Annotated in this window: 219 protein-coding genes, 2 tRNA genes, 2 pseudogenes and 2 riboswitches (1 of these 225 cut by a window edge); of the genes and pseudogenes, 102 read left to right on the top strand and 121 right to left on the bottom strand. The window is 70.2% G+C overall.

The genetic code is table 11. The features are described from left to right. Both ACZ7CH_RS16550 and ACZ7CH_RS16545 read right to left on the bottom strand, forming a co-directional pair. Positions 1-812 carry the beginning of a sacsin N-terminal ATP-binding-like domain-containing protein gene (locus ACZ7CH_RS16550; protein ID WP_360385557.1) on the bottom strand. 1,960 nt of this gene lie to the left of the window's left edge, so only the first 812 of its 2,772 coding nucleotides appear in the window; its start codon is at positions 810-812; its stop codon lies off the left edge, out of view. Continuing rightward, a complete protein-coding gene (locus tag ACZ7CH_RS16545; protein WP_360385555.1) occupies positions 809-1,537 on the bottom strand; it encodes a DUF3027 domain-containing protein in 729 nt (242 codons plus the stop codon). The genes ACZ7CH_RS16550 and ACZ7CH_RS16545 overlap by 4 nt, the downstream gene beginning before the upstream one ends. A 58-nt stretch (positions 1,538-1,595) precedes the next feature. Between ACZ7CH_RS16545 and ACZ7CH_RS16540 the strand changes: the two genes are divergently transcribed. From ACZ7CH_RS16540 to ACZ7CH_RS16530, 3 genes are read left to right on the top strand one after another with little or no spacing between them, the layout of a single operon-like run. Further along, on the top strand, positions 1,596-2,333 hold the full coding sequence (locus tag ACZ7CH_RS16540) for a glutaminyl-peptide cyclotransferase (RefSeq protein WP_360385553.1): 738 nt from the start codon (positions 1,596-1,598) through the stop codon (positions 2,331-2,333). A gap of 10 nt (positions 2,334-2,343) precedes the next feature. Next, positions 2,344-3,867, top strand: coding sequence for an MFS transporter (locus ACZ7CH_RS16535; protein WP_458434259.1), 1,524 nt, complete (start codon positions 2,344-2,346; stop codon positions 3,865-3,867). A gap of 10 nt (positions 3,868-3,877) precedes the next feature. Then, entirely contained in the window at positions 3,878-4,333 is a 456-nt protein-coding gene (locus tag ACZ7CH_RS16530) for a DUF2771 family protein (protein ID WP_458429548.1), read from the top strand. Positions 4,334-4,346: 13 nt separating this feature from the next. Here ACZ7CH_RS16530 and ACZ7CH_RS16525 read toward each other — a convergent pair whose 3' ends face one another. Further along, a complete protein-coding gene (locus ACZ7CH_RS16525) occupies positions 4,347-4,931 on the bottom strand; it encodes an HD domain-containing protein (RefSeq protein WP_458429549.1) in 585 nt (194 codons plus the stop codon). 13 nt (positions 4,932-4,944) lie between these two features. Further along, positions 4,945-5,334, bottom strand: coding sequence for a cold-shock protein (locus tag ACZ7CH_RS16520; RefSeq protein ID WP_360385545.1), 390 nt, complete (start codon positions 5,332-5,334; stop codon positions 4,945-4,947). Positions 5,335-5,460: 126 nt separating this feature from the next. On the opposite strand from ACZ7CH_RS16520, the gene ACZ7CH_RS16515 reads away from it, so the two are divergent. Next, positions 5,461-5,661, top strand: coding sequence for a hypothetical protein (locus ACZ7CH_RS16515; RefSeq protein WP_360385543.1), 201 nt, complete (start codon positions 5,461-5,463; stop codon positions 5,659-5,661). Here the strand turns inward: ACZ7CH_RS16515 and ACZ7CH_RS16510 are convergent. After that, positions 5,636-6,250, bottom strand: coding sequence for an HAD family hydrolase (locus ACZ7CH_RS16510; protein WP_458429550.1), 615 nt, complete (start codon positions 6,248-6,250; stop codon positions 5,636-5,638). The two genes, ACZ7CH_RS16515 and ACZ7CH_RS16510, sit on opposite strands and share 26 nt — an antisense overlap. 52 nt (positions 6,251-6,302) lie before the next feature. Here ACZ7CH_RS16510 and ACZ7CH_RS16505 point away from each other — a divergent pair, with 52 nt between their 5' ends. Both ACZ7CH_RS16505 and ACZ7CH_RS16500 read left to right on the top strand, forming a co-directional pair. Beyond that, a complete protein-coding gene (locus tag ACZ7CH_RS16505; protein ID WP_360385539.1) occupies positions 6,303-6,845 on the top strand; it encodes a TetR/AcrR family transcriptional regulator in 543 nt (180 codons plus the stop codon). 42 nt (positions 6,846-6,887) lie between these two features. Continuing rightward, positions 6,888-8,093: an Nramp family divalent metal transporter gene (locus ACZ7CH_RS16500; protein ID WP_470374268.1), complete on the top strand. Its 1,206-nt coding sequence runs from the start codon at positions 6,888-6,890 to the stop codon at positions 8,091-8,093. On the opposite strand, the gene ACZ7CH_RS16495 is transcribed toward ACZ7CH_RS16500, so the two are convergent. After that, positions 8,072-9,025, bottom strand: a complete 954-nt coding sequence (locus tag ACZ7CH_RS16495; RefSeq protein ID WP_470374267.1) for a Gfo/Idh/MocA family protein — start codon at positions 9,023-9,025, stop codon at positions 8,072-8,074. The two genes, ACZ7CH_RS16500 and ACZ7CH_RS16495, sit on opposite strands and share 22 nt — an antisense overlap. Before the next feature lie 23 nt (positions 9,026-9,048). Here ACZ7CH_RS16495 and ACZ7CH_RS16490 point away from each other — a divergent pair, with 23 nt between their 5' ends. After that, positions 9,049-9,423 carry a YccF domain-containing protein gene (locus ACZ7CH_RS16490; RefSeq protein WP_360385533.1) on the top strand — a complete coding sequence of 125 codons (375 nt, stop codon included), beginning with the start codon at positions 9,049-9,051 and terminating at the stop codon, positions 9,421-9,423. 13 nt (positions 9,424-9,436) lie between these two features. On the opposite strand, the gene ACZ7CH_RS16485 is transcribed toward ACZ7CH_RS16490, so the two are convergent. Genes ACZ7CH_RS16485 through ACZ7CH_RS16470 form a run of 4 tightly spaced genes read right to left on the bottom strand, consistent with a single transcriptional unit; the run spans position 9,437 to position 13,126 of the window. After that, positions 9,437-11,032 carry an AMP-binding protein gene (locus tag ACZ7CH_RS16485; protein WP_470374266.1) on the bottom strand — a complete coding sequence of 532 codons (1,596 nt, stop codon included), beginning with the start codon at positions 11,030-11,032 and terminating at the stop codon, positions 9,437-9,439. A gap of 13 nt (positions 11,033-11,045) precedes the next feature. Next, positions 11,046-11,831 carry a metallophosphoesterase gene (locus ACZ7CH_RS16480; RefSeq protein ID WP_360386629.1) on the bottom strand — a complete coding sequence of 262 codons (786 nt, stop codon included), beginning with the start codon at positions 11,829-11,831 and terminating at the stop codon, positions 11,046-11,048. A 53-nt stretch (positions 11,832-11,884) separates the two neighbouring features. After that, positions 11,885-12,676, bottom strand: coding sequence for an HAD-IIA family hydrolase (locus ACZ7CH_RS16475; RefSeq protein WP_360385529.1), 792 nt, complete (start codon positions 12,674-12,676; stop codon positions 11,885-11,887). A gap of 3 nt (positions 12,677-12,679) precedes the next feature. Further along, positions 12,680-13,126, bottom strand: a complete 447-nt coding sequence (locus ACZ7CH_RS16470; RefSeq protein WP_458429554.1) for a MarR family winged helix-turn-helix transcriptional regulator — start codon at positions 13,124-13,126, stop codon at positions 12,680-12,682. A gap of 115 nt (positions 13,127-13,241) precedes the next feature. Here ACZ7CH_RS16470 and moaA point away from each other — a divergent pair, with 115 nt between their 5' ends. Beyond that, positions 13,242-14,300 (top strand): GTP 3',8-cyclase MoaA, encoded by a 1,059-nt coding sequence (moaA, locus tag ACZ7CH_RS16465; protein ID WP_470374265.1) that lies wholly within the window; start codon positions 13,242-13,244, stop codon positions 14,298-14,300. Continuing rightward, positions 14,297-14,560 carry a MoaD/ThiS family protein gene (locus ACZ7CH_RS16460; RefSeq protein WP_360385525.1) on the top strand — a complete coding sequence of 88 codons (264 nt, stop codon included), beginning with the start codon at positions 14,297-14,299 and terminating at the stop codon, positions 14,558-14,560. The genes moaA and ACZ7CH_RS16460 overlap by 4 nt, the downstream gene beginning before the upstream one ends. On the opposite strand, the gene ACZ7CH_RS16455 is transcribed toward ACZ7CH_RS16460, so the two are convergent. Then, positions 14,524-17,001, bottom strand: coding sequence for an ATP-binding protein (locus ACZ7CH_RS16455; RefSeq protein WP_470374264.1), 2,478 nt, complete (start codon positions 16,999-17,001; stop codon positions 14,524-14,526). The two genes, ACZ7CH_RS16460 and ACZ7CH_RS16455, sit on opposite strands and share 37 nt — an antisense overlap. Then, complete coding sequence (locus ACZ7CH_RS16450) at positions 16,998-17,129, bottom strand: hypothetical protein (protein ID WP_360385521.1); 132 nt, start codon at positions 17,127-17,129, stop codon at positions 16,998-17,000. Before ACZ7CH_RS16450 ends, ACZ7CH_RS16455 begins: the two co-directional genes overlap by 4 nt. A gap of 571 nt (positions 17,130-17,700) precedes the next feature. Between ACZ7CH_RS16450 and ACZ7CH_RS16445 the strand changes: the two genes are divergently transcribed. Continuing rightward, positions 17,701-18,354, top strand: a complete 654-nt coding sequence (locus ACZ7CH_RS16445) for a transglycosylase family protein (protein ID WP_470369552.1) — start codon at positions 17,701-17,703, stop codon at positions 18,352-18,354. A 309-nt stretch (positions 18,355-18,663) separates the two neighbouring features. Here ACZ7CH_RS16445 and ACZ7CH_RS16440 read toward each other — a convergent pair. From ACZ7CH_RS16440 to ACZ7CH_RS16425, 4 genes and pseudogenes are all read right to left on the bottom strand, one after another. Continuing rightward, a pseudogene (locus ACZ7CH_RS16440) lies at positions 18,664-19,571 on the bottom strand (molybdenum cofactor biosynthesis protein MoaE). Next, entirely contained in the window at positions 19,556-20,029 is a 474-nt protein-coding gene (moaC, locus tag ACZ7CH_RS16435) for a cyclic pyranopterin monophosphate synthase MoaC (RefSeq protein WP_360385513.1), read from the bottom strand. The pseudogene ACZ7CH_RS16440 and the gene moaC overlap by 16 nt, the downstream one beginning before the upstream one ends. Positions 20,030-20,192: 163 nt before the next feature. Beyond that, a complete protein-coding gene (locus ACZ7CH_RS16430) occupies positions 20,193-21,575 on the bottom strand; it encodes an NAD-dependent malic enzyme (RefSeq protein WP_360386624.1) in 1,383 nt (460 codons plus the stop codon). A 108-nt stretch (positions 21,576-21,683) separates the two neighbouring features. After that, a complete protein-coding gene (locus ACZ7CH_RS16425) occupies positions 21,684-21,869 on the bottom strand; it encodes a hypothetical protein (protein WP_360385510.1) in 186 nt (61 codons plus the stop codon). Between the two features lie 85 nt (positions 21,870-21,954). On the opposite strand from ACZ7CH_RS16425, the gene ACZ7CH_RS16420 reads away from it, so the two are divergent. Continuing rightward, the gene (locus tag ACZ7CH_RS16420; protein WP_470374263.1) at positions 21,955-24,207 is read left to right on the top strand and encodes a helicase-associated domain-containing protein; all 2,253 of its coding nucleotides are present in this window, start codon (positions 21,955-21,957) and stop codon (positions 24,205-24,207) included. A gap of 81 nt (positions 24,208-24,288) precedes the next feature. On the opposite strand, the gene ACZ7CH_RS16415 is transcribed toward ACZ7CH_RS16420, so the two are convergent. From ACZ7CH_RS16415 to ACZ7CH_RS16400, 4 genes are read right to left on the bottom strand one after another with little or no spacing between them, the layout of a single operon-like run. Continuing rightward, positions 24,289-24,894, bottom strand: coding sequence for a GTP-binding protein (locus ACZ7CH_RS16415; RefSeq protein ID WP_030470877.1), 606 nt, complete (start codon positions 24,892-24,894; stop codon positions 24,289-24,291). After that, positions 24,875-25,648 carry a DUF742 domain-containing protein gene (locus ACZ7CH_RS16410; protein ID WP_360385506.1) on the bottom strand — a complete coding sequence of 258 codons (774 nt, stop codon included), beginning with the start codon at positions 25,646-25,648 and terminating at the stop codon, positions 24,875-24,877. The genes ACZ7CH_RS16415 and ACZ7CH_RS16410 overlap by 20 nt, the downstream gene beginning before the upstream one ends. Positions 25,649-25,678: 30 nt before the next feature. Further along, positions 25,679-26,098, bottom strand: a complete 420-nt coding sequence (locus tag ACZ7CH_RS16405; RefSeq protein ID WP_030470879.1) for a roadblock/LC7 domain-containing protein — start codon at positions 26,096-26,098, stop codon at positions 25,679-25,681. Next, a complete protein-coding gene (locus ACZ7CH_RS16400; protein ID WP_470374262.1) occupies positions 26,095-29,406 on the bottom strand; it encodes a sensor histidine kinase in 3,312 nt (1,103 codons plus the stop codon). The genes ACZ7CH_RS16405 and ACZ7CH_RS16400 overlap by 4 nt, the downstream gene beginning before the upstream one ends. A 544-nt stretch (positions 29,407-29,950) precedes the next feature. On the opposite strand from ACZ7CH_RS16400, the gene ACZ7CH_RS16395 reads away from it, so the two are divergent. Further along, positions 29,951-30,898 carry an ABC transporter substrate-binding protein gene (locus ACZ7CH_RS16395; RefSeq protein WP_360385502.1) on the top strand — a complete coding sequence of 316 codons (948 nt, stop codon included), beginning with the start codon at positions 29,951-29,953 and terminating at the stop codon, positions 30,896-30,898. A gap of 58 nt (positions 30,899-30,956) precedes the next feature. On the opposite strand, the gene ACZ7CH_RS16390 is transcribed toward ACZ7CH_RS16395, so the two are convergent. The 4 genes from ACZ7CH_RS16390 to ACZ7CH_RS16375 form a co-directional block, all read right to left on the bottom strand. Continuing rightward, positions 30,957-31,781 (bottom strand): LppU/SCO3897 family protein, encoded by an 825-nt coding sequence (locus ACZ7CH_RS16390; protein ID WP_470374261.1) that lies wholly within the window; start codon positions 31,779-31,781, stop codon positions 30,957-30,959. 85 nt (positions 31,782-31,866) lie between these two features. Continuing rightward, entirely contained in the window at positions 31,867-32,400 is a 534-nt protein-coding gene (locus ACZ7CH_RS16385; RefSeq protein ID WP_360385498.1) for an LppU/SCO3897 family protein, read from the bottom strand. Between the two features lie 108 nt (positions 32,401-32,508). After that, a complete protein-coding gene (locus tag ACZ7CH_RS16380) occupies positions 32,509-32,985 on the bottom strand; it encodes an LppU/SCO3897 family protein (RefSeq protein ID WP_470374260.1) in 477 nt (158 codons plus the stop codon). A 42-nt stretch (positions 32,986-33,027) separates the two neighbouring features. Then, positions 33,028-33,609, bottom strand: coding sequence for an LppU/SCO3897 family protein (locus ACZ7CH_RS16375; RefSeq protein ID WP_458429561.1), 582 nt, complete (start codon positions 33,607-33,609; stop codon positions 33,028-33,030). A 117-nt stretch (positions 33,610-33,726) separates the two neighbouring features. Here ACZ7CH_RS16375 and ACZ7CH_RS16370 point away from each other — a divergent pair, with 117 nt between their 5' ends. The 6 genes from ACZ7CH_RS16370 to ACZ7CH_RS16345 all read left to right on the top strand — a co-directional run bounded on the left by ACZ7CH_RS16370 (position 33,727) and on the right by ACZ7CH_RS16345 (position 39,443). Further along, entirely contained in the window at positions 33,727-35,367 is a 1,641-nt protein-coding gene (locus ACZ7CH_RS16370) for a DNA repair helicase XPB (protein ID WP_360385492.1), read from the top strand. Then, entirely contained in the window at positions 35,364-35,792 is a 429-nt protein-coding gene (locus ACZ7CH_RS16365) for a hypothetical protein (RefSeq protein ID WP_360385490.1), read from the top strand. The genes ACZ7CH_RS16370 and ACZ7CH_RS16365 overlap by 4 nt, the downstream gene beginning before the upstream one ends. A gap of 96 nt (positions 35,793-35,888) precedes the next feature. Continuing rightward, positions 35,889-36,572 carry a response regulator transcription factor gene (locus ACZ7CH_RS16360; RefSeq protein ID WP_360385488.1) on the top strand — a complete coding sequence of 228 codons (684 nt, stop codon included), beginning with the start codon at positions 35,889-35,891 and terminating at the stop codon, positions 36,570-36,572. After that, positions 36,569-37,960, top strand: a complete 1,392-nt coding sequence (locus ACZ7CH_RS16355; RefSeq protein WP_360385486.1) for a HAMP domain-containing sensor histidine kinase — start codon at positions 36,569-36,571, stop codon at positions 37,958-37,960. The genes ACZ7CH_RS16360 and ACZ7CH_RS16355 overlap by 4 nt, the downstream gene beginning before the upstream one ends. A 29-nt stretch (positions 37,961-37,989) precedes the next feature. Then, positions 37,990-38,514, top strand: a complete 525-nt coding sequence (locus tag ACZ7CH_RS16350) for a GerMN domain-containing protein (RefSeq protein ID WP_360385484.1) — start codon at positions 37,990-37,992, stop codon at positions 38,512-38,514. Between the two features lie 8 nt (positions 38,515-38,522). After that, complete coding sequence (locus ACZ7CH_RS16345) at positions 38,523-39,443, top strand: o-succinylbenzoate synthase (RefSeq protein WP_470374259.1); 921 nt, start codon at positions 38,523-38,525, stop codon at positions 39,441-39,443. Here the strand turns inward: ACZ7CH_RS16345 and ACZ7CH_RS16340 are convergent. The 3 genes from ACZ7CH_RS16340 to ACZ7CH_RS16330 are packed head-to-tail and all read right to left on the bottom strand — an operon-like array spanning position 39,427 to position 41,884. Next, positions 39,427-40,518 carry a CapA family protein gene (locus ACZ7CH_RS16340; protein WP_470374258.1) on the bottom strand — a complete coding sequence of 364 codons (1,092 nt, stop codon included), beginning with the start codon at positions 40,516-40,518 and terminating at the stop codon, positions 39,427-39,429. The two genes, ACZ7CH_RS16345 and ACZ7CH_RS16340, sit on opposite strands and share 17 nt — an antisense overlap. A 26-nt stretch (positions 40,519-40,544) precedes the next feature. Next, complete coding sequence (locus ACZ7CH_RS16335) at positions 40,545-40,784, bottom strand: hypothetical protein (RefSeq protein ID WP_458429564.1); 240 nt, start codon at positions 40,782-40,784, stop codon at positions 40,545-40,547. 8 nt (positions 40,785-40,792) lie between these two features. Beyond that, positions 40,793-41,884: an XdhC family protein gene (locus tag ACZ7CH_RS16330; protein WP_470374257.1), complete on the bottom strand. Its 1,092-nt coding sequence runs from the start codon at positions 41,882-41,884 to the stop codon at positions 40,793-40,795. Positions 41,885-41,988: 104 nt separating this feature from the next. Here ACZ7CH_RS16330 and ACZ7CH_RS16325 point away from each other — a divergent pair, with 104 nt between their 5' ends. After that, entirely contained in the window at positions 41,989-42,219 is a 231-nt protein-coding gene (locus ACZ7CH_RS16325) for a PspC domain-containing protein (RefSeq protein ID WP_360385470.1), read from the top strand. Here the strand turns inward: ACZ7CH_RS16325 and ACZ7CH_RS16320 are convergent, their stop codons facing one another. The 5 genes from ACZ7CH_RS16320 to ACZ7CH_RS16300 form a co-directional block, all read right to left on the bottom strand. Further along, positions 42,220-43,587, bottom strand: a complete 1,368-nt coding sequence (locus ACZ7CH_RS16320) for a beta-N-acetylhexosaminidase (RefSeq protein WP_360385468.1) — start codon at positions 43,585-43,587, stop codon at positions 42,220-42,222. Next, positions 43,584-44,417, bottom strand: coding sequence for a carbohydrate ABC transporter permease (locus ACZ7CH_RS16315; RefSeq protein ID WP_360385466.1), 834 nt, complete (start codon positions 44,415-44,417; stop codon positions 43,584-43,586). The genes ACZ7CH_RS16320 and ACZ7CH_RS16315 overlap by 4 nt, the downstream gene beginning before the upstream one ends. Continuing rightward, positions 44,414-45,298 (bottom strand): carbohydrate ABC transporter permease, encoded by an 885-nt coding sequence (locus tag ACZ7CH_RS16310; RefSeq protein WP_458429567.1) that lies wholly within the window; start codon positions 45,296-45,298, stop codon positions 44,414-44,416. Before ACZ7CH_RS16310 ends, ACZ7CH_RS16315 begins: the two co-directional genes overlap by 4 nt. A 2-nt stretch (positions 45,299-45,300) precedes the next feature. Beyond that, positions 45,301-46,578: an extracellular solute-binding protein gene (locus ACZ7CH_RS16305; RefSeq protein WP_458429568.1), complete on the bottom strand. Its 1,278-nt coding sequence runs from the start codon at positions 46,576-46,578 to the stop codon at positions 45,301-45,303. 79 nt (positions 46,579-46,657) lie between these two features. Beyond that, complete coding sequence (locus ACZ7CH_RS16300) at positions 46,658-47,317, bottom strand: copper homeostasis protein CutC (RefSeq protein ID WP_470374256.1); 660 nt, start codon at positions 47,315-47,317, stop codon at positions 46,658-46,660. Between the two features lie 348 nt (positions 47,318-47,665). On the opposite strand from ACZ7CH_RS16300, the gene ACZ7CH_RS16295 reads away from it, so the two are divergent. The 4 genes from ACZ7CH_RS16295 (at position 47,666) to ACZ7CH_RS16280 (ending at position 50,035) form a co-directional block, all read left to right on the top strand. Next, complete coding sequence (locus tag ACZ7CH_RS16295; RefSeq protein ID WP_360385458.1) at positions 47,666-48,271, top strand: RNA polymerase sigma factor; 606 nt, start codon at positions 47,666-47,668, stop codon at positions 48,269-48,271. A gap of 5 nt (positions 48,272-48,276) precedes the next feature. After that, positions 48,277-48,753 (top strand): carboxypeptidase regulatory-like domain-containing protein, encoded by a 477-nt coding sequence (locus ACZ7CH_RS16290; RefSeq protein WP_458434261.1) that lies wholly within the window; start codon positions 48,277-48,279, stop codon positions 48,751-48,753. A 135-nt stretch (positions 48,754-48,888) separates the two neighbouring features. Continuing rightward, the gene (locus tag ACZ7CH_RS16285) at positions 48,889-49,524 is read left to right on the top strand and encodes a DddA-like double-stranded DNA deaminase toxin (RefSeq protein WP_470374255.1); all 636 of its coding nucleotides are present in this window, start codon (positions 48,889-48,891) and stop codon (positions 49,522-49,524) included. Positions 49,525-49,573: 49 nt separating this feature from the next. Then, positions 49,574-50,035 (top strand): Imm1 family immunity protein, encoded by a 462-nt coding sequence (locus ACZ7CH_RS16280; protein WP_470374254.1) that lies wholly within the window; start codon positions 49,574-49,576, stop codon positions 50,033-50,035. A gap of 83 nt (positions 50,036-50,118) precedes the next feature. Here ACZ7CH_RS16280 and groL read toward each other — a convergent pair whose 3' ends face one another. The 4 genes from groL to ACZ7CH_RS16260 form a co-directional block, all read right to left on the bottom strand. After that, positions 50,119-51,738, bottom strand: a complete 1,620-nt coding sequence (groL, locus tag ACZ7CH_RS16275) for a chaperonin GroEL (protein ID WP_360385450.1) — start codon at positions 51,736-51,738, stop codon at positions 50,119-50,121. Positions 51,739-51,958: 220 nt separating this feature from the next. Beyond that, on the bottom strand, positions 51,959-53,185 hold the full coding sequence (locus ACZ7CH_RS16270; RefSeq protein WP_470369562.1) for a serine/threonine-protein kinase: 1,227 nt from the start codon (positions 53,183-53,185) through the stop codon (positions 51,959-51,961). 59 nt (positions 53,186-53,244) lie between these two features. After that, a complete protein-coding gene (locus tag ACZ7CH_RS16265; RefSeq protein WP_360385446.1) occupies positions 53,245-53,448 on the bottom strand; it encodes a cold-shock protein in 204 nt (67 codons plus the stop codon). 79 nt (positions 53,449-53,527) lie between these two features. Next, on the bottom strand, positions 53,528-54,160 hold the full coding sequence (locus tag ACZ7CH_RS16260) for an AIM24 family protein (protein ID WP_470374253.1): 633 nt from the start codon (positions 54,158-54,160) through the stop codon (positions 53,528-53,530). 83 nt (positions 54,161-54,243) lie between these two features. Between ACZ7CH_RS16260 and moeA the strand changes: the two genes are divergently transcribed. From moeA to ACZ7CH_RS16225, 7 genes are all read left to right on the top strand, one after another. Then, positions 54,244-55,437 (top strand): molybdopterin molybdotransferase MoeA, encoded by a 1,194-nt coding sequence (gene moeA / locus ACZ7CH_RS16255; RefSeq protein WP_360385442.1) that lies wholly within the window; start codon positions 54,244-54,246, stop codon positions 55,435-55,437. Between the two features lie 20 nt (positions 55,438-55,457). Further along, positions 55,458-56,861, top strand: coding sequence for a M48 family metallopeptidase (locus ACZ7CH_RS16250; protein ID WP_470374252.1), 1,404 nt, complete (start codon positions 55,458-55,460; stop codon positions 56,859-56,861). Between the two features lie 203 nt (positions 56,862-57,064). Then, positions 57,065-57,760: a phosphatidylserine decarboxylase gene (locus tag ACZ7CH_RS16245; protein WP_360385438.1), complete on the top strand. Its 696-nt coding sequence runs from the start codon at positions 57,065-57,067 to the stop codon at positions 57,758-57,760. Then, on the top strand, positions 57,760-58,713 hold the full coding sequence (gene pssA, locus ACZ7CH_RS16240) for a CDP-diacylglycerol--serine O-phosphatidyltransferase (RefSeq protein ID WP_360385436.1): 954 nt from the start codon (positions 57,760-57,762) through the stop codon (positions 58,711-58,713). Before ACZ7CH_RS16245 ends, pssA begins: the two co-directional genes overlap by 1 nt. Before the next feature lie 125 nt (positions 58,714-58,838). Next, positions 58,839-60,992, top strand: coding sequence for an AAA family ATPase (locus ACZ7CH_RS16235; RefSeq protein WP_360385434.1), 2,154 nt, complete (start codon positions 58,839-58,841; stop codon positions 60,990-60,992). Positions 60,993-61,051: 59 nt separating this feature from the next. Beyond that, positions 61,052-61,903 carry a helix-turn-helix domain-containing protein gene (locus ACZ7CH_RS16230; protein ID WP_470374251.1) on the top strand — a complete coding sequence of 284 codons (852 nt, stop codon included), beginning with the start codon at positions 61,052-61,054 and terminating at the stop codon, positions 61,901-61,903. Next, on the top strand, positions 61,878-62,066 hold the full coding sequence (locus ACZ7CH_RS16225; RefSeq protein WP_360385430.1) for a DUF397 domain-containing protein: 189 nt from the start codon (positions 61,878-61,880) through the stop codon (positions 62,064-62,066). Before ACZ7CH_RS16230 ends, ACZ7CH_RS16225 begins: the two co-directional genes overlap by 26 nt. On the opposite strand, the gene ACZ7CH_RS16220 is transcribed toward ACZ7CH_RS16225, so the two are convergent. After that, positions 62,039-62,668, bottom strand: coding sequence for a LytR C-terminal domain-containing protein (locus tag ACZ7CH_RS16220; protein WP_360385428.1), 630 nt, complete (start codon positions 62,666-62,668; stop codon positions 62,039-62,041). The genes ACZ7CH_RS16225 and ACZ7CH_RS16220 overlap by 28 nt on opposite strands. Further along, a complete protein-coding gene (locus tag ACZ7CH_RS16215) occupies positions 62,668-62,946 on the bottom strand; it encodes a DUF3263 domain-containing protein (protein ID WP_360385426.1) in 279 nt (92 codons plus the stop codon). Before ACZ7CH_RS16215 ends, ACZ7CH_RS16220 begins: the two co-directional genes overlap by 1 nt. A 107-nt stretch (positions 62,947-63,053) precedes the next feature. Here ACZ7CH_RS16215 and ACZ7CH_RS16210 point away from each other — a divergent pair, with 107 nt between their 5' ends. Next, the gene (locus ACZ7CH_RS16210) at positions 63,054-63,635 is read left to right on the top strand and encodes a peptide deformylase (protein WP_360385424.1); all 582 of its coding nucleotides are present in this window, start codon (positions 63,054-63,056) and stop codon (positions 63,633-63,635) included. A gap of 26 nt (positions 63,636-63,661) precedes the next feature. Here the strand turns inward: ACZ7CH_RS16210 and ACZ7CH_RS16205 are convergent, their stop codons facing one another. Further along, a complete protein-coding gene (locus tag ACZ7CH_RS16205; RefSeq protein ID WP_470374250.1) occupies positions 63,662-64,591 on the bottom strand; it encodes an aldo/keto reductase in 930 nt (309 codons plus the stop codon). 74 nt (positions 64,592-64,665) lie between these two features. On the opposite strand from ACZ7CH_RS16205, the gene ACZ7CH_RS16200 reads away from it, so the two are divergent. The 3 genes from ACZ7CH_RS16200 to thiD all read left to right on the top strand — a co-directional run bounded on the left by ACZ7CH_RS16200 (position 64,666) and on the right by thiD (position 68,550). Continuing rightward, on the top strand, positions 64,666-65,265 hold the full coding sequence (locus ACZ7CH_RS16200; RefSeq protein ID WP_360385420.1) for a LysE family translocator: 600 nt from the start codon (positions 64,666-64,668) through the stop codon (positions 65,263-65,265). A gap of 709 nt (positions 65,266-65,974) precedes the next feature. Beyond that, positions 65,975-66,099: riboswitch (TPP riboswitch) on the top strand. Next, complete coding sequence (thiC, locus tag ACZ7CH_RS16195) at positions 66,089-67,744, top strand: phosphomethylpyrimidine synthase ThiC (RefSeq protein ID WP_458429579.1); 1,656 nt, start codon at positions 66,089-66,091, stop codon at positions 67,742-67,744. Its footprint overlaps the riboswitch before it by 11 nt. Then, the gene (gene thiD, locus ACZ7CH_RS16190) at positions 67,741-68,550 is read left to right on the top strand and encodes a bifunctional hydroxymethylpyrimidine kinase/phosphomethylpyrimidine kinase (protein WP_360385416.1); all 810 of its coding nucleotides are present in this window, start codon (positions 67,741-67,743) and stop codon (positions 68,548-68,550) included. Before thiC ends, thiD begins: the two co-directional genes overlap by 4 nt. Here the strand turns inward: thiD and ACZ7CH_RS16185 are convergent. The 6 genes from ACZ7CH_RS16185 to ACZ7CH_RS16160 form a co-directional block, all read right to left on the bottom strand. Beyond that, complete coding sequence (locus tag ACZ7CH_RS16185; protein WP_360385414.1) at positions 68,493-68,747, bottom strand: hypothetical protein; 255 nt, start codon at positions 68,745-68,747, stop codon at positions 68,493-68,495. The two genes, thiD and ACZ7CH_RS16185, sit on opposite strands and share 58 nt — an antisense overlap. 158 nt (positions 68,748-68,905) lie before the next feature. Further along, positions 68,906-69,370, bottom strand: coding sequence for a phosphatase domain-containing protein (locus tag ACZ7CH_RS16180; protein ID WP_360385412.1), 465 nt, complete (start codon positions 69,368-69,370; stop codon positions 68,906-68,908). Positions 69,371-69,478: 108 nt separating this feature from the next. After that, the gene (locus tag ACZ7CH_RS16175) at positions 69,479-69,922 is read right to left on the bottom strand and encodes a MarR family winged helix-turn-helix transcriptional regulator (RefSeq protein ID WP_231114466.1); all 444 of its coding nucleotides are present in this window, start codon (positions 69,920-69,922) and stop codon (positions 69,479-69,481) included. Between the two features lie 179 nt (positions 69,923-70,101). Next, positions 70,102-70,857, bottom strand: a complete 756-nt coding sequence (gene thiG / locus ACZ7CH_RS16170) for a thiazole synthase (RefSeq protein WP_360385409.1) — start codon at positions 70,855-70,857, stop codon at positions 70,102-70,104. Between the two features lies 1 nt (position 70,858). Continuing rightward, complete coding sequence (thiS, locus tag ACZ7CH_RS16165; protein WP_458429581.1) at positions 70,859-71,059, bottom strand: sulfur carrier protein ThiS; 201 nt, start codon at positions 71,057-71,059, stop codon at positions 70,859-70,861. After that, on the bottom strand, positions 71,056-72,000 hold the full coding sequence (locus ACZ7CH_RS16160; protein ID WP_470374446.1) for an FAD-dependent oxidoreductase: 945 nt from the start codon (positions 71,998-72,000) through the stop codon (positions 71,056-71,058). The genes thiS and ACZ7CH_RS16160 overlap by 4 nt, the downstream gene beginning before the upstream one ends. 3 nt (positions 72,001-72,003) lie before the next feature. Continuing rightward, positions 72,004-72,115: riboswitch (TPP riboswitch) on the bottom strand. Positions 72,116-72,141: 26 nt separating this feature from the next. Here ACZ7CH_RS16160 and thiE point away from each other — a divergent pair. Next, entirely contained in the window at positions 72,142-72,780 is a 639-nt protein-coding gene (thiE, locus tag ACZ7CH_RS16155) for a thiamine phosphate synthase (protein ID WP_458429583.1), read from the top strand. Between the two features lie 31 nt (positions 72,781-72,811). Further along, positions 72,812-73,570 carry a dioxygenase family protein gene (locus ACZ7CH_RS16150; RefSeq protein ID WP_470374249.1) on the top strand — a complete coding sequence of 253 codons (759 nt, stop codon included), beginning with the start codon at positions 72,812-72,814 and terminating at the stop codon, positions 73,568-73,570. Between the two features lie 10 nt (positions 73,571-73,580). Here ACZ7CH_RS16150 and ACZ7CH_RS16145 read toward each other — a convergent pair whose 3' ends face one another. Both ACZ7CH_RS16145 and ACZ7CH_RS16140 read right to left on the bottom strand, forming a co-directional pair. Continuing rightward, the gene (locus ACZ7CH_RS16145; protein ID WP_360385401.1) at positions 73,581-74,534 is read right to left on the bottom strand and encodes a S1 family peptidase; all 954 of its coding nucleotides are present in this window, start codon (positions 74,532-74,534) and stop codon (positions 73,581-73,583) included. Positions 74,535-75,096: 562 nt separating this feature from the next. Further along, positions 75,097-75,615, bottom strand: a complete 519-nt coding sequence (locus tag ACZ7CH_RS16140; RefSeq protein WP_458429585.1) for a hypothetical protein — start codon at positions 75,613-75,615, stop codon at positions 75,097-75,099. 63 nt (positions 75,616-75,678) lie between these two features. Here ACZ7CH_RS16140 and ACZ7CH_RS16135 point away from each other — a divergent pair, with 63 nt between their 5' ends. Next, positions 75,679-76,608, top strand: a complete 930-nt coding sequence (locus ACZ7CH_RS16135) for a threonine ammonia-lyase (protein ID WP_360385397.1) — start codon at positions 75,679-75,681, stop codon at positions 76,606-76,608. Then, entirely contained in the window at positions 76,605-77,513 is a 909-nt protein-coding gene (locus tag ACZ7CH_RS16130; protein WP_470374248.1) for a threonine ammonia-lyase, read from the top strand. Before ACZ7CH_RS16135 ends, ACZ7CH_RS16130 begins: the two co-directional genes overlap by 4 nt. Here ACZ7CH_RS16130 and ACZ7CH_RS16125 read toward each other — a convergent pair. Together ACZ7CH_RS16125 and ACZ7CH_RS16120 are read right to left on the bottom strand one after the other, a co-directional pair. Then, positions 77,487-78,947 carry an MFS transporter gene (locus ACZ7CH_RS16125; RefSeq protein WP_470374247.1) on the bottom strand — a complete coding sequence of 487 codons (1,461 nt, stop codon included), beginning with the start codon at positions 78,945-78,947 and terminating at the stop codon, positions 77,487-77,489. The two genes, ACZ7CH_RS16130 and ACZ7CH_RS16125, sit on opposite strands and share 27 nt — an antisense overlap. A 10-nt stretch (positions 78,948-78,957) precedes the next feature. Further along, on the bottom strand, positions 78,958-79,713 hold the full coding sequence (locus tag ACZ7CH_RS16120; RefSeq protein WP_360385391.1) for a GntR family transcriptional regulator: 756 nt from the start codon (positions 79,711-79,713) through the stop codon (positions 78,958-78,960). 223 nt (positions 79,714-79,936) lie between these two features. Between ACZ7CH_RS16120 and ACZ7CH_RS16115 the strand changes: the two genes are divergently transcribed. The 5 genes from ACZ7CH_RS16115 to ACZ7CH_RS16095 are packed head-to-tail and all read left to right on the top strand — an operon-like array spanning position 79,937 to position 85,500. Continuing rightward, complete coding sequence (locus tag ACZ7CH_RS16115; RefSeq protein WP_360385389.1) at positions 79,937-81,211, top strand: sugar ABC transporter substrate-binding protein; 1,275 nt, start codon at positions 79,937-79,939, stop codon at positions 81,209-81,211. Between the two features lie 10 nt (positions 81,212-81,221). Further along, entirely contained in the window at positions 81,222-82,220 is a 999-nt protein-coding gene (locus tag ACZ7CH_RS16110; protein WP_470374246.1) for a carbohydrate ABC transporter permease, read from the top strand. After that, positions 82,220-83,038 carry a carbohydrate ABC transporter permease gene (locus ACZ7CH_RS16105; protein WP_458434263.1) on the top strand — a complete coding sequence of 273 codons (819 nt, stop codon included), beginning with the start codon at positions 82,220-82,222 and terminating at the stop codon, positions 83,036-83,038. Before ACZ7CH_RS16110 ends, ACZ7CH_RS16105 begins: the two co-directional genes overlap by 1 nt. Before the next feature lie 3 nt (positions 83,039-83,041). Then, positions 83,042-84,460, top strand: coding sequence for a glycoside hydrolase family 3 protein (locus tag ACZ7CH_RS16100; protein WP_458429589.1), 1,419 nt, complete (start codon positions 83,042-83,044; stop codon positions 84,458-84,460). Then, positions 84,457-85,500 (top strand): SIS domain-containing protein, encoded by a 1,044-nt coding sequence (locus ACZ7CH_RS16095; protein ID WP_458429590.1) that lies wholly within the window; start codon positions 84,457-84,459, stop codon positions 85,498-85,500. The genes ACZ7CH_RS16100 and ACZ7CH_RS16095 overlap by 4 nt, the downstream gene beginning before the upstream one ends. A 343-nt stretch (positions 85,501-85,843) precedes the next feature. Here the strand turns inward: ACZ7CH_RS16095 and nagA are convergent, their stop codons facing one another. Then, entirely contained in the window at positions 85,844-87,055 is a 1,212-nt protein-coding gene (gene nagA, locus ACZ7CH_RS16090) for an N-acetylglucosamine-6-phosphate deacetylase (protein WP_360385379.1), read from the bottom strand. A gap of 187 nt (positions 87,056-87,242) precedes the next feature. Here nagA and ACZ7CH_RS16085 point away from each other — a divergent pair, with 187 nt between their 5' ends. After that, entirely contained in the window at positions 87,243-87,917 is a 675-nt protein-coding gene (locus tag ACZ7CH_RS16085) for a FadR/GntR family transcriptional regulator (RefSeq protein ID WP_360385377.1), read from the top strand. On the opposite strand, the gene ACZ7CH_RS16080 is transcribed toward ACZ7CH_RS16085, so the two are convergent. Next, positions 87,903-88,763 (bottom strand): LysR family transcriptional regulator, encoded by an 861-nt coding sequence (locus tag ACZ7CH_RS16080; RefSeq protein WP_360385374.1) that lies wholly within the window; start codon positions 88,761-88,763, stop codon positions 87,903-87,905. The genes ACZ7CH_RS16085 and ACZ7CH_RS16080 overlap by 15 nt on opposite strands. Before the next feature lie 89 nt (positions 88,764-88,852). On the opposite strand from ACZ7CH_RS16080, the gene dapA reads away from it, so the two are divergent. Next, the gene (gene dapA / locus ACZ7CH_RS16075; RefSeq protein WP_470374245.1) at positions 88,853-89,713 is read left to right on the top strand and encodes a 4-hydroxy-tetrahydrodipicolinate synthase; all 861 of its coding nucleotides are present in this window, start codon (positions 88,853-88,855) and stop codon (positions 89,711-89,713) included. A 15-nt stretch (positions 89,714-89,728) separates the two neighbouring features. Here the strand turns inward: dapA and ACZ7CH_RS16070 are convergent, their stop codons facing one another. Genes ACZ7CH_RS16070 through ACZ7CH_RS16040 form a run of 7 tightly spaced genes read right to left on the bottom strand, consistent with a single transcriptional unit; the run spans position 89,729 to position 97,148 of the window. Next, positions 89,729-90,685, bottom strand: a complete 957-nt coding sequence (locus tag ACZ7CH_RS16070; RefSeq protein ID WP_458429592.1) for an aldo/keto reductase — start codon at positions 90,683-90,685, stop codon at positions 89,729-89,731. A gap of 5 nt (positions 90,686-90,690) precedes the next feature. Beyond that, positions 90,691-91,707, bottom strand: a complete 1,017-nt coding sequence (locus ACZ7CH_RS16065; protein ID WP_360385368.1) for an ABC transporter permease — start codon at positions 91,705-91,707, stop codon at positions 90,691-90,693. Further along, complete coding sequence (locus tag ACZ7CH_RS16060) at positions 91,704-93,179, bottom strand: sugar ABC transporter ATP-binding protein (RefSeq protein ID WP_470374244.1); 1,476 nt, start codon at positions 93,177-93,179, stop codon at positions 91,704-91,706. Before ACZ7CH_RS16060 ends, ACZ7CH_RS16065 begins: the two co-directional genes overlap by 4 nt. After that, positions 93,176-94,219 (bottom strand): sugar ABC transporter substrate-binding protein, encoded by a 1,044-nt coding sequence (locus tag ACZ7CH_RS16055; protein ID WP_360385364.1) that lies wholly within the window; start codon positions 94,217-94,219, stop codon positions 93,176-93,178. The genes ACZ7CH_RS16060 and ACZ7CH_RS16055 overlap by 4 nt, the downstream gene beginning before the upstream one ends. 14 nt (positions 94,220-94,233) lie before the next feature. Further along, entirely contained in the window at positions 94,234-94,986 is a 753-nt protein-coding gene (locus ACZ7CH_RS16050; protein WP_360385362.1) for an SDR family NAD(P)-dependent oxidoreductase, read from the bottom strand. After that, complete coding sequence (locus ACZ7CH_RS16045) at positions 94,979-96,289, bottom strand: enolase C-terminal domain-like protein (RefSeq protein WP_470374243.1); 1,311 nt, start codon at positions 96,287-96,289, stop codon at positions 94,979-94,981. The genes ACZ7CH_RS16050 and ACZ7CH_RS16045 overlap by 8 nt, the downstream gene beginning before the upstream one ends. 4 nt (positions 96,290-96,293) lie before the next feature. Beyond that, positions 96,294-97,148: a fumarylacetoacetate hydrolase family protein gene (locus ACZ7CH_RS16040; protein WP_360385358.1), complete on the bottom strand. Its 855-nt coding sequence runs from the start codon at positions 97,146-97,148 to the stop codon at positions 96,294-96,296. 113 nt (positions 97,149-97,261) lie between these two features. On the opposite strand from ACZ7CH_RS16040, the gene ACZ7CH_RS16035 reads away from it, so the two are divergent. Then, the gene (locus ACZ7CH_RS16035) at positions 97,262-100,072 is read left to right on the top strand and encodes a S8 family peptidase (protein ID WP_470374242.1); all 2,811 of its coding nucleotides are present in this window, start codon (positions 97,262-97,264) and stop codon (positions 100,070-100,072) included. A 51-nt stretch (positions 100,073-100,123) separates the two neighbouring features. Then, the gene (locus ACZ7CH_RS16030) at positions 100,124-101,047 is read left to right on the top strand and encodes an N-acetylglucosamine kinase (RefSeq protein WP_360385354.1); all 924 of its coding nucleotides are present in this window, start codon (positions 100,124-100,126) and stop codon (positions 101,045-101,047) included. Here ACZ7CH_RS16030 and ACZ7CH_RS16025 read toward each other — a convergent pair. Further along, positions 101,042-101,950: a LysR family transcriptional regulator gene (locus tag ACZ7CH_RS16025; protein ID WP_360385352.1), complete on the bottom strand. Its 909-nt coding sequence runs from the start codon at positions 101,948-101,950 to the stop codon at positions 101,042-101,044. The two genes, ACZ7CH_RS16030 and ACZ7CH_RS16025, sit on opposite strands and share 6 nt — an antisense overlap. Positions 101,951-102,156: 206 nt before the next feature. On the opposite strand from ACZ7CH_RS16025, the gene ACZ7CH_RS16020 reads away from it, so the two are divergent. The 3 genes from ACZ7CH_RS16020 to ACZ7CH_RS16010 are packed head-to-tail and all read left to right on the top strand — an operon-like array spanning position 102,157 to position 105,402. Continuing rightward, complete coding sequence (locus ACZ7CH_RS16020) at positions 102,157-102,951, top strand: 2-amino-3,7-dideoxy-D-threo-hept-6-ulosonate synthase (protein ID WP_360385350.1); 795 nt, start codon at positions 102,157-102,159, stop codon at positions 102,949-102,951. Next, on the top strand, positions 102,948-104,021 hold the full coding sequence (locus ACZ7CH_RS16015; RefSeq protein ID WP_458429598.1) for a 3-dehydroquinate synthase II family protein: 1,074 nt from the start codon (positions 102,948-102,950) through the stop codon (positions 104,019-104,021). Before ACZ7CH_RS16020 ends, ACZ7CH_RS16015 begins: the two co-directional genes overlap by 4 nt. Before the next feature lies 1 nt (position 104,022). Continuing rightward, positions 104,023-105,402, top strand: a complete 1,380-nt coding sequence (locus ACZ7CH_RS16010) for a class I adenylate-forming enzyme family protein (RefSeq protein ID WP_470374241.1) — start codon at positions 104,023-104,025, stop codon at positions 105,400-105,402. Here ACZ7CH_RS16010 and ACZ7CH_RS16005 read toward each other — a convergent pair. Beyond that, positions 105,366-106,046, bottom strand: a complete 681-nt coding sequence (locus ACZ7CH_RS16005; protein WP_360385344.1) for a DUF3159 domain-containing protein — start codon at positions 106,044-106,046, stop codon at positions 105,366-105,368. The two genes, ACZ7CH_RS16010 and ACZ7CH_RS16005, sit on opposite strands and share 37 nt — an antisense overlap. Before the next feature lie 127 nt (positions 106,047-106,173). On the opposite strand from ACZ7CH_RS16005, the gene ACZ7CH_RS16000 reads away from it, so the two are divergent. From ACZ7CH_RS16000 to ACZ7CH_RS15975, 6 genes are read left to right on the top strand one after another with little or no spacing between them, the layout of a single operon-like run. Beyond that, the gene (locus ACZ7CH_RS16000; RefSeq protein ID WP_470374240.1) at positions 106,174-107,385 is read left to right on the top strand and encodes an ROK family transcriptional regulator; all 1,212 of its coding nucleotides are present in this window, start codon (positions 106,174-106,176) and stop codon (positions 107,383-107,385) included. 16 nt (positions 107,386-107,401) lie between these two features. Next, a complete protein-coding gene (locus ACZ7CH_RS15995) occupies positions 107,402-108,727 on the top strand; it encodes an ABC transporter substrate-binding protein (protein WP_470374239.1) in 1,326 nt (441 codons plus the stop codon). Positions 108,728-108,738: 11 nt separating this feature from the next. Beyond that, entirely contained in the window at positions 108,739-109,713 is a 975-nt protein-coding gene (locus tag ACZ7CH_RS15990; protein ID WP_470369578.1) for a carbohydrate ABC transporter permease, read from the top strand. Next, a complete protein-coding gene (locus ACZ7CH_RS15985) occupies positions 109,710-110,603 on the top strand; it encodes a carbohydrate ABC transporter permease (protein WP_360385336.1) in 894 nt (297 codons plus the stop codon). Before ACZ7CH_RS15990 ends, ACZ7CH_RS15985 begins: the two co-directional genes overlap by 4 nt. Further along, on the top strand, positions 110,600-111,868 hold the full coding sequence (locus tag ACZ7CH_RS15980; protein WP_470369579.1) for a 6-phospho-beta-glucosidase: 1,269 nt from the start codon (positions 110,600-110,602) through the stop codon (positions 111,866-111,868). The genes ACZ7CH_RS15985 and ACZ7CH_RS15980 overlap by 4 nt, the downstream gene beginning before the upstream one ends. Positions 111,869-111,873: 5 nt before the next feature. Beyond that, positions 111,874-112,890 (top strand): N-acetylglucosamine kinase, encoded by a 1,017-nt coding sequence (locus tag ACZ7CH_RS15975; RefSeq protein WP_470374238.1) that lies wholly within the window; start codon positions 111,874-111,876, stop codon positions 112,888-112,890. Between the two features lie 185 nt (positions 112,891-113,075). Here ACZ7CH_RS15975 and ACZ7CH_RS15970 read toward each other — a convergent pair whose 3' ends face one another. Next, positions 113,076-113,474 carry a hypothetical protein gene (locus tag ACZ7CH_RS15970; protein WP_458429602.1) on the bottom strand — a complete coding sequence of 133 codons (399 nt, stop codon included), beginning with the start codon at positions 113,472-113,474 and terminating at the stop codon, positions 113,076-113,078. Positions 113,475-113,668: 194 nt separating this feature from the next. Between ACZ7CH_RS15970 and ACZ7CH_RS15965 the strand changes: the two genes are divergently transcribed. Beyond that, positions 113,669-114,454, top strand: coding sequence for an SGNH/GDSL hydrolase family protein (locus ACZ7CH_RS15965; protein WP_470374237.1), 786 nt, complete (start codon positions 113,669-113,671; stop codon positions 114,452-114,454). A 139-nt stretch (positions 114,455-114,593) separates the two neighbouring features. Here the strand turns inward: ACZ7CH_RS15965 and ACZ7CH_RS15960 are convergent, their stop codons facing one another. Beyond that, positions 114,594-117,359, bottom strand: coding sequence for an AfsR/SARP family transcriptional regulator (locus ACZ7CH_RS15960; protein ID WP_470369582.1), 2,766 nt, complete (start codon positions 117,357-117,359; stop codon positions 114,594-114,596). 103 nt (positions 117,360-117,462) lie between these two features. On the opposite strand from ACZ7CH_RS15960, the gene ACZ7CH_RS15955 reads away from it, so the two are divergent. After that, positions 117,463-118,497, top strand: a complete 1,035-nt coding sequence (locus tag ACZ7CH_RS15955; protein ID WP_470369583.1) for an ADP-ribosylglycohydrolase family protein — start codon at positions 117,463-117,465, stop codon at positions 118,495-118,497. 309 nt (positions 118,498-118,806) lie between these two features. On the opposite strand, the gene ACZ7CH_RS15950 is transcribed toward ACZ7CH_RS15955, so the two are convergent. From ACZ7CH_RS15950 to ACZ7CH_RS15940, 3 genes are read right to left on the bottom strand one after another with little or no spacing between them, the layout of a single operon-like run. Continuing rightward, on the bottom strand, positions 118,807-119,550 hold the full coding sequence (locus ACZ7CH_RS15950) for an FAD:protein FMN transferase (protein WP_470374236.1): 744 nt from the start codon (positions 119,548-119,550) through the stop codon (positions 118,807-118,809). Positions 119,551-119,552: 2 nt separating this feature from the next. Then, on the bottom strand, positions 119,553-120,056 hold the full coding sequence (locus tag ACZ7CH_RS15945) for an FMN-binding protein (RefSeq protein ID WP_470374235.1): 504 nt from the start codon (positions 120,054-120,056) through the stop codon (positions 119,553-119,555). A gap of 11 nt (positions 120,057-120,067) precedes the next feature. Next, the gene (locus ACZ7CH_RS15940; protein WP_470374234.1) at positions 120,068-121,426 is read right to left on the bottom strand and encodes a ferredoxin reductase family protein; all 1,359 of its coding nucleotides are present in this window, start codon (positions 121,424-121,426) and stop codon (positions 120,068-120,070) included. A gap of 143 nt (positions 121,427-121,569) precedes the next feature. On the opposite strand from ACZ7CH_RS15940, the gene ACZ7CH_RS15935 reads away from it, so the two are divergent. Both ACZ7CH_RS15935 and ACZ7CH_RS15930 read left to right on the top strand, forming a co-directional pair. Then, the gene (locus tag ACZ7CH_RS15935; RefSeq protein ID WP_360385321.1) at positions 121,570-122,268 is read left to right on the top strand and encodes a response regulator transcription factor; all 699 of its coding nucleotides are present in this window, start codon (positions 121,570-121,572) and stop codon (positions 122,266-122,268) included. Then, positions 122,265-123,665 carry a sensor histidine kinase gene (locus tag ACZ7CH_RS15930; protein WP_470369587.1) on the top strand — a complete coding sequence of 467 codons (1,401 nt, stop codon included), beginning with the start codon at positions 122,265-122,267 and terminating at the stop codon, positions 123,663-123,665. Before ACZ7CH_RS15935 ends, ACZ7CH_RS15930 begins: the two co-directional genes overlap by 4 nt. Positions 123,666-123,815: 150 nt before the next feature. On the opposite strand, the gene mgrA is transcribed toward ACZ7CH_RS15930, so the two are convergent. After that, positions 123,816-124,844 carry an L-glyceraldehyde 3-phosphate reductase gene (mgrA, locus tag ACZ7CH_RS15925; protein ID WP_458429608.1) on the bottom strand — a complete coding sequence of 343 codons (1,029 nt, stop codon included), beginning with the start codon at positions 124,842-124,844 and terminating at the stop codon, positions 123,816-123,818. A 303-nt stretch (positions 124,845-125,147) separates the two neighbouring features. Continuing rightward, positions 125,148-125,220: transfer RNA gene (locus tag ACZ7CH_RS15920), tRNA-Thr, on the bottom strand. 299 nt (positions 125,221-125,519) lie between these two features. Here ACZ7CH_RS15920 and ACZ7CH_RS15915 point away from each other — a divergent pair. The 3 genes from ACZ7CH_RS15915 (at position 125,520) to otsB (ending at position 130,907) form a co-directional block, all read left to right on the top strand. Beyond that, entirely contained in the window at positions 125,520-126,827 is a 1,308-nt protein-coding gene (locus tag ACZ7CH_RS15915; protein WP_470369589.1) for a threonine/serine exporter family protein, read from the top strand. 69 nt (positions 126,828-126,896) lie between these two features. Then, on the top strand, positions 126,897-128,330 hold the full coding sequence (locus ACZ7CH_RS15910) for an alpha,alpha-trehalose-phosphate synthase (UDP-forming) (protein ID WP_470369680.1): 1,434 nt from the start codon (positions 126,897-126,899) through the stop codon (positions 128,328-128,330). 45 nt (positions 128,331-128,375) lie between these two features. Continuing rightward, complete coding sequence (gene otsB / locus ACZ7CH_RS15905; RefSeq protein ID WP_360385313.1) at positions 128,376-130,907, top strand: trehalose-phosphatase; 2,532 nt, start codon at positions 128,376-128,378, stop codon at positions 130,905-130,907. A 36-nt stretch (positions 130,908-130,943) separates the two neighbouring features. On the opposite strand, the gene ACZ7CH_RS15900 is transcribed toward otsB, so the two are convergent. Both ACZ7CH_RS15900 and radA read right to left on the bottom strand, forming a co-directional pair. Beyond that, positions 130,944-131,474, bottom strand: a complete 531-nt coding sequence (locus tag ACZ7CH_RS15900; protein WP_360385311.1) for a hypothetical protein — start codon at positions 131,472-131,474, stop codon at positions 130,944-130,946. Positions 131,475-131,689: 215 nt separating this feature from the next. Further along, the gene (gene radA / locus ACZ7CH_RS15895; protein ID WP_470374233.1) at positions 131,690-133,102 is read right to left on the bottom strand and encodes a DNA repair protein RadA; all 1,413 of its coding nucleotides are present in this window, start codon (positions 133,100-133,102) and stop codon (positions 131,690-131,692) included. A 160-nt stretch (positions 133,103-133,262) separates the two neighbouring features. On the opposite strand from radA, the gene ACZ7CH_RS15890 reads away from it, so the two are divergent. Continuing rightward, positions 133,263-133,694: a hypothetical protein gene (locus tag ACZ7CH_RS15890; protein ID WP_470374232.1), complete on the top strand. Its 432-nt coding sequence runs from the start codon at positions 133,263-133,265 to the stop codon at positions 133,692-133,694. 77 nt (positions 133,695-133,771) lie between these two features. Here the strand turns inward: ACZ7CH_RS15890 and ACZ7CH_RS15885 are convergent, their stop codons facing one another. Continuing rightward, positions 133,772-134,524 (bottom strand): copper chaperone PCu(A)C, encoded by a 753-nt coding sequence (locus ACZ7CH_RS15885; protein WP_458429610.1) that lies wholly within the window; start codon positions 134,522-134,524, stop codon positions 133,772-133,774. Positions 134,525-134,778: 254 nt separating this feature from the next. On the opposite strand from ACZ7CH_RS15885, the gene ACZ7CH_RS15880 reads away from it, so the two are divergent. From ACZ7CH_RS15880 to ispF, 3 genes are read left to right on the top strand one after another with little or no spacing between them, the layout of a single operon-like run. Continuing rightward, positions 134,779-135,267 (top strand): CarD family transcriptional regulator, encoded by a 489-nt coding sequence (locus tag ACZ7CH_RS15880; RefSeq protein ID WP_065915127.1) that lies wholly within the window; start codon positions 134,779-134,781, stop codon positions 135,265-135,267. Between the two features lie 39 nt (positions 135,268-135,306). Then, positions 135,307-135,999 (top strand): 2-C-methyl-D-erythritol 4-phosphate cytidylyltransferase, encoded by a 693-nt coding sequence (gene ispD, locus ACZ7CH_RS15875; protein WP_360385302.1) that lies wholly within the window; start codon positions 135,307-135,309, stop codon positions 135,997-135,999. Continuing rightward, a complete protein-coding gene (gene ispF, locus ACZ7CH_RS15870; RefSeq protein WP_360385300.1) occupies positions 135,996-136,463 on the top strand; it encodes a 2-C-methyl-D-erythritol 2,4-cyclodiphosphate synthase in 468 nt (155 codons plus the stop codon). The genes ispD and ispF overlap by 4 nt, the downstream gene beginning before the upstream one ends. On the opposite strand, the gene ACZ7CH_RS15865 is transcribed toward ispF, so the two are convergent. Continuing rightward, positions 136,460-136,738 (bottom strand): DUF6191 domain-containing protein, encoded by a 279-nt coding sequence (locus tag ACZ7CH_RS15865; protein ID WP_360385298.1) that lies wholly within the window; start codon positions 136,736-136,738, stop codon positions 136,460-136,462. The two genes, ispF and ACZ7CH_RS15865, sit on opposite strands and share 4 nt — an antisense overlap. Positions 136,739-136,791: 53 nt before the next feature. Between ACZ7CH_RS15865 and ACZ7CH_RS15860 the strand changes: the two genes are divergently transcribed. From ACZ7CH_RS15860 to ACZ7CH_RS15835, 6 genes are all read left to right on the top strand, one after another. After that, entirely contained in the window at positions 136,792-137,733 is a 942-nt protein-coding gene (locus tag ACZ7CH_RS15860) for a toll/interleukin-1 receptor domain-containing protein (protein ID WP_470374231.1), read from the top strand. Positions 137,734-137,757: 24 nt separating this feature from the next. Further along, entirely contained in the window at positions 137,758-138,381 is a 624-nt protein-coding gene (locus ACZ7CH_RS15855) for an HAD family hydrolase (RefSeq protein ID WP_470374230.1), read from the top strand. Next, the gene (cysS, locus tag ACZ7CH_RS15850; protein WP_470374229.1) at positions 138,378-139,772 is read left to right on the top strand and encodes a cysteine--tRNA ligase; all 1,395 of its coding nucleotides are present in this window, start codon (positions 138,378-138,380) and stop codon (positions 139,770-139,772) included. The genes ACZ7CH_RS15855 and cysS overlap by 4 nt, the downstream gene beginning before the upstream one ends. 5 nt (positions 139,773-139,777) lie before the next feature. Further along, positions 139,778-140,749 (top strand): 23S rRNA (guanosine(2251)-2'-O)-methyltransferase RlmB, encoded by a 972-nt coding sequence (rlmB, locus tag ACZ7CH_RS15845; protein WP_360385290.1) that lies wholly within the window; start codon positions 139,778-139,780, stop codon positions 140,747-140,749. A 570-nt stretch (positions 140,750-141,319) separates the two neighbouring features. Continuing rightward, positions 141,320-142,546: an MFS transporter gene (locus ACZ7CH_RS15840; protein WP_360385288.1), complete on the top strand. Its 1,227-nt coding sequence runs from the start codon at positions 141,320-141,322 to the stop codon at positions 142,544-142,546. Between the two features lie 252 nt (positions 142,547-142,798). Continuing rightward, positions 142,799-144,220, top strand: coding sequence for a GGDEF domain-containing protein (locus tag ACZ7CH_RS15835; protein ID WP_360385286.1), 1,422 nt, complete (start codon positions 142,799-142,801; stop codon positions 144,218-144,220). A 433-nt stretch (positions 144,221-144,653) separates the two neighbouring features. On the opposite strand, the gene ACZ7CH_RS15830 is transcribed toward ACZ7CH_RS15835, so the two are convergent. From ACZ7CH_RS15830 to ACZ7CH_RS15800, 7 genes are all read right to left on the bottom strand, one after another. Beyond that, complete coding sequence (locus ACZ7CH_RS15830) at positions 144,654-145,478, bottom strand: metal ABC transporter permease (protein WP_360385284.1); 825 nt, start codon at positions 145,476-145,478, stop codon at positions 144,654-144,656. A gap of 43 nt (positions 145,479-145,521) precedes the next feature. Continuing rightward, complete coding sequence (locus tag ACZ7CH_RS15825) at positions 145,522-146,313, bottom strand: metal ABC transporter ATP-binding protein (RefSeq protein WP_360385282.1); 792 nt, start codon at positions 146,311-146,313, stop codon at positions 145,522-145,524. Beyond that, on the bottom strand, positions 146,310-147,254 hold the full coding sequence (locus ACZ7CH_RS15820) for a metal ABC transporter solute-binding protein, Zn/Mn family (protein ID WP_360385280.1): 945 nt from the start codon (positions 147,252-147,254) through the stop codon (positions 146,310-146,312). The genes ACZ7CH_RS15825 and ACZ7CH_RS15820 overlap by 4 nt, the downstream gene beginning before the upstream one ends. Positions 147,255-147,352: 98 nt before the next feature. Beyond that, a complete protein-coding gene (locus tag ACZ7CH_RS15815; RefSeq protein ID WP_470374228.1) occupies positions 147,353-148,447 on the bottom strand; it encodes an ABC transporter ATP-binding protein in 1,095 nt (364 codons plus the stop codon). Between the two features lie 151 nt (positions 148,448-148,598). Beyond that, positions 148,599-149,495, bottom strand: coding sequence for a sugar ABC transporter permease (locus ACZ7CH_RS15810; RefSeq protein WP_360385276.1), 897 nt, complete (start codon positions 149,493-149,495; stop codon positions 148,599-148,601). Position 149,496: 1 nt separating this feature from the next. Beyond that, complete coding sequence (locus ACZ7CH_RS15805; RefSeq protein ID WP_470374227.1) at positions 149,497-150,414, bottom strand: carbohydrate ABC transporter permease; 918 nt, start codon at positions 150,412-150,414, stop codon at positions 149,497-149,499. Between the two features lie 61 nt (positions 150,415-150,475). Further along, a complete protein-coding gene (locus ACZ7CH_RS15800; protein WP_360385274.1) occupies positions 150,476-151,735 on the bottom strand; it encodes an extracellular solute-binding protein in 1,260 nt (419 codons plus the stop codon). A gap of 220 nt (positions 151,736-151,955) precedes the next feature. Here ACZ7CH_RS15800 and ACZ7CH_RS15795 point away from each other — a divergent pair, with 220 nt between their 5' ends. Then, on the top strand, positions 151,956-152,993 hold the full coding sequence (locus tag ACZ7CH_RS15795) for a LacI family DNA-binding transcriptional regulator (RefSeq protein ID WP_360385272.1): 1,038 nt from the start codon (positions 151,956-151,958) through the stop codon (positions 152,991-152,993). Positions 152,994-153,127: 134 nt separating this feature from the next. Further along, positions 153,128-154,231, top strand: coding sequence for a LacI family DNA-binding transcriptional regulator (locus tag ACZ7CH_RS15790; protein ID WP_360385270.1), 1,104 nt, complete (start codon positions 153,128-153,130; stop codon positions 154,229-154,231). Positions 154,232-154,238: 7 nt separating this feature from the next. On the opposite strand, the gene ACZ7CH_RS15785 is transcribed toward ACZ7CH_RS15790, so the two are convergent. Continuing rightward, the gene (locus tag ACZ7CH_RS15785) at positions 154,239-154,910 is read right to left on the bottom strand and encodes a hypothetical protein (protein WP_360385268.1); all 672 of its coding nucleotides are present in this window, start codon (positions 154,908-154,910) and stop codon (positions 154,239-154,241) included. Between the two features lie 150 nt (positions 154,911-155,060). Here ACZ7CH_RS15785 and ACZ7CH_RS15780 point away from each other — a divergent pair, with 150 nt between their 5' ends. From ACZ7CH_RS15780 to ACZ7CH_RS15770, 3 genes are all read left to right on the top strand, one after another. After that, on the top strand, positions 155,061-155,573 hold the full coding sequence (locus tag ACZ7CH_RS15780; RefSeq protein WP_458429621.1) for a beta-class carbonic anhydrase: 513 nt from the start codon (positions 155,061-155,063) through the stop codon (positions 155,571-155,573). A gap of 275 nt (positions 155,574-155,848) precedes the next feature. Continuing rightward, positions 155,849-156,718 (top strand): A/G-specific adenine glycosylase, encoded by an 870-nt coding sequence (locus ACZ7CH_RS15775; RefSeq protein WP_360385264.1) that lies wholly within the window; start codon positions 155,849-155,851, stop codon positions 156,716-156,718. After that, positions 156,718-157,227, top strand: coding sequence for a 2'-5' RNA ligase family protein (locus ACZ7CH_RS15770; RefSeq protein ID WP_458429623.1), 510 nt, complete (start codon positions 156,718-156,720; stop codon positions 157,225-157,227). The genes ACZ7CH_RS15775 and ACZ7CH_RS15770 overlap by 1 nt, the downstream gene beginning before the upstream one ends. Here the strand turns inward: ACZ7CH_RS15770 and ACZ7CH_RS15765 are convergent. Then, complete coding sequence (locus ACZ7CH_RS15765) at positions 157,176-157,922, bottom strand: alpha/beta fold hydrolase (protein WP_470374226.1); 747 nt, start codon at positions 157,920-157,922, stop codon at positions 157,176-157,178. The two genes, ACZ7CH_RS15770 and ACZ7CH_RS15765, sit on opposite strands and share 52 nt — an antisense overlap. 15 nt (positions 157,923-157,937) lie before the next feature. Here ACZ7CH_RS15765 and ACZ7CH_RS15760 point away from each other — a divergent pair, with 15 nt between their 5' ends. Genes ACZ7CH_RS15760 through ACZ7CH_RS15750 form a run of 3 tightly spaced genes read left to right on the top strand, consistent with a single transcriptional unit; the run spans position 157,938 to position 160,535 of the window. After that, positions 157,938-159,398, top strand: a complete 1,461-nt coding sequence (locus ACZ7CH_RS15760; RefSeq protein WP_470374225.1) for a M1 family metallopeptidase — start codon at positions 157,938-157,940, stop codon at positions 159,396-159,398. 10 nt (positions 159,399-159,408) lie between these two features. Continuing rightward, positions 159,409-159,720, top strand: a complete 312-nt coding sequence (locus ACZ7CH_RS15755; RefSeq protein WP_360385256.1) for an antibiotic biosynthesis monooxygenase family protein — start codon at positions 159,409-159,411, stop codon at positions 159,718-159,720. A 5-nt stretch (positions 159,721-159,725) separates the two neighbouring features. Beyond that, positions 159,726-160,535 (top strand): SIR2 family NAD-dependent protein deacylase, encoded by an 810-nt coding sequence (locus tag ACZ7CH_RS15750; RefSeq protein WP_458429625.1) that lies wholly within the window; start codon positions 159,726-159,728, stop codon positions 160,533-160,535. Here the strand turns inward: ACZ7CH_RS15750 and ACZ7CH_RS15745 are convergent. The 7 genes from ACZ7CH_RS15745 to ACZ7CH_RS15715 all read right to left on the bottom strand — a co-directional run bounded on the left by ACZ7CH_RS15745 (position 160,495) and on the right by ACZ7CH_RS15715 (position 168,457). After that, positions 160,495-161,586 carry a hypothetical protein gene (locus ACZ7CH_RS15745; RefSeq protein ID WP_360385252.1) on the bottom strand — a complete coding sequence of 364 codons (1,092 nt, stop codon included), beginning with the start codon at positions 161,584-161,586 and terminating at the stop codon, positions 160,495-160,497. The two genes, ACZ7CH_RS15750 and ACZ7CH_RS15745, sit on opposite strands and share 41 nt — an antisense overlap. Before the next feature lie 23 nt (positions 161,587-161,609). Continuing rightward, positions 161,610-162,587, bottom strand: a complete 978-nt coding sequence (locus tag ACZ7CH_RS15740; protein ID WP_470374224.1) for an endonuclease/exonuclease/phosphatase family protein — start codon at positions 162,585-162,587, stop codon at positions 161,610-161,612. Between the two features lie 147 nt (positions 162,588-162,734). Next, positions 162,735-163,526: a hypothetical protein gene (locus ACZ7CH_RS15735; protein WP_470374223.1), complete on the bottom strand. Its 792-nt coding sequence runs from the start codon at positions 163,524-163,526 to the stop codon at positions 162,735-162,737. Positions 163,527-163,548: 22 nt separating this feature from the next. After that, on the bottom strand, positions 163,549-164,685 hold the full coding sequence (locus tag ACZ7CH_RS15730; protein WP_360385246.1) for a hypothetical protein: 1,137 nt from the start codon (positions 164,683-164,685) through the stop codon (positions 163,549-163,551). A 7-nt stretch (positions 164,686-164,692) separates the two neighbouring features. Beyond that, positions 164,693-165,013 carry a WXG100 family type VII secretion target gene (locus tag ACZ7CH_RS15725; protein WP_360385244.1) on the bottom strand — a complete coding sequence of 107 codons (321 nt, stop codon included), beginning with the start codon at positions 165,011-165,013 and terminating at the stop codon, positions 164,693-164,695. After that, entirely contained in the window at positions 165,010-165,645 is a 636-nt protein-coding gene (locus tag ACZ7CH_RS15720) for a YbaB/EbfC family nucleoid-associated protein (protein WP_470374445.1), read from the bottom strand. The genes ACZ7CH_RS15725 and ACZ7CH_RS15720 overlap by 4 nt, the downstream gene beginning before the upstream one ends. A gap of 247 nt (positions 165,646-165,892) precedes the next feature. After that, complete coding sequence (locus ACZ7CH_RS15715; protein ID WP_360385242.1) at positions 165,893-168,457, bottom strand: ATP-dependent Clp protease ATP-binding subunit; 2,565 nt, start codon at positions 168,455-168,457, stop codon at positions 165,893-165,895. A gap of 318 nt (positions 168,458-168,775) precedes the next feature. On the opposite strand from ACZ7CH_RS15715, the gene ACZ7CH_RS15710 reads away from it, so the two are divergent. Beyond that, complete coding sequence (locus tag ACZ7CH_RS15710) at positions 168,776-169,570, top strand: (2Fe-2S)-binding protein (protein ID WP_360385240.1); 795 nt, start codon at positions 168,776-168,778, stop codon at positions 169,568-169,570. A 58-nt stretch (positions 169,571-169,628) separates the two neighbouring features. On the opposite strand, the gene ACZ7CH_RS15705 is transcribed toward ACZ7CH_RS15710, so the two are convergent. The 5 genes from ACZ7CH_RS15705 to lysS all read right to left on the bottom strand — a co-directional run bounded on the left by ACZ7CH_RS15705 (position 169,629) and on the right by lysS (position 174,718). Beyond that, on the bottom strand, positions 169,629-170,426 hold the full coding sequence (locus ACZ7CH_RS15705; RefSeq protein ID WP_360385238.1) for an ABC transporter ATP-binding protein: 798 nt from the start codon (positions 170,424-170,426) through the stop codon (positions 169,629-169,631). Further along, on the bottom strand, positions 170,423-171,475 hold the full coding sequence (locus tag ACZ7CH_RS15700) for a FecCD family ABC transporter permease (protein ID WP_360385236.1): 1,053 nt from the start codon (positions 171,473-171,475) through the stop codon (positions 170,423-170,425). Before ACZ7CH_RS15700 ends, ACZ7CH_RS15705 begins: the two co-directional genes overlap by 4 nt. Next, the gene (locus tag ACZ7CH_RS15695) at positions 171,472-172,464 is read right to left on the bottom strand and encodes a FecCD family ABC transporter permease (RefSeq protein ID WP_360385234.1); all 993 of its coding nucleotides are present in this window, start codon (positions 172,462-172,464) and stop codon (positions 171,472-171,474) included. The genes ACZ7CH_RS15700 and ACZ7CH_RS15695 overlap by 4 nt, the downstream gene beginning before the upstream one ends. A gap of 333 nt (positions 172,465-172,797) precedes the next feature. Then, complete coding sequence (locus ACZ7CH_RS15690; RefSeq protein ID WP_360385232.1) at positions 172,798-173,151, bottom strand: histone-like nucleoid-structuring protein Lsr2; 354 nt, start codon at positions 173,149-173,151, stop codon at positions 172,798-172,800. Positions 173,152-173,263: 112 nt separating this feature from the next. After that, positions 173,264-174,718: a lysine--tRNA ligase gene (gene lysS / locus ACZ7CH_RS15685; RefSeq protein WP_360386605.1), complete on the bottom strand. Its 1,455-nt coding sequence runs from the start codon at positions 174,716-174,718 to the stop codon at positions 173,264-173,266. 509 nt (positions 174,719-175,227) lie between these two features. On the opposite strand from lysS, the gene ACZ7CH_RS15680 reads away from it, so the two are divergent. Next, positions 175,228-175,980, top strand: coding sequence for a class I SAM-dependent methyltransferase (locus ACZ7CH_RS15680; protein WP_458429632.1), 753 nt, complete (start codon positions 175,228-175,230; stop codon positions 175,978-175,980). On the opposite strand, the gene ACZ7CH_RS15675 is transcribed toward ACZ7CH_RS15680, so the two are convergent. From ACZ7CH_RS15675 to ACZ7CH_RS15655, 5 genes are all read right to left on the bottom strand, one after another. Next, positions 175,970-176,761 (bottom strand): type III pantothenate kinase, encoded by a 792-nt coding sequence (locus tag ACZ7CH_RS15675; RefSeq protein ID WP_360385228.1) that lies wholly within the window; start codon positions 176,759-176,761, stop codon positions 175,970-175,972. The two genes, ACZ7CH_RS15680 and ACZ7CH_RS15675, sit on opposite strands and share 11 nt — an antisense overlap. Then, complete coding sequence (gene panD / locus ACZ7CH_RS15670) at positions 176,761-177,249, bottom strand: aspartate 1-decarboxylase (protein WP_360386602.1); 489 nt, start codon at positions 177,247-177,249, stop codon at positions 176,761-176,763. The genes ACZ7CH_RS15675 and panD overlap by 1 nt, the downstream gene beginning before the upstream one ends. A 10-nt stretch (positions 177,250-177,259) precedes the next feature. Further along, a complete protein-coding gene (gene panC / locus ACZ7CH_RS15665; protein ID WP_458429633.1) occupies positions 177,260-178,150 on the bottom strand; it encodes a pantoate--beta-alanine ligase in 891 nt (296 codons plus the stop codon). Between the two features lies 1 nt (position 178,151). Beyond that, the gene (locus ACZ7CH_RS15660) at positions 178,152-179,042 is read right to left on the bottom strand and encodes a Rossmann-like and DUF2520 domain-containing protein (RefSeq protein WP_360385224.1); all 891 of its coding nucleotides are present in this window, start codon (positions 179,040-179,042) and stop codon (positions 178,152-178,154) included. Between the two features lie 102 nt (positions 179,043-179,144). Further along, a complete protein-coding gene (locus ACZ7CH_RS15655) occupies positions 179,145-180,293 on the bottom strand; it encodes a PrsW family intramembrane metalloprotease (protein ID WP_360385222.1) in 1,149 nt (382 codons plus the stop codon). Positions 180,294-180,323: 30 nt separating this feature from the next. On the opposite strand from ACZ7CH_RS15655, the gene ACZ7CH_RS15650 reads away from it, so the two are divergent. From ACZ7CH_RS15650 to ACZ7CH_RS15640, 3 genes are read left to right on the top strand one after another with little or no spacing between them, the layout of a single operon-like run. Next, a complete protein-coding gene (locus ACZ7CH_RS15650) occupies positions 180,324-181,235 on the top strand; it encodes an SAM-dependent methyltransferase (RefSeq protein ID WP_470374222.1) in 912 nt (303 codons plus the stop codon). A 17-nt stretch (positions 181,236-181,252) separates the two neighbouring features. After that, the gene (locus ACZ7CH_RS15645; protein WP_360385218.1) at positions 181,253-181,675 is read left to right on the top strand and encodes a DUF1203 domain-containing protein; all 423 of its coding nucleotides are present in this window, start codon (positions 181,253-181,255) and stop codon (positions 181,673-181,675) included. 13 nt (positions 181,676-181,688) lie between these two features. After that, positions 181,689-182,768: an NADH-quinone oxidoreductase subunit D gene (locus ACZ7CH_RS15640; protein ID WP_470374221.1), complete on the top strand. Its 1,080-nt coding sequence runs from the start codon at positions 181,689-181,691 to the stop codon at positions 182,766-182,768. Positions 182,769-182,800: 32 nt separating this feature from the next. On the opposite strand, the gene ACZ7CH_RS15635 is transcribed toward ACZ7CH_RS15640, so the two are convergent. From ACZ7CH_RS15635 to ftsH, 7 genes are read right to left on the bottom strand one after another with little or no spacing between them, the layout of a single operon-like run. Then, a complete protein-coding gene (locus ACZ7CH_RS15635) occupies positions 182,801-184,330 on the bottom strand; it encodes a DUF6779 domain-containing protein (RefSeq protein WP_470374220.1) in 1,530 nt (509 codons plus the stop codon). Positions 184,331-184,380: 50 nt separating this feature from the next. After that, positions 184,381-184,833, bottom strand: coding sequence for a DUF3180 domain-containing protein (locus tag ACZ7CH_RS15630; protein WP_360385212.1), 453 nt, complete (start codon positions 184,831-184,833; stop codon positions 184,381-184,383). Further along, a complete protein-coding gene (folK, locus tag ACZ7CH_RS15625; protein WP_470374219.1) occupies positions 184,830-185,327 on the bottom strand; it encodes a 2-amino-4-hydroxy-6-hydroxymethyldihydropteridine diphosphokinase in 498 nt (165 codons plus the stop codon). The genes ACZ7CH_RS15630 and folK overlap by 4 nt, the downstream gene beginning before the upstream one ends. After that, positions 185,324-185,716, bottom strand: coding sequence for a dihydroneopterin aldolase (gene folB, locus ACZ7CH_RS15620; protein ID WP_360385208.1), 393 nt, complete (start codon positions 185,714-185,716; stop codon positions 185,324-185,326). The genes folK and folB overlap by 4 nt, the downstream gene beginning before the upstream one ends. Continuing rightward, positions 185,709-186,494, bottom strand: a complete 786-nt coding sequence (folP, locus tag ACZ7CH_RS15615) for a dihydropteroate synthase (protein ID WP_360385206.1) — start codon at positions 186,492-186,494, stop codon at positions 185,709-185,711. The genes folB and folP overlap by 8 nt, the downstream gene beginning before the upstream one ends. A gap of 32 nt (positions 186,495-186,526) precedes the next feature. Further along, positions 186,527-187,174 (bottom strand): GTP cyclohydrolase I FolE, encoded by a 648-nt coding sequence (gene folE, locus ACZ7CH_RS15610; RefSeq protein WP_360385204.1) that lies wholly within the window; start codon positions 187,172-187,174, stop codon positions 186,527-186,529. Further along, positions 187,171-189,360, bottom strand: a complete 2,190-nt coding sequence (gene ftsH, locus ACZ7CH_RS15605) for an ATP-dependent zinc metalloprotease FtsH (protein WP_360385202.1) — start codon at positions 189,358-189,360, stop codon at positions 187,171-187,173. Before ftsH ends, folE begins: the two co-directional genes overlap by 4 nt. Positions 189,361-189,738: 378 nt before the next feature. On the opposite strand from ftsH, the gene ACZ7CH_RS15600 reads away from it, so the two are divergent. Then, a complete protein-coding gene (locus ACZ7CH_RS15600; protein ID WP_360385200.1) occupies positions 189,739-191,385 on the top strand; it encodes a substrate-binding domain-containing protein in 1,647 nt (548 codons plus the stop codon). Between the two features lie 69 nt (positions 191,386-191,454). Here the strand turns inward: ACZ7CH_RS15600 and hpt are convergent, their stop codons facing one another. From hpt to dacB, 4 genes are read right to left on the bottom strand one after another with little or no spacing between them, the layout of a single operon-like run. Further along, entirely contained in the window at positions 191,455-192,003 is a 549-nt protein-coding gene (gene hpt, locus ACZ7CH_RS15595) for a hypoxanthine phosphoribosyltransferase (RefSeq protein ID WP_030472607.1), read from the bottom strand. Positions 192,004-192,020: 17 nt separating this feature from the next. Then, a complete protein-coding gene (tilS, locus tag ACZ7CH_RS15590) occupies positions 192,021-192,932 on the bottom strand; it encodes a tRNA lysidine(34) synthetase TilS (protein WP_470374218.1) in 912 nt (303 codons plus the stop codon). Positions 192,933-192,942: 10 nt separating this feature from the next. After that, positions 192,943-193,986 carry a zinc-dependent metalloprotease gene (locus ACZ7CH_RS15585; RefSeq protein ID WP_470374217.1) on the bottom strand — a complete coding sequence of 348 codons (1,044 nt, stop codon included), beginning with the start codon at positions 193,984-193,986 and terminating at the stop codon, positions 192,943-192,945. Between the two features lie 28 nt (positions 193,987-194,014). Continuing rightward, positions 194,015-197,047 carry a D-alanyl-D-alanine carboxypeptidase/D-alanyl-D-alanine endopeptidase gene (gene dacB / locus ACZ7CH_RS15580; RefSeq protein ID WP_470374216.1) on the bottom strand — a complete coding sequence of 1,011 codons (3,033 nt, stop codon included), beginning with the start codon at positions 197,045-197,047 and terminating at the stop codon, positions 194,015-194,017. Between the two features lie 123 nt (positions 197,048-197,170). On the opposite strand from dacB, the gene ACZ7CH_RS15575 reads away from it, so the two are divergent. Beyond that, positions 197,171-197,674, top strand: a complete 504-nt coding sequence (locus ACZ7CH_RS15575) for an inorganic diphosphatase (protein ID WP_360385192.1) — start codon at positions 197,171-197,173, stop codon at positions 197,672-197,674. Positions 197,675-197,735: 61 nt separating this feature from the next. On the opposite strand, the gene ACZ7CH_RS15570 is transcribed toward ACZ7CH_RS15575, so the two are convergent. Beyond that, entirely contained in the window at positions 197,736-199,376 is a 1,641-nt protein-coding gene (locus tag ACZ7CH_RS15570) for an MDR family MFS transporter (protein ID WP_470374215.1), read from the bottom strand. After that, entirely contained in the window at positions 199,376-199,912 is a 537-nt protein-coding gene (locus ACZ7CH_RS15565) for a MarR family winged helix-turn-helix transcriptional regulator (RefSeq protein ID WP_470374214.1), read from the bottom strand. Before ACZ7CH_RS15565 ends, ACZ7CH_RS15570 begins: the two co-directional genes overlap by 1 nt. A gap of 163 nt (positions 199,913-200,075) precedes the next feature. On the opposite strand from ACZ7CH_RS15565, the gene ACZ7CH_RS15560 reads away from it, so the two are divergent. From ACZ7CH_RS15560 to ACZ7CH_RS15550, 3 genes are all read left to right on the top strand, one after another. Further along, on the top strand, positions 200,076-200,534 hold the full coding sequence (locus ACZ7CH_RS15560) for a DUF4442 domain-containing protein (RefSeq protein WP_360385186.1): 459 nt from the start codon (positions 200,076-200,078) through the stop codon (positions 200,532-200,534). Positions 200,535-200,633: 99 nt separating this feature from the next. Next, positions 200,634-201,338, top strand: a complete 705-nt coding sequence (locus ACZ7CH_RS15555) for an excalibur calcium-binding domain-containing protein (RefSeq protein ID WP_470374213.1) — start codon at positions 200,634-200,636, stop codon at positions 201,336-201,338. Between the two features lie 36 nt (positions 201,339-201,374). Further along, positions 201,375-202,343 carry a TIGR03617 family F420-dependent LLM class oxidoreductase gene (locus ACZ7CH_RS15550; RefSeq protein WP_360385182.1) on the top strand — a complete coding sequence of 323 codons (969 nt, stop codon included), beginning with the start codon at positions 201,375-201,377 and terminating at the stop codon, positions 202,341-202,343. Here ACZ7CH_RS15550 and ACZ7CH_RS15545 read toward each other — a convergent pair. Further along, positions 202,321-202,494 carry a hypothetical protein gene (locus tag ACZ7CH_RS15545; RefSeq protein WP_458429647.1) on the bottom strand — a complete coding sequence of 58 codons (174 nt, stop codon included), beginning with the start codon at positions 202,492-202,494 and terminating at the stop codon, positions 202,321-202,323. The genes ACZ7CH_RS15550 and ACZ7CH_RS15545 overlap by 23 nt on opposite strands. 144 nt (positions 202,495-202,638) lie before the next feature. On the opposite strand from ACZ7CH_RS15545, the gene ACZ7CH_RS15540 reads away from it, so the two are divergent. Continuing rightward, positions 202,639-203,235, top strand: coding sequence for an ArsR/SmtB family transcription factor (locus ACZ7CH_RS15540; RefSeq protein WP_458429648.1), 597 nt, complete (start codon positions 202,639-202,641; stop codon positions 203,233-203,235). Next, positions 203,232-203,972 carry an SRPBCC family protein gene (locus ACZ7CH_RS15535; protein WP_470374212.1) on the top strand — a complete coding sequence of 247 codons (741 nt, stop codon included), beginning with the start codon at positions 203,232-203,234 and terminating at the stop codon, positions 203,970-203,972. Before ACZ7CH_RS15540 ends, ACZ7CH_RS15535 begins: the two co-directional genes overlap by 4 nt. Here ACZ7CH_RS15535 and ACZ7CH_RS15530 read toward each other — a convergent pair. Continuing rightward, complete coding sequence (locus tag ACZ7CH_RS15530) at positions 203,945-204,763, bottom strand: endo alpha-1,4 polygalactosaminidase (protein ID WP_458429651.1); 819 nt, start codon at positions 204,761-204,763, stop codon at positions 203,945-203,947. The genes ACZ7CH_RS15535 and ACZ7CH_RS15530 overlap by 28 nt on opposite strands. Positions 204,764-204,891: 128 nt before the next feature. Between ACZ7CH_RS15530 and ACZ7CH_RS15525 the strand changes: the two genes are divergently transcribed. Both ACZ7CH_RS15525 and ACZ7CH_RS15520 read left to right on the top strand, forming a co-directional pair. Then, positions 204,892-205,533: an HNH endonuclease family protein gene (locus ACZ7CH_RS15525; protein ID WP_360385172.1), complete on the top strand. Its 642-nt coding sequence runs from the start codon at positions 204,892-204,894 to the stop codon at positions 205,531-205,533. Between the two features lie 10 nt (positions 205,534-205,543). Beyond that, entirely contained in the window at positions 205,544-206,014 is a 471-nt protein-coding gene (locus tag ACZ7CH_RS15520) for a hypothetical protein (protein WP_470374211.1), read from the top strand. A gap of 386 nt (positions 206,015-206,400) precedes the next feature. Here ACZ7CH_RS15520 and ACZ7CH_RS15515 read toward each other — a convergent pair whose 3' ends face one another. Together ACZ7CH_RS15515 and ACZ7CH_RS15510 are read right to left on the bottom strand one after the other, a co-directional pair. Next, a complete protein-coding gene (locus ACZ7CH_RS15515; protein ID WP_470374210.1) occupies positions 206,401-206,745 on the bottom strand; it encodes a hypothetical protein in 345 nt (114 codons plus the stop codon). Continuing rightward, a complete protein-coding gene (locus tag ACZ7CH_RS15510; RefSeq protein WP_470374209.1) occupies positions 206,742-207,485 on the bottom strand; it encodes a TauD/TfdA family dioxygenase in 744 nt (247 codons plus the stop codon). The genes ACZ7CH_RS15515 and ACZ7CH_RS15510 overlap by 4 nt, the downstream gene beginning before the upstream one ends. A gap of 160 nt (positions 207,486-207,645) precedes the next feature. Between ACZ7CH_RS15510 and ACZ7CH_RS15505 the strand changes: the two genes are divergently transcribed. The 4 genes from ACZ7CH_RS15505 to ACZ7CH_RS15490 all read left to right on the top strand — a co-directional run bounded on the left by ACZ7CH_RS15505 (position 207,646) and on the right by ACZ7CH_RS15490 (position 210,908). After that, positions 207,646-208,059 carry an NUDIX hydrolase gene (locus tag ACZ7CH_RS15505; RefSeq protein WP_470374208.1) on the top strand — a complete coding sequence of 138 codons (414 nt, stop codon included), beginning with the start codon at positions 207,646-207,648 and terminating at the stop codon, positions 208,057-208,059. A 126-nt stretch (positions 208,060-208,185) separates the two neighbouring features. Then, positions 208,186-209,325: a helix-turn-helix transcriptional regulator gene (locus ACZ7CH_RS15500; protein WP_470374207.1), complete on the top strand. Its 1,140-nt coding sequence runs from the start codon at positions 208,186-208,188 to the stop codon at positions 209,323-209,325. 270 nt (positions 209,326-209,595) lie between these two features. Then, positions 209,596-210,318 (top strand): hypothetical protein, encoded by a 723-nt coding sequence (locus ACZ7CH_RS15495; RefSeq protein WP_470374206.1) that lies wholly within the window; start codon positions 209,596-209,598, stop codon positions 210,316-210,318. A 47-nt stretch (positions 210,319-210,365) separates the two neighbouring features. Then, positions 210,366-210,908, top strand: a complete 543-nt coding sequence (locus tag ACZ7CH_RS15490) for an RICIN domain-containing protein (RefSeq protein WP_470374205.1) — start codon at positions 210,366-210,368, stop codon at positions 210,906-210,908. A gap of 132 nt (positions 210,909-211,040) precedes the next feature. Here ACZ7CH_RS15490 and ACZ7CH_RS15485 read toward each other — a convergent pair whose 3' ends face one another. The 6 genes from ACZ7CH_RS15485 to ACZ7CH_RS15460 all read right to left on the bottom strand — a co-directional run bounded on the left by ACZ7CH_RS15485 (position 211,041) and on the right by ACZ7CH_RS15460 (position 220,089). Then, on the bottom strand, positions 211,041-212,303 hold the full coding sequence (locus ACZ7CH_RS15485; protein ID WP_470374204.1) for a PIN-like domain-containing protein: 1,263 nt from the start codon (positions 212,301-212,303) through the stop codon (positions 211,041-211,043). Position 212,304: 1 nt separating this feature from the next. Next, complete coding sequence (locus ACZ7CH_RS15480) at positions 212,305-214,986, bottom strand: site-specific DNA-methyltransferase (RefSeq protein ID WP_470374203.1); 2,682 nt, start codon at positions 214,984-214,986, stop codon at positions 212,305-212,307. Then, positions 214,976-218,026 (bottom strand): BPTD_3080 family restriction endonuclease, encoded by a 3,051-nt coding sequence (locus ACZ7CH_RS15475; protein ID WP_470374202.1) that lies wholly within the window; start codon positions 218,024-218,026, stop codon positions 214,976-214,978. The genes ACZ7CH_RS15480 and ACZ7CH_RS15475 overlap by 11 nt, the downstream gene beginning before the upstream one ends. A gap of 394 nt (positions 218,027-218,420) precedes the next feature. Next, a complete protein-coding gene (locus tag ACZ7CH_RS15470) occupies positions 218,421-219,455 on the bottom strand; it encodes an AAA family ATPase (protein WP_470374201.1) in 1,035 nt (344 codons plus the stop codon). A 35-nt stretch (positions 219,456-219,490) separates the two neighbouring features. After that, positions 219,491-219,868 (bottom strand): hypothetical protein, encoded by a 378-nt coding sequence (locus tag ACZ7CH_RS15465; RefSeq protein ID WP_470374200.1) that lies wholly within the window; start codon positions 219,866-219,868, stop codon positions 219,491-219,493. Then, entirely contained in the window at positions 219,865-220,089 is a 225-nt protein-coding gene (locus ACZ7CH_RS15460; protein ID WP_470374199.1) for a DNA-binding protein, read from the bottom strand. The genes ACZ7CH_RS15465 and ACZ7CH_RS15460 overlap by 4 nt, the downstream gene beginning before the upstream one ends. 138 nt (positions 220,090-220,227) lie before the next feature. Between ACZ7CH_RS15460 and ACZ7CH_RS15455 the strand changes: the two genes are divergently transcribed. Beyond that, complete coding sequence (locus ACZ7CH_RS15455; protein WP_470374198.1) at positions 220,228-220,917, top strand: helix-turn-helix domain-containing protein; 690 nt, start codon at positions 220,228-220,230, stop codon at positions 220,915-220,917. A gap of 173 nt (positions 220,918-221,090) precedes the next feature. After that, positions 221,091-222,278: pseudogene (locus ACZ7CH_RS15450) on the top strand (site-specific integrase); the annotation flags it as partial. 248 nt (positions 222,279-222,526) lie between these two features. Here ACZ7CH_RS15450 and ACZ7CH_RS15445 read toward each other — a convergent pair. After that, positions 222,527-222,600 (bottom strand) — tRNA-Thr (locus ACZ7CH_RS15445). A gap of 111 nt (positions 222,601-222,711) precedes the next feature. Here ACZ7CH_RS15445 and ACZ7CH_RS15440 point away from each other — a divergent pair. Beyond that, on the top strand, positions 222,712-224,088 hold the full coding sequence (locus ACZ7CH_RS15440; RefSeq protein ID WP_470374197.1) for a hypothetical protein: 1,377 nt from the start codon (positions 222,712-222,714) through the stop codon (positions 224,086-224,088). The last annotated feature ends 97 nt before the right edge of the window (positions 224,089-224,185 follow it).

Raw genomic sequence — 224,185 nt, 5'->3', positions numbered from 1 at the left:
TCGGTCGGGGTCGGCGCGTGCAGCACGTCCTCGCCCAGCGGCTCGTCCAGCGGGTACGCCCACGTGGCGGTCCACTGCGGACGGTGCTCCACGCCCTGCACGAGCTCGGCGGGCAGCTCACCGGAGACCTGCTCGACCAGCCAGCGCGCCGTCCCGACGGTCACCACGCCGTCGGCGGTGACGAAGCGCTCCCACGACTGGGAGCCGATCTCGACGCGGCGCAGCCCCGGCAGCGCCAGCAGCAGGTCCGGCACCTCGGCGGCGAGGTCGTCGAGCGACAGCTCGACGGTCAGCGGCAGCCGGACCTCGGTCGTGAACCCGTCCGGCACCGGCTCGTCGCACGGCCACACCAGCCGCAGCACCGGCACGTCACCGCCGCGTTCGGCGGCCAGCTCCGGGACCTCCGTGCGGGTGCGGGCGGCGGAGAACTCGACACCACCGGACACCGAGACCACGCGCGGCGCGTCCGTGACGGCCAGCACGGCCGCGAACCCGACGCCGAACTGCCCGACGCCCGACTCCTTGGCCGAGGCCCGCAGCGAGGCCAGTGCCGCCACGCCCGCGGCGGTCAGCGGCGCGCCGGTGTTGGCCGCGCGCAGCTCCCCGTCGACGAGGGTGATCCTCAGCACACCCGGCGTCTCGCCCGCGGCGTCGGCGGCGTTCTGGGCCAGCTCGACCAGCAGGCGATCGCGGTAGCCGCCGATGCGGAGGTCCTCCTCCGCGTTCGCGTCCTCGCGGAACCGGGTGGGCGAACCGCGCCAGGCCGCGAGGACCGAAGTGCGCAGGGCCTCGGTGCCGAACGGGTCGGTCACTCCGAGACGTCCAGCTGCGCGTCGTCGTAGACCAGGTCGGCGACCGGGACCATGGGGCTCATGTCGACCTCGACCTGCGAGTGCGCGCCGCAGCCGTACTCGACGTGCACGACGTGGCCGTCGGCCGGCGCGATCTCGTTCGCGCACACGCCGAACGCGGCGCCGAACGCACCGGCCACGCGGGTGTAGAAGCCGCAGGTGCCGCAGTGCGCGGGCGCCGAGCGGGCCATGTCAGAGCGGGGACCGAAGTCGGAGGCGAGCCAGCGGTCGGCGGCGTCGAGCCGGCCCTCGCGGGACAGCACGCGCTCACGGCCGAGGCCGATCTCCAGCGCGACCTCCTCGACGGCCGGGTCGTCGGACTGGACGTGGCCGGAGACCAGTCGCGGATCGTCCTCGCGGGCCGGGAACAGGTCGCCGACGCCGAGGTCACCGGCGCGAACCCGTTCACTCCAGGGCACCCACTCCGGGGCGACCAGCGCGTCCTGGCCGGGCAGCAGCACGACCTCGCTGACCGACACCGGGGAACCCTCGCCCGCGCAGGCGACGGTCACGGCCCAGTTCCAGCCGCGGTAGCCCGCGTGCTCGGCCTCGAAGAGGTGCGTCACCGAGAACTCGTCCTCGGCGGACACCCCCACATGAGCACCGACGCGGTCCAACCCGGCTTCCTCCTGCGCGGCGGCGCGGGCGAGGTCAACGGCGTCGGCGAGCAGTTGCGTGGCGTTCACGAGCTGAATTGTGCCGCAGGACTTCGCGGGGACGAAAACTCGTGCCACCCTCCGTGGGGTGCGCTCACCCGTCTGGCTGGTCCTCGTCGCGGTTCTCGCCGCCTGTTCGGCCCAGCAGGAAACAAAACCGCAGGTAGAAGTCCTGCAAAAGATTCCGCACGACACAACCGCGTTCACCCAGGGGTTGGAACTCGTCGACGGCGTCCTCTACGAGGGCACCGGTCTGGAGGGCGAGTCGTCGATGCGGGCGCTCGACCCGGCGACCGGCGAGGTGCGCAAGGAGGTCGACCTGCCGCAGGAGCTCTTCGGCGAGGGCATCACGGTCGTCGGCGACACCATCTGGCAGATCACCTGGCGCAACGGCGTGGCGATCGAACGCGACCGGAAGACGTTCGACGAGATCCGCCGCGTGTCCTACGACGGTGAGGGGTGGGGCATCTGCCACGACCAGTCCCGGCTGGTCATGAGCGACGGCAGCGCGCAGCTCACCTTCCGCGACCCGAAGACGTTCGCCGAGACCGGCAGCGTGCGGGTCACGCGGGACGGCAAACCGCTCGCGCAGCTCAACGAGCTGGAGTGCGTCGGCGGCGAGGTGTGGGCGAACGTGTGGAAGACCGACGAGATCGTGCGCATCGACCCGGCCGACGGGAAGGTGACGAAGACCTACGACCTGTCCTCGTTGAAGCCGCAGGGTGACGTCGACGTCCTGAACGGCATCGCGCACGTCCCGGGCACTGACGAGTTCCTGGTCACAGGCAAGAACTGGCCCACCGTCTTCCGGGTGCGCTTCCACTGAATGGGGCAGGATTGACGGTGTGACGGGCGACCGCGGGTGGAGTGACGAGCCGGCTCCGAAGCGCTACCCGTGGCAGGACGACGAGTACCGGCCGCGGTCGCGCGGCGCAACGCCGTCCGGGCAGGGGTCCGGGCACGGGTTCGAGCCCCCGCCGCGCCCGCAGAGCACCCGGCCGTTGCCGAACTCCGACCAGCAGACCACCCCGACGCCCAAGCCGCCGAAGAAGCTCACGGTCACCCGCGTCGCGTGGTTCCGCTCCAAGCAGCTGTCGCAGCAGGCGGTCGCGGCGTTCCGGCGCGCGGCCCACGCCGACGGTGCCGGGAAGTCCGGCATGTCGTCGGTCACCTACGCGGTGATGATGAACTACGCGGCCGACGCGGCGATGGCCGTGGCGCTCGCGAACACGCTGTTCTTCTCCGCGGCGAGCGCGGAGTCCAAGACGAAGGTCGCGCTGTACCTGCTGATCACCGTCGCGCCGTTCGCGCTGGTCGCGCCGGTGATCGGTCCGTTGCTGGACAAGGTCCAGCGTGGTCGGCGGCTCGCGCTGGCGGCGTCCTGCGTGCTGCGGATCGGCCTGTCGGTCGTGATGGCGCTGAACTTCGACAACTGGCTGCTGTACCCGGCGGCGCTGGGCAGCATGGTGCTGTCCAAGTCGTTCACGGTGCTCAAGTCCGCGATCACGCCGCGGGTGCTGCCGCCGGACATCACGCTGTCGAAGACCAACGCGCGCATGACCGTCTTCGGGCTCGCGGCGGGCGCGGTGTTCGGTGCGTTCGCGGCGGGCTTCGCGAACATCTTCGGCTCGCCCGGGGCGCTGTGGTTCACGGCGGTGCTGTGCCTGGCGAACGCGGTGCTGTGCATGCGCATCCCGTCGTGGGTCGAGGTGACCGAGGGCGAGGTGCCCGCGGCGCTGCGCTCCCGCAACCCGGCACGGCGGCCGATGTCGCGGCACATCGTGGTGTCGTTGTGGGGCAACGGTTCCATCCGGGTGCTGACCGGGTTCCTGACGTTGTTCGCCGCGTTCGTGGTGCGCGAGCAGACCGAGGGTGACGCGGTCCGGCAGTTGCTGCTGCTGGGCGTGATCGCCGGTGCCGCCGGAATCGGCAGCTTCCTGGGCAACGCGATCGGCGCGCGCCAGCAGTTCGGCAAGCCCGACGAGGTGGTGCTGGGCTGCGTCGGCACGGCGCTGGCCGCCACGGTCGTCGCCGCCGCGCTGCCGGGCCTGGTGACCGCCGCGATCGTGGGCCTGCTGGGCGCCACGGCCTCGTCGCTGGCCAAGATCAGCCTGGACGCGGTGATCCAGGACGACCTGCCGGAGGAGTCGCGCGCGTCGGCGTTCGGCCGGTCGGAGACGATCCTGCAGCTGGCGTGGGTGTTCGGCGGTGCGCTGGGCGTGCTGCTGCCGCCGACGTTCTGGATCGGGTTCCTGGTGGTGGCGGTGCTGCTGGCGCTGGGGTTGGCGCAGACCTGGATGTACCGCAACGGGACCTCGTTGCACCGGCTCGTCCGCAGGCCGGCCGGAGCCACCCCGTAGGCTGCCTGACGTGCGTCGACTTGCTGCTGCCCTGGCCGTTGGACTGCTCGCGCTGACGGGGTGCTCGCTCCCCCGCCACTACCCCGAGGTGACGTTCCACGCGAACGGCAAGACCATCCAGGTCGAGCCGGCGGTGTACTGCGACCTCGGCGGCGACAACTGCGCGGAGCGCAGCCAGCCCGCGAAGCTGAAGGTCCCCGCGGGCAAGGTCGTGCAGATCTCGGTCGACGGCCAGCTCGCCGACGGGCTGTGGGAGGCCGTGTTCCTGTACCGCGACGCGGCGGGCAAGGAGCAGACCACCGGCACCGGCCTGCTGGGCAAGGGCGAGAACTTCACGTACACGCTGTCGTTGCCGGACAAGACCGACCAGCTGCTCGGCATCGAGATCCACGAGGCGGCCGCCGCGGTGCTGGAGACCGGTCAGCCGCTGCTGCGCGGCTACTGGGCAGTCGAGGTGACGTCCTGATCCCTGCTGTGCCCTAACGGCGGCCGAACGCCTCCCACCACTCGCTGGGAGCGATGCGGAGAGCGCTGTCCAACAACGCCTTGCCGGTGTCGGTGACCACCGACTCCTGCATGGTCTGGATGAAGCGCTCCATCTTGGCGATGCCGGCGGCCTGGTACTCGCGGGCCTGCAGCAGCAGTTCGAGCTTGTCGGCGTCACGGGAGCAGCGCGCCTCGGGCGTGTGGTCGATGTCCTTCGCGGCCTCGTGCTCGGCGACCAGCGCCTCGACGTGCGCGGCCAGCGGCGCGGGCAGGTGCTGGACCTGGTCGCGCGCAACGGCTTCCGGCGGCACCTTCACGTCCAGGTACAGCTTGCCGACGTACGGGATGTCGCCGGTGCGCGCCTCGGGCACGTCGTGGAACAGGCCCAGCGTCGCCGCCCGGTCGGCGTTCGCGCCCTCCTGCACGGCGAGCGCGTACGCCAGAACGCCCACCCGGAACGAGTGGGCGGCGACCGACTCGGGGTGCTGGACCCCGGCGAACAACCACCCCGCCCTGGGCAGGCGCTTCAGCTGGCCGACCTCGTAGAGGAACTCGACGATCCGATCCGCGTCAGACATGACGCCGATCCTTTTACGGATCGAGGTCCCGCGCCACCGCTCGCACGACCTCGGCGACGAGCTTCATGCTCTTCTTGTCCGACGGGTAGCGGCCGCGGCGCAGGTCGGGCTGGACCTTGTTCTCCAGCAGCTTGATCATGTCCTCGATCAGGCCGTGCAGCTCCTCGGCAGGGCGGCGACGGGCCTCGGCGACGGACGGCGCGGGGTCGACCAGGCGCACGGACAGCGCCTGGGGTCCCCTGCGGCCCTCGGCCATGCCGAACTCGATGCGCTGGCCGGCTTTCAGGCCTTCGACGCCGGGTGGCAGTGCGGACTTGCGGACGTAGACGTCCTCGCCACCGTCCTGGGTGACGAACCCGAAGCCCTTCTCCGTGTCGTACCACTTGACCTTGCCGGTCGGCACCGCGCTCACCATTCCCTTGCTCTTGCACAACGAACGCGCCCCGGGGGCGTACCCAGGACGCGTCCCACCAGAGTAGCCAGAAGACCTTGGGGAAGGCACCTCCGTTAGCGCGACTACGCTGGCGGTATGACCGCTCCGAAGTTGATGCCGCTGGCCATCGGCCTGTTCGCCGTGGGCGTACTGGCGATCGTGGTGGTCTTCGCGCTGTTCCTCACCGGCCACGGCGACCTGCCCGTGTGGCTGAACGTCGCCGCCACCTACCTGCCCGCGATCGGGCTCGGGCTGGGGATCGTCGCGGTGATCAGGAAGTCACGCCGGAGGTCCTGAGCCACTCCGGGAACTCGCGCAGGTCCGCCAGCACGACGGCGGCGCCCGCCTCGACGAGCTCCTGCCGGCTGCACGGCCCGGTCACCACGCCCACGCCCACCGCGCCCGCCGCGGCCGCACCGCGCATGTCGCCGACGTGGTCGCCCACGTAGACGGCGGCGCCGTGCAGCTTCAGCGACTCGGCCTTGCCGGTGGACCACAGCTCGCCGTAGAGGTGGTCGACCTCCCAGCCCAGCGCCTCCAGGTGCAGTGCGGCGTTCTTGCGGTACTTGCCGGTGACGACCATGGTCTCGCCGCCGAGCTCGCGCACGCACGCCAGCGCGGCGGAGGCCCCCGGCAGCGCGACGGTCGCGGGGATCACGACGTCCGGGTAGAGCGCGCGGAACAACGTGATCAGCTCCGGGATCTCCTCCTCCGGCACGCCCATGTCGCGGTAGATCATGTCGAGGGGCGGGCCGAGGTTCGCCGCGAAGTGCTCGCCGTCGAGGTCGTGGCCGGTGCGGGCGGCGACCTCGTTCAGCACCGCGGCCATGCCCGGTCTGGGGTCGATGAGCGTCATGTCCAGGTCGAAACCCACGGTGAGAGGCACAGAACTCGACTCTACGTCTTTACAAAATCCGTAACTGTGTAAAGCTGTCCGTGTGAGCGACATCACCGAACTCCTGATCGAGTCGGCCGCCGACCTGTTGGCGGCACACGGGTTCCACGGGTTGCGCATGATCGAGGTGGCCAGTCGCGCGGGGGTGAGCAGGCAGACCGTCTACAACGAGTTCGGCAACAAGGAGGGGCTCGTCCAGGCCGTTGCCGCGCACCGCACGGAGGAGTACCTGGCGGGCATCGCGCAGCGGCTGCGGCAGGACCCCGACCCGTGGCGGGCCATGCGGCTGGCGTTCCGGTTCACGTTCGAGCAGACCGAGAAGGACCGGCTGGCCTCGGCGGTGCTCACCGGGCAGGACGCCGAAGACCTGTTGCCGTTCCTCACGATCCGCGGCCACCCCGTGCTGTTCCAGGCCACCGAGGTGGTCGAGCGGCACCTCACCGAGCACTTCCCCGGCAAGCACGTGCGGTTCACGGCGGAGACGACCGTGCGGCTCGCGCTGAGCCACCTGCTGATGCCCAGCGGGGACCTCGACGGCGCGATGGACGCCGTGATCACGGTCGCGCGCCTGACACTGGAGGCCTGACTCCCCTTGTTGCCATAATCTGGCAACAAGGGGAGGTGTCCGGTGGTCGCTGTCGGGGCGCGCCTGCGTGCGGGCGCGGCGTTGCTCGGTCCGGCGTTCGTCGCCGCGGTCGCGTACGTCGACCCCGGCAACGTGGCCACGAACACCGCGGCGGGCGCGACGTACGGGTACCTGCTGGTGTGGGTGCTCGTCGTCGCGAACGTCATGGCCGGGCTCGTGCAGTACCTGTCGGCGAAGCTCGGCCTGGTCACCGGGAAGTCGTTGCCGGAGGCCGTGCGGGACCACCTGCCGCGGCCGGTGCGGCTCGCCTACTGGGCGCAGGCCGAGGTGGTCGCGATGGCGACCGACCTGGCCGAGGTCCTGGGCGGTGCCATCGCGCTGCGCCTGCTGTTCGACCTGCCGCTGCTGCTCGGCGGCGTGATCACCGGCGTGGTGTCGACGGTGCTGCTGCTGGTGCGGGACCGGCGCGGGCAGAAGCCGTTCGAACGGGTCGTCACGACGATGCTGGTCGTGATCGCCGTCGGGTTCGTGGCGGGGCTGTTCGTGTCACCGCCGTCGGTGCCGGACGCGGTCACCGGGCTGGTGCCGCGGTTCGCCGGCGCGGACAGCGTGCTGCTGGCGGCGGGCATGCTCGGCGCGACCGTGATGCCGCACGCGGTGTACCTGCACTCGGCGCTGGCACGGGACCGGCACGGCAAGAACCCGGCGCTGCTCGGCACCACGAAGGTCGACGTGGTCGTCGCGATGGTGCTGGCCGGTGCGGTGAACATGGCGATGCTGCTGCTGGCGGCGTCCGCGTTGCAGGGCGGGGAGGACGTCGGCACGCTCGAAGGCGCGCACGCGGCGGTCGGTGCCGCGCTGGGCGGCGGGGTCGCGTTGCTGTTCGCGCTCGGATTGCTGGCGTCCGGGTTCGCCTCCACCGCGGTCGGGTGCTACGCCGGTGCGGTGGTGATGGACGGGCTGCTGCGCGTGCGGGTCCCGTTGCTGACCAGGCGACTCGTCACGCTGGTGCCGGCGCTGGTGGTCTTGGCGTCCGGAGTGGACCCGACGTTCGCGTTGGTGCTGTCACAGGTGGTGCTGTCGTTCGGCATCCCGTTCGCCCTGGCGCCGCTGGTGTGGCTGACCGGGCGCCGGTCCGTGATGGGCGGGTTCACGAACCGGCGGGCGGTCACCGTCGCGGCGTGGGCGGTCGCCTTCGCCGTCGTCGTGCTGAACGCGGCGCTGATCTACCTGACGACGTCCGCATAGGACACACCGAGCTGACCGAGCGCGGTCTCCATGATGCGCATGATCTCCACCGAGTCGTTCCACGTCATGTCCGCGTGCTCGACGAACCCCATCGCGACCCAGTCGTCGACCGATCGGATCTGGTGCGTGTAGCCGCCGTCCTCGGCCGTGTGCTCGACGCCGTTGATGAGCACCCTGGTGGGGTTGTAGAAGGCCTCGGGGATGTCGATGCGCCCCTCGGTGCCGATGACGGTGGCGCCGGCGCCGGTGTCGGCGGTCAGCGAGCAGCCCAGCAACGCGTGCGCGCCGTTCTCGTAGCCCAGCAGGATGCCCGCGTCGGCGTCCACGCCGCTCGGTGCGAGGCCGCCGTGCGCGTGGACCGTGCCGGGAACGCCCAGGAGCAGGTGCGCGAGGGAGACCGGGTAGACGCCGAGGTCGAGGACGGAGCCGCCGCCCGCCTCCTTGGCCCACAGCCGGTCGTTCGCGTCGAAGGCGTGCCGGAACCCGAAGTCGGCGCGGACCAGCCGCACCTCACCGATCTCACCGGCGCCGACGGCCTCCACGACCTTGCGGATCAACGGGTTGAAGCGCGTCCACATCGCTTCCATGAGGAACAACTGCTTGGTCCTCGCCCGGTCGACCATCTCCTCGACCTGCGCGACCGTCAGCGCGAGGGCCTTCTCGCACAGCACGTTCTTGCCGGCGTCGAGGGCGGCGAGCACGACCTCGTGGTGCTGGCCGTGCGGGGTGGCCACGTAGACGACGGTGACGTCCGGGTCGGCGAGCAGCTCGTGGTAGTCGCCGTAGGCGCGCGGGATTCCGAACTTCTCCGCGAACTGCTCGGCCCTCGCGACGTCCCGAGAGGACACGGCACCCACCTGGACACCCGCCTTGAGCATGTCAGCGGTCACCGCATGCGCGATTCCGCCCGTTGCGATCACACCCCACGTCATGCCGATCAGCTTAGATTGGAGTCATGCGCCTCATCCTGAACGTGATCTGGCTGGTGCTCGCCGGTTTCTGGATGGCCGTCGGCTACGCGGTCGCCGGTCTGATCTGCTGCATCCTGATCATCACGATCCCGTGGGGCATCGCGTCGTTCCGCATCGCGAACTACGCCCTGTGGCCGTTCGGCCGCGAGGTCGTCGAGAAGCCGGGAGCGGGCACGGGCTCGCTGCTGGGCAACGTCATCTGGATCCTCGTCGCCGGGCTGTGGCTCGCCATCGGCCACGTCGTCACCGGCATCGCGCTGTGCATCACGGTCATCGGCATCCCGCTGGGCGTGGCCAACTTCAAGCTGGTCAAGGTCTCGCTGGTGCCGCTGGGCAAGGAGATCGTCGAGGTCCCGTGACCCGCGGACGGCCTCAGGCGTGCCGGATGCCGTCGTCCAGCCCGAGCAGCTCCACCGACCTCGCGCGCATCTCCACCTTGCGCACCTTGCCGGTGACCGTCATCGGGAACTCGTCCACCACGTGCACGTAGCGCGGGATCTTGTAGTGGGCGAGCTTGCCGGCGCAGAACTCCCGCACCGCCTCGGCGGTCAGCGGCGCGGCGCCCTCGCGCAGGCGCACCCACGCCACGAGCTCCTCGCCGTACTTCGCGTCCGGCACGCCGACCACCTGGGCGTCGAGCACGTCCGGGTGGGCGTGGAGGAACTCCTCGACCTCGCGCGGGTAGACGTTCTCGCCGCCGCGGATGACCATGTCCTTGATGCGGCCGGTGATGGTGACGTACGAGTCGTCGTCCATCACGGCGAGGTCGCCGGTGTGCATCCAACCGGCGGCGTCGACGACCTCCGCGGTCTTCTCCGGCTCGTTCCAGTAGCCGAGCATCACCGAGTAACCGCGGGTGCAGAGCTCGCCCGGCGTGCCGCGCGGGACCGTGGCACCGGTGACCGGGTCGACGATCTTGACCTCCAGGTGCGGCCCGACGCGGCCGACGGTGCCGACGCGGCGGTCGAGCGAGTCGTCGGCGCGGGTCTGCGTCGACACCGGCGAGGTCTCGGTCATGCCGTAGCAGATGGACACCTCGCCCATGCCCATGCGCTCGACGACCTGCTTCATCACCTCGACCGGGCACGGTGAGCCGGCCATGATCCCGGTGCGCAACGACGAGAGGTCGTAGCCGTCGACCAGGTCGAGCATCGCGATGAACATCGTCGGCACGCCGTAGAGCGAGGTGCAGCGCTCCTCCTGCACCGCCGCGAGGGTCGCCGCCGGGTCGAACGCGGGTGCCGGGATCACGACGCACGCGCCGTGGCTGGTCGCCGCGAGGTTGCCCATGACCATGCCGAAGCAGTGGTAGAACGGCGGCACCACGCAGATGCGGTCCTGCTCGGTGTAGCCGAGCAGCTCGCCGACGAAGTAGCCGTTGTTGAGGATGTTGTGGTGCGACAGGGTCGCGCCCTTGGGGAACCCGGTCGTGCCGGACGTGTACTGGATGTTGATCGGGTCGTCGCGGTCCAGCTCGACCTCGGGCAGCTCCGCCGCGCTCCACCGCGGATCGTCCAGGAACACGACGTGCCGCAGCTGCGGGCAGCGCGGCCGCACCTCGTCGACCATCCCGGCGTAGTCGGAGGTCTTGAACGACCGCGCGGACACCAGCGTGTGGATGCCCGCCTGGTTCAGCACGTACTCCAGCTCGTGCACCCGGTAGGCCGGGTTGACGTTGACCAGGACCGCGCCGATCCGGGCGGTGGCGTACTGCACGAAGACCCACTCCGCGCAGTTCGGTGCCCAGATGCCGACCCGGTCGCCCTTGCGCACGCCCAGCGCCGTGAGACCGGCGGCGACCCGCTCGACCTCGGCCGCCAGCTCCGCGTAGGTCCACCGGCGGCGCGTCGCCCTGTCGACGAGTGCCTCGCGGTCGCCGAAGCGCTCGACGGTCGCGGCGAGGTTCGCGCCGATGGTGTCGCCCAGCAGCGGGGCGGTGGACGTGCCCGAGGAGTAGCTGGCGGTCATCCGCCCACCGTAGTCAGGCCCCGGTGTACGGCAAGGGGACGACGAGGCACGGCCCGCCGCTGTAGAGGCCGGCGTCGATCGCCAGCACCTTGTCGTCGGCGTAGACCAGCGGCCCGTCGATCTGCTCGGGCATGACCCCGAGCTGGTCGGCGATGACGCTGTGCCCGTGCACGATCCTGTTGCCGCCCAACGTGGCCAGCAGCTCGTCGGCGATCTCCGGGCCCTGCGGCCCGCGGAAGGCGTACCTGGTCGTCATCTTGCGCCAGCACTCCCACCACTCGACGAGGTCGTCGCCCTTGAGCACCTGGCGGACGGCCTCGTTGACCTCCTCGATCGAGGACCCCCATTCGAGGTAGGCGACCGTGTCGGAGTGCATCAGCAGGTGGTCGGCGCGCAGCTTGAGCACCGGCCGGGTCGTGAGCCACTCGAGGTGCGCCTCGGTCAGCCGGTCCTGGTCGCTGCGCAGCCCGCCGTTGAGCAGCCAGCTGCGCGCGAACGACCGCGGCCCGAGGCTGTCGGGCACCTGCTCGTCACCGAACCGGTGCATGCCCAGCAGCAGCACCTCGTGGTTGCCGATCAGCGAGTTGACCGAGCCACCCGCCTCGGCCGCCTCCTCGCCCAGGCGCATGACCAGGTCGATCACGCCCACGCCGTCGGGACCGCGGTCCACGAAGTCGCCGAGGAACCACAGCTCGGCCGCACCGCCGGTCCAGTGCCCCTCCTCGTCGCACAGCCCGGCGACGTGCAGCGCCCTGATCAGTTCGGCGAGGTGCCCGTGCACGTCACCCACGACGTGCATCGGACGGCGATCCGTGTCCACCTCCGCGACGATAGGTGATGAACCCTCGCGCGTCAGTGGTCAGTCCAGTCGCCGAACGGGTCCTGGGAGTGACCGACGAGCTCCGCGATCGACTTGAGCACCCGCGTCGGGCGGTACGGGTACATCTCGGCGTGCTCGGCGGTGAAGATCCCGGAGAGCACCAGGATCGTCGACAGGCCCGCCTCCAGGCCGGAGCGGACGTCGGTGTCCATCCGGTCGCCGATCATGAGGGCGTTCTCGCTGTGCGAGCCCAGCGCGCGCAGGGCGGACCGCATCATCAGCGGGTTCGGCTTGCCGACGTAGTACGGCTCACGCCCGGTGGCGCGCTCGATCAACGCCGCCACGGCACCGGTCGCGGGCAGCGAGCCCTCGCGTGACGGGCCGGTCGCGTCGGGGTTGGTCGCGATGAACTTCGCGCCCTCCTCGACCAGGCGGATGGCCTTGGTGATCGCGGTGAAGCTGTAGGTGCGGGTCTCGCCGAGCACGACGTAGTCCGGGTCGCGGTCGGTCAGCACGTACCCGATCTCGTGCAGCGCGGTCGTGAGACCGGCCTCGCCGATGACGAACGCCGAGCCGTTCGGGCGCTGCGAGTCGAGGAACCGCGCGGTGGCCAGCGCCGAGGTCCAGATGGACGACTCGGGGATGTCGAGGCCGGTCCGCTGCAGCCGGGCGCGCAGGTCGCGTGGCGTGTAGATGGAGTTGTTCGTGAGCACGAGGAACGGGGTGCCGGAGGCGCGCAGCTCTCCGACGAACTCGTCAGCGCCGGGGATCAGGTGCTCTTCGTGCACCAGAACGCCGTCCATGTCCATCAAGTAGTGCCACATGGTCTAAGTATCGATCACGCGCTTGCGGAACGTCTCGATCTGGAGCTTGAGATAACGCTCGATGACCGCGAGCTCGGCGTCGTCGAAGTGGCCGAGCACCTCGACGAGGCTGTGGTAGGCGTTGGCGAAGAGCTCGCCGAACTTCTCCACGTCGCCCACCGTGACCTCGACGAGGACCTTGCGCCGGTCGTGCGGGTCGCGGACCCGGCGGACGTACCCGGCGCGTTCGAGGCGGTCGATGACACCGGTGACGGCGCCGGTGGACAGGCCGGAGAGCTCGGCGAGCCGACCGGCGGTCAGCGGCCCCTCGGCCCGCATCGCCAGGTCGATGCACTTCTCGTCGGTCGCCGACAGGCCCATCTGCTCGGCGACCTTCGTGTGGAACATGACGGTGAGCGCGCTCTGCTCCCGCATGTACCAGGTGAACCTCTCCAGCACTTCAGGTTCCATGTGGAACATCTTAGCCGCTAAGACAATTGGTCGTGGATGTGCTCCAACTGGGCGGAACGTGAGAAACCTCCGTTGTGGAGGTACCTACAAGAGGTTGTTCATTAAGCTGAATGAGGTGACAGCAGTGGAGTTGGGACTACCCGTGGTGCGCGGCACCCCCGACGTGTCCGCACGTCCGGACACGCCGCTGCTCGTCGACCGGTTCGGGCGGGTGGCCAAGGACCTGCGGGTCTCGCTCACCGACCGCTGCAACCTGCGCTGCACCTACTGCATGCCGGCCGAGGGCCTCGACTGGCTGCAGAAGGACGAGCTGCTCACCGACGACGAGCTGGTCCGGCTCATCCGGATCGCCGTGGTCGACCTGGGCGTGACCGACATCCGGTTCACCGGCGGCGAGCCGTTGCTGCGCCGCGGGCTGGAGCACGTGATCGCGTCGACCGCCGCTCTGGAGCCCCGGCCGCGGATGTCGATGACCACGAACGGCATCGGGCTCTCCCGCCGCGCGAAGTCGCTGAAGGACGCGGGCCTGAACCGCATCAACGTCTCGCTCGACACCCTCGCCCCCGACCGGTTCGCCACGCTGACCAGGCGCGACCGCATCACCGACGTGCTCGACGGCCTCGACGCCGCCCGCGAGGCAGGCCTGGAACCGGTGAAGGTCAACTCCGTGCTGCTGCGCGGCATGAACGAGGACGAGGCCGTCCCGCTGCTGCGGTTCTGCGTCGAGAACGGTTACCAGCTGCGGTTCATCGAGCAGATGCCGCTCGACCCGCAGCACGGCTGGACCCGCACGAACATGGTCACGGCCGACGAGATCCTGGCGATGCTGTCGCAGGCCTTCACCCTGACCCCGTCCGAGGTCCCGCGCGGCGGCGCCCCCGCCGAGCGCTGGCTGGTCGACGGCGGCCCCGCGACCGTCGGCGTGATCGCGTCCGTGACCAGGCCGTTCTGCGCCGCCTGCGACCGCACCCGGCTCACCTCGGACGGCCAGGTCCGCAACTGCCTGTTCAGCCGGTCGGAAACGGACCTGCGCGCGTTGCTGCGCGACGGCTCCCCCGACTCCGCCGTCGCCGACGCCTGGCGCGCCACCATGTGGGGCAAGGCGGCCGGTCACGGCATCAACGACGCGGGCTTCAGCCAGCCCGACCGGCCCATGAGCGCCATCGGAGGATGACGGTGACCACCGCGGTGAAGGTCCGCTACTTCGCGGGTGCGCGCGCTGCGGCCGGTGTCTCGGACGAGGACCTCGTGCTCGAAGGCTCGCCGAGCGTGGCCGTGGTCGTCAGCGCGATCGGGGAACGCCACGGCGAACGGCTCGGCAAGGTGCTGGCGGCGTCGAGCTTCCTGCTGGACGGGGTGGCCGTGCGGGACACGTCGGTGCCGGTGCGGGCCGGGGCTCAGCTGGACGTGCTGCCGCCGTTCGCGGGCGGCTGACCCGCGTCGTCGCCCGAGCCGCGGGGGTCCACCGGCTGCGCCAGCCGCCGTTCCCACGACCTCCGCCCGGTCATCCGCGCCAGCTCCAGCCCGCGCAGCCGCTGGCGTTCGGCCTCCTCGAAGTCCCCGAGCTCCCGGTGCACCTCCACCAGCTCGGCCACGACCTGCACCTGCCGCACCCGCAGCTGGGCGCGTTCGGCGCGGTCGTCGGCCTCGGTGGCGCAGCGCAGTGCCGACGCCAGGTCGCCGGCGGCGCGGTGGTCGGCGGCCAGGCCCGCGAGCGCCTGCACCTCTCCCCTGGCGAAGCCGGCCCTGCGGGCGATGGCGAGGGCCTGCTCGTGCTCGGCGAGGGCCTCCTCGACGCGGCCCTGCCGTTGCAGCGCCATGCCGAGGGTGATGCGGCCGTCGGCCTCGTTCGTGTCGTCGGCACCGGCCACGGCCAGGTCGACGGCGGCGCGCGCGTCGCGTTCCGCCTCGTCGTAGCGGCCCTGTTCGAGGCGCAGGAACGCGTGGGTCTCCCGGCTGCGGCTCGGGAAGTGCGGGCCCAGCTCCGGGGTCGTGAGGGTGGCGACCTCGGCGAGGTACCGCTCGGAGGTCTCCAGGTCGCCGGGGAAGAGGTAGACGGAGGCGAGGCCCTGCAGGCAGTAGGCGACGCCCGCGGTGAGCCCGGAGGCGCGGGAGATCTCCAGCGCCTCCTCGCCGTAGGCGACGGCCAGGTCCAGCGGGCCGAGGTCCACGAGGATGCTGCTGAGGTTGTAGAGGGCGTTCGGGCTGCGGTCGAGGGTCAGGGACTCCTCCATCGCCGCCACCGCCTCCGCGAGGTGGCCGAGCTCCCAGTGGATGATGCCGAGGTTGGTCAGCAGCGAGCTCAGCGCCGCGTGGTCGCCGTGGGAGCGGGCCAGCGCGACGGCGCGGGTGTACTGCGGCAGCGCCTCGGCGAACTCGCCGGACCGCCAGTGCGCGAGACCGAGCGAACCGTGCATGGTCGCCTCCGCGCGCTGGTCACCGAGGGTGCGAGCGGCGCGCAGGCCGGCGCGGGCGCTGGTGCGCCAGTCGACGACGTCCGCGGAGTGGTGCAGGAAGTGGGCGCGCATCGCGTCCGTGAGCTGCCAGGCGACGGGCCGGTCGGCGGCGGCGAGGACGGCGACGACGACGTTCTGGCGTTCGGTGTCGAGCCAGGCCAGCGCGTCGGCCATGGTGCCCAGGTCGTGGGCGGGCAGGTCGGCGGGCAGCTCGGGCAGCGGCAGGCGGTGCAGCTCCGGGTTCAGCGTGCGGCCCGCGCGGTCGGCGTTGAGCAGGTAGTACGCGAACAGCCGGGTCGGCGAGGCATCGCCCAGACGCAGTGCGTAGGCGCGCAGCAGGTCGTGGAGGCTGTGGCGGTCTTGCGCGCGTTGCACCAGGTTCGCCGCCACGAGCTGGTCCAGCGGTTCGGCGGCGGGCGAGCCGAGCAACGCGGTCGCGGCCTCGACGCCGAAGTCGGGGCCGGGGACCTGGCCGAGCAGCCGGAACAGCCGCTGGGCGCGGTCGGGCAGCGCCAGGTAGGACAGCTCGAACGTGGCGCGCACCGCGGCGTCGCCCTCGATCTCCAGCGCGTCCAGCCGTCCCTCGCCGCGCAGGTCGACCAGGTAGTCGGCGAGGTGGCGGTCGGTCAGGTGCGCGGCGGCGATGCGCAGCGCGAGCGGCAGGTGGGCGCACCAGCCGACGAGCTCGGCGCGGTCGGGTGAAGCGCCGTCGACGCGCATGTTGGTGAGCAGCGCGTCGGCCTCGGCGTCGTCGAACACGTCGAGCCGGATCTGCTCGTGCTCCGGCAGGTCGGTGCGGCTCGTGACGATCACCCGGCTACCCGCGCCAGCGGGCAGCAGCGGGGTGACCAGGTCGGCGGTGGCGTTGTCGACCACCACCAACAGCCGCAGCCCCGCGGTCAGCTCCCGGTAGAGCGCGAGCTGCGCGTCCGGCGCGAGGGGGACCTGTTCGGCGCCGAGCGCGCGCAGGAACCGGGCGAGCGCCTGCTCGACCGTCACCGGCTCGCTCGCGGAGAACGCGCGGAGGTTCACGTGCAGCTGCCCGTCGGGGAAGCCGGCCCGCAGCCGGTGCGCGACGTGGACGGCGAGCGAGGTCTTGCCGACACCGGGCGGGCCGGTGATCGCGAGGACGGGGGCCGTGGCGGCCAGCGCGGCGGCGATCTGCGGTGCGCGGCCGACGAAGTCGGGCAGGTCGGCGGGCAGCTGGCGCGGACCGGGCCTGCGCACGACCAGGCGGTAGCCGTGCGGTTCGGTGACCACGGCCTCGGTGGCGCGCAGGCGCCGGACGAGGTTGCGCAGCGCCGCCTTCGGGTTCGCCGGCCGGTCATCGGGCCAGACGGTGACGACCAGCTCGTCGAACGGGACGGGCTGGCCGGGACGGGCGGCGAGTGCGGAGCGGAGCAGGTCGAGCCTGGTCATGCGCGGTCGAGGTCCTCCTCCCGGGAACGGCACCCGGTCTCGGCCACGAGCGCGGGGCCCGCGCGCTCCGCCTCGTCCTCGGCGCTGTGCGCCTCCTGCGCGAGCTCGACGGACTTGATCTCGGTCACCAGTGCATCGTCGAGGCGTCCGCGCACGAGCGCGAGTCGGGCGTGCGAGTCGAGACCGGGAACACGGCGGCCCGGCCGGCGAGCGCCTCGGGCGGCGGACGAGCTGTAAGCCGAACGGGTGCATCGAGGAGTGCGCGCAGTCTGCTCGCCTCCGCCGCGCACTTGATCGCAGGGGCGTCCTCCCACCGTGAGGAGGACGTCTCCGATGGCCTAGTGGTCGTGAGCCACGACTCACTTTCCGTGAAAGATCTCGGTCGATCTCGGATTGGAAACAGACCGATAACGGCGCTCCTGAGCTGCGGTTTTGTAGATTTCCGACAATAAACCGAACCGTTACTGTGACGCGCATCACGGTCGGTTCCGTTTGGCGGTGCCGCCATGGGCTACGTACGGTCACATCTCGGCTGGCCCCGAACCGGCCGAGAGCACCACCGGAGAACCGAGCACCGAACCCAGTCCACACGGTTCCCCGGACATACCCCGAGCGAGAGACACCGCTGGACTGGGACGCAGGAGCACACCGGGCCCCGAACCCGAGCTGCTGACGCAGGTGTGGTGGACCGAGAGGCACATGGCTTTCAACCGTGGCACGCAGGGCAAGCAGGGTTCCGCAGCTCGCACCATCGCCAAGGTCGCGGTCGCCGGCATCATCGCCGGTGCCCCTCTGGGCCTGGCCGTTGGCACCGCCAACGCCGCCCCCTCGATGGACTGGGACGCCGTCGCCAAGTGCGAAAGCGGCAACAACTGGTCCATCAACACCGGAAACGGCTACTACGGTGGCCTCCAGTTCTCGATGCAGACGTGGCAAGGCCACGGAGGCCAGGGCAACCCCGCCCAGGCGTCGCGCGAGGAGCAGATCCGCATCGCGGAGCGCGTCCTGCAGACCCAGGGCTACAAGGCCTGGCCGACCTGCGGCGTGAAGGGCCTCGGCGGCCAGACCGCCCCGGCTCCGGCCCGTCAGGCCGCCCCCGCCCCGCAGCAGCAGCAGCAGCAGCGCCAGGTGCAGCCCCAGCAGCGCCAGGCCGCCACGCCGGTCGCCCCGGTCGTCGTCGCGGGTTCGAAGTCGAACCCGAACGGCACCTACGAGATCAAGGCGGGCGACACGCTGTCGAAGATCGCTGACGAGCAGAAGGTCAGCGGCGGGTGGCAGGCGATCGTGGAGAAGAACAAGGGGTTCCTGACGAACCCCGACCTGATCTTCCCCGGTCACAAGCTGGCGCTCTGAGCGTCGAACGTCGTTGGCCCGTGACGGGCTGATGCAAGAACAGGGACCTCATCGCGACCCCCCGGCGGTGAGGTCCCTGTTCGCGTCGGACGGGCACGGGCGTGAGATGGACGGGCACGGACCCACGCGTTGTCCGGCGAGAGACGCCTCGCTCGGCTCCGGCGGCCTCGCCCACCACACTCCGAGCGGCAGCCGCGCCCATCCCGCCGACCGCGCCCGAGCGGCAGCCTCGCTCGGCCCCGGCAGCCTCATTGCGAGCGCCGACCGCCCTCCGAGCGGCTCACGTGCGTTGCGGAAATCTGCACCCGATCAGGGGCAGTTGACCCACTCATCGGTGTTGTCCGAGAACACCTGCCGCTTCCACACCGGCAACCGCGCCTTGACCTCGTCCACGAGGTCCGCGCACAGCGAGAAGGCCTCCTTGCGGTGCTCCGCCGCCACAGCGCACGCGAGAGCCACGTCGCCGATCTTCAGCGGCCCGACCCGGTGGGAGACGGCGATGCCGTGGACGCCCTCGTAGCGGTCCGCCAGTGACGCGACGACCTCGGCGACCACGTCCGCGGCGGACGGGTGGGAGTGGTACTCCAGCTCCAGGACGGAGCGGCCGCCGTCGTGGTCGCGGACCACGCCGGAGAAGGTGACGACCGCACCGGCGCGGTCGGAGGTCACCAGGGCGGCGTGTTCCTCCACCGACAGCGGTTCCTCGGTCACGGTGGCGCGCAGCACGACGCTCATCTGTGGTCTCCTCCGCGGAGTTGGTCCAGGGCGTGGTCGACGACCTTGGCCAGGACCTCCAGGCCGTCGCGGACGCCGCCGGTGGAGCCGGGCAGGTTGACGACCAGGGTGCGACCGGAGACCCCGGCCACCCCGCGGGACAGGACCGAGCCGGGGACCTCCGGCCAGCCCGCCATGCGGATGGCGTCGGCCAGGCCCGGGATCTCGTGGTCGAGGACCGCGCGGGTGGCCTCCGGGGTGCGGTCGGTGGGGTTGATGCCGGTGCCGCCGGTCGTGATGACGAGGTCGGCGCCGTCGGCCACGGCCGCGGCCAGGGCGTCGCGGACCGGGTCGCCGTCCGGGACGACCACCGGGTCACCGGCGGTGAAACCGCGGTCGGTGAGCCAGGCGGTGATCAGGGGGCCGCTGCGGTCGGCGTAGACGCCGGCGGCCGCCCGGTTCGAGGCGGTGATGACCACTGCTTTCCTCACGGGCGCTCCCACAGGCCGGTCTTGCCGCCTTCCTTGCGTTCCACCCGGACCGCGTTCATGGTCGCGGCCGGGTCCACGGACTTCACCATGTCGTGCAGGGTCAGGCCGGCCACCGAGACCGCGGTCAGCGCTTCCATCTCCACGCCGGTGCGGTCGGTGGTGCGGACCGTGGCGGTGATGAGGACCGAGTTGTCGGCCAGCGCCAGGTCCACCGCCACGGACGACAGGGCGATCGGGTGGCACAGCGGAACGAGCTCCGAGGTGCGCTTCGCGGCCATGATGCCGGCGATGCGGGCGGTGGCCAGCGCGTCGCCCTTGGGGAGGCCGTCCGCGCCCAGCAGTGCCACCACCTCGGCGGTCGTCTGCAGCACGCCCGTGGCCACGGCCGTGCGGGTGGTCTGCTCCTTGCCGGAGACGTCGACCATGCGGGCCGCGCCATGGGAGTCCAGGTGGGTGAACTGCTTGGTCATACCGCGATCGTAAGCCCGCACGAAGTGCGCGCCCCCTGCCCAAGGCCCCTCCGCCCGCCCCGCCCCGCCCCGCCCGCCGCGCCCGGCCCGCCGGTCACGCGGGGGCCCCGCGTGCCCCAGAGGGGAACGTAGGACTCCCGCATGACCGGAAAGAGGGGCGGGGTCAGGCGTTGGCGGCCTTGCGGACGGCTTCGGCCACCGCGGGGGCCACGGTGTTGTCGAAGACCGACGGGACGATGAACGACGCGTTCAGGCGGTCGCCGTCGACCACGTCGGCGATGGCCTGGGCGGCGGCCAGCAGCATCGCGTCGGTGATGGTCTTCGCGTGGGCGTCGAGCAGGCCGCGGAAGACGCCGGGGAACGCCAGGACGTTGTTGATCTGGTTCGGGAAGTCCGAGCGGCCGGTCGCGACGACGGCGGCGTGCTGCTGGGCCTCCATCGGGTCGATCTCCGGGTCCGGGTTGGCCAGCGCGAACACGATGGCGTCCTTGGCCATCGTCGCGACCTGGTCGGCGCCGAAGAGGTTCGGGGCCGACACGCCGATGAACACGTCCGAGCCGACCAGCGCGTCGTGCAGGCGGCCGGACTGGTTGCCCTTGTTCGTCGAGGCGGCGATGGACTTCAGGTTCGCGTCCAGGCCGGGGCGGTCGCGGTGCACGATGCCGTCGACGTCCACGGCGATGATGTCGCCGGGCTCCTGCGCGAGCAGCAGGCGGATGATCGCCGACCCGGCCGCGCCGACGCCGCAGACGGTGATGCGGCAGTCCTTGATGTCCTTGTTCACCACGCGCAGGGCGTTGCGCAGCGCGGCGACGACCACGATCGCGGTGCCGTGCTGGTCGTCGTGGAAGACCGGGATGTCGAGCTTCTCGCGCAACCGGGCCTCGATCTCGAAGCAGCGCGGCGCGGAGATGTCCTCGAGGTTGATGCCGCCGTACACGGGGGCGATGAGCTCGACCGCGCGGATGATCTCCTCGGTGTCCTGGGTGTCCAGGCAGACCGGCCACGCGTCGACGCCGGCGAACTTCTTGAACAGCGCGGCCTTGCCCTCCATCACGGGCAGGGCGGCGGCGGGGCCGAGGTTGCCCAGGCCCAGCACGGCGGAGCCGTCGGTGACCACGGCGACGGTGTTGCGCTTGATGGTCAGGCGGCGCGCGTCGTCCGGGTTCTTCGCGATCGCCTCGCACACGCGGGCCACGCCGGGGGTGTACGCGCGGGACAGGTCGTCGCGGTTGCGCAGCGGGACCTTCGACGAGATCTCGATCTTGCCACCGAGGTGCACGAGGAACGTGCGGTCCGACACCTTGCGGACGACGATGCCGGGCAACGTCTCCAGCGTGTCGGTGATGTCCTTGGCGTGGTTGGCCGACAGGGCGTTGCAGGTGAGGTCGATGACGACGCGGTCGTTGTGCGACTCCACGACGTCGAACGCCGTGATGACGCCGCCCGCGCGGCCGACGGCCGAGGTGAGGTCACCCGCGGCGCTCGCTGACGGCGGCGCCTCCAGTCGAACGGTGATCGAGTAACCAGGGCCGGGGACCGGCATCGTCATTCCTCCCACGAAGTGCTGCTCAAGCGGGAAACGAGCCTATCCCCGGCCCCTTTGCGGTACTCACCCGACTCGGCGAGTTTTAAGACCGGTCTGACAATCCACTCAGGACTTGTTGATCTCGGTCACCGGGTGCGTGTACGGGAGGTCCTCGACCGGCAGCGGGAACGTGACCGTGCCGAACGGCGACAGCGCGCCCTGCAGGTCGCTGGTCAGCTCGGTGACGGGGTGACCGCCTTCCGGGCCCTCCGGCCAGTGCGGGTCGACCCGTTCAGGGCGTCCTTTCGCCACGTTCTCCTCCTCGGTGGTGCCAGATGACGCCACAAGTGTGACAGAGGACGAGGAGATCTCCAGCGGCCCATATACCGTGGTGAGAATGTCCGGCATCACTCTGGCCGACTGGCTGCGCGGCCAGGACGACAACGCGCTCGTCGCACTGCTGCGCGCCCGTCCCGACCTGGCAACGCCCCCACCAGCCGACATGTCCGTGCTCGCGACGAGGGTCGGCACCAGGGCGTCGATCGCGCGCGCCTGCGAGGACCTCGACACGTTCACGCTCGCGGTGCTGGAGGGCCTGGTCGTCGTGGGCGCGGACACCGCGCCCGTGGCGTTGCCCACACTCGCGGGGGTGCTCGGGCCGGACGTGAAGCCGAAGCCGCTCAAGCAGGCGCTCGCCCGGCTGCGGTCGCTCGCGCTGGTCTGGGGCGACGACGACGCGCTGTCGCTGCCCCCGGTCACGCGGGAGGCGTTCGGCACGTACCCGGCGGGGCTCGGCCGGGCCACCGGGCAGACCTACGACCTGGACGGCATCACCGAGGGCGAGCAGCGGGTGCTGCAGAAGCTCGCCGCCGGTCCGCCCATCGGCGACACGAAGGACGCGTCACGGGTCGTGCCGCTGGAGAAGGCGGAGACACCGGTCCAGCGGCTGCTCGCCCGCGGCCTGCTGCTGCGCCGCGATCCCGGCACCGTGGAGCTGCCCCGCGAGATCGCGCTGCGGCTGCGCGGCGACCGTCCACTCGGGCCGGTCCAGGTGACCGAGCCGAAGCCGCGCACCGGCACCGTCGCCCCGGCGAACGTCGACGCCACCGGCGGCGGTGAGGCGCTGGAGCTCGTGCGGCACGTCGAGAACCTGCTCGCGAGCTGGTCGGTCGAACCGCCCGCGGTGCTGCGCACGGGTGGGCTGGGCGTGCGGGACCTGCGCAGGGCCGCCAAGGACCTGGGTGTCGACGAACAGCGCGCCGCCCTGCTGATCGAGCTGGTGGTCGGCGCCGACCTGGCCGCGAACACCGAGTCCACCGAACCGGAGTGGGTGCCGACGACCAAGGCCGACGTGTGGCTCGCGGCGACCACCGAGGTCCGCTGGGCCACGCTCGCGCACGCCTGGCTGGAGCTGCCGCGGCTGCCCGCGCTCGTCGGCCGCCGCGACGAGAAGGACAAGCTCTTCACCCCGCTCGCCGACGAGATCCGCCGCGCCCAGGCGCCCCGCGACCGCCGCTGGGTGCTCGACAGCCTCGCCGCGCTGCCGAAGGGCACCGCGATCGGCGGTGCCGCGGAGCTCGCCGCGCTGCTCGCCTGGCGGGCGCCGCGCCGGGGCGGGCGGCAACGCGACGAGCTGGTGCGCTGGACCGTCGAGGAGGGCACCGCCGTGGGCGTGCTCGCGCTCGGTGCGGTCACCAGTGCGGGCCGCGTGCTGCTCGACGAGGGCGCCGGGCCCGCAGCGAAGGCGCTCGCCGAGGCGTTGCCGGACCCGCTCGACCACGTGCTGGTGCAGGCCGACCTCACCGTGGTCGCGCCCGGCCGGCTCGAACCGGAGCTGGCCGACGAGCTGGCCCTGGTCGCGGACGTCGAGTCGGCGGGCAGCGCCACTGTCTACCGGATCAGCGAGACCACGGTCCGCCGCGCGCTCGACGCGGGCCGCACCGCCGACGACCTGCACGAGCTGTTCAAGCTCCGCTCGCGCACCCCGGTGCCGCAGTCGCTGACCTACCTGGTCGACGACGCCGCACGCCGGCACGGGCGGCTGCGCGGCGGTGCCGCGGGGTCGTTCCTGCGCTGCGACGACCCGGTGCTGGTCAGCGAGGTCCTGGCGCACCCGGAGGCGGGCAGGCTGGAGCTGCGCCGGATCGCACCGACCGTGCTCGTGAGCCCGCTGCCGCTGGCGGACGTGCTGGACGGGCTGCGCTCGGCCGGGTTCGCCCCGGCGGCGGAGGGCCCCGACGGGCAGGTGCTGGACCTGCGGCCGGGTGGACGGCGCACCACGCCGAGGCAGCGTTCGGCGCGCAAACCGGCGACACCGGCCGTGCCCGCCGACGAACGGCTGGGCGAGCTCGTGAAGCTGGTCCGCGCCGGTGACCGCGCGGCGGCGACGCCACGGGGTCAGCGCGTCGCCGTTCCCGGGAACCTGGGTGCCGGGCCGTCGGCGACGCTGTCGTTGCTGCAGGAGGCGGCACGGGCGCGGCGCAGCGTGCTGGTCGGGTTCGTCGACTCGCACGGCACGGCGGCGCAGCGCGTGATCGAACCGCACGTCGTCGGCGGCGGCGTGCTGGAGGGCTACGACCACAGCTACGGCGAGGTGCTCCGGTTCCCCCTGCACCGCGTCACGTCCGCCGCCCTGGTGGACGAGGACTGACTGACCCCGGACACGACGACGAGGCGAGCGCCGCACCCGGAGGTGGGGCCCGCCTCGTTCGAGTCGTTCAGGCTGCGGGGATCAGCCGGCGCGGACGGACATCCACTGGCGCATCGCGTGCTCCACCAGCGTGATGAGCGTCTGCTTGGTCGACTGCCGGTTCCGCGCGTCGCACGTCACGATCGGCACCGACTCGTCGATCGTCAACGCCTCGCGCACGTCCTCCAGCCTGTGGTGCAGGAGGCCGTCGAAGCAGTTGACGCCCACGACGTACGGCAGCTGCCGGTCGTCGAAGAAGTCGATCGAGGCGAACGCGTCCGCGAGCCTGCGGGTGTCGACCAGCACGATGGCGCCGATGGCACCCCGCACCAGGTCGTCCCACATGAACCAGAACCGGTGCTGACCCGGTGTACCGAAGAGGTACAGGATCAGGTCGCTGTCGAGCGACACGCGGCCGAAGTCCATCGCGACCGTCGTGGTGACCTTGTTCGGCGTGGCGGAGAGGTCGTCCACCCCCGCGCTGGCCTCGGTCATCACCGCCTCGGTGGTCAACGGGACGATCTCGGACACCGAGCCGACGAACGTCGTCTTGCCAACACCGAAGCCACCCGCCACGACGATCTTGGCGGACGTAGTCGGCTTCCGTGCGCCCTCGGCGCCCTGGGGACTAGAGCCTGCGAAGCCCACTGAGCACCCTCTCCAGGAATTCCATGGAAGGCCGGTCCCCCACGACCAGACCGCCCTGGTGAATCAAAACCAATCCCATGCTTGCCATGTCGCCGATCAACACCCGCACGACGCCAAGAGGCAAGCGTAGGAGTGCCGCGACCTCGGCCACCGACCGCGTGTCCACACACAACCCGCAGATCGACCTGTGCTCGGGAAGTACTGCGGCATCCCGTTCGAGGCCACGCTCGCTGGTCGAGATCAGCGCCTCGATCGCGAGGTCGTAGTCGGGTCGTGTGCGTCCACCGGTGCGCGTGTAAGGCCGCACCAGTGAACCCGAGTCCGCAGACGCATTCTCCTCCGGCCGCACAGCGGGCTGTGCACCGGTGCTGTACGCCGGTTGTGCGCCGGTGCTGTACACCGGCTGCGGCCCGGTGGTGTACGGCAGCTGTTCGGGCACCGCTTCCGGCATCTCGTGCTGGCCGAACAGGTCCGCGCCGGGGCCACCGAACAACCCGGTGCCGTACCCGCCGTCTATGTCGAACCGGTTCGGCACGTCGTCGTACGGGTACGACGACGAGTCATCCACCTCACGCTGAGACATATCGCCTAGCCCTTGCCCTGTAACCCGCTCATCGTGGGGTGCGTCCTCGGCTTCCTCTGGGTCTGGGGGAGGCGCGTCGGGCTCCTCGAACTGAAAGCCACCAGCCGCCCACTCCTGGTAGTTGAAGTTCCTACCCAAGCGGCGACCACCGGCGCCAGGTCTCCGAGCCATCTCATCTCACCCCTGTACTACCAGTGAGGTCTAGCGGCGGACCACACCCTGGAGCTGCGCGCGCAGCTCCGGGGTGAGTTGTTGACCGACTCTCTCGACCAAAAGCGTCATCTCGTAGGCCACGAGGCCGATGTCGCAGTTGGGTGCCGCCAGGACGGCAAGGCACGAGCCGTCACTGATCGACATGAGGAACAGGTATCCCCGCTCCATCTCGACGACGGTCTGGTTGACCCCGCCTGCCTCGAAGCAGCGGGCAGCACCCTGTGTGAGGCTGACCAGCCCGGACGCGACGGCGGAGAGCTGCTCTGCACGGTCCCGGGGCAGCCCCTGGGACCCCGCGAGCAACAGCCCGTCCGCGGACACCACGACGGAATGTGCCACGCCGGGCACCCTCCGCACGAAGTCGGTGATAAGCCAACCAAAGCTGCCTGGCTGCGCTGCGGTCGTCACTCCTGCTCCTCGTTCTGCCGGCTCGACTGGTCACCAGCGTATGCCTCGATCAATGCGTGCCGGCCTCGCCGGACACCACTTTGCAGGCTCGACATGCGCCCGCGCACCGCATCGGCGGAACGGGGCGGCAGCGGCGGGCGCTGCGCTGTCTGTGACGCGGCCTGCGGCGTGGGTGCCGCAGATCCTGGCACGAGCTGAGCCTTCGGTGTCCGTTTCGGCAATCCTGCCGCTGTCTTCGACTCCGGCGTCTTGTTCAACAACGCCTGAGCCGCCTGCCATCCCTCGTCGGCAGGCGACTGCCAAGCCGACTCGGAAGTGGGTACCGCCGCTGGAGTCTCCTCCACGACGGGCTCCGGTTCCACAACTCGCTCCTGCTCGGCGGGGGCGACTACTGCTTCCTCGACCGGCGGCTGCACCTTCGCGCGCGGTTTGCGCACGGGCAGACCGGCTGCCGACGTGGTGGTGGGTGCCACCGCCGGGACGGGCTTGCGGGTACGGGTCGGGAGCTCCGGTTCCGGTCCGTCCGAGAGAGGCGGGGTCGTCGGCGGCTCGTCGATGTACTCGACGCCGCCGGCGCTGGAGCCGTTGAGCTTCGCCTCGACCTTGCCCGCGGGTGCCGCGGGCCCGCCGGCCGCCGCGGGCGGAACCGGCTGGGCGGTGGACGCCGACGTCTCGCTGCCGATGGCCTGGAACCACTGCGAGAGGACCGCCTCGTAGATCGGCAGCCGCTCGGTCGGGGCGTCCAGGTCGTGCTCGATCGCCCTGCGCGACGGCTCCGAGGTGCCGTTGCGGTGCGCGAGCTCGGGCTCGACGGGGGCGCGGGAGACGCCGTTGGTCGACGGCGGCTCGTCCACCGGCGGGATCGGGACGAACTGCGTCGTCTCGTAGCCCGGCTCGAAGGAGATCTCGCCGTCTTCCTCGTCGCGGTCCTCGTAGGCCGTGAAGAGCGTCGGCTCGCCGAACGAGCCCTCCGGCTCCACCGCGGCGAGCTGGTCGCGGCGCCAGCGCTCCGACGGCGTGACGTCCTCCGCGGGGGGCGGGTCCTGGTAGACCGGCACCGCCGTGGCGCCCGCACCGGTGTCGGTGAGCGAGCTGGGCACGAAGCTGACCGGGATGCTCGGGCTCGAGTCATCGATGCGCGGCACGGCCCCGGTGGCACCGCCGAACGCACCCGCGATGCCGCTGGCCCTGCTGGCCGTGGTCGTCGTGGCGGGGGCCGGGGTGTGGCCGAAGTCGGTCGGACCGGTGTGGGCCGTGCCGCCGAACTCGGTGGTGAGCTCCGCCTGCGGCTGCATGCCGAACGCGGAGGCGAGGCCACCGGAGCCCGACGGCGGGGCGGCGGGCATCGGCTGGCCCGGCGTCGCGATGAGCGTCTCCGGCACGATCACGAGCGCGGTCGTGCCGCCCTCGATGTCCTCGTTGCCGCGCAGGCGGACCTTGATGTCGTGGCGCTTGGCGAGCCGCGCGACCACGTACAGGCCCATCCGGCGGGAGACGGCGACGTCGACGTCCGGCGGGTCCGCCAGGCGCTCGTTCGCGTCGATGATCTCCTGGTCGCCCATGCCGACGCCGCGGTCCTGGATCTCGATCGCCAGCTCGCCCTTGCGGGTCTTCGCCGTGCGGACGGTGACCTTGGTGACCGGGTCGGAGAACGCCGTGGCGTTGTCCAGCAGCTCGGCGATGAGGTGCACGAGGTCGTTGACCGCGCGGCCCTGGACCGTGAGGTCCGGGGTCTGGCCGACCTGCACGCGGGCGTACTGCTCGACCTCGGAGACCGCCGCACCGAGCACCTCGGCCGCGGGGACCGGGCGGGTGAGCCGCCGCGAGAGGTCGGTGCCCGAGAGGACCAGCAGGTTCTCCGAGTTGCGCCGCATGCGGGTGGCGAGGTGGTCGAGCTCGAACAGCGAGGCCAGCTGGTCGGGGTCCTGCTCGTCCTGCTCCAGCCGGTCGATCAGGTTCAGCTGGCGCTCGACCAGGGCCTGAGAGCGGCGGGAGAGGTTGACGAACATCGCGTTGACGTTGTCGCGCAGGAGGGCCTGCTGGGCGGCCAGCCGCACCGCTTCACCGTGCACCGCGTCGAACGCGCGCGCCACCTGGCCGACCTCTTCACGGGTGTGCACCGGCACCGGCTCGACGGCGGTCTTCGCCGCGTTCTCCGGGTTCGGGTCGGCGAGGATGCGCTCGACCGCGTCGGGGAGCCCGTGGTCGGCGACGTCGAGGGCGGTGCGGCGCAGCGTGCGCAGCGGGCTGAGGATCGAGCGGGCGACGAACAACGCCATCAGCAGTGCGAGCGCGAGGACCGCCAGCACGACGCCGGACTCGACGTAGGCACGGGTGCGTGCGGCGCCCGTGAGCTCGTCGGTCCGGTCCTGCAGCTGTTCGAGGAGCAGGTTCTCGACGTCGCGGGTCAGGTTGACCGTCAGCGTGGCGGCGATGTCCCACTTCTCCGACGTCAGCGTCGTGAAGTCCTTGGTGCCGGCCTGCTGGTTGATGGCCGATTCCTGCATGTCGTTCGCGGTGTCGACGATCAGGCCGGTGACGGTGTCGTCGTAGATCTTGGCCTGCTCCGGCGTCGCCGCCTTGCGGAAGTCGTTGCGGGCGGCTTCGAGCTCGGCGTCCGCGGCCTGCAGGGAGCGCAGCTGGGACGGCGTGAACGCCTTGCGCTGGAAGACGTCGAGGAGGATGGCCCGCTTGAGCGACTCCTGCTCCTTGATGCGCGCGATGGCGTTCGTCGTCAGGTGCAGGCGCACCAGCTCGGGGTCGTTGATCTCGGAGATCGTCTGCTCACCGAGGCTGATCAGCGTCTCGATGGACTCCGAGTAGGTCCGCTGGACGGCTTCGGCGGGGTAGAGGGTCTCCCGCACCGAGTTGCGGAGGCTGTTGAGGCGGTCGAGCTGCTTGAAGGCGACCTGGAAGCGCTCGACGGCGGCCGGGTTCATGTCGGAGCCGAGCTCCGAGATCCGGTTGTTGAACGTCTGGCTGGTGTCGTTCACCCTGCGGAGCTGGCGGTCCAGGACGACCCGGTCGAGCTTCCTGTTCGAGGCGACGTAGCTGACCGAGAGGTCGCGCTCGCGCTGGAGCTGCTGCACCAGGTCGGCGACCGCCGTCTCGAGGCGGATCTGGTTCGCGAGGTTGTTGAACTCCGTCGCGTCCTGGAGGTCTGTGCGGACGCGCAAGCCACCCAGGGCGAGCGCACAGATCGTCGGGATGAGCAGGACGGCGAGCAGCTTCGTGCGCAGCCGCCAGTTGCGCAGGCGCCAGCCCGCGGATCGGGCAGGTCCGGGGCCGGTTCCGACGTCCCGCTTCACCACGGCGGGTGTCGCAGTCAGCAGGCCGTCACCCTGTGCAGCCAGTCCGTCACCCGATTCGGGCCTTTCGGAGCGTGTGGTGTCACCCACGCCAAACTGGCTGGGACCTCTCTCACGTCGGGCCACTCTGGGCTTCCTCTTCCAGCAGCAGTGTCCCGGTCTCTCCCCAGGACCGAGCATGGACTCGTCAAACGGGCGGAATTGCAGCACAGAGGTCGTTCGCCCGCTGAGGCGCCCTACCCCGTCCACAGACACCCCGGTCTACACGACCTGTGCCACCCGGCCGGGAGCGTAATGGTCAGCCCCCGCTCGGGGGAAGTCTCCAGAAGCACTCACCGTGTCGAGACGGGGTGTCGTTTCATACGTTCAGGTGGTTAACATCCCCGGTTGTCGGCATGCCTCATGACCGTCCGAACGCCCTGTTGGGACTGCGGACGGCCGGCCTGTGGCGACACTCACTGATCAACTTGATGCTACTCAAGGCCAACCGGCGAGAGGTGCCATGGCTACCCGAGCCAACGCTCTGCGGCTTGTCGCAGTGCTCATGACATGCGTTCTGACCGCGAGCTGCAGCCTCTTCGGAAGTTCGTCGAGCGGCAGTGGCGCGGACCTGGAACGCACCGCGCTGCGCATCGGCGTCGCGCAGGTGGTCGACGTGGCCCCGCTGCGGATCGCGCTGACCGACAAGCTGTTCGAGAAGTACGGCCTGCAGGTCACGCTGGTCCCGCAGACCAACGAGTCCGAGGCCATCGGCCAGCTCGACACGACGCTCGACCTCACGTGGGCGACGCACGTCAGCTTCTTCTCGGCCGTCGCCTCGACCACGGAGAAGAACCGCGAGCTGCAGCTGCAGGGCGAGGCCTACCAGGCGGGCCCGAACTCGATGGCGCTGGTCACGCCCGCCAACTCGGACTACGACGACCCCGGCAAGCGGCCGTCGCCGATCATCGCGGTGAACAGCGAGACCGACATCGGCTCGCTGACCACGAAGGCCGTGCTCGGCACCGCCGCGGTCGAGCGGGGCAAGATCCAGTTCCGCCCGATGCCCTTCGGCGCGATGGAGGAGGCGCTGAAGTCGGGCAAGGTCGACGCGGCGTTCATGATCGAGCCGTTCATCACGAAGGCGCAGCGCAACATCGGCGCGAAGATCCTCACCGACACCGCGCGCGGCCCGACACTGGACTTCCCGATGTCCGGGTACGCGTCCACCAAGAAGTTCGCCGAGGCGAACCCGAAGACGCTCAAGGCGTTCCGCGAGGTGCTCCGCGAGGCGCAGCAGCGCGCGCAGGCCAACAAGCTGGCCGTGCAGGACTCGCTGACCACCTACGCCGACGTGGACGCGCCGACCGCGGCGCTCGTGTCGGTGGGCACGTTCCCGCTGTCGCTGAACCCCGTCCGGCTCCAGCGGGTGGCGGACATGATGGACACCGAGGACGTGCTGTCCGGTCGTCTGGACGTGCAGCAGCTGCTGCCACCGGGCACGATCAACTAGCGCTTCTCCCAGCGGCGGAGGGCGGGTCACCCCCGGTGACCCGCCCTCCGTCGTTCGGTCACTTCTCCGCGAGTGCGCTCAGGCAGTAGGTCAGGCCCGGCGCCGGCTCGGCGTAGGACACGGGCGTGCTCTCGCCGCAGTCCGCGGAGGCCTGCCTGACCACCTTGTCGACCTTGTAGGACTTCTGGGTCGAGTACCTGTTCTGCCCCTTGGAGCAGTCGATCGCCTTCGGACCCGCGAGGCTGATGCCCGCCATCGGGTCCTCGTAGCACCGGCCCTCTTCGAGCTTCTCCACCAGGCACAGCTTCAGCGTCTCCTTGCGCCGGCCGGACTGGTGGTAAGACGCGTACTCCTTGCTCGGGCACGCGTCGGAGGTGTCCTTCGAGGCCTTGGCGATGATGTAGTTCGCCTCGGGCGACCCGCAGTCGACCTTCTTGTAGTTCGGGCTGATGGTCGTGCCGGTCATGTTCGCGCAGTCGCCCGGCTTGGCCGACGGCTCGCTGCTGCCGAACACGCCGCGCAGCACCATGAACCCGCCGACCAGCACGAGCACCACGAACACGGCGCCGATGACCTTGCCCGCGGCACCGCCGGGCTTGGGCGGCGGGGCGTACGGCATCGGCTGGCCGGGCATGCCGGGAGGCATCTGGCCGGGTGGCGGGCCGTACGGGCCGGGCTGCGCGTAGGGGCCGGCTCCGTAGCCAGGCTGGCCCGGCGGGGTGCCGAAGGGCTGCGGCTGCTGACCGTGGACGGGCTGGCCGTAGGGCTGCTGACCATGGGGCTGCTGCTGCCCGTACGGCTGCTGGCCGTAGGGCTGCGGGGGCTGGCCGCCGGGAGGCGGGCCGTACGGGCCCGGCTGCTGCGGGTGGTGGGGCGTCGTCACTGGGTTCCTCTCCGACGGGGGCGCGCAAAAGGGAAACCGGAGCCGCGCGGTCGCGACTCCGGTCTCCCCGTGGTCCGGCCTGCTGCTACGCGGGCGTGCCGATGCAGTAGTTCAGCTTGGCCTCGGGGAAGGCGTAGGCCTTCTCCCCCTCCGCGCACTCCGGTGCGGCGGCGTCCTTGACCGCCTTGGTGACCTTGAACGTGGCGGTCTCCGCGCACCCGACGACCTTGGGGTTCACGTTGTCGCCGTCGTCGGCGTAGCAGGTGCCCTCGACGAGCACCGGCGCCAGGCACAGCTTGGTCTTGGGGCCGCGGCGCTGCGAGTGGCTGTACTCGACGTAGTCGCCCTTGCAGACCCCGGACACCTGGCCGACGACGTAGTTGGACTCGGCGGACGCGCAGTCGACCGCCTTGTAGTCCGGGTTGTTCGTCGTGCCGGTGATGTGGGCGCAGTCCCCCACCTTCGCCTGCGCGTCGTCGTTCGTGAAGTAGTTGAACGCGTAGATCGCGACGGCCGCGACGACCAGACCGACGACGTAACCGAGGATCTTCTTCAGAACGCTCGGCTTCTTCGCCTCGGGCTGCGGCCCTGCGATGGGCGCAACCTGCTCCGTGCTCATGTGCTGTTCTCTCGCTTCCGCTCAACCTCGGGCGGCCCGTGCCCCCCGACAAGGCCGGAGCAGAGGCTGCCAGGCGGAAGCGGACACCGCTGGCGCTTTGCGAAAACGTTACGGCTGCTTGTCGCCGCGTTCGAGGCAGAACGTCGTGGCGGGCTCCGGGAACACCGCCGCGCGCGCATCCCCGCAGGCAGAGCGGTCGGTCCTGCCGGTGAGCACCTTGACGACCCGGACCGAGTCCCTGGTGGCGCAGTCGACCTGGGCGATGCCGGTCTCGCGGTCCTGCCCGTAGCAGGCGCCCTCGTGGAAGTTGGGCATCAGGCAGAAGGTCGACTCGCCCGTGAACGTCGAGTAGTCCATGCCGCCGGACGGGCAGCTGTCGTCGCGCGGCAGGATCTTGGCGATCTTGACGGTCGCGCCGCCCTCGTCGCACGCCAGCGCCTGGTAGACCGGGTCGTCCTGACCGCCGGAGATCCGCGCGCAGTCGCCGACGTGCGCGCTCGGGCCGGACTGGAGCTGGTCGACGACCAGCAGGCCGCCGAACGCGAGCAGGACGACGGCAGCGACACCCAGGCCGACCTTCTTCATGGCCTGGGTATCGGCAGCCGTCCGAGCCGGCTGATCACCGGATCAGGCGTTCTCGTGCACACCCATGCAGTAGACCGACGCGGGCTCGCTGAACCGCAGCTCGCTGGAGCCCTCCGGGCACACCGTGCCCTCCTCGGGCAGCCCGTCGACCTTCTTCACGATCTTCACCGGCGACTCGACGGTGCACGCCTCCTTCTTGAAGGCGCCGTCGTCGCTGGAGGTGTAGCAGTTGCCCTCGGCCAGGTTCGGCATGAGGCACAGCGAGTCCCCGCCCGACTTGACCGGCTCGTAGATGCCCTCGTCCGGGCACGGGTCGTCCGCGTTGCCCAGCACCTTCGCCACCTTGTGCGTGGCCTCCTGGTCGCCGCAGCCCTGCGAGCTGACGTTCCACTCGCCGTCCGGCTTGTCCACGTCCTGCGGCGACGCGCTCACGCAGTCGCCCGCGTTCAGGCCGCCCATCTGCGTGAACACGAACACGCCACCGCCGACCAGCACCACCGCCAGCACGCCGACGATGACGAACTTCAGCCAGCTGTTCTTGCCCTTGGGCGACTCGTCGGACTCCGCCTCGGCCGCGGGTGGCTGCGCGGTGGGCTCGACGGGATCAGTCGACTCGGTGCTCATGCGCGAGAACGTACGACACGGGGTGTTGGCTCGGTGTGTCGGCTCACAGTTGCCCGCTCCCGCGTCCGCCGTGATGGCGACAGCAGCGCATTTGGCACCGTCAGGGAGACTGGGCAGGTGACCGATGGCCCCCTGATCGTGCAGTCGGACAAGACGCTGCTGCTTGAGGTAGACCACCCGCTGGCCGATGAGGCGCGAACGGCCATCGCGCCGTTCGCCGAGCTGGAGCGGGCGCCGGAGCACGTGCACACGTACCGCGTGACGCCGCTGGCGTTGTGGAACGCCCGCGCGGCCGGGCACGACGCGGAGCAGGTGGTGGACGCGCTCGTGCGGTTCAGCCGGTACCCGGTGCCACAGCCGCTGCTGGTGGACGTGGTGGACACGATGGGGCGCTTCGGGCGGCTCGTGCTGAGCAACAGCCCGGCGCACGGCCTGGTGCTCGCCACCACCGACCGCGCGGTGCTCGAAGAGGTGCTGCGGAACAAGAAGGTCGCGCCGATGTTCGGGGCGCGCATCGACGACGACACCGTGATCGTGCACCCCAGCGAGCGCGGCCGGCTCAAGCAGCTGCTGCTCAAGGTCGGCTGGCCGGCCGAGGACCAGGCGGGCTACGTCGACGGGGAGGCGCACCCGATCGAGCTCGCCGAGGACGGGTGGAAGCTGCGCGACTACCAGCGGCTCGCGGCGCAGGCGTTCTGGGCCGGTGGCTCCGGGGTCGTGGTGCTGCCGTGCGGCGCGGGCAAGACGCTGGTCGGCGCGGCGGCGATGGCCGAGGCGCAGGCCACCACGCTGATCCTGGTCACGAACACCGTGGCTGGGCGGCAGTGGAAGCGGGAGCTGATCGCGCGCACGAGCCTCACCGAGGAGGAGATCGGCGAGTACTCCGGTGAGCGCAAGGAGATCCGGCCGGTCACCATCGCGACCTACCAGGTGATCACGCGCAGGTCGAAGGGCGAGTACAAGCACCTGGAGCTGTTCGACTCGCGGGACTGGGGCCTGATCGTCTACGACGAGGTGCACCTGCTGCCGGCACCGGTGTTCCGGATGACCGCGGACCTGCAGTCGCGGCGCAGGCTCGGGCTCACCGCCACCCTCGTCCGGGAGGACGGGCAGGAGGGCGACGTCTTCTCGCTGATCGGGCCGAAGCGGTACGACGTGCCGTGGCGCGACATCGAGGCGCAGGGCTGGATCGCCCCCGCGGAGTGCACCGAGGTGCGGGTGACGCTCACGGACAACGAGCGGCTGCTGTACGCGACGGCCGAGCCGGAGGAGCGGTACAAACTCTGCTCGACGGCGCGGACGAAGATCCCGGTGGTCCGGCGGGTGCTGGAGCGGCACCCCGGCGAGCCCGCCCTGGTGATCGGCGCCTACCTGGACCAGCTCGACGAGCTGGGCGAGGAGCTCGACGCGCCGGTGATCAAGGGGTCGACGAAGAACAAGGAGCGCGAGGAGCTGTTCGACCGGTTCCGCAGGGGCGAGCTGCGCACGCTGGTCGTGTCCAAGGTCGCCAACTTCTCCATCGACCTGCCGGAGGCATCGGTGGCGGTGCAGGTCAGCGGCACCTTCGGGTCGCGCCAGGAGGAGGCCCAGCGCCTCGGCCGGCTGCTGCGGCCCAAGGGCGACGGACGGCAGGCGCACTTCTACTCGGTGGTCGCGCGGGACACCCTCGACACCGAGTACGCGGCGCACCGGCAGCGGTTCCTGGCCGAGCAGGGGTACGCGTACAAGATCGTCGACGCGGACGACCTGGTCGGATGACGACCTGGTGGATGTGGAACCCGGCCGCACCCCCGCCCCGCGGCCGGTTCCGGTCGGAGCGGTCGCTCGCCGCCGCCGCACCCGAGGCCCAGGTCGTCCGGTCCACCGACTTCACGTGCCCCGAACAGCTCCGCCGCGCCACCGCCGCCCGCACCGACTTCCTCGCCGTGACCGGTGACCCGGTGCGGGTGGCGCTGGTCGAGCGGCGGCTGTGGACGCTGCTGGTGGCACTGCGCCGCTCGGTGCCGGTCCGCGCCGCGCTCGCACTGGCACCCGCGAAGCCGGGCCGGGCCGCGCTGGTCGCGGAACCGACCCGCGAGCTCGCCGACCTGGACCGGCGCTTCGACCGGTTCGCGGCGGCGCTCGCCGTGCTGCGGGCCGACCCGACCCCCGAACAGCTGCGCCACACCGCCGCACTGGACTGATCGGCGCCCACTGCGCCCGCTGCGCCCGTGCGGTCGTTGCGCAACGATGACGTCGCACGGACGTCCTCATGAGACCCGTCCGGAAGGCTGGAGGACATGCCGCGCGTACTGCTGATCGAGGACGACGAGGCGGTCCGGGAAGGACTGTCGCTGGCCCTGACCTACCAGGGCCACGCGGTGACGGCGGTGCGCACCGGCGAGGAGGGCCTCGACCTCCTGGCCAGGGGCGACAACCCGGACGTGGTCGTGCTCGACCTGATGCTGCCGGGCGTGGACGGGTTCGAGGTGTGCCGCCGCATCCGGGCCGCGGGCGACCTGCCGATCATCATGCTGACCGCCCGCAACGACGACATCGACGTGGTCGCGGGCCTGGAGGCGGGCGCGGACGACTACGTGGCCAAGCCGGCGCAGGCCCGCGTGCTGGAGGCGCGGATCAGGGCGGTGCTGCGGCGGTTCGCGGTCAGCCAGCCCAGCGTGCAGACCGAGCGGTACGGCGACCTGACGATCGACCGCGACGGCCTCGTGGTCACCCGGCTCGGCCGGCCCGTGGCGCTGGCGCCGACGGAGCTGCGGCTGCTGCTGGAGCTGTCGGCGGCGCCGGGCCGGGTGATGTCGCGGCAGCAGCTGCTGGAGAGCGTGTGGGACCAGGGCTACCTCGGTGACTCGCGGCTGGTCGACGCGTGCGTGCAGCGGTTGCGCTCGAAGGTCGAGGACGACCCGGCGGCACCGGTGTACGTGCAGACCGTGCGCGGCTTCGGGTACCGGTTCGGACCGCTGTGACGCTGCGCCTGCGGTTGTTGCTCTCGTTCGCGTTCATCAGCGTCTTCACCGCAGTGGCGGTCGCGGGCGCCGGGTACGTGCGGGCCCGCGACGCGATCGTGCAACGCGCGCAGGACCGGGCCGTCACCGAGACCACGAACCGGGTCGAGCAGCTCTACCCGCTGCCCGCCCGCCCGGTGGACGCGCTGGTCCTGGAGCGCATCGCGGCCCGCGTGTCCGGCCGGGAGGGCGACGCGCTGGCCACGGCGCACGGCGTCACGGCGGGCTCGATGAACCCCTCGGTGATCACGCCGGAGCTGCGCAGGCACGTGTCGTTCGGCTACGTCGGCTGGCAGCGCGTGTCGCACGCGGGCCGGGTGTGGCTGGTCATCGGGATGCAGCTGCGGGTGTCCGGCGGTGGCGAGTCCGGCATCGAGGTCTACGCGCTGCGCCCGTTCACCAGCGAGGCCGAGGTGATCGACGAGCTGGCCCGCAACGCGTGGCTGATCGGCGGCGCGGGCCTCGTGCTGGCGCTGGCGCTGGGCCTGCTGGCCGCGCAGGGCGTGCTGCGGCCGGTGCGGGCGCTGCGGATGGCGGCGTTCCAGCTCGGCCAGGGCGACCTGTCGGCACGGGTGCCGGTGCGCGGCAGGGACGAGCTGACGGACGTGGCCTCGACGTTCAACAGCACCGCCGCCTCCCTGGAGCACCACGTCGGCGAGCTGCGGCGGATGGAGGCCGACGCCCGCCGGTTCGTGGCCGACGTGTCGCACGAGCTGCGGACGCCGCTGGCCGCGATGACGGCGGTGACGGACGTGCTGGACGCGGAGACCGCGGCACTGCCGGGCGTGGCCGGGCAGGCGGCGCGCTTGGTGAACCGGGAGACGCAGAACCTGACGCGGCTGGTGAACGACCTGATCGAGGTCACCCGCTTCGACTCGGGCACCGCCGCGCTGGCACTCGACGACGTGGACGTGGCCGAGGTCGTGCGGGCGACGCTGCGGCTGCGCGGCTTCGAGGTGACCGCCACCCTGCCCGACGGGGTGCGCGCCCGGCTCGACCCGCGGCGGCTGGACGTGGTCGTGGCGAACCTGGTGGGCAACGCGGTGCGGCACGGCGCCCCGCCCGTCACCGTGCGGCTGGCGGTCGACGGGTCGTGGCTGGTGATCGAGGTGGCGGACTCCGGGCCCGGACTGGCGGAGGAGGTGCTGCCGCACGTGTTCGCGCGGTTCTACAAAGCCGACTCGGCTCGGGGGCGGTCGGAGGGCAGCGGGCTGGGGCTCGCGATTGCATGGGAGAACGCGCGGTTGCACGGTGGCACGCTGACGGCGGCGAACCGGCCCGGCGGTGGTGCGGTGTTCACGCTGCGGCTGCCGGTCGGGGAGCCGTTGCGGGCCGGGGGTGCGGCGTGAGCCGGGGAGCTGCCGGCTGGGAGTCCGGTGTGAGCCCGAAAACTGTCGGTGCCGGCTGGAAGAATGGAAAACGGGGGTCCCCTGCGAGGGGACGCCTGCGCAAGCTCGCGCCGACGATCCTGGCCGTGCTCGCGGTCGCGGTCCTCGCCTCCTGCGGCATCCGCCCCACCGGCGTCATCCCGGGCCTGCAGGCCCCGAGCGGTCCCGTCGAGAACCCCTCCCCGTCCGTCTACTGGGTCGCGGCCGGCCAGGTCGTGCCCGTCGCCCGCGACCAGGGCAGCCTCACCGGCCGCGACGTCGTGGCGTTGCTCGCGCAGGGGCCCAGCGGCGACGAGCAGCAGCGCGGGCTGAGCACGGAGGTGCCGTTCGACGCGGCGCCCGCGACGGTCGACCGGGTGGAGAGCGGGCTGGACGTCACGGTGTCGACGGACGTGTCGTTGCTGAGCCGGAACGCGGTCAGGCAGATCGTGTGCACGTTGCTCGCCGTGCAGGCGGTGGGGACGGTGCACCTGCGCGGCGGCGGGCATTCGCTGGAGGGGCGCCGGTGCGGTTGAATCGGGCGGTGCACGTCTATTCGATCCCGATGAACGTCCGGTTCCGCGGCATCACCACCCGCACCGGCGTGCTGGTCGAGGGGCCGGCGGGGTGGGGTGAGTTCTGCCCGTTCGAGGAGTACGACGACGAGGAGGCGGCGCCGTGGCTGCGGTGCGCGCTGGAGGCGGCGTACGAGGGGTGGCCGCGGCCGCTCAGGGACAGGGTGCCGGTCAACTGCACCGTGCCCGTCGTCGGTCCGGAGCGGGCGCACGAGATCGTGACGAGGTCGGGGTGCGCGACGGCCAAGGTGAAGGTCGCCGAGAGCACGCTCGAAGAGGACTGCGCACGGCTTGAGGCGGTCCGGGACGCGCTGGGGCCGCAGGGGCACGTCCGGGTCGACGCGAACATGCTGTGGGACGTCGACACGGCGGTCAGGGCGATCAAGGCGATGGACCGCGCGGCCGGCGGCCTGCAGTACGTGGAGCAGCCGTGCCGCACGCTCGACGAGCTGGCCGAGGTGCGCAGGAGGACGACCGTCCCGATCGCCGCCGACGAGTCGATCCGCAAGGCAGAGGACCCGCTCAAGGTGGCCGTCGCGGGCGCCGCGGACATCGCGGTGATCAAGGTGGCGCCGCTCGGCGGCGTCCGCAGGGCGCTGGAGATCGCCGAGGCGTGCGGGCTGCCGTGCGTGGTGTCGTCGGCGCTGGAGACGTCGGTCGGCATGGCCGCGGGCATCGCGCTGGCCGCGGCACTGCCCGAGCTCGACCACGCGTGCGGGCTCGCCACGGTGGAGCTGTTCCAGGGCGATGTGACGAGCGAGTCGCTGAAGCCGGAGAACGGCTACCTGCGCGTGCCGGCGAAGGCGCCGGTGCCGGACCGGATCGGCGAGTTCGAGGTCGTGGACCGGCGTTGGACGGAGCGGTTCGAACGGGTCAGGGCTTCCCTCTGACCAGCCCGTGCTGGTTGGCGCCGAGGCTGAACACGACCTCCTCGGTGCGGCTGACCGCCTGCGTCCGCCGTTCCGTCGCGGGCACCCGCGTCAGGTCCACCAGCCGGATCGGCGGGCCGAGCTCCACCAGGGTCGGGGTGTAGGAGGCCTCGGTGACGGACCAGCCGGCCGGGCCCTGTTCGAAGCGGAAGCGGGCGACCACGCCCTCCTCGGTGACGCCGCGGGGTTCCGCGTGCCGGGCGACCTCGTTGCCCAGGCCGTAGGCGACCCACTTGGTGCCGATCTTCTCGAACGGCTGCACGACGTGCACGTGCGTGCCGATGATCAGGTCGAGTGCCGGGTCGGCCAGCAGCCGGCGGGCCAGTGCCTTCTGCTCGGCGGTGACGGCGTGCTGGTACTCGTTTCCCCACTGCACGGACAGCACGACGACCTCGGCTCCGGCGGCGCGGGCGGCGCGCGCGTCGGCGAGGATCTTGTCGGCGTCGATCTGGTTCGCGCGCCACGGCTGGGGCAGCGGGATGCCGTTGAAGCCGTAGGTGAACGACAGCTGGGCGACCTTCACGCCGTTCGCGTCGAGGATCAGGGGTGTGGCCGACTCCTGCTGCGTGCGGTACGAGCCGGTGTGCTTGAGCCCCACCGCGTCCATCGCGTCCAGCGTCGTCGTGATCGCGGAGACGCCGCGGTCGAGGGTGTGGTTCGAGGCGGTCGAGCACGCGTCGTAGCCCACGTCGACCAGGCCCTTCGCGACCTCCGGCGGGGCGAGGAAGGACGGGTAGCCGAAGAACGGGCCCTCCTTCTTGCCCAGCGGCACCTCCAGGTGGCACAGCGACAGGTCGGCCTTGAGCGTGTCGCGGATGCCGGAGAACAACGGCAGGAAGTCGCGGCCCGCGGCACCGCCGTCGGCGACCGCCTGGTCGGTCAGCGCCGGGTGGACCAGCACGTCGCCGCCGGCGGTGAGGGTGAACGAGCGGGCCGGCGGCGGGACCGGTGAGGGGGACCACGGCGGCACCGGGGCCGAGGTGAGCACGACCGGTGAGCCGGTGCACCCGGACAGCGCGACACCGGCGGCCAGCACGAGGGCCGGCCACCGGTGAGCACGCTTCAGCGCTGCCGCCTGCGTCGCAGGGCCAGTAACAGCACGACGGCCAGTACACCGGCCGCGACGGGGAGCACGCGCTTCAACGCCGGAACGCCTGCCGTGTCGATCAGGTCGATCGGCTCGTCGGGAACCACTCGGAGATGCTGCTGTTGCGCCACCTCGTCAGCATCCCCGGAAGCCGCCGTGCTCGCCAGGTGTTCCGCGAACTGGCCGGCGAGTTCGCCGCTGACCTCGGCGATCACCGGGCCGTTCAGTGGTGGATCGGTGCACCGAGGTCCACGAGCCGGCGGCCGGTTCCCCTCCACCGCAGGGCGATGACCTCGGCGGCGATCGACACCGCGGTCTCCTCCGGTGTCCTGGCGCCCAGGTCCAGGCCGATCGGCGAGGCCAGCGCGCCGAGCTCGCCCTCGGTCAGCCCCGCCTCCCGCAACCGCCGCAGGCGGTCTTCGTGCGTGCGGCGGGAACCCATCGCGCCGACGTAGCCGACCTTGAGCCGCAACGCGACCTCCAGCAGCGGCACGTCGAACTTCGGGTCGTGCGTGAGGACGGCGATCACCGTCCGCTCGTCGAGCTTGGGCGCCTCGGCCCGCAGGTACCTGTGCGGCCACGCGACGACGACCTCGTCGGCCTCGGGGAAACGGGTGCGGGTCGCGAACACGGGCCGTGCGTCGCACACGGTCACCCGGTAGCCGAGGAACGCGCCGAGCCTCGCCATGGCGGCGGCGAAGTCGATGGCACCGAACACGAGCATCCGCGGCGGCGGCTCGAACGAGTTCACGAACACGCTCATGCCCTCGCCGCGGCGTTGGCCGTCCGGGCCGTACCGGAGCACGCCGGACCGCCCGCTCGCGAGCATGCCGCGCGCGTCGTCCGTGACGGCGTCGTCGACGCGGGACGACCCGAGCGTGCCCGAGCGGCGATCGGGCCAGATGACCATCCGCTGCCCGATGCGGTCCGGGTGCTCGACGACGGTCGCGACGGCCACGGGTTCCCCGGCGCGAACGGTGTCCACGACCTCGCCGAGCTGCGGGAACGTCTCCGCGTCGATCTTCTCGACGTAGACGTCGATGATCCCGCCGCACGTCAGGCCGACGGCGAACGCGTCGTCGTCGCTGACGCCGTAACGCTGCAGCACCGGCTCGCCGGTCGTCTGCGCGAGGTCGTAGACGGCCCCTTCGACGCACCCGCCGGACACGCTGCCGATCGCCTGGCCGTCCCCGGTCACGAGCATCGCCGCACCGGCCGGCCGGGGTGCCGAGCTGAACGTCGCGACCACCGTCCCGACGCCGACGGTCTCGCCGTTCGCGACCCGGTCGGCCAGCTCGAACAGGACATCACGCACGGCGTACCGCCTCCGGGGAGTCCATGACCCCCAGAGTACGACTCAGGGTCGGGTTCCGGGTGGTCACCGATGTGCGACCGCCCGGAACCGACGATTCTTGAGCCATGAACAACAACGTGCTCGACGAAGCGACGACGAAGGTCAAGAAGCTCCGGCGCAGCCGGAGCGACAAGATGGTCGCCGGTGTCTGCGGCGGCGTGGCCAAGATGATCGGCGTGGACGCCGCGCTGCTGCGGATCGTCCTGGTCGCCGCCACGCTGCTCGGCTTCGGCACCGGCGCCGTCCTCTACGTCGCCGCGTGGATCCTCATGCCCGAGGAAGACGCCGCGATGTGATCACCGTGGAAAACCGGGAACGCCGGGTAGCCGTTGCCAGGGGTGGGGACCGTTGAGGGGCCGGTACTCCACCCCCAGTGCGTCGAGCCGCGGCAGGTGGTGCTCGCGCAGCCGCCGCACGAACTCCGGGTCCTTCTCCGCCGGTGACCACACGACCTCGGCGAACGCCGCCAGGCGCGGGAACGCCGCGTAGTCCACGCGCCGGGCCGAGTCGAGGTGCTCGGTCCAGATGTTCGCCTGCGCCCCCAGCACGCGCCCCGGTTCGTCACCGGTGAGCTCGGCCGGGACCGGCTCCCACGCGTAGACGTCCTCCAGCGTCGTCACCGTGCCCACCGGGATGGGCTCGTCGTCCGAGCCGGACTGCCGGTAGTCGAGGTAGACGAACTCCTCGGGGCACATCACCACGTCGTGGCCCTCGCGGGCCGCCGTGACACCGCCTTCCACGCCGCGCCAGGACGCCACGACCGTGCCCGCCGGCAGCGGGGCGGAGTCGAGGACCTCGTCCCAGCCGTAGGGCCGCCGCCCGCTGCGCACCAGGTGCCGCGCGATCTCGCGGACCAGCTCGCCGTCGTGGCCGGGTGCCTCGTCGCCGCCGAGCCCGATGACCTCCGCGGGGAACACGTCCATCAGCTCGTCGAAGACCACCCGGTAGAAGTCCGCTGTGGACTCCTCGGTGTTGAGCACGCGTTCGTTGATGCCCCAGTCGGTCCACACGCCACCGCCGTGCACGCCGAGCTCCGGGTAGGCCGCGATCGCCGCCTGCGAGTGGCCGGGGATGTCGATCTCCGGGACCACCGTGACGTGCCGGGCCGCCGCGTACGCGACGATCTCGCGCAGGTCGTCCTGGGTGTAGAAACCGCCGTGCGGACGGCCTGTCAGCCCGCCCGAGCGCCGGTCGCCGAACCGCGAGTCCTCCCGCCACGAGCCGACCTCGGTGAGCTTCGGGAAGGCCTTCACCTCGAAGCGCCAGCCCTGGTCGTCGGTGAGGTGCAGGTGCAGGACGTTGAGCTTGTGCACGGACAGCAGCTCGACCCACCGCAGCACCTCCCGCTTGGGCAGGAAGTGCCGGGCGACGTCGAGCATGACGCCCCGCCACGCGAACCGCGGGAAGTCGACGACCTCGCAGGCCGGGATGACCCGCGGCTTGTCGCCCGCCGCGCGGAACGCGCCGGGGCCGAGCAGCTGCCGCAGGGTCTGCAGCGCGTTCATCTCGCCCGCCGCGTCGTGCGCCTCGATCAGCACGCCGTCGTCGGAGGAGAGCAACCGGTAACCGCCGGGCGGACCGTCGACGAGCACGGTCTCCCAGCCCTTGTAGTCGACGAGTCTTCCGCCATCCACATAGGACACCGGACGTGGCAGCAGGTTCATCCCTTCACCGCCCCGGCGAGACCGGACACGAGCCGGCGCTGGACGAAGATGAAGAAGACGAGCACAGGGATGGTCATCAGGGTGGAGCCCGCCATGATCGCGCCCCAATCGTTCTGGTCGGGTTTGACGAAGACCTGGAGAGCCAGTGGCAGGGTCTGGTTCTCCACAGCGGAGATGATGAACGTCTTGGCGAACAGGAAGTCGTTCCAGGCGTGGATGAACGACAGCACGGACGTCGCCACCAGTCCGGGTGCGACGAGCGGGAACAGCACCTGCCAGAGGAACCGGAACCGCGAGGCGCCGTCCAGGGTGGCGGCCTCCTCCAGCTCCACCGGCACCGCGGCGACGAAGCCGCGCAGCATCCAGATCGCGAACGGCAGGCTGAACGCCAGGTGCACCAGCACGAGCGAGCCCAGGTGGTTCAGGCCGAACACCGGCACGGTGTCGCCGACCGACCGCATCAGGAAGAACAGCGGCACGGTCAGCGCCTCGACCGGCACCATCTGCACGACCAGCAGCATGATCAGCAGCGTGGTGCGGCTGCGGAACCGGAAGCGGGTCAGCGCGGTCGCCGCGAGGAACGAGATCAGGATGCTCAGCGCCACCACGATCAGCGCCACGACGATGCTGTTCACGAAGTAGCGCCCGAAGTTCGCGACCGTGAGCGCCCGCGTGAAGCTGTCGAGCGTCGGCCGCGTCGTCCACGGCACCGGGTCGGCCGAGATGATCTCGTCCTCCGGCTTGAACGCGCTCAGCACCATCCAGAACAGCGGGAACGCCACGACTGCGGCGATGACGAGGACGAAGCCCTCGGTCAGCCAGCGCTTCACAGGGCCTCCCCGGAACGGCGCAGTGCGCGCAGGTAGAACAGCGTGACCACCAGCAGCAGCACGGTCGTCACGACGCCGATGGCCGCGCCCAGCCCGTACTCCGACGCCGCGAACGCCTGCTGGTAGGCGTAGACGTTGAGCACGAGGTTGCGCCCGGCGATGCCGCCGCCGTTGGTCATCACGTAGATCTGCGTGAAGATCTTGAAGTCCCAGATGATCGACTGGATCGTCACGACGAGGATGATCGGCCGCAGCAGCGGCAGGATGACGCTCCACGCCGTGCGGAACGCCGAGGCGCCGTCGAGCGCCGCGGCCTCCAGCACCTCGCCCGGGATCGCCTTGATGCCCGCGTAGAGCGTGACCATGACGAACGGGAACGAGCACCAGATCACCTGGGCGGCGACGAGCCCGAACGCGGTCCACCTGTCGAACGTCCAGGAGAAGCCCTGGATGCCGAGGACCTCGTTGACGAACCCGAAGTTCGCGTCGAACAGGAACAGCCAGATCGTCGAGCCGGCGACGGCGGGCGTGGACCACGCGCCGAGCGCCGCCAGGAACAACGTCATGCGGACCCACGTCCTGACCCGCGTGGCCATGATCGCGAGGAAGGCGCCCACGAGCAGCGTGCCGACCACGCAGACCGCCGCGAAGGCGACGGTCTGCCCGAGCACCGTCCAGAACTGCTGGTCGCCCAGCAGCCTCTGGTAGTTCCCGAGGCCCAGGAACTCCAGCGGCGCACCACCGCTCACCTGCTCCTGGCCGTAGTCGAAGAGCGAGATGAGCACGAGCTGGTAGATCGGGTAGGCCAGCAGGCCGCCCAGCACCAGCAGCGCTGGGGCCAGGTAGGCGAACGCGGTCCGCCCCTGGCCCTTGGCGGTCATGCTCACGACGTGAAGGCCGCGTTCATCGTCTTGGCGGCGTCGGCGGTGGCCGTGTCGACGTTCTTCGCGCCGGTGACGACCTCCTGGATCATCGTCGGCAGCACGGTCTGCGCCTCGATCTTCGCCCACGCCGGGGTGACGGGGACGAACTTCGTGCCGGCCTGCAGGGTCTTGGTGAACGGCTCCAGGAACTTGTCCGAGTCCGCGACCTGCTTCTGCACGTCGGTGAACGTCGGCAGGTTGCCCATCGCCGCGTACATCTTCTGCTGGTACTCCTTCGACGCGAGCAGCTGCGTGAACTCGGTCGCGAGCGTCTTGCGCTGGGTGCCCTTCATGACGCCGAGCAGGTTGCCGCCGGCGAACGCGGGCGCGATCGAGCCCGCGGTCTTGCCGGGCAGCGGCACGACGGCGTACTTGCCGGCCGCGCTGGAGGCGTCGACCGACTTGCGGTTGAAGTCGCCGCCGATGGTCATGGCCGCCTTGCCCGCGCGGAACGCCTCGACGCTCGCGTCACCGCCGTTGCCCGCGCAGGTGGCCGGCGGGCAGATGTCGTCCTTGATCAGCTCGGTGTACTTCGCGACACCGGCCCTGGCCTCCGCGCTGTCGACGGCGGCGGTGAACTTGCCGCCGTCGGACTTGGCGATCTCGCCACCGCTGGCCCAGATGAACGGCAGGGCGGCGAACAGGTACTTGCCGCCGGCGGAGATGCCGATCAGCTCGGGCTTGCGCTGCCGGATCTCACGGGCCGTGGTCGCGATCTCGTCGAGCGTCGCCGGCGGCTTGAGGCCGAGCTCGGAGAAGACGTCCGTGCGGTAGTAGAGCGCGCGGACGCCGACGAACCACGGCACGCCGTAGGTCTTGCCGTCGACCTTGGCGGTGTCGAGGATCGTCGGCACCAGGTCCTTGGACTCGCTCCACGCGCTGAGGTCCAGCTCGGAGAAGCCGCCCGCGGAGACGTAGCCGGCGAGGTCGGTGTTGCCGAACTCCGCCACGTCCGGCGCGCTCTTGGGGTCGCTGAAGGCGGCCTTGAACCGTTCCGCCCGGCTGGACACCTGGATGTACTGCACGTCGACGGTCACGCCGCTGTGCTTGCCCTGGAACTCGGTGACGGCCTCCTTGACCACCGCCTCCTTGGGCCCGCGGTTGACCTCGTCGAACAGCCACACCCGCAGCTGCCCGGTCTTCTCGTCCCCCGCCGTGTTCGCCGGTCCGGACTGCACCGGAGCGCAGGCGACCACCGCGCCCACGCCCAGCACGGCCACGAGTGCCTTCAGCCTCATCGCGCCCTCCGCATTGCATATAGTGCAACAGCCATTTCACAGGAAGCAACGTGAGACTAGAACGGTCCGCGCTAAGGGTCTAGACCAGACGGTTGATCCATTGCCGAACTGATGCCGGGTCGACCGGTTCGTCCCACCCGCCCGGCCGCACGGCGCTGCCGACGTGGAACGCGGTGATGCCCGCTTCGAGTAGCTCCCCGACGTGGTGGGGCTGGAGGCCGCCGCCGACCAGCAGCGTGGGCGGCTGGGCGTTGACCAGCTCTTTCAGGACCTCCCTGCCCGCTTCGACACCCGTGCGATGACCGGCGGCGAGCACGGTGTCGCAGCCGAGGCCGGCGACGGTCTGCCAGCCCTTGCGCACGTCGTTCGAGTTGTCGAGCGCGCGGTGGAACGTCCACGCGCAGCCCTCCAGCTCGGCGGCGAGGTTGAGCGTGACGCCCTCGTCGATCTCGCCCTCCGCGTCGAGGAACCCGAGGACGAACTCGGTCGCACCCGCCTCCCGCAACTCGGCGGCGGTCCGGCGCAGCTGCCTCAGGTCGCCGGGCGCGAACCCGTTCCGGTCGCGCAGCATCACCCTGATGGGCAGGTCGCACGCCTTCCGCACCTCCGTGAAGGTGGCGACCGACGGCGTGAGCCCGTCCGCGGCCATGTCGGCGACCAGCTCCAGGCGGTGCGCGCCGCCCTCCTGAGCAGCAACGGCGTCCCTTGCGTCGAGTGCGATGACTTCGAGAATCGGCATGGTCTAGACCATAGTGCGCAAGTCGATGTGCTTTCGGAAATCCGGGAGCGATTTCTCGCATCCCCGCGTCGGAGTGCGTATCTGGGTCCTGGTTCGCCGCTCTTGTTCAGTGAGCGACAGGACGTGGAGCGAGCGTCAGCCGGTTCGAGGGGTGCCGGCCGGCGCGGCTCCCACCAGGGCGGCCCGTGATGCGGAGGGGGAATCACGGGCCGCTGGTGCACCCAGGGGAAGATGAGGGCGGACGATGGGCGAGACTGCTCCAATTGAGTGAATTTTGTATCTACCGCCCAGTCGACGCCTCCTGACCTGGCGAACGGCGCTGACGTGGCGGCCGATCGGAGGTGCTGCGTGGACGAGCTGCACACGGCGGATGACCGAACGCCGTGGGACGGGCTGGAAGGCACCGAACGGCATGCGGTCTGCGTCGCCGCCGCACGCGAAGGCAACCGCAACGCACTCGACGTCCTCGTGGCCGAGCTGACCCCGCTGGTGTGGCACGTCGCCCGCGGCCAAGGCCTCGACCGCACCGCGGCGGAGGACGTCGTGCAAACGGTGTGGCTCGCCTTCCTCCGCAAGATCGACACCATCAAGGAACCGCGCGCCCTGGTCGGCTACCTGGTCGTGACGACCAGGCGTGAAGCACGCCGCACCTGGACGCCGAACAAGCGCGAGACCCACCTGTCCGACGAGTACGCCGAACAGCTGGAGTCCGACACCGGCCTGCCAGAGGACGTGACGCTGATGGACGACCGCGACCGCAGGCTGTGGCTCGCGTTCGGCCGGCTCACCACCAAGTGCCAGGAACTGCTCCGGCTCACCGTGCTCGCGGGTCGCGCCGAGTACCGAGCAGTCGCCGAAGCACTCGCCATGCCCCACGGCAGCATCGGTCCGACCAGGGGACGGTGCCTGAACCTGCTGCGCAACTACCTGGAAACGGAAGGAGGATCGCGGTGAACGAGATCGACCCGCGCGACGACCGCAGGGGCCTTGAGGACACCGCAGTCCTCTCCGAGCTGAACAGGCTGGTCGACGAACTCGATCCACCTCCCGCAGACCTCGTCGACCGCGTGAAGTTCGCGATCGCTTTGGAGGACCTCGACGTGGAGGTGGCCCGCTGGGAACGCGCAGGCTCCTTCGCGGGCGTGCGCGGCGGCCAGACCGGCACCATCACGTTCACCGTCGACAACCTGACGCTGATGGTGAACTTCACGTCGACCGGCTCCCGCCACCGCATCGACGGCTGGCTCGTCCCGGCCGGCGAACACACGGTCGAGGTGCGCGTCGCCGACCACAAGTCGTCGTGCACCCGTGCCGACGACGGCGGGCGGTTCGTGCTGCCGGACGTTCCGGCCGGGACCACGCAGATCCTCGTGCACCTGGTGAACTCGCACGGGGAACCGGGGCGGACCGTGGTGACACCGACGATCATGCTTTGAGCCGTTTTCGGTGTGGGGAACGGTTTTTGCAGGATTGGCGCGGTATGGGTTTCCGGGGGCGTGCCGCGCCCGCACTGGGGTGCTGAACTGGGGCGGTGACTCGCGGCCCTGACCCGCGCGGCGGGAGGTGGCGGCGTGCCGAGCACGTTCGGTGAAGTCGCCGCACTTCTCACCCGGGCCGTGCAGAAGAGCGAAGCCGCGATCAGCACGTTGTCGCGGGCGTCCGCCCTCGTCGACGAATGCCGGTCTCAGTTGCTGGCCGCGCTGGCCGGAACCACGGCCGAAGACGATGCCGCCGCTGTCATCGCGTCCTTCCAAGCCGTCCAGGACGGTGTCGCCGAACGAGTTCGCGAGCTGCGAGCAGCTCTGGAGGGACTCGCGCGAATCCGAGCCCGGTTCGAGGTCCACAGCCGTCCTGAACCGGCCTCGCCGGCAGCCGTGCAGTCGTGGGTTGCGGGCACACGAGCCGGGTTGCCCTGGTACCGGACGAGCGGCGTCTACCGGTCCTCTGACGGCCGCACCGACCTGGTGCAGAGCGGGCGTGAACCGGATGGGGAGCACGACCGCATCAACGACCACCTGGTCGATCTCGGCATCGGACGCCCTGGTGCGAGCGTGGAGGCGTCCAAGCACGTCGAGGTGAAGGTCGCCTGGCGGATGCGGCAGAGCGGCATGAACCGCGTCGAACTGGTGGTCAACAACGAACTCTGCAACGGAGCCTGTCCTGCTCCCGGCTGCTCCCCCACGTGCTCGGACCGGGGCAGACGTTGACCGTGCACGACCCAGTACGGTCGCGGGAGTTCCGCGGAAAGGACGTGCGGTGAGTTACACGCTCGAATTCTGGTACTACCACGGCGACAACCGCGCCGACGAGCCCGTCGCCGTCGCCACCGCGGCGGAGTTGGACGAAGTCCTGACCCACGTCGCGAACCACCCGCAACCGCACCCGGCGCAGATCGCCGCGAGGGAGCTGCCGAAGTTCGGGGTCCTCGAGATCCCGGACCGGATGTTCAAGCTGGACGCGCGGCACGGGTTCGGCGCGTTGCACTTCGTCGGTCCGGACCCCGAGAGCACCACTGACGAGATCGGCTACTGGGTGACTCGGGGTGCTGAACCTCCGGCAGCCGCACCGACCCTCTACGTCGACAAGGACAACAAGACGGAGTTCCCCCGGAACGCCGCGATCCGGCTCGACCAGGTCCGGGACGCCCTCCTGGAGTTCCGGCGGACCGGTTCCCGGCCGACGTGCGTCGAGTGGCAGGTCACCGAACCGGTCTACTGACCACCGACTCCCCGGAACGCCGGAAGGCCCGGCCCCGCCGAAGCGGGACCGGGCCTTCCGAGGTGGAACAGCAGCGGCTGGACTCAGAAGTCCATGCCACCGGCGTCCGGCGCGGCCGGAGCGGCGTTCTTCTCCGGCTTGTCCGCGACGACGGCCTCGGTCGTCAGGAACAGCGCGGCGATGGACGCGGCGTTCTGCAGCGCGGAGCGCGTGACCTTGGCCGGGTCGATGATGCCGGCGGCGACCAGGTCCTTGTACTCGCCGGTCGCGGCGTCGAGGCCCTCGCCCGCGGGCAGGGACTTGACGCGCTCGACCACGACGCCGCCTTCGAGGCCGGCGTTGACGGCGATCTGCTTCAGGGGCGCCTCGACGGCGACCTTGACGATGTTCGCACCGGTGGCCTCGTCGCCCGTGAGCTTCAGGCCCTCGAACGCGGCCTCGGCGGCCTGCAGGAGCGCGACGCCACCACCGGCGACGATGCCCTCCTCGACGGCGGCCTTCGCGTTGCGGACGGCGTCCTCGATGCGGTGCTTGCGCTCCTTGAGCTCGACCTCGGTGGCCGCGCCCGCCTTGATGACGGCGACGCCGCCGGCGAGCTTGGCGAGGCGCTCCTGGAGCTTCTCGCGGTCGTAGTCGGAGTCCGACTTCTCGATCTCGGCGCGGATCTGGTTGACGCGACCCTGGATCTGGTCGGCGTCGCCCGAGCCCTCGACGATGGTGGTCTCGTCCTTGGTGACGACGACCTTGCGGGCCTTGCCCAGCAGCGAGATGTCGGCGTTCTCCAGCTTCAGGCCGACGTCCTCGGTGATGACCTGGCCACCGGTGAGGGTGGCGATGTCCTGGAGGATGGCCTTGCGGCGGTCACCGAAGCCCGGGGCCTTGACGGCGACGGACTTGAAGGTGCCGCGGATCTTGTTGACGACCAGCGTGGCCAGGGCCTCGCCCTCGACGTCCTCGGAGATGATCAGCAGCGGCTTGCCGCCCTGCATGACCTTCTCCAGGAGCGGGAGCAGGTCCTTGACCGTGGAGATCTTGGAGCCGAACAGCAGGATGTACGGGTCCTCGAGGACCGCTTCCTGGCGCTCGGGGTCGGTCACGAAGTAACCGGAGATGTAGCCCTTGTCGAAGCGCATGCCCTCGGTGAGCTCGAGCTCGAGACCGAGGGTGTTGCTCTCCTCGACGGTGATGACGCCTTCCTTGCCGACCTTGTCCATCGCCTCGGCGATGAGCTCGCCGATCGTGGGGTCAGCGGCGGAGATGGACGCGGTAGCAGCGATCTGCTCCTTCGTCTCGATCTCCTTGGCGTTCTTCAGGAGCTGCTCGGCGATGGCCTCGACGGCCTGCTCGATGCCGCGCTTGAGGCCGAGCGGGTTGGCGCCGGCGGCCACGTTGCGCAGACCCTCGCGAACCAGGGCCTGGGCGAGAACGGTCGCGGTCGTGGTGCCGTCACCAGCGACGTCGTCCGTCTTCTTCGCAACTTCCTTGACGAGCTCGGCCCCGATCTTCTCCCACGGGTCCTCGAGCTCGATCTCCTTCGCGATGGAGACGCCGTCGTTCGTGATCGTCGGCGCACCCCACTTCTTCTCGAGCACGACGTTGCGGCCCTTCGGGCCGAGCGTCACCTTGACGGCGTCAGCGAGGGTGTTCATACCCCGCTCGAGACCGCGGCGGGCGTCCTCGTCGAACGCAATCATCTTGGCCATTGCGGTGTGTTCCTCCGCCTTTGTGGATTCTGGGCCACTGCGGGCCGGCAAAGCCCACAGCGGAACACGGTTCGCTTGGCCAGGTTCGGTGCCCGCGACGGACGACCCCGCGAAGGGGGCCTCACCTTCCCAGCCTCACTTCTTTGGCACTCGACTGAGCCGAGTGCTAAGACGTGTTTAGCACTCGGGCACGGCGAGTGCAAGCAGCCGGGGTGGAGCGTCAGCCCGTCGTGCGCACCGGCACGGAGGTCGGCAGCGGCTTGCGCGAGGTCGGGTCGTCGCCGACGTTGAGCGTGGGCGAGGAGTTGGTCTTGGGCTGACGTGCCGGTTCGTCACCGGGCGACAGGATGATCACCACGATGACGATCGCCACGATCGCGACCGCGGCCGCGATGACCGGCGCCAGCCAGGCGGGACGTTCCTTGGACGTGGCGTTGAACGCACTCACGCCCACCTGGTTCGGCGGCCGCAGGCGGACCGGGTCGGACAGCTGCTGCTGCGGGTACCCGCCCTGGTAGCCGCCCTGCTGCTGCACCGGCGTCGGACCGGACAGCGGCGACTGCACGGGGATCGAGCCGGAGTGCGGCCCGAGTTGAGCGGGGCTCGACCCCTGCGCGACCCCGGCGAGCGCGACGCGTGCGGCCGCGATCAGCTCGGCGCAGCTGGAGTAGCGCTGGGCCGGCTCCTTCGCGGTGCCGCGGCGGATGACGTCGTCGATGGCGGGCGGCAGCGCGACGAGCTGCGAGAGCGGGGGCACGGTCTGGGCGAGGTGGCCCTGGATGACCTCCTGCACACCGCCCTGGAACGGCGGGCGCCCGGACAGGCAGGCGAAGAGCATGCACGCGAGCGCGTACTGGTCGGTGCGGCCGTCGACGGGCTCGCCGCGCAGGTGCTCCGGCGCCGCGTAGGTCGGCGAGCCGAGGAAATCACCTGTTCGGGTGCGGTGGCCGGTGGCGCCGCGGCGGGTGAGGCCGAAGTCGGCGACGTAGACGTGCTCGCGGACGCCTTCCTTGGTGGTCACGAGGACGTTCGCCGGCTTCACGTCGAGGTGCACGAGGCCCTTGCCGTGCAGCATGTCGAGCGCCTCGGCGACCTGGGCCAGCAGCGTCAGGGTGCGGGCTGGGGTGAGCGGCCCCTCCTTGACGTGGCCCGCGAGGTCCTGGCCGTCGACCAGCCGCATCGCGATGTAGAGCAGGCCGTCGACCTCGTCGAAGTCGTACAGCGGCACGATGTTCGCGTGGTCGATGGCGGAGGTGTTGCGCGCCTCGTCGACGAACCGCTCGCGGAACTCCGCGTCAGGTGCGAGGTGCTCACCGATGACCTTGAGCGCGACTTTCCGGCCCAGTCTCACGTCCGTGGCCTTGTAGGTCACGCTCATGCCACCGCGACCGAGCACACCGTCGATCCGGTAGTGCGCGATCCGCCGCCCGCTCAGGTCCTCAGACACGCGAGGCAGCCTAACGCCCGCCGGGATCGCGCTGCTCGGGGTTGCTCAAACAGTGACTTCTACGCCTTGCGCACGTCCGAGGCCTGGCTGCGCCCGTCCCGGCCGGCCTGCACCTCGAACTCCACCCGGTCGCCCTCGGAGAGCGTCCGGAAGCCGTCCATCTGGATCGCCGAGTAGTGCACGAACACGTCGGGCCCGTCGTCGGTTGCGATGAAGCCGTATCCCTTTTCGGAGTTGAACCACTTGACGGTACCGAGAGCCAAGGCGTCCTCCTTCAGATCACGCAAAGCGCAGAACGCAACGCTAGGAGAAGAAAACTCACTCGGATACCTCCTTACGGAGTCATGAACGCGAGCTGACTCCGTTGGCGCGCAACCAGGTGGCGAGCCGGCGGGGTCCGCGCGTCTGGGTGAGGACGGCACCGGGACCGGCGAAGTCGAACACCAGGCCCTCACCGGAACGGACGTTCTGCGTGCCCTCGGGTGGCAACGCGCGGAGCCGGCATTGCACGGTGTCGGAGAAAGCGAGCACGTGATCGGTGTCCACGGTGACCGCCTCACCCTCGCCGAGGGTCACGAGGTCGAGTGCGCCAGAACAGCCGAGCAGCACCGTCCCCTGTCCACGTGCGTAGTTCAGGAATCCTTCGACGCCGCCGAAGAGCGCCTGCAACGGGGGCGCCTGCGGGTTCATCACCACGGCGCTGCCGGACGCGACCCAGCCGAGCCGGGAGATGCACCAGCCGCTGCTGCCGTCGAGGTCGACGGTGTGCAGCTCGCCGGGCAGCGCCGGTGCGACGTCGACCCAGCCGCCCTCGGCGCCGGCGGTGCACAGCGTGACGGCGCCGCCCTTCGGCTCGACCGCGAGCCCGTAGCTCGTGGCGAGCACCGACTGCGGCTCGACCAGCACCATCTCCGCGGGTGCGAGCACGAGTCTCGCCACGCCGAAGCTCGGTGTGTGCCGGGTCCGGACCTGCACGCTGTGCACCCCCAGGGGTTGAACCGGTCCACGAGTGGGCCGGGAGATCGTCACGGCCTCCGCGACCTTGGCAGTATGCAGTCGTGTCCCCCACCTCTGTCGCCGCACACCGCCAGCGCGTCGCCTCGCTCGTCGGGCAGATGCCGGTCCTGCAGCTGCCGCTCGAGGAATGCCTCGGGCTGGTCCTCGCCGCGGACGTGATCGCGCCGGTGTCCCTGCCGCCGTTCGACAACTCCGCGATGGACGGGTACGCCGTCCGCTCCGGTGACCTGGCTCAGGTCCCGGTCCGCCTGCCGGTCTCCGACGACATCCCGGCGGGCAAGGTGGACGTGCGGCCGGTGGAGCCCGGCACCGTCCACCGGATCATGACGGGCGCGCCGGTGCCGCCGGGAGCGGACGCGGTGGTCCAGGTGGAGTGGACCGACGCGGGCACCGAGCACGTGCAGGTGAACGCGACCGTCGCACCCGGCACGAACATCCGGGTGGCGGGCGACGACGTGCGCGAGGGCGATCCGGTCCTGGTCGCAGGAACGGTGCTGGGCCCTGCCCAGCTGGGGCTGGCCTCCGCGCTGGGCCTGCCCGAGCTGCCGGTGCGGCGCCGGCCGCGGGTGCTGGTGCTGTCCACGGGCACGGAGCTGGTGGAGCCGGGCACCCCGTTGCGACCGGGGCAGATCTACGAGTCGAACGGCATGATGCTGGCCGCGTCGGTGCGCGACGCGGGCGGCGTGGCGGTGCGGCTGCGGTTCGTGCCCGACGACGTGGAGGCGTTCCACCGGGCGCTCGCGCCCCACCTCGGGTCGGTGGACGTGATCATGACGTCCGGCGGGGTCAGCGCGGGCGCGTACGAGGTGGTCAAGGACGCCTTCGCGAGCCACGACGTCGAGTTCACGAGGGTCGCGATGCAGCCGGGCGGCCCGCAGGGCTCCGGCCGGTACGAGGGCGTGCCGGTGCTGACGCTGCCGGGCAACCCGGTGAGCGCGCAGGTGTCGTTCGAGGTGTTCGTGCGGCCCGCGCTGCTGGCGTCCATGGGCCACACCCGCACCGACCGGCTGACCGCACGCGCGCGGATCTCGTCGCCGCTCACGTCACCGGCAGGGAAGACGCAGTTCCGGCGGGGCGCGTACGACCCGGCGTCGGGCGAGGTGGTCACGCCGGTCGGGGGGCCGGGTTCGCACCTGCTGTCGGCGCTGGCGTTGTCGAACTGCCTGATCGAGGTGCCGGAGGACGTCACGGAGCTGGCGGCCGGCGACGAGGTCACCGTCCGGCACCTGCGGTAGCGGGCGATCCGGTGGCGGTTGTGCGGTCTGTGCTGGCGTTGGTGCTGCTCGCCGGGTTCTTCGTGCTCGGCGCGGCGGTCACGGCGGGGCTGGTCGCGCTGTCGGTGTGGCGGTTCCGGATCGGGGACTTCCAGGGCGGCGGCTGGGTCGGGTTCATCGCGGCCGCGGTGGGGTTCCCGTTGCTGTGGGCGGTGGTGCGGGCCGTGTACGCGCGGCCGGAGCCGACCGGTGTGCCGCTGGGCCGGGCCGCGCACCCGGAGCTGTGGCGGCACGTGGACGAGCTGGCTGCGCTCGCCGGGACGCGCTCGCCCGACGACGTCCGGTTGGTGCCGGAGCCGAACGCGGGCGTGTGGGAACGGCGCGGCACGCGGTACTTGCAGCTCGGGGTGCCGCTGGTGGCCGGGCTGTCGGTCGGTGAGCTGCGGTCGGTGCTGGCGCACGAGCTGGGCCACTACGGCGGCGGGCACACGCGGGTGTCAGCGGTGCGGTTCCGGGCGAAGCTCGCGCTGGAGCTGGCCGTCGAGCAGGGCGACTTCATGCGGCTGCTGTACGGGTGGGCGCGGCTGTACTCGCTGGTGGTGGCCTCGGAGAGCCGGCGGCACGAGCGGTTCGCCGACGAGGTGTCGGTGGCCGCGGCCGGGGTGGCGGCGGCGCGGCGGGCGTTGCTGCGGATCGGGCCGGTCGGCGCGGGCTGGGGCGACTACCTGCGCTGGTACGTGGTGCTCGCGGTGCTCGCGGGGCGGACGCCGCCGCTGCTGGAGGGCTTCCGCGCCTACCTGGGGCACCCGCGGCGGGTGCACCAGCTGCGGGCGCTGGAGGCGGTGCTGGCCGAGCAGGAGCCGACGTCGGTGTTCGACAGCCACCCGCCGGTGCACGAGCGGGTCGCGGCGATGACGGCCGCCGACTCGGTGCCGGTCGACGAACGGCCCGCCTGGGAGCTGCTCGACGGGACGCCTCCGGAGGCGTTCGCGGCGCTGCTCGACGTGCAGGGGCCGCCGATCTCGTGGGAGGAGCTGGCGCCGCTGACCGGTCCGGCGCTGGTCAGGCGGTACGCGGACGCGCTGCGGCACGCGGGGCGGGTCAGCGGGGTCGGCGAGACGCTGCGGGACGTGCTGGCGTGCCTGGAACGCGCGGAGCTGCACCGGCTGACCGGGCGGCCGGTGGACGGCTCGCTCAGCGAGGAGCAGGTGCACGAGGCGGCCGTGGAGAGCGTGACGGAACTGCTCGCCTGCGCGGTCGCGGACCAGCTCGTGACGACCGGGCGGGGCGTGCTGGAACTCAACTGGGGCGGCATCCCCGTCGTGCGGATGGCGGACGGAGCTGCGGTGCACTCCGAAGACCTGGTCGCACCGGCGGTGCGGGACCCGGCGCGGGTGGGCGAGTTGCGGGCGCGGCTGCGGGCGCTCGGCGTCGACGGACTGTGACGGAACGCTCACCGCACGGCGTTGTTGACCCCCTGTGACCGGGATTACACTGGCTTGAGGCGCCGGTGGGCCCGTGCATTCGTCGGGGGATGCACGGGGCCACCGGCCACTTGTTTTCTCGGCAGTCCATGTGGGCGGTTTGGCGTGTTGGCGTAGCGTGTTGCCGCCCGACATCCACGGAAGCTACGGAATCCCACACCACGATGAGCAGCGAAAAGCCCGTCTCCCACTTCCTCGAACTCGCGCGCGGGATCGTTCCGCCGATGAACCCGGCCGGACGTCCGTTCGTGGCCGGCGCGGCGGTCCTCACGTTCGTCCTGCGTCGCTTCAACAAGCGCCTCGGCGTCGTCGGCGCCGTGCTCACGGCGTGGGTGGCCTGGTTCTTCCGCGAGCCGAAGCGCGTCACGCCGGCCCGGTCGAACATCGCGATCGCGCCCGCGGACGGCACCGTCTCGCACGTCGTCGACACCGTGCCGCCCAAGGAGCTCGGGCTCGGCGACCAGCCGATGACCCGCGTCAGCGTGTTCCTGTCGGTGTTCGACGTGCACGTGCAGCGCATCCCCGCCGACGGTGAGGTCGTCCAGGTCTCCTACCACCCCGGCAAGTTCCTCTCGGCCGACCTCGACAAGGCCTCCGAGGAGAACGAGCGCAACACGGTGTGGATGCGCACGACCGAGGGCCACGACCTGATCTTCGTGCAGATCGCCGGCCTGGTCGCCCGCCGCATCGTCTGCCACGTCGCCGACGGTGAGAAGGTCGAGCGCGGCCAGACCTACGGCCTCATCCGCTTCGGCTCGCGCGTCGACACCTACGTGCCGCGCGGCTCCCGCGTCCTGGTCGAGGCCGGTCAGCGCACCATCGGCGGGGAGACCGTCCTCGCCGAGCTCCCGGAGGCCTGATGGCTCCCAGCGGGCCCGGCGTTCGCCTCCTGCCGAACGCGATCACGGTCCTCGCCATGTGCGCCGGCCTGTCCTCGGTGCACTTCGCGAACGTCGGCATGTGGGGCGCGGCCATCGCCTCCATCGCGGCCGCCGCGGTCTTCGACGGGCTCGACGGCCGCATCGCGCGCATGCTCGACGCCACGTCGAAGATGGGCGCGGAGCTGGACTCGTTGGCCGACGCCATCTCCTTCGGGGTGGCGCCGGCGCTGGCCATCTACCTGTGGAAGTTCGAGGGCAACCGGGCCGGCTGGGTCATCGCGCTGATCTTCGCGGTGTGCATGGTGGTCCGCCTGGCCCGCTTCAACACGTTGCTGGAGAAGGAACAGCCGCCGTTCGCGAAGGAGTTCTTCGTGGGCGTGCCGGCGCCTGCCGGTGGCCTGTTGCTGCTGCTCCCGTTGATCATCGAGGAGCAGGTCCGCACCGACGGCTGGTGGAACTCGCCGGTCGCGGTCGGGGTGTGGACCGTGGTGGTGGCCTTGCTGCTGGTGTCGCGGATTCCCACCCTGTCGGTGAAGACCGTGAAGGTGCCGCCTCGGTTCGTGGCGCCGTCGTTGGTGCTGATCGCGTTGCTGGCGGCCGCGGTGATCACGTTCCCGCTGGTGGCGCTGATCATCGCGATGGTCGTGTACCTGGCGCACCTGCCGTACTCGGTGCGGCGGTACCTGTGGCTGTCGAAGCACCCCGAGGCGTGGACCGTGACCGGTGTGGAGCGCCGGGCGATCCGGCGGGCGCACGGGGTGGCGGCGCGGCGGCTCGGGTTGCGGCAGCCGTTGCGCGGCCGGGTGGCCGGGGCCGCGATGCGGGCTGTGCGGCGGCCTCGGCGTGACTCCGGTGTGGCCGACGGGGCGTCGCCGGCGGGACGGCGGCGGTCGTGGCGGCGGCTGGGGTTGCGGCGGCAGCAGAAGCCGTGATCGCCGGGTGAGGAGTTCGGGGAAGCCCCGCGGGAGTTCGCGCCCGCGGGGCTTTCCGCTGTTCTGACCGCGAGGTCGAGGCGCTTCGTCCCGTGGGCGGTCGGCGGGCGCATTAGAGTCGGGGCGTGATCACGCTGACGGCTCGTCTGTCCCCGTCCGCACTGGACACCCGTCGCGGTGTCGTGAGGCTGCACCCGGAGGTGCTCGACGCGCTCGGGTTGCGGGCCTGGGACGCGGTCAGGCTGACCGGTGCGCGGGTCAGCGCGGCGCTGGCGGCGGCCGGTGAGCAGCCGCCGGGTGTGGTGCTGGTCGACGACGTCACGCTCACCAACCTCGGCGTGGTCGAAGGTGCGGAGATCGTGGTCGCGCCGGTGAAGGTCGAGGCGGCGCGCAGCATCACGGTGGCGGGGTCGCGGCTGGCGACGACGGCGCTGACGCCCGAGCACGTGCGGATGGCGTTGACGGGCAAGGTGTTGACGGTCGGGGACAACGTGTCGCTGCTCCCCCAGGACCTCGCGCCGCCGCCCGAGGCGAACGTGTCCGAGACGCGCCGCAAGCTCAGCAACGCCATCGGCATGACGTGGACCAACGAGCTGATCACCATCACGTCCACCGACCCGGCGGGGCCCGTGGCGGTGCGGCCGTCGAGCGTCGTCGGGTGGCGGTCCGCGCAGGCGCCGGCGCAGGAGGTGACGCCGGTGGTGGTGCAGGAGAAGCACGAGGCGTTGCCCGTCGCGAACCTCGTCGGGCAGAAGGAGCAGGCCAGGACGCTGACCGAGTGGCTGGAGCTGATGTTCCGGCAGCCGGAGCTGCTCACCAGGCTCGGGGCGCAGGCGCGGCTCGCGGCCATGGTCAGCGGGCCGGAGGGCGTCGGCAAGGCGACGCTCGTGCGGGCGGTCGCGGCCGGTGTCGAGGCGGAGCTGGTGGAGCTGGCCGCGCCCAGCATCGCGGTGCTGGAGCCCGGGGCGATGGCCAAGCAGCTCGGTGACGCCATCTCGGCGGTGCCGGAGCACCCGACGGTGCTGCTGATCACGGACATCGACGCGCTGCTGCCCGCGGTGGCACCGCCGGTGGCGACGGTCGTGCTGGAGATGTTGAGGACGGCGGTGTCGCGGCCGAACCTGGCGCTGGTCGTCACGTCGGCGCGCGCCGAGTCGGTGGACGCGCGGCTGCGGGTGCCCGACCTGGTGGACCGCGAGCTGAGCCTGCCGCTGCCCGACGGGGCCACCCGCGCGGAACTGTTGCGGGTGCTCATGAAGGACGTGCCGGTGGAGTCCGATGTGGACTTCCGCGCGGTGGCGGAGAAGACGCCGGGGTTCGTGGCGGCCGACCTGTGCGCGTTGCGCAGGGAGGCGGCGGTGCGGGCGGCGCTGCGGCAGCGCAACGTCGACGAGCCGCGGGTCGGGCAGGAGGACCTGCTCGGCGCGCTCGGGACGGTGCGGCCGATCTCCATGTCCGCCTCCGACACCATCCAGACCGGCGGCCTGACCCTCGACGACGTCGGCGACATGGTCGAGACCAAGCAGGCGCTGACGGAAGCGGCGCTGTGGCCGTTGCGCTACCCGGACTCCTTCGCCCGCCTCGGCGTGTCGCCGCCGCGCGGCATCCTGCTGTACGGGCCGCCCGGTTGCGGCAAGACGTTCCTGGTGCGCGCGCTGGCGGGCTCCGGCCAGCTGAACGTGCTGACCGTCAAGGGCGCCGAGCTGATGGACAAGTTCGTCGGCGAGTCGGAACGCGCCGTGCGCGAGCTGTTTCGCCGCGCCGCGGACGCCGCACCGGCACTGATCTTCCTCGACGAGGTCGACGCACTGGCACCGCGCCGCGGCCAGTCCTCGGACGCGGGCGTGGCCGACCGGGTGGTGGCGGCCCTGCTCACCGAGCTGGACGGGGTGGAACCCCTGCGCGACGTCGTGGTCATCGGCGCGACGAACCGGCCTGAGCTGATCGACCCGGCCCTGCTGCGCCCCGGCCGGCTGGAGCGGCTGGTGTACGTGTCGCCTCCCGACGCGGACGCGCGCACGGAGATCCTCAAGGCGGCTTCCAAGAACACGCCCTTCGCCGCCGACGTCGACCTCGCCGAGCTGGCGAAGGAGCTGGAGATGTACTCCGCGGCCGACTGCGCGGGCTTGGTGCGCGAGGCGGCGCTGACCGCCATGCGCGAGTCCCTGGAGGCCGCGGAGGTCACGCAGGCACACCTGGCCAAGGCCCGCCAGGTCGTGCGGCCGTCGCTCGACCCGGTACAGCTCGCCGGGCTGGCGGCGTACGCGGCGGCACGCTGACGTTTTCACCCGAACGAGCCAGTGGCATGGACTAATTGCACGTCATAGCGTCCAGAAGCATGTCTGCGACCACTTCCACCGCGCTCAGCCGAGACCTGGGCGACGAGCTGCGGCTGTTGCGTGAGACCACGACCAAGATGAACGGCCGCCAGTTCGCCGTTCATCTCGGGTGGGACCCGAGCAAGGTGTCCAACATCGAGCACGGGAAGGCGCGGGCGACCGACGTCGACCTCGCACAGATCATGACGGCGTGCGGGAAGAACCTGGAGTACCTGCAAGAGTTCAGGAGCAGGTACCACAACGCGTTCGACCCCTACTTCGCCCAGGTCTCGGACAACCTCCGGACGCTGGTGATGACGGAGGCGCTGGCCACGAAGATCACGGCGTACGACGTCTTGACGCCGCACGGTCTCGTCCAGACGGAAGGCACGGCGCAAGCCCTCCTTTCGGTGAACGGGCTGCACACGAAGGAGATCGTCGAGAAATTCGCGCGATTGCGAATCGAACGACAGACCATCCTGCGCCGCCCACTCCATGCGGAGTTCATGTTCTACATCCACGAGCTTGCGTTGCAGATGCTGGTGGGCGACATCCGCACCAGGGAAGATCAGTACCTGCGCTTGCTCTTCAACACCCACATGCTTCGCGTCGTGCCGGCCGAGGCCAAGGATCTGGCTTTCTCGACGAAGTGCGCCCTGTATGAGTTTGAGAAGGCATCACCCGTCGTCTACACCGAGAGCGATGTGGCCAACGTGTTCGCGCAGAGCCAGACGGCTGTCGCGCACGCGAAGCAGCTCTTCAAGCGGCTGGAGACCGTGGCCTTGGATGCGGAACAATCGAAGCGCAAGCTGGCGGAGTACGTCAGTGCACTTCGAGAGGACCGCGATGACCACCGAACGGACCTGGCGTAAGAGTTCCTACAGCAACACCGACATCAACGGTGACTGTGTGGAGGTCTCGCTGGCCCAGGAAGCGTTGGTGCGTGACTCGAAGAACGCGAGCGGTGATGTGCTCGCGTTCTCCGCCGAAGCCTGGCGCCGGCTGCTCTACTTGCTGCCGGACGGCCCCCGGTAGTCGTTCGTCACGATCAGGATGATGCCGGGCGCCGCGTGGTCGATGCCGGTGAACCGGGGTTCGACGCGGGCCTTGAGCACGGCGGCGAGCTCCTTGGCCGAGGCCTCCTCGTCGGTGCCCGGCCGGAAGTACACGGTCGTGGTGGGGATGGTGCCGCCCGAGTAGTTGCCGGTCTCGGCGACCTGCCAGCCGTTCGCGCGCACCTCGTCGGAGGCGCGGGCGGCGAGGCCGGCGACGGTGCTGTTGTTGTAGACGCGCACCGGGGACTTGGCGACGCCGGGCGGGGTGACCGGGGGTGGCGGCGCCGCGGCGGACGTGGTGATCGGGGGCGCTGTCGGTGCCGCGGTCGTCGTGACCGCGGGTGCGGACGACGACGGGGGTGTCGCCGACGACGACTGGGCCGGGGCGCTCGACTGGGGCTCCGACGGGGCGGAGGAGGGCGGGGGTGTCGGCGTGCCGGAGGCGGCGGCCGGTGGTGTGTCGTCGGAGCCGCCGAAGAGGCTCACGACTCCGATCACGGCGGCCACGGCGGCGACGCCGAGGAGGGCGAACCCGGCGGCCTTGGCCGGGCGCGACGGGCTTGCGGACTCGGGGGAGGTCATCAGTCCTCGGTGCTCCTGGCGCGGGCGCGAACCCTTTGGCGGCCTGTCCGGACGCCCCGCAGCCGCTTGACCAGCATCGGGTCGGCAGCCAACGCGGCTTCGGACTCGATCAGGCCGTTCAGCAGCTGGTAGTAGCGGGTGGCGGACATGTCGAACAGTTCCCTGATGGCCTGTTCCTTGGACCCCGAGTACTTCCACCACTGGCTTTCGAACGCGAGCATGGTGCGCTCGCGGCTGGTCAGCCCGTCAGCGGAGGAAAGCGTCTCGGCGTGATCCATCTGGCTCCCCACGGTCGCCACACCAATCAGGTGCGGGCAATCTAATCACGTGATCGTTCCAACCTACCGCGCGACACCGACAGTTTTGGACGGCTTAAAGTCTGACCATGGCCGTGCACCGCATCGTGATCGCTGGTGACCCCGTACTTCACAACCCCACGCGTGAGGTCACCGAGTTCGACACCGAGCTGAAGACGCTCGTCGACGACATGTTCGAGACGATGGCGGCAGCTCGCGGAGTCGGGCTCGCCGCCAACCAGATCGGTGTCGACCTGCGGGTCTTCGTGTACGACTGCCCGGACGACGAGGGCGTGCAGCACCGCGGGGTGATCGTGAACCCGCGGATCGAGACCTCCGAGGTCCCCGAGACCATGCCGGACCCGGACGACGACTTCGAGGGCTGCCTGTCGGTGCCCGGCGAGGCGTACCCGACCGGACGCGCCCGGTGGGCGAAGTGCACGGGCCAGGACCTCGACGGGCAGCCGTTCGAGGTCGAGGGCACCGGGTTCTTCGCGCGCTGCCTCCAGCACGAGACCGACCACCTCGACGGCTTCCTCTACATCGACCGCCTCGTCGGCCGGTACAAGAGGGAGTCGAAGCGGATGCTGCGCGACAACGAGTGGGGCCAGCCGGGCCTGTCCTGGGACCCCGCCGACCCCGACTACTTCGACGACGAAGAAACCGACTGACGCAGCACCGACCAGCGCAGGACGGACTAGCGCAGGACGGACTCGACCTGGGCGAGCTCGTCCGGTGTCAGCGGGCCGAACCGCAGTGCGGCCGCGTTCTCCTCGACCTGCGCCACCGTGCGCACCCCCGGGATGGGGACGAGCCGGGGAGAACGCGCCCAGAACCACGCCAGCGCGCCCTGGACCAGCGTCCGGCCGCCGGAGGTCAGCACGTCCCTGACCGCCTCGCGGGCCCGGAAGTACTCCGGTGACGGGCGGCCGTCGACGAAGAACCGCAGCCAGGACGGGTTGGTGACGCGCACGTCGTCCGCCGGCAGCACGTCGAACGTCTCGCGTGCCAGCAGACCCATCGCGAGCGGACGGCGGCACAGGACCGCGTACTCCCCCGCGTACATCTCCGGGTTGTCGAACAGCACGTTGACGTCGGCCTGCGCGGCGATGCCGTGCGGCTTCTCGGTGAAGAACCTGGCCCGTTCCGGGTCGTCGGTGCTCCAGCCGTAGGACCGGATCTTGCCCTGCGCGACCAGCGCCTCGCACTCGTCGCGCAGCAGCGCCGCCTGATCGAGCGGCAGGTCGCCGATGTGCAGCTGGTACAGGTCGATCCGGTCGGTGCCCAGGCGCCGCAGCGACCCCTCGACGGCACGGCGCAGGTGCCCGACCGATCCGTCCGTCCCCGTCATCCGGCGGGTCTCCGCGTCGAACGTGAACCCCCACTTGGTGGCGATCACGACCTGGTCGCGGACGCCCGCAAACGCTTGCCCCACCAGTGTCTCCGAGTGGCCGCAGCCGTAGGTGTCGGCGGTGTCGAAGAGCGTCACGCCCAGGTCCAGCGCCCGCCGCAGCGCCCTGACCGACTCCGCGTCGTCGGACGGTCCCCAGCCGACCGGCTCGCCGTCGAAGGAGTACGGGCCACCCATGGCCCACGTCCCGAAACCCAGCTTCCCCAGATCCGTCATGCCGGTCAGCGAACAACCTGGAGCGCGCTCCAGGTCAAGAAACCGGCTTGCGGCCGTCGGCGACCATCAGGGGCATGCCACTGGAAAACATCGTCGCCTTCGTCGCGGCCTCGTTCCTCATCGCACTGTCGCCAGGACCCGGTACGGCCGTGGTCCTGCGACAGTCGGTGCACGGGCGGCGGGCCGCACTGGCGACGGTGTTCGGCATGGAGGTCGGCGTGGCGTGCTGGGCCGTCGCCGCGGCGCTCGGCCTGTCGGTGCTGCTCACGGCGTCGGAGATCGCCTACCACGCGCTGCGGATCGGCGGCGCGGTCTTCCTGGTCTACCTGGGCGTGAAAGCGCTGGTCAGCAGGAGCCTGCCGACCGAGGCGCCACCGCCCGGCCGCGCGTTCCGCAGCGGGCTGGTCGTCAACCTGGCGAACCCGAAGCTGGGCGTGTTCGCGATCTCGTTCCTACCGCAGTTCGCGCCGGCCGGGGAGTCCGGCCAGGGGGTTCTGCTCCTCCTGGCCGCCGGCTGGGTCGTGGTCGACACCGTCTGGTACCTGGTCGTCGTCGCGGTCCTGCACGCCGTCCGCGGCTGGCTCGCCCGGCCGCGGGTGCGCACGGCTCTGGAGAAGCTGTCGGGCGGCGTGCTGCTGGCGCTCGGAGTCCGGCTGGTACTCGACCCGCGTTGACGTCGGGCCGCCGCGGCGCCAGAACAGCTCGGGGAGTCCGGCCAGCTCAGCGAGGGTGTGGCAGCGGGCCAGCGGCTCGTAGCCACCCGCCAGGACGTGGGCGCGGACGCGGTCGAGCCGGCCGAAGTCGATCACCTCGCCCACGATGAGGAACGGCAGGACGAGCTTCCACGCCTGCACGACGGCCGAGCGCTTGCGGTGCGGGGCGCGCAGGACCGACCGCGCGACGCGCAGCAGGTGCTCGTTCGCGCTCATGGTCGCCGGGTGCGCCGTGTGGTCCCAGTTCCACCGGCGCTCCTCGGTGACCGCGCAGCGCACGCACTCGACCGGCCCGGTGCCGAGCTCGGCACCGCAGCGGGAGCACGCGAGCAGGGTCATCGCCCAGTCGACGCAGGTCCAGGGGTACACGCCGACGTCGGCGGAGGTGACCAGCTCGGCCAGCTCCCGGTCGGCGAGCTGCGAGGACGTCCGCAGCTCCTCCCAGTCCGCGAGCCAGAACTGGTCGAGCAGCTCGGCGCAGAACCCGCAGTCGGGGTAGCCGCGACCCGCGAGCTCACCGCACGAAGGGCATGCGGAGACGACAGCGGGACGTTGACCGCGCCGCGCGCCGGGCGGGAACGGCTGGTGATCAGCCACGGGGAGAAGATTAGGGGCAAAAGGCGGCCTTGGCAGCCGCGGCGCACCGTGACTATGGTCGGGTCTCGACAACTGAACACAACGCGGGAGCTCGCGCCTGAGCGGGCTGAGAGGGTGACTGGCCGTCGTGCCGGTGTCACCGACCGCCTGAACCTGACCGGGTAATGCCGGCGTAGGGAGGAATGTCGTGACGGCACTTGACGACCGTTCGGTCAAGCCCAGTGTGACCACCGGCCCGATCTCGGGCTCGCGCAAGGTGTACCGCGAGGTGTCCCCGGACATCCGCGTGCCCCACCGCAGGGTCGAGCTGACCAACGGCGAGCATGTCGATCTCTACGACACTTCCGGTCCGTATACCGACGACAACGCGACCATCGACGTCCACAGTGGACTACCCGACCTGAGGTCGGGGTGGGTCGCCGCACGGGAACCGATCAACGGAGCCGTCAGCCAGCTCGCGTACGCGAAGGCCGGGATCATCACCCCGGAGATGCGCTACGTGGCGGCGCGGGAGAACCTCGACGCGGAGTTCGTGCGCGCCGAGGTGGCCATCGGGCGCGCGGTCATCCCGTTGAACCGCAAGCACCCCGAGGCCGAGCCGATGATCATCGGCAAGAAGTTCCTCGTCAAGATCAACGCGAACATCGGCAACTCCGCGGTGTCGTCGTCGATCGAGGACGAGGTGGAGAAGATGGTGTGGGCGACCCGCTGGGGCGCCGACACGATCATGGACCTCTCCACGGGCAAGCGCATCCACGAGACCCGCGAGTGGATCCTGCGCAACTCCCCCGTCCCGGTCGGCACGGTGCCGATCTACCAGGCGCTGGAGAAGGTCAACGGCGACCCAGCGGCGCTGACCTGGGAGATCTACCGCGACACCGTGATCGAGCAGTGCGAGCAGGGCGTCGACTACATGACCGTGCACGCGGGCGTGCTGCTGCGGTACGTGCCGCTCACGGCCAAGCGCGTCACCGGCATCGTGTCGCGCGGCGGGTCGATCATGGCCGCGTGGTGCCTCGCGCACCACCGGGAGTCGTTCCTCTACACGCACTTCGAGGAGCTGTGCGACATCCTGCGGGCCTACGACGTGACGTTCTCGCTGGGTGACGGCCTGCGGCCGGGCTCGATCGCGGACGCCAACGACGAGGCGCAGTTCGCGGAGCTGCGCACCCTGGGCGAGCTGACGCACATCGCCCGCGCCAAGGACGTCCAGGTGATGATCGAGGGCCCCGGCCACGTGCCGATGCACAAGATCGCCGAGAACGTCCGGCTGGAGGAGGAGTGGTGCGGTGAGGCGCCGTTCTACACCCTCGGGCCGCTGGCCACGGACATCGCACCGGCCTACGACCACATCACGTCGGCGATCGGTGCGGCGCAGATCGGCTGGCTGGGCACCGCGATGCTCTGCTACGTCACGCCCAAGGAGCACCTGGGCCTGCCCAACCGGGACGACGTGAAGACCGGCGTGATCACGTACAAGATCGCGGCGCACTCCGCGGACCTGGCCAAGGGCCACCCCGGCGCGCAGGACTGGGACGACGCGCTGTCGAAGGCGCGGTTCGAGTTCCGGTGGGAGGACCAGTTCAACCTCTCGCTGGACCCGGACACGGCCCGCTCGTTCCACGACGAGACGCTGCCCGCCGAACCGGCGAAGACGGCGCACTTCTGCTCGATGTGCGGGCCGAAGTTCTGCTCGATGAAGATCACGCAGGACGTGCGGCGCTACGCCGAGGAACGCGGGCTGTCCACTGTGGAGGCCATCGAGGCCGGCATGGCGGAGAAGTCCGGTGAGTTCGCCGGCACCGGCAACAAGGTCTACCTGCCCGTGGTGGAGACTTCGTGACACCTCCGAGGGCCCTCACCATCGCCGGGAGCGACTCCGGCGGTGGTGCGGGCATCCAGGCGGACCTGCGCACGATGTTCGCGTGCGGGGTGCACGGGTGCGTGGCGCTGACGGCCGCGACCGTGCAGAACTCCCTCGGCGTCACGGGGGTGCACGAGATCCCGCCCGACGTCGTGGCTGCGCAGATCGCGTCGGTGGCCTCCGACATCGGGGTGCAGGCGGCGAAGACCGGGATGCTGGCGTCGGCGGCGATCATCGAGGCGATCACGCCGGCGCTGGACGCGGCCGGGATCGGCCGCGGTGGTGTGCCGTTCGTCGTCGACCCGGTGTCGGCGTCGATGCACGGCGACCAGCTGCTGGCGGACTCGGCGCTGGAGGCGTTGAAGGGCCTGCTGTTCCCGCGGGCGACGCTGGTGACGCCGAACCTCGACGAGGTGCGGTTGATCACCGGCATCGCGGTGAAGGACCGCGCGGACCAGCGTCTTGCGGCGGAAGCGCTGCACGAGCTGGGACCGGAGTGGGTGCTGGTCAAGGGCGGCCACATGTGGGACGACCCGGAGTGCCTGGACCTGCTGTACGACGGCCGCGAGTTCGTGGAGCTGCCCGGCCCGCGCTACGACACCGAGAACACGCACGGCAGCGGTGACACGCTGGCGTCGTCGATCAGCTCGGCGCTGGCGCACGGGGCCTCGGTGCCGGACGCGGTGCGGTTCGGCAAGGACTTCATCGTGAGGTCCGTGGCGGCGGCCTACCCCCTGGGTTCGGGGGTCGGGCCGGTGTCGCCGCTGTGGAGGTTGGACAGGTAGCGGGCGCACATCGCCCGCAGGTCGGTCTGCTCGGGGTCGAGCAACCAGACCGTGAGCGCTCCTTCGAGGAACGCGATGAGCTCCGTCGCGGCCGCTTCGCCCAGCGTCTTGGCGAAGTGGCCGCGCAGGAGCCGGTTGCGGCGGCGGAACCGTTCGGTGATCTCGTCGTCGCGGGCCAGGTGCTCCGCCTGCAGCACGGTGTGCAGGGTGGCCAACCCCCGCCTTGGTGGCGATGGCCGCGGACGTGCCGGCGCAGACGCGCGAGGTGCTGGTCGCGGAGTTCGACGCCTTCAACCGGGCGTTGCACGACCTGTTCGCCGCCTCGTCCGACCCGTCCCTGTGACCGGGTGGGGACTCAGCCCTCGTTGGCCTGCGTCGGAGTCCAGTGCGACCACGACGCGTGGTGGACGGGCAGGCCGGCCTCGCGGAGGTGGCTCACCACGCGCGGGTCGTCGTCCACGACCATGACGACCGTGCGGCGGTGCCGGATCTCCTGGAGCCGTTCGAGCTTGACCACCTGAGCGGGCCGCCGGTCCCCCTCCCGCTGCATCAGCAGCGTGCCGGCCGGCAGCCCGTACTCGGCGAGCCAGCGCCGGGTGAGCTCCGCGATCCGGACGGGTCTGCCGGTGAGCCACACGATGTCGTGGTCCACCGCCAGCCTGTGGGCCAGCGCCGCGCCCTGCCGCAGCAGCCCGTCGCCTCCCGCCGCGTCGAAGAAGTTCGCCCACCTGACGGGCGAGTCCGAACTGAGCAGGTGAAGGCGGTGCTGGACGTCAGCGACGGTTCCGTCGATGTCCAGCACCGCGACCGGGCGACTCATGCGGTGGCCCCAATGTTCGCCGGAAGGATCTCCGCGAGGTTATCCCGGCGAGGGCACCGAAAACGGGCTCGGTGACGATCGATTTCGTCGAGTTGCGGACCGACGGCGCTACTTCGGCTCTTCGCCGACCAGTGTCTCCAGCGCGTCCAGCGCGTTGACCAGGGCCGAGACGTGTTCGGGCGTGAGCTGCTCGATGCGGCGTTGCAGCTCGCGCACGCGTGCGGAGCGCACACCGGACACCATCGTCTCGCCCTCGGGCGTGGGGGTGGCGAGCCAGGCGCGGCCGTCCTGCGGGTCGGGTTCGCGCTTCACGTACCCGGCCTCGACCAGCGCGGCGACGATGCGGGACAGCGTGGGCGGGGCCACGCCCTCCTTCGTCGCCAGGTCACCGAGGCGCATGGGGCCGCAGCGGGCGAGGGTCGCCAGCGCGGAGACCGCGCCGGGGCCGAGTCCGGGCGATCCGGTGCGGCGCAGCAACCGGGCCAGCCGGCCGATCGCCAGGTACAGGCGCGCGGTCGCGTCCTCGACCTCGGCGTCAATGGGGGCCGTCACGGCTAGTCGTCCTCCTCGACGGAAATCAGCAATGGTCAATCATCCCCCAACACGTGTGCACCCACGGTAGCGGCTGCGCGTTCACCACCGCGGCTTTATCGCGTGCGAAGGGAGACGACCTCGGGAACGGCCCCGTTCCCGAACGCCGAGGAGGAGAGGTACCGACTGCCTGGGGCCGTTCAGATTCCCGGTGACGAGGCCTGCGCCCAGAAGCGCTGCGGGATGCGACCGGCCAGCCGGGCGAGCCGGCCGCCCTCGACGGCACAGCGCATCGCGGCGCCCATCAGCTCCGGGTCACCGGCACGGGTGACGGCGGTGGCGAGGAGCACCGCCGAGCAGCCGAGCTCCATGGCCAGCGCGGCATCGGAGGCGGTGCCGATGCCCGCGTCCAGCACGACCGGAACGGTGGCGCGGGCGGTGATCAGCTCGATGTTGTGCGGGTTGCGGATGCCGAGGCCGGTGCCGATCGGCGAACCCAGCGGCATCACGGTCGCGCAGCCGATGTCCTGGAGCTTCAGCGCCAGCACCGGGTCGTCGTTGGTGTAGGGCAGCACGACGAAACCGTCGTTCACCAACCGTTCGGCGGCGTCGAGGAGCTCGACCGGGTCGGGCAGCAGGGTCTCCTCGTCGTGCACGACCTCCAGCTTGACCCAGTTCGTCTCCAGTGCCTCGCGGGCGAGCTGCGCGGTCAGCACGGCCTCGGCGGCGGTGCGGCAGCCGGCGGTGTTCGGCAGCACCTCGATGCCCAGGCGCCGCAACAGCTCCAGCACACCGGTCTGGCCGGCGGCGTCGACCCGGCGCATCGCCACGGTGGTCAGCTCGGTGCCGGACGCCACCAGGGCGCGTTCGAGCACGGACAGGTTCGCGGCACCGCCGGTGCCGGTGATGAGGCGGGAGCGGAACTCCTTGCCCGCGATGACGAGCGGGTCGTCCACGTCAGCCTCCCTGGACCGCGGTCAGCACCTCGACCACGCCGCCGTCCGGCACGATCGTCCTGTCCCACAACGCCTTGGGCACCACGGCACCGTCGAGCGCCACGGCCACGCCCGCGGCCGGCGCTCCCACCAGCGACACCACCGCGGCCACCGACGTGCCGTCGGACAGCTCGCGGAAGGTGCCGTTCACCTTCGCCTTCACGACGTTCCTCCTTCGAGCAACCGCAGCACTTCGCGTGCGGTGTGGGGGGCGAGCAGCAGGCCGTTGCGGTGGTGGCCGGTCGCGGCGATCACGCCGGGTTCGAGCCACCGCACGACCGGCACGTTGTCGGGGCTGCCCGCGCGGAACCCGACGGCGGTCTCGGTCAGCGCGTACTCGGCGAGGCCGGGCAGCACGACCTCCGCGTCGCGCAACAGGTCCCGCACGCCCGCCACGGTCACGTCGGTGTCGAAACCGGCCTCGTACTGGGTGGCGCCGACGACCACACCGTCGGTGCGCGGCACCAGGTACACGGCTCGGCCCTGCACGAGCGCGCGGATCGTGTGCCGGGGCGGTGGCAGCGCGCCGGGGCGGTGGGTGAGCCGCAGGATCTCGCCCTTGACCGGCCGGACCACGTCCCGCAGCGCCGGGTGCAGCCCCGCGCTCCACGCACCGGCCGCGATCACGCGGACCCGGCCGTCCACATCGGACCGCACCCCGGCCTCGGCGCACGCCTTCTCCAGCGCGGAGAGCAGCGCCCGGTTGTCGACGGCGAGGTCGCTCGTGTGCACCCCACCGCGCACGGCGGGGCCCAGCGACGGTTCGAACACGCGGATCTCGCGCGAGGTCAGCAGCTCCCCCGCGTGCCGCAGGTCGGTGAGGTCGCCGGGGGACGTGCCGACCGCCAGCGTGCCCGCGGTGAACAGCTCCACGCCGATCGACGCGGCGAACTCCGGCCACAGCGCGAGCGCCTCGACCCCCTGCGCCACCACGGCTTCCTCGCCCGGCCACGCCTCGGTGAGCGGTGCGAGCATGCCGCCCGCGACCCGCGAACCGGCGTGCGGGGAACCGCGGTCGGACACGGAGACCGAGTAGCCGGCCCGTGCCGCGAACAGCGCGACGGACAAGCCGATGACACCGCCGCCCACGACGGTCACTTCCACAGTGCTCAAGGCATTCACGCTCCCTGCGCCGGCATGACCCGGATCAGGTTCGACGGTCGGAGCGAACCACGCTCCCTCTCAGCCCGGTCTTCTCCAGGCTCCCGTGCGGACCGCCTTCAACATAACGGTTAACGTGCGTGCGTGCCAGGACTCGACGGAAACCTGATCAGGCAACGACTCGCCGACGCGACGCTCTACCTCTGCACCCCGGACCGGCCCGACCTGGCCGAGTTCGCGGACGCCGCCCTCTCCGGCGGTGTCGACGTCATCCAGCTGCGGGACAAGTCGCTGGAGGCCAGGCAGGAGCTCGCGGCGATCGAGGTGCTCGCCGAAGCCGCTGAACGCCACGGGAAGCTGCTGGCCGTCAACGACCGCGCGGACATCGCGCACGCCGTGGACGCCGACGTGCTGCACCTCGGCCAGGACGACCTGCCGGTGCCGCTGGCCCGCCGGATCATCGGCGACGGCCCGGTGATCGGCCGCTCCACGCACGACGTGGACCAGATGCGGGCGGCGGCCGGCGAGCCGGGCGTGGACTACTTCTGCACCGGTCCGTGCTGGCCGACGCCGACGAAGCCCGGTCGCCCGGCTCCGGGGCTGGACCTCGTCCGCGCCACCCGCTCGCAGCGGCCGTGGTTCGCGATCGGCGGCATCGACCTGGGGAACCTGCACGAGGTCATGGCCGCGGGTGCCACGCGGGTGGTCGTGGTCAGGGCCATCACCGACGCCGAGGACCCGCGCGCCGCCGCCAGGTCGTTCAAAATTGAACTTGATCGTTGAAATTTGAACAAAACGGCGTACGCTCGACGGCGTGAGCGCACCTGTGCTGTACCTGAGCCACGGGGCTCCCCCGCTGGCCGACGACGCCACGTGGACCAGAGAGCTGAGGGACTGGTCCGCCACGCTCCCGCGCCCGGAGGCCGTGCTCGTGGTCTCCGCGCACTGGGAGGAGGCACCGACGACGATCGGCGCCACCACGACCGTCCCGCTGGTCTACGACTTCTGGGGCTTCCCGCAGCGCTACTACGAGGTCACCTACGCGGCACCGGGCGCGCCGGAGCTGGCCGAGGACGTGCGCAAGCTGCTCGGCCACGTCGAGCAGGACGAGCGGCGCGGGCTGGACCACGGCGCCTACGTGCCGCTCAAGGAGATGTTCCCGGACGCGGACGTGCCCGTGCTGCAGCTGTCGATGCCGACGCTGGACCCGCGCGAACTGCACGCGATCGGCCGGAAGCTGGCGCCGTTGCGCGAGCAGAACGTGCTGATCGTCGGAAGCGGGTTCATGACGCACAACCTGAGCTGTGTGAACTTCCCGGCCGGACCGGACTACGCGCCGCCGTCGTGGTCGCGGGAGTTCGACGACTGGGCGCACCGGCAGCTCGCGAGCGGTGACGTGGACGCGTTGCTCGACTTCCAGGTGAAGGCACCCGCGGCCGGCATCGCGCACCCGCGGACCGAGCACTTCGCGCCGCTCTTCGTCGCGCTGGGCGCCGCGAGCGACGAGAAAGCCCGTACCAGCGTTGAAGGCTTCTGGTACGGGCTCTCGAAACGGTCTGTCCAGTTCAGCTAGCGAGCAGCTCCTAGCCGCGGGTCAGGGTCAGGCCCCAGCGCGACAGGATCGGGTTGACCGGCTGGAAGTAGGTCGTGCCGCCGGAGGTGCAGTTGCCGGAACCGCCGGAGGTCACGCCCTGGGCCTGACCGAAGCCGGAACCCGCCACCCACGAGCCACCGGAGTCACCGGGCTCCGCGCACGCGTTGGTGCGGGTGAGGCCGCGGACGGTGCCCTGCGGGTAGTTCACGGTCGAGTTGTAGGCCTGGACCGTGCCGCAGCGCCAGCCGGTCGTGGAGCCCGAACGGCAGATCTGCGCGCCGATGGCCGCCACCGTCGAGCCCTGCACCGTCACGTTGGTGCCGTTGTAGCGGTTCACCCACGGACGCGGGGTCCAGTTGGAGTTGGTGCGGACCCACGCCATGTCGTTGCCGGGGAAGACCGAGCCGGCGAACGAACCGGCCGCGACGCGGTTGTAGCCGGACACCGAGGTGCCGGTGGTGCCGCAGTGGCCGGCCGTCACGAAGCCGCCGGTCACCGAGAAGCCCAGGGAGCAGCGGCCGCCGCTGCCCATGTAGATGGCGTCGCCACCGCGCAGGTCGTACAGCGGGGTCGCGTTCTCGGTCACCTCCTCGACCGTGACGGTCGAGCCGACGGACTTCGCGGTCGCGATGAACTGCTCCGCCGCGGCGTCGCGCTTGGTCTTGTTGACCTCGACCACGACGCTGTTGGACTTCTCGTCGACGCGCCAGCTGGCGATCGACTGGGGAGCGCTCATCAGGTCGAGGACCGACTTGGTCCCGTTGAGCTGCGTGAGCGAGTTCTTCACGACCTTGGTGTCCGCGCCGGTCACGGAGAGTCCGGACTTGGTCACGGCAACGGTCAGCCTGCCGGTCGCCTGGTCGATCCACGCTCCGCCGAACGCGTCGCCCAGCGAGCTCTTCGCCTGCTCGGCGATCTCGCTCGACTTGAGGTCAGAGGCCAACCGGACGCGTGCCTGGTCAGCGTTCAGGCCCAAATCACGCTCGACCGCTTGGAGCAACTCGGCCGGGTAGCTCTCCGTATCGGAACCAGTTCCGCCAACCGGCGCGGCAGGCGCACCAAACGCCGGTACGCTGAGAGCAGTCACGACTCCGGTGGCGAGCAGAACGGCACCGGTTACACGGGCCGCACTCGTGCGGTTCATCAAGACGTCTCCCTCACTTTCGGGTGCAGGGGAACCCGAGAGATCGGTTGCAGGGACCTTCTCTCGGGGGCTCTAGGGGGACGGGTGGTGGGGCGGCGGCAGGGGTCGCCCCACCCCTCCCACTTCCTTCCGCGTGGCCTCTCGGCCGAGGGCACTGCGCTCCAGTGGTCCTTCCACGAGCCTCATCGCGCCCTCCTTCGGTCTCTTTCGGAGCTAAACTTTCGCCCGTTCGAGTGACGTTACGGGCCTGTTATCTATGACGCCCGAACCCGACTGTGGACGAAGTGTGTCACAGCTCACGACAGATCAACTGCGGTGCGTAGCAATTGACAGTTAACTATCGCTCAACGTAGTGACGTGATCACCGAATGGGGTCGCCCGTTGGAACAGGCGTCGAGCCGTCAGCGGGCGGTGGCGAGCCTGTCGTCGTGGTGGTCGGCGCAGTGGTCGTGGTGCTTTCGGCGGACGACCGTCCGGACGTGCCCGGAGGCGGTGAGACGGTGACCGTCTCGGTGGCCGGCGGCGGGTTGTTTTCGGTGCGGTTGACCGATTTCTGCGGTTCCGCGGACGTCGACGGCTCGACCTTCTGCTCCGCCGGACCGGTGCCGCCGGGTGTGCCGGAGACGAGCTGGACGCTCGTGACGGCGAGGACCGCGACGACGAACGCGAGCAGACCGCCGACGGCGACGACCTGCCAGCGCTTCTCGCGCTCCATGGACCGTTGGTAGAGCACCGCTCCCACGGTGGTGACGACACTCGCGAGGACCGCGCCGATGATCGTGCCGACCACGTTGAGGCGCAGGCTCAGCACGGCCGCGGTGACGGCGGCGAGCACGCTCGCGACGAGCTTGACGGGGGTGATCTTCTCCTTATCAGCCATGACACACGTGGGACGTTGGGCACAGTTCACCGGTTGTGCGCCGGTGACGTGCATCATCGACACATGCGCCTGGTGACCATCGAGGACATCCGCGCGGCCGCCGCCGCGATCGCCCCCCACGTCGTCCGCACCCCGTTGCTGGCCTTCGACTCCTCGCTGTGGATCAAGCCGGAGAACCTCCAGCCGATCGGCGCGTTCAAGCAGCGCGGCGCGGTGAACGCGTTGTCCCGCATACCTTCTGAGGAACGTGCGCGCGGTGTCGTGGCGTACTCCAGCGGTAACCACGCGCAAGCGGTCGCCTACGCGGCGAAGACGCTCGGCATGACGGCGGCGATCGTGGTGCCGGAGAACACGCCACAGCTCAAGATCGACGCGACGCGCGCGCACGGCGCCGAGGTGTTCGTCGTCGGCATCACCGAACGGGAGTCGCGCGCGGCGGAGCTGGTCGAGGAGCGCGGGGCCACGCTGATCCCGCCGTTCGACCACTTCGACGTGATCGCCGGGCAGGGCACGGTCGGCCTGGAGATCTGCGAGGACCTGCCGGACGTGGCGACGGTGCTGGTGCCGGTGAGCGGCGGCGGGCTGGTCTCCGGTGTCGCGGTGGCCGTGAAAGCGTTGTGCCCCAACGCCCGCGTGATCGGTGTCGAGCCGGAGCTGGCCGGTGACTCGGCCGCGTCGCTCAAGGCGGGCGAGCTGGTGCGGTGGGACGCGCACGACCGTGCCCGCACGTCGGCGGACGGCCTGCGCGCGGAGCCGTCGGAGCTGACGTGGGCGCACATCAAGGAGTACGTGGACGACATCGTCACGGTGTCCGAGGACGAGATCCGCGACGCCGTGCGGCAGATCGCGCGCCGCACCCGGACCGTGGCGGAGCCGTCCGGTGCCACCGTCGTCGCGGCCCACCTGAACCGGTCGCTGCCGGAGGGCAAGACCGTCGCGGTGGTGTCGGGCGGCAACGTCGAACCGGCCCTGCTCGCGTCGATCCTCGGATGATCGCGCTCCCAGACGTCCTGGCGGCGGCGGAGCGGATCGCACCGCACGTGGTGCGCACGCCCCTGCTGCCGTTCGGCCGGGGGTGGCTGAAACCGGAGTCGTTGCAGCCGATCGGCGCCTTCAAGCTGCGCGGTGCGCTCAACGCGCTGGCGCTGCTGGAGGACCGCTCGCGCGGCGTGGTGGCCTATTCCAGCGGCAACCACGCGCAGGCCGTCGCCTACGCCGCCCGGCTGCACGGGGTGCCCGCGGCGATCGTGATGCCGTCGAACACGCCCGAGGTGAAGGTCGCGGCGACGCGGGCGCTGGGCGCGGAGGTGTTCATCGTCGGGATCACCGAGCGGGTGCGGCGGGCGCGGGAGCTCGTCGCCGAACGCGGTGCGGTGCTGATCCCGCCGTTCGACCACCCCGACGTGATCGCCGGTCAGGGCACGATCGGGCTGGAGGTCCTCGCCGACCTGCCGTCGGTGGACACCGTGGTGGTGCCGATGTCCGGTGGCGGGCTGATCTCCGGTGTGGCGACGGTCGTGAAGGCGATCAAGCCGGACGTCCGGGTGGTCGGCGCTGAGCCGGCGCTCGCGGCGGACGTCGCGGACTCGTTCAGGGCCGGTGAGCTGGTGCGCTGGGACCCCGTGGCCCGTGCGGAGACGATCGCCGACGCGTTGCGCGACGAGCCGTCCGAACTCACCTGGGCGCACATCAGCCGGTACGTCGACGACGTGGTGACGGTGACCGAGGACGAGATCCTCGCGACGGTGGCGGACCTGGCCAGGCGGGCCAGGCTGGTCGCGGAGCCGAGCGGTGCGGTCGCCGTGGCCGCCCAGGCCAGGCTGGGCGGGGGCGGGGTCGCCGTCGTGTCCGGCGGCAACGTCGACCCCGCGCTACTGGCTCGCCTTCTCGCCACCTGAGCGGATGTGCGTCGGCGGTCCCTCGACGCCGCAGTGCAGGCAGTCGCCGGGGTGCGGGTTGTCCGGCTGCTCGTGGTCGGTGGCCAGCACCCGGTTGTCCACGCCGAGCGCGAGCAGGCCGCCGACGATGGCCGCCACCGCGCACAGCACGAGCGCCATCCGCCAGCCCGAGGTCATGACCGCGGGGTCCGCGTAGCCCTCGCCCGTGATGCCCACGGCGGCCGGCAGCACGGCCATCGCGAGCAGGCTGCCGGTGCGCGCCACGGCGTTGTTCACGCCCGACGCGACGCCCGCGTGGTGGTCGGGTGCCGAGGCCAGCACGGTCGCGGTGACCGGCGCGACCACGGCGGCCAGGCCGAGGCCGAACACCAGCACGCCGGGCAGCACGCCGGTGAGGTAGCCCGCACCGGGCTGGGCGCTGCGCAGCAGCAGCATGCCCAGGCCCACCACGACCGGTCCGGCGACGAGCTGCACGCGCGGGCCGAAGCGCTGGGCGATCTTGCCCGAGGTCGACGACGCCAGCAGCATGATGATCGTGATCGGCACGCTGGCCAGGCCCGACGCCGTCGGCGAGTAGCCCAGCGACACCTGCAGCTGGAGCACGAGCAGCACCATCACGCCACCCAGTGCCGCGTAGACCAGGAACGTCAGCAGGTTCGCGACCAGGAACGTGCGGTCGCGGAACAGCTCCGGCGGCACCAGCGGGTCGTGCGAGCGCGCCTGGACCACGCCGAACGCGATCATGGCCACCAGCCCGAGGGCCGCGACCGGGTAGGACTGCTCGACCAGGCCGCCGGTCAGCAGCGCGAGCCCCGCGGCTCCGACGACCGCGCTGAGGTAGTGGGGGTGCCCCGCCGTCTCGTCGCGCGACTCCGGCACCGACCGCAGCGCGAGGTACACGCACAGGGCCGCCACCGGCAGGTTGACCAGGAACGCGAGCCGCCACGACCAGGCCTGCACCAGCAGCCCGCCGACGAACGGGCCGATCGCCGTGGCCACGCCGGACAGGCCCGACCAGGCGCCGATCGCACGCGAGCGGTCCTCCCGGTTGAACGACGACTGCAGGATCGCGAGCGCGCCGGGCGTGAGCAGCGCCGCGCCCACGCCCTGCAGCACACGGGCCGCGACCAGCACCGGGACGCTCCAGGCGACGCCGCACAGCAGTGACGCCACGCCGAACCAGACGACGCCGGTCACGTAGACGCGGCGGCGGCCGAAGCGGTCGCCGAGCGAGCCGGCGACGAGGATCAGCGAGGCCAGCGCCAGCAGGTAGCCGTTGAGGATCCACTGCAGGTCGGTCACGGACGCGTCGAGCTCGGCGCCGATGCGGGGCAGGGCGACGTTGACGATCGTGCCGTCGAGCATCGCCATGCCGGAGCCGAGGATCGTCGTGGCCAGCACCGCGCGGGCGCGCGGCGTGCCCCAGGCGATCATGCCCCGCCGATCAAGACGGCCTGTTCAGCGTGGCCACGAACTTGTAGCGGTCGCCCCGGTAGACCGAGCGCACCCATTCGATCGGGTTGCCCTCGGTGTCGAACGAGTGCCGCGACAGCAGCAGCATCGGCAGGCCGATGTCCGCCCCGAGCAACTCTGCCTCTTCGGGCGAGGCGAGCGCCGTCTCGATCGTCTCCTCCGCGTGGCCCATCTCGACGCCGAACCGGTCGGACAGCACCTGGTACAGCGAGGCACCGGGCGCCAGGTAGCGGCGCAGGCCGCGGAACCGGCCCAGCGCGAGGTGGGTCGTCTCGATGGCCATCGGCTCGTTGTCGGCCAGGCGCAGCCGGTGCAGGCGCAGCACCTTGGCACCGGGGCGCACGCCCAGGTACCGGGCGAGCTCCGCCTCCGCCGGCATCTCCGAGGCCTCGATGAGCTTGGACGACGGCACGCGGCCCTGGGCGCGCATGTCCTCTGTGTACGAAGACAGCTGCAACCTCTGGGCGACCTTCGGTTCGGCCGCGAAGGTGCCCTTGCCCTGCACCCGGAGCAGCCGCCCCTCGACCGTCAGCTCGGCGAGCGCCTGGCGGACCGTGGTCCTGGAGACGTCGAACTCCGCGGCCAGCGACCGTTCCGTGGGGATGGGTGAACCGGGCGGCAGCGCCCTCAGCAGGTCGAGCAGGTGCCGCTTGAGACCCCAGTACTTGGGTTCGCGTTGCGCACGCGTCCTGGCGTCCACGCCTGATGCAGGCGTCGTCTCCAGCATGGCCTCCTCCTCGCACTCCATGTCACGCCCCACAAGGATGCCCTGTCCGGGTCCTCCCGCGCGTCCGAACCCCCGCCATTCGACTCAAAAAAGGTCCGAGGACTCCGCAACGCTTTGGCAACGCGCTTGACAGGAGGGGTGACGCGGCACACGCTGTTCCGCATTGGTCTACACCACTTGGGCGTTCCGGCCGAGGGGCCGGGCTTGCTGAAAGGGCGCGACTGTGAAGGGCTGGAGAGGACTCGCTGCTGGTGCCGCCGCACTGGCAGTGGCCGTGTCCGGATGTGGCACGAGCACGAACAGCGGTAGCGGCACGGAGTCCAAAGAGATCACCGTGTGGCTCATGGACGGCTCCGCGCCGGCAACTCTGACCGACGCCTTGAACAAGGAGTTCGAGAGCGCGAACGGCGTCAAGGTCAAGTACGAGGTCCAGAAGTGGACCGGCATCCAGGAGAAGCTGACCACGGCACTGGCCAGCAGCACGCCCCCGGACGTCATCGAGCTCGGCAACACCCAGACGGCGAGCTTCGCCGACCAGGGCACGCTGGCCGACCTCACCGCGGACGCGAAGCAGTTCAACGACGCCGAGTGGCTCGGCGGTCTCAAGGACTCGCTCACGATGAACGGCAAGCAGTACGGTGTGCCGTTCTACGCCGCGAACCGCACCGTCATCTACCGCACGGACCTGTTCCAGGCGGCCGGCATCGCGCAGCCGCCGACCTCGCGGGCCGAGTGGATCGACGCGATCACCAAGCTGAAGGCCGCGAACGCGGCCAACCCGGACTTCCAGGCCCTGTACCTGCCGGGTCAGTCCTGGTACTTCCTGCTCTCGCTCATCTGGGACGAGGGCGGCGACGTCGCCAAGCAGGACGGCGGCAAGTGGACGAGCACGCTCGACTCCGCGCAGGCCAAGGCGGGCTTCGAGGCCTACAAGGCGCTGTACGACGCCTCGGCCGTCAAGAAGGTCCCGGCTGACATCGACGAGGCGAAGCCCCAGCAGATGGAGGTCTTCGGCACGGGCAACGTCGGCATGATGGTCGGTCTCCCGTGGGAGCTCGCCGGTGCCGTCAAGGCCAAGCCGGAGCTGAAGGACAAGACCTCGGCGTTCCCGATCCCGTCGAAGAAGGCCGGCTCCGCCGCGCCCGTGTTCCTCGGCGGCTCGAACCTCGCGATCCCGGCGTCCAGCAAGAACGCGGACGCGGCGAAGAAGTACCTGGCGCTGCTGTCGTCCAAGAAGTACCAGGACATGCTCGCCGAGGGCGGTGCGGTCCCCGGTACCTCGAAGGACACCGCGAAGCTCGAGACCAACGCGATCGGCAAGGCCATGGCGGCCTCGTCCCCCAACGGCAAGGTCACCCCGGTGACGCCGAAGTGGGCGGCCGTCGAGGCGGGCCAGAACCCGCTGAAGGACGCGCTCACCGCGTACCTGACGGGTGCGAAGTCGCTCGACCAGGCGACGAAGGACGCGAGCGACGCCGTCACCAAGGCCATGGGATAGCCCAGCCGAGATGACGGCCGTCAAGACGACCGAAACGGCAGCGCCGGCCGGGAACATCCCGCCGGCGCTGCCGCCTGCCGTGACGGGTGGGGCGCGCGAGCGCCGCCACCGGGGCGGCGCCTTCGACCGGGCGCTGCCCTACCTGCTGCTGGCCCCCGCACTCCTCGCGATCCTCTGGCTGATCGGCTGGCCGGTCGTCTCGGTGTTCGTGACGAGCTTCCGCCAGCTCAACCTCGGTGAGCTGGTCCGCGGCGAGATCGTGTGGACCGGCCTCGACAACTACGCGACCGTGCTGCAGGACGAGCGCTTCTGGGAAGTCTCGCTGCGCACCGTCGTGTTCACCGTGTCCGTCGTCGTGACGTCGGTGGGCGCGGCCCTGGGCATCGCCCTGCTGATGCGCGTGCTGACGCCGTGGGTGCGGATCGCGCTGCAGATCGCGATGCTCTGCGCGTGGGCGATGCCGATCCTGGCGTCCACCACGGTCTACCAGTGGATGTTCGACCAGAACTACGGCATCCTGAACAAGACGCTGGTGCAGCTCGGGTTCGACTCGTTCGCCGGCTACTCGTGGTTCTCCTCCGGCTCGTCGACGCTGTCCGTCGTCGGCTTGCTGATCGTCTGGCAGGCGATCCCCTTCCTCGCCTTCTCCCTGTACGCCGGGCTCATCGGCATCCCGCGCGACCTCTACGAGGCGGCGGGCATCGACGGCGCCTCCCCGTGGCAGACGTTCCGCGCGGTGACGTGGCCGGAGATCAAGTCGCTGCTGATGATGGTGACGTTCCTGTCGACGCTGTGGGACTTCAAGGTCTTCGCCCAGATCTGGGTGTTCCGCGAGGGCGGTCCCAGCGGGCAGAGCACGACGCTGCCGGTGCTGCAGTACCTGGAGGGCATCGCGAAGAGCCACTTCGGCGTCGCGGCCGCGATCTCCGTGCTGATGATGGTCATCCTGGGCCTGATCACGTTCCAGTACCTGCGCAAGCTGCTGCAGACCGAGGAGGGGAAGATCTGATGCTCAAGAAGTCCGCGGCCAACGTCGTCGGCCTCGTGCTGGCCCTGTTCTTCCTCTTCCCGACGTACTGGATGATCACGACGGCGTTGAAGCCCAAGGGCTCGACGATCACATCGGACTACGACCTCGTCCCGCTCGCGGTGACGTTCACGAACTTCGTCACCGCGTGGACGAAGCCGGGGTTCCTGTCGTCGCTGGGCAACAGCCTCCTGGTGACGCTGACCGCGGTGCTCGCCGCGATCGTCGTCGGCATCACCGCGGCGGTCGCCATGTCGCGGTTCGCGTTCCGCGGCCGCAAGGGCTTCGTGCTGCTGATGCTGGTCGCGCAGATGGCGCCGTTCGAGGCGTTGCTGATCCCGATGTTCCTGATGATGCGGGACCTGCAGCTCTACGAACACCTGTCGTCGCTGGTCCTCGTGTACTTCGCGGTGACGCTGCCGTTCTGCGCGTGGACGTTGCGCGGGTTCGTCAACGGCATCCCGATCGAGCTCGAAGAAGCCGCCATGGTCGACGGCTGCGGTCGGTGGAAGGCGTTCCAGAAGGTGACGCTGCCGCTGCTCGGCCCCGGTCTCGTGGCGACCTCGGTGTTCGCGTTCATCACGGCGTGGAACGAGTTCCTGTTCGCCAAGGTGCTGATCCGCAGCCAGGACAGCGAGACGCTGCCCGTGTGGCTGTCCGGTTTCCAGACGGCGTTCGGCACCGACTGGGGTGGCGCGATGGCCGCCTCCGTGCTGTTCACGGTGCCCGCGCTGGTGTTCTTCCTCATCGTCCAGCGCAAGATGGTCGCCGGCGTCACCGCCGGTGCAGTGAAGGGATGACGCGTGGATCAGTTGGCCGCTGCCGTTCTGCTGCCCGGTTTTCACGGAACGACCGCCCCCGACTGGTTGGTGCGGCGGGTCGCTGACGGTCTCGGCGGGGTGGTCCTGTTCGGCCGCAACGTCGTCTCCGACGACCAGGTGACCTCGCTGTGCGCGCAGCTGCGCTCGGCGCGGCCGGACGTGGTGATCGGCATCGACGAGGAGGGCGGCGACGTCACCCGCCTCGACGCGGGCCACGGGTCCGAGGTGCCCGGCAACTACGCCCTGGGCGTGGCGGACGACCTCGACCTGACCCGGTCCGTGGCCGCCTCGATCGGCGCGCGGCTGGCCCGGTGCGGCATCTCGCTGAACCTGGCGCCGTCGGCGGACCTGGTGCTGACGCTCGACGACCCGATCATCGGCGTGCGGGCGTTCGGCTCGGACCCGGTGCTCGCCGCACGGCACGTCGCCGCGTGGGTGGAGGGCCTGCAGGCCGTCGGTGTCGCGGCGTGCGCCAAGCACTTCCCCGGTCACGGTGCGTCCACTGAGGACTCGCACGAGCAGCTCCCGGTGCTGCCGCGCACCGAGCAGCAGCTGCGCGAGGTCGAGCTGGTGCCGTTCCGCGCGGCGGTGAACGCGGGGGTGCGGTCGATCATGACCGGCCACCTCGTGATCCCCGAGTGGGGCAGCGCGCCGGTGACGTTGAACAAGCACGCGATCGACCTGCTGCGCCGCGAGCTCGGCTTCACCGGCGCGGTGATCACCGACGGCCTGGACATGAAGGCCGTCGGCGGCGACCTGGCGGTGGGTGCGGTGAAGGCACTGGCCGCGGGCGTCGACGCGCTGTGCCTGGGCGGCATCCCGCTCGACGACGCGGAGATCCAGTGGCTGATCGACTCGATCGTCGCCGCGGTGCGGTCCGGTGAGCTGTCGGAGGAGCGCCTGGCCCAGGCAGCGGCCCGGTCGCTGGCACTCGGCCTGCCGCCGTCGACCGTGGACGCGCACGACGCCGAGATCGGCCTCACGGCCGCTCGACGCGCTGTCTCGGTCCGCGGTCGCGTCGGTGTTGGTGCGGACCCGGTCGTCGTCGACCTGGTGGTGGACCCGTCGATCGCGGTCGGCGACGTCCCGTGGGGCCTCGGTCCGTACCTGAGCGAGGTCCTGCCGGGCACCGAGGTGATCGCGGCCCGCGACATCTCGGCCGAAGAAGTTGCGAGCGCCGCCGGCAAGCGCACGATCGTGGTGGTGACGCGCGACGCCCACCGCCACACCAGCGCTCGACAACTGGTAACTAACTTAACTAATCTGGGCCTGGACGTGGTGCACGTCGAAACCGGCGTGCCGGGTCCCGACCTGGGCAGCGTCGCCCGCATCGACACCCACGGCGGTTCTCGGGTGAGCCTCCGGGCCGCGGCCGAGCTGATCCTGAAAGGCACGACATGACCACGCCCCAGCCCGGCCAGCACATGGCCGCGGAGATCGCGGCCCAGCCGTCGATCTTCTCGTCCCTCTACGCGTCCCGGTCGTCAGTGGCTGAGGTGGCCGCCGTCATCCGGGAGCGCGCACCTCGTTTCGTGCTGTTCGCGGCGCGCGGTTCGAGCGACCACGCGGCCATCTACGCGAAGTACCTGACCGAGATCCTGCTGCAGCTGCCAGCGGGCCTGGTCTCCGCGTCCACCACGACCCTGTACGGCGCGGAGCCCGACCTGCGCGACGTGCTGCTGGTGACGGTGTCGCAGTCGGGCGGCTCCCCCGACCTGCTGGAGGTCACCGCCTCCGCACGCCGCCGCGGCGCCCTCACCGTGGCGGTGACGAACACCGCCACCTCCCCGCTGAACGCGGCCGCCGAGCTCTCGGTGGACGTCTCGGCCGGCGTCGAACACGCGGTGGCCGCCACCAAGACCTACTCGGCCACCCTGCTGGCCCTGTACCTGCTGATCGACGCCGTCCGCGGCGGCAACGGCGCGGCAGCGGCCCCCCTGGGCGACCTGGCCCAGGTGACGCTGGACGCCTCCACTCCGACCGTGGAGGAGGCGGTCCGCCGCTACCGCTTCGTCGACCGCGTGCTCACCACGGGCCGCGGCTACTCCTACGCCACGGCCCTGGAAGCCTCCCTGAAGCTGGCGGAGACCTCCTACCTGGCCGCCCGCGCCTACTCCGGCGCCGACCTCCTGCACGGCCCGGTGGCCGCCGTCGACGGCGAGACCGCCGTCCTCGCGATCACCTCGCTGGGCAAGGGCGGCGACTCACTGCGCGATGCCCTGGACGTGGTCCACCAGCGCGGCGCCGACGTGGTCGCCGTGGGCTCCGCCTCCGAGAAGGTCGGCGCGACCCTGTCGATCGCCATCCCGGAGACGGCCGAGGAGGTCGCACCGGTCCTGGAGATCCTGCCGGTGCAGCGCCTGGCCCACGGCCTGGCCCTGGCGCGCGGTGGTGACCCGGACAGCCCGCGGGGGCTGAACAAGGTGACGCGCACCCTCTAGGGGTTCTTCGTTCTGCTGGCTCGATCGGCCGTCCGGGGCTTTCGCTCCGGGCGGCCTTTTCGTGCTTGGGACCTGGTCGGCGCCACTCGAACGGGTGAAGCTTGTCCTGATCCACGCCTGGGCTCGTCTTGTAGGTGTCCGAAACACACCCGTTCCTGCGCCCGCAGGTATGGAAGCGCGCGGAGGGGGCGTTGCCCGTGGGTCGAGCCGGAGGTGAGGAGCGCCGGAGGTGAGAAGCGCCGGAGCTCCACGCCTCGAAACCGGCCCGGAAACGGCCAGGGGGACCGCCGCCTCAGCAGACGATCCCCCTCAGCCCCACGAACCCGGCCGCCACGAACCGGGCCTACTGCCCAGCGGTCGCGTACCCCACCGCCCCGACGGGAGCAACGGGCGCAACCGGCACCGCGGCGTCGAACACGACCTCCCCGTCGACCCACACCTTCCTGGGCCGCAGCTCGTCGTCCCACCACACGAGGTCGGCCACGGCCCCCGGCGCCAGCCGCCCGAGCCCGGACTCGCCGATCGCCTCGGCCGGCACGATCGTCGCCGAGGCCAGCGCGTCCGCCGCGGGTACGCCGACGGACACGATGTTGCGCACGGCGCGGTCCAGCGTCAGCGCCGAGCCCGCGATCGTGCCCTCGGGGGAGCGGGGCACGCCGTCCTCGGTGAGGAGGACGTCCGCGCCGCCGAGGTGGTAGCGGCCGGGGGGCATGCCCGCCGCGGCCACGGCGTCGGTCACCAGGGCCACCCGTGCGCCGGCCGCGTTGAACACGAGGCGGCACACGTCCGGGCCCACGTGGGCCAGGTCGGCGATCAGGCCCAGCGTGAAGCGGTCGTCGACCAGGGCGACGCCGGGTACGCCGGGTTCGCGGTGGCCGAGGGGGCGCTGGGCGTTGAACAGGTGCGTCACCATGCGGGCACCCGCGTCGGCGGCGGCGCGGGTCTGTTCGCCGGTGGCGTCGGAGTGGCCGACGGCCACGAGCACCCCGGCGTCGACCAGGCGGCGGATCGCCTCGAAGCCGCCGGGCTGTTCGGGTGCCAGGGTCACCATGCGCAGCGCCCTGCGCAGGGCGTCGTCGTTCAGGAGCGCGTCGATCTGGTCGGGACCAGGCTCGACCATGAACGACGGGTCGTGCACGCCCGCCCGTTTCGGTGACAGGAACGGCCCCTCGAGGTGCACGCCGAGGGGACGTGCGCCCACCCCGTCGGGCAGTGCGGCCGAGGCGGCCAGCACGGCGCGGGCCTGGCGGATGACCACGTCGACCGGTGCGGTGATCAACGTGGGCAGGAAGCGGGTCACACCCGTGGCTGGCAGTGCTGCTGCGACCGAGCGCATGCCGGCGGCGTCCACCTCGGCGAAGTCGACGCCGACGGCGCCGTTCACCTGGACGTCGACCAGACCCGGTGTGAGCAGGCCGTCGGATAGGACCTCCGCGCCGGGTGGAGCTTCACCGGTGGTCACCTCGACGATGCGGCCGTCCCTGATCCGCACCGAGGCAGGACCGACGATCGTGCGACCGAGCAAAGCGCGCGGTGCTGCGACAACGGCGTCCAAGATCCCTCCTTGAATGGTCCAGACCATTATGGCGACAACGGGGGTCCGCGTCACGTGTCGTTAGTAGATAACCATCCCACAAAACAGTGAGTGAATGAGCGTCATGTTTACCGGGACCCGTGTGGGTGATCGGAGGTGACGCATACTGGTGTCAGACATCCGAGGTCTACGACGAGTTGAGGGTGCTGTGGCAGTCACCGACGATGCGATCCTGCGCGTCAAGGAGATGATCGTGTCCGGCGAGCTGAAGCCGGGCGACCGTCTCCCGCGGGAGGCTGACCTGGCCGAACGCCTCGGTCTCTCGCGCAACTCGCTGCGCGAGGCCGTCAAGGCGCTGTCGCTCGTCCGGGTGCTCGACGTCCGCCAGGGCGACGGCACCTACGTCTCGTCGCTGCGCGCGGACGACCTGCTGGGCGCGCTCTCGTTCGTCCTCGACCTGCACCGCGGCGAAGATTCGGTGCTGGAGGTCCTCCAGGTCCGCCGCATCCTCGAACCCGCCGCGGCCGCGATGGCCGCCCAGCGCATCGACCCGGACGAGGTCGTGAAGCTGCGGACCCTGTGCGACGCCGCCGAGCAGGCGAAGTCCGTCGAGGAGCTGGTCGAGCACGACCTGGAGTTCCACCGCGCCATCGCCCAGTGCTCCGGCAACGCCTACCTCGCGCAACTCCTCGACACCCTCGCCGGTCCCACGGTCCGGGTGCGGATCTGGCGCGGCATCACCCAGTCGAACGCCGTGGACCGCACGGTCGCCGAGCACCGCGCGATCGTGGACGCGCTCGCGGCGCACCAGCCGGAGCTGGCGCGCAGCTGGTCGACGGTGCACGTGGCCGGCGTGGAGCAGTGGCTGTCAGACCTGGCGTAGCTGCTCCAGCACCACCCGCACCGCCGGTTGCCCGTCCGCCCGCTTGCGCACCACCGCCGACACCGTGCGGAACACCTGCTGCTTCAACGGCCGCAACGCCACCCCGGGCCGCCGCGCCACCGAGGGCACCAACGCCACCCCGAGACCGGCTTCGACCAACCCGCACATGACACCGAAGTCGTCGCAGTAGGCCTGTGCCCGCGGCACGAACCCGGCCGCACCGCAGGCCCGCTGGGTCAGCTCGTGGCACGACGCGTCGGTGCGCGGCATGATCCACGGGCGGTCCGCCAGCAGTGCGAGGTCCACAGAATCCTGCTGCACCAACGGGTCTGACAGCGGCAGGGCCACGTTCACCGGTTCCACGAACATCTCGTGGGACTCGCAGGACTCGGGCAGCGTGCGCGGCATGATGTTGTACGAGTGGATGACGGCGATGTCGACGTCGCCGCGCCGCAACGCGGGCAGTGACGACTCGGGTTCCATCTCGTGCACGAACAGGTCCACATCGGACCCGTGTGCCGAGCGCAGCAGCTGGATCACGCGTGGGAGCAACGCGGCCACCGACACGAACGCGCCGATGCGGACCACGCCGGAGACCGAGGTGCGCAGGGAGGCGAGGTCGGCTTCGGCCGCTGCCAGCTGGTCGAGGACGAGCTGGGTGTGCGCGGCGAGCACGTGGCCGGCGCGGGTCAGCGTCAGCCGGCGGCCCGCCCGTTCGACCAGGGCCACGCCGGCCTCGCGTTCCAGTGCGGCGAGCTGCTGGGAGACCGCGGGCGAGGTCACGTGCAGGGCCTCGGCGGCCGCGGTGACCGTGCCGTGGACCGACAGGGCGTGGAGCAATCTCAAGCGCCGTACGTCCAACACAAAGCTCAGCTTAACGTTCCGGGCAGAACTTCTAACTGGAACTTCGCGAAAACTAGAGCCACGCTGGAGGCATGTTCGGACGAGTGCTGGTAGCGATGGTCACCCCGTTCACCCCTGACGGTGACCTGGACCTCGGGGGTGCGCAGGAGCTGGCGGCGCACCTCGTCGACAGGGGTGGTGCGGACGGGCTGGTCGTCAACGGGACGACCGGTGAGGCGCCGACCACCACCGACAGCGAGAAGGCGCGGGTCATCAGGGCCGTCAGCGAGGCGGTCGGTGACCGGACGCACGTCATCGCGGGTGTGGGGACCAACTCCACCCGCCACACCATTGAGCTCGCGCGGCAGGCTGAGGAGAACGGCGCGCACGGGCTGCTGGTCGTGACGCCCTACTACAGCAAGCCCACGCAGGAGGGCGTCGAGAACCACTTCCGGCGGGTGGCGGACGCGTCCGGGCTGCCGGCGCTGCTCTACGACATCCCCGGCCGCACGGCCACCGCGATCGACACCGAGACGCTGCTGCGGCTGGCCGAGCACCCGCGGATCGTGGGCGTGAAGGACTGCAAGGTCGACCTGCTGGCGACCGCGAGGGTCATCGCCGAGACCGGGCTCGACTACTACTCGGGCAACGACGAGCTGATCCTGCCGCTGTACTCGATCGGTGGCGTCGGCACGGTCAGCACCGTCGGGCACGTCGTCGGCAACGAGATCAAGGCGATGCTCGACGCCTACGACGAGGGTGACAACAAGGAGGCGCTGCGCCGGCACCAGGCGCTGCTGCCGGTGATCACGGCGATCATGACGCGCGAGCCGGGTGCCGTGGCGGTCAAGGCGGCGCTCACCCTGCTCGGGCTGCCCGCGGGTCCGGTGCGGGAGCCGCTCGCCGAGGCCACGCCGCAGCTGGTCGACGAGCTGAAGGCGTTGTTCGCCTAGGGGGCGCGGACCCGGTCACGGCGTGGGCACCTCGGCACCGAGCAGGCCCGCGGACTTCAGCTCCTCCCACACCCCGGCCGGGATCGACGCCGAGAAGTACGCGCTGTTCGCGGTCATCTGCTCGGCCGTGCGCGCGCCGATCACGACCGACACGACGGCGGGGTGGCCGAGGGCGAACTGGATCGCCGCCTCGGGCAGCGTCACGCCGTGCCGCCCGCACACCTCGGCGATGGCGCGGGCGCGTGCCACGAGCTCCGGCGGCGCCTCCTCGTAGTTGTACCTGGCGTCCGCCGGCACGACCGGCTTCGACAGCAAGCCGGAGTTGAAGACACCGCACGCCACCACGGACACGCCGCGTTCAAGGCACAGCGGCAGGAACGTGGGCAGCGAGGGCTGTTCCAGCAGCGTGTACCGGCCGGCCAGCATCACCACGTCGATGTCGGTCTCGCGGACGAACCGCTCCGGCATCTCCCACTGGTTCATGCCGACGCCGATGGCACCCACGACCCCCTGCGACCGCAACGACTCCAGCGCCGGGTACGCCTCGCCGAACGCCGCGTCCCAGTGCTCGTCCGGGTCGTGGATGTAGACGATCTCCACCCGGTCGGTCCCCAAACGCTCCAAAGAGGACTCAAGAGACCGCAGGACACCGTCGGCCGAGTAGTCGCGAATCCGCCGGAAGTGGCGCGGCACCGCGAAACCCTCGTCGTCCATCCCGGTGCCGTCGAACGGTTCCAGCACCCGCCCGACCTTCGTGGAGAGCACGTACCCGTCACGCGGGCGGCCGGACAGCGCCACGCCGAGGCGGCGTTCGGACAGGCCGAGGCCGTAGTGCGGCGCTGTGTCGAAGTAGCGGACACCGGTCTGCCAGGCGGCTTCGACCGCGCCGAAGGCCTCAGCGTCGGACACCTCCCGGTAGAGGTTGCCGATCGGCGCGGCACCGAAGCCGAGACGGGAAACGGGCACCTTCACGGGCGTCACTCCTGCTTCTGGCCGGTGGCGAACCTGGTCACGATCAGCGCGAGGATGATCACCGCGCCGTACGAGGCCTTGATGTAGAACCCGGACACGCCCTGCAGCCGCAGGATCTGCTCCACGAGCCCCAGCATCAGCACGCCCGACAGCGCGCCGAACAGCGTGCCCTTGCCGCCCTGCAACGAGATCCCGCCGATCACCGCGGCCGCGAAGACCTGGAAGATCATGCCCTCGCCCTGCGTCGCGGCGACGGAGCCGAGGCGTCCGGTCATCAGGATGCCCGCGACGACCGCGAGCACCGAGCCGATGACCAGCACCAGCCACACCACCCGGTCGACCCGGATGCCGGCCGCGCGTGCCGCCTCGGAGTTGCCGCCGATGGCGTACAGCGACCGCCCGGCGCGCAGGTACTTCAGCACGAAGATCCCCGCGGCGTAGCAGACGATGCAGATCCACACCGCCGCCGGCAGCCCGAGCCACGTCGTGGAACCCAGGTACAGGAACGACTCCGGCACGTCGATCAGCGACTTGCCCTCGGTGATCGCGAGCTGCAGGCCGCGCAGCATGGTCAGCATGCCCAGGGTCACCATGAACCCGGACAGACCGACCTTGAGGATGAGGAACCCGTTCAGGCCGCCGATCACGACCCCGATCAGCAGGCACAGCGGCAGTGCCAGCCAGGCCGCCAGGCCGACGCCGAGGCCGCCGGACGACGCCGGAATGATCAACGCGACGGCCAGCGCGGGCGCGAGGCCGACGGTCGACTCGAGCGACAGGTCCATCTTGCCGACGACCAGGATCATCGCCTGGCCCAGCACCAGCAGCGAGAGCTCGCTCTGCTGGGTCAGCACGGCGATCAGGTTGCCGGAGGTGAGGAAGATCGGCGACAGGACAGAGCCGACGACCAGCAGCAGCACGATCACCGGGACCAGCGCCAGGTCCTGGTACCGCGCGAACTGGAACTTCTGCTTCCCGGGCGGTGTGGGCGCCGGGACGGGCGGAGTCATGGCCTTGGTCATTCCGCACTCATTCCTTCAATGGCAGAGATGAGCTCCTGGTCGCGCCAGCCGCGGGCGAACTCCCGCACCACCCGGCCGTGGAACATCACCAGAACACGGTCGCAGACCCGCAGGTCGTCGAGCTCGTCGGACACGACGATCGCCGCCTTGCCCCGGCGTGCCTGTGCGTCGACGACGCCGAGCAGCGACTCCTTGGACTTCACGTCGACCCCCGCGGTGGGGTTGATCAGCACCAGCACAGCCGGGTCGCCCGCGAGGGCGCGCGCCATCACGACCTTCTGCTGGTTGCCGCCGGACAGGTCCGACACCGGCTGGTCCGGTCCCGCGGCCTTCACGTCGTAGGAGGCGATCGCCGTCGCCCCCGCCGCGCGCTGGGCCCGCGGCCACACGAACGCGCCGGCGGTGCTCAGCGTCGCGTTCTCCGCGATCGACAGGTCGAGCACGAGCCCCTGGTGGTGCCGGTCCCGTGGCACGCAACCGATTCCGGCTTTCAGGGCCGACGGCACGTCACCGCCGCGCACCGCGGTTCCGTCCACCGAGATCGTTCCCCCGGACGGTTTGCGCAGCCCGTAGACGGTCTCGGCGAACTCGTGCTTGCCCGACGACGCGCTGCCGGCCAGGCCGATCACCTCGCCGCGCGCCGCCGACAGCGTGACGTCCGAGAACGCGTCACCGCTCAGCGCCGACACGGTCAGCACGGCTTCGGCCGACGACGGCCGGTCGGCGCCGCTGGGCACGTTCAGCCCGCCCGCCTCACCGGTCATCGCCTCGATGAGGGCGGGTTTCGACATCTCCGCGACCGGTGCGGTGACGACGTGCCGCGCGTCGCGGTAGACCGTCACCGTCTGGCAGACCTCGTAGACCTCCTGCAGGTGGTGGGAGATGAACAGGAACGTCACCCCCTTGTCCTGCAACGACCGCATCCGCGCGAACAGCCGCTCGATCGCCGGGCCGTCGAGCTGCGCGGTCGGTTCGTCGAGGATCACGAACCGCGAGCCGATCGACAGCGCCCGTGCGATCTCGACGAGCTGCCGCTGCTCGACGGTCAGCGCCGAGACCAGCGCGTCCGGGTGGACCGCCACGTCGTAGGTCTCCAGCAGCTCGGCCGCCTCGCGGCGCAGCCTCTTCCAGCTGATCAGCCCGCCGCCGAGGTCCTGCCGGTTGATGAACAGGTTCTCGGCGACCGACAGCTCCGGCACGACCGTCGACCTCTGGTACACGCACGCGACGTGCCGCCGCCAGGCCGCCCGGTCGGCGACCGGGGGCGCTGGTTCGCCGAAGAACGCGACCTCGCCCGCGTCCGGTACCTGCATGCCGGTCAGGACGGAGACCAGCGTCGACTTGCCGGCGCCGTTGCGCCCGACGAGCGCGTGCGACTCACCGGCGCGGACCTCGATGCCCACGTCGTCCAAGGCGAGGGTGCGGCCGAACCGCTTGGTGACGCCACGCGCGGTGGCTGCGAGCTCGCTCATCCGCCGATCTGGTTGCCCCAGAAGGCCTTGTCGTCGACGTTGTCCTTGGTGATCAGCGGTGCCGCGAGCTGGTCCTCCATGCGGCCGCCGCCGGTGTCGACGATCGTCGAGTCGTGGTCGGTCTTGCCCGGCTGGAACGTCTTGCCCTCGACCGCGGCCTTGGCGTAGAAGAGCGCCCACTGCGCGTAGAGGTCGGCCGGCTGGGAGACGGTCGCGTCGATCTCGCCCTTGCGGATCGCCTCCAGCTCCTGCGGGATGCCGTCGTTGGAGACGATGAAGATGTGCTTGGGGTCCGTCGGCGGGACGATGAGGTTCTTCTGCCGCAGCACCTGCAGCGTCGGGGTGAGGAACGCGCCGCCGGCCTGCAGGTAGATGCCGTTGATGTCCGGGTGCTGGTTCAGCCGGGTCTGCAGGGCCGCGGACGCCTTGGCGCCCTCCCAGTCGGTCGGCTCCTCGAACACGGTGATGCCGGGGAAGTCCTCCTTCATGCAGGCGGCGAACGCCTCGGAGCGGTCGCGGCCGTTGACCGACGACAGCGCGCCCTGGAACTCGACGACCTTGCCCTTGCCGCCCAGCTTCTCGCCGAGGAACTTGCAGGCCTTCTCGCCGTAGGCCTTGTTGTCCGCGCGCACGACCATGTAGGTCTTGCCCTTGTCCGGGCGGGTGTCGACGGTGACGACGGGGATGTTCGCCTTCTCCAGCCGGTCCAGGGTGGACGCGATGGCACCGGTGTCCTGCGGGGCCATGATGATCGCCTTGGCGCCCTGCGACTGCAGCGACTGGGCGTTGGCGACGAGGTTCTCGACCTTGTTCTGCGAGTTGGTGGGGTTGAGCAGGTTGACGCCGAGGTCCTTGGCCTTCTCCGGGAAGTACTTGATGTAGGAGTTCCAGAAGTCGGTGTCGGCGCGCGGGTGGTCGGCGCCGATCGGGCCGACGCCACCGGCTCCCGCACCGCCGGCGCCGCCACCGCCGCAGGCGGACAGTGTCAGGGCACCGGCGAGGGCGAGGCACACCGCGGCGGTGAGGTTGCGACGCTTCATCGTTGAGCTGCCTTTCATTGCTGCTGGGGACGCAGGCGCAAGCCGTACATGCCGCCGTCGACGGCGAGGACCGTGCCGGCGGTGGAACCCGACAGCGGGCTCGCCAGGTAGGCGATCGCACCCGCGACCTCGTCGGCGGAGACGAGCCGGCCGTGCGGCTGGCGGGCCTCCAGCGCGGCCCGTTCGGCGGCCGGGTCCGGTGCCGAGTCGAGCAGGCGGCCCACCCACGGGGTGTCCGCGGTGCCGGGGGCGACCGCGTTGACGCGGATGCCCTCGCGGAGGTGGTCGGCGGCCATCGCGAGGGTCACCGCGTGCACCGCCCCCTTGCTGGCCGAGTAGAGGGCGCGCTGCGGCAGCCCGGACCACCCGGCGATCGAGCCGGTGTTCACGACCGCCGCTGCCGGCGAGTTGCGCAGGTGCGGCAGCGCGGCCCTGGTGACGCGGACGATGCCGAGGACGTTGACGTTCAGGACCTTCAGCCACTCCTCGTCGGAGTTGCCGGCCACGTCGCCCTGGGCGCCGATGCCGGCGTTGTTCACGACCACGTCGAGGCGCCCGAACCGCCGCACGACCTCGTCGACGGCGGCCCGCACGCTCTCGTCGTCGGAGACGTCCGCGCGGATGCCGGTGAGCGGCTCGGGCACGTCCGGGTTGAGGTCCAGCGCCGCGACGGTCGCTCCCCTGCTGCTCAGCAGGGTCGCCGTGGCGAGGCCGATGCCGGACGCACCGCCCGTGACGACGGCGACGAGGCCTTCGAAGTCAGTCATCCGCGCGCTCCAGTTCCGTCCACACGGGACCTCCGGGGTACGCGTAGTCGACGAGCGTCTCGTCCTTGAGCTGCGCGGAGAACCCCGGCGCCGTGGGTGCCAGGTAGCGGCCGTTCTCGACGACGGCGGGGTCGAGGAAGTGCTCGTGCAGGTGGTCGACCCACTCGATCACCCGCTCGCCGACCTCACCGGAGACGGCGACGTAGTCGAAGAACGACAGGTGCCTGACCAGCTCGCACAGGCCGACACCGCCGGCGTGCGGGCACACCGGCACGCCGAACTTCTTGGCCAGCAGCAGGATCGCGATGTTCTCGTTCACACCGGCGACCCGGCAGGCGTCGAGCTGCAGCACGTCGATCGCTCCGGCCTGCAGCAGCTGCTTGAACACCACGCGGTTCTGCACGTGCTCGCCGGTGGCGATCCTCATCGGGGCGAGCGCCTCGCCGATGGCGCGGTGGGCCAGCACGTCGTCCGGTGAGGTGGGCTCCTCGATCCAGTACGGGTCGTACGGTGCCAGCTCGCGCATCCACCTGACCGCGGTGCCGACGTCCCAGCGCTGGTTCGCGTCGACCGCGACCCGCACCTCGTCGCCGACGACCTCGCGGGCGAGCTTCATCCGCCGCACGTCGTCGTCGAGGCTGCCGCCGACCTTGAGCTTGATCATGTCGAAGCCGTCGGCGAGGGCCTGGCGGGCGAGCGTCGCGAGCTTCTCGTCGGAGTAGCCGAGCCAGCCCGGTGACGTCGTGTAGGCCGGATATCCGTCGCGGGCAACGGACTCCGCGCGTTCTGCCTTGCCGGGCTCGACCGCGCGCAGCAGCCGCAGCGCCTCGTCCGGTGTCAGCGCGTCGGAGAGGTAGCGGAAGTCGACGAGCCCGACGACCTCCTCGGGTGTCATGCGGGCGAGGAACCGCCAGACCGGCAGCCCGGCGCGGCGGGCGGCGAGGTCCCACGCGGCGTTGACGACCGCGCCGATCGCCATGTGCGCCACGCCCTTCTCCGGGCCGAGCCAGCGCAGCTGCGAGTCGCCGATCAGCTCGAAGTACAGCTCGCCCAGCGCCTGCGCGGTCTCCGGCACGGCCTTGCCGACGACGTGCGGGGCCAGTGCCTTGATCGCGGCGGCCTGCACGTCGTTGCCGCGGCCGATGGTGAACGCGAGCCCGTGGCCCTCCGGTCCGTCGTCGGTGCGCAGCACGACGTAGGCGGCGGAGTAGTCGGGGTCGGGGTTCATCGCGTCGGAGCCGTCGAGCTCGCGCGAGGTCGGGAAGCGGATGTCGAGCACGTCCAGTGCGGTGATCGTGGGCATGGGCTCAGGCCTGCCCGAGGGTCTGCCGCTGCTTGCCGAGGCCCTCGATCTCCAGCTCGACCACGTCGCCGGCGCGCAGGTACGGCTTGGGCTCGGGCTGGCCGAGCGCCACCCCAGCGGGTGTACCTGTGTTGATGACGTCACCCGGACGAAGGACGAGGAACTGGCTGAGGTAGCGCACGACCTCCGCGATCGGGAAGATCATGTTCTTGGTGGTGGAGTTCTGCTTCAGCTCGCCGTTCACCCAGAGCCGCATCGCGAGGTCCTGCGGGTCGGCGATCTCGTCTGCGGGCACGAGGAAGGGGCCGAGCGGGTTGAACGTCTCGCAGTTCTTGCCCTTGTCCCAGGTGCCGCCGCGCTCGATCTGGAACTCGCGTTCCGAGACGTCGTGCGAGAGCACGTACGCGCCGACGCACGCCAGGCCGTCCTCTTCGGACTCCAGGTAGCGGGCGGTGCGCCCGATGACGACGCCGAGCTCGACCTCCCAGTCGGTCTTCACCGACCGGCGGGGCACGAGCACCTCGTCGTACGGTCCGACGACCGTGTCCGGCGTCTTGAGGAACACCACGGGTTCGCCGGGGATGTCGGCGCCGGTCTCCTCCGCGTGGTCGCGGTAGTTGAGGCCGATGCAGATGATCTTGCCGGGGTGCGCGAGCGGCGCTCCGACCCGCACCCCCTCGGTGTCGAGCGCCTGGAGCTCGCCCGCGTCGAGGGCGGCGCGGACGCGGGCGACACCGCCGTCGGCGAGGAAGCCGCCGTCGATGTCGGGGGTGATCGGCAGGAGGTCGTACGTCGTCCCGTCGCCGGTCCTCACCGCGGGACGTTCAGCGCCGACCGGTCCGAGCCGCAGAAGCTGCACGGCGGTTCCTCCTCTGCTCACACCGCACGAAATACATCGGATGTATAGCCCTGCCGAGGCACTCGCGTCTAGGCCCTGACGTGAAGTCGTCCGATGACTAGGAGAGGTTGATCATGAATTTGGCCATCGCGTCACTCCTGGTGGGCGCGCTGCTGACACCCGTTGCTTCGCCGCCGGATGTAACCGTTTTCGTCGAGCTGACCTCGGCCCCGGCGGTCGAGTCGAGGGACGCTTCTCAGGCGCGTTCCGCACGGGAGCGGATCTCCGAGCACGTGTCGCGGGTCGTGTCCCGGTCCGGTGGGAAGGAGGTTGCGCGAACGACCAACGCGGTGCCCGGCGTCGTCCTCGCGGTCGGCCGTTCCCACCTGTCGGAACTGGCGCGGATGCCCGAGGTCCGCGCGGTCCACCGGATGGTCCCGAAGGAGCCGTCCAACGCCTCCGCCGTCCGGCTCACCCGCACCTCCGACGTCTGGCGGTCGCTCGGCCGCCTCGGCGAGGGCGTCCGGATCGGCGTGATCGACACGGGCATCGACTACCGGCACGCGGACTTCGGCGGCGGCACGTTCCCCACGGCCAAGGTGGTCGGCGGGTACGACTTCGCGGGCGACGCCTACACCGCGGGCAAGGCCCCGCCGGTGCCGGACGCGGACCCGCTGGACTGCCAGGGCCACGGCACGCACGTGGCCGGCACGGCGGCCGGGTTCGGCGTGAACGCCGACGGCTCGACCTACCGCGGCTCGTACTCGTCGGTCGACCTCGACTCGATGCGGATCGGGCCGGGAACGGCACCGCGGGCGTTGCTGTACGCGCTGAAGGTGTTCGGCTGCCGGGGTTCCACCGAACTGACCGCGAAGGCGCTGGACTGGGCGCTCGACCCGAACGGTGACGGCGACTTCTCCGACAAGCTCGACGTGGTGAACCTGTCGCTGGGCAGCAACTTCGGCGCACCGGACGACCCCGACTCGCTGTTCGTGCGCAAGCTGGTCGAGCACGGCGTGGTCGTGGTGGCGGCGGCGGGCAACGGCGGCGACCTCTACGACGTGTCCGGGTCGCCGGGCAACGCGCCGGGCGTGATCTCCGTGGCGAACAGCAGGGACGCGGGCGAGGTGCTCGACGGCGTCGAGGCGCTGGGACAGCGGTGGCCGGGCCAGTACAGCATCGGCTACAAGGACCCGATCGACCTGACGCTGCCGGTGGTGCGGCTGAAGTCCGGTGTGGACGGTTGCGAGCCGATCAGCGAGCCGTTGGCCGGCAAGCTCGTCTGGCTGGAGTGGGACGACGACGACGCGACGCGCGCCTGCGGTTCCGGTCCGCGCACGGACAACGCGTGGCAGGCCGGCGCGGCCGGGGTGCTGCTGCCGACGACGTTGCCGGCGTTCGCGGCCGGCATCGCGGGCAACGCGCACATCCCGGCGTTCCAGCTGACGGCGGCCGCGGCCACGGCGCTGCGGCCCGCGCTGGAGGCCGGGACGCTGACGGTGCGCCTGGCGTCGTCGCTGAAGCGCGCGGTGCCGTCGGTGACGCCGGAGATCGAGGACACGATCACGCCCTCGTCGTCGCGGTCGCGGTCGGCGATCTCGGTGGCCGCCCCCGGTGACACGATCTTCTCCGCGGCCTCGGGAACCGCCTCGGACGGTGTGTCGATGGGCGGCACGTCGATGGCGTCGCCGCACGTGGCGGGCATCGCGGCCCTGCTGCGCGAGGCGCATCCGCGGTGGACGGTCGAGGAGATCCGCGCCGCGCTGGTGAACACGGCCTCCGGGGTGGTCCGGTCCGCGTCCGGCGTGCGGGAGGCGCCGATGCGGGTCGGTTCCGGCCGGGTGGACGGGCTGGCTGCGCTCGGCGCGGACGTGCTGGTGCTGGGCGACGCGTCGTTCGGCACGGTCGAGGTGGACGGGCCGGTGCAGGCCACGCGGACGTTGCGGGTGGTCAACAAGGGCACGGAACCGGTGCGGCTGAACCCGTTCTACGAGCCGATCACGAAGGTGCCGGGGGTGGCGTTCTCCGTGTCGCCGTTCGTAGTGGTGCCCGCAGGCGGGTCGGCGCCCGTGCGGGTGCAGCTGCGGATCACGAACCCGGCGGCGCTGCGCAAGACACCGGACCCGAGCGTGTCGCTGGCCGACGGCCGGCAGTTCCTGGCGGAGGCGTCCGGGCTCGTGCGGTTCACCGGCGACCGGTCGTTGCAGGTACCGGTCTACGCGGCGCCGAAACCGGTGTCGCGGCTGTCGGTGTCGTCCGGCCGGGTCACCGGGCAGGGCTTGGACCAGGGCGAGTTCGTCGCGCGCATGACCGTGCTGGAACTGGGCGCGCGCTCACCGCGGCTGCCCGCGTGCACCCCGGAGGTGCGCGACGGCTGCACCGCGAACCGGACGGCCCGCGGCGCCGACCTGCGGTACGCCGGCGCGACCGCGACGCCGGAGCTGCTGGCGTTCGGCGTCGCGACCTGGGACACGTGGCAGAACCAGGGCGGCAACACCCGGCCGCGGGTGCGGTTCACGGTGGGCGGCAAGGAGTTCCTGACCGAGGCGGTCAAGCAGGAGGGCGCGGACGGCACCGTGACGGCGGACGTGTGGCTCGCGCGCACGACCGACGTCGCCTCCGACGAGGTGGTGGACGAACAGCCCCTCAACGGCCTGGCCGGTTCCACCGACACCAACCTCTTCGACAGCGACGTGGTGGTGCTGCCGGTGTCGCGCTCGGTGCTGCCGACCGGCCCGGTGACGTACACGGTGGCGGTGGCCAGCCGCTACCCCGCGCCCGCCGACGCCGACGAGCTCGTGGACGTGACCGAGCCTGCCGTCTTCGCCTACGGGACCGAGGTCCCTTCACTGTCCACTGTGGTCCATCCGGGTGATCGAGTTCCGCCGGGCACCCTGGTGTTCTTCCACCACAACGCGACGGGTGACCGCGCACTGGCCGGGTGACACCCGGTTGGGCGTGCCACCGGTGGCCTGACCTCGGCATACTCGGTCGTCATGGATCTCGTGGTCGGTCTGGACGCCGGTGGCACGTCCACCAGGGCAGTGGTGCTCGACCTCGGCGGCGCCCGGCTGGGCCAGGGCCTCGCCGGCGGCGCGAACCCGAACTCGCACCCACCCGCCCTCGCCGCGGCCCACATCGGCGAGGCCCTGAAGGAGGCCCTCGACGGCCTCGACACCCGCCGCGTCCGCTCCGGCGTCCTGGGCATGGCAGGCGCCTCCCGGATGTCGGACCCGGCGGTGTCGGCCCTGTTCGAGGAGGCCTGGGAACGCGCGGGCCTGCACTGCCCGATGCGCGTGGTCACCGACTGCGAGGCGGCGTTCGCCACGGGCACCTCCTCCGCCGACGGCACCGTGCTGGTCGCCGGCACGGGCTCCATCGCGGGCCGCATCGTGGACCACCGCATGGTCGGCCAGTCCGGCGGCTACGGCTGGCTGCTCGGCGACGACGGCTCCGCGTTCTGGTTGGGCCGCGAGGCCGTCCGCGCCACGGTGCGCCTGCTGGACCTGGACGCGCCGCTGGAGGGGCTGGCCACCGCGGTGCTGACGACGGCGGGGGTGCGCGGGCGCGGTGCGTTGATCACCGCGGTGAACTCCTCGCCACCGATCGCCCTCGCGCGCTTCGCCCCGCTGGTGTCGGCCGCCTACCACCACGGGGACCCGGCGGCGCTGTCGATCGTGGCGTCGGCGGCGCGGTTGCTGGCGGACATGGCCTCGGCGGTGCGCGCGCCGGAGGACACGTCGCCGATCGTGCTGGTGGGTTCGTTGATCAAGACACCGGTGGGGGTGCACCTGAAGCAGGAGCTGCAGGGGCGGTGCGGTGCGCAGGTGATCATGGCGACGGAAGGGGCCGTGGGGGCGGCCTGGCTGGCGGCGGTGGACGTGCTGGGCCCGGACGCGCCGCGGCCCAGCCGGTCATGAGGCCAGCAGCCTGCCCGAGTGCGGTGTCCGCTCGCGGTAGGCCCGGAGCAGCCCGGCGTGCACGTCGTCCACGTGCTCGGCGGCGTCGTCGTTCCACACCAGCGTGATCCGGCGGTACAGCGGGTTGCCGGTGATCGGTTTGAGCAGCACGCCCGGCGCGTCCTGGCCGGGGAAGAACCCCGCCACGGCACCGGTCGACCGCACCAGGTCGGCGGCCACCGCGGCATCGGCACCGAAGTGCGCGCACCGGGGCGTGAACCCGACGGCCTCGCAGGCCTGTTCGAGGTTGAGCCGGCCGCCGTGGTTCTCGTCCGGCACGACCCACTCCTCCCCTGCCAGCTCGGACAGCCGCACCTCGCTGCGGCCCGACAGCCGGTGGCCCACCGGGACGCCGATCAGCATGCGTTCCGTCACGACACCGCGCAGGCCGATCGCTTCGGGAAACCGCAGTGGGCTGCGCGGGAACTCCACCACCAGGGCCAGGTCCAGCTCGCCCGTGCACACGAGCTCGAGCACGGTGTCGCCGCCGCGTTCGACGTGCGTGGTCTGCGGCAAGCCGGGCAGCACCTCGCGCACGGCCCCGACCAGCAGCCCGGTGGGCGACCCCGCCACGCCACCGAGCCGGATGCCCGAGTCACCCCGCCGCACCAGCCGGTGCGAGGTGACGATCAGGTCGTCGAAGCGTTCGACCAGGTCCTGAGCCCGCAGCACGACGTGGCGGCCCAGTTCGGTCAGCTCGACGCCGTCGGTGCGACGCAGGAACAACGGCCCGCCGAGGCTCGCCTCGATCCTGCGCACCTGGGCTGTCAGTCCGGCCTGCGCGATCTTCAGCTGCGTGGCGGCCCTGGTGATGCTGCCCGCACTCGCCACGGCGAGCACCACGTGCAGATGTCTGAGCTCCATTCGCACTGACGAAGCCTAGGGCAGTGGAGGAGCGACAAACACGGCCACGCGGGTGTCACCAAATGACCTTTCTGCGGCCCGCGCCGACCCTCGGATTGCTCCGTTCGGCCGATAAACCGGGAGTTATCGGAACCTCACACCTACCGCTGCGCGCACCGGCTGCCTCAGGCTGCTGTCGACCACCGGATGACACCAGGGGTGAGGCCATGAGGAAAGCGTTGCGGCTGCGACGCCTTTCCCGTCAGCAAGACGACAGGTACCTCTTCGTACCGCTGGACCACAGCGTCTCGGACGGCCCGGTCGTGCCGAGGGACCGGTGGCACGACCTGATCAGCGCCGTCGTGCAGGGCGGCGCCGACGCGGTCATAGTCCACAAAGGACGCGTGCGCACCATCGACCCGGCCGTGCTCGGCGGTTGCGGGTTGATCGTGCACCTCAGCGCGGGCACCGCGCACATGGCCGACGTCAACGCCAAGGTGCTCGTCGGTGAGGTCGACGAGGCGTTGCGGCTCGGTGCCGACGGGGTGAGCGTGCACGTCAACATCGGCTCCGACACGGAGGCGCGTCAGCTGGCCGACCTGGGTACGGTCGCGGCGGCGTGCGACGCCTGGAACGTCCCGCTGGTCGTGATGATCTACGCCAGGGGACCGCGCATCGGAGACCCGCGCGACCCGGCCCTGCTGGCGCACGTCGTCAACATCGCGACGGACCTGGGCGCGGACATCGTCAAGACCAACCTCGCGCACCCGGCGGAGAACATGGCGGACGTCGTCGCGAACTGCCCGCTCCCCGTGCTCGTCGCGGGCGGCGCCGCCTCCTCGCACAGCCTCGCCGGGCACGCGCGCGCCGCGATGGCCGCCGGCTGCGCGGGCCTCGCGGTGGGACGGCGGGTCTTCGCCTCACCGACGCCGATGCAGCTCGTCGCGGAGCTCGCGGCGATCGTGCACACGCCCACCGACACCAGCCTCATCGACGCACTGACAGCCTTGGAGAACCGGTGAAGTTCGCCTGGATCGACCTCAGAACCGTCCCGGAAGCGCAGCGCACCGCGGTGGTCGACGCCGCCGTGCACAGCCGCGTGGCCGGAGTCGTCGCGGACGATCCCGCGCTGCTCGACGACCTCCCTCCCACGATCACGCGCGTGCTGCTGGCGGACGAGCCCGTCGAGAGCCCGCACCTCGTGGTCGTGCCGGTGGACGAGCAGGACGAGCTCGACCGGCTGCCCACGCGGTCGGCGTCCGTCACGGTCGGCGACGACCGCACGCTCAAGCTCGCCTGCGCCGCGGCGGAGCGCCTGGACCACACCGTCGTCACGTTCACCGACCCGACCAAAATCCCCCTGGAGATCGTGATCGCGGCCGCGCACGGCGCCCCCGGCAAGCTGGTCACGGTGGTCTCCGACCTCGTGGAGGCCGCGATCGTCCTCGAATGCCTGGAACACGGCTCCGACGGCGTCCTGATGGCCCCCGCCGACGCCACCGACGTGTTCAAGCTCGCCCGGCTGCTCGAAGCCACGTCCCCGCCGCTGACGCTGACCACGCTCACCGTGGAGGCGTTGACCCACAACGGTCTGGGCGACCGCGTCTGCGTCGACACCGCCTCGCACTTCGCCGAGGACGAGGGCATCCTCGTCGGCTCCTTCTCGTCCGGCTTCGTGCTGTGCTGCAGCGAGACGCACCCGTTGCCGTACATGCCGACGCGGCCGTTCCGCGTCAACGCGGGCGCGCTGCACTCGTACGTCCTCGGACCGGCGAACCGCACGAACTACCTGTCCGAGCTGCGGTCCGGCAGCAAGGTCCTCGCCGTCAACGCCGACGGCCGCACTCGCGAGCTGACCGTGGGCCGCGCCAAGCTGGAGTCCCGCCCGATGCTCACGATCACCGCGCGCTCACCGGAGGGCGTCGTGGTCGACCTGATGGTCCAGGACGACTGGCACGTCCGCGTCCTCGGCCCCGGTGGCAAGGTGCTGAACGTGACCGAGCTCCGACCCGGTGACGAGCTCCTCGGCCACGTCGCCACCGAGCAACGGCACGTGGGCCTGCCGATCGGCGAGTTCTGCAAGGAGTCCTGACATGCGCGCGTTCATCACCGACCTGCTGCACCGCCACGGCGACGAGGTGCCGTTCCTCAGCCACCGCAGCACGGTCACGCACGGGTTGTTGCGCGCCGATGTCACCGCTCAGGCCCGTCGTTTCGCCGCTGCGGGAATCGGGGAGGGCAGCGCGGTCGCCGTCCAGGTGCCGCCGAGCTTCAGCCAGCTCGAAGCCGTGCTCGCGTTGTGGAGCAACGGTGCGCAGGTGATCTCGATCGACCACCGCCTGACGCCGACCGAGACCGACGTCCTGCACTCGTTGACCCGCCCGGAGTTCCTCGTGCACCCGAGCGGTGCGGCCGCCTCCGGCTTCCAGGAGCGGTACGACCTGGTGACCACCCGCGCGGACGGCCTGCCCGCCGCCACCGACCACCCGCTGGTCCAGTTCAGCTCCGGCTCGACGGGCCGGCCGAAGGTGATCGGGCGCAGCACGTCGTCGCTGGCGGACGAGGTCGCGCGGTTCGAGGCCGCCGAGGGCATGGTGCGCCGCGGTGAACGCCTGCTGCTGCTGAACTCCCCCGCTCACAGCTTCGGCATGGTCGGCGGCCTGCTGCACTCGCTGGCGGCGGGCGTGCACCTCGTCTTCGCGGAAAGGCCCACCGCGGCGGCGATCCTCCGGCAGGCGCGGGACTTCGAGGTCGACTTCGTCACCGGCCAGCCGTTCCACTTCGACCTGCTCGCCGCCTCCCCCGATCCTTCCGCGCTGCGCACGGCCCGCGGGGCGTTCGCCGGCGGCGAGCTCATGCCGCAGGACGTCGCCTCCCGCTTCCAGGCCACCTACGGCATCCCGGTCGGCGAGTGCTTCGGCACCACCGAGACCGGCGCGCTGACCATGGCCGTCGGCGGTACGGTCCGCCCGTCCGTCGGCCCGCTGATGCCGGGCGTCACCGCACGGGTCCGCGACGGCCTGGTCGAGGTGGCGCTGCCCGCCACCCCCTACCTGTCCGAGGACGGCCCGTCGCGCTTCTCCGGCGGCTGGTTCCGCACGGGCGACCGGGGCGAGTTCACGCCCGACGGCGAACTGCGCCTGCTCGGCCGCTCCGACTCGCTGGTCGTGGTGCGCGGTTTCAACGTCGACCTGACCGAGGTGGAGAAGGTCCTGTGCGGGCACCCGCAGGTGACCGAGGCCATCGCGCTGGGCCAGCCGGAGATCCGCGCCTACGTGAGCACCCGGAGCACGACGCTCACCGCGCGCGCCCTGTCGGAGTGGTGCGCGGAGAGGCTCGCCGAGTTCAAGCTGCCCCGGCACATCCACGTGATGGACGCGCTCCCGCGCACCCCCACCGGGAAGGTCGTGCGGAGCGCGGAGCCGCTCCACGCGTCCTACCTGCGGGCGCGATCACTGCCCGACCCCGGCTGAGCACCTGGTTCCGGCACCTGCGGGTGCCGGAACCCCGGATGCCCGGAGGGCAGCGCCTTCCGCAGCACCCACCCCGACACCAGGATGCACACGACCTGCAACGGCCATGACAGCGCCGCGCGCAGCGTGGCCAGCCAGAACACCTGGGCGTCGAGCCACAGCGGCGTGAACACCGCCACGCGCAGCACGTACTGGGCGACCCACGGCCAGGAGGCGATCGAGTAGGCGCGCAAAAGGGCAGGATCGCGCCGCCACCGGGTCTTCTGCCCCAGCAGGGTGCCGACCACCACGCCGAGCAACGGCCAGCGCACCGCTGTCGACCCGGCCCACGCCAGCGCCGACGCGACGTTCGACAGCAGCTGGATCAGGAAGAAGTCCTCGACGCGGCCCGTGTACAGGGCGATCAGGGCCGCGGCCACGACCAGCAGCACGGAGAGCACCACGGCGCGGGGTTTCTCGCCGCGCACGAAGCGGATGACGCCGATGACGACGCCGCACAGCACCGCGGCGACAGCGCCTGCTCCGATCGAGTGGCCCCAGACGAGCCAGCCCGCGACGAACGCCAGTGGGGGCAGGGAGGCGTCGAGGGCGCCGCCTCGGCCTCCGAGCAGTGATGCGAGCGACTCCTGGCGCACGTCGGTCATGTTCCCAGACTGCCTTAGGTCAGCCTAAGTCAGGTAACGGAGCTGTATCGGGGATTGACCGCGGTGAACCAGGTCACTACCGTCTCCACGAAATCGTCTGGAAAGTTAACAGACAGGAGCTGACCCAATGCGTGCCGGAAGCCCACGACTGCTGCGGGAGATCAACGACCGCGCAGCCATCGAGGCTCTGCTGCGCAACGGGTCGCTGACCCGGTCGGAGTTGGAGGGCCTCATCGGTCTCTCCAAGCCGGCGACCGCACAGCTGCTCACCCGGCTCGAGACCGCCGACACCGTCGTCCGCAACGGACTGCGCGGGGGCGGGCGGGGGCCGCGGGCCCAGCTGTGGTCGGTCAACGGGACCCTCGCGCACATCGCCGCCGTCGACCTCACCCCCGAGTCGGTCGACGTCGCCATCGCGGACATCTCCGGTGCCGTGCTCACCGAGCACAAAGCGCCGATGCCCGCCAAGCACGGCGTCGTGGAGGCGTTCGCCGGCGCGGTCGGCACCGCGTGCGCGCAGGCCGGTCTGGGTCCCGAGGAGCTGCTGCACGTCGTGGTGGGCTGTCCGGGTGCGGTGAACCCCGCGACCGGCGAGCTCGCGTACGCACCGCACCTGCCCGGCTGGAACGGCTTCGACGTGCCAGGCCGGCTGCGCGAGCGGCTCGGGACGTCGGTGAGCGTCGAGAACGACGTCAACCTCGTCGCACTGGAGGAGATGGTCGCCGGGCGGGCCACGGAGGTGCGCGACTTCGTCGTCATCTGGCCAGCCGACCTCGTCGGTGCCGCCGTCGTGATCAACGGGGTGCTGCTGCGCGGCGCCTCCGGTGGCGCGGGCGAGATCGACGGGTTGATGATCCCCGACCGCGCGACCGCCGACACCGACACCGACCGCTCCGGCGGCACGTACGGCGAACTGCTCAGCAGTGCTTCGATCTGCAAGCTCGCCAAGGCCCACGGGCTCGCCGCGCGCAACGGCCACGGTGCCGTGCGCAAGGCGCTGGCCGCGGGTCCCGCGGGCCGTGAGTTCCTGGCCGACCTCGCCAGGCGCATCGCCACGGGTGTGGCCGGTGTCGTCGCGGTGCTCGACCCCGAGCTCGTCCTGCTGTCCGGCGACATCGCCCAGGCAGGCGGAACCACGTTGAACGACCTCGTTGCCGCGGAGCTGCGGCAACTGGTGGTGCCCAGGACCCCTGTGCAGCTGGCGCTGGTGACCGGGAAGCCGGTGCGCTCCGGCGCACTGCACTCGGCGCTGGCCGTCGCGCGCGAGCAGGTGTTCGGCCTGCCGGCAGCCACCACCGCACCATTCCGCGGCCCCGTGGTCGCCGGGTCCCCACGTTGATCGAGAAGGAGTGCACATGCGCAAGCACACCCGTGCTGCCTTGCTCTGTGTCGCCGCAGCGCTGACCCTCACCGCATGTGCGGCGGGCAAGGGTGGCGGCGCCGGTTCCGACGCCGCAGCTGCTCCCGGCAAGGACGACAAGCTGACGCTCACGGTCTGGAGCAACTACTCCGACCGCGAGCTCGAAGAAGTCACGAAGGCCCTCAAGACGTTCAACAAGAAGTTCCCGAACATCGAGATCAAGCACGAGGGCTCGCAGGACGACGACAAGATCACCGCGGGCATCCGGTCGGGCAACACGCCGGACGTCGCGCTGTCGTTCACCACCGACAACATCGGCCAGTTCTGCTCCTCCGGAGCGTTCCAGCCGCTGAAGGCCTACATCGACCGCGACAAGGTCGACCTGAACCAGCTCTACCCCGCGGTCCAGGAGTACACCGAGTACAAGGGCAACCGCTGCGCGATGCCCATGCTCACCGACGTGTACGCCATGTACTTCAACAAGGACCTGCTGGCGAACGCCGGCGTCACGAACCCGCCGAAGACGCTCGACGAGCTCTACGACGCGGCCGTCAAGGCGACCAAGAAGGCGCCCAACGGCGACATCGAGGTCGCGGGCTACCTGCCCACCATGGGCTTCTACGCCAACCGCCCGACCATCCTCGCGCCGTCGTTCGGCGCGGAGTGGGATAAGGACGGCAAGTCCGCGCTCTCGACCTCGCCCGGCTTCACCGAGATGATGACGTTCCAGAAGAAGCTCGTCGACTTCTACGGCTACGACGCGCTCGAGCGCTTCCGCGCGGGCCTGGGCCAGGAGTACTCGGCCGACCACGCGTTCCACCAGGGCAAGATCGCGATCATGATCGACGGTGAGTACCGCACCGCGTTCCTCAAGGCGCAGGCACCGCAGATCAAGTTCGGCACCGCCCCGTTCCCGACGTGGAAGCCCGCCGACTACGGCACGGCGTTCACCACCGGCACGATCATGGGCATCCCCAAGGGCGCCAAGAACCCCGGCGCCGCGTGGGAGCTGATCAAGCACCTGACGTTCGACACCGACACGATCGTCGACCTGTCCAACGCCATCAAGAACGTGCCGAGCACCAAGGCCGCCATGGAGAGCCCGAAGCTCCAGGTGGACGAGCAGTTCAAGACGTTCATCGAGCTCGCCAGGAGCGACAAGCTCAAGGGCAACCCCGTCACCCCCATCGGTGACGCGCACATCAAGGCCGTCACCGACTTCTCGGTCTCCTACCAGTCCGGCAAGGTCGCGGACCTGGCGGCGGGCCTCAAGGAGGTCGACAAGAACATCGACGACCAGATCGCCAAGAGCGGCAAGTAGGGGTCCACGAGATGACCGCCACGCTCGGCGCCCGGCCCGCCCCCGGCAAGGGGCGGGCCCGTGCCCGCCACCGTCTGGCCGTGCTCGGGTTCATGGCCCCGGCCCTCATCGGCTTCGTCCTGTTCTTCGGCTACCCGCTGATCGCCACGGTCGTGTTCTCGTTCACGAAGTACGACCTGATCAACCCGCCGGAGTTCAACGGCCTCGACAACTACGCGTTCATGTTCAAGGACCCCTTGCTGGTCAAGGCGATCACGAACACGCTGTGGTTCGTCGTGGTGCTCACGGTCGCGCGGACCGTGTTCGCGCTGGGCGTGGCGTCGGTCATCGCTCGCTTGAAGTCGGGCGTCGGGTTGATCCGCACGCTCTGCTACCTGCCCTCGCTGGCGCCGCCGGTGGCCGCGACACTCGTGTTCTTCATGGTGCTGCGCCCCAACGGCGGCCCGGTGGACAGCGTCCTCGGCTGGTTCGGCCTGGACTCGCCGCTGTGGTTCTCGGACCCGGCGTGGGCCAAGCCCGGCATCACCGCGATCATGCTGTGGATCTCCGGCGACCTGATGATCATCATCCTGGCCGCGATCCTCGACGTGCCGCAGGAGCAGTACGAGGCCGCCGAACTCGACGGCGCCGGCCCGGTCCGGCGCTGGTGGCACGTCACGCTGCCGACGATCTCCCCGGTGCTGCTCTTCGGCGTCGTGAACTCGGTGATCCTCGCGCTGCAGCTCTTCACGCAGGCGGTCGTCGCCGGGTCGGCCGGCTCGGGCGCTGCGGACGCGACGGGGTCGACCAAGTACCTCGGGTTCCCGGACAACTCCACGCTGACGTTCCCGGTCTACCTGTACACGCAGGGCTTCCGCTACTTCGACATGGGCTACGCGGCCGCGATGGCCACGGTCCTGTTCATCATCTCGTTCGCCGTGACCATCGTGCTGGTCCAGCGGATGCGCAAGAACTCCACGGCTGAGGAAGGGGGTCCGGGAGCATGACCGCCACACTGGCCACACCGCCGGTCGACGTCACCGCGGAACCGGAGCAGCCGCGCCGCAAGCGCGACGTCGGGGGCTTCCTCAACTGGGTCGCGACCCACGCGATCGGTCTCGCGCTCGGCCTGATGTTCGCCACGCCCGTCGTGTTCGTCTTCCTCACCGCCGTGATGTCGGACGACCAGGCGTTCACCTCGAACCTGTGGCCGCGCGAGTGGCACTGGGAGAACTTCGTCGAGGTCTTCGACAAGGCACCGCTGCTGGAGTACCTGGTCAACAGCCTCACGTACTCCCTGCTCGCGACCGCGGGCATGCTGATCTCGTCGATCCCCGCCGCCTACGCGCTGGCGAAGCTCCAGTGGCGCGGCCGGAACGTCGCGTTCATCCTGGTCATCGGCGCGATGATGCTGCCACCGCAGGTCGTGGCCGTGCCGCTGTACGACACGTGGTCGTCGCTGGGCCTGACGGGCACGCTGTGGCCGTTGATCGTGCCGTACTTCCTGTTCGACGCGTTCAGCATCTTCCTGCTGCGCCAGTTCATGCTCACGATCCCGCAGTCCTACGTGGACGCGGCACGGGTGGACGGCTGCTCGGAGTTCCAGGCGCTGGTGCGGATCATCGTGCCGATGGCGAAGCCGGGCATCGCGGCCACCGCGCTGTTCTGCTTCCTCTTCACCTGGAACGACTACTTCGGCCCGCTGCTCTACACGGGCGAGGTGAAGGACCAGTGGACGTTGTCGCTGGCGCTGGCCACGTTCAAGGGCATGCACATCGTGCAGTGGAACTCGTCGATGGCGGTGACGTTCCTGACGATGGTCCCGGCCGTCGTCCTCTTCGTCTTCGCCCAGAAGTCGTTCGTCAAGGGAATCACGTTCACGGGGGTCAAGGGATGAAACTCACCGTCGTCGGTGGCGGGTCCACCTACACACCGGAGCTGATCGACGGCATCGCCGGCCGTCGCACCAGCCTGGCGGTGGACGAGATCGTCCTCGTCGACCCGGACCAGCACCGCCTCGGCCTCGTCGGGCCGTTCAGCCAGCGGCTGCTGGAGCACGCGGGACACCCGGCGAAGGTGCGCACCACCTCGTCGCTCGAAGAAGGCGTCGAGGGCGCGTCGGCTGTCCTCCTGCAACTGCGGGTGGGCGGGCAGACGGCGCGGGCCTCGGACGAGACGTTCCCGCTGACCTGCGGGTGCGTCGGCCAGGAGACCACCGGCGCGGGAGGCCTCGCGAAGGCCCTGCGGACCGTGCCGGTGGTCCTGGACATCGCGGACAGGGTGCGGCGCATCGCCGGGCCCGACACGTGGATCGTGAACTTCACGAACCCGGTCGGGATCGTGACGCGCGCGCTGCTGCAGGAGGGTCACAAGGCGATCGGCCTGTGCAACGTGGCGATCACGTTCCAGCGCTGGACGTCCGCGCTGCTCGGCGTGGACCCGGCCACCGTGGAGCTGGAGCACGTCGGCCTGAACCACCTCACGTGGGAACGCGGCGTCTTCGTCGACGGTGTGGACCGGCTGCCGGAGCTGCTCGCCGACCACGTCGACGGGCTGGCCGAGCACATCGGCATCGACGGTGCGCTGATGCGGCGGCTGAACATGGTGCCGTCGTACTACCTGAACTACTTCTACAACCACGACGCGGTGGTGCAGAAGCAGCTCGACTCGCCGCCGCGTGCGGAGGTCGTTGCCGCGGTGGAGAAGGAGCTGCTCGACATCTACGGCGACCCGTCGGTGGTGACGAAGCCGGAGCAGCTGTCGCAGCGCGGTGGCGCGTACTACTCGGAGGCCGCCGTGCAGCTCGTGCACGCCCTGACCGGTGGCGCGGGTGCCGAGAGGCACGTGGTGAACGTGCAGAACCGCGGCACGCTGCCGTTCCTGCCCGACGACGCCGTGATCGAGGTGTCGTCCACTGTGGACGGCAGTGGTGGCACGCCGTTGCCGGTGCGGCCGGTGGAGCCTTCGATCTCCGGCCTGATCTCGCACGTGACCGCCTACGAGCACCTGGCGCTGGAGGCCGCGGTCCGCGGTGGCCGCGACCGCGTGGCGAACGCACTGCTCGCCCACCCGCTGATCGGCCAGCACGCCATCGCGGACCGGCTGGCCGACGAGCTGATCGCGCAGAACCGCGATCTGCTCCCGTGGGTGAAGGGAGCCTGACGACGATGACGGACCGGGTGCTCGCGATCGACGGCGGCAACAGCAAGACCGCTGTGCTGCTGGTCGACGCGGACGGCAGGGTGCTCGCGCAGGTGCGCGGGCCGGGTGCGCCGCCGCAGACCGTCGGCATGAAACGCGGACTCGACGTGTTCGAAGGTCTGGCACGCGAGGCCGCGGCCCTGGCGGGCCTCGACCCCGACGAACCGATCGCCACGCACACAGCCGCCTACCTGGCGGGCGCGGACCTGCCGCGCGAGGAGGAGGACCTGACCCGCGCGATCACCGAGCGGGGCTGGTCGCAGTCCGTCGTCGTCGGCAACGACACGTTCGCGCTGCTGCGTTCCGGCACGGCCTCCGGTGTCGGTGTCGCGGTCGTGTGCGGTGCCGGCATCAACGCGGTGGGCGTCGCGGCCGACGGCCGCACGCACCGGTTCCCCGCGCTGGGCCAGATCTCCGGTGACTGGGGCGGTGGCGGTCACCTGGGTGAGCAGGCGCTGTGGCTGGCGGTGCGCGCAGAGGACGGTCGCGGTGCCGGCACGGAGCTGCTGCCCGCGCTGCTCGCGCACTACGGCGAGCGGTCGATCGCCGCCGTGGTCGAGAAGCTGCACTTCCAGGAGGTCGAGTTCGACCCGCACGTCCTCTGCCCGATCCTGTTCGAGGTGGCGGGCGGCGGTGACGCCGTGGCGCAGGCCGTGGTGGACCGCCTGGTCGAGGAGATCGTGCTGCTCTCGACGGTGTCGCTGCGCAAGCTCGACCTGCTCGGCGAACCCGTCGACGTCGTGCTCGGCGGCGGCGTGATGACCGGCACCGGTGAGGCGGTGCTCGGGCCGGTGCGGTCGCGGGTGCTGGAGGTGGCGCCGCTCGCGCAGGTGCGGGTCGTGGACCTGCCGCCGGTCGTCGGGGCGGCGTTGCTCGGACTGGACACCATCGGCGCCTCACCGGGTGCGGAGCTGCGGCTGCGGTCGGCGTACGACGACCACCTGCCCGCGGTGGACTCCGCGGTCGCGGTGGGCAGCCACTAGACCCCGTCTCAGGGGGCGGACCGGCGGCGGCGCCCCCTGAGACGGTCCCAAGACCCCTTCCCGAGGGGGAGCTGACAACGGCGGCGGCGCTTCTCCTCGGGAAGGCCCACGGCCCTCGCAGCGGCGTCACGCGCCGATGTCGCCGCGGGGGCCGTCGTCGTTCCCGGCTCCGGCCGCGGGAACGGTCAGCGCCGCGACGGAGCCGGTGTCCGCCGCCAGGGCGCGACGGGCGGGGAGGTCAGCGGCGGCAGCACCACCGACGGCAGCACGGTCGGCACGGCCCTGCGCGCGGTGGGGGCCACGGGACGCACCACGGGGTTGGAGTGCGGTGGCGGCGTCACGGGCCGCGCGGGGACACGCCGGGCGGTGATGGGGTGCGCGGGAGCGGGCCGCGTGGTCGCGGCCGGTGAGGGCGTGAACTCCATCGGCGGCCGGGTGCCGCCCTCGGTCGGTGCGGCGGCCTCCGGGGCGGACGGGGGTGTGGCGGTCTCCTGGGCCGGGTTCAGCACCGCTGCGGCGAAGATCGCGGCTGTGATGAGTGCGACACCCAGGGAGACGGACGGAAGCGGCAAAACCGAACGCACCCGGCAGAAGCTAGCGACCGGAAGAGACGAATCCCCCTGAACCGCCTCAAGCTTCGCTCGATCGAGTGGTAAAAGGATCATCACCCACTGCGACGAGTCCCGGGCTGCCGCAACCGACGGTGGCGTAACCGGTGGCCGGTTGTGCATGCTGACCAGTCGCCGCGAACGGGAGCCGCGGGTGAAAGGGGGTTGTTGTGCTGCGCTGGAACAGTCTGGTGTCCCTGGGGGACAGTTTCACCGAGGGGATGGACGATCCCGGTCCAGGGGACACCTATCTCGGGTGGGCGGACCGGTTGGCGGGGATGATCGCCCGTCGGGCACCGGAGTTCCGGTACGCCAACCTCGCGATCAGGGGCAAGATGCTGCAGGAGATCGTGGACGAGCAGGTGCCGCTCGCGATCTCGCTCAAGCCGGACCTGGTGACGTTCTGCGGGGGCGGCAACGACATCCTCGTGCCGAACAGCGACCCGGACGCGCTGGCCGAGGTGTACGAGGTGGCCGTCGCCGACCTGCGGGCCGCCGGGAGCGACGTCGTCATCTTCACCGGGTTCGACACGCGGTCGACCCCGCTGCTGCGCAGCATCCGGGGCAAGATCGCGATCTACAACACGCACCTGTGGTCGATCGCCGAGCGGTACCACTGCCGGATGGTGGACCTGTGGGCGATGCACGTGCTGCACGACCGTCGCGCGTGGAGCGCGGACCGGCTGCACCTGTCACCAGAGGGGCACCAGCGGGTGGCGCTCAAGGCGTACGAGGTGCTGGGGCTCGCGGACGACCACGCGTGGAACGTGCCGTGGCCGGTGCTGGAGCAGGCGGACTGGGTGACCCAGCGCAAGGCCGACCTGAAGTGGGCGCGGGAGCACGTCGTGCCGTGGATCGGGCGGCAGCTGCGCGGGGAGTCCATGGGGGACGGTCTGGCGCCGAAGCGGCCGGAGCTGCTGCCGCTGGTCCGCTGCTCCGAGGAGAACCTGCAGTGACGTCGAGGGCCGACCGGCACTCTCCCCCGAATGCCGGTCGGCCCTCTTCGGTGCAGGCGCCGCCCCCTCGGTGATTCCCCCACTCGGCGGCCTGCACGTCCAACATCCCATTTTTTGGGACCAGTCGACTAAACGCCCGCTAAACCTCGGACGACAACGCGTCCAGGGCGGCCCGCACCTCCACCACGCGGGCCGAGTTGACCTGCGCGAACAGCCGCAGCGCCGCGGTCAGCTCCGCTGAGGCCGCACCCCATTCCGAGCGCTGGAGCAGCACCCCGGACAGCACCTGCCTGGCGAAGCCCTCGGTGTAGGTCATCGCCGCGGCGGCGGCGAGGTCAACGGCCTGCCGGGCCAGTGCCTCCGCGTCGTCGAGGTGGCCCGCCTGCAGGTGCAGCTCCGCGAGGTTCGCGAGGCCGTCGACGAGTGCGGGCTGGTCGCCGGAGCGGCGGTAGACGTCCACGGCGTGCGCCTGGTGCCGCAGGGCGACGTCGACGCGGCCGCGGGCCTGTTCGACCTGGGCGACGTTGTTGAGGCCGTGGCCCTCGCCGACCAGGTCACCGGACTGCTGCGCGAGCTGCACGGACTCCCAGAAGTGCAGCAGTGCCTCGTCGTGCTGCTTGAGCCGGAACAGCACGTCCGCGAGCTGCGCTAGCGTCAGCACGAGGTACTGGCGTTCACCCAGCTCGGTGGCCAGGCGGTGGGCGCGGCGGGCGTCGGGCAGCAGCACCGGGCGGCCCAGCCGGGCGTTCGTGACGTAGGTGGTGTCGAGCATGAGGACCTGGCCGAGCCGGCTGCCGGTGACCTCGGCGGCGGCCGTGCCGAAACCGACCAGCGCGAGCCACTCGCCGGTCAACGCGCGCACGGTCGCGTAGGGGTGCAGCATCCGGACCAGCTGCCAGACCTGGTCGTGCAGGCCGGACTCGGCGGCGGCGTGCACGACCGCGACGATGTTCGGCCACTCCCGGTCGAACCACGCGACCGGGTCGTCGTAGCCGGGCAGCGACGTGGACCCGTTGTCCCCCAGCGCGAAGTCCAGGCCGTCGCGGGCCGGCCGGATGGCGCGGCGGACGTGGTCGCAGGCGACGAGGTAGTAGTTCACCAGGCGCCGCAACGAGTCCACGTCCGCGCGGCCGGAGCCGCGCACGTACAGGCGCACCAGCTCGTGCATCGTGAAGCCGTCCGGCCACGGTTCGACCAGCAGGTTGACCTCGACCAGCCGCTCCAGCCGGTCCCGCGCCGACTCGACCCGGATGCGGGTGAGCGCGGCGACGGCGTGCGAGGACATCCAGCGGCCGGGCGCGAGGCCGACGGAGGTGAACACCTGGCTCAGCTCGGAGGGCAGGTCGCGGGTCGACAGGTCGAGCGCCCGCGACACCCCCACGCCCGCTTCCGGCAGGTCCAGGCCGCGCATCCGGTGGCCGTCGTCGGCCAGCTCCCCCACCAGCTCCTCGACCGTCCACGCAGGACTGATCACCAGCTTGGCCGCGGCCACCCGCAGCGCCAGCGGCAGACCGCCGCACAGCTCGGCGAGCTTGCGCGCGGCGACCGGGTCCTCCGTCGACAGCGGCCGGCCGAGCACGTCGTCGAGCAGTGCGCGTGCGGCCTCCTCGGCCAACGGCCCGAGCTTGCGCACCCGCGCGCTGTTGGTGACGACGAGCCGTTCCATCCGGCTGCGGGAGGTCACCAGCACCACCGAGCCGGAGCCCGGCGGCAGCAGCGGCAGGACCTGGTCGAACCCGGTCGCGTCGTCGAGGACCACGAGCACGCGGCGGCGGTTGAGCAGGGAGCGGTAGAGCCCGATGCGGTCCTCCACGGCGACGGGAACGCCGTCGGCGGGCACGCCCAGCGCCACCAGGAACCGGGTCAGCACCTCGCCGGGTTCGGCGTCGCCGAGCGAGGCGAACAGCACGCCGTGCGGGAACATCTCGCTGTTCTCGTGCCCCCACGTGATCGCGAGGGCGCTCTTGCCGACGCCGGGCGGGCCGGTCAGCACGGCCACCGTCGTCGCGAGCAGGTTCCTGGTCGCGCAGACGTTGTCGAGCCACCTGCGATCGTCGTCCCGGCCGAACAGGCGCGACGCGGACGCGGGCAGCAGCGCCGGTGCGACGATGCCCGCGCGGGGCGCCACCGGCCGGCTGTCGACCGCGCCGAGGAGGCTGAGCGCCGGGTCGTCGCGCAGCACCTGCTCCTGCAGCAGCCGCAGCTCGGGTCCGGGGTCGAGGCCGAGCTCGTCCACCGCGCGGCGCTGGAACCGCTGGTAGGCCTCCAGCGCGTCGGCCCGCTGCCCGGACCGGTAGAGGGCGCGCATGCTGTGCGCGACGAGCCGTTCGCGGAACGGGAACTCCGTGCACAGCCCGCGCAGCTCGCCGACGAGCTCCAGGTGGCGGCCCAGCTCCAGCTCGGCCTCGATGCGCTCCTCCAGCGCCGAGAGCCGCAGCTCCTCCAGGTCGGAGGTCAGCGGGTCGCCCGGCACGTCCGCCAGCACCGGCCCGCGCCACAACCCGAGGGCCTCGCGCAGCAAGCCCGCCCTGATGGCGGCGGGCTTGCCGCGCGACGACGCCACGAGCTGCCGGGCGCGGTGCAGGTCGAGGCGCCACGGGTCGACGGTCAGCTGGTACCCGGTCGGCGTGGTGCGGATCTTCGCGGAGCCCGACGGGTCGGCCTCCTCCAGCACCCTGCGCAGCCGTGACACGTAGCCGTGCACGATCGTGCGGGCCGTGGCCGGCGGCGCGTCCGTCCACAGCGCGTCCACGATCTGGTCGATCGAGACAGGTCGGTTCGCCTCGACCACCAGCATCGCGAGCAGACCGCGCATGCCGCGGCGGCCGAGCGTGACCACCCGGCCGTCCGCGAGCACCTGGAGTGGACCGAGCACGCCGAACTCGAGTCCGGTTTTGCTCCGCATGCCCCTCCCTCAAGTGCTCCTGACCTCGTTGCTTGTACAGGTGGGCGGCCGCTGGTCTCAGATACAAGTGCGGCCCGAGTCGGCGGGACGCTACTGTTCACCCGTGCCGCGAGATCCGAACTCCGTGGTTGACCGCGGCGCCGGGTGCCTGCTCGGCGGCGCTCTCGGTGATGCGCTCGGCGCACCGGTGCAGTACCTGGGCTGGGCGGACATCCAGCGCGAACACGGCACCGAGGGCGTACTGGCGCCGCCGAAGCCCGCCCTGGTCACCGACGACACCCAGCTGACGCTCTTCACCGCCGACGGGTACCTGCGCGCCTGGGTGCGCGGGAAGCACACCGGCGAGTGGCAGCCGTCGGACATGGTCTGGCACAGCTACCGGCGCTGGCTGGTCACCCAGCAGCAACCGGCCCCTGAGCACAACGCGGTGGGGCTGCTGGCGGACGAACGGCTCTACGAGAGCCGCTCGCCCGGTCTGACGTGCCTGCGCGCGCTGGCCGCCGAGACACCGTCCACTCCGGAGAACCCGCACAACGAGTCCTCCGGCTGCAACGGCGTCACCCGCACCGCGCCCGCCGGTTTCGCGCCGTCCGCGGCCATCGCCTACGACCTGGGCTGCCGGTTCGCGGCGCTCACCCACGGCGGCACCGGCGGCTGGGTCTCCGGTGGCGCGCTGGCGCTGCTGGTGCACCTGCTCGCGGTGAAGGGCCGCCCGTTGCGCGAGGCGATCGACCAGGTCATCGGCCGGGTGCTGCGCGACGACACGTACACGGCGACGGTGCTGACCCGCGCGGTCGTGCTGGCCGAGGAACACGACGGCGCCACCCCGGTGCGGGTCGACCGGCTCGGCAGCGGCTGGACCGGCCCCGAGGCGCTGGCCATCGCCGTCTACACCGTGCTGACGCACCCGAAGCCGGTGCAGTTCGTCGACGCGATGCGGGCCGCGGCCAACCACTCCGGCGGCAGTGACGCGACGGCGGCGCTGACCGGGAACGTCCTCGGCGCGCTGCACGGCACCGACGCGCTGCCGCGGGACTGGCTGGTCGGGCTGGAGCTGGTGGACGTGCTGGACACGATGGGCCGCGACCTCGGCCGGTCCGCGGTGAACGCCGAGTTCGACGAACACCGCTACGTCTGACCGGAAACGTTGTGCGAGTTCGTGCCGGTCGTCCGGTCACCCGCTCGTGCCGGAATCGGCGAAGCCCATTTCGGTGCGAGCGAGTCGGGCGGACGACCGGCTTCTCGACGAACTCGCCGCGCGAGCGAGCGAGCGCCGACGAACACAGAAAAGGTCTTGGGTGCGCGCTCCCGAATAGCGCGTACCCAAGACCGTTTCGCACGAGTGTTGGTCGACAGCTGGCCTGGTCTCACCCCGAGCGCGAGCCCCGCGTCAGCTCTTGATCAACGAAATGTGCCCCGGAGATCAAAGCCCCGTTGTGCCGGGATGTTAACAGATGTGTACCGGAAGTCCAGGACTCCGGTGCACCCGCCGATCTTCGTCGACGACGAGCACCTCGCAGTCCGGCTGCGCGGCAGCCCACTCGATCCCTTCTCTCCCAAGGGAGAACGCCGCGGTGGCGGTGGTGTCCGCGATCGCCAGGTCGGCCGCGACGACTGTGACCGAAAGCAACCCGCGCACCGGCTCGCCGGTGCGGCCGTCGAGGATGTGCTGCCCGCGCTCGTACAACGCCGACGTGGCAACGGCTCCGTCGCGCACGCCGAGCACAGCGCACAGCGCGTCGGCCTGGTCGGGGTGCCGAACGCCGACGCGCCAAGGCTTTCCGGGTTCCGGCTCGCCGGCGACCACGACGTCGCCGCCCGCGTTGATGCAGAACCGCCCGGCCCCGGCGGCCCGCAGCAGGTCGGCGGCGCGCTGCACGGCCCAGCCCTTCACGACCGCGCACGGGTCGAGGCCGCGGCCCGGCACCCGTGCCGTGAACGCGCCGCCGGTCGAGGTCTCGTACCAGTCGCACAGGTCGAGCACCTCGACGAGGTCCGGGGTGAGGTCCCGCGCGGTGAGCTCGCCCCGGTCGAGCCGCGAGACCTCGCTGTCCGGCTTGAACGGCGAGAACCGCGCGTCCGCGTCCCGCAGTGAGGCGAACACCAGCTCGGCCAGCTCGTCGTCACCGTCGCGCAGGTCCACCGAGATCGGCAGGCCCATGATCTGCTCGACGCGTCGCAGGGTTCGCACCCCTACCTCGCCGAGTCGAGCGCGGCCTGCAGCGACCGCTTGTAGCCCTCGGAGGTCGCGGTGGCACCGGAGACCGTGTCGATGTCGGCGCTCTGGGCCTTCAACGCCTCCTGGCGCAGGATCGGCAGCGCCGTCCTGGTCGGGTTGGAGTTGGGTGCCCGCACCGCCTTCACGTCGGTGATCCTCGTGCCCTGGAACGTGACCTGGACCTGCACGGTGCCCTCGTCGGTCTGCACCGCAGGCCCGGAGACGGTCCTGGCCTGGTCCTGGTCCTGCTGCTGCGGCTGGGTCGTCGGCGCGGCGGCGGCGGAGGTCCTGGGCGCCCCGGTCTGCGGCGCGGTCGACCGGGGTGCGGTCGTCGTCGGCGGGGCCTGGCCCTGCGCCGGGGTCTCCGGTGCGGCGGCGGCCTCGTTGATCTCACCCTCGTGCGCCGCGCCGGGTTGGTACAGCCACACCGGCACGAGTCCGGCGACGCTGAGCACCAGTGCGGGGATCGCCCTCTTCACGTCGAACCCTCTCAGTCGGCCAGCGCGAAACGCTCGGCGTGGACCTGACCCGACGGCACTCCCAGCTCGTCGAGGCTGCGGACGACGGCGTCGGTCATGCCGTTCGGGCCGCAGATGAACACGTCGCGGTCGGCCACGTCGGGGACCAGCGCGGCGATGTTCTCCGGGCCGAGCAGCGGCCCGTTGGCGGTGGTGGTCCCGGAGGAACCGGTGACCAGCCGCAGCACCGCCCCCTTGGAGCGGGCGAGGCCTTCGAGCTCGCGCAGCAGCACGGCCTCGCGCGGGTCGCTCACCCGGTACAGCACCACGACGTGGCCCTTGATCTCCTCCAGCAGCGCGCGGATCGGCGTGACGCCGACGCCACCGGCGACGAGCAGCGCGTTCGGCCTGGTCTGGTGCATGGTCGTGAAGGCGCCGTACGGGCCCTCGGCGAACACGCGGGTGCCGACCCGGACGTTGCGGAGGTCGGCGCTGCCGGTGCCCAGTGCCTTCGCGGTGAGGCGCAGGTACTTGCCGTTCGGTGCCGCGGACAGCGAGAACGGGTTGGCCTGCCACCAGCGGTCCTTGGTCAGGAAGCGCCACAGGAAGAACTGGCCCGCCTTCGCACCGAGCCGGTCGAGGTCCCTGCCCTCGACGTAGACGGAGACGACGTTGTGCGCCTCGGGCACCACGGCGGCGACGCGGAACCGGTGGCGCCGGTTGCGCCAGAGCGGGAGCACGAGCCGGCCGGCGACCACGGCGCCGATCGCGAACGTCCACAGCGCCCACCAGTAGGCGGTGGCCAGCTCGGACTTGCGGAACGTGCTGCCGACCGCGACCTGGTGCGTGAACGCGAGGAAGATCGCGACGTAGGTGTAGAGGTGGATGAAGTGCCAGGTCTCGTAGGCCATCCGGCGCCGGGCGAACCGGGCGGACACCACGCCGACGACCATGATGACCACCCACGCGACCAGCGCGCGGAGGATGCCTTCGAGCTCGGTGGCCTGCCGGACGACCTCCGCGACCGGGCCGTCCGGGCCCGCGTTGCCGAAGGCGATGAACGTCAGGTGCCCGACGAGCATCCAGAAGATCGTGAAGCCCACCCAGCGGTGCCACGAGGTGAGCTTGTCCATGCCGAGCCGCCGGTCGAGCCACGGCAGCCGCGCGATCAGCAGCAGCTGGAACGCCATCGCGAGCGCGCCGTACAGCCCGGTCAGCCGGCCGAGGTTGACCAGCTTGTTCGAGCCGACGCCGGCCGCGTTGAACAGGTAGGTGACGAACGCCGCGTTGGCCAGGAGGAAGACGCAGAGGCCGGCTTTGGCCAGCGCCCTGTGCGGCGTCGCACGCCCGGCAGCGGCCGGCCGCGCGGGAGGCTGCAGGGTGGTCGTCACGGTGGGCTCCTCGGTCGGGCGGTCTCGTCGATCTCGGTGGTCTTCCTCGATCCTCAGCGTCCGAGCTGTGGCCCCGCTTTGCCCGGGCTGTCGACTTCCTGTCGATCGAGCGGGCGGGGCACCAGGTGACGCACCATGAGCACGTGGACAAGGGCAACTCGGTTCGACTGCTCGTCGTGGACGACGAGCCGCACATCGCTGACCTGGTCGCGACGGTCGCGCGCTACGAGGGCTGGACGGCCTCGACGGCGCACAACGGCGAGGACGCGCTCAGAACGGCAGCCGAGTTCCAGCCGGACATCGTCGTGCTCGACCTGATGCTCCCCGACCTCGACGGCTTCACGGTCCTGGACCGGATGCGGTCGGCCGGTGCGATGGTGCCGGTGGTGTTCCTGACCGCGCGCGACGGCACCGCGGACCGGGTCGCGGGCCTCACCCGCGGTGGTGACGACTACCTCGTGAAGCCGTTCTCGGTCGAGGAGCTGATGGCCCGGCTGCGGGCGGTGCTGCGGCGCTCCACCGGGCCGTCGTGGAAGCGGTCGGTGCTGAAGGTCGCCGACCTGGTGCTGGACGAGGACACCCGCGAGGTCCGCCGCGGCGGCAAGCTCGTCACGCTGACGCCGACCGAGTACGAGCTGCTGCGGTACCTGATGCGGCGCTCCCCCGCCGTGCTGACCAAGGCGCAGATCCTCGACCACGTGTGGGAGTACGACTTCGGCGGCCGGTCCAACGTGGTCGAGCTGGTCATCTCACACCTGCGCCGCAAGCTCGACGACGGCCGCGAACCGTTGATCCACACCGTGCGCGGCGTGGGGTACGTGCTGCGCCGAGCAGCGGAATGAAGCCGCTGAGCCGGTGGCGGCTGGGCACCCGCCTCGCACTCGCACTCGGCGCGCTGGCGCTCACGGTGTTCGTGATCGTCGGCTGGGTCATGGTCGCCTCGATGCAGACGTTCCTCGACCGGCGGCTCGACGACCAGATGGCGATCAGCCAGCAGGGCGCTGCCAACGAGGTCAAGGCGCACTGGCGGGTCGGCAAGATCCCGCCGGACTGGTACGCGGTCGTCTACGTGAAGCAGGACGGCGAGCTGCGGCCCCAGCCCGGTGACCAGCAGCCCGCCGACCGCGCGGAGTTCGACGCGCTCGCGCGGAAGGCGCTGAACGGGGACACGTTCGAGACCGAGTACCTGCGCGGCGACGGCAAGTTCCGGCTGCGCGCGTGCCAGATCGTCAAGGACGAGATCGTGCTGGTCAGCGGTGCCCCGATGGATGACAGGGACGGCACGCTGTCGCAGCTCATCACGGTCGGCGTGATCGCGTTCCTGGCCGCGCTGGTCGCGTTGGTCGTGGGCGGTCAGGCGTTGATCCGCAAGGGCATGCGGCCGTTGTCGGACATGGCCGACACCGCGCACGACATCTCCTCGCACGACCTGACCGACTCGAACCGCCTGGCGGTGCGGGTGAACGGCGCCGGCGGCGGGGTCGAGGTCGAGGAGCTGCGCGAGGCGTTCAACACCATGCTGGCGCACATCGACTCGTCGCTGGCCGCGCGCACGGCCGCCGAGCAGCGGCTGCGCCGGTTCATCGCCGACGCCTCGCACGAGCTGCGCACGCCGCTGACGTCGTTGCGCGGTTACGCGGACCTCTTCCGGTACGCGGCGGCCAACGAGCCGGGCGAACGCGAGCAGCACCTGGAGAAGCTGCGGTCGGAGGCGGCGCGGATGAGCGTGCTGCTCGACGACCTGCTGCTGCTGGCCCGCCTGGACTCCGCGGCGACCGAACCGCCGTTGCGCGTCGAGGAGCTGGACCTGGCGGTCGTGGCGGACGCGGCCGCCGACGCGTTCCGGGCGGCCCGTCCGACGCACGGGCTGGAGGTCGACGCGGACACGGTGACCATGGCCGCCGACCCGACCCGGTTGCGGCAGGTGCTCGACAACCTGCTGACCAACGCGGCCGTGCACACCCCGCCCGGCACGCTGGTGTCGTTGCGGGTGACGGCGGAGGACGGCTCGGCGGTGATCAGGGTCTCCGACACCGGCCCCGGAATTCCGGAGGCGGACCAGGCGCGGATCTTCGACCGGTTTTACCGCGTCGACGACTCCCGCACCCGCCAGCGCGGCGGCTCCGGCCTCGGCCTCGCCGTCGTCCAGTCGCTCGTGCACGCCCACGGCGGCACCATCACCCTCGCCAGCCGCCCCGGCTCGACCATCTTCACAATCCGCCTCCCCCGCCACCGCTGACGGCACGCGGGGCCCTTTCGCACTCTCAGAGAGTACGAAAGCTCCCCGCGTGCGGTTCGGTCACTCGGCCTGGGAGCTCGGGGCCCAGAGGGGCACGCGGGAGTCCCGCGTGCCCCAGAGGGGAACGCGGGACTCCCGCGTGCCGGGGGATCATTCGGCTTGTGACGAAGGGGCCCAGAGGTCGATGCCCGATTCGACGGCGTACCTGTCGATCTCGGCGAGCTCGTCGTCGGTCAGCGGCGGGGCCTGCAGGGCGGCGAGGTTCTGCTCCAGCTGCCCGACCGACGAAGCGCCGATCAACGCCGAGGTGACCCGCGGGTCGCGGATCGTCCACGTCAGCGCGAGCTGCGCCAGCGACTGGCCGCGCGACTTCGCGATCTCGTTGAGCGACCGGATGCGGCCGAGGTTCTCCTCGGAGAGCAGGTCCGTGGACAGCGACTTGCCCTGCGTGGCGCGCGAGCCCTCGGGGATGCCGTCGAGGTAGCGGTCGGTCAGCATGCCCTGGGCGAGCGGCGAGAACGCGATGCAGCCGGCGCCGACCTCCTCCAGGGTGTCCAGCAGCTCCGGCTCGATCCAGCGGTTGAGCATCGAGTAGCTCGGCTGGTGGATCAGCAGCGGCACACCCGCGCTGCGCAGCAGCTCGGCCGCCTCGCGGGTCTTGGCCGGCGAGTACGACGAGATGCCGACGTAGAGCGCCTTGCCCTGCTGCACCGCGGACACGAGCGCGCCCATGGTCTCTTCCAGCGGCGTCTCCGGGTCGAACCGGTGCGAGTAGAAGATGTCGACGTAGTCGAGGCCCATGCGGGTCAGCGACTGGTCGAGCGAGCTCAGCAGGTACTTGCGGCTGCCCCACTCGCCGTACGGGCCGGGCCACATGTCGTAGCCGGCCTTCGTGGAGATGACGAGCTCGTCGCGGTACGGCCGGAGGTCGTCCTTCAGGATCTGCCCGAACGTGATCTCCGCGGAACCGTAGGGAGGTCCGTAGTTGTTGGCGAGGTCGAAGTGCGTGACACCGAGGTCGAACGCCCTGCGCGCGATGCCCCGGCCGGACTCGTACGGCCGGTCGCCGCCGAAGTTGTGCCACAGGCCGAGGGAGATGGCGGGCAGCTTGAGGCCGCTGCGTCCCGTGCGCCGGTAGGTCATCTGGTCGTAGCGCGCGCTATCCGCGAGGTAGGACATGATGCTCACAATGTCACGTCCCAGTAGGACGGAGCAGGACATGAATGGGCGGTCACGGCCTGTTCACCGGTGAACAGGATCAGTCTTGCGGCCGATCTCGCCATTCCCGTCCCGCGCCCCGAAGGCACACCGGGCGCCGAACTGGCGAACGGACCAGGCCGCCGGCGGCATGCGGAACCGCAATCGGCGGTTCGCCACGCTGTGTGCCGGAGCCATTACCGAACCCGGTCGCAATAGCCGGTGAAGTGCCTCCCGTGAATGCGACAGGGGCCCGCCCACCTGGGCGAACCCCCGTTGTCGAAGAGCCGGCGAGGGGAATCGAACCCCTAACCTTTCGCTTACAAGGCGAGTGCTCTGCCGATTGAGCTACGCCGGCCTGGCTCGTGTTCGCGAACATCGTAAGCGCCCGTTGCGGGAGCTACCTGCGGCGAACGGTCTGCTCTCAGTGTGATCGGATTGCTCCGACCGGAGGCGGACCAACCAACTGAGTGGCGCAAAGCGCCGAACCGCTCGCCTTGACCAGGTCAGGAGGGTAACCAACGGACAGTGATCATGTCCTCCTTTTCGGGTCGCCCGATCGGAGGTGGCCGACGCCACAGCAACGGCACGAGAACTTCCCACGATCACACGACGGAGGTGCGCGCGATTTACCCGAACAACCTGCACGGTCCCTCATTGCCCGACGACACCACGGTTCACCTGGTACTCGATCTCGCTCTCAAGATCGGCGAGGTCCAGATGGCCAGCGGAGCCGGCGCGGCGGACGTGACAGCCACGATCCTCTCGGTCACGGAGAGCTATGGGCTCCCGCACACCGAGGTCGACGTGATCTACACCTCCATCAGCGTGTCGTGCCACCGGGGAACGGCCGCACCACCGATCACCGCCGTCCGCGTCGTGCGGCAGCGCAGCCTCGACTACACCCGGCTCGCCGCCGTCGAGCACCTGGTGCGCAACCTCGGGCCGATCGAGGAGGCGCACTCGGAGCTCGAGCAGATCACCAACGCCCCGCACCCGTACCCGCGCTGGGTCGCCACGGCCGCGTGGGCCGGCATGGCGGCCTCGGTCGCGTTCCTGGTCGGCGGCGGGCTGTCGCTCGTGATCACCGCGGCCGTCGTCACGGCCGTGATCGACCGGGTCGGCCGGGTGCTGAACCGGCGCGCGCTGCCGTTCTTCTTCCAGCAGCTGGTCGGCGGCGCGCTCGCCACGGGGGCCGCGCTGACCGTGTACTGGACCGGGTTGCTGCCCGCGGTGCGGCCGAGTCTGCTGGTCGCGGTCGGGATCGTGGTGCTGCTGTCCGGGCTGGCGCTGGTCAGCACCGTGCAGGACGCGATCTCCGGCTACAACGTCACGGCCGCCGGGCGCACCGTCGAGACCGTGCTGCTCAGCGCCGGTCTGATCGCGGGTGTCGCGCTGGCCATCCGCACGGCCGTCCACTTCGGGCTGCCCATCCGGCTCAGCGACCCGCTGCCCGCGTTGATCTCGGCGGTGCCGATGCAGTTCGCGGCAGGCGCGGCGACCAGTGCGTTCTTCGCGCTCGCCTGCTATGCCCGGCCGCGTGCGCTGGTGGCCGCCGCGGTGTCCGGTGCAATCGGCACGGCCTCCTACGGCCTCGCCACGAGCTTCGGGGTGGACGCGCTGCTCGCGTCGGCGGTGGCGGCCGCGATCACCGGGTTCGGCGGCGCGACGATGACCCGCAGGCTGCGCATTCCGACGCTGGTCGTGGTGCAGGCGGGCGTGGTGCCGCTGCTACCGGGCTGGACCACCTACCGCGGCCTGTTCCAGCTGACCGCGGAGGGCGACCCGGCCGGGCTGAGCACGCTCGTCTTCGCGAGTGGCATTGCTCTCGCCCTGGCCGGTGGGGTGGTGTTCGGCGAGTACCTGGCGCAGCCGGTGCGCACCGGACTGGGCCGTTTGGAGCGCAAGTTCGCTGGTCCGCGCATGTCCGGTCCGCTCAAACCCACGAAGCGTCGGTTGGAGTGAAACCCGCTGTGACGGGGGTTACACGACACGCCGAGGGAGCGCGACCGCACTAGCCTCAGAAATGTGAGCATGGACATTGGCGAGAACGGGGCGGAATTCGTAGTCGTGGCCAACCGGCTGCCGGTTGACCTGGAGCGCTTGCCCGACGGAACCGAACGGTGGAAGCACAGCCCCGGCGGGCTGGTCAGCGCGCTCGAACCGTTCCTCCGCTCACACAGCGGCGCCTGGGTCGGCTGGCCGGGGGTCGCCGACGCCGACGTGTCGCCCTTCGAGGACGACGGCCTGCTGCTGCACCCGGTGTCGCTGTCGGCCAAGGAGGTCGAGGACTACTACGAGGGGTTCTCGAACGGCACCCTCTGGCCGCTCTACCACGACGTCGTGGCGCAGCCGGCGTTCCACCGGCACTGGTGGAACGCCTACGTGAAGGTCAACCAGCGGTTCGCCGACGCGACCGCGAAGGTGGCCGCCCAGGGCGCGACGGTGTGGGTGCAGGACTACCAGCTGCAGCTGGTCCCGGCGATGCTGCGCGAGCAGCGGCCCGACCTGAAGATCGGCTTCTTCCTGCACATCCCGTTCCCGCCGGTCGAGCTGTTCATGCAGCTCCCGTGGCGCACGGAGATCATCCGCGGGCTGCTCGGCGCCGACCTGGTCGGTTTCCACCGGCCCGGCGGCGCGCAGAACTTCCTGTGGCTGGCCCGGCGCCTGGTGGGCCTGGAGCCGAGCCGCGGCACCGTCGGCGTGCGGACCCGGCCGGGTGTGGTCCAGGTCGGTGACCGCACGGTGCGCGTGGGCGCGTTCCCGATCTCCATCGACAGCGCCGGCCTCGACGCGGTCGCGCGCAAGAAGGAGACCCAGGCCCGCGCGAAGCAGATCCGCGAGGACCTCGGCAACCCGAAGCGCATCCTGCTGGGCGTGGACCGGCTCGACTACACCAAGGGCATCGACGTCCGGATCAGGGCCCTCTACGAGCTCATCGCGGACGGTCGGATCGACCCGGAGGACGTCGCGATGGTCCAGCTGGCCACGCCCAGCCGGGAGCGGGTCGACCACTACGTGACGATGCGCAAGGACATCGAGCAGTCGGTCGGCCGGATCAACGGCGAGTTCGGGCGGGTCGGCAAGCCCGTCGTGCACTACCTGCACCAGTCGGTGAACCGCGAGGAGCTCGTCGCGTTCATGAGCGCGGCGGACGTCATGGTCGTCACGCCCGTTCGGGACGGTATGAACCTCGTCTGCAAGGAGTACGTGGCCTGCCGATATGATCTTGGTGGAGCTCTGGTGCTCAGCGAGTTCGCCGGTGCAGCCGCTGAACTGACCAGTGCGTTCCTGGTGAACCCCCATGATCTGGACGGTGTCAAGAACGCATTGCAGGCCGCCCTCGACATCGATCCCGCCGAAGGCCGCCGTAGGATGCGCGCGCTGCGCCGCCAAGTCCTCACCCACGACGTTGACCGCTGGGCAAGGTCGTTCCTGGAGGCGCTGGGCACGCAGACCTCGGTCTGAATCCTTTCAGATCCCCTTGACCCATCGAGTGCTCCAGGAGGGGCGTTGACCGCCGAGGCCCTCCCCGCCGACCTGCGCCGCGCCATCGTGCAGCTGGCCCGTACCCCGCGACTGCTGGTCGCAAGCGACTACGACGGAACACTCGCGCCGATCGTGAGCGACCCGGAGGCGGCCCGTCCGCTGCCGGAGTCGGTGAACGCGCTGCGTTCACTCGCGTCGCTGCACGAGACGACGTCGGCCGTGATCTCCGGTCGCGCACTGCGCGACCTGGCCACCCTGTCCCGCCTGCCCGGCGAGGTCCACCTCGTCGGGTCCCACGGCTCCGAGTTCGACGTCGGCTTCGTGCACGCGCTCGACGCCGACGCCAAGGCGTTGCTGCGGCGCATCGAGGCCGAGCTCGACGAGATCGTCGACGGCCACGAGGGCGTGCAGCTGGAGGTCAAACCGGCCTCCGTCGCCGTGCACGTCCGCCGTGCCGCGTCCGAGGAGATCGGCGAGGCCGTCCTCGACGCCGTGCGCTCCGGCCCGTGCACGTGGGACGGCGTGCAGGTGACCGAGGGCAAGGCCGTCATCGAGCTGGCCGTCGTCGAGACCAACAAGGGCCACGCCCTCGACATCCTGCGCCACCAGGTCGGTGCGACCGCCGCGATCTTCCTCGGTGACGACGTCACCGACGAGAAGGCGTTCGCCCGCCTGACCGGCCCTGACGTGGGCATCCGCGTCGGCGCCGGCGAGTCGCTCGCCCAGTACCTGGTCGACGACCCGTCCGACGTGGCCACGGTGCTGGCGTTCCTGCTGGAGGAACGGCGCGCGTGGCTGCACGGCGACCAGGCCGTGCCGATCGAGCGCCTGACCATGCTCGCCAACGAGCGTTCCGTGGCCCTCGTGACCCCGGACGCCAAGATCAACTGGCTGTGCCACCCGGAGCCCGACTCGGCCGCGATCTTCGCGGACCTGCTCGGCGGACCGGCCGCGGGCCACTTCTCGATCAAGCCGGAGCACGGGTCGCTGCCGCTGGGCCAGCGCTACCTGCCGGGCACGATGATCGTGGAGACCCGCTGGTCGCGCCTGCTGGTCACGGACTACCTGGAGCACGACCTCGCCTCGCACCGCACCGACCTGGTGCGGCGCATCTCCGGCTCGACGAACGCGGTGATCACGTTCGCCCCGCGCCCGGAGTTCGGCCAGGTGCCGGTCAGGTTCATCCGCGAACGCGACGGCCTGCGCGTGGTCGGCACCTCCGACCCGATGGTGCTGCGCTCCCCCGGCGTCGACTGGGAGATCACCTCGGACGGCGTGCAGGAGACCGCACGCGCCGTGGTCCGCCCCCGCGAGGGCGCCCCGGTGCTGCTGGAGCTGCGCTGCGGCACCGACGACATCTCCGAGCACGCGCTGGGCGAGTCGGTCCGCCGCGACCGCGCGGCCGGTTACTGGTCGGACTGGGCGGCGGGCCTGAACCTGCCGAAGGTGCAGACGGACCTCGTGCTGCGCTCGGCGCTGACGCTGCGCGGCCTGGTGCACAAGGACTCCGGCTCGATCATGGCCGCGGCGACCACGTCGCTGCCGGAGGAGCTCGGCGGCGTCCGCAACTGGGACTACCGCTACTGCTGGCTGCGCGACGGCGCGATGACCGCCGCCGCGCTGGTGTCGGTCGGCTCGTTCGCGGAGGCCGACGGCTTCCTGGGCTGGCTGCACGGCGTCTTGGAGACCATCCCGGGCCCGGAGCGCCTGCACCCGCTCTACACGCTGCACGGCACGCAACTCGGCGCCGAGGCCGTGATCGACACACTGCCCGGCTACGCGGGCTCCCGCCCGGTGCGCGTCGGCAACCTCGCGAACCAGCAGGTGCAGCTCGACGTGTTCGGCCCGGTCGTCGACCTGGTGGTGCAGCTGGCCTCGGCTCGCGGGTCGTTGTCGGACGCCGACTGGACGATGGTCCAAGCGATGGCCGAAGCGGTGTCGCGGCGCTGGCACGAGCCCGACCACGGCATCTGGGAGGAACGGCACGCGCCGCGCCACCACGTGTACTCGAAGGTCATGTGCTGGCTGACCATCGACCGCGCGATCAAGCTCGGCGAGCAGTTCGGCCGCGAGCTGGACCCGTCCTGGGTGCCGCTGCGCGACACGATCGCCACCGACGTGCTGAAGAACGGCTGGAACGACGAGGTCCAGTCGTTCACCACGGCCTACGACGGCGACGACCTCGACGCGGCCTCGCTGTTCGTCGGCCTGTCCGGCCTGATCGACCCGGCCGACGAGCGGTTCCAGTCGACGGTGACCGCCATCGAGGCAGAGCTGCGCTCCGGCTCGACGGTGTACCGCTACCACCGCGACGACGGCCTGCCGGGCGACGAGGGCGGCTTCCACCTCTGCGCCGCCTGGATGATCGAGGCGTACCTGCTCACCGGCAGGCGCACCGAGGCCGAGGAGCTGTTCGGCCAGATCGTCGCCGCGGCCGGCCCGACCGGCCTGCTGCCGGAGGAGTACGACCCGATCGCGGAACGCTCGCTGGGCAACCACCCGCAGGCGTACTCGCACCTCGGCCTGATCAGGTGCGCGCAGCTGCTGTCGCAGTAGGGGATCTTCTTCGCAAGTGCCGCCGCGGTCGTGCTCCTACGGCCGCGGCGGCACTTTTTCGATGACCGTCGCCGTCCCCGGTGACCGGCCCAGCAGCGAGATCCGGTCCCCCTTCGCCAGGTGCGCCCAGGCTGTGGGGACGAACGGGCGCAGGCGGGCCGTGGCACGTTCCCCGGCGTACAACGTCGGCTTGGACTCGATCCACAGCGCGGCGACCCGTTCGTCGCCGGTCAGGTCCCAGGTCGGGCGCTGGTTGCGCGCTTCCAGGGGCTCCGCGTCGTGCGCGAGCGTCAGCTGCACCCGCAACAGGCCTTGGATCGACTCCACGCACCGCCACTGGAACCAGGCCTCGTCCTGGTCCAGCTCCGTCGCCGCCTCCGCGAGGAGGGCCCAGAAGCGCGGCGTCTGCCAGGTGTTGCCGGGGTGGTCGCCCAGGAGGTCGAGGACCAGGTCCCACTCCTCGTGGTCGAGGTAGTCGAGCAGGTCCTCGGACCGCACGTCGGCGGGCACCTGCGCGGCGGCCAGGCGCAGCAGCTCGCCGACCTCGTGGTCGTGTCTCCCCAGCACGTGGGGTATTCGATCACCTCGGGTGGGTGGGGGTGATGGCGTCCCCCGGTTGCGGTGACGGATGCCGGTTCGGCGTAGGCCGGTGGTTGCGGTGGGTGGTCGCGTTGCGGTGGGCAACCTCGCCTCTGCGCGGTCTCGCCCGAGGCACCCCGAACGCCGCGCCCGCGAGACGCTCAGCGGTGCGATCGGTGCGATCGGTGCGATCGGCTGCGGGGCTAGTCGTCGTCCTCCGGCTTGTCCTTGCCGCCACCACCGCCACCCCCGCCGCTGCGACGGCGGTTCAGGCCCAGCACCTCCAGCGCCGACACCAGGTCGTTGGCCACCAGCGCGCGCACGCCGTCGGGCAGGGGGCCGTGGTCCGGGGGGACGAGGGCCTTCTTGAAGCCGAGGCGCGCGGCCTCCTGGAGGCGTTTGCCGACGCCGTTCACGCGGCGGATCTCGCCGGCCAGGCCTACCTCGCCGAGGACCACCAGGTCCGCGGGGAGGGCGATCTCGCGTTCCGCGGAGGCCACGGCCAGGACGACGGCCAGGTCTGCCGCGGGTTCCACGAGGCGCATGCCGCCGACGGTCGCCGTGAACACGTCCTTCTGGAACAGGTTGACCTTGCCGCGCTTCTCCAGGACCGCGAGGGCCATGGAGATGCGGGCTGAGTCGAGGCCGCTCACCGCGCGGCGGGGTGCGGGGAGGTTCGTCTTGGCGACCAGGGCCTGCACCTCGCCGAGCATGGGGCGCTTGCCCTCGACGATGACGGTGACGCAGGTGCCCTCCACGGCCTTCTCGCGGCGGGTCAGGAAGAGGCCGGAGGGGTCGGGGACGCCGACGATGCCGTCGTCGCGCAGCTCGAAGCAGCCGACCTCGTCGGCGGCGCCGTAGCGGTTCTTGATGCCGCGCAGCAGGCGCAGGGACGAGTGGCGGTCGCCTTCGAACTGCAGGACCACGTCCACGAGGTGTTCGAGGACGCGGGGGCCGGCCACCGAGCCGTCCTTCGTCACGTGGCCCACCAGGACCACGGGCAGGCCGCGTTCCTTGGCCATGGCGATCAGGCCGGACGCGACGGTGCGGACCTGGGTCACGCCGCCGGGCACGCCCTCCACGCTCACCGTCGACATGGTCTGGATGGAGTCGACGATCAGCATCGCCGGTTTCACCGCGTCGACCTGGCCCAGGAGCGCGCTCAGCTCCGACTCGGCGGCCAGGTACATCTCGGGGTGGAGGTTGCCGGTGCGTTCGGCGCGCAGGCGGACCTGGCCCGCGGACTCCTCACCGGTCACGTAGAGGCAGCGGCCGTGGGACTCGGCCCAGCGGTGCGCGGTCTCCAGCAGCAGGGTCGACTTGCCGACGCCCGGTTCACCCGCCAGCAGCACGACCGCGCCGGGCACCAGGCCGCCGCCCAGGACCCGGTCGAACTCGCTCACGCCCGTCGACAGGGCGCGGGCGGACTCGATGTCCACCTCGCCGATCGGGCGGGCCGTCGACGTGGGGGCGCCGGCCACCACGCGGGTCACCGACGCGGTGCCGCGTTCCTCGATGCTGCCCCACGCCTGGCACTCGGGGCAGCGGCCGAACCACTTCGCCACCTCGTGCCCGCACTCGGCACAACGGAAGATCGGCCGCGCTGTCTTCGCCACGGGTCGAACGGTAGAGCACGGCACCGACAGAAACCGGAAGACCCAGCTCAGAGGGGGTTGCAGAAGAAACTTCCAAGATTCTTCTGCAGGCTTGTCGATCCGGAGTGGTGGCCGTTCGACGCATCAGTGGAAGGACCCGACAGCCACCGAGGAGACCGCAATGACCACCACCACCGCGACCCGCCCCGCCACCAAGGTGAACGCCGGCCGCTACGCCACCGCCGTCACCCGCGTGCTGATCGGCCTGCTCTACACCACGACCGGCTTGAACGGGTTCCTGAACTTCATGCCCGCACCCGATCCCAGCACGCTCGCGGGGGCGGGGGTGAAGTTCAGCGGGGCGCTCTACGAGACGGGCTACATGCTGCAGCTGACCTCGGCCACGCAGCTCGTGGCGGGCCTGCTGCTCGTCGTCGGCCGGTTCGTGCCGCTGGCGCTCGCGCTGCTCGCTCCGGTCGTGGTGAACATCTTCCTGTTCCACGTGTTCCTGGAGCCCAGCGGCCTCGTGACGGCGCTCGTCGTCATCGCCGCGGAGATCGGGCTGGCGTGGGCCTACCGCGACCGGTTCCGCCCGATGCTCCAGGCGCGCTGAGAGCCCCCGGAACGCGAACGCCGCCCCCGGGAGGCCCGGGAGCGGCGTTTCAGCGTTCAGCAGCGACGGCCGAGGACTCAGTGGCCGCCGTCGTGGCCTTCGCTGACGCGCTTGTGGTCCGAAGGCGCCACCGGCACCTCCAGCGTCACGGAACCGGCCTTCTCGAACAGGAACGTCAGCTTCACCGTCTGCGCGGCGGTCACGTCCCTGTTCAGCTTCTTGAGCGTGCAGCGGATCTGCAGCACCTCGAGCGACTGGTCGTGCGCGGCCGACGACGAGGTCGGCGACACGGACGACGAGCCCGACGGGCTGCCGGAGGACGACGCGGCCGACGAGGACGCGACCGAACCGGAGGTCGGGGCACCCGAGGACGGCGAGCCGGTGGTCGACGGCGCACCCGAGGACGGCGCACCCGACGACGGGGTCAGCGACACCGACGAGGACGACTGCGACGACGAGGACGGCGACGAGGTCTTGGACGGCGCGTGGGACGCGTCGTACTCGGCGCGCAGCGCGTACTGGGCCGGGACGTCCTTGCTGCCGACGATCTCCAGCTCGGACCCGGAGGCCTCGGACTTGATCGACAGCAGCTTGTCCGGGTCGTTGCCGGTGTTCGCGATGACGAACGTCAGCGGCACGTCCTCGCCCTCGCGGTACCGGTTGCCGTCCGGCGGGAAGGCCAGCATGGCGTTGCGGACCGCCATCGGGCCCGCGTTGCCGCTCGCACCGTCGACGGCGGCGACCTGGGTGTCGGTCTGGGTGATCTGACCGGCGCTGCAGCCGACCGCCACCAGGCCGAGGCCCGCGGCCAGCGCTGCCGTCACGATCATCCGGCGAGACACTCCTGAGTTCACGGCTCCAGCGTCCTTCCTAGGGAACAACCACCAGGCAAAGAGCCTAACCGGGGCCCGGAAAGCCGACTCGACGTGGTGCCAATCGATCTTGTGTGGCCGCTACGTTGCACGCGAACAGGTGGTTTGTCAACCCCCCGCGCGGCCCTGACCAGCGCTAACGGATCATCGAGCGGCGCGGGAAGGGTTGCCGGACGTGTTAGGATGGAGGAAGCGAAAGGGGCAGAGGACACATGGTTTTCAAGGTCGGAGAGACCGTCGTCTACCCGCACCACGGTGCCGCTCTCATCGAAGCAATCGAGACCCGCGTTATCAAGGGCGAGGAGAAGAAGTACCTCGTCCTCAAGGTGGCGCAGGGCGACCTCACCGTTCGGGTTCCCGCTGACAACGCCGAGATCGTCGGCGTGCGTGACGTTGTCGGCCAGGAGGGACTCGACCGGGTCTTCGAGGTCTTGCGCGCTCCCCACACCGAGGAGCCGACCAACTGGTCTCGGCGGTACAAGGCCAACCTTGAGAAGCTCGCCTCCGGCGACGTGAACAAGGTTGCGGAAGTGGTGCGCGACCTCTGGCGGCGCGAGAAGGATCGCGGTTTGTCCGCCGGCGAGAAGCGGATGCTGGCGAAGGCGCGGCAGATACTGGTCAGCGAGCTGGCGCTGGCCGAGGGCACCGACGAGGACAAGGCCGAGGTCCTCCTCGACGAAGTTCTCGCCACGGCCTCGTAGTTCTCGGCAGAACACACTGAGCATCGGATAACGCCGCACATGAGTGTTGTCGCGCTCGTGCCTGCGGCAGGGCGAGGTGAGCGCCTGGGCTACGGAATGCCCAAGGCGCTGGTACCGGTCAACGGAACACCGCTGTTGACCCGTGCCGTTCAGGGCCTGTTCGCGTCGGGTCAGGTCCAGCACGTCGTCATCGCAGCTCCACCGTCCGATGTGGACCAAGTGCACACCGCTACCGCCTCGCTGGCCCCGGCCGGCGGGGCGGTGCACGTGCTTTCAGGGGGCTCCGAACGCACCGACTCGGTGCGCCTCGCCCTTGACCACGCGCTCCGCGTGGTGCCCGACACCTCCATCGTGCTCGTCCACGACGCCGCTCGTGCGTTCACCCCTCCCGAGGTCATCGCCGGGGTCGTGGCCGCTGTGCGCGACGGTCACGACGCCGTCGTCCCGGTGTTGCCCGTCGCCGACACGATCAAACAGGTGGACGAGGTCGGAGTGGTCGTCTCCACGCCCGACCGTGCCGGCCTGCGGGTCGTGCAGACCCCGCAGGGTTTCCGCGTCGACGTTCTCAAAGCTGCCTATGGCTCCGGTGTCGCCGCGACTGATGACGCAGGTCTTGTGGAGAAGAACGGTGGCGAGGTCCACACGGTTCCCGGCCACGCGCACGCCATGAAGATCACCACGCCGTTCGACCTCGCGGTCGCGGCGGCACTGTTCGCGGGGGAACGAGAGTGAGAATCGGCCAGGGCGTCGACGTCCACCCGATCGAGGCAGGCCGTGAGTGCTGGGTCGCCGGGCTGCTGTGGGAGGGCGTGGACGGCTGCGCGGGCCACTCCGACGGTGACGTCGCCTCCCACGCGCTGTGCGACGCGCTGCTCTCCGCCGCTGGCCTGGGCGACCTGGGCGCGGTCTTCGGCACGTCGGACCCGCGCTGGTCGGGCGCCCACGGTGTGGTGCTGCTCACCGAGGTCCGCCGGCTCGTCGAGGAGGCCGGATACCGTGTGGGAAACGCCACAGTGCAGGTGATCGGCAACGCGCCGCGCATCGGCAAGCGCCGCGAGGAGGCGCAGGACGCGCTGTCCGCGGCCGTCGGCGGCCCGGTGTCGGTGGCCGGCACCACGACGGACGGCCTGGGTCTCACGGGTCGCGGCGAGGGCATCGCGGCGATCGCCACGGCACTGCTGGTGCCCGTCCCCTAGTCCGGCAGCCTGAGCACGGCCGTGCCGCCGTCCAGGTCGACCCGGCTCCTCGGCGGCGCCGCGTCGCCTTCCTCGTCGCGCAGCTGCCGCTCCTCCTTGCGGAACTCGACCTCGTCGCGCTTGCCCGGCTCGAACGTCGCGCCCAGCTCCCCGATGCCCGCGGTGGCCATCGGCGTGCCCTTCCTGCGGCGCACCACCCGTTCGACCACCGCCAACACGAACAGGGCCGCGACCAACGCCGGCAGGGACAGCGCGAAGAGGTAGCCCGGGCTCATGAACGGAGAACTTCCCGCCGGACGTGATGGTTCCCACCACTAGAGTTCGCGCGGTGACCAAGTACGACGTCTGCCTGTCGTTCGCCGGCGAGGACCGCACCTACGTCGACGAGGTGGCCCGCCACCTCAAGGAGCTGGGCGTCAAGGTCTTCTACGACGACGACGAGCAGGTCGACCTGTGGGGCAAGAACCTCACCGAGTACCTCGACGAGGTCTACCGCAAGGAGTCCCGCTTCTGCGTCATGTTCGTCTCGCGGAACTACGCGGCGAAGATGTGGACGAAGCACGAGCGCCAGAGCGCGTTCGACCGGGCCATGACCCAGGACGACGAGTACGTGCTGCCGGTGCGGTTCGACGACACGGAGCTGCCCGGTCTGCGCACGGGTGTCGGCTACCTCGACGCCGCCAGGGTCACCCCCCGGCGGCTCGCCGAGATGGTGGCGAGGAAGCTCGGCACCGCCACCCCGCCGCAGCGGGCGGAGGGCTGGGAGTACGCCCTGTTCGCGGACACCGTGCGCGCGGGTCTGCGCGGGTTGCAGAGCAAGCGGGTCGACCACGACATGGCGTTCGCGAGGAACGTCCGCACGTTCACCACGGACACCGAGGCGCTCGACTACTTCGCGGCCCGCACGCGCGCGTTCGACAACATCATCAACGCCATCGCCGAGGTCCTGTCCCCGCAGCGGCAGCTGCTGGCGTTCGGAGCGAACGGCCACAGGGGCGACGAGGAGAAGATCACCCGGCTGGCCACGATGTTCGTCGAGGTCTACGACAACCTGCTGACCTGGGCCGCCGAGCTGCGCGGCACCGCCACGCCGGAGAAGTTCCGCCCGCTCTACGCCGCCACCGCGCGGCTCGCCGACCAGCCGCTGGCGCAGATCGACGAGTTCGTGCGCCGGTTCGCGGACGCGCGCGGGTCCGGTGAGCTGCGGCTGACCATCGACTACGACCCGGCCGAGGTCGAGGCAGAGCTCACAAAGGTCCAGACCAACTAGCCCGGCGGCACGTAGAGTCGCGGCGTGACGATCCGCGCCGCTCTCTTCGACTTCTCCGGCACGCTCTTCCGGCTCGAGCACCCCGGGCTGGAGTCCAACGGCGACCTGATGCGGGCGCTCACCGCACCGGTCGGGATCGCCGACGGCGTGGACCCCGAGCTGGCCGACGCCTGGTTCCGCCGCGACCTCGACCCCGAGGTCCACCGCTGGGTCCACGTGAAGGTGTTGCGTGACGCGCTCGTGCCGGACGCCGAGGCGTTCTACGAGCAGCTCATCTCGCCCGAGTCGTGGCGGCCCTACCCGGACGTGAAGGCGACGCTGGAGTACCTGGCCGACGTGCCGGTCGCGGTCGTCAGCAACATCGGGTGGGACATCCGGTCCGTGTTCGAGCTGCACGGGCTGACGCACCTGGTGGACGAGTTCGTGCTCTCCTACGAGGAGGGCGTGGTCAAGCCGGACCCGAAGATCTTCACCACCGCCTGCGAACGGCTCGGCGTCGCGCCGGCGAACGCCGTGATGGTCGGCGACAGCGCTGAGGCGGACGGCGGAGCGGAAGCCGTCGGTTGCTCCTTCCGGCTCGTCAATCCGGTTCCGACGAGTGACCGGCCCACTGCGCTCCTGGATGTGGCCCGTACCATTCCCGTGTGAGCCTCCACATCTACGACAGCGCGAGCCGGAGCATGCGGGAGTTCCACCCGCAGGTCAACGGAACGGCGTCGATCTACGTGTGTGGGGCGACCGTGCAGGGCGTCCCGCACATCGGGCACGTCCGCAGCGGCCTGAACTTCGACGTGCTGCGGCGCTGGCTGGGGCGTGACGGCGCCGACGTCACGCTGGTCCGCAACGTCACCGACATCGACGACAAGATCCTCACCAAGGCCGCGGCGAACGACCGGCCCTGGTGGGAGTGGGCGTACACGCACGAGCTCGCGTTCGAGAGCGCCTACGACGCGCTGGGCTGCCTGCCGCCGTCGTACGCGCCGCGCGCGACCGGGCACGTGACGCAGATGGTCGACCTGATGCAGCGGCTGATCGACAAGAACCACGCCTACGACGTCGACGGCGACGTCTACTTCGACGTGCGCTCGTTCCCCGAGTACGGCGCGCTGTCCGGGCGCAAGATCGACGACCAGCAGCAGGGCGAGACCGAGGTCCGCGGCAAGCGCGACCCGCGCGACTTCACGCTGTGGAAGGCCGCGAAGCCCGGTGAGCCGTCCTGGCCGACGCCGTGGGGCAACGGCAGGCCCGGCTGGCACCTCGAGTGCTCCGCGATGGCCACGACGTACCTGGGCAGCACCTTCGACGTCCACGGCGGCGGGCTGGACCTGATCTTCCCGCACCACGAGAACGAGCAGGCGCAGTCGCGCGCGGCCGGTGACGGCTTCGCGAACTACTGGATGCACAACGCCTGGGTGACGATGTCGGGCGAGAAGATGTCGAAGTCGCTCGGCAACGTGGTGTCGATCCCGGAGATGCTGAAGCTCGTCAGCGCGGCCGAGCTGCGCTACTACCTGGTCGGCCCGCACTACCGGTCGAACATCGAGTACTCCGGGGACGCGCTGCAGGACGCGGTGGCCGGGTACCGGCGCGTCGAGTCGTTCCTGCGCCGCGCGGTGGAGAGGCTCGGTCCGATCGACCTCGCGGGTCCCATGTGCCCCGACTTCGTGGCGGCCATGGACAACGACCTGGGCACCCCGCAGGCGCTCGCCGCGCTGCACAACAAGGTGCGCCAGGGCAACACCGCGCTCGCCGACGGCGACGACACCACGGCCCGCGAGGCCGCCGAGTGCGTCCGCCGGATGGCCGACATCCTCGGCGTCGACCCGTTGTCGCCGAAGTGGAACAACGCGTCGTCCGCCGACACCGGCATGCGGCAGGCGTTGACCACGCTGGTGGATCGACTGCTCGTCGAGCGCCAGGAAGCCCGCAAGACCAGGGACTTCGCGCGCGCTGACGCGTTGCGCGAGCAGCTGGACGAGGCGGGCATCGCCGTCGAGGACACCCCCGACGGTCCGCAGTGGACTTTGAAGGACGACTGACTTCCGTGGCTGGCAACTCCAAGCGCAAGGGCGCGATGCGCAATCCGGGCTCGAAGAAGGGCGCGGTCGTCGGTTCCGGCGGGCAGAAGTCCAAGGGGCTGCAGGGCAAGGGTCCGACCCCGAAGGCGACGGACCGCCCGAACCACCCCGCCTACAAGCGGGCCAAGGCGGTCGCGAAGAGCGACGCGGTGAAGACGCAGCGCCGCCAGAAGACCGAGAAGGCCCAGGCCGAGACCGTGGCCGGCCGCAACCCCGTCGTGGAGTGCCTGCGTGCGGGCACGCCCGCGACGGCGCTGTACGTGGCGCTGGGCATCGACGCGGACGACCGCGTGGCCGAGGCCGTGCGCCTGGCCGCCGACCGGGGCATCTCCGTGCTGGAGGTGGCCCGCGGTGAGCTCGACCGGATCACCGGTGGCGCGATGCACCAGGGCCTCGGCCTGCAGGTGCCGCCGTTCGAGTACGCCACGCCGAACGAGCTGCTGGAGCAGGCGCAGCGCTCCACCCAGCCGCCGTTGCTGGTGGCGCTGGACGGTGTGACGGACCCGCGGAACCTGGGTGCGGTCGTGCGGTCCGCGGCGGCGTTCGGTGCCCACGGCGTGGTGCTGCCGCAGCGGCGCAGCGCGTCGATGACCGCGGTTGCCTGGCGCACCAGCGCGGGCACGGCGGCGAAGCTGCCGATCGCGATGGCCACCAACCTGACGCGCACCCTGCGTGACTGGGCTGAGGCCGGTCTGATGATCGTCGGGCTCGACGCGGACGGCGACGTGGACGTCGACGGCCTCGAACTGGCGACCGGTCCACTGGTGGTCGTCGTGGGTTCGGAGGGCCGCGGTCTCGGGCGTCTGGTGAAGGAGACCTGCGACCAGACGGTGTCCATTCCGATGGCCACGGGTGTGGAGTCGCTGAACGCCTCCGTCGCCGCCGGAGTGGTGCTCGCGGAAGTGGCGCGCCGTCGCCGGGTCGCGGCCAAGGGCTGACGCAAGTCCCTGCCACGCCACGAAAAGACGGCTCGGCAGTCGACGTCAATGATCATTTTCCCGCTCGCGGACCCACGCCGGACCGCGAGCGGGAAAACGTTCTCGTTTAACTGTTGCCAGCCACTTGCGGGTGACCGCGATGACAATCGGCGTGGCCTATTACGCGGGTACTCCCGAGCGCGGGTACCTTCGCATCTGTTCCTTTGTTGCCGCACCCGCCGGGAGTCGGCGGACGACGGTTGGAGCTGATTGCACCGGTTGGCCGAGCCGGTGAGGACCGATTGGCACCACGCGACACGTTGCGTGACCATTTGGGCTCCAACCAGGCGAATCCGAGGTCAACTGTGAAGAAGATCAGGCCTGCGTTTCGCTATTGTAACTACTTTAGGTAACTGGCCTGCTCCGTTTAGGTACACACTGTGGTAGGACAGACGTTGAACGGTCAGGCAGCTTCTACCGTGATTGTCGATAGGAATTGATTACCACCGGCGGGGGCGACGTGACTCGGCGTAGAACGAATCAGGACGAGCTGATTCGCCACGGCCGGGCCGCGACGCGCCGAGGACACGCATGACGACCCGAGGCGCGCTCCGCGAGCTCGTGGGTTTGCGTGAGTTCCGCGCCATGTGGATCGGCTCCACCGCTTCGACCGCCGGTGACCAACTCGCCGCGGTCGCATTGTCGCTGCTCGTGTTCGAACGAACACAATCCGCAGCGTGGACCGCGCTCACCTGGTCGTTGACGCTCTTCCCGCCGCTGATTTCGGGTCCCTTGCTCGGCTGGGTCGCCGACCGGTTCCCGCGACGCACGGTAATGGTGACGACGGCCTGGATGCAGGCCGTGCTCATGGCCGCGATGGCGATTCCCGGCATGCCGCTGTGGGCGATGATCGTGCTGCTGGTCGTGGTGCTGGCGATTTCTTCGCCGTACCTGGCGGCCCAGGAGGCGAGCCTCCCGCACGTGCTGCCGGCCAAGCGCTACGACGACGGTGTGGCGCTCTTCGGCACGTCCGTGGACATCGCTCAGATGGCCGGGCTCGCCGCCGCCGGTTTCCTCGTCGCCCACACGAACCCCGGCATCGCGCTGGCGATCAACGCCGTGACGTTCGCCGCCCTGGCGATCCTGGTGCAGGTGTCGGTCGAGCACCGCCCTGCCGCGGACCCGCTGGGACGCAAGAAGAAGGACGACGAAGAGCCGCGCGGCGTGCTCACGTTGATGGTGACGGAGCCGCGGCTGAGGACCCTGCTGGGCGTCCGGCTGCTGGCGGGGCTCGCGATGGTCCCGGAGGGCCTGGCGGTGCCGCTGGCGGCGAGCCTGGACGCGGTGTGGGCGGTGGGCCTGATCCTCGCGATCGAGCCGGCCGCGAACGTGCTCGGCGTGGCGTTGCTGTTCCGCATCGTGCGGGACCCGGCCAAGCGGGAACGCCTGATCGGTCCGCTCGCGATCCTGTCGCTGGCGCCGTTGATCATGTTCGCGTTCAACCCGAACCTGACGTGGACGATCGTTTTGTTGGTCATCGCCGGTATAGGCGGGGCTTATCACACACCCGCTCGTTCGGCGTGGATGCGACTACTTCCCGACCAGTACCGCGGAAGGGCCTATGGCATTGGGCGCGCGGCACTGCGTTCGAGCCAGGGCGGCGGAATGGCACTGGCCGGTGTCGTCGCCCATTCGGTCGGTTCGATCACAGCAACGATCGCGGGCGCGGGGGGCATCGGGTTGCTGCTGGCGACACAGGCCACCTTCGCCTGGCGCCGGGCGCGGCGTCGCGCGGACAGCAAGACGGTGGCAATCTGAAACAGAACGGTCACCAATAGCGATATCCCGATCGAGGAGGCACCTCAAACGCGGAGGTTCCGGGCGAAGCATTGAGGAGGGTGGTGTTCAGAAGTCACGGTTGCTCATGGCAGGACACCTCCTCGTTGCGACGAGCAGCAGCGCGGTGGTCTACGACCGGGTCAGCAGCGGCTTGCTCATGATGTGTCATGAGCGTAGGGGGTCGTGGTGAAGAACAGTTTGACTGATCGCGGGCGATCGCGGGCACTCGGCTTGACTCCGATTCGCAACTGGGACCTTTGGACCGTTGCGCCCAGCGCGATCGCGTACTTCTTCGTGCTCGAAGCCGCGGTCACCGGCGCCGCCATCTGGCTGCTGACGAATCTCACCCCGGTCGCCACCACGGACTGGCTGCGCTTCGGCGCGCTGATCGCCGCGATCACGATCCACCTGACGATCGTCCGCAGAGCCGAGGAGGCCCGCCGCAACGAGGCCTCCGGTCCCCACATCGACCTGACATCGGTCTGGACCTTCGCAGCCGCGGTCGCCCTGCCCGGTGGCCTCGCGGTGGTCGCCACGATCTGGATGCGCATCCTGATCCAGCCGATCGCCCGCCGCCAGCCGTACCGCTTCGTCTTCGGCACCGCCTCCATGCTGGCCTCCACCCTGCTGTCGTGGGCGCTCGTGCACCTCTCGGGTGTCTCGCTGGCCGCGACCGGAAACGTGCCCACCGACCTCGGCCTGGTCCTGGTCCTCGCGATAGCCGCCCTCGTGTACTGGTTCGTCCAGGTGATGACCGTGGCGGTCGCGTTCAAGATCGTGACCCCGAACTCGAAGGTCTTCGAGTTCCTCGGCTCCCGCGTCGACAACATGCTGGAGATGAGCACGCTCGGCGCGGGCGCGATGCTCGGCATGCTCATGACCTCCCACTGGGTCGGCCCCCTGCTGCTGGTGGTCCCCGTGATCTTGGTGAACGCACTGTTGTCCCGGGCGGCTGAGCGCCGCACGCATCTCGAACGACTCCTGCGCGAACAGGAACAGCTCCACCAACGCCTCGCCGCCGACGCGCACACCGACTACCGCACGGGCCTGCTGAACACGAACGGCCTCGCCGAGTACGCCGGCCGCCTCGCCGAACGCTGCCGCCTCGACGGCGTCCCGATGACCGTCCTCGTCATCGACCTCGACCACTTCAAGCGCATCAACGACACCTGGGGCCACCCCGCGGGCAACGCGGTCCTGGCCGAGGTCGGCCGCATCCTGCGCGAAAAGCTCCGCCCCGGCGACGTGGCCGGCCGCGACGGCGGCGAGGAGTTCGTCGTGGCCCTGAAGGACACCCCGGTCGCCCAGGGCGTGACGATCGCCGAACGCATCCGCGAGGCCATCGGCCGTCTCGCCGTCCCGACCACCGACAAGCACCGCAACGTGGTGACCCTCTACGGCCGCGAGATCCAGCCCTCGGAACCCGACGGCGACTCGCTGCGCGCCATCTCCGCGTCCATCGGCGTGGCCGTCATCCCGGACAACGGCCCGGACATGGCGACCGCGCAGCACTCCGCGGACGCCGCCCTGTACAAGGCCAAGGAGAACGGGCGCAACCAGGTCCGGGTGGCCGGGCTGGACATTCCGCCGCGGTTGATGCCGGCTCCTCGGGCGGACGACGTCACGAAGCCCATCACGTCACGGTCGGCCTGAGCCGCGTTCGGGCTGGGTCGCCGCTTCGCCGGGTGCCTGCGCGCTCCGGGCGAGGCACGGTCCGAGCACACCACGGTCCGAGCAACCACGGTCTGGGCCGAGACCGCCTGAGCTCGGGGCAGCCGTCATGCCCGTGGCGTCTCACACCCATGGCGCCTCGTGCCCAGTGGCACGCCCTCACGCCCGCGACCCCATGCCCGCGACCTCATGCCCACGGCCCCGGACCGCGCGACCCGATCACCCTTGCCCTGCCCGCCGAACCCTCAGCACTCGCTGATTCTCGTTCCCATGAGAACCCCACGTTCCCCTGCCGCCTCCCCCGCGCTTCCTTCCTCACGGGGCGAAGACGACCATGCTTTCCGGACATCTACCAGACGACGATCGAGGCAAATCCGGACAGGATTCACCCGTCCGAGCGACAGCCCGCGGCCTGTCACGCAGCCCGCGAAGCCCCGGTCCGCACAGCCCCGATCCCACGACAGACCAGGTAGATCACGAAGCTCACCGCCGTGACGAGCGCCGACACCGGCAGCCCGGGTTGCAGCGACAGCAGGATTCCGCCCACCGCGGCGACCTCGGCGAACACGACGGACAGCACGATCGCCCGCACCGGTGACGCGGTCAGCCGCATGGCCGCCGCGGCGGGGGTGATCATGAGGGCCAGCACCAGCAGAGCGCCCACGACCTGCACCGACAGCGCCGTCGCGACGCCTATGAGCACCGCGAACACGATCGACAGGCCGCGGACCGGCACGCCGCGTGCGACGGCCACGTCGGGGTCGACCGAAGCGAAGAACAGGGGGCGGTAGATCACCGCCAGCACGGCGAGGACGGCTGCGGAGGAGATGACCAGCAGTTGCAGGTCGGTCGAGTCGACGCCGACGATCTGGCCCACCAGCAGGCCGAACTTGTTCGACGAACGTCCTTTGTAGAGGGCCAGCATGAGGATGCCCATGCCGAGGCCGAAGGCGAGGATCGCGCCGATCACCGAGTCGCGGTCGCTCTCGCGGCGGGACAGCACGCCGAGGAGCACTGCGGCGATGATCGAGCCGGCCAGTGCGCCGTAGCCGACGCCGACGCCGAGCAGCAGAGCGGCCGCGCCGCCGGTGAAGGCGAGTTCGGAGGTGCCGTGGACGGCGAAGGCCATCTTGCGGGTCACGATGAACGGGCCCAGTGCGCCCGCGACCAGGCCGAGGACCGCGGCGGCGATCAGGGCGGTCTGCACGAAGTCCAGGGCGAGGAGGTCGAAGAAGGTCACGACGCGGCTCCCGCCGACGAACGGGTGGAGGACGAGGAGGCGGTCACGACGCGGCCCCCGCCGACAGGTGGTGGGTCTGTTCCTCGCAGGCGCCGGCGCCGACGACCAGGATCTGGTCGCGCACGCGCACGACCTCGACCGGTGTGCGGTACAGCTCGGACAGGGTCGCGGAGGTCATGACCTCTTCCGGGGTGCCGATGCGGAAGCGGCCGCCGACCAGGTACAGGACCCGGTCCACGAGTGGCAGGACCGGGTTCAGCTCGTGCGTCACGAAGAGGACGGCGGTGGCGGCTTCGCGGCGGCGTTTGTCGATCAGCTCGCTCACCACGCGCTGGTTGGCGAGGTCGAGTGAGAGGAGTGGCTCGTCGCAGAGCATCACGGTGGGGTCGCCGACGAGGGCTTGGGCGACGCGCAGGCGTTGTTGTTCGCCGCCGGACAGCAGGCCGATCGGGGAGTCGGCGTAGCGGGTGGCGCCCACGGACTCGATGGCCGCGTCGACGCGGATGCGGCGGGCGGCGCGACCTCGTACGCCCAGGCCCCAGCGGTAGCCGTCGAGGCCCAGGCCGACGAGGTCGCGGCCGCGCAGCGTCATGGACTGGTCGAGCGCTCGCTGCTGCGGGATGTAGCCGATGGCGCGGTTGCCGCCGTTGACCTCGACCGTGCCCGAGGACAGCGGTTGCAGGCCCAGCAGCACGCGCATCAGGCTCGTCTTGCCGGAGCCGTTCGGGCCGAGCACCGCGAGGAACTCACCGGGTTCGACGTCGAGGTCGAGGGAGTCCCACAGCACTCTGTCCCCGTAGGACAGCCGGGCGCCGCGCAGCGAGATCGCGGTCATGCCTTGAGCGCCTGCGAAAGGGCGTCCACCTGCTTGCTCATCCAGTCAAGGTAGCCGGTCGTTCCCGCGGGCAACGTCTCGGTGACCTCGACGACGGGCACTCCGGCCGCCTTGGCCTTCTCGACGAGCTGCTTGGTGACGTTGTTCTCGGTCTGGGTGTTGTTGACCAGCACGTTGACCTTCTTGCCCTCGACCAGCTGGTTCATCTCGGCCAGCGCGGCGGCGGGGACGTCGGACTCCTCCTCGACGGCCTTGCTGAACGCCTCGGGGGTCGCGTCCTCGGCGCCGGCCTCGTCGAGCAGGTAGTGGGCGATCGGTTCGGTGGCGGCGACCTTCTTGCCGGCGCCGACGCCCGTGACCTTCTTCTCCAGGTCCTCCAGCGCGGCGGTGAACTTCTGGGTGTTGCTCTCGAACGTCGCCTTCTTGTCCGGTGCGAGCGCGCTCAGCTCGTTCGCCGCGGCCTCGGCCACGGCCTGGACGGTGTGCAGGTCGTACCAGACGTGCTCGTTCTCGCCGTGCTCGTGGCCGTGGTCGTCCGCGGCGGGCGCCTCGGAGGTCGTGGTGGCGGTGGAGGTGGCCGGCTCCTCGGCGTGGCTGTGCTCGCGCAGCGGGAACGCCTCGACCTTCTTGGTGGCGTCGCTGGTGATCAGCTTCGCGAAGAAGTCGTCGTAGCCGCCGCCGTTGAACACGACGAGCTTGGCGTCCTTGACCAGTGCGGCGTCGGCGGGCTTGCTCTCGTAGGAGTGCGGGTCGGCGCCGGGGTCCTCCAGCAGCGCCTTGACCTCGACCGCGTCACCACCGACGGCGGCGACGACGCTGCCCCAGACGTTGGTGGAGGTGACCACCTTGATCTTGCCGTTGTCCGCGGCCGGCGTGGTCGTGCCGCAGGCTGCCAGGCTCACGACGGCGAGAGTGCCGACCAGAGCGTTGCGGAGAGTCATCACGCCGTCCCTCGATCAGGTAATGGAAACCGTTGTCGAGTTCAGCTTACGACATGAAAAAGCCCCCGGCGGTCACGCCGGGGGCCTTCGCGTGTGACTCACGCCTCCAGGCGCTCGCCCGTCTCGGGGTGGAACAGGTGGATCTCGCTGTGGTCGCGCACGGCGACCTTGACGTGCTGGCCCAGGGTGGGCGGCGTGCGGCCGTCGACGCGGACGACGAAGCGCTGCGACGAGTCGCCGATCTTCACGGCGCCGTGCACGAGCGCGTCGGCGCCGAGCTCCTCGACCAGCTCGACGGTCATCTCCATGCCCTCCTCGCCCGACGGCACGATGCCGAGGGCCTCGGGGCGGATGCCGAAGGTGACCTCGTCCAGGCCACCGGCGGCGGCGATCGCGTCACGCGAGAGCGGCACGATGACGCCGTCGAGCTTCGCGCCCTCGGACGTGATCGGCACGGTCTTGAGGTTCATGGCCGGCGAGCCGATGAAGCCCGCGACGAACGCGTTGGCCGGGCGGTCGTACAGCGCGCGCGGGGTGTCGCACTGCTGCAGCAGGCCGTCCTTGAGCACGGCGACGCGGTGACCCATCGTCATGGCCTCGACCTGGTCGTGCGTGACGTAGATCGTGGTGGTGCCGAGGCGCTGCTGGAGGGCGGCGATGTTGGCGCGGGTCTCGACGCGGAGCTTGGCGTCCAGGTTGGACAGCGGCTCGTCCATGAGGAACACGGAGGGCTCGCGGACGATGGCGCGGCCCATGGCGACGCGCTGGCGCTGACCACCGGAGAGCGCCTTCGGCTTGCGCTCCAGGTACTTGGTGAGGTCGAGCATCTTGGCGGCCTCTTCGACCTTCGCCTTGATCTCGGTCTTGTTGACGCCGCGGAGCTTGAGCGCGAAGCCCATGTTCTCGGCGACGGTCATGTGCGGGTAGAGCGCGTAGGACTGGAACACCATGGCGATGTCGCGGCCCTTCGGCGGGACGTTGGTGACGTCCTTGCCGCCGATGTGGATGGCGCCCTCGTCGATGTCCTCGAGGCCGGCGAGCATGCGCAGCGCCGTCGACTTGCCGGAACCGGACGGGCCGACGAGCACCAGGAACTCGCCGTCAGCGACCTCGAGCGACAGCTCGTCGACCGCGCGCACCGGCGGGTTGCCGGAGAACACCCTCGACGCCTTGACGTAGGACACCTCTGCCATGTGACGCACCTTTCACCGCTTGTCTGGGCGCGACGTTATGCATTGCAAGCGCTTACGGGAATGGCCGTAAGCGCTTGCGTTGCGCGAGTTCGCAACGCAAGCGCTTACGTCCGACAGCATGGATGAGCGCGCTCTCACGCGCCGCCCGCGGTCAGCCCTTCACGGCACCGGACGCGAGCCCGGTCACCAGGAACCGCTGCACCAGGTAGAACACGACGATCGCCGGGATGGCGACCAGGATGGACGCGGCCGCGAGGTGGCCCCACTCGGTGCGGTTCTGCTGCACGAACACCTGCAACCCGACGGCCAGGGTCTTCGACTCGTCCGCCGCCGACAGGAACGCCGACGCGAACGCCACCTCGCCCCACGCCGTGAGGAACGCGTAGAACGACGTCACCGCGAGGCCCGGCTTGGCCAGCGGCATGATCAGCCGCCAGAACACGCCGAACGGCGACAGGCCGTCCACGCGGCCGGCCTCGTCGATGTCGGCGGGGACCGTGTCGAAGTAGCCCTTGAGCATGTACGTGCAGAACGGCACCGCGGTGGTGCAGTAAACGAGCACCAGGCCGATGGTGGAACCGTTGAGCCCCAACGCGATCAGGATGTTGTAGAGCGGCACGATCAGGACCGCGAACGGGAACATCTGCACCAGCAGGAACGACATCATCAGGCCGCGCTTGCCGGGGAACCGGAAGCGCGAGGCCGCGTAGCCGGCGGTGGCCGAGATGAACACGCCGAGCACGGTGGTCAGCAGTGCGATCACCACGGAGTTGCCGAACCAGGCGAGGAAGTCGCCCTTCTCGCCGGCCAGCACGCGGCTGTAGTTGTCGAACGAGGACTCGTTCCACAGCTTCGGCGTCGGTTCGACGGCGCGGGCGTCGGGCTTCAACGAGGTGACGAACACCCAGAAGATCGGGAACACCGAGATGACCGACGCGGTGATCAGCGTGGCGTGCAACAGGATCGAGGACCCGGCGGAGCGGTCCGACCGGCTCAGGCGGCGTTCGGGGGCCTTGACCACCTGGAGGGACGAAGCATCGAGCGTCACGTCACCACACCTCGCCCTGCTTGCGCAGTGCCCGCCGGTAGACGGCGGCGAACACCAACAACACCGAAAGGATCAGCACGCCGTAGGTCGACGCGATGGCGTAGTCGCGGGACGCGCCGGAGAAGAAGCGCTCGAACGCGTAGGTCACCAGGATGCGGGTGTTCGGGTTGGGGCCCGCCACCAGGTAGATCACCGGGAACATGTTGAACGTCCAGATGATGCCGAGCAGGACCACCGTGGACGACACCGAGCGCAGGCCGGGCAGGGTCACGTGGCGGAAGCGCTGCCACGGCGTCGCGCCGTCCATCTCCGCCGCCTCGTAGAGGTCGCCGGGGATCGACTGCAGGCCGCCCAGGAGCGCCACCATCATGAACGGCGTGCCCAGCCAGACGTTGACCATGATCACGGACACGAGGGCCCAGTCGGACTGGCCGAGCCAGACCGGGTCGGGCAGGCCGACGGCGCGCAGGACCTGGTTGATGATCCCGTACTGCGCGTTGAACATGTACTTCCAGGCGAACGCGCTGATGAACGCGGGCACGGCCCACGGCAGGATCAGCAGCACGCGGTAGAGCGAGCGGCCCTTCACCTGGCGGTTGAGCAGCATCGCCAGGCCCAGGCCGATGGTGTAGTGGAAGAACACGCAGGCGAACGTCCAGATCAGCGTGCGGACCAGCGTGCCCCAGAAGGCGCCGTAGGAGTCGCCGCCGGACAGGACGTTGAGGTAGTTCTTGAAGCCCACCACGTCGTAGGACGCGGCCCGGTCCAGGACCGGGTTGGCGATGTTGCCCTCGTTGATGTTCGTGAAGGTGAAGAACACGCCCTGCGCGAGCGGGTAGAGCACCAACACCGCGATGACCACCACGACCGGCAGCACCATCGCATACGCGTACCAGTACCGGTCCAGGAACCGACGCACCGATCTCCTCCGAACCCCAGGCGGACGGCCGGGGCGGCAGGCCCCGGCCGTCCAACACCAATCAGCCGATCGAGTACTCGGTGACGACCTGCTCCTTGTACGCCTTGGCGACGTCGTCGAGAGCGGCCTTCGGCTCCTTCTTGCCGGCGAGGACGTCGGCGTAGGCGATCTTCAGCGGGTCGAACAGCTGGCCGCCCTCGGGGATCCAGGCGCGCTCGTGCGCGACCTTGGTGACCGGCTCGAACGCGGAGACGACGGCGTTGGCCTTGACGTCGGCGTTCTGGTAGGCCGACTTGCGGGTCGGCAGCAGGCCCAGCTCCTTGGCGATGGCGGCCTGCGACTCGGCCGACGCCATGCACTGGACGAACTTGATCGACGACTGCTTCGCCTTGGTGCCCTGGCGGATCGTGTAGTCGTGGCCGCCGACCGGTGCGCTGCCCTTGCCCGCGGTCGGGCCGGGGACCGGCGCGATGCCGAGGTTGGCCGGGTCGGTGAACGCGGTGCCCTTGAGGTAGTCGGCCACCGCCCACGGGCCGTTGATCACCATGGCGGCGTCGCCGCTGGAGAACGCGGCCTGCATCGTGGTGTAGGAGTTGCCGGCGTCGAGCGAGGTGAACGCGGCCTTCGAGTCGAGCAGGCCCTTCGCGGTCTGCAGCGCCTTCACGTTCTTCTCGGAGTTGACCACGATCTTCTTCGCGGAGGCGTCGACCAGGTCACCGCCCTCGCCGTAGATGAACGGCAGCGCGTAGTACGCGTCGTTGTTGAGGAAGAACGCCTTCTCGCCGCCCAGCTTGGCGGCCGCTGCCTTGAGCTCGTCCCACGTCTTCGGCGGTTCGACGCCCGCGTCGGCGAGCTTCTTCTTGTTGTAGAGCAGCGCGAGGGAGTCGGTCACCTGCGGCACCGCGTAGGTCTTGCCCTCGAACTTCGTGGAGCCCAGCGGGGCCTCCAGGAAGTCGCCGGTGTCCTTCGCGAGGTCGGTGTCGGAGAGGTCGGCGACGTAGCCCAGCTTGGCGAGCTGCGGCACCCAGGCGACCTCGGCGCGGAAGACGTCGGGGCCCTGGCCGCCCTGGGCTGCGGTCTTGTAGTTCGCGAGCGCCGTGTCGAACGCCTGCGTCTCGACCTTGACCTTGTAGCCGCCCTTCGAGGCGCAGTCGTTCGCGATCTTGGCGAACGCGGGGCTCTCGTTGGGGCCACTGGTGTCCCAGAACGTCACTTCGCCCGAGTCGGATCCGCTGTTGCTGCTCGATCCGCCGCTTCCGCAGGCGGTGAGCACGAGGGCGACACCCGTCGCCATGGCGGTCACGAGGGTTGTCCGTCGCATCGTTGCTGCCGTTCCCTCCAGCTGGGGCCTCGACTCCGAGCGAGACGAGGTGTTGCAAGGTTTTGCGAGAATGTTGCGGGCGATTTCACTACCCGAACCATGGTCAGGTCAAGACGTCGACCGTAACCAAGCCGTAACGGCCCCGTCCCGTGAACCGTCATTGCAAAATTTTTCTGGACACGGCAGGCTTGCGCCGACCCAAGCTGAGCAGGGAGGCAACGTGTCCGGACTGTCCGAGATCGCCAGGGCAGCCGGGGTGTCCATCTCGACCGTCAGCCGAGTGCTGAACCGGCGGGCGGGCGTCAACGACGAGACCCGCCAGCGGGTGCTGTCGGTGCTCGCGGAGATGCCGTACACCCCGCGCGGACTCGGCGCGTTGCAGCGCACGGGCGTGATCGGCCTGCTGGTGCCGGAGCTGTCGAACCCGGTGTTCCCGGCGTTCGCGGAGGCGCTGGAGACCCGCGCCGCCCGGCTGGGCTACTCCTCGCTGCTGTGCAACACCCGCAGCGGCGCGCCGATGGGCGAGGAGGAGTACGTCCGGATGCTGCTCGCCCGCGGGGTCGAGGGCATGGTGTTCGTGTCACCGGAGATCACCAACGTCGAGGTCCCGCTCGGGCAGGCCCCGCGGCCGAGCTACTACGCGAAGCTGCTGGCCGACGGCGTGCACATGGTGTTCCTGAACGGCGCCACGCCCGCGCTGGACGTGCCCGACGTGACGGTGGACGAGCAGATGGCCGGTTACCTGGCCACCAAGCACCTGATCGACCTCGGGCACGAGCGGATCGGGTTCGTGTCGGGGCCGGCGCGGTCGCTGCCGTCACGGCTCAAGCGCGCCGGGTGGGCCGCCGCCCTGGAGGAGAACCACCTGCCGGCGGGCTCGGAGTACGTGGCGCACGGGCCGTTCAGCGCCGAGGGCGGTGGCGAGGCGGTGGCGCAGCTGCTCGACACGGTGGCGCCGACCGCGGTGATCTGCTCGTCGGACCACATGGCGCTGGGCGTCATGCGCGAGGCACACCAGCGGGGGATCGCGGTACCCGATCGGCTGTCCGTCGTCGGGTTCGACGACATCCCGCTGGCTGCCTACTCCTCGCCCGCTTTGACGACGCTGGCGCAGCCGATCGAGGAGATGGCGGCGGCCGCGATCGACGAGCTCGTGCAGCGCCTGGACCCGGATCGGCGCAGGCAGGGCAACGACAACTACACGCGCGTGTTCCGGCCGCGGCTGGTCGTGCGGGAGTCGTCAGCGGCCCCGAGGTGAGACACCCGGCGGGGGATATTGGTCTGGACCAAATTCTGAACAAGCCAGATGGGACGACCAGCGCGGATGCGTCATTTGAGGGACGCCGGTCACCCTGACTTCACGAATTGGTTCTGAACCGTTACGGTCCTTTCATGGCGCGGTCTATGCATGTGCGACGTCCTGCGACGCTGGCCTCCCTGGCCGCTGAGCTGGGCGTTTCCCGGACAACGGTGTCCAACGCGTACAACCGTCCCGACCAGCTCTCCCCCGAGCTGCGTCGCCGGGTGTTGGACACGGCCCGAAGGCTGGGTTACCCCGGCCCGGATCCTGTGGCGCGCTCGTTGCGCACCCGCAAGGCAGGGGCGGTGGGCCTGCTGCTCACCGAGAACCTCTCCTACGCCTTCCGCGACCCCGCGGCGATCGGCTTCCTCGAAGGCCTCGCGCTGGCGTGCGAGGACGCGGGCACGGGCCTTCTGCTGGTGCCCGCCAACCCCGAACGCGAGGACGTCGCGTCCGTCCACCGCGCCGGCGTCGACGGCTTCGTCGTCTACTCGGTGCCCGACGACGACCCGCACCTCGCGGCCGTGCTGGAGCGGCCGGTGCCCACGGTGGTCTGCGACCAGCCCGACCTCGGCACCGTCGACCGCGTCGGCATCGACGACCGCGGGGCGATGTACGAGCTCGCGCAGCACCTGATTTCGTTGGGGCACCGCAGGATCGGCGTCGTGTGCATGCGCCTGGCCCGCGACCGCAACGACGGGTTCGTGACGCCGGACCGCCAGCACGCCGCGCACTTCCACGTGCAGCGCAACCGCCTCTCCGGTCTCGCCGAGGCGTTCAGCGAGGCCGGTGTCGACTGGTCGCAGGTGCCGGTGGTCGAGCGGTTCGACCACAACCCCTCGTCCGGTGCCTCCGGTGCCGCCCAGGTGCTCGACCGGGACCCGCAGGTCACGGCGTTGATCTGCACCTCGGACGTGCTGGCGCTGGGTGCCATGACCGAGGCGGCCCGGCGCGGGCTGCGGGTGCCGCACGACCTCACGGTCACCGGGTTCGACGGGATTCGCGGGGCCGAGGAGGCCGGGCTGACGACCGTGCGCCAGCCGGTGCTGGAGAAGGGGCGGGCGGCGGGCAAGCTGCTGCTCGACGCCAACGAGCGGTCCCGGCCGCGGTCGGTGAACCTCGCGACCGAGCTGATGATCGGCAACACGTCGGGCCCGCCGCGGGGCGGGGCGGAGGAGCGCTGGTTCGGCCCGTGAGCCGGGCCTAGTTCCCCAGCCGGAACACGGTGGGCTGGCTGGCCTTCCCGGCCAGCTTCGCCACCAGCAGGTAGTCGCCGGCGCCCAGCCGGGTGTGCGGTCCGCACCCCGGCTGCGAGGTCGAGGCGGCCCACTTCGTGCCGAAGTTGAACACCTCCTTCGGTGCCAGCACCCGCACCTCCCTGCCCGTCGCGGCGAGGCAGTGGTTGCTCGACCACAGCACCGTGTGCCCGTCGGCGGTCAGCACGGTCAGCTCGCGGTGCTCGCGGCCGATGTCCTTGATGCACGGCGCCGGACCGTTGTTGACCACGTCCATCGACAGTTCCGGCTGGTCACCGCCGCTGTAGACCGGCTTGTCGACCTTCGCGACCACCACGACCGCGTCGTCGGGACACGGCTGCGGCGGGCCGGGCGGCGGAGGCGGCGCGGCTGTTGGGGTGCTCACCGCGGGCGGCGGGGTCGTCGAGGAGGACGCCGCACCGGCCTCCGACATCGTCGGCGGTGGCGTGGAGGCCGAGGCGGCCGCGGCGTTGGTGGGCTGAGCCGGCTGGTCGGGGCCGGAGCCGAAGAGGCCGACGATCCAGATCACGAGCAGCAGCGTGACCAGCGCCGCGCCGATCGCGGCGATGCGGCGGCGCCAGTACACCGAGGACGAAAGTGGTGCGGTGGGCTCGATCACGGCCCGAACGTAGCGGGGTGACGTGGAATCCAGGCGTAGGCGAGCGTCGCTCGATCCGGTGAACGTGATATTGCCGGAAAGCCCTTGTGAACGCGCGCTCGCTGAAGTTCCATCGAGCGGGGGTCCGCCGGTAGGCCATGGAGGGTAGTCATGACCGCGATCGACGAACTGCTCAAGCGGAACTACGAGCTCGGGAACGTGGTTCCCGGAGACCGTTCCTCCGCGCGGCCGTCCCTGCAGGTGGCGATCCTGACCTGCATGGACTCGCGCATCCGCGTGTTCGAGATCTTCGGGTTGAAGCAGGGCGAGGCGCACGTGCTGCGCAACGCGGGCGGCGTCGTCACCGACGACATGATCCGCTCGCTGGCGCTGAGCCAGCGCAAGCTCGGCACGCGTGAGGTGCTGCTGGTGCACCACACGAACTGCGGCCTCGAGATGGTCACCGAGGACGACTTCAAGGACGAGCTGGAGTCCGACACCGGCCTGCGGCCGACCTGGGCCGTGGAGGCGTTCAAGGTCGTCGAGCAGAGCGTGCGCGGGTCGATGGCCCGCCTGCGGCGCAGCCCGTTCATCCCGCACACCGACAAGGTCCGCGGGTTCGTCTACGACGTGCACACCGGTGAGCTGCGCGAGGTCGACGCCGCGGAGACCGCCGCCGCCTGACCCCACCGCCGCCTGATCTCGTGTCACGCGGGAGTCCCGCGTTTCCCTGAGGGGGAACGTGGGACTCCCGCGTGCCGTCCAGGGGAATGCGGGACTCCCGCGTGCCGTCCAGGGGAATGCGGGACTCCCGCGTGCCGTCCAGGGGAATGCGGGACTCCCGCGTGCCCTCCAGGGGAACGCGGGGCCCCCGCGTGACATCCAGTGGCACGCGGGGAGCCTTCGTGCACCACGAGAGTACGAAAGCTCCCCGCGTGCGTTTGCGACAATGGCGAGCGATGAATCACGAGTTGCTGCTGGGCTGGTGGGACACCGCCGCCCGCGACCTGCCGTGGCGCCGTCCGGACTGCACCGCCTGGGGTGTGCTGATCAGCGAGATCATGCTGCAGCAGACGCCGGTGAGCCGCGTGGAACCGATCTGGCACGAGTGGCTGGCGAAGTGGCCGGTCCCGAGTGCGATGGCCGCGTCGTCGCAGGGCGAGGTGCTGCGGATGTGGGGCAAGCTCGGCTACCCGAGGCGCGCGCTGCGGTTGCACGAGGCGGCCACGGCCATCGCGCGCGACCACGGCGACGTGGTGCCGTCGGACATCGAGACGCTGGAGTCGTTGCCGGGCATCGGCAGCTACACGGCCCGTGCGGTGGCGACGTTCGCGTACGGGCAGAAGTGCGCCGTCGTGGACACGAACGTCCGCCGGGTCGTCGCGCGCGCTGTGCACGGTGCCGGTGACGCGGGTCCGCCGTCGACCAAGCGAGACCTGCGGGACGTCGAGGCGATCCTGCCCGAGGACCGGGACGACGCCGCCGTGTTCAGCGCCGCCCTGATGGAACTCGGCGCGTTGATCTGCACGGCGAAGAACCAGAAGTGCGCCGACTGCCCGCTGTACGCGGAGTGCGCGTGGCAGCTGGCCGGGCGGCCCGCCTACGCCGGGCCGGAGAAGAAGGTGCAGAAGTTCGCCGGCACCGACCGGCAGGTGCGGGGCAAGCTGCTCGACGTGCTGCGCGGCGCACCCGGCCCGGTGCCCAAGATCCAGCTCGACCTCGTCTGGAACGACGTCACGCAGCGGGAGAAGTGCCTGGTCTCGCTGCTGGACGACGGCCTGGTCGAGCAGACCCGCGACGGCCTGTTCGCGCTGCCGGGAGAGCACTGATGCACGCGCTGGTGGCGTTCTTCGACGACGACGCGGACAAGAAGGTTCGCGACCTGCAACGACGCATCGGCGTAACACCCGGCTTCCCACCGCACCTCACTTACGCGGCGGCGACGACCATCGGCCAGAAGGTGCGCAAGGAGCTGCGCGAGGACCTCGAACGGCTCTGGCTGCCGGACCTGTGGCTGCACCACCTGGGCACGTTCGCCGCGGTCGACAACGTGCTGATGCTCGCCGCCGTCGTCGACGCCGAGCTGCTGGCCGTCCACTCGGCGATCCACGACGTGCTGGCCGGCAACGTGAAGAACCCCAGCGCCTACTACCTGCCGGGCAACTGGGTCCCCCACTGCACGCTCGTGCACGGTGTCGGCGAAGCGGCGATCCGGGCGGCGTTCGCCGAGGTGTTCCCGGTCGAGCCGATCCGCGCGAAGGTCCGCGAGGTGTCGGTCGTGGACACTCAGACCGGTGAGGTCGACGTGCTCAAGAAGGCCTCCACGGCACCGCGGTAGACCCACGGAGCGGTGGCGTGCACCAGGTGCCCTGCTTCGGGGACGTGGAGGTACTGCCCGCCGCACGACCGCGCCGCCGCCGCCATCTGCCCTGGCAGCTGCCCGCCCTGACCCGCCTCGATGACGAGCGACGGGCAGCGGACGGCCGCGATCTGGTCCCAGTACGCCCGCGTGCCCCACTCGGCGGCGATCTCGTAGAGGTCGTCCATCGCCGCGATCAGGTGCCAGCCGTCCTCGCGTTCCTCGAAGTACTCGGCGAACACCGGCGCGCCGAAGAACGACGTCACGTGCGCGAGCGACTGGAACGGCACCGGCCAGGCGTCGAAGAACCACTTCCACTCGTCGATCGTGCGGCCCCTGTTGTCCGGGGCGAAGTCCTCGACCACAATCGCGCTGACCAGGTCAGGACGGGCCGCCGCGAGACACCACGCGTGCAGCCCGCCCATGGAGTGCCCGATCACGACGGCGGGTGCGAGACCGAGCCGCTCGATCGCCGCCGCGGCGTCGGCGACGAAGTCCTCGGTGCGGTAGGGGCCCCGCTGCGGGTTTCGGCCGTGCCCCCGCGCGTCGATCCCGACCACGCGGCCGTGCGGTGTGAGCCACTGCGCGACCGGCCACCAGGCCGTGGCCCTGCTCATCAGGCCGTGCAACAGCAGGACGCCCCGCCCCGTTCCGCCGAACTCCACCACCGACACAGGGATGATTAACGCATGAAGGCCCGTCCGTACCTCGTCGCCCTCGTGCTGGTCGTGCTCGTCGCTGGTCTGCTGGTCGTGTTCCGCACACCCGGCGGTGACCCCGCGCAGCAGCAGCAGCAGCGCCAGGACACGTCACCGCAGGCCGCGGTGGAGGCGGGCGCCGGTGCGGGCGACCCCTACTACCCGGCGGACGGCAACAGCGGCTACGACGTGCGGCTCTACGACCTCGCGATCACCTACGACCCCGGCTCGCAGCGGCTCGACGGCGTCGCGACGATCACCGCGACCGCGACGGACGACCTGGCCAGGTTCAACCTCGACCTGGAGGGCCTCGACGTCAGCGGGGTCGAGGTCGGCGGTCGGCCCGCGAAGTTCGCGCGGGAGGGCGACCACGAGCTCGTGATCACGCCGTCCGCACCGGTCGCGAAGGGCGGGCAGTTCGTCACCGCCGTCACCTACGGCGGCAAGCCGACCACGATCAACGACGCTTCGCTGGGCCGCAGCGGCTGGCAGGTCTCGTCCACCGGTGGCGCGTTCGCCGCGGGCCAGCCGCACTCGGCGACGACGTGGTTCCCCGCCAACGACACCCCGCGCGACAAGGCCGCGCTGAAGGTCGCCGCCCGCGTGCCGGACGGCTGGTCGGTCGTGTCGAACGGCCTGGAGGGCGAGGTGACGAAGGACGGCGGCTGGTCCACGTTCCGCTGGCAGGAGGACACGCCGCTGGCGACGTACCTGGTCACGGTGGCCATCGACAGGTGGGAGATCGTCCGCTCGCAACTGCCCGGCGGCACGCCGGTGGTCGACGCCTACGCACCCGGCACGTCCGCGCAGAAGAAGCCGGTCCAGGCGCGGCTGCCGGAGGTCCTCGCGCTGCTGGAGTCGAAGTTCGGCCCGTACCCGCAGCGCGCGGCCGGCAGCATCTGGGTCGCCGACCAGATCGGGTTCTCGCTGGAGACCCAGACCCGGCCGATCTACGCGGCCTGGGCGGACCTGGAGACCGTCGTGCACGAGAACGCCCACCAGTGGTTCGGCGACTCGGTGACGTTGCGGAGCTGGGCGGACATCTGCCTGAACGAGTGCCTGGCGTCGTACTCGCAGTGGCTGTGGGCCGAGCACGAGGGCGAGGACCTCGACGACCGCTACCGCCGCGAGCTGGAGCAGAAGCGCGGCAGCACCCGGTTCTGGTCGCCGAAGCTCTACGACATGGGCCAGGGCAACGAGTTCCGCGGCGTCTACGACAAGGGCATCTTCGCGCTGCACGCGCTGCGCAGGCAGGTCGGTGACGACGTGTTCTTCCCGGCGCTGCGCTCGTGGACCGCGCAGCACCGCGACGGCAACGCGTCCTGGCCGCAGTTCGAGGACCACGTCGCGAAGGCGTCCGGGCAGCAGCTCGACGGGTTCTTCCAGGCGTGGTTCCACGACTCGGGCATTCCGGGTGATCAGTACCTGCTGCCCGGCGTACTCCGCCGCTAGTGTGGGTGGCATGGCAGTCGTGAAGATCAACGCGATCAAGGTTCCCGAGGGCAACGGCCCCGAGCTCGAGAAGCGCTTCGCCGCCCGCCTCGGCGCGGTCGACGAGCAGCCGGGGTTCCTCGGCTTCGAGCTGCTGCGGCCGGTCGCGGGCGAGGACCGCTACTTCGTCGTCACGCACTGGGAGACGCACGAGGACTTCGTCGCGTGGCGCGACGGGCAGGCCGGTGCCGCCGCGCACTCCGGTGAGCGCGCGCGTCCCGTGTCGTCCGGTGCCGACCTGCTGGAGTTCGAGGTCGTGCTCGGGAGCAAGCCCAAGCAGTGACCGCGGTGGACAGCGCCTCCGTCGAGAGAGCCGCTGAGCTGGTCGCCGGCGCGGACGCGGTGCTCGTCTGCGCCGGTGCCGGCATCGGCGTGGACTCCGGGCTGCCCGACTTCCGCGGCACCGAGGGGTTCTGGCGGGCCTACCCGCCGTACGAGCGGCTCGGGCTGCGGTTCGAGGAGCTCGCCGACCCGGCGCACTTCGCCGACGACCCCGCGCTCGCGTGGGGGTTCTACGGCCACCGGCTCGCGCTGTACCGCAACACCGTGCCGCACGAGGGTTTCGCGATCCTGCGGTCGTGGGGTGCGCGCGTCTTCACGTCCAATGTGGACGGCCAGTTCCAGCGGGCCGGGTTCACCGACGTCGCCGAGGTGCACGGGTCGATCCACCACGCGCAGTGCGTGGAACCGTGCTGCGACGACGTCTGGGAGTGCTCGTTCGACGTCGAGGTCGACCCGGAGTCGATGCGCGCGCTCGACCCGTTGCCGACGTGCCCGAACTGCGGCGGGCTGGCCAGGCCGAACATCCTGATGTTCGGCGACTGGGGCTGGGTGCCGCACCGCAGCCAGGCGCAGCTCGACGCGCTCGCGCGGTGGCGGCGGGAGCAGCGGCGGCTGGTGGTGGTCGAGATCGGTGCGGGCACCGCGGTGCCGACCGTGCGGCGGCAGGCCGAACTGGCCAGTGCCGCCTCCGGTGCGCTGGTCAGGATCAACCCGCGCGAGCCGGAGGTCAGGCACGGCCGGGGCGTCTCGTTGCCGATGAACGCCCTCGAAGCCCTCACGGCAGTTCGCGACTCAATCGGTCGAGGGTCGCGATGACCTCCTGCTGGGTGCCCACGGCCGCGTAGGCCTCCAGTGCGGCGTGCCGCTGCCCGGTGGTCTTGAACGTCACCTCGACCGTGTACGAGCCGCCCCACGCGGTGTACTCGTTCGGCTCGACGCTCGCCTGGTAGGCGTAGGCCGTGCCCTGCGGGAACCGGCTGCGCTGCCAGTACAGGCCCAGGCAGTGCTCACCGCCCTCGGTGCAGCGCAGCAGCGGGCGGTTCTTGTGGTCCCAGTCGTCCACGAACGGCACCGCCCCGCCGTCGACGTAGGTGTACTGGCGGGTGAAGTCCTTCAGCGTGTACGCGACGACCGTCGTGTAGACCTCGCCGAGGTGCGCCGCCGGTTCCGCGTCCTCGACGTGCAGGCCGGCGCCGAGCCGGATGACGTTGTCCCGCACGTCCACGTCCGGGTTGAGCCAGTACCGCGACAGCCCGAGCGGCATCGGGTTGACCGCCTCACCGGCGACGGGTGCGGGGTCCTGGTAGTGCGCCGGGTCGCACGAGTCGAACTTGCTGCGCTCCCCCAGCGGCACGTACATCGCGAGCCGGCTCGCGGCGGCGTAGCTGGTGGGTCCGGTCTTCTCGAACCGGGTGAGCGCGCTGGTGGAGGGGCCGTGGAACGGCGGCGGCTCGTCGTGGTCGTCCTTCTGGCTGCCGGCCTGGGTCGGGTTGTAGCACTCGGTGGTGTGCGGCCGGCCGTCGTTCTGGCCGAGCTTCGCGACCGACGGGCGGACGGCCCACTGCAACGCCGACCCGTGGCCGCCGCTGCCGATGTACTCCCGGCCGCCGTGGCGCACCGAGGCGATGGCACCGGCCAGCGCCGTCGAGGCCGTGACGGACACCCGGTCCGTCGCGATGGTGACGTCGGCGAAGGTGCGGTCCCAGTTCTGCTTGGACGCGCACTGCGTCTTGTAGAGCAACGCGAAGTCGTAGTGCTCCTGGACGCGCATGTCGAACGGGTCGGGAGCCTGGCAGCTGACGGTCTCCTCGGCCTGAGCGGGCGCGAGCAAGCCCCCCAGCAGAGCCGCGGTGGCGAGGATCTTCATGCCGTCGTTGTACCGACAACCCGCTAGCGCGGTACAACGAACTGTGCAACCAGGGCGCGGTGGTCGCTGCCCGGGACGTCGAACACGTCCACGGTGTCGACGGGACACCGCGGGTCCACCAGGACGTGGTCGATCGTGACCGACGGTGGCCAGATGCCGCTCTGGCTGGGCCACGTGTGCACCAGCCCCTTGCCGACCTGGTCGGCGGCGTCGACGTAGCCCTTGTTGAGCAACCGCGTCATGCCGACGTGGTCCAGCGTGGCGTTGAAGTCGCCCGCGAGCACCCGCATCGAGCCCGTGGAGTCGGGGCTCGGCAACCCGGCCAGCTCGCGCTGCCACGGCTCCGGCCCCTCGTCGACCACCGGTGGCAGCGGGTGCACCGACACCACCTCGATGTCCTGCGCACCCGGCAGGTCGACCAGTGCTCCTGCCTGCCGCAACGTGCCCGGAGGCGTGAGGTCGCGCCGGGTGAGCGGGAACCGGGACGCGATGCCGGAGCCCGACCCGCCCGGTTCCGGGATGAGGACCTGGTTCGGCAGCACCTGGTCGAGCCCGGCGCGTTGGAGGTCCCGCACCATCGCGGGCGACAGCTCCTGCATCGCGAGCACGTCGATCCGGCGGGCCTTGACCTGCGCGACCACGAACTCGGCGTCCGCCTGGCCCACCAGGAGGTTCGACGTCATCAGCCGGACCTCCTGCCCGACCACGTTCGGCCGCGGGTCCGAGAACGCCCGCGGCACCACGTTCGCGACCAGCACGACGGCCACCAACGTCATCGTCAGCCCCACGACCCACCGCTTGCGGAACAACGCGAACAACCCGATGACCAACCCCGCCACCGTGATGTACGGCGTCAACGCCGTCGTGGCGATCATGTACCGGGTGCCGTCGATGCCCAGCAGCCGCACCAACGCCGCCGTCACGAACGCGATGGCGCAGATGACCAGCACGAACGTGGTGAAGCCGTTCCTGGGCTGCCTGAGCTCGATCCGGGTGTCCACGTTCGGGGGACGGCCGGTGGCACGGTTGCGTTGCCTCGCGGAACTGTCAGGCCCCTCGTGCATCCTGATCTCAACACCAACTCTCAGGGGGACGAACGGGAGCCGAGGACTGGATGCTCTTCTACGCATCGGACGACGTCGGTGTGCTCATGCGGCAGAAGCGGGGTTCCTCGGTCTCACACCCGGAAAGCGCTGCAGCAGACCGGTTATCGCGTCGACCTCCTGCAGCAGGCGCTCGGGGTCGATCTGGCCGGGCAGCACCGAGTAGGCGATGCCGCCCTCCAGCGTCAGGTTGTGGAAGTTGTCCGCACCGGCCTCGGCGAGCAACCGCTGCACCACCTCCGGGACGAACATCGCGGCCGCTCGGTGCGGGTCACCGGTGAGGGCTGCGAAAGCCCGGTCCAGGCCCGCGGGAAGCGTCAGTTCACGCCATTCCCGGGACCCACCGTCCGCGACCGGTCGAGGCGCCTCACCAGCCCAGTTCCGCGCCCCTTCGCCCCCACCCGGGGAGCGGACCACCAGCTTCAGCGGCGGGAGCTCGGACGTGGCCACCTCGACACGGCGTTCGTGATGGGTGTTCGCGACGTCGGCGTTGGTCGGGTCCTGCAGCTCGATCGACGCCTCGGTCACCCGGATGCGCCACCCGTGTCGTTCGAAGTCCAACGCGTGCTCGAACCGCGAGTCGGAAACGCGTCCCAGCCAGGCGATCACGCTGCCGTACTCGTGGGCGAACGGGCGGAGGAGCCCGGCGGACCAGGCGCTCACGTCCTCGCCAGGACCCGACGCGGTCCCGCCCATCATCGCCGCGAACCTGGCCAGGTCGGCGGCGTGGTCGGCGGCTTCCCTCCTGGCGACCCGCCACCTCCACCAGAACATCAGCGCCAGCAGCACCACCAAGATCAGGACGAACAGCCCGAGCTTGAGCTCCCACGGTTTCATGCGTCCAGCTCCCCCAGCGTGGTCAGAGGTCCAGGTAACCCTGGATCCGGTGCTTCGGTTCGTCTGTGCCGATCTGGTCGTTCTCGGCTGCCTTCTCCACTGCGGCGATGTTGCGCAGGCCCTTCTCGTGCGACGGGTTGACCTGGGCCAGCGCCTCACCACCCACGGCCTCCACCATCGACTTGCCGAAACCGTGCTTCATCCGCTCCCCCACGTCGCCCTTGGAGCTGTTGAGCTTGTCGCCCCACTGCCGGTGCACCGCGAACGGGCTGAGGCGCTCCAGGTTCTTGTCGGCGGTCGCGACACCGGCCTTCTTGTCCGCCATGGACTTCTGGAACGCGGTCCGCACGTTCTTGAGGCGGCTGCCCACGTTGCGCAGGAACTCCATGATCTTCTGCAGGAACTGGCGCAGCTTGGCCACGATGCGCGACACCCGCCCGGCGGTGGACGCGACACGCACACCGGTGGCCGCACCTGCCGCCGCGGTGGAGGCACCGAAGCTGGGTGCGGCGGCGGCGAGCGCCGGGACCCAGATGAGGATCAACCAGGTGATCAGCTCGGTGAGGATCGCCTTGATGATGTCCTCGATGATCTGCATGATCATGCTGGAAATCGTCAGCATCTGGGCGAGCTCGCCGGCTTGGCCCGCGACACCGCTGATGCCACTCGCGAACTCACCCAGCCTGGTCGCGGCCATGTCGGCCGTTTCCCCGCCCCAGGTCTGCACGGAGCTGGACAGGTCCTCGTCGAAGTTCTCCCGCAGGGTGGCGACACCCTGGGCGATGGCACCGAAGTTGTCGGCGGCCTGCGACAGCGCCGGGCCGTCGCCGCTGACGAAGTGGATCGCATCCTCCAGCGGCTGGACCACGCTGATGAGGAAGTTCAACCCCTGACCGACCAGCCAGCCGATCGGGTCCATCGCAATGCCCTGCGCCGCCGAGCCGACCGAGCTGAGCAGCGCGCTGCCCTCGGACGCCAGCGTGCTCGCGCCACCGGCCTCGCCACGCTTCTCGAACGCCTCGGACGTCTTGAGGTAGCTGCCGACGAACGGCGTCGCCTCGAGTGCTTTCTCACCCGTGGTCTTCTCGCCGACGGTGATCTCGACGCTGCCGGTCAGGTTCTGCGCGCCCTCGCTGACGTTCGAGGTTTCTTCCGCCATGCCGCGCCTACCCCCTGTCGATCTCGACCTGGAGCCCGTCGAAGATCTGCATCAACGCGTCCTCCTGGTCCTGGTAGCCCTGCGCGGTGCCGCGGAACTTGTCGGCGCCCGACTGCAAACCGTTCTGCATGTCCTTGAACAGCTCGTTCAGGTCGTTCAGCATCTGCGTGTACTCGTCCTTGACGAACAGGCCGATCACGCCCCACGACTTGCCGCCCACGTCCGACTGGCCGACCAGACCGGCGAGCTCGCTCGCGGCGCTGCGGTAACCGTCGAGCTTCCCGGCGAACGCGGTCAGCTCGGCCGGGTTGACGTCGAAGCCGCTCATCGTCCGTCCTCATCGTCGTACAGGTTGAGGTAGCCGCCGCCCTGCTTCGGTGGCGCCGGCGGAGGTGGTTGCTGCGAGCGGGACTGCCACGAGTCCTCGCGCAGCACGTTCTGGTCGGAGAAGTCCTCCGGGGACTCCTGCGCAGGCCGGCGTTGTGGCGGTGGTGGCGGCTGCCGGACCTGTCCCGCCTGCGGCACGGGCGGCGGAACCGGCGCGCGCGGCGGCACGGGCGGTGCGGGAGGAGTCGGCTGGGGCGGCTGCTGGGCCGTGGCCGCGTCCTGCTCGGCGGTGGCGCGGACGAGGTCCTCCTTGGACATGCCGAAGAGCTGCGCCTGGGTTTCCAGCACCTGGTCCTTGAGGTGCATGTCATCGCCCAGCGCGCCTTCGACGATGCCCGCCTGCCGGCGGGCTGCCTCGGCGACGGCCTTCTGCAGCGTGGACATCAGTTCGGCGGCCAGTGCGTGCGGTGGGCGGCGCATGGCCAGGTCGGTGAGGCGGATGTCCCTGATGGACCCCGACGGGCCGGCCACGACGGTGACCGCCCTGTCCGCCGAGGTGGCGACGGCTTCCAGCTCGGTGAGCTGCTGCTGCATCTCGCCGATGCCGGCGAACTGCTGGTCCACGCGGTGCATCTGGGCCTGGAACCGCTCGAACTGAGCGACAAGCTGATCAAACTCGGCCGACACTGCCGTGACGCTCCTCAACACTCTCGGGTCAGCGGTGCTCAGCAGTCTGGCAGCGGCCGCACACCGAGGCGGCGAAACGGGCAAATCCACGCGGTCGAGTGACCGCGGCCACCGGCTCCGAACGCGAACCGGCCCCCAGGCGGTGTGCCTGGGGGCCGGTTCGGGTCATGCCGGTCGTGCTAGTCGTGCTCGGTCACTCGTTCTCGGCGGCCGGCGCGTCCTGCTGCTCGGTGGCAGCGGCGGAGGCGGTCAGGTCGACCGGGGGCGAGTCCGGCACGCGGGTGGGCTTGGCCTCGCCGCGGAACACGAACTTCGCCTTGTCGTGCTGGTCCGACTCGCCGTCCCAGCCCTCGACGTCGGTGATGATGATCTGGCCCGGCTGGATCTCGCCGAACAGGATCTTCTCCGACAGGGTGTCCTCGATCTCGCGCTGGATCGTCCTGCGCAGCGGGCGGGCGCCCAGCACCGGGTCGAAGCCGCGCTTGGCCAGCAGGGACTTGGCCCTGTCGGTCAGCTCGATCGCCATGTCCTTGTTCTTCAGCTGCGTCTCGACGCGGGCGATCATCAGGTCCACCATCTTGATGATCTCGTCCTGAGTCAGCTGGTGGAAGACGATGATGTCGTCGATGCGGTTGAGGAACTCGGGCCGGAAGTGCTTCTTCAGCTCGTCGTTGACCTTGTTCTTCATGCGCTCGTAGTTGGACGCGGTGTCCTGACCCGAGGTGAAGCCGAGGCCGACGGCCTTGCTGATGTCCGACGTGCCCAGGTTCGACGTGAAGATGATGACGGTGTTCTTGAAGTCCACCGTCCGGCCCTGACCGTCGGTCAGGCGGCCGTCCTCCAGCACCTGGAGCAGCGTGTTGTAGACCTCCTGGTGGGCCTTCTCGATCTCGTCGAAGAGCACGACGGAGAACGGCTTGCGGCGCACCTTCTCGGTGAGCTGGCCGCCCTCTTCGTAGCCGACGTAACCGGGAGGGGCACCGAAGAGCCGCGACGCGGTGTACCGGTCGTGGAACTCGCCCATGTCGATCTGGATGAGCGCGTCGTCCTCGCCGAACAGGAAGTTCGCGAGCGCCTTCGAGAGCTCGGTCTTACCGACACCGGACGGGCCGGCGAAGATGAACGAGCCGGAGGGGCGCTTCGGGTCCTTCAGGCCGGCGCGGGTGCGGCGGATCGCCTGCGACACGGCCTTGACCGCGTCGACCTGGCCGATGATCCGCTTGTGCAGCTCGTCCTCCATGCGGAGCAGACGCGTGGTCTCCTCCTCGGTGAGCTTGAACACCGGGATGCCGGTCCAGTTGGCGAGGACCTCGGCGATCTGCTCGTCGTCGACCTCCGCGACGACGTCCAGGTCACCGTCCTTCCACTGCTTCTCCCGCTCGGCCTTCTGGCCCAGGAGCTGCTTCTCCGCGTCCCGCAGCTTGGCGGCGCGCTCGAAGTCCTGCGCGTCGATCGCGGACTCCTTGTCGCGACGCACGTCCGCGATCTTCTCGTCGAACTCGCGCAGGTCCGGCGGCGCGGTCATCCGGCGGATGCGCATGCGGGCGCCCGCCTCGTCGATGAGGTCGATCGCCTTGTCCGGCAGGAACCGGTCGTTGATGTACCGGTCGGCCAGCGTGGCGGCGGCGACGAGCGCGGAGTCGGTGATGGAGACGCGGTGGTGCGCCTCGTACCGGTCGCGCAGGCCCTTGAGGATCTCGATGGTGTGCTCGAGCGACGGCTCGCCCACCTGGATCGGCTGGAAGCGGCGCTCCAGCGCGGGGTCCTTCTCGACGTGCTTGCGGTACTCGTCGAGCGTGGTGGCACCGATCGTCTGCAGCTCACCGCGGGCCAGCATCGGCTTGAGGATGCTCGCCGCGTCGATCGCGCCCTCGGCGGCACCCGCGCCGACGAGCGTGTGGATCTCGTCGATGAACAGGATGATGTCGCCGCGCGTGCGGATCTCCTTGAGGACCTTCTTCAGGCGCTCTTCGAAGTCACCGCGGTAGCGCGAGCCCGCGACCAGCGAGCCGAGGTCGAGCGTGTAGAGCTGCTTGTCCTTGAGCGTCTCGGGCACCTCGCCCTTGACGACCATCTGCGCCAGGCCCTCGACGACGGCCGTCTTGCCGACGCCGGGCTCGCCGATGAGGACCGGGTTGTTCTTGGTGCGGCGGGACAGCACCTGCATGACCCGCTCGATCTCCTTGGTGCGCCCGATCACCGGGTCGAGCTTGCCCTCACGGGCCGAAGCCGTGAGGTTGCGCCCGAACTGGTCGAGGACCAGGGACGACGACGGGGTGCCCTCGCCGCGGCCAGGGGCCTCCGACGAGCCCTTCTCCGTCGAGTAGCCGGACAGCAGCTGCAGCACCTGCTGCCGCACCCTGTTGAGGTCGGCGCCCAGCTTCACGAGGACCTGCGCAGCAACGCCCTCGCCCTCGCGGATCAGGCCGAGCAGGATGTGCTCGGTGCCGATGTAGTTGTGTCCGAGCTGCAGCGCCTCGCGCAGCGACAGCTCCAGGACCTTCTTCGCGCGTGGGGTGAAGGGGATGTGTCCACTCGGGGCCTGCTGGCCCTGGCCGATGATCTCCTCGACCTGCTGGCGGACGCCCTCCAGCGCGATCCCCAACGACTCGAGCGCCTTGGCGGCGACACCTTCACCCTCGTGGATCAGACCCAGGAGGATGTGCTCGGTGCCGATGTAGTTGTGGTTGAGCATCCGTGCCTCTTCTTGGGCAAGGACAACCACCCGCCTCGCGCGGTCGGTGAACCTTTCGAACATTCGCACTCCCTGACTGCTGCGTCGGCGGTCCTCGGCTCCACCGATCTACCCTGGTGAGCGCGGCACCGTGGCTCCACTGTAGTGGGCGGTACCGAGGCCTGTGGTTCCCGTCAGCGGACAGTCGCGTCCGTGGAACTCTGACATCAGCATCAACGCAGGTCGGGCCCAGCGGATTCCACAGATCGGGCGATGTCCGCTGAGCGCGAACAACCCCCCGTTGAGCGACGCTGCTGTGACCGGGCCCACCTCAGGGGGCGCGATCGGGTACCTTTTAGGTAAGGTTAGGCAAGCCTCATTCGCTGAGATTGGACTTGCGCGTTGACCGTACCTGCGAGGGTCTCACAGCAGAACCCGCGTGCGTTCACGCCACTGGCCGAATCCGTCGCCCGCCTGGACGTGGGAACCGAGATCCGCTTCGGAGTCCCCCCGTCGGACTGGACGATCTGCTCGGAGCTGGTGGCCGAGCCGTCGCGCTTCGACCTCTGGCGCAAGGACCTCGCCGAGTGGATGGTCGAGCAGCACGGCGAGTCGGACGACCGCGCGACCGCCGGCTACGTGATGGGCTGGTACCTGCACGTCCCCGCCTACCTCGCGAGCCTGCTCTTCCACACCGTCCGCCGCATCCCGTCCCTCAAGCCCGCGGACGTCGCGTTCCGGATCGCCCAGGAAGGCCGCCCGCACCCCGACGGCATCGCGCTGCTCTCCGACGAGTTCGCCTGCCTGCCCGACGACCCGGCCTCGAACCACCCGGCCGCGACCGTCGTGGCGAACGAGGCGGCGCTCGCCGCCCTGTTCCGCGCCCGCTACGCCGCGCACGCCGCGCAGTTCGTGACGTCGTTCGGCCAGGTGGTCCGCTTCGGCCGCCGCACCCTGTGGGCGGCGGCGACGGACATGCTGGAGTACGGCCCCTGGGCCGCGGGCCGGGTGTGCGGCGACGAGACCGCGGGCGTCACCGACGCGGCCCTGCTCCTGCCGGAGAAGCTCGACCCGTTCATCTCCGCGTCGACGCTGCACCTGACGGACGAGGGCTGGAAGCGCCGCCGCCGTTCCTGCTGCTTCCACTACGTGCTGCCGGACGCCGAGCCGTGCACGGCCTGCCCGCGCACGAGCTGAGCTGAGCGCCGCCCCCACCCGATGGGCGGCGCTACGGCCTGAGGCACCGCCGCAGGCGCTACGGCAGGCGGTGACGTGACCCGACCGGCACCACCAGCGGCGTTCCGGCCACCGGGTCCTCGACGACCCGCGCGTCCAGCCCGAACACCTCCAGCAGCATCTCCTCGGTCAGCACCTCCGCGGGCGTTCCCTGCGCCACGATCCGCCCACCGCGCATGGCGACGACGTGGTCCGCGTACCGCGCCGCCAGGTTGAGGTCGTGCAGCACCATCACGATGGTCCGCCCCATCGACGCGTGCAGCTCCTGCACGAGGTCGAGCACGTCGATCTGGTGCGCCAGGTCCAGGTACGTGGTGGGTTCGTCGAGCAGCAGCAGGTCCGTGCCCTGGGCGAGCGCCATCGAGATCCACGCCCGCTGCCGCTGGCCGCCGGACAGCTCGTCCACGGTGCGGTCGGCCAGGTCGGAGATGCCGGTCATCTCCAGGGCCGCGTCGACGGCGGCCGCGTCGTCCGAGGACCACTGCCGGTACCAGGACTGGTGCGGGTGCCGGCCGCGGGCGACCAGGTCCGCGACGGTCAGGCCCTCGGGGGCGGACGGCGCCTGGGGCAGCATGCCGAGCACCCGCGCCACCTCGCGCGTGGGCATCGAGTCGATCGCCTTGCCGTCCAGCAGCACCGCGCCGGACCGGGCGGGCAGCAACCGGCCGAGTGCGCGCAGCAGCGTGGACTTGCCGCAGCCGTTCGGGCCGATCACGGCCGTCACGGTGCCGCCGAGCACCGCCAGGTCCAACGAGTCGACGACCAGCCGTTCGCCGTAACCGACCGACAGCGACGTGGCCTCAAGACGCACACTCATACCCGCGCCTCCCGGCGGCTCCGAACCAGCAGGTACATCAGATAGGGGGCGCCGAGCACCGCCGTCACGACGCCGACGGGGAGCTCGGTGCGGTAGATCGTGCGGGCGACCAGGTCGGAGAGCATGACCAGGGCGCCGCCGATGACGACCGAGCCGAACAGCGGGGGCTGGGCGGTGCCGGCCAGACGCAGGGCGATCTGGGGCGTGGCCAGCGCGACGAACGTGATCGGGCCCGCCGCGGCGGTGGCCACGGAGGCCAGGACGATCGCCACGACGATCAGGAACGAGCGGGCCGGGTTCACGCGGATGCCCAGGCCGCGGGTGGTCTCGTCGCCGAACTGGAGCGCGCCGAGGACGTGGCCGCCGACCAGGGCGACGGGGACCAGCACGGCCAGCGCCAGCGCCACCGGGACGACGTGCTCCCAGCCGCGGCCGTTCAGCGAGCCGGTGATCCACACCATCGCGCGGCCGGCGTCCTGGACGTCGCCGACGGTCAGCAGGTAGTGGGTGAAGTTGCCGGCCACGGCGGTGACGCCGATGCCGACGAGCACCATCCGGAAGCCCTCGATGCCCTTGCGCCACGCCAGCGCGTAGACGAGCAGGCCGGCGGTCAGGCCGCCGAGCAGGCCCGCCAGCGGCACGCCGATCGACGCGGCGCTGCCGGTCACCACGCCGAGCGAGCCGGCGAACGTGATCACCGAGACCGCGCCGGCACCCGCGCCCCAGGTGACGCCGAGGATGTCGGGTGAGGCCAGCGGGTTGCGCACGATCGCCTGGAAGATCGCGCCGGACAGGCCGAGCGCGGCGCCGACGAGCAGGCCGGTCAGCGCGCGGGGCATGCGCAGCTCGAAGACCACGAACTGGTCGCGGCGCGAGCCACCGCCCAGCAGGGTGTCCACGACCTGCGCGGCGGTCAGCGGGAAGTCGCCGATCATGATGTCGGCGACGAACAGGGCCGCGAGCACGACCAGGGCGCACGCCACCACCAGCAGCGGGCGGCGGCGGAGCTTGAACGAGGTGGCCCCGACCCTCAGCGCGGTGGCGGTCAAATCTTCACCAGCCTCTTGCGGCGCACCAGGAAGATGAAGAACGGGGCGCCGAGCAGCGCCAGCACCACACCGACCTCCACCTCGGACGGACGGGCGACGACGCGGCCGACGACGTCGGCCACGAGGACCAGGACCGCGCCGAGCACCGCCGAGAACGGCAGGATCCAGCGGTAGTCCGGCCCGGTGAACGCACGCGCGATGTGCGGCACGACGAGTCCCACGAACCCGATGGGCCCGCACGCGGCGACGGCGGCGCCCACCAGCAGCGTGATCGCGAGGATGCCCAGCGACCGGGTGCGGCTGACGTTCACGCCGAGCGACCGCGCCACGTCCTCACCGAGCGAGAGCGCGTTGAGCCCCGGCGCGTTGAACGCCGCCACGACCAGACCGGCCAGCAGGAACGGCAGCACCTGCGTCAGCACCGACAGGTCGCGGCCGGCGATCCCGCCGAGCTGCCAGAACCGGAACGCGTCGAGCGACTGCTGGTCGAGCAGCACGATCGCCGACACCAGACCGTTCATCAGCGCCGATACGGCGGCACCGGCCAACGCCAGCGTCACGGGCGATGGACCCGCACGCCCGGCCGAACCGAGCACGAACACCAGCACGCTCGCGACCATGGCACCGGCGAAGGCGAACCAGATGTAGCCGTACAGCGACGAGACGCCGAACAGGAAGATCGACAGCACCACGGCCAGCGCGGCGCCGTGCGTGACACCGAGGATGCCGGGGTCCGCCAGCGGGTTGCGCGTGTGGCCCTGCATCAACGCGCCGCCGACGCCCAGCGCGATCCCGACGGCGATGCCGATCAGGGTGCGCGGGACGCGGAGCTCGCGGACGATCACGTCGTCCTCGACGCCGGTCGGTGTGAACAGCCCGTGCCACACGGCGGAGAGCGGGATGTCCTTCGAGCCGACCGCGATGCTCACCAGCGCCACGGCGACCAGCACGACCAGCAGGAAGAGCAGGCCCGACGACCTACGACCCAAGGCCCACCCTCCTGTACTCCTCAAGGAGAGGTAAGCCTAACCGAACCGACCGGGCGGTCGGCCGCGCAGTCCCGTTGCCCTCGTCACGCGGACGCACGCCCCGCAGAACGCCCAGGCGAGAACAGCGGAACAACGGCTGTCGGACGATCGAGGAAGAATATTCCACGGAAACGTTCTCGGCTCATCCGAACGTGAACCGAGAAAGTCGTTTGGACAGCACCGGTTCCCGGACGGGTCACACCGGCGTCCCCCGGAAGTAGTTGAGTGGTCACTCAAATAGCACGAAGGGGTTCCGGGAATGCGCCCCGGAACCCCTTCGTGCTTTACCGAATTTCAGCCCTGCTGGTGGTAGGCGTCGAGCACCTCGGCCGGGATGCGACCCCGGTCCGACACCTTCATGCCCTGCTTGCGGGCCCACTCGCGAATGGCCTGGTTCTGCTCGCGGTCAGCCGATGCCGGACGCGCCTTCACGCTCGCCGGACGGCCGGGTCCAGTGCCGGTGCGCTTGCGACCACCCGCGCGGCGGGCACCCGCCACGTAGTCGGACAAGGCGTCCCGCAGTTTGCCCGCATTGCCCGAGGAAAGGTCGATCGTGTAGCTGACACCGTCCAGCCCGAACTCGACGGTCTCCTCCGCAGTGGAGCCGTCCAGGTCGTCGACGAGGGTCACCGTGACCTTCTGCGCCATGCGTATCCTCCTGGACCCCGAATGCGCGGTCACCCGCACGCCAACTAATGCCCTGCGGACGCAGGTTAGCGCACAGGTGCCGCATTGCACCTATCGACTCGCGAAAAGTTACTCATTCAGGGCGAACGAGCGGGAACAAGATGGTCTCTCGGATACCCAGCCCGGTCAGTGCCATCAGCAGCCGATCGATCCCCATTCCGACACCACCACTCGGTGGCATTCCGTACTCCAGTGATCGCAGAAAGTCTTCGTCGACCGGCATGGCCTCGTTGTCGCCGGCCGCGGCAAGGCGGGCCTGCGCTTCGAGGCGTTCCCGCTCGATCACCGGGTCCACCAGTTCGGAGTAACCGGTGCCGAGTTCGAATCCGCGGACGTAGAGGTCCCACTTTTCGGCGACACCCGGCTTGGTGCGGTGCTGCCTGGTCAGCGGCGACGTCTCCACCGGGTAGTCGCGCACGAACGTGGGCAGGTAGAGCGAGTCGCACACCAGGTGCTCCCACAGCTCCTCGACCAGCTTGCCGTGCCCGAACTTCGGGTTGACCTCCAGTTCGTGGCGGTCACAAAGCTTGCGGAGCACCTCGGCCGGCGTCTCGGGGGTGATTTCCTCACCGACGGCTTCGGACAACGACTCGTAGATGCTGATCGTCCGCCATTCGCCTGACAGGTCGTACTCCGTGCCGTCGGCGAGGGTGACAATCTGCGAGCCCGTCACGGCTTCCGCGGCTTCCTGGATCAGCTCGCGGGTCAGCACGGCGTTCGTGTCGTAGGTCGCGTACGCCTCGTAGTACTCCAGCATCGAGAACTCGGGCGAATGAGACGAGTCGACACCCTCGTTGCGGAAGTTGCGGTTGATCTCGAAGACCTTCTCGATCCCGCCGACCACGCAGCGCTTCAAGTACAGCTCCGGCGCGATGCGCAGGAACAGGTCGATGTCGAGCGCGTTCGAGTGCGTGATGAACGGACGCGCCGACGCACCGCCCTGCAGCGTCTGCAACATCGGCGTCTCGACTTCGAGGAAACCGCGCCGGTGGAACGACTCCCGCAAGGAACGGACGACGTTCGCGCGGGTCCGAACGGTGTCACGCGCGAGGGGCCGCAGGATCAGGTCGACGTAACGCTGGCGAATGCGGGTTTCCTCGCCGAGTTCCTTGTGCGCGACCGGGAGCGGGCGCAACGACTTCGACGTCAGCTGCCACGCGTCGGCCATCACGGAAAGCTCACCGCGGCGCGAGCTGATGACCTCGCCGTGCACGAAAACGTGGTCGCCGAGGTCGACGTCGCTCTTCCACTCGGAAAGCGCTTCTTCACCCACACCGGCGAGGCTCAGCATCGCCTGCAGTTCGGTGCCGTCACCTTCCCTCAGGGTGGCGAAGCACAGCTTTCCGGTGTTGCGCAGGAACATCACCCGGCCGGTCACACCGACGACCTGACCGGTCTGCGTGTCGGGCTCCAGTTCCGGGTGCGTCTCGCGAATCTCGCGCAACGTGTGCGTGCGCCCGACTTCGACCGGATACGGCTCCTTGCCGGAAGCGAGCAGCCGCGCACGCTTCTCCCGGCGCACGCGCATCTGCTCGGGCAGGTCTTCTTCGCTGGTCACGGGGTTTTGCTTCGGCTGCTCACTCACGCCGAGAAGGGTACGGAAGGGCGGGAGGTCAGGGCGAACCGGATACCCGTTGCACCAGCTCGCCACCGATCCCGAGATCGACGAGGAACCGACGCGCGAGCTCTGCTTCCGCGGGGGTGCAGTCGAGGAGGACCTTCACCTCCACGTCCCGCTTCACCACGTCCCTGCTCGCCGAGCCGCGCTTTCCGCATCCCGGAACCTGAGAAGTGCACGCGGGGAGCTTTCGTGCGCTCTGAGGGTACGCAGGGCCCCCGCGTGACCGGAAAGGGGAACGCGGGGCCCCCGCGTGACCGGAGAGGGGAACGCAGGACTCCCGCGTGCCTGTGAGGGGAACGCGGGACTCCCGCGTGACCAGCGAGGAGCGCGAGAGGGCGGGCGTGCGGCGGGATGGCGTGACGCGGGGAACCCGACCGGACCATTTCGGGCACCGGGCCGGTCACTAAGTTGGACGGATGGATCTACACGCGAGGCGAGCTGACTCGTTCGGCGCGCAGGCGGAGGCCTACGCCGAACACCGGCCGGACTACCCCTTGGCGGCGATCCGGTGGGCTCTGGAGCCGCTGGCACAGGACAGGCGCCTGGACGTCCTGGACCTGGCCGCCGGCACCGGCAAGCTCACCGCGGGACTGGTCGCGGAGGGCCACTGCGTCACCGCGGTCGAGCCCAACGAGCAGATGCTGTCGGAGCTCGTGCGCCGGGTGCACGACGTGCGCGCGTTGCCCGGCCATGCCGAGCACATCCCGGTGCCGGACCAGACGGTCGACGCGGTGCTGGTCGGGACCGCGTTCCACTGGTTCGACCACGCGAAGGCGATGCCGGAGATCGCCCGCGTGCTGCGGCCCGGCGGGGTGGTGGCGGCGATGTGGAACGAGCCGGACACGTCGGTCGAGTGGGTGGCGGAGTTCGAGCGGGTGTCGGCGAACAGCATCGAGATGAACCGGCAGGACCCCACGGGCCTCCTGGCCCACCCGTTGTTCGGCACGCCTGAGCGGCAGGTGTTCCAGCACGCGCAGCACCGGGACTCACCGGAGGCGCTCATCGCCACCGTGAACACCCATTCGCGGATGCTGGTCGTCAGCGCCGAGGAACGCGAAGCGGTCAACGAGAAGATGCTCGCGTTCCTGCGTTCGCGGCCGGAGACGTCGAACGGGCCGTTCGACGTCCCCATGCTCACGGACGTGACACGGATGGTCGTCAGCGGCTGACGAGGTTGCGCTCGAACACCAGGCGCAGCCCCAGCAGAGTCAGGTCGGGCACGTGGTGCGCGATCGTCGAGGACTCCGCCACGACCAGCGGGGCCAGGCCACCGGTCGCGATCACCGTGACCGGGCCGGGGTCGGTCTGCTGGAGCTCCTGGGTGATCAGCCGCACCAGGCCGTCGACCTGGCCGACGAACCCGTAGACGATGCCGGACTGCAGGCACTCCACGGTGTTCTTGCCGATGACGTTGCGCGGGCGGACCAGCTCCACCTTGCGGAGCTGGGCCGCGCGCGCGGCGAGGGCGTCGACGGAGATCTCGATGCCGGGCGCCAGCGCGCCGCCCAGGAACTCGCCGCGCGAGGAGATCACGTCGAGGTTCGTGGACGTGCCGAAGTCGACCACGACGCACGAGGTCGCGTAGAGGTGGTGCGCGGCCAGCGTGTTGATCACGCGGTCGGAGCCCACCTCCTTCGGGTTGTCCACGAGCAGCGGCACGCCGGTCTTCACGCCCGGCTCCACCAGCACCTTCGGCACGGTGTCGTAGTAGCGGCCGAGCATCACCCGCAGCTCGCGCAGCACCGCGGGCACGGTGGACAGCGCGGAGATGCCGGTGATCTTGTCGGCGTACTCGCCGAGCAGGCCGCGCATGGTCAGCGCGAGCTCGTCGGCGGTCATGCGGGCGTCGGTGCGCATCCGCCAGTCGCGCACGAGCGGCGCGGAGTCGCCCACGCCGTCGTAGAGACCGAGCACGATGTTGGTGTTGCCGACGTCGATGGCGAGCAGCACTAGGAGATCTCCTGCTTCAGGTTCTCGGCCTGGATCAACGCGTCCAGCGCGGTCGCCTCAACGGTCTCAGATGACGGGGCGCTCGTGGAGCCGTTCACCAGTCCGGAGCCCTCGGGGGCGTGCGCCGGGTCGGTGCCGAGGTCCACGACCTTGTTGTCCGCGTCCACGAACACGACGCGCGGCTTGTAGGTGCGGGACTCGGCGTCGTCCATCTGCCCGTAGGCGATGAGGATGACGATGTCACCGGGGTGCACCAGGTGCGCGGCGGCACCGTTGATGCCCAGCACGCCCGTGCCGCGCTCACCGGGGATGACGTAGGTCTCCAGGCGCGCGCCGTTGGTGACGTCGACGATCGCGACCTGTTCGCCGGCGAGCAGGTCGGCGGCCTCCATCAGGTCCTCGTCGACCGTCACCGAACCCACGTAGTGCAGGTCGGCCTGCGTCACCGTGGCGCGGTGGATCTTGGACTTCAGCATCGTGCGGAACATGGCCATCCCCCTACTCGTCGCCTTCGCCGAGCAACACCGCGATGTTGTCGATCAGGCGGGTGGTGCCGACGCGGGCCGCCACGAGCAGCCGCGCGTCGCCGTTCTCCGGCGCGGGACCGAGGTCGGCCCCGCGCAGCTCCAGGTAGTCGAGCTCGACCTCCGGCACCTGCGCCAGCACGTCGTGCGCGGCCTTGAGCACGGCGTCCGCGCCCTGCGCCGACACGTGCGCGCCCGCGGTCAGGGCGGCCGACAGCGTCACGGCGTGCTGGCGCTGCTCGGGGCTCAGGTAGGCGTTGCGCGACGACAGGGCGAGACCGTCGTGCTCGCGCACCGTCGGCACGCCGACGACGTCGAGCGGGAAGTTCAGGTCGCGCGCCATCTTGTGGATCAGCTGGAGCTGCTGGTAGTCCTTCTGCCCGAACACCGCGTACGTGGGCTGCACGATGTTGAACAGCTTCCCGACGACCGTGAGCACGCCCGCGAAGTGACCGGGGCGGACCGCGCCCTCCAGCTCGTCGCCGAGCGGACCGGGGTGCACGGTGACCTGGGCGCCCTCCGGGTACATGTCCTCGACGGACGGCGCGAAGACCAGCCCGACCCGCTCCGCGCGGCAGATGTCCACGTCGGACTCGAACTGCCGCGGGTACTTGTCGAGGTCCTCGTTCGCGCCGAACTGCAGCGGGTTCACGAAGATCGACACCACGACCACCGTGTTCTGCATGACCTGGGCCTCGCGGATCAGCTGCCGGTGCCCGGCGTGCAGGGCGCCCATGGTGGGCACCAGTGCCACGTTGCGTCCGGCGTTGCGCAGCGCGCGCACGACCCGGTTCAGCCGCGCGGGGTCGCGGTGCACCGTGACGTCGTCGGGGCGGAAGTCGTCCTTGGTCAGGGGCTTGGTCACGTCAGTCCTCGAGAGTGGTGCGAACGTCGTCGGCCGCGTCGGGCTTGAGCAGCCCGGAGCGTTCGGCCCGCTCGGCGGTGCGCCGGGCGAGCACGCGGTAGCTGGGCAGGGTGTCGGGTGCCTGCTCGGCCAGCACGGTGAGGTGCTTGCGCAAGGTACCCGTGTCGCCGCGGGCGACCGGACCGGTGAGGGCCCGGTCGCCGTGGCGCAGCGAGTTGTCGAGCGCGGCCGACAGCAACGGCCCGAGCAGGCGCTCGGCGTTGGCGACGCCCGCGTTGGTGAGCAGGTCCGCGGCGTCGCGGACCAGCGTGATCAGGTGGTTCGCGCCGTGGGCCAGCGCGGCGTGGTAGAGCGGGCGGACGGCCTCCGGCACGCGCACCGGTTCGGCGTCCATCTCCACGACCAGCGCCTCGCCGACGCTCCACGCCACCTCGTCGCCGTCCGCGGCGGTCACGCCGACGCACGCCGAGCTCATCCGCTGGAGGTCCTCCGACCGGCCGGTGAAGGTCATGACGGGGTGCAGCGCGAGCGTCAGCGCGCCCAGCTCGGCGGCGGGTTCGAGCACGGCCACGCCCTGCGCGCCGCTGGTGTGCACGACGATCTGCCCCGCGCGCAACGAGCCCGTGGCGACCAGTCCGCGCACCAAGCCCGCCAGCTCGTCGTCCGGGACGGCCAGCAGCACCAGGTCGGCGCGCTGAGCGACCTCGGTGGGGTCGGCGATGGCGACGCCGGGCAGCAGCTCCTCCGCGCGGGCGAGGGAGGCCCGGGAGACGGCGGCGGCGCCGACGACCACGTGACCGGTCCTGGCCAGCGCGGCGCCCAGCACCGAGCCGACCCGGCCGGCCGAGATGACGCCGACGGCGAGCCTGGCCGGACGAGGGGTCGCGTCCATGCGACTAACTCCTTCTGACGTTCCAGTCCCGGTTCGGGTACCAGACGACGCCGCCGAGGGTAATCCCGCACGTCCCGGCGCGTGGCCGGGCGGTGACCGGACTCACCCGCGGGCGGCGGACCTGGCCGCGTGCAGCGTGTCGAGCAGCACGCCGTGCCGGCTCTCGGCGCTCTGTCCGGCGGTGCCCTGCTCGATGCGGTGCCGCAGGAACGCCAGCTCCGTGACGGCCACCTGGTAGTTCCGCACGGACCTGGCCGCGGCGTCACCGGACTTGCGCTTGACCGCCCGCAGCCAGTTCCTGCGGCCGTTGAGGCTCGCCAGCAACGCGACCTCGCTGTTCGCGATCCACCGGTTCTGCGCCATCGCCGCGAGCTGGCCCGCCACGATCCGCTGCTCCCGGCGGCGCTGCCACACGACGATCGCGACCGCGCCCGCGAACAGCGGCACCATGACCAGGAAGTACAGGTTGATGAACGCCGACCCGGTCTCGACCTTGGTCATCGCGTTCCAGCCCGCGTGCAGGCCGACCGCGGCCAGATACCCGGCGATCGGCGCGACGACGCGGGTCGCGGCCCTGCTGGAGCTCGCCGCGATGCCGACGCCGATGCCGGTCATCGACGTGAACAGCGGGTGCGCGAACGGCGAGAGCACGCCGCGCAGCAGGAACAGCGCGACCACACCGCCCTCCAGGTCGCCGAAGCCCTGCTGGGCGAAGATCCGGCCGAAGTACCAGATGTTCTCGGTGAACGCGAAGCCCGCCGCGGTGATGCCCGCGTAGACCATGCCGTCGACGACGCCGTCGAACTCGTGCCTGCGCCGCAGGTAGACGGCGATCAGGAAGGCCGCCTTGGTCGCCTCCTCCACCACCGGCGCGCCGATGAGCAGCGTGAAGTCGCCGCCACCGCCGTGGGTGAGGATGTCGCCGACCACGCGCGAGGTCTGGTTGAACACCAGCGAGCTGATCGTCGCGCCGCACGCACCCCAGAAGAACGCGAAGAGCAGCATCTTCGCCGGTTCCGGCTCCCACCGGTCGATCCACAGGAACGCGCTGACCACGAACGCGACCGGGATCAGCGCGGCGGCGGCACCGACGAGGATCGGCTCCAGCCCGATGCTCGTCGACCCGAGCGCGAACAGCACGAGACCCGCCGCGGCCAGGGCGATCAGCCCGACGACGGGGAACAGGACGGTCCAGCGGCGCTGTTCGATGCGCTTGCGGCCCGGCGTCGGCGAGAGGTCGGCGTCGTTCACGAGAAATGACCTTAGATGCACACTTGTCCGGTGTTCGATCCGGAAGCCGCTTGGCACGCCGCGCTGTACGGCCCCGATGGCTTCTTCGCCCGCGGTGAGAAGCCGTCCGCGCACTTCCGCACGTCTGTGCTGGTCGGGCCGGAGCTGGCGGAGGCGCTGCTGGTGCTGCTCGCACGCGTGGACGCGGCGCTCGGATTTCCCCCGGTCGTGGACTTCGTGGACGTCGGCGCGGGCGGCGGCGAGCTCGCGTCCGCCGTCCGGCGGCTGGCGGCCGGGTCGCTGGCCGCGCGGCTGCGGGTGACGGCGGTCGAGCTCGGTCCGCCGGTGGAGCTGCCGGGGGTGCGGTGGACGGCGGAGGTGCCGTCGTGCACCGGGTTGCTGGTCGGGCACGAGTGGCTGGACGCGATCCCGTGCCCCGTGGTGACCGGCCCGAGCGACGACCCGTGGATCGCGCGGTGGTGGCCGTTGGCCGACGGTGAGCAGGCGGAGGTCGGGGCGCCCCGCGACGCTGCCTGGGCCGCGGCGGTCTCGCGGGTGCGCGGTGCGGCGCTGGCGGTCGACTACGGGCACCTGGTGTCGTCCCGCCGGTTCACGCTGACGGGTTACCGCGCCGGCCGGCAGGTGCCACCGGTGTTCGACGGTTCCTGCGACATCACCGCGCACGTGGCGCTCGACGCGTGCGCGGAGGCGGCCGGCGGTGACCGGGTGCTGGTGTCGCAACGGGACGCGCTCGCCGCACTGGGGCTGACCGGTGAGGTCACCGGGTCGGGCTGGGAGTGGCTGGAGTCGGTGGCGCGGGCGGGCCGGATCGCGGAGCTGCGCGACCCGGCGGGGCTGGGCGCGTTCGGGTGGCTGCTGCACGGCCGCGGTGTCGCGGTGGCGGACCTGCTGCCGGAACTGCCGCCCTGGCGTCCGATACCCGCCAGCACCGCCGACGTGTGACGACGATCGTTGCGGGCATGCGAATCCACACCGTTGCCCCGGCCGCGGCCCTGTCCGACCCCGGCCGCGAGTACCGCGCCTCCGAACCCGGCGTTCCGCTGCGGTGCTGCCTGCGCAAGTCGGCGCCGGACGAGCCGGTCTGGCTGTTCCGCTACTCCCCCGCCGCGGGCAAGGGCCCGTACGAGGAGGTCGGGCCGGTCTTCACGCACGTCGACTGCCCCGGCGGCGCTGCGCCGGACCGGCTGCCCGCCGGGTTGCTGAACAACTCCCGGGTGCTGCGGGCGTACAACGCGGCCGGGCAGATCGAGGACGGTGTCCTGGTCGAGCCGGGCGGGTTCGACAGCGCGGTGGAGGGGCTGCTGAACACTCCCTCGGTCGAGGCGGTGCAGGTGCGCAGCCTGTCGCACGGGTGCTTCCTCTTCGCGGTCACGCGGTCGTGAAACCATTGCCGGTGTGAGCGAGCAGATCACCGTCGGCGTCGGCGCGGGCGCGCAGTACCTGGGCGTGGACCGCGTGATCGACCTGGGCCCACTGCACCCGTCCGCCCACGGCGCCTACCGGTTGCGGCTCACGGTCACGCCGGACCTGGTGATCACCGCCGCGACCCCGCTCGTCGGCCACCTGCACCGCGGCGCCGAGAAGCTGTTCGAGGTCCGCGACTACCGCCAGGTCCTCACGCTCGCGAACCGGCACGACTGGCTGTCGGCGTTCTGCAACGAGCTCGCGGTCGCGCTGGCCGTGGAGCGGATGACCGGAATGGACGTCCCCGCACGAGCCCAATGGCTGCGCGTGTTGTTGTGCGAGCTCAACAGGCTGATGGCGCACATGGTGTTCCTGACGCCGTTGTGCCCGGCTGCTGCCGCGTACCGCGAGGGCGTGCAGGCGTTGATGGAGGAGGCGTCGGGCGGGCGCATCCACTTCATGTTCAACCGGATCGGCGGCCTGCGCGAGGACGTGCCGGCCGGCTGGACCGGCAGGGTGGCCGACTTCCTGTCCACAGTGGAGGACCTGGAGGTCGACCTCTCCGCGCTGGAGGGACTCGGCGTCCTGCCGCTCGCCGACGCGCTGCAGTACGGCGTGACCGGGCCGATCGGCCGGGCCAGCGGGGTCGACCTCGACCTGCGCCGCGACGACCCGCTGCCCGCGTACCGCTCGCTGGCGGTCACGCCGGTGGTGCGCACCGAGGGCGACGCCGCTGCGCGCGTGCGGTGCCTGCTCGACGAGGTGCTGCTCTCCCTGCGGCTGGCGCGGTCCTGCCTGGACGCACTGCCGGCCGGACCGGTGAACCTGCGGCTGCCCAAGGCGATCAAGGCACCGGAGGGTTCGGTCTACACCCGCGTCGAGGCGCCGCTGGGCACGTCCGGTGTGCACCTGTCGTCCCGCGGCGAGAAGACACCGTGGCGGCTCAAGCTGCGCACGCCGTCGTTCAACAACGTCCAGGCGCTGTCCGCGCTGCTGCCGGGCACGTCGGTCGACGACCTGCCGGCCGTGCTGAGCTCGTTCGCCGTGATCGTCGGGGACATCGACAAGTAGACGGCCCTGGCACGGCGGTTCCGGCGACCTGCCTAGTCGTCGCGGCGACGGCGGCGGCGCGGGGCGTCCCCGCCGCCGAGTGACGCCAGCAGCTCGCTGACCGACTTGCCGTCGGCGTGCGCTCCCGACGGGTCCTCCGGCGCGGCCCTGCGGCCACCGGAGACCGCGGGCAGGCTGGCCGACGACTCCTCGGACGCAGCACGACGGCCCGTGGCCACCGCGGGCAGCCGCGCGGACGACTCCTCGGCGGCACGACGACCCGTCGGCGCCGGCGTGCGGGTGGCCGGCTCCTCCGGTCCGCGCCGGGTCACCGGCGGCAGCGACACGAACGAGTCCTCGGAGGCCGTGCGGCGGCTGGACTGACCACGTGCCGGTGGGAGCGACGCGGAGGACTCCTCGGAAGCAGAGGCGGAAGCGGAAGCGGACGCCGCTCGGCGCTTGCCGCTCGGCGGCTCGTCCGGCTGCAGCGTCTCCCACGAGCCGCTGTCCTGCTCGGGTGCGCGTTCGTCAGCGCGGCGGCGGCCGGTCAGCGACTTCGGGTCGACGATCTCGGTGCGCTCGGCGACCCGCGACCGCGGTGCCTCCGGGGTGCGCGGCTCCGCGGCGGGGGTCTTCTTCACCGGCGGCTTCTCCGGGCGCTGCAACGCTTCCGTGCGCTGCGCCTGCGCCTGGGCCGGCTGCGGCTGGGGGCGCGGCACCCGTTCGGTGCGCTGGACCGGCTGCGCGGTCGGCTTGGGGGGCTGCTGCTGGGCGCCGAGCCGGGCCGACACCGCGGCGGCGGCGCTGCCGGCGCGTTGCGGGGCCGAGCGGCCGGCTTCCTGCTTCACGGCCTTGGCCGGCTCACGGCGGGCGGCGGCCGGCTGCGGGCGCGGCGAGGTGCGGGTGGGCTCCGGTCTGGCCGGCTCCGGGCGGGCGGGTTCGCGGCGCGGCGGCTGCACCTTGGCGTCGTGCGCCACGCGTTCGATCAGCTCGGTGCGCTCCGACGGCTTCTCCGCCGACGCGGTCACCGCGGGCTTGGCGGCGTTGATCGCGTTGATGATCCGCTTCTCCGAACCGGAGCTCAGCCGGGAACCGTCACCGGCCAGCGCGCGCAGGCGGGTCGACTCCGCGCGCAACGCCACGCGCTCGACCAGGACGTCACCACCGCCCAGCAGACCTTCGAGGTTCTCCCGCAACGCCCTGAGGTCCGCGCGCAGCGCCTCGATGTCGGCGCGCGACTCCTCCTCGATCCGCTTGCGGGTCTCGGCCTCGATCTCCAGCTCGTACTCGCGGCGGGCGGCCACCTCGCGTTCGAGCTCCAGCTCGTACACGCTCTGGAGGTCGGCCACCTCGTCGTCGCGCTCGCTGACCTGCTTGCGGTACTTGGCCGCGAGGAACGCACCGACCAGTGCGGCCCACAGCGCGGCCACCACGGCGAGGCGCAGCATCCGGGCGCTGTCGCTCAGGACGAGCACCGCCGCGGCCACGAGGGCGAGCGCCAGCGCTGCGACCAACAGCAACCGCCCGGAGCCACGACCGTGATCTTCTTGCTCGTCGTCGATCGACGCGCCGCGTCCGGTCATGCGCACTACGGTACCGCCTAGTTATCCGACTGAGACCTGCGCACCGGTGTCTAATCGTTCCCGGAACCCTCCGTCGGCGTCTTGCAGCAGTGCTCCAGCCACAGCGCCGCAGCGGTCAGAGCGGCCGCGCTGACCATCCCGACAACCGCCGCGAACAGGTCATTCCCGGCAGCGGCGAACGAGTCCTGGACGGGGATCACGTAGATCAGCAAGGCGGTCCAGACGCCGAACATCAACGCGCCGAGGACCGAGGACGCCTTCGCCAGCGCGACCGCGCGGGCGGCGGTGAGCGGCTGGACCGGGCGCGCGCCCTGGCGGCGTTCGATCCGGGCCCGCAGCGAGAACGCGAACCACACCTCGACGGCGGCGAGCGCGAGCAACGTCGACCCGGCCGCGCGCGGCAGCGGCGGCAGGGTGTCGTAGGCGAGTCGCAGGAACAGGTGCGCCAGCAGACCGGCGATGACCACGACGGTCGCCAGGTCGCGGGGACGGGTGAACCTCACGCGTCCATCCAACCGGAAGTCAGCACCAGGTCGTCGCGGCGGCGCACGCCCTCGGTCGAGAACTCCAGCGCCGCAACGGGTCCGTGCCCCGGCAGCACCGCGTCGGGTTCGACGTCGAGCCACGGCACGAGGACCGTGGCGCGTTCGAACGCGCCGGGGTGCGGCAGGAGGAGGTCCGGGTGGCCGGAGGTCACGCCGTCCACCGTGACCACGTCCACGTCGAGCGTGCGCGGTCCCCAGCGCTGCTCCCGCACGCGCCCCGCGGCGTTCTCCAGCGCCTGGCCGCGGCGCAGCCAGCCCCACTCGTCGACGTCGTCCGCCTCGACGACCACGACGGCGTTGAGGAAGTCCGGCTGGTCCTCCACGCCCCACGCGGCCGTCTCGTACACCGGCGACACCGCGACGACGTGCTCGCGCAGGCCGTCCACCACCGACCTGAGGAACGCGAACCGGTCGCCCAGGTTCGAGCCGATCGACAGGACCGCGCGGGTCATTGCGCGTCTTTCTTGAGCGGCGCGGCGAGCCGGCGTGACCTGCGGATCGTCACCGACACGTCGTCGAAGGTCAGCGGGATCGGCGCGGACGGCTTGTGCACCGTCACCTCGACCGCGTGCAGCCGGGTGTCGGTCATCGCGGCGTCGGCGATCTTGCCGGCGACCGTCTCGATGAGGTCGTGCGGCTCGCCGCCGACGATCGCCGCGGCCATCTCGGCGAGCTCGCCGTAGTGGTAGGTCTCCTTGAGGTCGTCGGTCCTCGACGCCGTGCTGAGGTCGAGCCACAGCGTGATGTCGACGACGAACTCCTGGCCCTCGCGCTTCTCGTGCTCGAAGACGCCGTGGTTGCCGCGGACCCGCAGGCCCGTCAACGCGATCCGGTCAGCCATGTCCCCGCCTCCACGCTCCGGCGACGGCGACCGCGTCCAGCGTCCGGTCGACGTCGTGCACCCGCACTCCCCACGCCCCGTTGAACGCGGCCAGCGCGGACACCGCCGCGGTCGCGTCCTCCCTGCCGTCCGGCGGGCGGTTGTCCAGCAACGTGCCGAGGAACCGCTTGCGCGACGCGCCCACCAGCACCGGGAACCCCAGGTCCACCAGCTCGTCGAGGCGGTGCAGCAGCTCCCAGTTGTGGTCGCCGAGCTTCGCGAACCCGAGACCGGGGTCGAGCACGATCGACGACTCGGCGACACCCGCCGCCAACGCCGCCTCCACGCGCTCAAGCAGTTCCGAGCGCACGTCGGTGACCACGTCGTCGTAGCGCGCCAACGAGTCCATCTCCGTGCTGTGCCCACGCCAGTGCATCAGCACGTACGGCACTCCAGCGTCGGCGACGACCTCGACCATCTCCGGGTCGGCGAGGCCGCCGGAGACGTCGTTGACGATCGAGGCGCCCGCCTCCAGCGCCGCCGAGGCGACGGAGGCCCACATCGTGTCCACGCTGACCGGCACGCCCTCCGCGACGAGAGACCGGATCACCGGCACCACGCGGGCGATCTCCTCGGCCGGCTCGACGCGCGCGGCGCCCGGCCGGGTCGACTCGCCGCCGACGTCGACGAGGTCGGCGCCGCGCTGGTGCAGCGCGACCCCGTGCTTCACCGCGTCCGAGCGGTCGAGGTAGCGGCCGCCGTCGGAGAACGAGTCGGGCGTGACGTTGAGGACGCCCATCACGACGCACCGGTCCGGGCGGGGCAGACCGCTCACCGCAACCGGCCCCTGATCAGCTCGATCGCCTCCGCGCGGGTCGAGGCCGACGTGCGCAGCAGCCCGCGCACCGCCGACGTCGTCGTGCGCGAGCCGGGCTTGCGCACACCGCGCATGCCCATGCACAGGTGCTCGGCCTCGACGACCACGATCACGCCGCGCGGTTCGAGCTTGCGCACCAACGCGTCCGCGACCTGCGAGGTCAGCCGCTCCTGCACCTGCGGGCGCTTCGAGTAGAGGTCGACGAGCCGGGCGAGCTTCGACAGCCCGGTCACGCGGCCGTGCTCGTTCGGGATGTACCCGACGTGCGCGACGCCGTGGAACGGCAGCAGGTGGTGCTCGCAGAAGCTGAACATCGGGATGTCCGTGACGAGGACGAGCTCCTCGTGGCTCTCGTCGAACGTCTTCGCGAGCACGCTGTCCGCGTCGGTGTAGAGCCCGGCGAACAACTCCCGGTAGGCACGCGCCACCCGAGCGGGGGTCTCGCGGAGGCCTTCGCGCTCCGGGTCCTCACCGCACGCGATCAGCAGCTCACGCACCGCGGCCTCGGCACGGGCCTGGTCGAAGGCCCGCCGCGCGGAGACGCCGGCCTCCCCGTCGTGGGTGAGGCCGGCGTCTGCGTCGAGCCGGTGGTGCTCGGTCACTGCCGCTCGTCCTGGTCTGGCTGCGGCTTGCGCGGCTCCCAGACGTTGTGCGGCTGACCGGGGACGGTCGCCGGTGTCCACCCGGGCGGGGCGCCGTAGTGCGGCGGGCCCGACCCGGCCGGCTGACCCGGCTGGTGCACGCCGTTCGCACCGTTGGCACCGTTCGGCGAGGGCAGTTCCTCGGTCGGCGCCGCAGCGGCGGGCTCCTCCTGCTGCAGCTCCTCCTCGATGACGTCCTCGACGACCGGCGGCCACGGCTCGCCGCGTTCCTTGGCGAGCTCGCCGGGGGTCTTGACCGGCGGGATGTCGGACGGCGTGCGGTCACCGAAGTCGTTGAACTGGGTGATGCGCGGCCGCTTCTCGACGCGGGCGAAGATCCGCTCCAGGTCCTTCTGGTGCAGGGTCTCCTTGTCGATCAGTTCGAGCGTGAGGTCGTCGAGGACGTCGCGGTAGGTGTTGAGCACCTCGTACGCCTCGGTGTGCGCGGCCTCGATGAGCTTGCGCACCTCCTCGTCGATCTCGTGCGCGACCTCCAGCGAGTAGTCCGCCTGGCGGCCGGCCGAGCGCCCGAGGAACGGCTCGCCCTGCTCCTGCCCGTACTTCACGGCGCCGAGCTTCGCGCTCATGCCGTACTCGGTGACCATCGCGCGGGCGATCTTCGTCGCCTGCTCGATGTCGTTGGACGCACCCGTCGTGGGCTCGTGGAAGACGAGCTCCTCCGCGGAGCGGCCACCCAGTGCGAACACCAGCCGCGCGATCATCTCGGACCTGGTCATCAGGTCCTTGTCCTCTTCCGGCACCGAGAGGGTGTGACCACCCGTGCGGCCGCGGGCGAGGATCGTGACCTTGTAGACCGGGTCGATGTCCGGCATGGCCCACGCGGCCAGGGCGTGCCCGGCCTCGTGGTACGCGGTGATCTTCTTCTCCTTCTCGGAGATGATCCGGCTCTTGCGGGCCGGACCGCCGATCACGCGGTCGACGGACTCCTCCAGCGCGGCACCGGTGATGGTGGTGCCGTTCTGGCGCGCGGTGAGCAGTGCCGCCTCGTTGATCACGTTCGCCAGGTCGGCGCCGGAGAACCCGACGGTGCGCTTCGCGAGCCCGTCGAGGTCGGCGTCGTCGGCGAGCGGCTTGCCCTTGGAGTGGACCCGCAGGATCTGCTTGCGGCCCTTCAGGTCCGGCGCGGAGACCGGGATCTGGCGGTCGAAGCGACCGGGGCGCAGCAGGGCGGGGTCGAGGATGTCGGGGCGGTTCGTCGCCGCGATCAGGATGATCCCGCCGCGCGAGTCGAAGCCGTCCATCTCGACGAGCAGCTGGTTCAGGGTCTGCTCGCGCTCGTCGTGCCCGCCGCCGAGACCGGCACCGCGGTGGCGGCCCACCGCGTCGATCTCGTCGACGAAGATGATGCACGGCGCGTTCTGCTTGGCCTGCTCGAACAGGTCGCGCACACGCGAGGCACCGACACCGACGAACATCTCGACGAAGTCCGAACCGGAGATCGAGTAGAACGGGACGCCCGCCTCACCGGCGACGGCTCGTGCGAGCAGCGTCTTGCCGGTTCCCGGCGGGCCGTAGAGCAGTACGCCCTTGGGGATCTTGGCGCCCAGCGCCTGGTAGCGGCCGGGGTTCTGGAGGAAGTCCTTGATCTCCTCGAGCTCCTCGACGGCCTCCTGGGCGCCGGCGACGTCCGCGAACGTCGTCTTCGGCATGTCCTTGGAGAGCTGCTTGGCCTTGGACTTGCCGAAGTTCAGGACGCGGTTCCCGCCGCCCTGGGCGTTGTTCATCATCCACATCAGGAGGAGCAGCAGCAGACCCAGTGGCACCAGGTAGATCAAGATCTGCATCAGGATGGACTCCTGGCTGACCTTGGTCTCCACCACGGGCTTGTTGCCGGCCTGGTCGAGGATGGTGAAGATCTCGTCCGTCGAGCTCGCCGGGAACTGCGTGATCAGGCGGTTGCTGTTCTCGAACGTCGAGCCGTCCTTGAGGGTCAGCCGGAGACGCTGCTCCTTGTCCTCGATCGTGGCTTCCTTGACGTTGCCCTCACGCACCTGTTGCAGTGCCTGAGACGTCTTGACCTGGTGGTAGCCCCGTGAGTCGTCGAAGAGCACGGTGAAGACGAAGTAGAGCAGCAACACCGCAGCGATCCACAGCAGCGGGTTGCGAAGCAGGCGCTTGCGGTCCATGCACTTACGGCCGGCGGGCGGCCTCGACCCTCCCTGACTTGCGCGTCGGGCAGTGGAAGACCCACATACCGCGTCCGACCAGCCTACCGCCCGCTGGTCGGGTACTGGACAACCAACGGTCTTGCCCGCCGCTGGGTTCCCGCGCGTGACCGCTGCCACGCATGTTCACGCTGTTTGGTTCACCCGGAACAAGTGCGGCCGACCAGACGAGTGACGCAGGTCACGCCATCTCATTACGTTTAGGGGTCACATGTCATCCTCATGCATCCCCCGAGTGTTCCCCCGCCACTCGAAAGAGTGAACACGTGACCGAAGGTAAGTAACCGTATGTCAGCTCGCCATACGTCCCCCGGGTTGTTCCGGAGGGTCGCCCTCCCCGTGGGCGCCCTGCTCGGTGTGATCGCGGCGGCCGGCGTCACGGTCGTGGCACTGCGCGTGACCAGCGGCCCCGACTGCGCGGGCGCCCTGCCGCTCAAGATCGCCGTCACGCCCGCGGCCCTCGACGTGGTGAACGCGGCCGCACAGGACTACCAGCGGTCCCAGCCGGTCGTGAACGGCCGGTGCGTGCAGGTCCAGGTCGAGTCGCGCAACGCGGCCGACGTGGCGCACGAGCTGCCGACCGCGCAGATCAACCCGCACTCCCTGTGGATTCCCGACTCCTCGATGTGGGCGGCCGAGGCCCAGCGCCAGTCGGCCGAGACCGGTCCCGAGGCCCCGAAGCTGGACATCAAGCCCTCGCTGGCGTCCTCTCCGCTGGTGGTGGCCGGTTCGGAGACGACGATGGGCAAGATCGGCTACCCGATCTCCCCGGTCTCCTGGACCAAGGTGATCGACCCGAAGGTCACCGTCTCGATGAGCGACCCCACGATGACGTCGGAGGGCCTCGCGACCCTCTTCGTCATCCGCACCCTGCTCGGCAACGCCGACGGCACGCCGAAGCCGGAGCTGGTCAGCACCCTGCTGAGGGTGGGCCGCACCGCCATCCCGTCGGTGCGCGACGCGTTCGGCAAGGTCACCACCGACGCCGAGAAGGCACCGCTGTTCGCCGCGACCGAGCAGTCGGTCGTCGCGAACAACCGCACCGTGAAGAAGAACGCCGTCCTGGGCGCACCGCCCCGGGAGGGCACGCTGTCGTTCGACTACCCGCTGGTGCGCGTGTCGCGGCAGAACGAGCAGGACGGCACCGGCGAGGCCGCCGCCGAGTTCGAGCGGGTGTTGCGCTCCGCGGAGACGGTCAAGCGCTTCGGCGAGGCCGGCTTCCGCACCACCTCCGGTGCCGCGCCGGCGAAGTGGTCGACGCAGGTCGAGGGCGTGCAGGCCGGTGACGTGAAGCTGATCGAGACGCCGGGCGCCGACCAGGTCTCCGAGCTGCTGCGCACGTGGGGCGCCATCAGCCTCGACATGCGCATGCTGACCGTGGTCGACGTGTCCGGCTCGATGATCGAGAAGGGTCCCAACGGCAAGACCCGCGTGGAGGCGGCGACCGAGGCGTCGATGACGGCGCTGTCGATGCTGCCCGACACCACGCAGATCGGCCTGTGGGCGTTCTCGACGGACAAGAAGCCGCCGCAGGACTGGATCGAGCTGGTCCCCGTCGGCCCGCTCGGCGAACCCCTGCAGGGCGTCGCCCGCCGCAAGCGCCTGGAGGCCGGGGCCTCGCAGCTGAACGGCCTGGTCGGCGGCGGCACGGCGTTGAACGACACCACCCTCGCCGCGTTCCGCCACGTGCTGGCGGGCTACGACCCGTCGAAGGTCAACTCCGTGGTCCTGATGACCGACGGCCGCAACGACGACATCTCGTCCATCAGCACGGCCTCGCTCATCGAGACCCTGAAGCGCGAGTCGGACCCCGCGCGCCCGGTGCCGATCATCATGGTCGGGCTCGGCCAGGAGGCCGACATGGACGCGCTGCGGGCCATCGCGGCCGCGACCGGCGGCAAGGCGTACCAGGCGCCCAACCCCGAGGACATCCGCGGCGTGCTGCTGGACGCCGTCTCCCAGCGCCGCTGCCGCCCGAACTGCTGAGCCGCTGAACGCACGCGGGGAGCTTCCGTACTCCAGACGAGTACGAAGGCTCCCCGCGTGCGTTGCGGCTCAGCTGGAGTAGACCTTCGGGTCCAGCGTGCCGATGTAGGGCAGGTCGCGGTAGCGCTCCGCGTAGTCGAGGCCGTAGCCGACGACGAACTCGTTGGGGATGTCGAAACCGACGTACTTCACCGGCACCTCGACCTTGACCGCGTCGGGCTTGCGCAGCAGCGTGCACACCTCGAGCGAGCGCGGGCGGCGCGACTGGAGGTTCTTGAGCAGCCACGACAGCGTGAGACCGGAGTCGATGATGTCCTCGACGATCACGACGTTGCGGTCGGCGATGTCGCGGTCGAGGTCCTTGAGGATCCGCACCACGCCGGACGACGAGGTGGACGAGCCGTAGGAGCTCACGGCCATGAACTCCAGCTGCACCGGGACGGGCAGCGCGCGGGCAAGGTCCGCCATGAACATCACCGCTCCCTTGAGAACGGTGATCAGCACGAGGTCGGAGTCACCTTCTGGGTGATCGTCAGCGACCTGCTTGGCGAGTTCGGTGACCTTGTCGCTGATCTCCTGCTCGGTGATGAGCACGGATGCGATGTCGCCGTCGTACACGGAGAGGTCTCCTCTGGTTAAGACTCCGGTTCCACCTGGAGCCTGCCATGCGCACGGCGCGCGACAAAGCCGCCGGGTAGCCAGACACCGCCCTGACCACGCCATTCACTCACCAGTGCGTCCACCCGGCGCAGGTGCGAATCGGACAGTTCCGGCACTCCTTCGTCGAGGAGCCACGACCTGAGCACTCTGCGTCGCAGCGCCGCCGGCAGCTCCGCGACGTCGGCCACGGCGCAGCAGTCGCCCGCGAACGCCTCCGCCAGCTCGTCGAGGGCGTCGCAGTCCTCCCTGAGCTGCGCCGCAGTGCGCGCCAACGACCCCGCGACACCGCCTTGCAGCACGTCTTCGAGCAGTGGCAGCACTTCCGCCCGCAGGCGCACACGGGTGAACGACGGATCGTTGTTGTGTGGGTCGTCCCACACTTCGATGCCCTGCTCCACACATGCGGCACGCGTCGTCGCGCGGGAGACGTTCAGCAGCGGTCGGCCCCATGGCGGGTCATAGGCGCGCATGCCGGCGATCGAGCGTGGACCGGAGCCGCGGCCGAGGCCCAGCAGGACCGTCTCCGCCTGGTCGTCCAGCGTGTGGCCGAGCAGCACGACGCCGTTCTCCGGCTTGAGGGCGGCGTACCGGGCCCTGCGCGCGGCCGCCTCGGGACCGCCGGGACCCGTGACGTCGACGGGCGCCACGCGTGCCGTCAGCCCCAGGTCGGCGCAGATGCCCGCCGCACGTGCCGCGACCTCGTCCGAGCCGGGCTGGAGCCGGTGGTCGACGACCACGGCCCGCGCACCGGGGACCAGCCGCGCGGTGGCGGCGGCCAGTGCGAGCGAGTCGGCGCCGCCGGAGACGGCGACGGTCACGCCGTCCGGGCGCACCTCGCCGAGAAACCGCCGGACCGCGGCCCTGACCTCGGAGACCGGGCCGTTCACGAGGCCGCGCTCACGGGGAGACGCGGCGCAGCCAGGTCATCGGCTCGGCGATCTCCGCGCGGGTCGGGAGGGTGTCGGCGCTGGCCCAGACGGCGTTGAAGCCGTCCATGCCGACGCGTTCGACGACGTACTCGGTGAACGCCGCGCCCTCCGCGTACTGCCGCACCTTCGCCTCGACGCCGAGCAGCGTGCGCAGGACCCGGTCGAGCAGGCCGCCGCCCTTGCGCCGCACGGTGAAGCGGCTGCGGATCGTCGACACCGACGGCACGACCGCCTCGCCCACGGCGTCCATCACGTGGTCGGCGTGGCCTTCGAGCAAAGTGGACAGTGCGATCAGCCGGTCCAGCACCGCTTTCTGCTGCGGTGACTGGACGAGCTCGATCAGCCCGATCGGACCGTCGCCCGCACGCAGCTTCGTGCGGAAGTCGCGGATGACCTCCGGCAGCGGCGCCCTGTCCTCGTCCATTGTGGACAGCAGCGTCGTGACCTGCTCCGCGAAGTACCTGCGCAGCCACGGCACCCCGGTGAACTGCAGCCGGTGCGTGCACTCGTGCAGGCAGACCCACATCCGGAAGTCGTCCGCCGGGACGTCCAGCGCCTGTTGCGCGCCCACGATGTTCGGCGCCACCAGCAGCAGCCGCCCGGCCAGCTGGTCGCTCGGGCTGAACGGGTCGTACTGGCCCAGCACCCGCGAACTGAGGAACGACAGCACCACACCGGCCTGCACGCCCGCGGTGCCCGCGAGGACCGCCGCCATCGCACCCGTCTGCCGCGGCATCGCCGGAGCCGTGAGCGCCTCCAGGCCCTGCGCGGCCGCCTTGACCCAGGCGGGCCGGTCCACGACCTCACCCGGCAGCAACGGCAGCCCCTGACCGAGCCCGGTCAGCTCCCGGACGTGCACCTCGGCCTGCGGTGCCAGCTCGCGCAACCGGCCGACGACGTGCCCGGCCTCGTCTCTGCCGACCACCGGACCGGGCCGCACCAGCCGGGTCGCGGTCGCCACCGCCAGCTCCCAGTCCACCGGGCCGAGCTCTGCCTCCGTCGCGCCGTTCACCCCGCCGACGCTACCTGCGCACGCCCCGCTACGAACAGCCACAGCCTCGCAACGCCGCCGCCAGCACGTCCAGCGCCGGCCGCACCTCGGTGTCCGGATTGCCCGGGTTGCCGGACATGAACGCGAACACCAGCACCCGCCCGTCCACGTCGACCACGACACCGGCCAGCGCGTTGACGGCCGTCAACGTGCCCGTCTTGGCCCGCACCCAGCCCTTGCCGCGCGCGGCGGCCCCGTCGTACCGCCCGGCCAGCGTGCCGCTGCCACCGGCCACCGGCAACGCCGTGAGCAACGGCCGCAGCTTCGCGGTCTTGTCGTCCATGGTGGGCTTCGCGGCCGCCGTGAGGACGTCGGTCAGCAGCTTCGCCGGGATCTTGTTCGTCGCCGACAACCCGCTGCCGTCCACGAAGTTCGCCCCGGTGAGGTCGAACCCGTGCTTGGTGAGCACGTCCCTGACCGCCTTCACCCCACCCGCGAACGACGGCTCGTTGCCCGTCCTGATCGCGAGCTCCCTGGCGACGGCCTCAGTGAGCACGTTGTCCGAGATCTGCATCATGTTGTCGACGAGCTGCTCCACCGGCGCCGACTTCACCTCGGCGACGGTCTGCGCCCCCGGAGGTACCGCACCCGCCGCCGCCGCCGTGACCCCGAGCCTGGCCGCGAACGCGTCCGCCGCCTGCTGAGCGGGCGTCGGCGTGCGGGCCCCGTCGACCTTCTTCGGGTCCAGCCGCCCACCGTCGACCATGAACGGCACGATCGGCGTGACCGACCCGCCCGCGATGTCGGCGGTCTCCCACTGCGGCCCCATCGGCTCGCCCGCGTACCGCCCGAGGTCGTAGAGGACCTTGGTGACCGGCCCCTTGGCCTTGACCTGGTTGACCAGGTCGTCCAACGACGCCGCACCGGGGTAGACGCTGCTGCCCGGCGTCGCCGAGATCGTCGGGTCACCCCCGCCGACCACGACCACCGTGCCCGGCTCCGACCCTTGCACCACCTTGGTGCTGAGCTGGGCGGTCCGGTCCAGCTCCAGCAACGCGGCCGCCGCGGTCAGCACCTTGAGGCTCGACGCGGGCGTCGCCGGGGTCGTGTCCCCCTGCTGCCACAGGACGGTGCCCGTGGAGGGGTCGACGACGCTGCCCGTCAGCGGGCTGAGCGCACCACTGGCCGCCGGACCGGCCAGTGCCTGCCTGATCCCCTGCGGAGTCGGTGCCGGTCCCTGCGCGCTGATGGGCTTGACCAGCGGCTGGACGTTGGCCGGCGCGGCCGGCGGCTTCGTCTCGACCGCCTCGGTGCCGCCGAGCTCGTTGACCGCGTAGACGGTGGCGCCGGCCAGGGCCGCCACGACCACCAGGGCCAGGACGACGGCCAGGGGCTTGCGGCTCTTCTTCGGCTGGTCGTCCTGGGTGTTCTTGGTGTCGTTGAGGCGGTCTTCGGGTTCCTCGTCGTAGCCGGGGAGGGCTTCTGGCTCTTCTTCTCGCGGTTCGGCCGGCTTCACCGGGGCCAGGCGGACGGTCGCCGGGTGGGCGGCGTCGTGGCGCTGCTGGGGTGGCGTCGGGTGTTGGCGTTGGTTGACCGGACGCAGGTTCTGCCGGGTGGGCGGGTCCTGGTGCTGAGGTTCCTGACGCTGGGGCTCCTGGCGCAGAGGCTCTTGGCGCAGAGCGGAGGGCCACGGCTGGTCGGGGGTGCGCTGGCCCGGTCGCTGGTCAGGGCGGTACTGGCCGGGGCGGGGCTGCTGACCTGGCCGGTGCTGGTCAGGGCGTCCCTGGCCCTGGCCGAACTGGCCTCCGCGCGGCTGGCCGGGCGCGGATTGGCCAGGTGCGGGGTTGCCGGGTGCGGGGTTGCCGACGTGGGGCTGGCCTGGGCGGCCTTGACCGGGTCGGCCCTGGTCCGGACGGCCTTGAGGACGGGCCTGGCCCGGCCGTGCCTGTCCCTGTTGCTGGTCTTGGCGGCGCTGATCCGGCTGGTTCTGGTCCTGACGCGACTGCTCCGGACGCGCCGGTTCCGACCGCAGCTGCTCGGTGCGGGGCTGTTCCGGACGGGTCTGCTCGGTGCGCGGGGAATCGGCGGGCGAGGGCTCAGCCGGGCGCGGGGGGCCGAGCTCCAACTGGCCGGAGCGGGACAGCTGCTCGTCCTGCTCCGGTTCCGCGGTGGTCGGCTTGGGGACCACGCGGGTCTGGTCGCTGGGCGGTTCGACCGTGGGCGCGGGTTCGACGCGGGGTGCGCCGTCGCCGTCCTTGGACGGGGTGACGCGCACCGGGGTTGCGCGCGGTGGGTCGGCAGGTGCGGGCGGGATGACGGAGAGGGGGACCTGGACCGTCGCGCCGTCCGGGGTGGGGAGCGGGACCTGGATCGTCGCGCCGTCGGGCAGTGCCGGGGGCTCGGCGTCAACGGCGGGAGCGGGCTCTGGCTCGGCGGACTCAGGTGCGGCCGGCTGCGCAGCGGGTTCCGGCTCCGGGGTCGTGGGGGCCTGCGAGGCGGGATCGGGCTCGGCGTCCGAGTCGGCGGCGGTGTCGGGCTCGGCCTCGACGGGCGGTTCGGGTTCCGGGCGTTCCGAGGAGTCCGGGCGTTCCGAGGAGTCCGGGCGTTCCGAGGCTTCCGGAGGTTCCGGGGAGTCCGGCTCCGGAGTGGAGGGCTCCTCCTCCGCGACGGGGACCGGGAGCGCGGTGGTGCTCTGCTCGGGAACGGCGTCCGCAGCAGCGTCAGCAGGCTTGGAAGACGAGGTCGGGGCCGGTTCGCGACCGTTCAGACCAATCCCGTCGTGAGCATCACCACTCGGATTTTCACCCGATGGTTCCGCCGAACCGCCGTTCGCTGAGGTCGCAGGCCCGTCGACCGGGTCAGCAGCAGCAGAAGACGCCTCGACGGGGACAGAGTCCGCGGAGGGCAGCGGGGAGGACGACGGAGGCTCCGGAGTGGACGGTGCCGTGAGCACCGGGGCCACCGGGAGCGCGAGCGTCGGGCGCTCGGGTGAAGGTGCGGTGACCTGCGACGGAACGGCGGTGGCCGGCGACTCCGGGATGGTGTCGTCGTCGTCGGTCGGCCACTGGGGGTCGTCCGGCACAAGGGCCTCCGTCAGCTCGGTACGGGCAATCTCACACCCGCCAGCCGCGGCTCCGATGAGGGTTGACAGGGCGTCGTGGTCCACACTAGTGGCGTCACGAATGGGCTACATGAGCGAGGACCAGTGGAGTTCGACGTCCTGATCGAGATCCCCAAGGGCGTGCGCAACAAGTACGAGGTGGACCACAAGACTGGTCGCATCCGCCTCGACCGCACGTTGTTCACGTCTACGCAGTACCCGGCCGACTACGGGTTCATCGAGGACACCCTGGGTGAGGACGGCGACCCGCTGGACGCCCTCGTTCTCGTCCAGGAGCCGACGTTCCCCGGCTGCCTGATCAAGGCCCGCGCCATCGGCATGTTCCGCATGACCGACGAGAAGGGCGGCGACGACAAGGTCCTGTGCGTGCCGGCCGACGACCCGCGGCACGAGCACCTGCGCGACATCCACCACATGGCGGAGTTCGACCGCCTGGAGATCCAGCACTTCTTCGAGGTCTACAAGGACCTGGAGCCCGGCAAGAGCGTCGAGGGCGCGACCTGGGTCGGCCGCACCGAGGCCGAGGCCGAGATCAAGCGCTCCTACCAGCGTCTGAAGGACGCCGAGGCGCACGGCGAGGGCCACTGAGGCACGCACGGGAGAGGGGCCGCGCTGGATCAGCGCGGCCCCTCTTCTCGTTCTCGCGTCCCTAGACGGCCACGGACTCCGCGTCGGCGACGCGCTCCAGGCCCGACCTGTTCGACAGCGGCTTCTCGCGCAGGAACCACACGAGCACGAACGCCGCCACCATCACGATCCCGCCGGTCATGAAGACCGTGTCGATCGCACCGGAGAAGCCGTCGAGGAACGGCCGCGCCAGCACCGGGTCGAGGTTGTTCAGGAACTCGGTGTTGTTGATGTCCACACCGGACCCGCCTGCGTTCTGCAGCGACTTCGCGAACTCCGGGTTGTGCGCCAGCGCCGACTTGAACGCCTCGGTCTGCATCGCCGACCGCAGCCCGGACGCGATCTTGTCGCCGACCGTGCTGAACAGGATCGACAGGAACACCGCGGTGCCGACGGTGCCGCCGATCTGGCGGAAGAACGTCGCGGAGGCCGTCGCCACGCCCATGTCACGCGGCTCGGCGTCGTTCTGGATCGCCAGCAGCAGCGTCTGCATGCACTGGCCCAGGCCCGCGCCCATGATGAACATGTAGACCATCACGAGCCAGTTCGGCGTGTCGGTGCCGATGGTGCTGAACAGGAACAGCGCGATCGCCATCAGGCCGGCACCGATGATCGGGAAGATCTTGTAGCGCCCGGTCTTCGAGGTGATCCGGCCGGCCGTCGCGGTGGCCGACATGATGCCGAACGTCATCGGCAGCAGCATCAGACCGGACATGGTCGGCGAGACGCCCTTCACGATCTGCAGGTACAGCGGGATGGAGACCATGCCGCCGAACATGCCGACGCCGAGCACGAAGTTGATCGTGTTGCCCAGCGCGAACGTGTGGTTGCGGAACATCCGGATCGGCAGCAGCGCCTCGTCGCCCATGCGGTTCTCGACCCACACGAACGCCAGCAGGCCCAGGACGCCGACCACGTACATGGTGATCGCCGTGGCGGACGCCCAGCCCCACTCGCGGCCCTGTTCGGCCACGATCAGCAGCGGCACCAGGCCGACGGTCAGCGCGGCCGCGCCACCGAAGTCGATGCGGTGGTCGACGCGCTTGTGCGGGATGTTCAGCACGCGGCCGACGACGAACAGCGCGAGCAGCGCGATCGGCACGTTCACGAGGAACACCCAGCGCCACCCGGTGACGCCGATGAAGGTGTCGAGACCGGCGAACACGCCGCCGATGACCGGGCCGAGCACGCTGGCCGACCCGAACACGGCCATGAAGTACGCCGAGTACCTGTTGCGCTCCCGCGGCGAGATGATGTCCGCCATGATCGCGAACGCGAGCGACATCAGACCGCCGGCGCCGAGGCCCTGCACGGCGCGGAACGCGGCCAGCTCGTACATCGAGGTCGCGATGCCCGACAGCAGCGAGCCGACGAGGAACAGCGAGATCGCCGCGAGGTACATCGGCTTGCGCCCGTAGATGTCGGACAGCTTGCCGTACAACGGGGTCGTGATGGTCGCGGTGATCAGGTAGGCGGTGGTCGCCCACGCCTGCAGCGTCTGCCCGTGCAGCTGGTCCGCGATGGTCTTCATGGCGCTGGAGACGATCATCTGGTCCAGCGCCGCGAGGAACATGCCCAGCAGCAGACCGGACAGGATCGTCATGATCTGGCGATGCGTCAGGGAAACCCCTGGCGTGGGTGTCGCATCGGTTGTCGTTGACATTACTGGTCTTCCCCTCCTGCGCGGGTCCCCGTCCCGCGTTCGGTCATAAGCGCCGGAATCGTGCGCTCGTAGTCGTGGACGAAGCGTTCGAACAGGTCCGCGAAGCCCTTGAAGTCCTCGTCGGCCCAGTCCGCGAACACCTGCTCGAGCGCCTCGTTGCGCATCCGGCGTCGCTTCAAGATCAGCTCGCGGCCCGCTCCGGTGACCGCGAGAACACTGGCCCGGCCGTCAGCCGGGTCAGCACGCCTCTCGACGAGCCCGTCCTTGACCAGCCCGGCTACCTGCCTGCTGACCGTGGACGGGTCGGAGAGCACCGCCTCCGCGAGCGCGCTCGAACGGCACTCACCGAGACCGGAGAGCGTCGCGAGGAGCACGAAGGCGGACTTGTCCATCCCCTGCTTCGCCATCTGGTGGGAGACCTGGGCGTGCATCTTGTTCAGCCGCACCATCGCCATGCCGACGCGGTCCGCGAGCTCGTGCTCGGGATCGACGCCGACACCGGTGACGCCGTTGACGCACCCGCCCGGATCTGGCATCGCCCACCTCGTTGCTTGTATCACCCAACTAGTTGCTCGCTACAAGCATCCATCTCGGTACGCCGATGTGCAAGCGAGTTTCGAGTCACACCCCAGGAAAGTGTGGTATGTCCGGTTACTGGCGGGTAGCCGAGTGGGTTACTCGCGAGTAGCATCCGTGCTCATGAGCCAAGACGTCTCGTTCATCGCCGACGCCATGAAGCAGGCCGTGCCGTACGTGAAGACCACCGGCATCGACTTCGACGAGGTCTCCGCCACGCGCGTCGTCGCGTCGCTGCCCGACGACGAGACGCTGCGCAACCACGTCGGCGGCCCGCACGCCGCGATGATGTTCGGCCTCGGTGAGACGGCCTCCGGTGCCGTCGTCATGGCCGCGTTCGCCCAGCACATGGCCAAGGCGACGCCGCTGGTCGCCCGCGCGGACATCGCGTACAGGAAGCTCGCGATGGGCCCGCTCAAGGCCGAGGCGGTGCTCGGCCGCTCCGCCGACGAGGTGCTCGCGGAGCTCGACGGCGGCACCCGCCCGGAGTTCCCGGTGACCGTCACGATCACCAACGCCGAGGGCGTCACGACCGGCGAGATGGTCGTCGTCTGGACACTCAAGCCGGTCCGCACAAGCTGACCTGCGCGGTTCCAGGTCTCGAAACGGTCTCCGCGTGAACCGATCGCGGCGGAATACGTAACCTTGGCCACACTCCGGGCCGGGTGCATATTCGACCCCATGTCGGGGTGGAGAACTGCGGGCGGAGTGCTGCTTGCCGCCCTGTGCGCGGGGTGCACGGGCAACGCGCAGCACGCGCGTCCGGTTCCGGTGGCGGTGCCGGTCGACGTGCCGGTCACCACCACGGCGTCGGTCCCGCCGGCCAAGCTGGAGCTCACGGTCCAGACCGTGGTCAACGGGCACGCGGTGACGTTGTCCGACGGCAGGACCGTCGAGGTCGGCGGTCTCGCCTCGCCCGGCGCGTGCTGGGCGAGGGCGGCGAGCGACTTCGCCGCGCGCATGCTGCTGGACCAGCAAGTGCGCTTCGACCCCGAGTCGCGTGCGCTGACCCTCTCCGACGGCACCGACTACGCCCTGCTCGCGCTGGGCAACGGCGCCGGCCGCGCGACGACGTCCGCGACGGCGGCGATGAAGGAGGCCGAGGCGGCGGCCGTGAAGGGCACGCTCGGGTTCTGGGGCCCGCCGTGCAACGGCAGGGACGTCACCGAGACGCCCACGCCACCGCCTCCTCCCCCACCGCTGCCACCGCCCGCGCCGGCTCCCGGGCCGACGACGACAACGCCCAAGCCGAAGCCGGTGTTCTTCGCCTCCTGCGAGGACGCCTGGCGGGCCGGTGCCGCGCCGATCCCCTGGGGTCAGCCCGGCTACCGGGTCGAGCTCGACGGCAACCGCAACGGCATCGCCTGCGAAGCACCGCGCCGGTAGCGCGCACCGCGGCCCACGGCCAATAACCTCGCCGGTATGAAGCTGGACTGGAGCGCTGTCGACTACACCCCCGGCGACGCGGGGACGATCGCGAAGCGGGCGGAAGACCGCGGTTACGACGGGTTCTGGCTCGCCGAGACCAAGCACGACCCGTTCCTCGCGCTCGCCGGCGCGGCCGCGGCCACCGAGCGGGTCGAGCTGGGCACGGCCATCGCGGTGGCGTTCGCGCGCAACCCGATGACCGTCGCGACCACGGCGAACGACCTGCGGCTGCTGTCGGGCGGCCGGTTCAACCTCGGTCTGGGCTCGCAGGTCGAGGCGCACATCACGAAGCGCTTCTCCATGCCGTGGAGCAGGCCCGCCGCGCGCATGCGGGAGTTCGTGCTGGCGCTGCGGGCGATCTGGCACGCGTGGGAGACCGGCGAGCGGCTGGCGTTCCGCGGCGAGTTCTACACGCACGCGCTGATGACGCCGTTCTTCAACCCCGGTCCGAACCCGCACGGCACCGCGCCGATCTACCTGGCGGGCGTGGGCGAGCGGATGACGGAGGTGGCCGGCGAGGTCGCCGACGGCTTCCTGTGCCACAACTTCACGACGCCGCGCTACCTGCGCGAGGTGACGCTGCCCGCTCTCGAACGCGGCCGCGCCAAGGCCGGGAAGTCGTTGGAGGGCTTCGAGATCAGCGGCCCGGTGTTCGCCGCGACCACCGACGAGGAGATCGCCGACGTCAAGCGGCAGATCGCGTTCTACGGGTCGACGCCCGCGTACAGGGCGGTGCTGGACCTGCACGGCTGGGGCGAGCTGCACGAGGAGCTGCACCGGATGTCGCGGCGGCAGCAGTGGGCGGAGATGAGCGCGTTGGTCACGGACGACGTGCTGGCGGAGTTCGCCGTCGTGGGGTCGTCCGCGGAAGGTGTCGCGGCCGCGCTGCTGGACCGCTACGGCGACGTCGTCACCCGGCTGTCCCCGTCGGGGGACGTGCTCAGCGCCCTGAGGAGTGGCTGAGGCCCTGGCGCGCCAGCTCGGCGTGGAACGCGGCGAGCCCGGCGCGCACCCTGGCCACGCCCTGCTTGCGGATCCACCTGCGCCTGCCCACGTTCGCGGCGTTCAGGGCGAACGGCAAGGCGAGCACGGTCAGGACGAGCATCATGGTCATCTTGTCTCCCTGGAGGTTGTGAACGAGCAACGACCAATCGAGACATCGCTTACGGCACCAGTCCCAAAGCCACCCGGCTGGAGCAAAGTCACCGACAGTGCGACCGTTCTTGACTAATTTTGTTTTCGGTGCAACCGTGGGTGCATGTTCGATGTGGCGGTGATCGAGGACCCGTCCGCGGCCGAGGTGTCGCTGGACCCCGTGCGGGCGCGGCTGCTCGCGGAGCTGGCAGAACCCGGATCGGCGACGATGCTCGCCGCGAAGGTGGGTCTGCCCAGGCAGAAGGTGAACTACCACCTGCGCACGCTGGAGCAGCACGGCCTAGTGGAGCTGGTCGAGGAACGGCGCAAGGGCAACGTCAACGAACGCCTGCTGCAGGCGACCGCGGCGTCCTACGTCATCTCCCCGACCGCGCTCGCGGCCGTGCAGCCCGACCCAGCTCGCTCACCCGACCGGTTGTCCGCGCGGTGGCTGCTCGCCGTCGCGGCCAGGCTGGTGCGCGACGTCGGAACCCTGCTCACCGGGGCGACGAAGGCGAAGAAGCGGCTCGCCACGTTCGCGCTCGACGGCGAGGTCCGGTTCGCCACGGCGGCCGACCGGGCGGCGTTCGCGGAGGAGCTCGCGGGCTGCGTGGCGCACCTGGTCGCCAAGTACCACGACGAGCAGGCAGAAGGGGGCCGTCCACACCGGATCGTGGTCGCCCTGCACCCGAGCGTCAGCGCCAAGGAGGAGGAGTCGTGACCCGCGAGTTCGAGATCAGCAAGGAAGTCGAGGTCGGGGGAACCCCCGAGCAGGTCTGGGACGCCATCGCGACCGGACCCGGCATCGACTCGTGGTTCATGGGCCCGCACACCGTCGACGGGCGCCTCGGCGGCCGCATGTCGCTCGACCTGGGCTTCTTCCAGGAGAGCTCGACGATCACGGCCTGGGAGCCGGGCAAGCACCTCGCCTACTCCAGCGACAAGGGCGAGGACGGCACGTTCCACGCGATGGAGTTCCTGGTCGAGGGCCGTGAGCAGGGCTCGACCGTGCTGCGGTTCGTGCACAGCGGCATCCTCGGCGACGGCTGGGGCGACGAGTTCGTGGACCAGCAGTCGAAGGGCTGGGACATGTACCTGTTCACGCTGGCCCAGTACGTGCGGCACTTCGCGGGCCGGCCCGGCACGTACGTGTTCGCGCAGTGGCCGCCGCAGCCGGAGGGCGCCGACAACTGGCCGGTGCTGATGCGCGCGCTCGGCATCCCGGAGAACGCGGAGGTCGGCGACGAGGTTTCCCTCGAACCGTTCGACGTGCACGGGGTCGTGGACTACGTGGTGCGCCACGACGCGCACAGGTTCCTCGGCGTGCGCGGGCAGGACGGCCTCTACCGCTTCCACGGCACCAACGCGGTCGGCCACCACCTGTTCGGCGATGCGACCGGCCAGGCGGAGAAGTGGCAGGCGTTCCTGGCTCAGACCCCGGGCGGGCAGAGCTCGTAGACGTAGTCACCGTGCCCGTACGGCACGACGTTCCGGTCGCGGCGGATGACGGAGACCCGTCCGCCGCGATCGGCGCAGGCCTTCCGGAACCCGTCGTCGGTGTACTCGATCTGGATGAAGTTGTCGCCGAACGCCTCGGCGTAGCGTCCGCACTCGTCGTTGACCTGGCACTCCTCGGTGATCGCGAAGTCGAAGCCGATCTCCTGCCTGCCCGCGGTTCCCAGCTCGGCGGTGTTCTTCTGCGCCACCGCGAGCCCCTGCTCGTGCGCGTACCGCACGAAGCCCTTCATGAACTCCTTGGTGGCGCCGAGGTCGAACGCCCCGTCCGAGCGCGTGTACGAGTCGAGGTTGTCCGGCTCGATCCCCTTGAACAGCGACTGCTTGCAGCCCTTGATCCACTTCTTCTGGATCTCCAGGATGCGGGCGCGCTTGTCCCCGGTGGAGATGTCGAGGATGCCCTCGGACCACTCCGCGTCGATGGCGGGCTGACCGTCCTGCTTCTTGACGAGCAGGTCGGCGTGGTGCTGCCGCCACCACCCCAGCCCGCCCTCCATGCCCTCTGGCTGCGTCTGCAACGCGTTGAGGTAGCAGATGTTGTAACGCCGCCCGTCCGGCGTCTTGCTGCGGTCCCGCACGACGATCTTCACCGGCACGTCCGGCTGGTAGGCGCCGCCGATCTGGTAGTCGAACACGGCACCCACCGGGGGCAGCTCGCGCGGCGGCAGCTCCGGCTCGCTCGAGCACGAGGTGACGAGCAGGAGCAGGGCGGCAGCCGCCACGGCGGTTCTCATGCCTGCCGTTCTACCGACTCCCGCACAACTTCGTCGAGCAGCCCGGGCGTCGTCGCGACCCATTCGTCCCCCGGGATTTAGGCCGATGGGCCGCCATGACCGCCACGCGCGGCGGGTATGCCCACCCCATGCGGTGGATCTTGCTCATCTTCCTGCTCACCGGGTGTGCAGCGCTCCCCACCTCGGCTCAGGTCGACCGAGTGCCCGAGGGCACGCTCGACGCCGCCACGGCCCGCACCTCGCTCGCCTCGCTGCCGGCGGGCGCACCGGGAACGCTGCGCGGCTACGACCGCGACTGCCCCGGCGCCTGCGTGTTCGGCCGGCCCTGGTCCGACGTGGACGGCGACGGCTGCGACCAGCGCAGCCAGGTCCTCGCCCGCGACCTGACCGCCGTGGAACGCAAACCGGGCCGCTGCGGCGTGCAGTCCGGCACCCTGGACGACCCCTACACCGGCTCGCAGGTGACCAAGGTGTCCTCGATCCAGATCGACCACGTGGTGCCGCTCGCCGAGATGTGGCGCAGCGGAGCGGCGGCCTGGCCCGCGGAGAAGCGCGTGGCGGCGGCGAACGACCTGCGCAACCTCGTGGCGACCTCGGGCAAGGTCAACCAGTCGAAGAGCGACAAGACGCCCGACGAGTGGATGCCGCCCAACGCGGCCTACGCGTGCTCGTACGGGCGGATCTACGTGACGGTGAAGACCGCCTACGCCCTGACGGTGGCACCGGCGGAGCGATCGGCGTTGGAGAAGGCGCTGGCGACCTGCGGTTAAGGTGCCGCCCGTGGACCTGACCCGCGGGCACCCGTTCCGCATCCCGCTCACCGCGGGCCTGCAGGAGGCGACCGAGGCGGCGTCCGCGTTGCGCGCCGTGCTGCCACCGGACGTCGCGGTGATCGGCGGGCAACGCCAACTCCTGGTGCTGCGGCTCATCTCCGACGACGAGCTCGCCCTGCTGCGGCCGGCCGCGGAGGCGTTGATCGCCGACTTCCGCGCCACCGCGCGGGCTTTGGTCGTGGCGCTGGCCTCCGACGTCGTGGACGAGGCGTGGTCGGTGCACGAGCACGGCGAGCACTGCCGGTTCGAGAACCTGGTGACCGGGGTGGTCGTGGAGGCCTTTGTGGACCGTCCGGACGACCTCGACCCGTACTTCCTGCTGGAGTTCGCCCGGACGGATCACCGGCACCGGGCGGTGGCGGAGGCGTGCGTGGAGGGGTTTCACGACATGCGCCGGGTGCTGGACGTGCACGGATAGGCACTGGAACAGCAGAAGGGCCAGGTCAGCGAACTGACCTGGCCCTTCTGTCTCACCGAGCCGCCTATCGGAATCGAACCGATGACCTGCTCATTACGAGTTCCCCAGTGTTCGTGTTGAGGGCTGACGGGTAGTACCGCACCGGTCTGATTGATCCTGGTCAGGCCGGTGCGGTTGCCGTTCGGTGCCGTTCTCGATCAGCTCGTTTCGGAGCGTTCGGGCACACAATGGGCACACCTTGCGGGCCCCCATCTCATCCCCACTGACCAGCACGGATGCCGCTCCGCAGACGGCGAACCAGAGTGCGATCCCCCGGAAGTCGATAGGCCGTGCCGTCGCTTCGACCGCGTGCAGCAACGACCGGAAGACACCGGCTGCTGGTCTGACTACGGCGTCCACAAGATCGGCCCGGTCGCCTTCACGAGCCGAGGTGCGAGCCGATCACCAGGAGCAGGGACGGTCAGTAGCTCCTGGATCACGTGCGTGAGTGAGCCCGTGCGCTCCCACACGATGCCGGGCGGCTCATCCCCATCGGTGCGCAACGCCATCGCGTCGTCCTCATCGCGGACACGGACGGCGTCGATCCATCCTCCTGGCCAGACCCGGTAGCCGTCGACCTGGGTCGGCACGCCCTCGACCGCGTCGCGATGGACGAAGGTCCAACCCGCATCTCTGATCGCGATAAGCGCAGCGAGTGCGGGAAAGGCACGGATCGCCGCGTCGTCGTTCATGCGGCATCACTCGACGCCCGGACACGAACACCAGTCGCCACAACCAGTTCCGGCAACGGGTCTCCGTTCACGCGGTGGACCACGCGCTGTCCGGTGAACGCTCGTCGACCGTGCAACCAGCGGTGGTTGTCGAGGACATAGCCCTGTCCGGCAGTTAGCCGGAGCTCGAAGGCGTGGCGGTCGATCGCCGCGCGCAGCGCTGGAATCCAGCGGTCGACCTCGGGCGCGAACTGGGCGAGTTCGTCGAGCCGCAGTCTGACGGCGATTCGACCTCGACCGTTGTCGCTGAAGATCGAGCTGAGGTGTCCTGCTGCACCGCCGAACAGCACCGAACGGGGAGTGCTCAAGGCGGTGAGCGCCTCAGGCTCCGACTCTGCAAGGTCGTCGTACACGGCCTGGCCGTCGATGAGCACGCACTCGCCACCGGTTGTCGCAGCCTGGGTGCAACTCATCATCAGCAGGGCAGGCGGATGTGGAACGCCGGAGCGATCGGTGTGCGGGTTGAGCGCACAAGCGCTGAAGCCCGCGAACCCGCTACGCACGATGGACTCGCCGAGGTCAGCGATCGTGGTGACGCCGTCAGGTCCGCTGTCGCGATGCGGAACGACTATGGCGATCGACTGCGCGAGCCTCAGCAGGTCCTCGGGGCCGTCGAGACCGTCGACTACAGCGAGTCCCTGCTCGGCGATCAGCCCGACCAGATTGGCGGAGTCTGCGTTGACGCGATATGGCTCGATCATGGCGTCTACCTCCCGAAACGACTCGTCTGTGGGATCAGCAGAACGCCGTTTGATCCACCACGTCCAGTGACAGGTTGTCAACACCGCGTCGCCTCGGCATGGTGGGTTCCGGTGCTACGTTGCCGTTGAGCAACCGCCCGCGATCACGGAGGACACCTCGATGAGCCAGCTTGCCTACCCCGTCTCGATCAAGGGCGTGGTGGTCCGCGACGGCAAGGTGTTGCTGCTGAAAAACGAGCGGGAGGAGTGGGAGTTGCCGGGCGGCCGCATCGAGCCAGGCGAGACGCCTCAGGAGTGCGTTGCCCGCGAGATCACTGAAGAGACGCAGTGGAAGGTGACGACCGGACCGATCCTCGACACGTGGATGTACTACATCAACGTTGCCGAGAAGAACGTGTTCATCGTGACCTACGGCTGCCGCCCGGACGGCGACAGCGAGCCCGTACTTTCTCACGAGCACAAGGAAATCGGCCTGTTCACCGAGGACGAAGTGCCCGGCTTGAACATGCCCGAGGGCTACAAGCGCTCGATCGCGACGTGGTTCGAACGGCTGCGCGCGGACGCGGTCAGGTAAGCCGTGACGGGCGGACGGTGTGACGCGTGTGGAGCCGAACTCAGTCGGCTCGCCGTCGAGCCGATCTGTCCCACCTGTCACGCCACTGCGCGTCACGTCGCCCCGGTCGTTCCTGCTCGTCGACTCATGCCAGCCGTGTGGTTGTGGTCGGCACCAGAAGCAACCGCGGCCCTCAGAAGTCGTGATCTGGCAACGATCCTGCGCGCCTACCGCAAGCTGAACAAGCTCAGCCAGGAACGGCTCGCGGCGCTGCTCGGCTACGACAAGACCTACGTGTCGATGATCGAGACCGGTCGCCGGAACATCAGCGACGTCGCCACCCGCCGGCACATCGCGCGGACGCTCGGACTCCCGATGCACGTACTCGGCGTGACCGACAACGACGATGCCGACTTCGCCGCGATGATCCAGTTCGGCGACTCGACCATCCGCCTTGCCGAGATCGCACGCCAGTCAGGCAGGGCCGTCGATGCCGTCAACGAACTGTGGCCGCTGGTCGCACGGCTTGAGGCACGAGCCGCCGAGGGACGGGCCGAGCGGGACACGATGATCCTGCTCGGTCAGGGCCGCGCCGCGCTCGGAGTCTCGCTCGGCACCGTGCTGCCTGAGGAACGACTGACGGCTGCTGCTCGCTGGACGGGCAAGGCGCTGGCGATCGCCGAACGCCTCGGCGATCGGGCGTTCCTCGCTCACGCGCTGCGGATGCACGGGAACGAGCTCCGCAAGGCTGACCACGTCGGCGCAGCCATTGCTCGACTCAGCCGGGCTGTCGCCGTGTCCGAAGATCGCGAGGGGCAGGGAGCCGCATTCGCGCTACTCGCTCGTGCCGCAGGCGAACACGGCGACCCAGACCCGTTCGACCTCGCGATCAACGGCTACCGCGAACGGCTCGACGACGGTGGCGGCCGGAGCATGTTGTTCAACCCATTCACGTTCCGGGAGATCGAACTACGCGGACTTGTCGCAACCGGCCGAACCGCCCACGCGGTCCGGATCATGCAGACGAACATGCCGGATGCAGCACCAGTCGCCCCGCAATGGCACATCATCGAGCGAGTCACCTCCGGGCAGGTTCTGCTTGCAGTCCGACAGCGAGACGGTGCAGAGGACGCTTTGCGCAGCGCGCTCCTTGCCGCAGAGACCCACCGCCTGCCGCATCAGATTCAGCGAACAATCCGCGCTGCCGACGATGGCGGACTCATCGGAATCAGCACGAGTGGGCAACTGGCACTACAACGCCTCAACGCCCTTCTGACACCAGGCTGATGAGCATCGGCTGAGTCGATCTCAGTGGATGACCACGGTCAGTAACGCGTTGCTGGTGTCACACCGATACAGGGCATGCCTGGCAGCCAGATGTGACACCACTTGCGACTGCGAAAAGATTTCCGCATGCGCCGATTCACGCTGCCCTTCATCGCGCTAGGCGCAGTAGCCGCTTTGTCCGCCTGCGGCGCTGCAAGCCCTTCGTCTGAACCGTCCCGATCATTAACGGCGGTAACGACCACGACGACCTCCGCTGCACCACTTCCACCAGTGATCGACACCGCCAAGTACGTAGGCGCCACTGCGAACACAGCGGTCGCCGAGATCCAGAAACTCGGCTACTACGTCTACGTGACGCATGCGACCAAGAAGTCGAAACTCTTCCAGATTTCGACCTCTGGAACGCTCCCCGAGTCCCTGAACAAGTGGGTCGTGAGTTCGGTCGAGGCCAACCGCAGCACCTACTCGACTGCGACCGTGTGGGTCAAACCCGGAGAACTCACTCCAGCGGAGAAGGTCGATGAGGCCGTACAGGCAGCAGGGCTCGACTCGGCTGTAGGCACGACGTACCGCACGGCATCCGCATGGGTGCTCGACGTGTGCAAGAGCATGACTAGCCCGGCCCAGTACGTGACCGCGTCGGAGTTCCTACAGGGACAGATCAACGAGGACGCGAAGAATCTGGAAATCTTCAAGATCGGAATTCCCCTGCTGTGCCCGGAGCACCAAGGCGCACTGAACGACGTACTCGAAGGGAACGTGCCGTTCAGCAGCGGAACATACGAGATCGGCACCGGCAAAGGAAAGATCAAGCCCGGTAAGTACCGCACCACTCGCAGCGTCGATGACTGCTACTGGGAACGGACGCGACCAGACGGCGAGATCATCGACAACAACTTTGTCATCCACGCGCAGTTGATCACGGTCACGGTCGCACCCTCGGACGGCAGTTTCACGACACAACGATGTGGGACATGGCAGCTGGTGAGGTAGGTCTCGCAGCCATCCACAGCACCCCAACCAAGGAAGGTCAGAGACGGGTGAACGAGGGCGAACACAGCGTCAAAGTGGGATTCAACCTCGGGTTCTTCAGCGGTGAAATAACCCGGACGCTTCGCGGTTCCTGGCGCAGGAAGTTCGGTCCGTTCGTCATCATCAATCGAAGCAACGGACTTGCCTTAGACACAGGACTTCATGAACACAGCGGTGCTGAGCCGATCATGTGGCATCCTCACGGCGAGCTGCCGCAGCTTTGGATCTTCATGCGCACACCGCACTGGGGCGAGTACACCATCGTCTCAGTAGCAAACGGATTGGCCTTAGACGCTGGCGCGACAGATGAGCCTTCCCGGTCCCCGCGCATGGAGCCTCGACATGGAGAGCCCCAACAAAGGTGGCGTTTTCGTCGCTCTGAGGATGGCAGGGGCTACATCATCAGTTCCGTCCTTACCAACCATGTGCTCGACTTCCCCCACGGGACAAAGGAACTCGACCGCCCTCACATGTACTACAGGCACGGTGACTTCCGTCAACAGTTCCTAGTCACCAGCCTGACAAGCGGCCGGTTCGCCGAAGGCGGATAACCGGAGCACTGCCGGAACCTGGAGTTTCGTACACACGGCGAGTTGCTATGACGTACCAGTGGGCGGCATGACGATCAGGGGTTACCCCCACCCTTCAGCAGAAGCCGGACGGCGCGCCACAGGGGAGTACCGTCAGTGCGAAGCGCCATCGTGTATCGAGAGGATCTCCACGACATCAAGTGGAATCTCGAACCGCACTGCTGTGACGCCGCCATCGTAGTGAGGCGTCAGAACCGGCTCAACTTCACCGTCCAGAACCCCTGATTCCTGTAATGCGCGAGTGATGCGCGCCGAAGGTCGAGTGAACCCGCGCAGCATCCTCTCCTCAGAGTAGCCCGCGATCTGAAAAATCTCCTCACGGGTAACGATGCCACCCTGCTCTGCCGCGAACCTTATGATGTCCGCTTGTTCACGACCTTCGGCGTCCAAACGTTTAAGCAATTCTTGCACTGCAGCCGGCGTCCATTCCGACTGACGCGACTTGATCTCTGCCCTAGCAACGTCGGTTGCCGCTTCAGGCGAAACAGTGACATTCAATGCATTTGCGTGTTCAATGAGCTGCAGAGGCCGGAGCAGGTACAGCCGATGCGTCGAACGCTGAGCAAACTCACGAACGAGTTCCGGCCGAGGGCCCATCAACGCCGACTTGTGCCGCCACCACCAGTCCTCCTTCTCGTCGCCGGTGACGACGGCAAGCGGTAGGCCGCGGCGTTCTGCCTCGTTCATCGACTGGAGCCAGACCAGATAGTCTCCGCCTGCACCCTCAGACAATTCGGATTGCGCCTTCTCCGCATCACGATATCCGGGCGGAATTCGCTGCTCAACGCGACGCTGCGCCTCCTGAACGGCTTCGGCATGATCTGCCGACTGCAACGCCGGGCCTACGCTAGCCACGAGCAGGTCGCGCAACACGTCGAGGACTGCATCAGACTCCGGGCTGTAGCTGATAGACCCAGCACCAGCAATCTGGCCGTTGATAGTCTCTCGAGCTTGCTTCAAGCCGCCCGCTATCGCCTCCCTGACTGTCGTCTTGACCACTTCATCTACGGCCGTCTGCTTGGCCCAGATGTCGATCGCGTCTATGAGAGACCGCTCGTTCTTGTCGATCGCGTTGCTTATTTGCTCAGTTGCAGCGTTCCGCCGATCGATCACGGTACACCGGTTGCGCCAGAATTCGAGCGCTGCTTGGTGGCTGACCCAGACGCGGTCACCTGCCGCACGGAGCACTGCTACGAGCGCATCTCTCGCGGTGGGGCTGTAGCGGTAGAAGTTCAACAGCACGTTGGCATCAAGACTGAGCAGGCCAACGCGAAGCGCCTCGGCGATGTCGGCGCTGGCCTGCGGAACGTGCTCCACAAATCCTTCGTCGAGAGACTGCTGCGAATCAAGTCCCATGTCACGTCACCTCGAAGACCTTCATGACTTCGTCGCCGTAGTCGTTGATGACCTTCACGGCGATCTTGCCGGTGGACGGCTTGGGGAAAGGGCGCGAAACGGTCTTGTAGAGCGAGTCCCAGGCGTCGGCGTCGATATCTGCCTTGAGCGCGGTCTTGAGACGCTTGTAGGGGTCGTTATCGCCGGTGAAGTAGCAGTGCCGGACGAAGAACGACTCCTCGTTGTAATCAGTGTCGATCATCCAGAGCGCGACATCACTGGTCCCCTTGCTACTGCGGACCTCACCGGTCGTAGGGTCATAGACGTCGATACCCTTGACCGTAGCAACGAATCCGTCGCTGGTCTCGCTGATGTCGATGTCCGGCTCACCGAAAACCGTGAACAGGTTGCCTGCGCCCGTCTTCTTCAGTTCCCGTCCCATGAGCAGGTCCACGTTCATGCGGACCATCAGCACCGGAATCCGGCCGAGCCTACGCACGCCGGCTACGTTGGCGAAACCCTCGTCCGTCGCCTCCACGGTGACGCCGTCGGTCTCGGTGACGCCGGTGACCTGTGGATCGAACGCGAAAGCCAAGATCGCGAGCAAGCCGATGTCCTCGGCGGCGAGAGCCTCTTTGGCTGCCTGCTTGACGAAGGACGGGCTGACCGTGCCGTACTGCGGACCGATCGCGATGCCGATCCGGCTGGGGGCGTCGTCACCGGTCTCGCCAATACGCTCACCGACGGCTTGAATGTATTCACCTGCGTAGGTCTCGAACGACGCGAACTTGATTCGCTCGTTCTTGCGACCGTTCTGAATGCCAGCCGCGCTGAGATTGTCGAGGATCGACTGCTCAAAGTTCGGCGCGTCGGCGTCCTTGGCGGCAACGGCCTCGGCCAGGGTCTCATCGCCCACAGACGTAGCGAATGCCAGCGATCGGTGCGGGCTCAAGCTCTCGACGGTGAACGGTCCGGTGACGCGGACCTTGTTCTTATCCTCGTACGGCTTGTCGTACAGCACCTCGAAGTCCGCATGCCGCTTGATCGCCTTATCAATCTCGGAGCGAGACATGCCTTCGTTGATGTCCGGGTTGTTCGCAATCGACTTCAGCGTGATGTGCTGGATACGCTCGTAAACAAAACCCTGTCGAATGTCGTTCGCGAACTCCTTGCGCGGCAGCACCTGCGTAGTCAGCGACCGCTCTTTCGCGTACCCATCGGCCGAATCCCCAAGCAGATACCACGGGTACTTCGCACCCATAAGACGCTGCCGCGCGAGCGCGAGTGCGACACGGGAGGTATCAATCGTGATCCACCGGCGCCCCCACTGCTCCGCAGCGAAAGCAGTCGTTCCTGAGCCACACGTCGGATCGAGTACAAGATCGCCTGGATCGGTGCACATCAACATGCATCGCGCAATGACCTTGGTGCTCGTCTGCACGACGTATATCTTCGGATCAGCCCTACTCTGGATCCCTCCCACATCGCTCCAGAGGTTCGTGATGGCGAACGCGGGGAAGTCGTCCAGGTATCGCACATAGGCCAACGTATTCGTGGTACGACGAACACGGTCAGCAAGAATGAGACGACTCATACCAGCTTCATGAGTCTTCCACCGACTTTGAAGCGTAGGGCGAAATTCACGGCCATCGATGGTTACCGGAAACCACGACGCAGCACCCTCCCCCTTCGCGCGGCCTTGACTCTGACTGGTCAGATTGTCCAGCCGATAGTGGCGACCGTCCACGCCTACCTGATCATACTTCCCAGCACCCGCACCTCCGACAGCTTTATCATTAAAGAGCTGTCGAAACTTTGTGGTTGTGCGGTCTTTTCCGAACCAGAGGACCAGGTCGTAGGTGCCGGCCAAGTATTCGCTCGTCGCCCCACCCGTTGTGGCATATGCAATCTGTGTAATAAAGTTTTCGGGCCCAAAAACTTCGTCCATCAGCGATCGAACAAGATGAACGTTTTGATCCCCAATTTGAACGAAGCAGCTGCCGCTCTCGGTCAGGAGCTCGCGAGCTGCGAGGAGGCGATCACGAAGATAGCCGAGATACGAGTGGATGCCGAGTTCCCAGGTGTCACGAAAAGCCTTGATCTGCTCAGCTTCGCGGGCAGCGTCCTCGAGTTTGCCGTCCTTGACGTCACGTTTGCTTGTACGGACCTGCCAGTTGGAGCCGAACTTGATGCCATACGGCGGGTCGATGTAGATCATCTGGACCTTGCCGCGGAGCTGCTCTCGTTCAGCCAGTGAGGTCATGACCTGCAGCGAGTCGCCGAGAACCATGCGGTTCGACCAGTTAGCGGCGTGCCGGTAATACTCGACCGCGTCGAGTTCGTCCAAGCCGTCGAACGTATCGAACAGGGCGAGCTCAGGCTCTTCGTCAGGACGTTGGGCGGTGCGGCGCAGGTTCTCGATGAGGACGCGTGGGTCGATCTTCTCCTGGATGTAGATGGGTGGCGCGTCCGCGATTAGATCAAGGTCGGCGTCGTCGATGTCGTTCGCAGGCGGGTACTTGCCCTTCCAGACCAGCTGCGGGTCGAGGCTTTCGTCGCGGGCGTAACGGACCTGCCGAACGGCGCGCACGTCATCGTCGACGAAGCTGAGATCGTCTGCGCTGGGAATGTTGACCCTCTTGTCGTCGTGCTTGATGGAATCAACCGGGGTCGGTCCGGCAGGAGCCCTCTTCTTAGGCGCCACGTGCGCTCCTCGCCTCCGTCTCGGAGAAGTCCAACAGATCGGGGTCGCCGATGATCGGCAGGTCGCCGTACAGCGCTTCGATCGCGTCGGCGAGGCGGACCTTGAACTCGAGCGGGGTGGTCATCTCAACGTAGCCCCAGCGGCCGAAGCCTCCGTGGTTGTTGACCGCCGCGCACCACGAGTTACGAGCGGTGTGCGCCTTGGCCTGTGTCGGCCCGGGGCTCTTCTGGCTGCCAGAGACCTCGATGATGAGGGCTCGGTCGAAGTCCTCGTCGTCGTACCGCTGAAGGCGCACAAGAAAGTCCGGAACATACGAATGGGTGCGCCCCTTGTAGACATACGGGATGGCGAAGCCGAGGTGATCGTTCTTCACGAATGCGGCGACATTCTTGTTGTTCTCAAGGATCTCGGCGAGCAGCTGCTCCCAAGTGTTGCCGCCCACGCCGTCGAGTGTGACGTGGGAAACCTCCGACTTCTCGGTTGCGACAACGGCCTTGCGGGTGTGAAAGCGCACCCCAGCTGTGGAACCGCTCGGGTCAAAGCGGTTGAGCATCGGGCGGAGGCGTTCGCGCCGGTTGCCGGCCTGCACGACCATGGCGTCCCAGATCTTTTCCGCAGCCTCGGCGCGGGCTTCAGTGATGGTCATCAGGAAACCGATGCTCCAGCCGTCTGCGACCCGCACCTTCTCCTTGATCCAGTCCTGGCAGATGCGCAACAAGCGGGGAAATAGCCACGGACGCTTGTCGTCAGCAGAGTTGAACTGTTGGTCGAGAATGCGCTTGGCGAGTGCGAAGGCGACCTCCTGCGGCCGGTAGACCGTGGGGTCGCCTTCCTCCATCTCACGCTGGCCGACTGCGCCGCCGAGTTCAACCCAGCGCGGGACGGTGTTGGGGCCGATCTCAAAGAACGGGGCATCGTCGAGGTCGACGTAGATCTCGTCGTCCGGGAGTTCGACCCGATAGCCTGTGAGCTTGGGGAACGCGATTCGCAGGTGCTCGCGCCCCTCGAGGGAAGCAACCTCCTGGACCGGACGTGGCGGGAGCGGATCCTTTGTCGGCCGGTCCGACGAGATGAACTGGAACGGGATCCCGTAGACGTTCGCGTACTCGGCTTCGAAGCGGCCCTGCTCGTTGACGGTGTAGCTGCGGCGGCGTAGTCCGCGGCCGACGACCTGCTCGCAGAGCAACTGACTGCGGAAAGCGCGTACCCCAAGGATGTGGGTAACGGTGTTGGCGTCCCAACCCTCGGTGAGCATCGAGACACTGACAACACACCGGACCTGCTCGCCCAGCTTGCCTCGCTTACCGACGGTGTTCATGACTTCGCGCAGCAGCTCGTCATCAGTGATCTTGTCCAAGTCCGCGCCGGGGTTACGACGGCGGTATTCGGCCTTAAAGGCAGCGATCTCTGCGCCGGCCGCGAGCTTGAAGTCAGCCTTCATCCCTTCGCCAGATTCCAGCTGGGCGGAGTCGATGAGGATCGTGCGTGGACGAGCAAGCGGCTTGCCCTCGACAACATTGGTGAGGAGTTCGAGCTCGCCGGGCTTATGAGCGATCACCTCACCGTCCTGCTCGACTTCGACGCCGGAGATCCACTCGTAGACGAGCTTGCTGACGACAGTGTTCGGACAGACGACGATAAAGACCGGCGGAGTTTCGCCGTGCTGCCGGAGATTGTCTTCCCAATGTTTGAACGCCTTTGCATAGCTGCGATGCAGGCTACGCAGCGCACCTTCCAGCTCAGGTGGCGGCAGCCAGTCGCTGACGGCGTCCTTGGCGGCACGCTTAGGAAGTTTGTCGCCAACGAAGTCCCACAGTCGTAGATACGTGACAAGCGGGTCAACGGCGTCGTCGTCGACCGGAGTCCGTGGAACCTTGACGACGCCAGATTCGATCGCGTCCATGAGTGAGAAGTCGCTGACCGTCCACGGGAAGATATGGCCCTCGTTGTAGCCCGAGCCCTTCAGGTAGAACGGCGTGGCCGACAGGTCGAAGACCTGCTTGATGCCGACATGCTTGGCGATCGCCTGGAGGCCCCTGAACCAGACACGCGCTGCCTCGTTGGCCTCCTTCTGCTCCCTGTCCGCTCTCTCACCAGCTGGTAGCGGTTTGTCCTGATAACAGTGGTGCGCTTCATCGTTGATGACGATGATCTGCTGCTTGTCCGTGCCGAGGTCGCGCAGCACCCGGCTAACCATCGCTGGCAGGGTCTCCTTGAATGCGTCCTCCGCACGGTCGCCCTTCAGCAGAAGACGCGTGTTCTTGGCGATGCCTCGAATCTCCTTGGCATCCTTCAGGCCGAAGGCGTGGTAGTTCGTGACAACGATCCGCGCCCTTGAAAGGCCGCCCTTGAGGTCATCAGGAACAAGACCTCGTAGGTCGTAGTAGTTCTCTGGGTCCTCGGGGAGCAGCACCCGCAGGCGGTCCCGGATCGTGATGCCTGGGGTCACAATCAGGAAGCGGTCAGTGAATCGGGTGTCGCGCGGCGTGTACATCTTGTTCAACGTCTGCCATGCGATGAGCATCGCCATGACGACAGTCTTGCCCGCGCCGGTCGCCATCTTCAGCGCGGCGCGGGGCAGTCGAGAGTTGTGCGCCTCGTTCTCCGGCTCGAGCCGCTTGCGCCAGTCCGTGTATCCGTGCCGCCCCGCAACCTCAGTGAGGAAGATAGCGGTCTCTGCGGCCTCACGCTGGCAGAACAGCACCCGGTTCTCGCGGGTCGAATCGGCCCAGTGCTGGAGCAGCTTGCGAGTGATCGGCGTGACGCCAGGAAACTCGCCGGACATCCGCCACCTCGCGACGTCCCTGCGGATGTCGTTGATCAGCGAATTGCGCTCACGTCGCTCGCCAGTGACGTCGAAGTCGAAGGCCGCTTGCTCGCCGCCTTTGCCCTTCTTCGTGACAGCGATCGGGATGAAGGACTCACTCGGACGGCGACCGTCCCGGATCTCACCGGACGGCCCTTGCGGGCCGATCACGTAGTGACGATCCGGCTGCTCGTACGGCGAGTTGAGGATCGGACTATCGATCGCCGCAGTCACGGTTCATCCCTCCATGCGCCGTCCAGACCTCCATGGACTCTAGTCCTGATCTTTCGGATAGCAACGGCTGGCCTGAGGCTGCGGTTGTTGGCCATTGGGGTTGCGTCCTCTTGTGCAGCACCGCCCTGCACGTCGCCATCCTCGTCTCGTCCACCGCCATGACCCGTGACACCGGGGTCGTGTCCGCTATCCCGGTGTCACGCCAACACGATCACAAGGAACGCCGACACAATCGGTGGAGGCAGAACCTCACTCTCACGGTAGATCAACGCCTCTTGCGTGCGCGTGGGAGGCTGCCGACCGGTCGGCACCGACACGTTCGGATCACTATTCAGCTCATTCGGATCAGCTCTCGGGACGTGACCCGAATGAGCTGAAGTGATCCCAATGGGGGTCACAAGCCGCTCGTCCACACCGAGCCCTGCCCGAAGCCCTGCCTGGTGGTCGTGATCCCAGCACGCTTGCGAGCACGCTTCAGCGTCGCCTCGGCGAACCCGTCTATCCTGGCAGCCTTGATGATCTCGGCGGCCTTGGCGCTACCACCCTGCTGGTACAGGTATTCCTTCAACCACGCTGCGGCTTCGTCGCGTTCGGACCGGGCTCCGGGATCGCCGCCGGACTCGGCGAGGATGTCGTTCACGTGGCGTTCGGTCTCGCCGATCATCACGAGCCGACCAACCTCAGCAGGGCCGTCGTCGGTGTCGACCAAAGCGGACTCAATGCGGTAGCCGAGCGACGGCAGGTTGAGGCGCCCGAGATTGTTCTTCGCCTGGCTGATCACGCAGGAACCGTCCTCGCTGTCATCGTCACGTGCGACGGCGAGCACAGCGCGGGCAACGGCAGAGAACGCCCGACTACCGGTGATCAGGTTCAGCGGGTCCGGGCTCGCCGACTTGTTGAAGTGAGCGAGCCCTACGACCGCACATCCGGTGCGATCTGCCATGCGCACCAACGGTTCTAGCGCCAACCGCAACTCACGGTCCCGGTGCGTGTCGATCCCCGAGGCGATCGCCGACAACAGCGGATCGAGCACGAGCAGGCCGACGCCTCGGGCGGTGATCTCGTCGCCGAGCGCTTCACAGTCACGCGGCAACGTGAGGCCGGTGAGCAAGCCGTCCGCGACCGCCTCGGCGCGGTACACCGCATCGAGATCGGCACCAGCGGCGGAAAGCCGCGGTGCGACCGTATGCGCCCACGAGTCCTCGGTCGCCGCGTAAATCACCGGCCGGCGCTGACCATGCATGGAACCAGGCAAGGTGCCGTTGGTGACCTGTGCAGCGAGCCAACACGCGAACTGGCTCTTACCGATGCCCTCACGACCAGGCACCAGCGAGAGCGAGCCTGCCGGTACCCGGTCCTGCCAGGTCCACCGCACTGCTCGCATCCGGATTCCAGACGCAGGCGTGAGGCGGATCTGCCTGTCAGGCACGGAATTCCCTGCTTCAGGCGGGTGTGCTGTCAGAGTCAAGCGACACCGCCGAGGCCCCATCGGGCCATGTGCTCGACGTGCGCAGCCTCGGCGGCTTCCTGGCGTGCTCGTGCCCGGTCGAGGTACTGCACGACCTCGCGGACGGCGTTCGTGTCGTCGCCCTCGACCTCGACGAAGCGAGCAGGCCACGTCAGGTGAGCGAGCCGTTGCAGGGTCGAGGCGTCGAACCAGCGCTCACGGCCGAGGTGAACCCGCACGCGCACACCCGTCGGGACCGCAGGAGACATGGACAGGTCGCTGATGTGTAGTGCCAGTACGCCGTAGACGGTCGAAGTACGCTTGGTATCAGTTGCGTTGTTGTGCTGGGCGGCGACTCCTGCCGGGGAGTCGCCGCCCTTGCTCGTGTAGGTCACGCCGCGTTGTCCTCCTCGACGCCGAGCAGGCGCAGCAGATCGGCGGTCACTACGCGGTAGGTGTTGCCGAGTCGGAGCACGCGTGCCGGGAAGTCCTCTGCACGCGCCAGTTCGTAAGCCTTTGTCCGCCCAATACCGAGCGCTCGACCAGCGGTCACCAGGTCGACCGACGGCGGCAACTCCAGAAGCTCACGCCTACTCAGGCCCCCAGAAGCAGTCACTCAAGAACTCCGTTCGCAATGTTAATGTTGCATATTGCACTCTAGTTGTGTCAGTATTGGCCTGTCAGGCGAGATCGGACGCTACCGATCTTGCCTCAAGAGTGCAAGCAGATGAAAGCGGAGGGCGCAGTGCACGAGATGAGCGACACGGTGGCACGCGAGATGCAGTGGCACCGCAATCGCCACGGGTGGACTCGCAAGCAGCTCGCCGCGCGATGCCAGGAACTCGGTGCTGACTGGCTGACCTTCGCGGCCATCACCAGCATCGAGACCGGCCGACTGGACGAGAACGGCCGGCGTCGGCGCGGCGTCACCGTGGACGAGTTGGCAGTGATCGCGAGGGCGCTCCAGGTGCCCCCGGTCGTGCTGCTTTTCCCGGTGCGCAACGAGAACGAGGTCACGTGGTCGCCAGGCGCGAAGACCCATCCCTGGTACGCGATCCGGTGGTTCAGCGGCGAAGGTCGTCAGCCGGTGAAGCCGAAGGGCTGCGGCGAGTACGACCCCGCGACCGGTCTCCACGAGTGGTACGAGGAGGAACCCAAGGACAACCACGAGCAGCTCGATCTGCTGCGGGAGCACGACCGGCTGATCAGGGCCCTAGGGGAATCGGAAACGCGGGCGATCAACGCTCACCGGTTCGCTGAACTCGCGCAGTCCCCCGAGACCCGCAAGGCCCGACTGATCGAGGCCGACGGGGAGGACCTTTACCGGGCGCAGGTCATCGAACGCGACCTGATCAATGTGCGCCGTGCGATGCGCCGAGCCGGACTCATCCCAGCGACGAACGAAGAACTCGACCAGCTCGACAGGAAGGGCACCAATCAGTAAAAGCAGGAAGCGTCACGCGACGTTGTGCTTGCCGTGATCCCGAGACCGGGAAGCAGTACGGCAAGGCCTGCCCCAACGCCAAGAAGAAGGGGCACGGGACGGTAGCGATCCGCCAGGAGCTTCCGTCTACAGCGGACGGTGAGCGTCGGCTGTTCCGCCGCTCCGGGTACGCGATGGCCGAGGCTGCGCAGGCCGATCTCGACAAGGTCCGCGCGCTGCTCGCCATCCCGGAGAAGGACGACGAAGAGGGCCGTGAGGCAGTCGCCGCACTGCTCGCACAGGTTGCGGCGGACAGCAAGCAGCCGATCCCGGACTACGACGAAACGAAGCGTCGTCTGCGGACCGGACAGAGCCTCGTCAGCAAGATGACGGTCGGCGAATGGCTCGACGAGTGGTTGCCGGGCAAGCGCATCCGCAAGACGAGTCGCAGGCACTACGAGTCGGCGATCAGGGTGCACCTCAGGCCGCTCATCGGGCACATCCCGGTGACGAGGCTTCGGGTCAGCCACCTGAACGAGATGTTCGCGACGATCGAGGAGAACAACGACGAGATCGTCGCGGCTAACGCGGCACGTCGGGCAGTCGACGACGCACGCAAGCAGGCCACGAAGCGAGCGGAGCAGCGTGCGTTTCGGGCGCAGCTTCGCGAGATGCCGCCGTTCCGCAGGACGACCGGACCTGCGGCACAGCTCAAGCTCCGGGCGACCCTGCGAGCAGCACTGAACGATGCGATCGCGCAGCAGATCATCACGTTCAACCCGGCCGCTCACGTCGAGGTCGAGCCAGGCAAGCGCCCCAAGGCGCTGGTGTGGACGGCCGAGCGCGTCGAGCAGTGGCAGCGGACCGGCGAGAAGCCGTCACCGGTCATGGTCTGGACTCCAGAGCAGACGGGCGAGTTCCTCGACCTGATGCACGACGACAGGCTGTACGCGCTGTACCACCTGATCGCGTTCCGGGGTCTACGTCGGGGCGAGGGTTGCGGGCTGCGCTGGTCAGACGTCGACCTCGACGCGAAGACAGCGACGGTCGCGACTCAGCTCGTCCTCGACGGATGGGAGGTCGAAGAGGGAGACCCGAAGACGTCCAGCGGTGCGCGAGTCGTCGCGCTGGATGCCGAGACGGTCAAGGTCCTGCGGACGCACAAGGCACAGCAGGCAGCCGAGCGGTTGGAGTGGGGCGAGGCCTGGATCAACACGGGCCGCGTGTTCACCGAAGCCAACGGGACGCTGCTGCACCCAGGCAAGGTGTCCGAGGCGTTCGAGAAGATCGTGCGGACGTCGAGCCTGCCGCCGATCCGGCTGCACGACCTGCGGCACGGTGCGGCGACGCTCGCTCTCGCGGGCGGCGCAGACATGAAGACTGTGCAGGAGATGCTCGGTCACCCGTCCATCACGATCACATCGGACATCTACACGAGCGTCCCGCCCGAGGTCGCTCACCGTGCCGCCGAAGCGGCGACCAAGCTCGTCCCGCGCAAGTCCACCGGGAACCGATGGGCATACTTCGAGCACACACGAGGCCCAGAGCAGCGCAGCTCTACAACTCGTCACGAACCTGCGGATACAGAAAGACCCAGGTCAGGAAGCCTGACCTGGGTCTTATCTCACCGAGCCGCCTATCGGAATCGAACCGATGACCTGCTCATTACGAGTGAGCCGCTCTGGCCGACTGAGCTAAGGCGGCGAGACGCGATAACTATAGCTGACCCGTGGACCCGTCACTCACGGGGGTCGGCATCGTTGAACCGACCGTGACCGAGGTCACCGTCTCCTAGTCCGCGTCGAGGAGTGGTTCATGCGTCGCTCGTTCTCCGTGCCGCTGGCCGGTCTGCTGCTGGCACTCGCCGCAGGGCCGGCACTCGCCCAGCCGCCGACCACACCGGTGCCGGGGCCGAGGGACCCGAACCAGCCGCCGGCGTCGTCGCCGAACGGGCCGCAGCCGTTGGCGCACGCGGTCGGTGATGCGGGCACGGGGCTCGCGGTGGTCCGGCTCGGGCCGCAGGGCGTTCCGACGAGCACGATCCTGCCGGGGTTCGGCGAGCAGCTGCCGAAGCAGTCGGTGACCGAGCTCGGGCTGGGGCTGTCGAGCGCGCAGGTCAACACCGAGGCGTTCCTGGCGACGGAACGCGTGGTCACGCAGGCCAACCCGTTCGGGTTCGCGGTGGCCGGTCGGGCGCCGCAGACGCCGGGAACGCTGGTGCAGACGGCGATCCCGGACAACCCGCAGCCCACGAAGGGCGGCCTGCCGATCCCGGAGACGCCGCTCGCGAAGCTGAGCGTGCTCAACGGCAGCGTGCAGGCGCGGTGGGACGAGAAGGTCGGGCCGTGCATCAGCCCGCTCGCCACGGCCACGACGTCGCTGGCCGGGTTGCAGGTGCTGAGCGCGCTGCCCGCCGAGGTGCCGCTGGCGCCCAAGACCGGGCTGGTGAGCATCCCGGACACGTTCGAGGCGAGCTCCGCCGTCCGGCTCGTCGACCTGCCGGGCAGCAAGAACAAGGCCGTCGCGTCCACGTCGACGATGCGGGCGGTCAGCATCGAGCTCGCCGGCGGTCTGAAGATCGACGTGGTCACCCCGCCGACGCTCACCGCCACCGCGACCGGCGACGAGAAGACCTCGACGATCAGCTACACCGCGCCGGTGCTCAAGGTCAGCCAGAACGGCAAGGACCTCGGCACCCTCGACGCCGCCCACCCGGTGCTGGACGTGCCGCTGCTGCTCGACCTGGTCGTGGTGAAGCTGCAGATCGCGGGTCTGACCGAGAAGAAGGCCGCCTTCTCCGGCAACGGCTTCACCGGCTACCAGCTCGGCGCGACCGCGCGGATGCTCGACGTGCAGCTCCTGCCGACGGACAAGCTGAAGCTCCCGAACCTGCCCACCGCGCTCGCGCAGATCTCGCTCGGCGAGCAGATCGTCCGCGCCGCGGCACCGCAGGGCGGCGTGGTGTGCGGAACGTCACAGCCGCCACAGACGAACGCTCCGCAGGAGCCGGGTGGTGCGGCGGCGCCGCCCAAGAAGGCACCGCCGCTCGCCTACACCAACGCCGCGTACCAGTCGGTTCCGCTGTTCTGGACCGGGGCCGGGTTGTTGCTCGTCGGGGTCGTCGTGGTGGCGGCGCTCCCGGTCCGACGCCGGCCGCGTCGTGTTCCGGCGTCTGCAAGTACTACCGACTAGCCAGTTGGAAGCTTCTATGTCAAGCGGTGGCGGGTAGTTGGGTGTTTGTGCTGCTCATGTCGGTTTTGAGTGCTGTGTAGACGATGTCGGAGAGGTG

The sequence above is a fragment of the Lentzea sp. NPDC037011 genome (genome assembly GCF_055607425.1).
Note: the sequence above shows the minus strand (reverse complement) of the source record. Positions and strands in the feature narration are given on the sequence as shown.

What these genes read in the sequence shown, in the direction of transcription:
- ACZ7CH_RS16525 (WP_458429549.1), bottom strand. Translation starts at nt 4,931, where the DNA reads ATGTCTGACGCGGATCGGATCGTCGAGTTCCTCTACGAGGTCGGCCAG.
- ACZ7CH_RS15990 (WP_470369578.1), top strand. Translation starts at nt 108,739, where the DNA reads ATGACCGCCACGCTCGGCGCCCGGCCCGCCCCCGGCAAGGGGCGGGCC.
- folB (WP_360385208.1), bottom strand. Translation starts at nt 185,716, where the DNA reads ATGGCTGACCGGATCGCGTTGACGGGCCTGCGGGTCCGCGGCAACCAC.
- ACZ7CH_RS16005 (WP_360385344.1), bottom strand. Translation starts at nt 106,046, where the DNA reads ATGACCGACGTGCGCCAGGAGTCGCTCGCATCACTGCTCGGAGGCCGA.
- ACZ7CH_RS16140 (WP_458429585.1), bottom strand. Translation starts at nt 75,615, where the DNA reads ATGGCTGATAAGGAGAAGATCACCCCCGTCAAGCTCGTCGCGAGCGTG.
- ACZ7CH_RS16045 (WP_470374243.1), bottom strand. Translation starts at nt 96,289, where the DNA reads ATGCCCACGATCACCGCACTGGACGTGCTCGACATCCGCTTCCCGACC.
- ACZ7CH_RS15560 (WP_360385186.1), top strand. Translation starts at nt 200,076, where the DNA reads ATGAGCCAAGACGTCTCGTTCATCGCCGACGCCATGAAGCAGGCCGTG.
- ACZ7CH_RS15840 (WP_360385288.1), top strand. Translation starts at nt 141,320, where the DNA reads ATGACGACCCGAGGCGCGCTCCGCGAGCTCGTGGGTTTGCGTGAGTTC.
- ACZ7CH_RS16305 (WP_458429568.1), bottom strand. Translation starts at nt 46,578, where the DNA reads ATGAGGCTGAAGGCACTCGTGGCCGTGCTGGGCGTGGGCGCGGTGGTC.
- ACZ7CH_RS15910 (WP_470369680.1), top strand. Translation starts at nt 126,897, where the DNA reads ATGGACATTGGCGAGAACGGGGCGGAATTCGTAGTCGTGGCCAACCGG.
- ACZ7CH_RS16490 (WP_360385533.1), top strand. Translation starts at nt 9,049, where the DNA reads ATGCGCCTCATCCTGAACGTGATCTGGCTGGTGCTCGCCGGTTTCTGG.
- ACZ7CH_RS15980 (WP_470369579.1), top strand. Translation starts at nt 110,600, where the DNA reads ATGAAACTCACCGTCGTCGGTGGCGGGTCCACCTACACACCGGAGCTG.
- ACZ7CH_RS15770 (WP_458429623.1), top strand. Translation starts at nt 156,718, where the DNA reads ATGCACGCGCTGGTGGCGTTCTTCGACGACGACGCGGACAAGAAGGTT.
- ACZ7CH_RS16055 (WP_360385364.1), bottom strand. Translation starts at nt 94,219, where the DNA reads ATGAAGCGTCGCAACCTCACCGCCGCGGTGTGCCTCGCCCTCGCCGGT.
- ACZ7CH_RS15820 (WP_360385280.1), bottom strand. Translation starts at nt 147,254, where the DNA reads ATGACTCTCCGCAACGCTCTGGTCGGCACTCTCGCCGTCGTGAGCCTG.
- ACZ7CH_RS16135 (WP_360385397.1), top strand. Translation starts at nt 75,679, where the DNA reads ATGCGCCTGGTGACCATCGAGGACATCCGCGCGGCCGCCGCCGCGATC.
- ACZ7CH_RS16110 (WP_470374246.1), top strand. Translation starts at nt 81,222, where the DNA reads ATGACGGCCGTCAAGACGACCGAAACGGCAGCGCCGGCCGGGAACATC.
- lysS (WP_360386605.1), bottom strand. Translation starts at nt 174,718, where the DNA reads ATGCGCGTGCGCCGGGAGAAGCGTGCGCGGCTGCTCGCTTCCGGCAAG.
- ACZ7CH_RS16430 (WP_360386624.1), bottom strand. Translation starts at nt 21,575, where the DNA reads ATGCCGGTCCCCGGCCCTGGTTACTCGATCACCGTTCGACTGGAGGCG.
- ACZ7CH_RS16480 (WP_360386629.1), bottom strand. Translation starts at nt 11,831, where the DNA reads ATGCACGTCGTGGGTGACGTGCACGGGCACCTCGCCGAACTGATCAGG.
- ACZ7CH_RS15555 (WP_470374213.1), top strand. Translation starts at nt 200,634, where the DNA reads ATGTCGGGGTGGAGAACTGCGGGCGGAGTGCTGCTTGCCGCCCTGTGC.
- ACZ7CH_RS16385 (WP_360385498.1), bottom strand. Translation starts at nt 32,400, where the DNA reads ATGAGCACGGAGCAGGTTGCGCCCATCGCAGGGCCGCAGCCCGAGGCG.
- ACZ7CH_RS15505 (WP_470374208.1), top strand. Translation starts at nt 207,646, where the DNA reads ATGAGCCAGCTTGCCTACCCCGTCTCGATCAAGGGCGTGGTGGTCCGC.
- ACZ7CH_RS15885 (WP_458429610.1), bottom strand. Translation starts at nt 134,524, where the DNA reads ATGATCGTGACGGCAGCGCTGGCCGCGGGCCTCGGCCTGGTGGCGGTC.
- ACZ7CH_RS16515 (WP_360385543.1), top strand. Translation starts at nt 5,461, where the DNA reads ATGACCGCTCCGAAGTTGATGCCGCTGGCCATCGGCCTGTTCGCCGTG.
- ACZ7CH_RS16215 (WP_360385426.1), bottom strand. Translation starts at nt 62,946, where the DNA reads ATGGATCACGCCGAGACGCTTTCCTCCGCTGACGGGCTGACCAGCCGC.
- ACZ7CH_RS16230 (WP_470374251.1), top strand. Translation starts at nt 61,052, where the DNA reads ATGTCTGCGACCACTTCCACCGCGCTCAGCCGAGACCTGGGCGACGAG.
- ACZ7CH_RS15995 (WP_470374239.1), top strand. Translation starts at nt 107,402, where the DNA reads ATGCGCAAGCACACCCGTGCTGCCTTGCTCTGTGTCGCCGCAGCGCTG.
- ACZ7CH_RS15510 (WP_470374209.1), bottom strand. Translation starts at nt 207,485, where the DNA reads ATGATCGAGCCATATCGCGTCAACGCAGACTCCGCCAATCTGGTCGGG.
- ACZ7CH_RS15565 (WP_470374214.1), bottom strand. Translation starts at nt 199,912, where the DNA reads ATGCCAGATCCGGGCGGGTGCGTCAACGGCGTCACCGGTGTCGGCGTC.
- ACZ7CH_RS16200 (WP_360385420.1), top strand. Translation starts at nt 64,666, where the DNA reads ATGCCACTGGAAAACATCGTCGCCTTCGTCGCGGCCTCGTTCCTCATC.
- ACZ7CH_RS16205 (WP_470374250.1), bottom strand. Translation starts at nt 64,591, where the DNA reads ATGACGGATCTGGGGAAGCTGGGTTTCGGGACGTGGGCCATGGGTGGC.
- ACZ7CH_RS15715 (WP_360385242.1), bottom strand. Translation starts at nt 168,457, where the DNA reads ATGTTCGAAAGGTTCACCGACCGCGCGAGGCGGGTGGTTGTCCTTGCC.
- ACZ7CH_RS15975 (WP_470374238.1), top strand. Translation starts at nt 111,874, where the DNA reads ATGACGGACCGGGTGCTCGCGATCGACGGCGGCAACAGCAAGACCGCT.
- folP (WP_360385206.1), bottom strand. Translation starts at nt 186,494, where the DNA reads ATGGGCGTCCTCAACGTCACGCCCGACTCGTTCTCCGACGGCGGCCGC.
- groL (WP_360385450.1), bottom strand. Translation starts at nt 51,738, where the DNA reads ATGGCCAAGATGATTGCGTTCGACGAGGACGCCCGCCGCGGTCTCGAG.
- ACZ7CH_RS15720 (WP_470374445.1), bottom strand. Translation starts at nt 165,645, where the DNA reads ATGCACCGCGTGGACCAGCAGTTCGCCGGCATCGGCGAGATGCAGCAG.
- ACZ7CH_RS16210 (WP_360385424.1), top strand. Translation starts at nt 63,054, where the DNA reads ATGGCCGTGCACCGCATCGTGATCGCTGGTGACCCCGTACTTCACAAC.
- ACZ7CH_RS15745 (WP_360385252.1), bottom strand. Translation starts at nt 161,586, where the DNA reads ATGAAGATCCTCGCCACCGCGGCTCTGCTGGGGGGCTTGCTCGCGCCC.
- ACZ7CH_RS16180 (WP_360385412.1), bottom strand. Translation starts at nt 69,370, where the DNA reads ATGAGTCGCCCGGTCGCGGTGCTGGACATCGACGGAACCGTCGCTGAC.
- moaC (WP_360385513.1), bottom strand. Translation starts at nt 20,029, where the DNA reads ATGACCAAGCAGTTCACCCACCTGGACTCCCATGGCGCGGCCCGCATG.
- ACZ7CH_RS15725 (WP_360385244.1), bottom strand. Translation starts at nt 165,013, where the DNA reads ATGAGCGGCTTCGACGTCAACCCGGCCGAGCTGACCGCGTTCGCCGGG.
- ACZ7CH_RS15540 (WP_458429648.1), top strand. Translation starts at nt 202,639, where the DNA reads ATGTTCGATGTGGCGGTGATCGAGGACCCGTCCGCGGCCGAGGTGTCG.
- pssA (WP_360385436.1), top strand. Translation starts at nt 57,760, where the DNA reads ATGGCTCCCAGCGGGCCCGGCGTTCGCCTCCTGCCGAACGCGATCACG.
- ACZ7CH_RS16360 (WP_360385488.1), top strand. Translation starts at nt 35,889, where the DNA reads ATGCCGCGCGTACTGCTGATCGAGGACGACGAGGCGGTCCGGGAAGGA.
- ACZ7CH_RS16105 (WP_458434263.1), top strand. Translation starts at nt 82,220, where the DNA reads ATGCTCAAGAAGTCCGCGGCCAACGTCGTCGGCCTCGTGCTGGCCCTG.
- ACZ7CH_RS15550 (WP_360385182.1), top strand. Translation starts at nt 201,375, where the DNA reads ATGAAGCTGGACTGGAGCGCTGTCGACTACACCCCCGGCGACGCGGGG.
- ACZ7CH_RS16300 (WP_470374256.1), bottom strand. Translation starts at nt 47,317, where the DNA reads ATGCCGATTCTCGAAGTCATCGCACTCGACGCAAGGGACGCCGTTGCT.
- ACZ7CH_RS16410 (WP_360385506.1), bottom strand. Translation starts at nt 25,648, where the DNA reads ATGGCTCGGAGACCTGGCGCCGGTGGTCGCCGCTTGGGTAGGAACTTC.
- ACZ7CH_RS16225 (WP_360385430.1), top strand. Translation starts at nt 61,878, where the DNA reads ATGACCACCGAACGGACCTGGCGTAAGAGTTCCTACAGCAACACCGAC.
- ACZ7CH_RS16380 (WP_470374260.1), bottom strand. Translation starts at nt 32,985, where the DNA reads ATGAAGAAGGTCGGCCTGGGTGTCGCTGCCGTCGTCCTGCTCGCGTTC.
- ACZ7CH_RS16130 (WP_470374248.1), top strand. Translation starts at nt 76,605, where the DNA reads ATGATCGCGCTCCCAGACGTCCTGGCGGCGGCGGAGCGGATCGCACCG.
- ACZ7CH_RS16445 (WP_470369552.1), top strand. Translation starts at nt 17,701, where the DNA reads ATGGCTTTCAACCGTGGCACGCAGGGCAAGCAGGGTTCCGCAGCTCGC.
- ACZ7CH_RS16395 (WP_360385502.1), top strand. Translation starts at nt 29,951, where the DNA reads ATGACATGCGTTCTGACCGCGAGCTGCAGCCTCTTCGGAAGTTCGTCG.
- ACZ7CH_RS15455 (WP_470374198.1), top strand. Translation starts at nt 220,228, where the DNA reads ATGAGCGACACGGTGGCACGCGAGATGCAGTGGCACCGCAATCGCCAC.
- ACZ7CH_RS16460 (WP_360385525.1), top strand. Translation starts at nt 14,297, where the DNA reads ATGACGGTGACCACCGCGGTGAAGGTCCGCTACTTCGCGGGTGCGCGC.
- ACZ7CH_RS16125 (WP_470374247.1), bottom strand. Translation starts at nt 78,947, where the DNA reads ATGATCGCCTGGGGCACGCCGCGCGCCCGCGCGGTGCTGGCCACGACG.
- mgrA (WP_458429608.1), bottom strand. Translation starts at nt 124,844, where the DNA reads ATGTCCTACCTCGCGGATAGCGCGCGCTACGACCAGATGACCTACCGG.
- ACZ7CH_RS16030 (WP_360385354.1), top strand. Translation starts at nt 100,124, where the DNA reads ATGGATCTCGTGGTCGGTCTGGACGCCGGTGGCACGTCCACCAGGGCA.
- ACZ7CH_RS16320 (WP_360385468.1), bottom strand. Translation starts at nt 43,587, where the DNA reads ATGAACCTGCTGCCACGTCCGGTGTCCTATGTGGATGGCGGAAGACTC.
- ACZ7CH_RS15930 (WP_470369587.1), top strand. Translation starts at nt 122,265, where the DNA reads ATGAAGCCGCTGAGCCGGTGGCGGCTGGGCACCCGCCTCGCACTCGCA.
- ACZ7CH_RS15790 (WP_360385270.1), top strand. Translation starts at nt 153,128, where the DNA reads ATGGCGCGGTCTATGCATGTGCGACGTCCTGCGACGCTGGCCTCCCTG.
- ACZ7CH_RS15530 (WP_458429651.1), bottom strand. Translation starts at nt 204,763, where the DNA reads ATGAGAACCGCCGTGGCGGCTGCCGCCCTGCTCCTGCTCGTCACCTCG.
- ACZ7CH_RS15680 (WP_458429632.1), top strand. Translation starts at nt 175,228, where the DNA reads ATGGATCTACACGCGAGGCGAGCTGACTCGTTCGGCGCGCAGGCGGAG.
- ACZ7CH_RS15570 (WP_470374215.1), bottom strand. Translation starts at nt 199,376, where the DNA reads ATGTCAACGACAACCGATGCGACACCCACGCCAGGGGTTTCCCTGACG.
- ACZ7CH_RS15440 (WP_470374197.1), top strand. Translation starts at nt 222,712, where the DNA reads ATGCGTCGCTCGTTCTCCGTGCCGCTGGCCGGTCTGCTGCTGGCACTC.
- ACZ7CH_RS15865 (WP_360385298.1), bottom strand. Translation starts at nt 136,738, where the DNA reads ATGAGCCCGGGCTACCTCTTCGCGCTGTCCCTGCCGGCGTTGGTCGCG.
- ACZ7CH_RS15645 (WP_360385218.1), top strand. Translation starts at nt 181,253, where the DNA reads ATGCGAATCCACACCGTTGCCCCGGCCGCGGCCCTGTCCGACCCCGGC.
- ACZ7CH_RS15735 (WP_470374223.1), bottom strand. Translation starts at nt 163,526, where the DNA reads ATGAAACCGTGGGAGCTCAAGCTCGGGCTGTTCGTCCTGATCTTGGTG.
- ACZ7CH_RS16375 (WP_458429561.1), bottom strand. Translation starts at nt 33,609, where the DNA reads ATGAGCACCGAGTCGACTGATCCCGTCGAGCCCACCGCGCAGCCACCC.
- ACZ7CH_RS15690 (WP_360385232.1), bottom strand. Translation starts at nt 173,151, where the DNA reads ATGGCGCAGAAGGTCACGGTGACCCTCGTCGACGACCTGGACGGCTCC.
- ACZ7CH_RS15485 (WP_470374204.1), bottom strand. Translation starts at nt 212,303, where the DNA reads ATGGGACTTGATTCGCAGCAGTCTCTCGACGAAGGATTTGTGGAGCAC.
- ACZ7CH_RS16050 (WP_360385362.1), bottom strand. Translation starts at nt 94,986, where the DNA reads ATGACTGACTTCGAAGGCCTCGTCGCCGTCGTCACGGGCGGTGCGTCC.
- ACZ7CH_RS15780 (WP_458429621.1), top strand. Translation starts at nt 155,061, where the DNA reads ATGACCGCGATCGACGAACTGCTCAAGCGGAACTACGAGCTCGGGAAC.
- ACZ7CH_RS15775 (WP_360385264.1), top strand. Translation starts at nt 155,849, where the DNA reads ATGAATCACGAGTTGCTGCTGGGCTGGTGGGACACCGCCGCCCGCGAC.
- ACZ7CH_RS15985 (WP_360385336.1), top strand. Translation starts at nt 109,710, where the DNA reads ATGACCGCCACACTGGCCACACCGCCGGTCGACGTCACCGCGGAACCG.
- dapA (WP_470374245.1), top strand. Translation starts at nt 88,853, where the DNA reads ATGTTCGGACGAGTGCTGGTAGCGATGGTCACCCCGTTCACCCCTGAC.
- ACZ7CH_RS15890 (WP_470374232.1), top strand. Translation starts at nt 133,263, where the DNA reads ATGACCACCACCACCGCGACCCGCCCCGCCACCAAGGTGAACGCCGGC.
- panD (WP_360386602.1), bottom strand. Translation starts at nt 177,249, where the DNA reads ATGTTCCGCACGATGCTGAAGTCCAAGATCCACCGCGCCACGGTGACG.
- ftsH (WP_360385202.1), bottom strand. Translation starts at nt 189,360, where the DNA reads ATGGACCGCAAGCGCCTGCTTCGCAACCCGCTGCTGTGGATCGCTGCG.
- ACZ7CH_RS15545 (WP_458429647.1), bottom strand. Translation starts at nt 202,494, where the DNA reads ATGACCATGATGCTCGTCCTGACCGTGCTCGCCTTGCCGTTCGCCCTG.
- ACZ7CH_RS15760 (WP_470374225.1), top strand. Translation starts at nt 157,938, where the DNA reads ATGAAGGCCCGTCCGTACCTCGTCGCCCTCGTGCTGGTCGTGCTCGTC.
- ACZ7CH_RS16035 (WP_470374242.1), top strand. Translation starts at nt 97,262, where the DNA reads ATGAATTTGGCCATCGCGTCACTCCTGGTGGGCGCGCTGCTGACACCC.
- ACZ7CH_RS15880 (WP_065915127.1), top strand. Translation starts at nt 134,779, where the DNA reads ATGGTTTTCAAGGTCGGAGAGACCGTCGTCTACCCGCACCACGGTGCC.
- ACZ7CH_RS16220 (WP_360385428.1), bottom strand. Translation starts at nt 62,668, where the DNA reads ATGACCTCCCCCGAGTCCGCAAGCCCGTCGCGCCCGGCCAAGGCCGCC.
- folK (WP_470374219.1), bottom strand. Translation starts at nt 185,327, where the DNA reads ATGACCCGCGCGGTCCTGTCGATCGGCTCGAACCTGGGCGACCGGTTC.
- ACZ7CH_RS16420 (WP_470374263.1), top strand. Translation starts at nt 21,955, where the DNA reads ATGTCCGGCATCACTCTGGCCGACTGGCTGCGCGGCCAGGACGACAAC.
- ACZ7CH_RS16310 (WP_458429567.1), bottom strand. Translation starts at nt 45,298, where the DNA reads ATGACCGCCAAGGGCCAGGGGCGGACCGCGTTCGCCTACCTGGCCCCA.
- ACZ7CH_RS16245 (WP_360385438.1), top strand. Translation starts at nt 57,065, where the DNA reads ATGAGCAGCGAAAAGCCCGTCTCCCACTTCCTCGAACTCGCGCGCGGG.
- ACZ7CH_RS16065 (WP_360385368.1), bottom strand. Translation starts at nt 91,707, where the DNA reads ATGACCAAGGCCATGACTCCGCCCGTCCCGGCGCCCACACCGCCCGGG.
- ACZ7CH_RS16020 (WP_360385350.1), top strand. Translation starts at nt 102,157, where the DNA reads ATGAGGAAAGCGTTGCGGCTGCGACGCCTTTCCCGTCAGCAAGACGAC.
- ACZ7CH_RS16025 (WP_360385352.1), bottom strand. Translation starts at nt 101,950, where the DNA reads ATGGAGCTCAGACATCTGCACGTGGTGCTCGCCGTGGCGAGTGCGGGC.
- ACZ7CH_RS15635 (WP_470374220.1), bottom strand. Translation starts at nt 184,330, where the DNA reads ATGACCGGACGCGGCGCGTCGATCGACGACGAGCAAGAAGATCACGGT.
- ACZ7CH_RS15800 (WP_360385274.1), bottom strand. Translation starts at nt 151,735, where the DNA reads ATGCGACGGACAACCCTCGTGACCGCCATGGCGACGGGTGTCGCCCTC.
- ACZ7CH_RS15825 (WP_360385282.1), bottom strand. Translation starts at nt 146,313, where the DNA reads ATGACCGCGATCTCGCTGCGCGGCGCCCGGCTGTCCTACGGGGACAGA.
- ACZ7CH_RS16485 (WP_470374266.1), bottom strand. Translation starts at nt 11,032, where the DNA reads ATGACCGCCAGCTACTCCTCGGGCACGTCCACCGCCCCGCTGCTGGGC.
- ACZ7CH_RS15525 (WP_360385172.1), top strand. Translation starts at nt 204,892, where the DNA reads ATGCGGTGGATCTTGCTCATCTTCCTGCTCACCGGGTGTGCAGCGCTC.
- ACZ7CH_RS16455 (WP_470374264.1), bottom strand. Translation starts at nt 17,001, where the DNA reads ATGACCAGGCTCGACCTGCTCCGCTCCGCACTCGCCGCCCGTCCCGGC.
- ACZ7CH_RS16000 (WP_470374240.1), top strand. Translation starts at nt 106,174, where the DNA reads ATGCGTGCCGGAAGCCCACGACTGCTGCGGGAGATCAACGACCGCGCA.
- ACZ7CH_RS15815 (WP_470374228.1), bottom strand. Translation starts at nt 148,447, where the DNA reads ATGGCAGAGGTGTCCTACGTCAAGGCGTCGAGGGTGTTCTCCGGCAAC.
- ACZ7CH_RS16475 (WP_360385529.1), bottom strand. Translation starts at nt 12,676, where the DNA reads ATGTGGCACTACTTGATGGACATGGACGGCGTTCTGGTGCACGAAGAG.
- ACZ7CH_RS15730 (WP_360385246.1), bottom strand. Translation starts at nt 164,685, where the DNA reads ATGGCGGAAGAAACCTCGAACGTCAGCGAGGGCGCGCAGAACCTGACC.
- ACZ7CH_RS15705 (WP_360385238.1), bottom strand. Translation starts at nt 170,426, where the DNA reads ATGAGTGTGCGTCTTGAGGCCACGTCGCTGTCGGTCGGTTACGGCGAA.
- ACZ7CH_RS15660 (WP_360385224.1), bottom strand. Translation starts at nt 179,042, where the DNA reads ATGGACGCGACCCCTCGTCCGGCCAGGCTCGCCGTCGGCGTCATCTCG.
- ACZ7CH_RS16010 (WP_470374241.1), top strand. Translation starts at nt 104,023, where the DNA reads ATGCGCGCGTTCATCACCGACCTGCTGCACCGCCACGGCGACGAGGTG.
- ACZ7CH_RS16120 (WP_360385391.1), bottom strand. Translation starts at nt 79,713, where the DNA reads ATGCTGGAGACGACGCCTGCATCAGGCGTGGACGCCAGGACGCGTGCG.
- ACZ7CH_RS16470 (WP_458429554.1), bottom strand. Translation starts at nt 13,126, where the DNA reads ATGGAACCTGAAGTGCTGGAGAGGTTCACCTGGTACATGCGGGAGCAG.
- ACZ7CH_RS16060 (WP_470374244.1), bottom strand. Translation starts at nt 93,179, where the DNA reads ATGAGCGAGCTCGCAGCCACCGCGCGTGGCGTCACCAAGCGGTTCGGC.
- ACZ7CH_RS16365 (WP_360385490.1), top strand. Translation starts at nt 35,364, where the DNA reads ATGACGACCTGGTGGATGTGGAACCCGGCCGCACCCCCGCCCCGCGGC.
- ACZ7CH_RS15960 (WP_470369582.1), bottom strand. Translation starts at nt 117,359, where the DNA reads ATGCGGAGCAAAACCGGACTCGAGTTCGGCGTGCTCGGTCCACTCCAG.
- ACZ7CH_RS15515 (WP_470374210.1), bottom strand. Translation starts at nt 206,745, where the DNA reads ATGAACGACGACGCGGCGATCCGTGCCTTTCCCGCACTCGCTGCGCTT.
- ispD (WP_360385302.1), top strand. Translation starts at nt 135,307, where the DNA reads ATGAGTGTTGTCGCGCTCGTGCCTGCGGCAGGGCGAGGTGAGCGCCTG.
- ACZ7CH_RS16325 (WP_360385470.1), top strand. Translation starts at nt 41,989, where the DNA reads ATGAACAACAACGTGCTCGACGAAGCGACGACGAAGGTCAAGAAGCTC.
- ACZ7CH_RS16495 (WP_470374267.1), bottom strand. Translation starts at nt 9,025, where the DNA reads ATGACGTGGGGTGTGATCGCAACGGGCGGAATCGCGCATGCGGTGACC.
- ACZ7CH_RS15500 (WP_470374207.1), top strand. Translation starts at nt 208,186, where the DNA reads ATGCCAGCCGTGTGGTTGTGGTCGGCACCAGAAGCAACCGCGGCCCTC.
- ACZ7CH_RS16095 (WP_458429590.1), top strand. Translation starts at nt 84,457, where the DNA reads ATGACCACGCCCCAGCCCGGCCAGCACATGGCCGCGGAGATCGCGGCC.
- ACZ7CH_RS15755 (WP_360385256.1), top strand. Translation starts at nt 159,409, where the DNA reads ATGGCAGTCGTGAAGATCAACGCGATCAAGGTTCCCGAGGGCAACGGC.